200 protein-coding genes, 3 tRNA genes, 1 other RNA gene, 3 pseudogenes and 1 riboswitch (2 of these 208 only partly in view) are annotated in these 230,686 nt (G+C 60.4%); of the genes and pseudogenes, 88 read left to right on the top strand and 119 right to left on the bottom strand.

Annotated features, from left to right (window positions below; genetic code table 11):
• Positions 1-830, top strand: the 3' portion of a protein-coding gene (locus PSH86_RS04915; RefSeq protein ID WP_305488252.1) for a hypothetical protein. 220 nt of this gene lie to the left of the window's left edge; 830 of the gene's 1,050 nt are visible here — the last part of the coding sequence; its start codon lies beyond the left edge, outside the window; its stop codon occupies positions 828-830.
• Positions 831-982: 152 nt separating this feature from the next.
• Positions 983-1,399, top strand: a complete 417-nt coding sequence (locus tag PSH86_RS04910) for a VOC family protein (protein ID WP_163855273.1) — start codon at positions 983-985, stop codon at positions 1,397-1,399.
• A gap of 172 nt (positions 1,400-1,571) precedes the next feature.
• Here the strand turns inward: PSH86_RS04910 and PSH86_RS04905 are convergent, their stop codons facing one another.
• Complete coding sequence (locus tag PSH86_RS04905; RefSeq protein ID WP_305488249.1) at positions 1,572-2,285, bottom strand: FadR/GntR family transcriptional regulator; 714 nt, start codon at positions 2,283-2,285, stop codon at positions 1,572-1,574.
• 97 nt (positions 2,286-2,382) lie between these two features.
• Here PSH86_RS04905 and PSH86_RS04900 point away from each other — a divergent pair, with 97 nt between their 5' ends.
• Positions 2,383-3,126, top strand: a complete 744-nt coding sequence (locus PSH86_RS04900) for a FadR/GntR family transcriptional regulator (RefSeq protein WP_109753581.1) — start codon at positions 2,383-2,385, stop codon at positions 3,124-3,126.
• Positions 3,127-3,254: 128 nt separating this feature from the next.
• On the opposite strand, the gene PSH86_RS04895 is transcribed toward PSH86_RS04900, so the two are convergent.
• From PSH86_RS04895 to PSH86_RS04865, 7 genes are all read right to left on the bottom strand, one after another.
• Positions 3,255-3,977, bottom strand: a complete 723-nt coding sequence (locus PSH86_RS04895; protein ID WP_109753580.1) for an oligogalacturonate-specific porin KdgM family protein — start codon at positions 3,975-3,977, stop codon at positions 3,255-3,257.
• Between the two features lie 130 nt (positions 3,978-4,107).
• Positions 4,108-4,875, bottom strand: coding sequence for an ABC transporter ATP-binding protein (locus PSH86_RS04890; protein WP_116831494.1), 768 nt, complete (start codon positions 4,873-4,875; stop codon positions 4,108-4,110).
• Positions 4,876-4,885: 10 nt separating this feature from the next.
• Positions 4,886-5,725 (bottom strand): ABC transporter ATP-binding protein, encoded by an 840-nt coding sequence (locus PSH86_RS04885; RefSeq protein ID WP_109753578.1) that lies wholly within the window; start codon positions 5,723-5,725, stop codon positions 4,886-4,888.
• A gap of 10 nt (positions 5,726-5,735) precedes the next feature.
• The gene (locus tag PSH86_RS04880) at positions 5,736-6,644 is read right to left on the bottom strand and encodes an ABC transporter permease (protein ID WP_232200634.1); all 909 of its coding nucleotides are present in this window, start codon (positions 6,642-6,644) and stop codon (positions 5,736-5,738) included.
• On the bottom strand, positions 6,644-7,681 hold the full coding sequence (locus PSH86_RS04875) for an ABC transporter permease (RefSeq protein WP_212801893.1): 1,038 nt from the start codon (positions 7,679-7,681) through the stop codon (positions 6,644-6,646). The genes PSH86_RS04880 and PSH86_RS04875 overlap by 1 nt, the downstream gene beginning before the upstream one ends.
• A gap of 34 nt (positions 7,682-7,715) precedes the next feature.
• Positions 7,716-9,338: an ABC transporter substrate-binding protein gene (locus tag PSH86_RS04870; protein WP_305488243.1), complete on the bottom strand. Its 1,623-nt coding sequence runs from the start codon at positions 9,336-9,338 to the stop codon at positions 7,716-7,718.
• A 72-nt stretch (positions 9,339-9,410) separates the two neighbouring features.
• Positions 9,411-10,565 carry a mandelate racemase family protein gene (locus PSH86_RS04865; protein WP_109753574.1) on the bottom strand — a complete coding sequence of 385 codons (1,155 nt, stop codon included), beginning with the start codon at positions 10,563-10,565 and terminating at the stop codon, positions 9,411-9,413.
• Between the two features lie 458 nt (positions 10,566-11,023).
• On the opposite strand from PSH86_RS04865, the gene PSH86_RS04860 reads away from it, so the two are divergent.
• Positions 11,024-12,019 carry a TRAP transporter substrate-binding protein gene (locus PSH86_RS04860; RefSeq protein WP_305488239.1) on the top strand — a complete coding sequence of 332 codons (996 nt, stop codon included), beginning with the start codon at positions 11,024-11,026 and terminating at the stop codon, positions 12,017-12,019.
• Positions 12,020-12,256: 237 nt separating this feature from the next.
• Positions 12,257-14,161 carry an alkaline phosphatase D family protein gene (locus PSH86_RS04855; protein ID WP_305488236.1) on the top strand — a complete coding sequence of 635 codons (1,905 nt, stop codon included), beginning with the start codon at positions 12,257-12,259 and terminating at the stop codon, positions 14,159-14,161.
• 130 nt (positions 14,162-14,291) lie between these two features.
• Here PSH86_RS04855 and PSH86_RS04850 read toward each other — a convergent pair whose 3' ends face one another.
• The 5 genes from PSH86_RS04850 to PSH86_RS04830 form a co-directional block, all read right to left on the bottom strand.
• Entirely contained in the window at positions 14,292-14,792 is a 501-nt protein-coding gene (locus tag PSH86_RS04850) for a methylated-DNA--[protein]-cysteine S-methyltransferase (RefSeq protein ID WP_116831490.1), read from the bottom strand.
• A 161-nt stretch (positions 14,793-14,953) separates the two neighbouring features.
• Positions 14,954-17,689: a LuxR C-terminal-related transcriptional regulator gene (locus tag PSH86_RS04845; protein WP_305488231.1), complete on the bottom strand. Its 2,736-nt coding sequence runs from the start codon at positions 17,687-17,689 to the stop codon at positions 14,954-14,956.
• 325 nt (positions 17,690-18,014) lie between these two features.
• Positions 18,015-19,379, bottom strand: a complete 1,365-nt coding sequence (locus PSH86_RS04840) for a DUF1329 domain-containing protein (RefSeq protein ID WP_092171610.1) — start codon at positions 19,377-19,379, stop codon at positions 18,015-18,017.
• 25 nt (positions 19,380-19,404) lie between these two features.
• On the bottom strand, positions 19,405-21,261 hold the full coding sequence (locus tag PSH86_RS04835) for a DUF1302 domain-containing protein (protein ID WP_116831487.1): 1,857 nt from the start codon (positions 21,259-21,261) through the stop codon (positions 19,405-19,407).
• Between the two features lie 331 nt (positions 21,262-21,592).
• Complete coding sequence (locus PSH86_RS04830) at positions 21,593-23,275, bottom strand: fatty acid--CoA ligase (protein ID WP_116831486.1); 1,683 nt, start codon at positions 23,273-23,275, stop codon at positions 21,593-21,595.
• A gap of 270 nt (positions 23,276-23,545) precedes the next feature.
• On the opposite strand from PSH86_RS04830, the gene PSH86_RS04825 reads away from it, so the two are divergent.
• On the top strand, positions 23,546-24,460 hold the full coding sequence (locus tag PSH86_RS04825) for a glycosyltransferase family 2 protein (RefSeq protein ID WP_163855284.1): 915 nt from the start codon (positions 23,546-23,548) through the stop codon (positions 24,458-24,460).
• Positions 24,457-25,074 carry a CatB-related O-acetyltransferase gene (locus tag PSH86_RS04820; RefSeq protein ID WP_163855286.1) on the top strand — a complete coding sequence of 206 codons (618 nt, stop codon included), beginning with the start codon at positions 24,457-24,459 and terminating at the stop codon, positions 25,072-25,074. The genes PSH86_RS04825 and PSH86_RS04820 overlap by 4 nt, the downstream gene beginning before the upstream one ends.
• Positions 25,075-25,119: 45 nt before the next feature.
• On the opposite strand, the gene PSH86_RS04815 is transcribed toward PSH86_RS04820, so the two are convergent.
• Positions 25,120-25,749, bottom strand: coding sequence for a LysE family translocator (locus PSH86_RS04815; RefSeq protein WP_060739142.1), 630 nt, complete (start codon positions 25,747-25,749; stop codon positions 25,120-25,122).
• Positions 25,750-25,980: 231 nt separating this feature from the next.
• Here PSH86_RS04815 and PSH86_RS04810 point away from each other — a divergent pair, with 231 nt between their 5' ends.
• The 3 genes from PSH86_RS04810 (at position 25,981) to PSH86_RS04800 (ending at position 28,824) form a co-directional block, all read left to right on the top strand.
• A complete protein-coding gene (locus PSH86_RS04810; RefSeq protein WP_163855288.1) occupies positions 25,981-26,946 on the top strand; it encodes a 2-hydroxyacid dehydrogenase in 966 nt (321 codons plus the stop codon).
• Positions 26,947-26,979: 33 nt separating this feature from the next.
• Positions 26,980-27,978 (top strand): class I SAM-dependent methyltransferase, encoded by a 999-nt coding sequence (locus PSH86_RS04805; protein ID WP_163855291.1) that lies wholly within the window; start codon positions 26,980-26,982, stop codon positions 27,976-27,978.
• Between the two features lie 51 nt (positions 27,979-28,029).
• A riboswitch (yybP-ykoY riboswitch) is annotated at positions 28,030-28,150 on the top strand.
• Between the two features lie 89 nt (positions 28,151-28,239).
• Entirely contained in the window at positions 28,240-28,824 is a 585-nt protein-coding gene (locus PSH86_RS04800; protein WP_305488218.1) for a TMEM165/GDT1 family protein, read from the top strand.
• A 126-nt stretch (positions 28,825-28,950) separates the two neighbouring features.
• On the opposite strand, the gene PSH86_RS04795 is transcribed toward PSH86_RS04800, so the two are convergent.
• On the bottom strand, positions 28,951-29,766 hold the full coding sequence (locus tag PSH86_RS04795; RefSeq protein ID WP_109753560.1) for a M48 family metallopeptidase: 816 nt from the start codon (positions 29,764-29,766) through the stop codon (positions 28,951-28,953).
• 218 nt (positions 29,767-29,984) lie between these two features.
• Here PSH86_RS04795 and PSH86_RS30535 point away from each other — a divergent pair.
• Positions 29,985-31,217: pseudogene (locus PSH86_RS30535) on the top strand (methyl-accepting chemotaxis protein); the annotation flags it as partial.
• Positions 31,218-31,280: 63 nt separating this feature from the next.
• Positions 31,281-32,123 (top strand): methyl-accepting chemotaxis protein, encoded by an 843-nt coding sequence (locus PSH86_RS30530; RefSeq protein ID WP_370873798.1) that lies wholly within the window; start codon positions 31,281-31,283, stop codon positions 32,121-32,123.
• Between the two features lie 332 nt (positions 32,124-32,455).
• Here the strand turns inward: PSH86_RS30530 and hisC are convergent, their stop codons facing one another.
• The 10 genes from hisC to PSH86_RS04740 form a co-directional block, all read right to left on the bottom strand.
• Positions 32,456-33,508: a histidinol-phosphate transaminase gene (hisC, locus tag PSH86_RS04785; protein ID WP_109753558.1), complete on the bottom strand. Its 1,053-nt coding sequence runs from the start codon at positions 33,506-33,508 to the stop codon at positions 32,456-32,458.
• A 1-nt stretch (position 33,509) separates the two neighbouring features.
• The gene (gene hisD / locus PSH86_RS04780) at positions 33,510-34,847 is read right to left on the bottom strand and encodes a histidinol dehydrogenase (RefSeq protein ID WP_109753557.1); all 1,338 of its coding nucleotides are present in this window, start codon (positions 34,845-34,847) and stop codon (positions 33,510-33,512) included.
• Between the two features lie 123 nt (positions 34,848-34,970).
• The gene (gene hisG, locus PSH86_RS04775) at positions 34,971-35,606 is read right to left on the bottom strand and encodes an ATP phosphoribosyltransferase (protein ID WP_163855295.1); all 636 of its coding nucleotides are present in this window, start codon (positions 35,604-35,606) and stop codon (positions 34,971-34,973) included.
• 128 nt (positions 35,607-35,734) lie between these two features.
• The gene (gene murA / locus PSH86_RS04770; protein ID WP_041020860.1) at positions 35,735-37,000 is read right to left on the bottom strand and encodes a UDP-N-acetylglucosamine 1-carboxyvinyltransferase; all 1,266 of its coding nucleotides are present in this window, start codon (positions 36,998-37,000) and stop codon (positions 35,735-35,737) included.
• A 22-nt stretch (positions 37,001-37,022) separates the two neighbouring features.
• Positions 37,023-37,262 (bottom strand): BolA family protein, encoded by a 240-nt coding sequence (locus PSH86_RS04765; protein WP_007953556.1) that lies wholly within the window; start codon positions 37,260-37,262, stop codon positions 37,023-37,025.
• 115 nt (positions 37,263-37,377) lie between these two features.
• Positions 37,378-37,683: a lipid asymmetry maintenance protein MlaB gene (locus PSH86_RS04760; protein WP_163858901.1), complete on the bottom strand. Its 306-nt coding sequence runs from the start codon at positions 37,681-37,683 to the stop codon at positions 37,378-37,380.
• Positions 37,684-37,691: 8 nt separating this feature from the next.
• On the bottom strand, positions 37,692-38,345 hold the full coding sequence (locus PSH86_RS04755; RefSeq protein WP_109753556.1) for a phospholipid-binding protein MlaC: 654 nt from the start codon (positions 38,343-38,345) through the stop codon (positions 37,692-37,694).
• 11 nt (positions 38,346-38,356) lie between these two features.
• The gene (gene mlaD / locus PSH86_RS04750; RefSeq protein ID WP_003178020.1) at positions 38,357-38,824 is read right to left on the bottom strand and encodes an outer membrane lipid asymmetry maintenance protein MlaD; all 468 of its coding nucleotides are present in this window, start codon (positions 38,822-38,824) and stop codon (positions 38,357-38,359) included.
• A complete protein-coding gene (gene mlaE / locus PSH86_RS04745) occupies positions 38,824-39,621 on the bottom strand; it encodes a lipid asymmetry maintenance ABC transporter permease subunit MlaE (protein ID WP_079302654.1) in 798 nt (265 codons plus the stop codon). Before mlaE ends, mlaD begins: the two co-directional genes overlap by 1 nt.
• Positions 39,621-40,430 (bottom strand): ATP-binding cassette domain-containing protein, encoded by an 810-nt coding sequence (locus PSH86_RS04740; RefSeq protein WP_305488205.1) that lies wholly within the window; start codon positions 40,428-40,430, stop codon positions 39,621-39,623. Before PSH86_RS04740 ends, mlaE begins: the two co-directional genes overlap by 1 nt.
• Before the next feature lie 273 nt (positions 40,431-40,703).
• Between PSH86_RS04740 and PSH86_RS04735 the strand changes: the two genes are divergently transcribed.
• From PSH86_RS04735 to PSH86_RS04690, 10 genes are all read left to right on the top strand, one after another.
• A complete protein-coding gene (locus PSH86_RS04735; protein ID WP_109753555.1) occupies positions 40,704-41,678 on the top strand; it encodes a KpsF/GutQ family sugar-phosphate isomerase in 975 nt (324 codons plus the stop codon).
• Positions 41,679-42,203: an HAD family hydrolase gene (locus PSH86_RS04730; protein ID WP_109753554.1), complete on the top strand. Its 525-nt coding sequence runs from the start codon at positions 41,679-41,681 to the stop codon at positions 42,201-42,203.
• Positions 42,204-42,210: 7 nt separating this feature from the next.
• Complete coding sequence (gene lptC, locus PSH86_RS04725; RefSeq protein ID WP_109753553.1) at positions 42,211-42,780, top strand: LPS export ABC transporter periplasmic protein LptC; 570 nt, start codon at positions 42,211-42,213, stop codon at positions 42,778-42,780.
• Positions 42,767-43,312, top strand: a complete 546-nt coding sequence (gene lptA / locus PSH86_RS04720; RefSeq protein WP_109753552.1) for a lipopolysaccharide transport periplasmic protein LptA — start codon at positions 42,767-42,769, stop codon at positions 43,310-43,312. The genes lptC and lptA overlap by 14 nt, the downstream gene beginning before the upstream one ends.
• The gene (gene lptB, locus PSH86_RS04715) at positions 43,312-44,037 is read left to right on the top strand and encodes an LPS export ABC transporter ATP-binding protein (RefSeq protein ID WP_018614004.1); all 726 of its coding nucleotides are present in this window, start codon (positions 43,312-43,314) and stop codon (positions 44,035-44,037) included. The genes lptA and lptB overlap by 1 nt, the downstream gene beginning before the upstream one ends.
• Positions 44,038-44,201: 164 nt before the next feature.
• Positions 44,202-45,695 (top strand): RNA polymerase factor sigma-54, encoded by a 1,494-nt coding sequence (locus PSH86_RS04710; protein WP_109753551.1) that lies wholly within the window; start codon positions 44,202-44,204, stop codon positions 45,693-45,695.
• 76 nt (positions 45,696-45,771) lie between these two features.
• Positions 45,772-46,080, top strand: a complete 309-nt coding sequence (gene hpf, locus PSH86_RS04705) for a ribosome hibernation-promoting factor, HPF/YfiA family (protein WP_003178005.1) — start codon at positions 45,772-45,774, stop codon at positions 46,078-46,080.
• 12 nt (positions 46,081-46,092) lie between these two features.
• On the top strand, positions 46,093-46,557 hold the full coding sequence (ptsN, locus tag PSH86_RS04700; protein WP_109753550.1) for a PTS IIA-like nitrogen regulatory protein PtsN: 465 nt from the start codon (positions 46,093-46,095) through the stop codon (positions 46,555-46,557).
• 2 nt (positions 46,558-46,559) lie between these two features.
• The gene (rapZ, locus tag PSH86_RS04695) at positions 46,560-47,417 is read left to right on the top strand and encodes an RNase adapter RapZ (protein ID WP_018613998.1); all 858 of its coding nucleotides are present in this window, start codon (positions 46,560-46,562) and stop codon (positions 47,415-47,417) included.
• 15 nt (positions 47,418-47,432) lie between these two features.
• Positions 47,433-47,708 (top strand): HPr family phosphocarrier protein, encoded by a 276-nt coding sequence (locus PSH86_RS04690; RefSeq protein ID WP_109753549.1) that lies wholly within the window; start codon positions 47,433-47,435, stop codon positions 47,706-47,708.
• A gap of 231 nt (positions 47,709-47,939) precedes the next feature.
• On the opposite strand, the gene PSH86_RS04685 is transcribed toward PSH86_RS04690, so the two are convergent.
• The 6 genes from PSH86_RS04685 to pmbA all read right to left on the bottom strand — a co-directional run bounded on the left by PSH86_RS04685 (position 47,940) and on the right by pmbA (position 53,314).
• Entirely contained in the window at positions 47,940-48,830 is an 891-nt protein-coding gene (locus tag PSH86_RS04685; RefSeq protein ID WP_163855298.1) for a ZIP family metal transporter, read from the bottom strand.
• A 19-nt stretch (positions 48,831-48,849) separates the two neighbouring features.
• The gene (locus PSH86_RS04680) at positions 48,850-49,473 is read right to left on the bottom strand and encodes a superoxide dismutase (protein WP_163855300.1); all 624 of its coding nucleotides are present in this window, start codon (positions 49,471-49,473) and stop codon (positions 48,850-48,852) included.
• A gap of 2 nt (positions 49,474-49,475) precedes the next feature.
• Positions 49,476-49,916, bottom strand: a complete 441-nt coding sequence (locus PSH86_RS04675) for a hypothetical protein (RefSeq protein ID WP_163855302.1) — start codon at positions 49,914-49,916, stop codon at positions 49,476-49,478.
• A 27-nt stretch (positions 49,917-49,943) separates the two neighbouring features.
• The gene (locus tag PSH86_RS04670; protein WP_305488193.1) at positions 49,944-51,320 is read right to left on the bottom strand and encodes an aspartate ammonia-lyase; all 1,377 of its coding nucleotides are present in this window, start codon (positions 51,318-51,320) and stop codon (positions 49,944-49,946) included.
• Complete coding sequence (locus tag PSH86_RS04665; RefSeq protein ID WP_109753544.1) at positions 51,313-51,708, bottom strand: FagA protein; 396 nt, start codon at positions 51,706-51,708, stop codon at positions 51,313-51,315. Before PSH86_RS04665 ends, PSH86_RS04670 begins: the two co-directional genes overlap by 8 nt.
• Before the next feature lie 259 nt (positions 51,709-51,967).
• Positions 51,968-53,314: a metalloprotease PmbA gene (pmbA, locus tag PSH86_RS04660; protein WP_163855304.1), complete on the bottom strand. Its 1,347-nt coding sequence runs from the start codon at positions 53,312-53,314 to the stop codon at positions 51,968-51,970.
• Between the two features lie 108 nt (positions 53,315-53,422).
• On the opposite strand from pmbA, the gene yjgA reads away from it, so the two are divergent.
• Positions 53,423-53,947: a ribosome biogenesis factor YjgA gene (gene yjgA, locus PSH86_RS04655; RefSeq protein ID WP_003197830.1), complete on the top strand. Its 525-nt coding sequence runs from the start codon at positions 53,423-53,425 to the stop codon at positions 53,945-53,947.
• Positions 53,948-54,038: 91 nt separating this feature from the next.
• Here yjgA and tldD read toward each other — a convergent pair whose 3' ends face one another.
• The 8 genes from tldD to mreB form a co-directional block, all read right to left on the bottom strand.
• Positions 54,039-55,481, bottom strand: coding sequence for a metalloprotease TldD (gene tldD / locus PSH86_RS04650; RefSeq protein ID WP_072341241.1), 1,443 nt, complete (start codon positions 55,479-55,481; stop codon positions 54,039-54,041).
• Positions 55,482-55,486: 5 nt separating this feature from the next.
• The gene (locus PSH86_RS04645; protein WP_109753540.1) at positions 55,487-56,350 is read right to left on the bottom strand and encodes a carbon-nitrogen hydrolase family protein; all 864 of its coding nucleotides are present in this window, start codon (positions 56,348-56,350) and stop codon (positions 55,487-55,489) included.
• A gap of 161 nt (positions 56,351-56,511) precedes the next feature.
• Entirely contained in the window at positions 56,512-60,315 is a 3,804-nt protein-coding gene (locus PSH86_RS04640; RefSeq protein ID WP_305488186.1) for a YhdP family protein, read from the bottom strand.
• Between the two features lie 60 nt (positions 60,316-60,375).
• Entirely contained in the window at positions 60,376-61,833 is a 1,458-nt protein-coding gene (rng, locus tag PSH86_RS04635) for a ribonuclease G (RefSeq protein WP_018613976.1), read from the bottom strand.
• Between the two features lie 55 nt (positions 61,834-61,888).
• Positions 61,889-62,485: a nucleoside triphosphate pyrophosphatase gene (locus PSH86_RS04630; protein WP_249015975.1), complete on the bottom strand. Its 597-nt coding sequence runs from the start codon at positions 62,483-62,485 to the stop codon at positions 61,889-61,891.
• Between the two features lie 37 nt (positions 62,486-62,522).
• Entirely contained in the window at positions 62,523-63,011 is a 489-nt protein-coding gene (gene mreD, locus PSH86_RS04625) for a rod shape-determining protein MreD (protein WP_003197820.1), read from the bottom strand.
• The gene (mreC, locus tag PSH86_RS04620) at positions 63,008-64,090 is read right to left on the bottom strand and encodes a rod shape-determining protein MreC (protein ID WP_370873797.1); all 1,083 of its coding nucleotides are present in this window, start codon (positions 64,088-64,090) and stop codon (positions 63,008-63,010) included. Before mreC ends, mreD begins: the two co-directional genes overlap by 4 nt.
• Before the next feature lie 188 nt (positions 64,091-64,278).
• Positions 64,279-65,316, bottom strand: a complete 1,038-nt coding sequence (gene mreB / locus PSH86_RS04615) for a rod shape-determining protein MreB (RefSeq protein WP_002555108.1) — start codon at positions 65,314-65,316, stop codon at positions 64,279-64,281.
• Positions 65,317-65,530: 214 nt separating this feature from the next.
• Here mreB and gatC point away from each other — a divergent pair, with 214 nt between their 5' ends.
• The 6 genes from gatC (at position 65,531) to PSH86_RS04585 (ending at position 70,790) form a co-directional block, all read left to right on the top strand.
• Positions 65,531-65,818, top strand: coding sequence for an Asp-tRNA(Asn)/Glu-tRNA(Gln) amidotransferase subunit GatC (gene gatC, locus PSH86_RS04610; RefSeq protein WP_003197816.1), 288 nt, complete (start codon positions 65,531-65,533; stop codon positions 65,816-65,818).
• Between the two features lie 16 nt (positions 65,819-65,834).
• On the top strand, positions 65,835-67,286 hold the full coding sequence (gene gatA, locus PSH86_RS04605) for an Asp-tRNA(Asn)/Glu-tRNA(Gln) amidotransferase subunit GatA (RefSeq protein WP_109753536.1): 1,452 nt from the start codon (positions 65,835-65,837) through the stop codon (positions 67,284-67,286).
• A gap of 10 nt (positions 67,287-67,296) precedes the next feature.
• The gene (gene gatB, locus PSH86_RS04600; RefSeq protein ID WP_109753535.1) at positions 67,297-68,742 is read left to right on the top strand and encodes an Asp-tRNA(Asn)/Glu-tRNA(Gln) amidotransferase subunit GatB; all 1,446 of its coding nucleotides are present in this window, start codon (positions 67,297-67,299) and stop codon (positions 68,740-68,742) included.
• Between the two features lie 182 nt (positions 68,743-68,924).
• Positions 68,925-69,302, top strand: a complete 378-nt coding sequence (locus PSH86_RS04595; protein WP_109753719.1) for a septal ring lytic transglycosylase RlpA family protein — start codon at positions 68,925-68,927, stop codon at positions 69,300-69,302.
• Between the two features lie 49 nt (positions 69,303-69,351).
• Positions 69,352-70,413, top strand: a complete 1,062-nt coding sequence (locus tag PSH86_RS04590) for a calcium/sodium antiporter (protein WP_109753534.1) — start codon at positions 69,352-69,354, stop codon at positions 70,411-70,413.
• Entirely contained in the window at positions 70,410-70,790 is a 381-nt protein-coding gene (locus PSH86_RS04585; RefSeq protein ID WP_076383558.1) for a carboxymuconolactone decarboxylase family protein, read from the top strand. The genes PSH86_RS04590 and PSH86_RS04585 overlap by 4 nt, the downstream gene beginning before the upstream one ends.
• A 131-nt stretch (positions 70,791-70,921) precedes the next feature.
• Here the strand turns inward: PSH86_RS04585 and PSH86_RS04580 are convergent, their stop codons facing one another.
• The 5 genes from PSH86_RS04580 to kdgD all read right to left on the bottom strand — a co-directional run bounded on the left by PSH86_RS04580 (position 70,922) and on the right by kdgD (position 77,625).
• A complete protein-coding gene (locus PSH86_RS04580; RefSeq protein ID WP_109753533.1) occupies positions 70,922-71,863 on the bottom strand; it encodes an AEC family transporter in 942 nt (313 codons plus the stop codon).
• 257 nt (positions 71,864-72,120) lie between these two features.
• A complete protein-coding gene (gene garD / locus PSH86_RS04575) occupies positions 72,121-73,674 on the bottom strand; it encodes a galactarate dehydratase (protein WP_116834171.1) in 1,554 nt (517 codons plus the stop codon).
• 13 nt (positions 73,675-73,687) lie between these two features.
• Positions 73,688-75,052 carry an MFS transporter gene (locus PSH86_RS04570; RefSeq protein ID WP_109753530.1) on the bottom strand — a complete coding sequence of 455 codons (1,365 nt, stop codon included), beginning with the start codon at positions 75,050-75,052 and terminating at the stop codon, positions 73,688-73,690.
• Between the two features lie 86 nt (positions 75,053-75,138).
• Positions 75,139-76,584, bottom strand: a complete 1,446-nt coding sequence (locus PSH86_RS04565; RefSeq protein ID WP_060739176.1) for an aldehyde dehydrogenase family protein — start codon at positions 76,582-76,584, stop codon at positions 75,139-75,141.
• Between the two features lie 129 nt (positions 76,585-76,713).
• Positions 76,714-77,625 (bottom strand): 5-dehydro-4-deoxyglucarate dehydratase, encoded by a 912-nt coding sequence (gene kdgD / locus PSH86_RS04560; RefSeq protein WP_014336610.1) that lies wholly within the window; start codon positions 77,623-77,625, stop codon positions 76,714-76,716.
• A gap of 366 nt (positions 77,626-77,991) precedes the next feature.
• Here kdgD and PSH86_RS04555 point away from each other — a divergent pair, with 366 nt between their 5' ends.
• Positions 77,992-78,333 (top strand): hypothetical protein, encoded by a 342-nt coding sequence (locus PSH86_RS04555; protein ID WP_163855312.1) that lies wholly within the window; start codon positions 77,992-77,994, stop codon positions 78,331-78,333.
• Between the two features lie 240 nt (positions 78,334-78,573).
• On the opposite strand, the gene PSH86_RS04550 is transcribed toward PSH86_RS04555, so the two are convergent.
• The 4 genes from PSH86_RS04550 to PSH86_RS04535 form a co-directional block, all read right to left on the bottom strand.
• Complete coding sequence (locus tag PSH86_RS04550; RefSeq protein ID WP_072410832.1) at positions 78,574-79,320, bottom strand: FadR/GntR family transcriptional regulator; 747 nt, start codon at positions 79,318-79,320, stop codon at positions 78,574-78,576.
• Between the two features lie 144 nt (positions 79,321-79,464).
• Positions 79,465-81,192, bottom strand: coding sequence for an ABC transporter ATP-binding protein/permease (locus PSH86_RS04545; RefSeq protein ID WP_109753527.1), 1,728 nt, complete (start codon positions 81,190-81,192; stop codon positions 79,465-79,467).
• Positions 81,193-81,284: 92 nt separating this feature from the next.
• A complete protein-coding gene (locus tag PSH86_RS04540) occupies positions 81,285-81,845 on the bottom strand; it encodes a response regulator transcription factor (protein WP_305488171.1) in 561 nt (186 codons plus the stop codon).
• Positions 81,842-83,101 (bottom strand): ATP-binding protein, encoded by a 1,260-nt coding sequence (locus PSH86_RS04535; RefSeq protein WP_116834169.1) that lies wholly within the window; start codon positions 83,099-83,101, stop codon positions 81,842-81,844. Before PSH86_RS04535 ends, PSH86_RS04540 begins: the two co-directional genes overlap by 4 nt.
• 355 nt (positions 83,102-83,456) lie before the next feature.
• Between PSH86_RS04535 and PSH86_RS04530 the strand changes: the two genes are divergently transcribed.
• The gene (locus PSH86_RS04530; RefSeq protein ID WP_163855317.1) at positions 83,457-84,173 is read left to right on the top strand and encodes an SIMPL domain-containing protein; all 717 of its coding nucleotides are present in this window, start codon (positions 83,457-83,459) and stop codon (positions 84,171-84,173) included.
• 224 nt (positions 84,174-84,397) lie between these two features.
• Here PSH86_RS04530 and PSH86_RS04525 read toward each other — a convergent pair whose 3' ends face one another.
• Positions 84,398-84,784, bottom strand: a complete 387-nt coding sequence (locus PSH86_RS04525) for a DUF6124 family protein (RefSeq protein ID WP_305488166.1) — start codon at positions 84,782-84,784, stop codon at positions 84,398-84,400.
• A gap of 1,086 nt (positions 84,785-85,870) precedes the next feature.
• Between PSH86_RS04525 and PSH86_RS04520 the strand changes: the two genes are divergently transcribed.
• From PSH86_RS04520 to PSH86_RS04480, 9 genes are all read left to right on the top strand, one after another.
• Positions 85,871-87,472, top strand: coding sequence for an ABC transporter substrate-binding protein (locus PSH86_RS04520; RefSeq protein ID WP_305488163.1), 1,602 nt, complete (start codon positions 85,871-85,873; stop codon positions 87,470-87,472).
• Between the two features lie 255 nt (positions 87,473-87,727).
• Entirely contained in the window at positions 87,728-89,353 is a 1,626-nt protein-coding gene (locus PSH86_RS04515) for an ABC transporter substrate-binding protein (protein ID WP_305488160.1), read from the top strand.
• Positions 89,354-89,659: 306 nt separating this feature from the next.
• Positions 89,660-91,261 carry an ABC transporter substrate-binding protein gene (locus PSH86_RS04510; protein ID WP_109753520.1) on the top strand — a complete coding sequence of 534 codons (1,602 nt, stop codon included), beginning with the start codon at positions 89,660-89,662 and terminating at the stop codon, positions 91,259-91,261.
• A 174-nt stretch (positions 91,262-91,435) separates the two neighbouring features.
• A complete protein-coding gene (locus PSH86_RS04505) occupies positions 91,436-92,851 on the top strand; it encodes an OprD family porin (RefSeq protein ID WP_109753519.1) in 1,416 nt (471 codons plus the stop codon).
• A gap of 75 nt (positions 92,852-92,926) precedes the next feature.
• On the top strand, positions 92,927-94,522 hold the full coding sequence (locus tag PSH86_RS04500; protein WP_116834165.1) for an ABC transporter substrate-binding protein: 1,596 nt from the start codon (positions 92,927-92,929) through the stop codon (positions 94,520-94,522).
• 75 nt (positions 94,523-94,597) lie between these two features.
• Complete coding sequence (locus PSH86_RS04495) at positions 94,598-95,608, top strand: ABC transporter permease subunit (RefSeq protein WP_109753517.1); 1,011 nt, start codon at positions 94,598-94,600, stop codon at positions 95,606-95,608.
• 10 nt (positions 95,609-95,618) lie between these two features.
• Complete coding sequence (locus PSH86_RS04490) at positions 95,619-96,530, top strand: ABC transporter permease subunit (RefSeq protein WP_109753516.1); 912 nt, start codon at positions 95,619-95,621, stop codon at positions 96,528-96,530.
• 10 nt (positions 96,531-96,540) lie between these two features.
• Positions 96,541-97,509, top strand: a complete 969-nt coding sequence (locus PSH86_RS04485) for an ABC transporter ATP-binding protein (RefSeq protein ID WP_109753515.1) — start codon at positions 96,541-96,543, stop codon at positions 97,507-97,509.
• Positions 97,509-98,489: a peptide ABC transporter ATP-binding protein gene (locus tag PSH86_RS04480; RefSeq protein ID WP_109753514.1), complete on the top strand. Its 981-nt coding sequence runs from the start codon at positions 97,509-97,511 to the stop codon at positions 98,487-98,489. The genes PSH86_RS04485 and PSH86_RS04480 overlap by 1 nt, the downstream gene beginning before the upstream one ends.
• Before the next feature lie 218 nt (positions 98,490-98,707).
• Here the strand turns inward: PSH86_RS04480 and PSH86_RS04475 are convergent, their stop codons facing one another.
• Together PSH86_RS04475 and PSH86_RS04470 are read right to left on the bottom strand one after the other, a co-directional pair.
• Entirely contained in the window at positions 98,708-98,959 is a 252-nt protein-coding gene (locus PSH86_RS04475; protein WP_109753513.1) for a hypothetical protein, read from the bottom strand.
• Positions 98,960-99,370: 411 nt separating this feature from the next.
• A complete protein-coding gene (locus PSH86_RS04470; RefSeq protein ID WP_116834164.1) occupies positions 99,371-100,954 on the bottom strand; it encodes a peptide chain release factor 3 in 1,584 nt (527 codons plus the stop codon).
• Between the two features lie 330 nt (positions 100,955-101,284).
• Here PSH86_RS04470 and PSH86_RS04465 point away from each other — a divergent pair, with 330 nt between their 5' ends.
• The 6 genes from PSH86_RS04465 to PSH86_RS04440 all read left to right on the top strand — a co-directional run bounded on the left by PSH86_RS04465 (position 101,285) and on the right by PSH86_RS04440 (position 109,268).
• A complete protein-coding gene (locus PSH86_RS04465) occupies positions 101,285-102,001 on the top strand; it encodes an ABC transporter permease (protein ID WP_305488152.1) in 717 nt (238 codons plus the stop codon).
• Positions 102,002-102,026: 25 nt separating this feature from the next.
• Positions 102,027-102,929: a glycine betaine ABC transporter substrate-binding protein gene (locus tag PSH86_RS04460; protein ID WP_109753510.1), complete on the top strand. Its 903-nt coding sequence runs from the start codon at positions 102,027-102,029 to the stop codon at positions 102,927-102,929.
• A 15-nt stretch (positions 102,930-102,944) separates the two neighbouring features.
• Entirely contained in the window at positions 102,945-103,598 is a 654-nt protein-coding gene (locus tag PSH86_RS04455) for an ABC transporter permease (protein ID WP_003197757.1), read from the top strand.
• Positions 103,595-104,752, top strand: a complete 1,158-nt coding sequence (locus PSH86_RS04450; RefSeq protein WP_305488149.1) for a betaine/proline/choline family ABC transporter ATP-binding protein — start codon at positions 103,595-103,597, stop codon at positions 104,750-104,752. Before PSH86_RS04455 ends, PSH86_RS04450 begins: the two co-directional genes overlap by 4 nt.
• A gap of 496 nt (positions 104,753-105,248) precedes the next feature.
• Positions 105,249-106,412: a type III PLP-dependent enzyme gene (locus tag PSH86_RS04445; protein WP_072341133.1), complete on the top strand. Its 1,164-nt coding sequence runs from the start codon at positions 105,249-105,251 to the stop codon at positions 106,410-106,412.
• 330 nt (positions 106,413-106,742) lie between these two features.
• Positions 106,743-109,268 (top strand): sulfite reductase flavoprotein subunit alpha, encoded by a 2,526-nt coding sequence (locus PSH86_RS04440; protein WP_305488146.1) that lies wholly within the window; start codon positions 106,743-106,745, stop codon positions 109,266-109,268.
• A gap of 142 nt (positions 109,269-109,410) precedes the next feature.
• Here PSH86_RS04440 and PSH86_RS04435 read toward each other — a convergent pair whose 3' ends face one another.
• The 4 genes from PSH86_RS04435 to ptsP form a co-directional block, all read right to left on the bottom strand.
• Entirely contained in the window at positions 109,411-110,952 is a 1,542-nt protein-coding gene (locus PSH86_RS04435; protein ID WP_249015969.1) for an alkaline phosphatase, read from the bottom strand.
• A gap of 202 nt (positions 110,953-111,154) precedes the next feature.
• On the bottom strand, positions 111,155-112,897 hold the full coding sequence (locus tag PSH86_RS04430; RefSeq protein WP_163855330.1) for a PTS fructose-like transporter subunit IIB: 1,743 nt from the start codon (positions 112,895-112,897) through the stop codon (positions 111,155-111,157).
• Positions 112,898-112,911: 14 nt separating this feature from the next.
• Positions 112,912-113,853 (bottom strand): 1-phosphofructokinase, encoded by a 942-nt coding sequence (gene pfkB / locus PSH86_RS04425; RefSeq protein ID WP_109753504.1) that lies wholly within the window; start codon positions 113,851-113,853, stop codon positions 112,912-112,914.
• A complete protein-coding gene (gene ptsP, locus PSH86_RS04420; RefSeq protein WP_109753503.1) occupies positions 113,853-116,717 on the bottom strand; it encodes a phosphoenolpyruvate--protein phosphotransferase in 2,865 nt (954 codons plus the stop codon). Before ptsP ends, pfkB begins: the two co-directional genes overlap by 1 nt.
• A gap of 289 nt (positions 116,718-117,006) precedes the next feature.
• Here ptsP and cra point away from each other — a divergent pair, with 289 nt between their 5' ends.
• Together cra and PSH86_RS04410 are read left to right on the top strand one after the other, a co-directional pair.
• Complete coding sequence (cra, locus tag PSH86_RS04415; protein ID WP_305488137.1) at positions 117,007-118,002, top strand: catabolite repressor/activator; 996 nt, start codon at positions 117,007-117,009, stop codon at positions 118,000-118,002.
• A 20-nt stretch (positions 118,003-118,022) separates the two neighbouring features.
• A complete protein-coding gene (locus PSH86_RS04410; RefSeq protein ID WP_176688628.1) occupies positions 118,023-118,799 on the top strand; it encodes a TatD family hydrolase in 777 nt (258 codons plus the stop codon).
• A 127-nt stretch (positions 118,800-118,926) separates the two neighbouring features.
• On the opposite strand, the gene PSH86_RS30525 is transcribed toward PSH86_RS04410, so the two are convergent.
• From PSH86_RS30525 to PSH86_RS04390, 4 genes are all read right to left on the bottom strand, one after another.
• On the bottom strand, positions 118,927-119,631 hold the full coding sequence (locus PSH86_RS30525; RefSeq protein WP_370873796.1) for a methyl-accepting chemotaxis protein: 705 nt from the start codon (positions 119,629-119,631) through the stop codon (positions 118,927-118,929).
• Positions 119,632-121,186: 1,555 nt separating this feature from the next.
• The gene (gene ampE, locus PSH86_RS04400; protein WP_109753499.1) at positions 121,187-122,023 is read right to left on the bottom strand and encodes a regulatory signaling modulator protein AmpE; all 837 of its coding nucleotides are present in this window, start codon (positions 122,021-122,023) and stop codon (positions 121,187-121,189) included.
• Positions 122,020-122,580 carry a 1,6-anhydro-N-acetylmuramyl-L-alanine amidase AmpD gene (ampD, locus tag PSH86_RS04395; RefSeq protein WP_305488127.1) on the bottom strand — a complete coding sequence of 187 codons (561 nt, stop codon included), beginning with the start codon at positions 122,578-122,580 and terminating at the stop codon, positions 122,020-122,022. The genes ampE and ampD overlap by 4 nt, the downstream gene beginning before the upstream one ends.
• Before the next feature lie 64 nt (positions 122,581-122,644).
• Positions 122,645-124,858 carry a DUF1631 domain-containing protein gene (locus PSH86_RS04390; RefSeq protein ID WP_116834158.1) on the bottom strand — a complete coding sequence of 738 codons (2,214 nt, stop codon included), beginning with the start codon at positions 124,856-124,858 and terminating at the stop codon, positions 122,645-122,647.
• A 226-nt stretch (positions 124,859-125,084) separates the two neighbouring features.
• On the opposite strand from PSH86_RS04390, the gene nadC reads away from it, so the two are divergent.
• A complete protein-coding gene (nadC, locus tag PSH86_RS04385; protein WP_116834157.1) occupies positions 125,085-125,933 on the top strand; it encodes a carboxylating nicotinate-nucleotide diphosphorylase in 849 nt (282 codons plus the stop codon).
• Between the two features lie 38 nt (positions 125,934-125,971).
• Here nadC and PSH86_RS04380 read toward each other — a convergent pair whose 3' ends face one another.
• Positions 125,972-126,277: a DUF6388 family protein gene (locus tag PSH86_RS04380; RefSeq protein WP_109753495.1), complete on the bottom strand. Its 306-nt coding sequence runs from the start codon at positions 126,275-126,277 to the stop codon at positions 125,972-125,974.
• Between the two features lie 304 nt (positions 126,278-126,581).
• On the opposite strand from PSH86_RS04380, the gene PSH86_RS04375 reads away from it, so the two are divergent.
• Positions 126,582-127,127, top strand: coding sequence for a hypothetical protein (locus PSH86_RS04375; RefSeq protein ID WP_305488120.1), 546 nt, complete (start codon positions 126,582-126,584; stop codon positions 127,125-127,127).
• Positions 127,128-127,311: 184 nt separating this feature from the next.
• Here PSH86_RS04375 and PSH86_RS04370 read toward each other — a convergent pair whose 3' ends face one another.
• The 3 genes from PSH86_RS04370 to PSH86_RS04360 form a co-directional block, all read right to left on the bottom strand.
• A complete protein-coding gene (locus PSH86_RS04370; RefSeq protein ID WP_109753493.1) occupies positions 127,312-128,310 on the bottom strand; it encodes an NADPH:quinone oxidoreductase family protein in 999 nt (332 codons plus the stop codon).
• 113 nt (positions 128,311-128,423) lie between these two features.
• Complete coding sequence (locus PSH86_RS04365) at positions 128,424-129,395, bottom strand: alpha/beta fold hydrolase (protein ID WP_109753492.1); 972 nt, start codon at positions 129,393-129,395, stop codon at positions 128,424-128,426.
• Between the two features lie 72 nt (positions 129,396-129,467).
• Positions 129,468-130,112 carry a glutathione S-transferase gene (locus PSH86_RS04360; protein ID WP_109753491.1) on the bottom strand — a complete coding sequence of 215 codons (645 nt, stop codon included), beginning with the start codon at positions 130,110-130,112 and terminating at the stop codon, positions 129,468-129,470.
• 125 nt (positions 130,113-130,237) lie between these two features.
• On the opposite strand from PSH86_RS04360, the gene PSH86_RS04355 reads away from it, so the two are divergent.
• Complete coding sequence (locus tag PSH86_RS04355) at positions 130,238-130,774, top strand: TetR/AcrR family transcriptional regulator (protein ID WP_109753490.1); 537 nt, start codon at positions 130,238-130,240, stop codon at positions 130,772-130,774.
• 408 nt (positions 130,775-131,182) lie between these two features.
• Complete coding sequence (locus PSH86_RS04350) at positions 131,183-131,410, top strand: hypothetical protein (protein ID WP_233459545.1); 228 nt, start codon at positions 131,183-131,185, stop codon at positions 131,408-131,410.
• A gap of 155 nt (positions 131,411-131,565) precedes the next feature.
• On the opposite strand, the gene PSH86_RS04345 is transcribed toward PSH86_RS04350, so the two are convergent.
• The 16 genes from PSH86_RS04345 to rlmE form a co-directional block, all read right to left on the bottom strand.
• Positions 131,566-131,641: transfer RNA gene (locus PSH86_RS04345), tRNA-Thr, on the bottom strand.
• A gap of 125 nt (positions 131,642-131,766) precedes the next feature.
• A complete protein-coding gene (pnp, locus tag PSH86_RS04340) occupies positions 131,767-133,872 on the bottom strand; it encodes a polyribonucleotide nucleotidyltransferase (protein ID WP_003197725.1) in 2,106 nt (701 codons plus the stop codon).
• 175 nt (positions 133,873-134,047) lie between these two features.
• A complete protein-coding gene (rpsO, locus tag PSH86_RS04335) occupies positions 134,048-134,317 on the bottom strand; it encodes a 30S ribosomal protein S15 (RefSeq protein WP_039592311.1) in 270 nt (89 codons plus the stop codon).
• Between the two features lie 142 nt (positions 134,318-134,459).
• The gene (gene truB, locus PSH86_RS04330) at positions 134,460-135,377 is read right to left on the bottom strand and encodes a tRNA pseudouridine(55) synthase TruB (protein ID WP_109753489.1); all 918 of its coding nucleotides are present in this window, start codon (positions 135,375-135,377) and stop codon (positions 134,460-134,462) included.
• Between the two features lie 3 nt (positions 135,378-135,380).
• Positions 135,381-135,782, bottom strand: a complete 402-nt coding sequence (rbfA, locus tag PSH86_RS04325; RefSeq protein ID WP_003177871.1) for a 30S ribosome-binding factor RbfA — start codon at positions 135,780-135,782, stop codon at positions 135,381-135,383.
• A 159-nt stretch (positions 135,783-135,941) separates the two neighbouring features.
• Positions 135,942-138,461, bottom strand: a complete 2,520-nt coding sequence (gene infB, locus PSH86_RS04320; protein ID WP_116834154.1) for a translation initiation factor IF-2 — start codon at positions 138,459-138,461, stop codon at positions 135,942-135,944.
• A gap of 27 nt (positions 138,462-138,488) precedes the next feature.
• Positions 138,489-139,970 (bottom strand): transcription termination factor NusA, encoded by a 1,482-nt coding sequence (nusA, locus tag PSH86_RS04315; RefSeq protein WP_003177868.1) that lies wholly within the window; start codon positions 139,968-139,970, stop codon positions 138,489-138,491.
• Between the two features lie 59 nt (positions 139,971-140,029).
• On the bottom strand, positions 140,030-140,488 hold the full coding sequence (rimP, locus tag PSH86_RS04310) for a ribosome maturation factor RimP (RefSeq protein WP_053118762.1): 459 nt from the start codon (positions 140,486-140,488) through the stop codon (positions 140,030-140,032).
• 140 nt (positions 140,489-140,628) lie between these two features.
• A tRNA-Met gene (locus PSH86_RS04305) sits at positions 140,629-140,705 on the bottom strand.
• A gap of 97 nt (positions 140,706-140,802) precedes the next feature.
• A tRNA-Leu gene (locus tag PSH86_RS04300) sits at positions 140,803-140,888 on the bottom strand.
• Between the two features lie 21 nt (positions 140,889-140,909).
• Positions 140,910-141,293, bottom strand: coding sequence for a preprotein translocase subunit SecG (gene secG, locus PSH86_RS04295; protein WP_003197714.1), 384 nt, complete (start codon positions 141,291-141,293; stop codon positions 140,910-140,912).
• A gap of 4 nt (positions 141,294-141,297) precedes the next feature.
• Entirely contained in the window at positions 141,298-142,053 is a 756-nt protein-coding gene (tpiA, locus tag PSH86_RS04290) for a triose-phosphate isomerase (RefSeq protein ID WP_116834153.1), read from the bottom strand.
• Between the two features lie 66 nt (positions 142,054-142,119).
• Positions 142,120-143,457 (bottom strand): phosphoglucosamine mutase, encoded by a 1,338-nt coding sequence (gene glmM, locus PSH86_RS04285; RefSeq protein WP_109753486.1) that lies wholly within the window; start codon positions 143,455-143,457, stop codon positions 142,120-142,122.
• 16 nt (positions 143,458-143,473) lie between these two features.
• A complete protein-coding gene (folP, locus tag PSH86_RS04280) occupies positions 143,474-144,325 on the bottom strand; it encodes a dihydropteroate synthase (protein WP_109753485.1) in 852 nt (283 codons plus the stop codon).
• Between the two features lie 8 nt (positions 144,326-144,333).
• Entirely contained in the window at positions 144,334-146,244 is a 1,911-nt protein-coding gene (gene ftsH, locus PSH86_RS04275) for an ATP-dependent zinc metalloprotease FtsH (RefSeq protein WP_109753484.1), read from the bottom strand.
• A gap of 200 nt (positions 146,245-146,444) precedes the next feature.
• A complete protein-coding gene (gene rlmE, locus PSH86_RS04270) occupies positions 146,445-147,077 on the bottom strand; it encodes a 23S rRNA (uridine(2552)-2'-O)-methyltransferase RlmE (protein ID WP_109753483.1) in 633 nt (210 codons plus the stop codon).
• A gap of 106 nt (positions 147,078-147,183) precedes the next feature.
• Here rlmE and PSH86_RS04265 point away from each other — a divergent pair, with 106 nt between their 5' ends.
• Positions 147,184-147,492 (top strand): YhbY family RNA-binding protein, encoded by a 309-nt coding sequence (locus PSH86_RS04265; protein ID WP_003177852.1) that lies wholly within the window; start codon positions 147,184-147,186, stop codon positions 147,490-147,492.
• A gap of 10 nt (positions 147,493-147,502) precedes the next feature.
• Here PSH86_RS04265 and PSH86_RS04260 read toward each other — a convergent pair whose 3' ends face one another.
• The 8 genes from PSH86_RS04260 to grpE form a co-directional block, all read right to left on the bottom strand.
• Positions 147,503-147,907: an MFS transporter gene (locus PSH86_RS04260; RefSeq protein ID WP_109753482.1), complete on the bottom strand. Its 405-nt coding sequence runs from the start codon at positions 147,905-147,907 to the stop codon at positions 147,503-147,505.
• Positions 147,908-147,935: 28 nt separating this feature from the next.
• The gene (greA, locus tag PSH86_RS04255) at positions 147,936-148,412 is read right to left on the bottom strand and encodes a transcription elongation factor GreA (protein ID WP_030139783.1); all 477 of its coding nucleotides are present in this window, start codon (positions 148,410-148,412) and stop codon (positions 147,936-147,938) included.
• Between the two features lie 2 nt (positions 148,413-148,414).
• The gene (carB, locus tag PSH86_RS04250; protein ID WP_109753481.1) at positions 148,415-151,636 is read right to left on the bottom strand and encodes a carbamoyl-phosphate synthase large subunit; all 3,222 of its coding nucleotides are present in this window, start codon (positions 151,634-151,636) and stop codon (positions 148,415-148,417) included.
• Positions 151,637-151,741: 105 nt separating this feature from the next.
• Positions 151,742-152,878 (bottom strand): glutamine-hydrolyzing carbamoyl-phosphate synthase small subunit, encoded by a 1,137-nt coding sequence (gene carA, locus PSH86_RS04245; RefSeq protein WP_305488101.1) that lies wholly within the window; start codon positions 152,876-152,878, stop codon positions 151,742-151,744.
• Positions 152,879-153,133: 255 nt separating this feature from the next.
• Positions 153,134-153,940, bottom strand: a complete 807-nt coding sequence (dapB, locus tag PSH86_RS04240; protein WP_109753480.1) for a 4-hydroxy-tetrahydrodipicolinate reductase — start codon at positions 153,938-153,940, stop codon at positions 153,134-153,136.
• Between the two features lie 9 nt (positions 153,941-153,949).
• The gene (gene dnaJ, locus PSH86_RS04235; RefSeq protein ID WP_109753479.1) at positions 153,950-155,074 is read right to left on the bottom strand and encodes a molecular chaperone DnaJ; all 1,125 of its coding nucleotides are present in this window, start codon (positions 155,072-155,074) and stop codon (positions 153,950-153,952) included.
• 321 nt (positions 155,075-155,395) lie between these two features.
• Entirely contained in the window at positions 155,396-157,309 is a 1,914-nt protein-coding gene (gene dnaK / locus PSH86_RS04230) for a molecular chaperone DnaK (protein ID WP_109753478.1), read from the bottom strand.
• A 102-nt stretch (positions 157,310-157,411) separates the two neighbouring features.
• The gene (gene grpE / locus PSH86_RS04225; protein WP_109753477.1) at positions 157,412-157,978 is read right to left on the bottom strand and encodes a nucleotide exchange factor GrpE; all 567 of its coding nucleotides are present in this window, start codon (positions 157,976-157,978) and stop codon (positions 157,412-157,414) included.
• Between the two features lie 241 nt (positions 157,979-158,219).
• Here grpE and recN point away from each other — a divergent pair, with 241 nt between their 5' ends.
• Positions 158,220-159,893, top strand: coding sequence for a DNA repair protein RecN (gene recN / locus PSH86_RS04220; RefSeq protein WP_109753476.1), 1,674 nt, complete (start codon positions 158,220-158,222; stop codon positions 159,891-159,893).
• A 74-nt stretch (positions 159,894-159,967) separates the two neighbouring features.
• On the opposite strand, the gene fur is transcribed toward recN, so the two are convergent.
• Positions 159,968-160,372, bottom strand: a complete 405-nt coding sequence (gene fur / locus PSH86_RS04215; RefSeq protein ID WP_003197684.1) for a ferric iron uptake transcriptional regulator — start codon at positions 160,370-160,372, stop codon at positions 159,968-159,970.
• Positions 160,373-160,469: 97 nt separating this feature from the next.
• Here fur and PSH86_RS04210 point away from each other — a divergent pair, with 97 nt between their 5' ends.
• A complete protein-coding gene (locus PSH86_RS04210; protein WP_109753475.1) occupies positions 160,470-160,997 on the top strand; it encodes an outer membrane protein assembly factor BamE in 528 nt (175 codons plus the stop codon).
• 58 nt (positions 160,998-161,055) lie between these two features.
• Here the strand turns inward: PSH86_RS04210 and PSH86_RS04205 are convergent, their stop codons facing one another.
• From PSH86_RS04205 to PSH86_RS04195, 3 genes are read right to left on the bottom strand one after another with little or no spacing between them, the layout of a single operon-like run.
• Positions 161,056-161,358, bottom strand: a complete 303-nt coding sequence (locus PSH86_RS04205; RefSeq protein WP_176688636.1) for an RnfH family protein — start codon at positions 161,356-161,358, stop codon at positions 161,056-161,058.
• Positions 161,355-161,798 carry a type II toxin-antitoxin system RatA family toxin gene (locus tag PSH86_RS04200; RefSeq protein WP_116834150.1) on the bottom strand — a complete coding sequence of 148 codons (444 nt, stop codon included), beginning with the start codon at positions 161,796-161,798 and terminating at the stop codon, positions 161,355-161,357. Before PSH86_RS04200 ends, PSH86_RS04205 begins: the two co-directional genes overlap by 4 nt.
• Before the next feature lie 7 nt (positions 161,799-161,805).
• Positions 161,806-163,209 (bottom strand): sodium-dependent transporter, encoded by a 1,404-nt coding sequence (locus tag PSH86_RS04195; protein ID WP_109753718.1) that lies wholly within the window; start codon positions 163,207-163,209, stop codon positions 161,806-161,808.
• A 118-nt stretch (positions 163,210-163,327) separates the two neighbouring features.
• Between PSH86_RS04195 and smpB the strand changes: the two genes are divergently transcribed.
• Complete coding sequence (gene smpB / locus PSH86_RS04190; protein WP_030139770.1) at positions 163,328-163,810, top strand: SsrA-binding protein SmpB; 483 nt, start codon at positions 163,328-163,330, stop codon at positions 163,808-163,810.
• A 136-nt stretch (positions 163,811-163,946) separates the two neighbouring features.
• Here smpB and PSH86_RS04185 read toward each other — a convergent pair whose 3' ends face one another.
• Positions 163,947-164,714, bottom strand: a complete 768-nt coding sequence (locus PSH86_RS04185; RefSeq protein ID WP_109753472.1) for a GntR family transcriptional regulator — start codon at positions 164,712-164,714, stop codon at positions 163,947-163,949.
• A gap of 262 nt (positions 164,715-164,976) precedes the next feature.
• Between PSH86_RS04185 and PSH86_RS04180 the strand changes: the two genes are divergently transcribed.
• The 12 genes and pseudogenes from PSH86_RS04180 to PSH86_RS04120 all read left to right on the top strand — a co-directional run bounded on the left by PSH86_RS04180 (position 164,977) and on the right by PSH86_RS04120 (position 176,705).
• The gene (locus PSH86_RS04180; RefSeq protein ID WP_305488084.1) at positions 164,977-166,671 is read left to right on the top strand and encodes a lactate permease LctP family transporter; all 1,695 of its coding nucleotides are present in this window, start codon (positions 164,977-164,979) and stop codon (positions 166,669-166,671) included.
• Positions 166,672-166,821: 150 nt separating this feature from the next.
• A complete protein-coding gene (locus PSH86_RS04175; protein WP_305488082.1) occupies positions 166,822-167,646 on the top strand; it encodes a (Fe-S)-binding protein in 825 nt (274 codons plus the stop codon).
• Positions 167,643-169,097, top strand: a complete 1,455-nt coding sequence (locus PSH86_RS04170; RefSeq protein ID WP_109753469.1) for a LutB/LldF family L-lactate oxidation iron-sulfur protein — start codon at positions 167,643-167,645, stop codon at positions 169,095-169,097. Before PSH86_RS04175 ends, PSH86_RS04170 begins: the two co-directional genes overlap by 4 nt.
• Positions 169,097-169,768, top strand: coding sequence for a lactate utilization protein (locus PSH86_RS04165; protein WP_305488076.1), 672 nt, complete (start codon positions 169,097-169,099; stop codon positions 169,766-169,768). Before PSH86_RS04170 ends, PSH86_RS04165 begins: the two co-directional genes overlap by 1 nt.
• Positions 169,765-172,575: an FAD-binding and (Fe-S)-binding domain-containing protein gene (locus PSH86_RS04160; RefSeq protein ID WP_305488073.1), complete on the top strand. Its 2,811-nt coding sequence runs from the start codon at positions 169,765-169,767 to the stop codon at positions 172,573-172,575. The genes PSH86_RS04165 and PSH86_RS04160 overlap by 4 nt, the downstream gene beginning before the upstream one ends.
• Positions 172,576-172,700: 125 nt before the next feature.
• Complete coding sequence (locus tag PSH86_RS04155) at positions 172,701-172,991, top strand: hypothetical protein (RefSeq protein ID WP_176688641.1); 291 nt, start codon at positions 172,701-172,703, stop codon at positions 172,989-172,991.
• Between the two features lie 94 nt (positions 172,992-173,085).
• Positions 173,086-173,483: a transfer-messenger RNA gene (gene ssrA, locus PSH86_RS04150) on the top strand.
• 161 nt (positions 173,484-173,644) lie between these two features.
• Positions 173,645-173,959 carry a hypothetical protein gene (locus PSH86_RS04145; RefSeq protein WP_305488069.1) on the top strand — a complete coding sequence of 105 codons (315 nt, stop codon included), beginning with the start codon at positions 173,645-173,647 and terminating at the stop codon, positions 173,957-173,959.
• Positions 173,960-173,987: 28 nt separating this feature from the next.
• Entirely contained in the window at positions 173,988-174,545 is a 558-nt protein-coding gene (locus tag PSH86_RS30520; protein WP_370873735.1) for a pyocin activator PrtN family protein, read from the top strand.
• Between the two features lie 29 nt (positions 174,546-174,574).
• Positions 174,575-174,804, top strand: a pseudogene (locus PSH86_RS04130) (hypothetical protein).
• A gap of 150 nt (positions 174,805-174,954) precedes the next feature.
• Positions 174,955-175,203, top strand: a complete 249-nt coding sequence (locus PSH86_RS04125) for an AlpA family transcriptional regulator (protein ID WP_305488066.1) — start codon at positions 174,955-174,957, stop codon at positions 175,201-175,203.
• The gene (locus tag PSH86_RS04120; protein WP_305488063.1) at positions 175,200-176,705 is read left to right on the top strand and encodes a YfjI family protein; all 1,506 of its coding nucleotides are present in this window, start codon (positions 175,200-175,202) and stop codon (positions 176,703-176,705) included. Before PSH86_RS04125 ends, PSH86_RS04120 begins: the two co-directional genes overlap by 4 nt.
• Positions 176,706-176,882: 177 nt before the next feature.
• On the opposite strand, the gene PSH86_RS04115 is transcribed toward PSH86_RS04120, so the two are convergent.
• The 4 genes from PSH86_RS04115 to PSH86_RS04100 are packed head-to-tail and all read right to left on the bottom strand — an operon-like array spanning position 176,883 to position 184,369.
• Positions 176,883-177,794, bottom strand: a complete 912-nt coding sequence (locus tag PSH86_RS04115; RefSeq protein WP_305488060.1) for a restriction endonuclease — start codon at positions 177,792-177,794, stop codon at positions 176,883-176,885.
• Between the two features lie 9 nt (positions 177,795-177,803).
• Entirely contained in the window at positions 177,804-181,013 is a 3,210-nt protein-coding gene (locus PSH86_RS04110) for a type I restriction endonuclease subunit R (protein WP_305488057.1), read from the bottom strand.
• On the bottom strand, positions 181,014-182,396 hold the full coding sequence (locus PSH86_RS04105; RefSeq protein ID WP_305488054.1) for a restriction endonuclease subunit S: 1,383 nt from the start codon (positions 182,394-182,396) through the stop codon (positions 181,014-181,016). It lies immediately after the preceding gene.
• Positions 182,393-184,369, bottom strand: a complete 1,977-nt coding sequence (locus PSH86_RS04100) for a class I SAM-dependent DNA methyltransferase (RefSeq protein WP_305488051.1) — start codon at positions 184,367-184,369, stop codon at positions 182,393-182,395. The genes PSH86_RS04105 and PSH86_RS04100 overlap by 4 nt, the downstream gene beginning before the upstream one ends.
• Positions 184,370-185,685: 1,316 nt before the next feature.
• Here PSH86_RS04100 and PSH86_RS04095 point away from each other — a divergent pair.
• Complete coding sequence (locus PSH86_RS04095) at positions 185,686-186,030, top strand: hypothetical protein (RefSeq protein ID WP_076962720.1); 345 nt, start codon at positions 185,686-185,688, stop codon at positions 186,028-186,030.
• Positions 186,031-186,139: 109 nt separating this feature from the next.
• Here the strand turns inward: PSH86_RS04095 and PSH86_RS04090 are convergent.
• Positions 186,140-186,253, bottom strand: a pseudogene (locus PSH86_RS04090) (serine recombinase); the annotation flags it as partial.
• Positions 186,254-186,542: 289 nt separating this feature from the next.
• Between PSH86_RS04090 and PSH86_RS04085 the strand changes: the two are divergent.
• Positions 186,543-187,592, top strand: a complete 1,050-nt coding sequence (locus tag PSH86_RS04085) for a hypothetical protein (RefSeq protein ID WP_305488046.1) — start codon at positions 186,543-186,545, stop codon at positions 187,590-187,592.
• Here PSH86_RS04085 and PSH86_RS04080 read toward each other — a convergent pair.
• Entirely contained in the window at positions 187,585-188,202 is a 618-nt protein-coding gene (locus tag PSH86_RS04080; RefSeq protein WP_305488043.1) for a recombinase family protein, read from the bottom strand. The two genes, PSH86_RS04085 and PSH86_RS04080, sit on opposite strands and share 8 nt — an antisense overlap.
• Positions 188,203-188,369: 167 nt before the next feature.
• Positions 188,370-189,206, bottom strand: coding sequence for a hypothetical protein (locus tag PSH86_RS04075; RefSeq protein ID WP_056784985.1), 837 nt, complete (start codon positions 189,204-189,206; stop codon positions 188,370-188,372).
• A 142-nt stretch (positions 189,207-189,348) separates the two neighbouring features.
• On the opposite strand from PSH86_RS04075, the gene PSH86_RS04070 reads away from it, so the two are divergent.
• The 3 genes from PSH86_RS04070 to PSH86_RS04060 all read left to right on the top strand — a co-directional run bounded on the left by PSH86_RS04070 (position 189,349) and on the right by PSH86_RS04060 (position 192,572).
• Positions 189,349-189,714, top strand: a complete 366-nt coding sequence (locus PSH86_RS04070; protein ID WP_305377864.1) for a hypothetical protein — start codon at positions 189,349-189,351, stop codon at positions 189,712-189,714.
• Between the two features lie 541 nt (positions 189,715-190,255).
• Positions 190,256-191,374: a site-specific integrase gene (locus PSH86_RS04065; RefSeq protein ID WP_305488038.1), complete on the top strand. Its 1,119-nt coding sequence runs from the start codon at positions 190,256-190,258 to the stop codon at positions 191,372-191,374.
• A 139-nt stretch (positions 191,375-191,513) separates the two neighbouring features.
• The gene (locus PSH86_RS04060; RefSeq protein WP_162259486.1) at positions 191,514-192,572 is read left to right on the top strand and encodes an Abi family protein; all 1,059 of its coding nucleotides are present in this window, start codon (positions 191,514-191,516) and stop codon (positions 192,570-192,572) included.
• 219 nt (positions 192,573-192,791) lie between these two features.
• On the opposite strand, the gene PSH86_RS04055 is transcribed toward PSH86_RS04060, so the two are convergent.
• From PSH86_RS04055 to PSH86_RS04040, 4 genes are all read right to left on the bottom strand, one after another.
• On the bottom strand, positions 192,792-193,961 hold the full coding sequence (locus PSH86_RS04055) for an MFS transporter (protein WP_176688652.1): 1,170 nt from the start codon (positions 193,959-193,961) through the stop codon (positions 192,792-192,794).
• Positions 193,962-193,977: 16 nt separating this feature from the next.
• Positions 193,978-195,393, bottom strand: a complete 1,416-nt coding sequence (locus tag PSH86_RS04050; RefSeq protein WP_109753458.1) for a saccharopine dehydrogenase C-terminal domain-containing protein — start codon at positions 195,391-195,393, stop codon at positions 193,978-193,980.
• Between the two features lies 1 nt (position 195,394).
• On the bottom strand, positions 195,395-196,282 hold the full coding sequence (locus PSH86_RS04045) for a hypothetical protein (protein ID WP_305488030.1): 888 nt from the start codon (positions 196,280-196,282) through the stop codon (positions 195,395-195,397).
• A 324-nt stretch (positions 196,283-196,606) separates the two neighbouring features.
• Positions 196,607-197,524: a LysR substrate-binding domain-containing protein gene (locus PSH86_RS04040; protein WP_025569579.1), complete on the bottom strand. Its 918-nt coding sequence runs from the start codon at positions 197,522-197,524 to the stop codon at positions 196,607-196,609.
• Between the two features lie 183 nt (positions 197,525-197,707).
• Between PSH86_RS04040 and PSH86_RS04035 the strand changes: the two genes are divergently transcribed.
• The 7 genes from PSH86_RS04035 (at position 197,708) to PSH86_RS04005 (ending at position 205,751) form a co-directional block, all read left to right on the top strand.
• A complete protein-coding gene (locus PSH86_RS04035) occupies positions 197,708-199,228 on the top strand; it encodes an ABC transporter substrate-binding protein (RefSeq protein WP_305488027.1) in 1,521 nt (506 codons plus the stop codon).
• A 103-nt stretch (positions 199,229-199,331) separates the two neighbouring features.
• A complete protein-coding gene (locus tag PSH86_RS04030) occupies positions 199,332-200,249 on the top strand; it encodes an ABC transporter permease (protein ID WP_109753455.1) in 918 nt (305 codons plus the stop codon).
• A 9-nt stretch (positions 200,250-200,258) separates the two neighbouring features.
• Positions 200,259-201,161 carry an ABC transporter permease gene (locus PSH86_RS04025; protein WP_109753454.1) on the top strand — a complete coding sequence of 301 codons (903 nt, stop codon included), beginning with the start codon at positions 200,259-200,261 and terminating at the stop codon, positions 201,159-201,161.
• A 15-nt stretch (positions 201,162-201,176) separates the two neighbouring features.
• A complete protein-coding gene (locus PSH86_RS04020) occupies positions 201,177-202,193 on the top strand; it encodes an ABC transporter ATP-binding protein (RefSeq protein WP_109753453.1) in 1,017 nt (338 codons plus the stop codon).
• Positions 202,190-203,179 (top strand): ABC transporter ATP-binding protein, encoded by a 990-nt coding sequence (locus PSH86_RS04015; RefSeq protein ID WP_163855366.1) that lies wholly within the window; start codon positions 202,190-202,192, stop codon positions 203,177-203,179. Before PSH86_RS04020 ends, PSH86_RS04015 begins: the two co-directional genes overlap by 4 nt.
• On the top strand, positions 203,176-204,600 hold the full coding sequence (locus PSH86_RS04010; protein ID WP_305488021.1) for a M20 family metallopeptidase: 1,425 nt from the start codon (positions 203,176-203,178) through the stop codon (positions 204,598-204,600). Before PSH86_RS04015 ends, PSH86_RS04010 begins: the two co-directional genes overlap by 4 nt.
• Positions 204,597-205,751 (top strand): M20 family metallopeptidase, encoded by a 1,155-nt coding sequence (locus PSH86_RS04005; protein WP_305488018.1) that lies wholly within the window; start codon positions 204,597-204,599, stop codon positions 205,749-205,751. Before PSH86_RS04010 ends, PSH86_RS04005 begins: the two co-directional genes overlap by 4 nt.
• A gap of 96 nt (positions 205,752-205,847) precedes the next feature.
• Here PSH86_RS04005 and PSH86_RS04000 read toward each other — a convergent pair whose 3' ends face one another.
• The 5 genes from PSH86_RS04000 to PSH86_RS03980 form a co-directional block, all read right to left on the bottom strand.
• Complete coding sequence (locus PSH86_RS04000) at positions 205,848-207,113, bottom strand: dihydrolipoyllysine-residue acetyltransferase (protein ID WP_305488015.1); 1,266 nt, start codon at positions 207,111-207,113, stop codon at positions 205,848-205,850.
• A gap of 39 nt (positions 207,114-207,152) precedes the next feature.
• Positions 207,153-209,852: an alpha-ketoglutarate dehydrogenase gene (gene mdeB, locus PSH86_RS03995; RefSeq protein ID WP_305488012.1), complete on the bottom strand. Its 2,700-nt coding sequence runs from the start codon at positions 209,850-209,852 to the stop codon at positions 207,153-207,155.
• Positions 209,849-210,271 carry a hypothetical protein gene (locus PSH86_RS03990; protein WP_116834136.1) on the bottom strand — a complete coding sequence of 141 codons (423 nt, stop codon included), beginning with the start codon at positions 210,269-210,271 and terminating at the stop codon, positions 209,849-209,851. The genes mdeB and PSH86_RS03990 overlap by 4 nt, the downstream gene beginning before the upstream one ends.
• Positions 210,272-210,331: 60 nt before the next feature.
• The gene (locus PSH86_RS03985; RefSeq protein ID WP_109753448.1) at positions 210,332-210,796 is read right to left on the bottom strand and encodes a transketolase; all 465 of its coding nucleotides are present in this window, start codon (positions 210,794-210,796) and stop codon (positions 210,332-210,334) included.
• A gap of 129 nt (positions 210,797-210,925) precedes the next feature.
• Positions 210,926-211,942, bottom strand: coding sequence for a 1-aminocyclopropane-1-carboxylate deaminase (locus PSH86_RS03980; protein WP_109753447.1), 1,017 nt, complete (start codon positions 211,940-211,942; stop codon positions 210,926-210,928).
• 201 nt (positions 211,943-212,143) lie between these two features.
• On the opposite strand from PSH86_RS03980, the gene PSH86_RS03975 reads away from it, so the two are divergent.
• Positions 212,144-212,653: an Lrp/AsnC family transcriptional regulator gene (locus tag PSH86_RS03975; RefSeq protein ID WP_116834134.1), complete on the top strand. Its 510-nt coding sequence runs from the start codon at positions 212,144-212,146 to the stop codon at positions 212,651-212,653.
• 30 nt (positions 212,654-212,683) lie between these two features.
• Here PSH86_RS03975 and PSH86_RS03970 read toward each other — a convergent pair whose 3' ends face one another.
• From PSH86_RS03970 to PSH86_RS03945, 6 genes are all read right to left on the bottom strand, one after another.
• The gene (locus PSH86_RS03970; protein WP_212801853.1) at positions 212,684-213,052 is read right to left on the bottom strand and encodes a RidA family protein; all 369 of its coding nucleotides are present in this window, start codon (positions 213,050-213,052) and stop codon (positions 212,684-212,686) included.
• Positions 213,053-213,107: 55 nt separating this feature from the next.
• A complete protein-coding gene (locus PSH86_RS03965) occupies positions 213,108-214,535 on the bottom strand; it encodes an amidase (protein WP_163855377.1) in 1,428 nt (475 codons plus the stop codon).
• A gap of 4 nt (positions 214,536-214,539) precedes the next feature.
• Positions 214,540-215,223, bottom strand: a complete 684-nt coding sequence (locus PSH86_RS03960) for an amino acid ABC transporter permease (RefSeq protein WP_109753443.1) — start codon at positions 215,221-215,223, stop codon at positions 214,540-214,542.
• Positions 215,220-215,876, bottom strand: a complete 657-nt coding sequence (locus PSH86_RS03955) for an amino acid ABC transporter permease (RefSeq protein WP_109753442.1) — start codon at positions 215,874-215,876, stop codon at positions 215,220-215,222. Before PSH86_RS03955 ends, PSH86_RS03960 begins: the two co-directional genes overlap by 4 nt.
• Positions 215,876-216,664, bottom strand: a complete 789-nt coding sequence (locus tag PSH86_RS03950) for an amino acid ABC transporter ATP-binding protein (protein WP_109753441.1) — start codon at positions 216,662-216,664, stop codon at positions 215,876-215,878. Before PSH86_RS03950 ends, PSH86_RS03955 begins: the two co-directional genes overlap by 1 nt.
• A gap of 78 nt (positions 216,665-216,742) precedes the next feature.
• Positions 216,743-217,612: an ABC transporter substrate-binding protein gene (locus tag PSH86_RS03945; RefSeq protein WP_109753440.1), complete on the bottom strand. Its 870-nt coding sequence runs from the start codon at positions 217,610-217,612 to the stop codon at positions 216,743-216,745.
• Positions 217,613-217,770: 158 nt separating this feature from the next.
• Here PSH86_RS03945 and PSH86_RS03940 point away from each other — a divergent pair, with 158 nt between their 5' ends.
• Positions 217,771-218,799, top strand: a complete 1,029-nt coding sequence (locus PSH86_RS03940; protein WP_305487997.1) for a GlxA family transcriptional regulator — start codon at positions 217,771-217,773, stop codon at positions 218,797-218,799.
• Positions 218,800-218,832: 33 nt separating this feature from the next.
• Here the strand turns inward: PSH86_RS03940 and PSH86_RS03935 are convergent, their stop codons facing one another.
• The 5 genes from PSH86_RS03935 to PSH86_RS03915 all read right to left on the bottom strand — a co-directional run bounded on the left by PSH86_RS03935 (position 218,833) and on the right by PSH86_RS03915 (position 224,424).
• Positions 218,833-219,768, bottom strand: coding sequence for an AraC family transcriptional regulator (locus PSH86_RS03935; RefSeq protein WP_116834127.1), 936 nt, complete (start codon positions 219,766-219,768; stop codon positions 218,833-218,835).
• Positions 219,769-219,790: 22 nt separating this feature from the next.
• Entirely contained in the window at positions 219,791-220,624 is an 834-nt protein-coding gene (locus PSH86_RS03930) for an oxidoreductase (protein WP_163855383.1), read from the bottom strand.
• A gap of 100 nt (positions 220,625-220,724) precedes the next feature.
• Complete coding sequence (locus PSH86_RS03925; RefSeq protein ID WP_305487994.1) at positions 220,725-222,206, bottom strand: leucine-rich repeat domain-containing protein; 1,482 nt, start codon at positions 222,204-222,206, stop codon at positions 220,725-220,727.
• A gap of 466 nt (positions 222,207-222,672) precedes the next feature.
• Positions 222,673-223,572: a proline iminopeptidase-family hydrolase gene (locus PSH86_RS03920; protein ID WP_305487991.1), complete on the bottom strand. Its 900-nt coding sequence runs from the start codon at positions 223,570-223,572 to the stop codon at positions 222,673-222,675.
• Between the two features lie 90 nt (positions 223,573-223,662).
• Positions 223,663-224,424, bottom strand: coding sequence for a LuxR family transcriptional regulator (locus tag PSH86_RS03915; RefSeq protein WP_116834124.1), 762 nt, complete (start codon positions 224,422-224,424; stop codon positions 223,663-223,665).
• A 164-nt stretch (positions 224,425-224,588) separates the two neighbouring features.
• On the opposite strand from PSH86_RS03915, the gene PSH86_RS03910 reads away from it, so the two are divergent.
• The 6 genes in view from PSH86_RS03910 to PSH86_RS03885 are tightly spaced (at most 28 nt apart) and all read left to right on the top strand, a layout consistent with a single transcriptional unit that may run on beyond the window.
• Entirely contained in the window at positions 224,589-225,476 is an 888-nt protein-coding gene (locus PSH86_RS03910) for a proline iminopeptidase-family hydrolase (RefSeq protein WP_163855400.1), read from the top strand.
• A 3-nt stretch (positions 225,477-225,479) separates the two neighbouring features.
• Entirely contained in the window at positions 225,480-226,427 is a 948-nt protein-coding gene (locus PSH86_RS03905) for an ABC transporter permease (RefSeq protein WP_163855402.1), read from the top strand.
• Positions 226,424-227,281, top strand: coding sequence for an ABC transporter permease (locus PSH86_RS03900; RefSeq protein WP_109753431.1), 858 nt, complete (start codon positions 226,424-226,426; stop codon positions 227,279-227,281). Before PSH86_RS03905 ends, PSH86_RS03900 begins: the two co-directional genes overlap by 4 nt.
• Entirely contained in the window at positions 227,278-228,264 is a 987-nt protein-coding gene (locus PSH86_RS03895; RefSeq protein WP_109753430.1) for an ABC transporter ATP-binding protein, read from the top strand. Before PSH86_RS03900 ends, PSH86_RS03895 begins: the two co-directional genes overlap by 4 nt.
• Positions 228,261-229,232: an ABC transporter ATP-binding protein gene (locus tag PSH86_RS03890; RefSeq protein WP_163855409.1), complete on the top strand. Its 972-nt coding sequence runs from the start codon at positions 228,261-228,263 to the stop codon at positions 229,230-229,232. Before PSH86_RS03895 ends, PSH86_RS03890 begins: the two co-directional genes overlap by 4 nt.
• A gap of 28 nt (positions 229,233-229,260) precedes the next feature.
• Positions 229,261-230,686 carry the 5' portion of an ABC transporter substrate-binding protein gene (locus PSH86_RS03885; protein ID WP_176688668.1) on the top strand. 89 nt of this gene lie beyond the right edge of the window, so the window shows 1,426 of its 1,515 coding nt (coding positions 1-1,426); it begins with the start codon at positions 229,261-229,263; its stop codon lies beyond the right edge, outside the window.

The following is a 230,686-nucleotide window of genomic DNA, read 5'->3' as shown; positions in this document are numbered from 1 at the left end:
GCGATACCGCGCGGCGGGTGGGGATGAGCGTTCCGGCGCCCAAGGATGCCAAGGGCTACCTGGAGGTCAAGCTCAAGCCCGGTGAGCAGATTTACCTGCGCACCAACATGAACAGCGGTTATGCCGTGTGCGGCAAGGGCTTCAACTTTACCCCCGAGGCCAATGCCGAATACGAGGTAACGTTCAAGTCCGAGAAAAATTTCTGCCTGACTCAGTTGCAACGCTTGCAACGAGTCGACGGCAAGGACGTGCGCACACCGATCCCGATCCTGAAAAAAGACTTCCCCGCCTGCGCCGGCCGCAATGCGCTGTTTCCCCAGACTTACCCGGACACGCCTCATCGCCTGGAGCTGATGAACCGGGTCATCGATAAAAGCCTGGTCGTCACCGTGAAGACGGATCCGGCCAAGGAGAAAGTCGAGAGCTATTCGCCAGAGAAACTGGACACGCTGATCAGCGAACGCAAGGCCAAGCTCGGCTTCGACCTGCCGCCTGACTACTGGACGCTGTACCGGGAAAACCTGAAGACGTTTGGCGATGATATGGCACAGAACAAGGCACGCTCGCTGGAACGCTTCAAGGACGAATACCAGGTGCGCCTGCGGCAGGTGAAGGACGAGCAACTGGAACAGTGGGCATTGCCGAAAAGCACCAATGCCAAGCCGGAAAAGGCCGAGATCGATCTGGACGTCGCGATGATGGTGGAGTACTTCCGGATCGGGAATGGGGTGACGGGCGAAGCGGTAGGTCATCACCTGGAGCGGATGGCGCAGATGGATGAGCGTTACGGGGTATGCGCGCGGTTTGCCGAGTGCTGGAAGCGCAATTAGCAAGACCGCTGCCCCCGAATGCCGGATGTCCCGTCGTCACGATCGCCTGTTCGGCGGTTGCTCTGCACGGGACGAAGTTCTGCGGTGACATTCCGGCATGGGCAGCTATGGTGAAGTAACCCATTGGCGGCATCACTGAACATGAGGCCTGTATGAGGAACTTCACGATCCAGCGCATCGACCATATCGTCCTGCGCGTAAAAGACATCGAGCGCAGCCTGGCTTTCTATACCTCGGTGCTCGGTTGCGAGCTCAAGAAGCGCCGGGACGATCTTGGCATGGTCCACCTTGGCACCGGTGTTTCGATGATTGATCTGGTGGCTGTCGATGGGCCGCTTGGTCGCGAGGGTGGGCCAGCGGCTGGCAAGCAAGGGAGAAATGTCGACCACATCTGCCTGCGCATCGAGCCGTTCGATGAACAAGCCCTCCTCACTCATTTGGCCTCAGTTGGCCTGAATGTTGAGAAAGCGCAGATGCGCTATGGCGCGGAGGGTAAGGGCTGGTCGATCTACTGCTTCGATCCGGATGGTAATCAGATTGAGCTGAAGGGACCGGCGCTGGAGTCTTGAGCTTCAACTTGGCAGGAACCGCAGGGCACAAAATCTGTGAACCCGGCGATCAAAAACTGTGGGAGCGAGCTTGCTCGCGATGGCGGTGAATCAGTCAGCAGATTGGTTGGATGTGCCGCCGTCATCGCGAGCAGGCTCGCTCCCACAGGGGATCGGGAAAAGCCATGGGGGGTTATTGCGCCGTCAACTCAACCGCACCCCGAATCCGCTGCAGCATATTGATCAAATGCAACCGCATCGACGCCCTCGCCGCCTCGGCATCATGGCGCGCCAGTGCGGCATAAATCTGCTCTCGCTCGCGAACCACCAACGCCCGATGCTCAACCGTGACGGCAGGCCCGGCCTGTTGCACGACCGCGATCAATGCATTGCCCACATGGGCCATGGCGTCGATGAAGAAGCTGTTGCCGGTGCACTGGGCGATCTGCAAGTGAAATTCGAAATCCACCCGGGTGCTTTCGTCATCCGCCGCCTCAAGAGCATTCGCCGTATCCAGCGCTTCGCGCATCGCCTGCAGCTGTTCCGGCGTGGAACGTTGTGCGGCAATGCCCGCCGCTTCCACTTCCAGACTCAGGCGCAGTTCGATCACGGCCAGTGCGTCGTAGGCGCCGCCCTTGACGTGTTTGCTGCCCTGGAAGTCCCCGGGGCGGGCGGTGTCGACCACGAAGGTGCCGATGCCGTGACGGGTTTCGACCAAGCCTTCGGCCTGCAGCCGCGACATGGCTTCGCGCACCACTGTCCGACTGACGCCGCGCTCCTTGATGATCACCTGCTCGGTCGGCAGCTTGCTGCCCGCGGGCAGCTCGCCGGCCAGTATCTGCTGCGTCAGGTCGACCACCAATTGCTGAGTCATGCTCAGGCGTCGATCGGGTGTGACACGGTCCATTGCACCTATCCATTAAAGCCAGACGATCGCGGCATTATAGCCGCGACCTTGCGCTAAAACTCACTATAATGCCCGCTGATCACACTAGAGCACGCCGATGACGGATCAAGCGTTATCTCCACTGAACAAGCCGCGCCGCCTCGCCGAAACACTGGTCGACCGCTTTGCCCAGCGCATGCGTGAAGGTGTTCTCAAGCGCGGCGAAAAGCTCCCCACCGAAGTGCACATCATGGAGGCCGAAGGCGTCAGTCGTTCGGTGGTCCGCGAAGCACTGTCGCGCTTGCAGGCAGCGGGGCTGGTGGAGACGCGGCATGGCGTCGGCACCTTTGTCCTGGACATGCCGGCACCGGAGGGCTTCACCCTGGGGCCGGCGACCATTGCCACGTTGTCGGATGTGCTCAACCTGCTGGAGTTTCGCCTGAGCCTGGAAGTGCAGGCCGCTGGCATGGCCGCCGAGCGCGCGACGCCTGAAGCCCTGGCCGAACTGGCCCAGGCGCTGGAGGCGTTGCTGCAAGGGCCGGAGAAGTCCGGTACCACCATCAATGCCGATTTCCAGTTCCACCTGAAAATCGCCAAGGCCGCCGGCAATTACTACCTGATCGACATCATGAAGCACCTGGGCACCAAGCTGATCCCGCGTACGCGCATGAACTCCGCCTACTCCGGGCAAAGTGATCGCAGCGCTTACCTGCAAGGGATCAACGCCGAACACCAGCAGATCTTCGACGCCATCGCCAGTGGCAATGTCGATGCGGCGCGGGCGGCCATGTACCTGCACTTGAGCAATAGCCGCATGCGCCTGTGTGAAACCCAGCAACGCCAGGCTTTCTACAACGAATAAATGCTCACTGATCCTGTGGGAGCGAGCCTGCTCGCGATGGCAGTGGGTCAGTCAACATGGATGCCAGCTGATCCGACGCTATCGCGAGCAAGCTCGCTCCCACAAGTTGATCTCAGTGCTTCAACAACTTAGAAGAAGTTGTATTGAATGCCGACTCGCAGCCGCAACTGCCGATCACTGTCGACCGAGTTGACCTTGATATCGCCCACTTCGAAAAACGGCGCCCAGCGCTTATCCCACTTGTACTTGACCACGGCATTCTGTTCATAGTCGTCAGTGCCGCCGTTATAACGGATGTAGTTGGCATCGAAGTACGTCAGTTGATATTCATACGCCCACGGCCCCTGGTTGGCATAGTTGATGTACACGTCGTAGCGATGGATCTTCTGGTCGTCCTGGCCGTTGTCCGGTACGTCATGGTCAACCTTGTCGCGGTCGAGCTTGGATGAATCGTAACGGTAGCGTCCGGCAATGCTCAGCTCCTTGGTGATCTTGTAGCCCAGGCGCATGCCCATCTTGTAGGTGGTGGATTCCTCGTCGCTTTCCATGGCGAACGAGGGCGTCAGCGTCCAACGATCATTGAGCTTGTGCTGGTAATTGACGGTGAATTCATGGCCGCTGCCGACGGTGTTGTCGAAGGCGACGTCTTCACGATCACCGGCGGTCTTGTACTTGAGTTCACCTTCGAGCCCCACGCCGTTGTCCAGCCGCATGCCGAACTTGGCGCGGTCGGCGTGCATGCGGGTTTGTTCCGCATACTGGTGGCGTACGTTGATGTAACCGGTATCGGCCACGGCAACCACTGAAGTGAACAAGGAAACGAGGGACAGCACGACGAGTGTCTTTTTCATGTTTTTTATTCTTGTTAGTTGAATGATTAGTTGGGTTGAACGCCAAATCACAGGCGAGCGCGTGCGCAGCAGTGAAACCTGCGGTTCAACGTCTTCTGCGGGTTAAAACAAGTGCAACGAACGCCTTACTTCAGACAGCGATAGGTATTCGCTGTATGTCGCGACTGGCTTGCACCAGCAAACGGGTGTACGCATGGGCGGCGCCATCGCTCGCCAGGAGCTGACTGTCGAGCGTCTCCACCACCCTGCCCTGCTGCATCACCGCCAGCCGATCACACAAATGCGCCACCACTGCCAGGTCATGGGTGACCATGAGGTAGGTCAGCCCTTCCTGGCGGCGCAAGTCGGCCAGCAGGTTGAGGATTTCCGCCTGCACCGAGACGTCCAGCGCCGAAGTCGGTTCGTCCAGCAACAGCACCCGGGGACGCAGGATCAGCGCCCGGGCTATCGCCACCCGTTGGCGCTGGCCACCGGACAACTGGTGCGGGTAGCGGAAGCGGAAACTGTCGTTCAAACCGACCTTGCGCAGAATCTCGCTGACTTTCTGTGCACGCCCATCGATGCCATGGATGCGCAGCGGTTCTTGCAGCGCGGCATCGACGGTGTAGCGCGGGTGCAACGAGGCATACGGGTCCTGGAACACCATCTGCACGGTGCGGTAGTGGTTCAGTGGCAAATTGCGAGTCACCGCTTGGCCGGCGACCCGCAGTTGCCCGCTCCAGTGCTGGTACTGCCCGGCCAGGCAACGCAGCACGGTGGTCTTGCCCGAACCGGACTCCCCCACCAGACCAAATGCCTCGCCTTCGGCCACGCTCAAATCAACGTCGTGCAATACCGCGTTCAGTGCCGCGCCCGTGCCAAAACTGAGGTTCAGGCCGGTGATTTCAATCATGCTCATGACAGGCTCCTCAAACGTTCAACCAGAGTGGGTCGCGCTGCAGCACCGGCAGCGTGGCGCGCGGATGGTCCAGGCTCGGCAATGCGGCCAACAGGCCTTGGGTGTAGGGATGGACGGCTTGGTCCAGGTTGGCGGCGGCAATGGACTCGACCACGCGACCGGCGTACATCACCAGCACGCGGTCACAGAAATGCCGCACCAAATTCAAATCGTGACTGATGAAAATCAGCCCCAGGTCCCGCTCGCTGACCAACTCTTCCAGCACGTTGAGCACCTGCCGGCGCACCGACACGTCCAGGGCCGAGGTGGGTTCGTCGGCGATGATCACCTGGGGATCGGTGATCACCATCATGGCGATCATGATCCGCTGGCCCATGCCGCCCGAGACTTCATGGGGGTACAGGTCATAGACCCGCCGGGGGTCGCGAATGTGCACCTTGGCGAGCATGTCCAGGGCGCGTTCGCGGGCCTCGCGATGGGGCACTTTGTGATGGGCCAGATAGGCCTCGGCGATTTGTTCGCCGACCCGCACCACCGGGTTCAGCGAGTACTTGGGGTCTTGCATGATCATTGACATGCGCGCACCGCGAATCGCCTGGATCTGCTTTTCGCTGGCGGCCAACAGGTCGATATCGGCGAAGCGCAACGTCTTGGCGGTGACCCGCGCCGTCGGTGGATGCAGACGCAAAAGGCTGCGGCCGACGGTGGATTTGCCCGAGCCGGATTCGCCGACGATGGCGAGTTTCTCCCGGCCCAGGGTGAACGACACGTCACGCACGGCCAGGGAGGTTTTGCCGGCGTTGCGAAACTCCACGCACAAATCCTGTACCGCAAGTTTTATCTCAGTCATGGGCTGTTCCTCAGGATTGGCTGCGGGGGTCGAGGACGTCACGCAAGCCGTCGCCCAACAGGTTGAAGGCCAGGCTGACCAGCATGATCGCCGCACCGGGCGCCGCCACCAGCCACCAGCTTTCGAGCATGTAGCGCCGCCCGGTGGAAATCATCGCGCCCCACTCCGGCAACGGTGCCTGGGCGCCGAGGCCGAGAAAACCCAGGGCGGCGGCGGTGAGGATGATGCTCGCCATGTTCATGGTCAGGCGGATGATCACCGACGACAGGCACATCGGGATGATGTGGCGCAGGATGATGCGAGTGCTCGACGCGCCTTGAAGCTGCACCGCCACGACGAAGTCAGCGTTGCGCAGCGGCAGGGTTTCGGCGCGGGCGAGCCGGGCAATCGGCGGCCATGCGGTGAGTGCGATGGCGATCACCGCGTGCTCCAGACCCGGGCCGAGGGCGGCGATGAACGCCAACGCCAGGACCAGGCTGGGGAACGAGATGAAGATGTCGGTGATGCGCATGAACAGGCTGTCGACCCAACCGCCGAAGTAGCCGGACACTGTGCCGACCAACAGGCCGATGGGGCCGACGATCACCGTCACCAGCAAGACGATGTACAACGTGATGCGCGAGCCATACACCAGCCGGGCGAAGACATCGCGACCGTATTCGTCAGTGCCGAACCAGTGCGCGCTGCTCGGTGCCTGCAACGCGCCGGCAAGGTTCTGCAACAGCGGATCGTGGCCGGCGATCCAGGGCGCGAAAGCCGCGACCAGCATCAGGGTCGAGACCACGACCAGGCCAGCGAAGGTCATCGGGTTGCGCAGCAGGAAACGCAGCAGGCGCAGGGTGCTGGCGGCCATCGCTGCGGTACTGGAAGCGGGCAGCGCGGCGGCGCCGGGTGCGCTGGAAGCCAGGGGCAGGTTCATTAGCGAGTCCTCGGGTCGAAGATCTTGTACAGCGCGTCGCTGATCAGGTTCAGCGTCACGAAGATGAGGCCGATCAGCAGCACGCAAGCCATCACCGCGTTCATGTCACCGAGCAGCAAACTGCTGGTCAGGTACTGGCCGAAGCCCGGCCAGGCAAACACGGTTTCGATCAACACCGCGCCCTCCAGCAGACCGCCGTAGGCCAGCGCGACGATGGTCAACAGCTGCACGCGGATGTTGCCGAAGGCGTGACCCCAGACAATGCGCCGCTGGGACAAACCCTTGACCCGGGCGGTGATGATGTACTCCTGGGACAGTTGCTCGAGCATGAAGCTGCGGGTCATGCGGCTGATGTAGGCCACCGAGTTGAAACTGAGGATCACCGCTGGCAGCAGGATGTGCCGTAACGCACTGCGAAAGGCCTCCCAGTCGCCGGACCAGGCGGTGTCGATCAACAACAGCCCGGTGTGTTTCGGGATCAGCCCGTCATAGGCCAGGCCAATGCGCCCGACGCCACCGGCCCAACCCAACCAGGCGTAGAACACCAGGAAGGCCATCATGCCGATCCAGAAAATCGGCGTGGAATAACCGAACAGCGTGATCAGTCGCGCGATATGGTCCCCGGTGCGGCCTTGGTGGGTCGCGGCGTAGACACCCAGCGGCAGGCCCGCCAGCACACCGAACAGAATCGCCAGGGTGGCCAGTTCCAAGGTGGCCGGGAAGACTCGGGCAATGTCGGTGATGACCGGGTTGCCGGTCAGCAAGGCCATGCCGAAGTCACCGTGCAGCAGGTCGCCTAAATAGATCGCGAACTGGGTCCACAACGGTTTATCCAGGCCCAGCTCCTGGTACACCTGGGCATAGGCCGAGGCGTCGGCGTCCGGGCCGACGATGGCCAGCACCGGGTCCAGCGGCATCACTCGCCCGATGAAAAAGGTCAGCAGCAGCAACCCCAGCAGCGTCACCGCCACCGAGCCGCCGCGCCGGGTCGCCGAAGCGGCCCGGGTGCTCCAGATTGAAAAGGATGCAGTCGACATGTTCATTCCTGCCTTGGCCCTGTGGCCGTCGATTTCAGCGCTGCTTGTAAACGTCCCGAAGACGTGTGGTGGCGGCGGTGTGGCCAATGTAGTTGCGCACATCCGCATGGATCACCACTTCGTCCACCATCTGTGAGACCGGCATGATTGCCCCGGCCTGTTGGTCGTAGAGGGTCTGGATCTGCGCGTAGATTTCACGTTGGCGCTCGGGGTCACGCTCGCGCTCGGCCTGCTCGATCAGTTGATTGAGCTGCGGATTGAAGAACGAGGTGCGCCAGCCCTGAAAGTTGCTCAGCTTGGCTTCGGTGCGGTTGTCCGGGTTGTAGACCAGGGCACGCAGGCTCGAATGCGGATGACGCTCCGCCCCGCCACCGCCACGACCGACGAGGATGTCGAACTGGCGATCGCGCATCGCCCCATAGATCTGGTTGCCGGTGCCGGTGATGATCGTCGCCTGGATACCGGCCTGGGCCAGTGTCGCTTGCAGGCTGGTGGCGATGTTGATAAACGGCGGATCGGTCAGCGAGCGAATGCTCACCTTGAAGCCTTCGGCATGCCCCGCCGCTGCCAGCAGGCGCTTGGCCTCGGCCACGTCCAGGCGATAACCCGGATCGTCCAGACGCGCCGGCAACCCCAGTTGCAACGGTCGCTGATTGATCACGCCGTAGTGCGGCATCACCACGTCATTGATGCCTTGGTAATCGATCAGCAGGCGGATGGCCTGGCGCACGCGGATGTCCTGGAACACCGGCTGCTGCATGCTCATCGCCACGTAGTACAACGTGCCGCGGGCGATGCTCTGGATGCGCACTTCATCGACCTTGCCCAACGCCTTGATGTCGGTGGCGGCCATGCCCCGAGCGACGTCCAGGTCACCGCGCTCGACCATCAGGCGCAGGGCCTGGGACTCGGTCATGTTGCGCATGATCACCCGACGCAATTTCGCAGGACCACGCCAATAGTCCTCATTGCGACTCATCAGGATCACATCGTTGGCGCGCCAGATGTCGAGCTTGAACGCGCCGGAGCCAGCCGTGTGGGTCGCCAGCCACGCCGCGCCTTGGTCGTCGCCGACCTGATGTTGCAAGGCGACACTGCGATCGATGATGAAGGCACTGGGCGAGGTCGCCAGGGTGTTGAGCACCAGCATCGGGTCGGTGCTGCGCGGCAACTCCATGACAAAGGTGTGCGGCCCTTCGGCGCGCATCAGTTTGACGACGTTGTCGGCGGTGAAACCGTAGGCTTTCCAGGTGGAAGCCAGGGCGCGGTTGAGGGTGACTACGCGCTGCAATGACCAGGCGACGTCTTGGGCGGTGAGCGGTGCGCCGGAGTGGAACCGCACGTCATTGCGCAATTGGAAGGTCAGGCGCATGCGGTCGGGGCTGATCTCCCAGGTTTTCGCCAGGGCGGGAATCAGCGTGTCCGGCTGCGCCGCGTCCTGCTCCAGGAGCATGTCATAGACATTGGCGTTGACCTCGGCGACCTCCAGCCCCGTCGCCGCGGCAGGGTCCAGGGACAGCAGGTTGATCATGCTCATGCCCACCACCAATTGGTCGGGGGGCGTTTCGCCTTGGGCCAGGCTGACGGGCACCTGCACGGCGCACAGGGCCACGGTGACACACAGCAGCCTGGTCAGGCGCTTGGGCCAGAGTTTCATGGTTCAGTCCTTTCTTATATTTATAAAGACTTTGTCGCCCGGGCAGCCATCAGCCTCAGGCGTGGAACAGGATCAATGTCGCGACAGGGTGTTGGCTTCGATATACGCGAAGTTGATGTCCTCGCCCAACCCGGGCCGATCGGACAGGTGCACAAAACCGTCGGCGTCCATGGGGTCGACGATGCTGTTGAGGTGCGCCGGGACTTCTTCGTAGTCGAGGAACGGGTGCAGCAGGCCACGCTCGTACCAACGACAGTTGCTGATGGCGCCAACTACCGCCAGGTTCGCCGCGCCATTGCCGTGGACTTCGCAATCCATGCCGAACGACTCTGCCAGGTGCGCCACCTTCAGGCACGGCCCGATCCCCCCGACCCCGGCCACGCCGGCGCGCAGGATGTCACAGGACTTCTGGGTCACCCAACTGGCGCGGCTGTGGAACTTGCCGGCGATACTTTCCGGGCCCAGCACCGGGATGTCCAGGTTGGCCGCCAACCACGCATAGGACTCTGCCGAGTCCTCCATCATCGGTTCTTCAAACCAGGCGAAATTCAGTTCCTGTAGCGCCTTGCCGATGGTCAGCGCATCCATGCGGCTGTACCAGTGGTAGCCGTCGAGCATCAACGCGATGCTGGGACCGACCGCCTCACGCACGGCGGCGCAGGCCTGGATGTCCATTTGTGGATTCGGCGCGAAGGAAATCGGCGGCATCCAGGTGTGCAACTTGATGGCCTTGTAGCCGCGCTGGACCAGTTTCTCGGCGAACTGGCCGTACTCGTCCGGCGTCGACAACCCACCCGGCAAATCGTCGCCGCACATCGTCGAGCCGTATGCCGGGACCTTGTCGCGATAGCCGCCAATCAACTTGTGCACCGGCAACTTGAGCTTACGCCCGGCCAAGTCCCACAACGCCTGCTCCACCAGCGCCAGCGCCCGGTCGGTGAACTGCCCGGCACTGCCGCGCTGCCAGTGCGCCAGGTCTTGCCAGATGCTTTCGCGGTCCATCGGGTCGCGACCGACCAGCACTTTGCGCACGAAGGATTCGATGATGTGCGGACGAATCAACTCCGGCGGACCAAAGGCATAACCCTCGGAGCCATCGTCACAACCGATTCGCAGCAAGGCCATCTTGATCATGACCTCATCGCCCGGATGGGCGTGACCGGCGCTGTCCTGGGCGCGGCGCGAAGGGGTGGAAAAGACTTCGACGTGAACGCCTGTGATTCTCATAGAGGGAGCACCCTGTTGTTATTGTTTATTTGTATGTCGTCATACAACGTTGCGGATTATTCTGACGTTTCACGTAGGCTGTCAACACACAAACTCAATAAAAATTACGGGCAGCAGCGATTCCTCACGCAAATGAGGTTATTTTTCTTGAAGCGAATCTAGAATGTCGTCATACCACAAAGCAAAAATGATACGACTCTTCGCGGGAGGGCCGCGACGACTGGAAGACGGGAAACCTGTGGGAGCGAGCCGGCTCGCGATAGCGGTCTGTCTGGGTCGGTGATGTTGGATGTGCAGCCGTCATCGCGAGCAAGCTCGCTCCCACAGAGGGCGGCAGCGGGCACTGGATCTGTGAATCGTTCGTCGGGTGATTTTTCCCCTAGACTTGTTGCTGTTTGCTGTACGCCGGGCTTCGAAGAGGCCCGTACGATAAATACAAATGCAAAGGGAATTTCGCAATGCTCAAACCTGTGTGGAAAGCACTCGCCTGCACTCTGACTTTCGGGGCGTGGGGCACGCTCATGGCCGCTGAGCCGATCGTCATCAAATTCTCCCACGTGGTGGCCGAACAAACGCCCAAGGGCCAGGGTGCGTTGATGTTCAAGAAGCTGGTGGACGAACGACTGCCGGGCAAGGTGAAGGTCGAGGTGTATCCCAACTCCACGCTGTATGGCGATGACAAGGAGTTGGAAGCCTTGCTCCTTGGAGAGGTGCAGATCATTGCGCGGTCGCTGGCCAAGTTCGATCAGTACACCAAGACCGTGCAATTGTTCGACTTGCCGTTCCTGTTTGACGACATCAACGCTGTGGACCGTTTTCAACAGAGCTCCGAAGGCCAGAAGTTGCTCAAGTCCATGGAAAGCAAGAACATTACCGGCCTGGCCTATTGGCATAACGGCATGAAGCAGCTATCGGCCAACAAGCCCCTGCGCCAGCCCGAGGATGCCCGCGGCCTGACGTTCCGGATACAGACCTCCGCGGTGCTGGAGGAGCAGTTCAAAGCGGTGGAAGCCAACGCCAAACCGATGATTTTCTCGGTGGTGTACCAGGGTTTGCGCACCGGTTTGGTCAACGGCACGGAAAACACCTATTCGAACTTCTACAACCAGAAGCTCAATGAAGTGCAGAAATACGTCACCGAGTCCAACCACGGCGTCCTCGATTACATGCTGATCACCACGTCGGACTTCTGGAACGGCCTGCCGCCGGATATCCGCAGCGAACTGGACAAGATCGTGGTCGAATCCACCGCCCATGCCAACAAGGAAGCGGAACGATTCAACCAGCAGGACAAGCAGCATGTGCTAGACGCCAAGACCACCGAGATCATTACCCTCACGCCGCAAGAGCGCAACGCATGGCGCGCCAAGATGAAACCGGTGTGGGCCAAGTTCGAAAATCAGATCGGGCCGGATTTGATCAAGGCGGCCGAGGCTTCCAACAAGGCCCAGTGATGCAACAAGGCCCAGTACGGTCCCGTGGCGAGGGAGCTTGCTCCCGCTGGGCTGCGCAGCAGCCCCAACGCCTTACTTGACACACCGCGACCTCAGGTTTTGGGGGCGCTTCGCACCCCAGCGGGAGCAAGCTCCCTCGCCACAAAAGTAGGGTTGCCACGATGCCTCCCCATCCCAGCAACCCGGCACATTGCGCTATGATCCCCGCCTCGCCCTGAACAGAGCTTTTTCCCGCGAATGCTGCCGTCCACTCCCGACACCCTCCCTCTGCCCCCCGTCCTGGTCGGCCCGCTGTTACGGCGGCTGGAGCCTGCGCGCCTGGTGATGTGGCTGGTGGGGACGCAAGCGTTGGCGTTGACGCTACGCATTGACGGTGTCGGCGACCTGGCACTGGATGCGTCGCGCTGCACCGTAGTGCCGGTGGGGCAGCGGGCGTTTGTGCACTTGATCGATGTGATGCTCGACGCGCCTCTGCCCCAGGACGTGACGATTGACTACGACCTGCTGGTGGACGGCGCCCCCATCGCCGAGTGGGCACCACATCTGTTGTATGACGGCGCACAATGCCCGAACTTCATGTTGCACTCGCGCATCGAGCAATTGGTCCACGGTTCCTGCCGCAAACCCCACCACCCGGCCAACGACGGCCTGCTTTGCGTCGACCGGCTGTTGGCGCAAGCCCCGGCACAACGCCCGGCCCTGCTGATGATGAGCGGCGATCAAGTCTATGCCGACGACGTCGCCGGGCCCATGCTGCGGGCGATCCATGGGCTGATCGAGCGCTTGGGGCTGTTCGAGGAATGCCTTGAGGGTGCCGTGGTGCAAGACAGCGCCAAGCTCTATCGACACCCGGCCAGTTATTACCATCGCGCCGACCTGTTACCGGCACTGGAAAGCAACGAAACCCTGCGCGAGCGATTTTTCGGTGGGGCACGCAAGCCGATTTTCACCAGCAGCAGCGCCGACAATCATCTGGTGACCTTCGCCGAGGTCATGGCGATGTACCTGCTGGTGTGGTCGCCGGTGCCCTGGACGCTGATCGCTGTGCAGCCGCCCGAGCTGACCGTCGAGCGGCGCCAGCGCTACGACCTGGAACAGCAACGCATCGATGCGTTCAAGACCGGGCTGGGCGGCGTGGCGCGAGTGTTTGCACACTTGTCGTGCCTGATGATTTTCGATGACCATGACATTACCGATGACTGGAACCTGTCCGCACAGTGGGAGGAAACGGCCTACGGTCATCCGTTCTCCAAGCGCATCATCGGCAACGCCTTGATCGCCTACATGCTCTGCCAGGGCTGGGGTAACAACCCGGACGCCTTTGCGGACGTGCTCGCGCAAACCCTGGCCCTGAGCGACACCGCCCGGGACCGCTACCTCGACAGCGAACCCCAGGACAAACTGATCGACACCCTGCTGGGGTTCCAGCGCTGGCATTACGTGTTGCCAAGCACCCCGGCCCTGGTGGTGCTCGACACTCGTACCCGCCGCTGGCGCAGCGAGAACAACCTCAAGCAGCCTTCCGGCCTGTTGGATTGGGAGGCCTTGAGCGAGTTGCAGCAGGAGTTGTTGGACCATCCGTCAGCGATCATCGTCTCACCGGCACCGATCTTCGGCGTGAAGCTGATCGAAACCGTGCAGCGGGCGTTCAGTTGGTGCGGTTATCCGCTGTTGGTGGATGCGGAAAACTGGATGGCCCATCGGGGCGCGGCCCAGGTGATCCTGAACATCTTCCGCCATTCGCGTACCCCCGGTAATTACGTGGTGCTGTCAGGGGACGTGCATTATTCCTTTGTCTACGAAGTGTTGATCCCACACCGCAAGGGCGGTCCGCGTATCTGGCAGATCACCAGCAGCGGCATCAAGAATGAATTCCCGCCCGTGCTGCTGGAATGGTTCGATCGCCTGAACCGCTGGCTCTACTCGCCGCGTTCGCCCCTGAACTGGTTCACCAAGCGCCGGAGCATGCGCATCGTCCCCCACACCCCGGAACACGCCGAAGCGGGCGAACGCTTGTGGAACAGCGCCGGTATTGGCCAAGTGTTTTTCAATGACCAGGGCCAGCCCGCGCAAATCTACCAGCACAATGCCAACGGCCAGCCACCGACGCGAATGTTGCCACCGAAACCACCGCAACCCTGAAGAACACTCGGACAACTGTGGGAGCGAGCCTGCTCGCGATGACGGCGGCACAGTCGACATCATCAGTAACTGACCCACCGCCATCGCGAGCAGGCTCGCTCCCACAGGGGATTGGGGGAGTGTCCAAAACTCAGAACGCCAATTGCAGGGACTGCTGGCCTTCCAGGCTCAGGAGGAACTGTTTGGCCGCCAGGCCGCCAGCAAAGCCGGTGAGGCTGCCGGAGCTGCCGATGACCCGGTGGCAAGGGGCGATGATCGAGATGGGGTTGCGGCCATTGGCGGCGCCGACGGCCCGAACCGCCGTCGGTTGGCCGATCTGGATGGCGATGTCGCGGTAGCTGCGGGTTTCTCCGAAGGGGATGGACAACAGGGCCTGCCAGACCCGGATCTGGAAATCAGTGCCCACGAAGTCCAGCTCCAGCTCGAAACGACGGCGCTGGCCGGCGAAGTATTCGAGCAACTGACGCTCGGTTTCCTTGAGGACCGGATGCTGAATGTCCTCCTCCAACGGCCCGAGGCGCACCCGATTGAGCCGCTCGTTTTCCCACAGGATGGCCGCCAGTCTTGTCTCCCGGGCGACGAGGATCAGTTGGCCGACGGGGGATGGGATGGTTTTGTACAGAGGCAACATCGGGGGATCCTTATCAAAGCCTTTGTGGCGAGGGAGCTTGCTCCCGCTGGGTTGCGAAGCGACCCTAAACTTGGCACCGCGGTGTGTCAGATTATCAGTTGGGGCTGCTTCGCAGCCCAGCGGGAGCAAGCTCCCTCGCCACAGGGTTCTCACCGGCCCCGTCAGCTCAACAACCCCAACGCCTTCGCCCGCGCCACCGCTTGGGTGCGGCGCTCCACGCCGAGCTTGCTGTTGATGTGGCTGGCGTGGGTCTTGACCGTGTGCAGCGAGATGAACAATTGCTCGCTGATCTCCTGGTTCGAACAGCCTTGGGCAATCAGTTGCAACACCGCCCGCTCGCGACTGCTGAGGGTTTCCACGGGCGCCGTCGGGTCGGCAGGCTGGGCCGCCGTCGAGGGCAGGCGTTCAAGCAGATGATCGCGCAAGGAACTGGGTAGTGCGTGCAGCAGTTGTTCGCGCAACCATTCACGGTGCTCGCCGAACAACCATTCGAAAGGCTGCAACACGCCGCCGCTGGCGGCTTCGAAAGCCTGGGCCAGGGTCCGTCGGGCTTCGGGTTCGCGCCCGATACTCAGCAGCAAGGCGACTTTCTGGTTGAGGGCCATCACGCTGAGCATCTGCCGGCCGGTTTGTTGACCGTGTTCGAGCAAGGCATCGAGCCGTCCTTGGGCGAGCATCGGTTGACCCCGGATGGACTCCAGCACCGCCTGCTGCAGTTCCACATGCAAGGGCAGTTGCGGGTGGAATTCCGGTGGCGCGGCAGCCCGCTCGCCCGTGTAGGTCTGGCCCAGACGGGCCAGCCAGGCGTCCGCCAGGTCGGTGCGCCCCTGGGCCAGCCAGAGTTCGCACTTGACCAGGGTGATCATCGCCAGATAGTAGATCGGCGGAACGTCCCAGATGTGCATCAGGCGCTCGGCCTCAGCCAGTTCGGCGAAGGCACGCGCGAACTCGCCACGGTAGCCCTCGATGCGCGCAATCACGCAATGACCGATCAGCACGCTGATGTCGCGGCAGGCGCGGGCTTCGGTGAGGCCCGCCTGCAACCGCGCAAGGCCGGCCTGGGGTTGCATGCGCAAGGTCAGCAGGAAACCTTCGTACATGATCAACCGCGCCCGCACCGCATAGAGCCGCTGGGGCGACAGCGCGTGCAAACGTTGCAGGCCCTGGTGCACTTCATCCAGCGCCCGCAGGATCTCTCCCCGCGCTTGCAAGACCCGGGCACGATCGTAATGGGCCAGGGCCTCGAACAGTGGGTTGCCGACCCGCTGCGCCAGCTCCAGGGAGTCACGGTTCAGGTTCCGCGCACGCCACAGGTCGCCGTCGGCAATCGCCAGGTTCGACAGCGTGGACAGGCACATCAGGCGCTGGCCGTAGCGTTTATGGGGCAGGCTCTCCAGGGCTTCGCTGCAATAACGCACGGTGGCCTCGCGATCCCCGCGGCCACGGGCGACGATCCCACTCAGGGCCAGCCATTGGGCGAGCATGGATTTTTGCGCGGTGGCCGAGGGGGCCGGCAGGAAACGACTCAAGTGCGCCGCCAGCTCTTCGGCCGCGTCCAGTTGGCAGGCCAGGCCCAACGCCCAGCTATAGAGCACGATCAGCCGCGGGGTGCTGATGAGCAGGCTGTCGGGCAAGTCCATTTTCCAGCGCAGCAACATGCCGACGTTCTGTTCGGCCAGCAGTTGCTCCTCCGAGAGGTTCTGCACCAGGTTCGCCGCCACGTCCAGGTGCCCGGCCCGCAGGGCCTGTTCCACGGCTTCGTCGATCAGGCCCTGGGCGTTGAACCAGCGACAGGCCCGCAGATGCAGGGTCGCGGCCGGCACCATGGCCGGCGCACTGGGACGACTGCGCAGCAGGTCGGAAAACAGGTGGTGGTAACGGTACCAATGACCGTGCTCGTCCAGCGGCACCAGGAACACCTGGTGGGCCGCCAGGTAACGCAGGATTTCGGCGCTGTCATGGGCCTCGCGCACCGCGTCGCACAGTTCGCTGCAAAAGCGTTCCTGGGGGGCCGTGTCGTAGAGAAACGCCTGGACCTCGGTGGGCAGGCAGTCGATAACCTCTTCGAGCAGGTAATCGCGAATCAGCCCTTCACCACCGTGCAGGGCCTGGGGCAGCAAACCTTCTGTCCCGGCTTCGGAAGCGGCGAGCAGCCAGAAACGCAGCCCGGCCACCCAACCTTCGCTACGCTGGATGAGGTTTTCCAGCGCCTCACCGCGCAACGAACTGCTGTGATGCTGGAGCAGGGTCAGGGCTTCTTCATGGGTCAGGCGCAGGTCCTGCTCGTTGAGTTCGAGCAGTTGCCGGGACAGGCGCAAACGCGCCAAATGCCAGTCCGGGCGCTGACGGCTGGTGACGAGCACCAGCAGACCGTCGGGCAGGTGATTGAGGAAAAACTGTAGGCAGCGATCCAGCACCTGGCTTTGCGCCAGGTGGTAGTCGTCGAGGACCAACAGCAAGGGTTCGCGGGGCGATAAATGCGTGGACAATTCGTCCAGCAGGCCGTCGAGCCATTCTTCGAAGGCGAACGGTTGATGGCGCTGGCGCATTTTCAGCAGCCCCAATGCCCGACCGCCCAGTTGCGGGAAAAACGCCTGGAGCCCTTCGAGTAGCCGTTCCAGGAAACGCCCGGGGTCGTTGTCCCGGGCGCTGAGCCCCAGCCAGAGGCTCTGCCAATGGGCCGGCAGACCCTGGCAGAACTCCACCGCCAGGGAGCTTTTACCGAACCCCGCCGGGGCACTGACCAACAGTAACCGCCCGCCGAGCCCTGCGCTCAAACGCTCGCACAACCGCGGCCGCACAACGTGACCGTCGGGCAAGGGCGGGCGGTAGAAGCGCCCGTCCTGTACCGCGATGGCTGCGCGGGCAGAATCCGGAAGTGAAGACAAATCAGTCATGGCCGGCTCTTGTTGAAATGCGGGTGGCGGCGTTGCAGATGTCCGCAGACTAGCGGTAAACGAGGACGTATTGAAGGGAGTGCTACAAATGGCTACAAAAAGACTACAAGCCGATTGACTTGAAAAATTCAGGCAGCCACCGCTCTTGTGGCGAGGGAGCTTGCTCCCGCTGGGTGGCGAAGCCGCCACAAAAAAGCGATGAGCGCTTCGCACTCAAGCGGGAGCAAGCTCCCTCGCCACAGGTTTTGTGTTGACTGATCGAGCAAAAAAACGCCCCGAACCAGTCGGGGCGTTGTTTCGAGGATGCGGCCTCGGGTGCAGCGGTTTAGCGGATGCCGTCCTGGCGCAATGCGTTCGGAGTGAAGTCGGCAGTGGTAGCGGTGAAGCCGAAGTCGTAGGCCGATTTCTCTTCGTTCTTCATGCCCAGTGCCAGGTAGCGGCCGGACTGCAGGTCGTAGAGGGTTTCCAGGGCGTACCACGGCACTTGCTTGTCGTAGTAGTTCTCGGCATGGGCCTCGGCCACGCGCCACAGTTGGCCACGGCCGTCGTAGTGGTCGATCACCGCGGCTTGCCAGGTGTCTTCGTCGATGTAGAAGTCACGCTTGGCATAGATGTGGCGCTGGCCTTCCTTCAGGGTCGCGGTCACATGCCAGACACGACGCAGCTCGTAGCGGGTCAGGTCCTGGTTGATGTGGCCGGCCTTGATGATGTCGGCGTACTTGAGTTGTGGCGAATCGATCCTGTAGCTGTTGGCAGCGATGTATAGCTCTTTCTTGCCTTCCAGCTTCCAGTCGTAGCGGTCCGGCGCACCGTTGTACATGTCCAGGTTGTCGGAGGTACGCAGGCCGTCGGCCGCCGTGCCCGGGCCGTCATAGGACACTTGCGGGGCACGGCGCACACGGCGCTGGCCAGCGTTGTAGACCCACGCCGAACGCGGCTCCTTCACTTGGTCGAGGGTTTCGTGCACCAGCAACACACCACCGGCCAGGCGTGCCGGCGCGGTCACTTGTTGCTTGAAGTAGAACAGGATGTTGCCAGGGTTGGCCGGATCGAAATCCTTCATTTTGTCGCGGAACACGAATTGGTCGCGGAAGTACACCAGGCTGTACGAACCGTTGGGCTGCGGGGTGGCCTGGGTGACCAGGCGTGTCACGCTGCCGCCACGATAGCGGGTGATGTGGTTCCAGATGACTTCCACGCCACTCTGGGGAATCGGGAACGGCACGGCCGTCTCGAAGTTTTCCAGGCCGTTGCCGCCGGACACCAGCTTGGTGTTGACCGCGTTTTTCTTGATGGAGGCGAACACCTCGTCCGGCACGGTGGCGCCACGATGGGTCGGGTAGACCGGCATCTTGAAGGTTTCCGGGTAGCGCTTGAACATCGCGTACTGGCCCGGAGCGAGTTTGTCCTTGTACTGCTCGACGTTCTGCGCGGTGATGGTGAACAGCGGTTTTTCAGTCGGGAATGGGTCGGCAAGGAAACCCTTGCTGTCCACGGCACCGGCGTTCTTGGCCATGGGTTTCCAGGCCGAGATCGAGCCGTCGGCATTGCCGGCCATCTCGGCGCCCATCGGCGTCAGGCTCTTGCCCAGTTTGTCGGCCTCGGCGGCGGGTACTGCCGCCATGACGCTGGCGGCCAGCAGGGATAGCCCCAGAACACCGACCTGCAACAGATTCTTTGTTATTTTCATAGTGTGTCGTCCTGAAATACGGTGCTTAGAAGGTCACGCCGACGCTGAGCGCCAGGAAGTCACGATCGTCCACGGTGCTGAAATCGCCACCAAAGAAGTTGGTGTAGGCCAGGCTGGCGTTGTAGGTGTTCTGGTACTCGGCATCCAGCCCGAGGCTGACGGCTTTGCGGCCTTCTTCGAAGTTGCCGCCAGGGCCCGGCGAGTAGCCTTTGACGTCATGGGACCAGGCCACGTTGGGCTTGAGGTTCACACCGGCGAAGACGTCCGGGTATTCCCAGATGGCGCGCGCACGGTAGCCCCAGGACGTGGAGGTGGTGAAGCCGTCGTTGTTGCAGTTGCTGTTCACGCCGTTGATGGTCTGGCCGCCACCCGACGCAGTAGAGGTATTGAGCGAGGTACAGAAATCGTTGGGCAGTGCGCCCGGCCCGAACACTGGATCGCGACCGTAGCGGGCGTCGGATTTGCTTTCCAGGCCACCGACATGGGTCACCCCGATTTCACCCACGAGGGTCAGGCGGCTGGCACCCATGACCTGGTCCAGGAAGTGAGTGAATGTGGTCTGGAACTGAGTGATCTCTTTACGACGATAGCCATGCAGGTCTTGGCCCGGCGTGCCCTGGAGCACCGATGCGTCGCCAAATCCGGGAAGCGGCGTCACACCGGCGAAGAGAATGTCGGTGGTGCTCAGTTGCACCGGCGCATTCGGGCGATAGCTGATCTCACCGCTCCACGCCGTGCCGGTAGGCAGTGTCGTAGAGAAACTCAGGCCATAGAGACGGATATCTTCCGGGTACTCGACGAAGTAGTTGGAGTTACCTGCCACGATCAGAGGACGCAATGCCGCGATTGGCCCTGCGGTATAGAACTGCTGCGCGGCCCCCTGGGCACTGAAAATCGGCGCACGGCTGTGGTAGTTCATGAAGTAGGCACCGAACTCGGTGTCCAGCGGTTCGAACATGTACTTCAACGATGCGCCCCACTGGCCGCTGTCGCGGGCATCGCGGTCCGGGCCACGACGTACCAGCACGCCTTCCTCGTTGATATCGACACCTTGGCCTTCCAGTATCGGAAGAATAACGCCCGGCAGGGGAATGGTTGAACGCTTGTTCAGCACCCGCAGGTTATCGGTACACCCATCGGCAATCACATCCGGCTGGGAGAAGAACGTACCGCAGTTATCCACCACGGTCTGGTCCCATTCAATCTGGTAGAACGCCTCGGCCGACAGGTTGTCGGTCAGGCTCTGGGAGACGTAGAACATGTTGACCGGGATCAGGCCTTCCTTGATCTCGGCACCAGGGCGACGGAACGCGGACACGTCGACCGGGTTGATGGAGTTGATGCCGCCCTGGATGAAGGTACTTTCACCCCAGCTGACCACTTGCTTGCCCAGGCGGACCGAACCCGGCTGATCGGCAATGGCGTAGTTGTGGTAGACGAATGCGTCGAGGATCTGCCCGCCGGAGGACTTGGCGCCTTCCTTGCGGTTGCTGTCGCTGATGTCCTTGTACAGGCGGTGTTCGTCCTTGAGTTCGAAGTCGTACCAGTACTTGCCGCGCACGAACACGCCGGTATCGCCGTATTTCAGCTCCAGGTCATGGATGCCCTTGAAGATCTTCGAGAAGGTTTCCCCTCGCTTGAAGTTCAAGTGACCGTCGTCGGAGGTCTGCGACAGGCCCTTGCCACCATTGTTGACACCGATCAGGTCCTTGTTGGCGTTGGCCGTGGACCAGCTCGCGCCGACCGACAGGGACGAGTCGAACTGGCCCTCGATTTCACCGATGTTGAAACTGACGCCGAATGCTGGCCCGGCGAGCGAAGAGGCGAGACTGACCGCCAGAGGCAGTTTTGCCCGGCGCCAGAACGTGGTTGCTGAGGTCATCGACGCTACTCCATGTGCATTATTGTTATGGCAGTGGACATTTCAAGAACACCTCGATGGCTGGGAGCGGCAGCGTCCCGACATCCATCAAGGTCGCATCGCCCTTTCGTGCGTGCGCCCCGTTCTTGAGAATCCGTGAGCGGACTATAGCCAGCAGGTAGTACGGCTTGATCCCTCTAAAGTGTGATTTGCAGCCCTCGACCACTCTGGAACAGTCCTTTCGCCAGGCCGACAGATGCCGGCACGGCAAGGATGGCTGAAATTTTCGGTTTGACAAGGCAAGCGCTTGCTTGGTGGGGCTGCCGTGCCCTTTCGGGCACGGCAAAAAGGCCTAAAGCGTGGACAGGAAGGTGCTGTTGTTGCTCTGCCATTCGGTGATGTCGACGCGGATGCGCTTCTTGTCGAGCTTGCCGACGCTGGTCTTGGGAATTTCAGTAACAAGGGCGATCTGGCTCGGGATCGCCCACTTGCTCAGGTGCCCCAGCTCGACGAACGGCTTGAGGTGTTCCTTGAGCTCACGAGCCCCGATCTCATGCCCTTCGCGAATCACCAGCAAGGCAAACGGCCGCTCGCCCCACTGCGGATCGGGGATGCCGACCACTGCTACTTCGCGTACCGCCACGTGACGGCTGATGAGGTCCTCCAGGTCCAGGGAGGAGATCCATTCGCCACCGGTCTTGATCACGTCCTTGATGCGGTCACGGATGTCGATGAAGCCCATGTTGTCCAGGGTGGCGACGTCACCGGTGTGCAGCCAGCCGCCGGCCCAGAGCTCGGCGCCCTTCTGCGGCTCGTTGAAGTAACCCTCGGTGAGCCACGGCGCGCGCAGCACCAGTTCGCCCTGGGTCTCGCCGTCGGCCGGCAGGAAGCGGCCCTCGCTGTCGACGATCGCCGCTTCCACCAACGGCCCCGGCACGCCGGCCTTGATCCGGTAGGTGGTGCGTTCGTCCTCGCTGCCGGCCATCAACTCGTCGTTGAGGTGGGCGCAGGACACCAGCGGGCCGGTTTCCGACATGCCATAGGCGGCGGTGAGCTGGATGCCCCGGGCCTTGGCCGCTTCGTACAGGCTGCGGTTCAGCGCGCTGCCACCGATGACGATTTTCCAGCCGCCGAAATCGGTGTCCTGGGCGCCCTTGGCATTGAGGACCATCTGCAGGATGGTCGGCACGCAATGGGAAAAGGTGACCTTTTCCTTGCGCCACAGCTGGACCAGGAATTCGGGGTCGTAGCGACCCGGGTAGACCTGCTTGAGCCCGAGCATGGTCGCCACGTACGGCAGACCCCAGGCATGGACATGGAACATCGGCGTAATGGGCATGTACACGTCGTTGGTGCCCAGCAGCCGCACGCTGTCGATGGAGCCCATGATGGTCGCCACGCCCATGGTGTGCAGCACCAGTTGCCGATGGGTGAAATACACGCCCTTGGGGTTGCCCGTGGTGCCGGTGGTGTAGAACGTGGTGGCGACGGAGTTTTCGTCGAAATCCTGGAAGTCGTAGGTGGGGGCGGCGGCGGCCAGCAGTTGCTCGTATTCACCCACCAGGTTCGGCAGGTCAGCGGTTTTTTCCGGCAGGTCGGTCAGCAGCAGGGTCTTGTCCACCGTGGTCAGGTGCCCGGCAATCGCCTGGTACAAGCCGACGAACTCGCTGTTGACCAGCACGAAGCGGTCCTCGGCGTGGTTCATGGTGTAGACGATCTGCTCCGGTGACAGGCGCACATTGATGGTGTGGATCACCGCGCCGATCATCGGGATCGCGAACATGCACTCCAGGTAGCGATGGCTGTCCCAGTCCATCACCGCCACGGTATCACCGGCCTTGACCCCGGCTTCGGTCAGCACATTGGCCAACCGCGCGACCCGCTCTATCAACGTCGGATAGCTGTAGCGCAACTGGTCACGGTAGATGATCTCGCGGGTTTTCTCGTAACGCGTGCCGGACATCAGCAGCCGCTTGATCAGCAGCGGGTATTGATAGGCGCCTTCGGCTGGAGGAATAACGCGAGTCTGCAACATAAGAGTCCCTTTTCTGACTGCACGGTCTTGGCTGGAAGTAAGCACTCTAGAGCGCTTATACACGGATCAAATCAGCCAAAGGAATGATTTGATTCGCGCGCAAATACTAGCCTTGAGCCATCTTCCCCCCGGGTTTCGCAAGCATTGCGTAACCAAACCTTGTCAGAACGGGATCCAACAGCGAGCATAGGTGTCACGCTTGTTACAAAAGCCTGTGGGGGAAATGCCCTGGCAGGTGCCCAGCATGCCACCACTTTTTGACAGAAAATAATGAACACCGAACCGACCTCTTCCCAGGCCACCGTGCCTCAGGGCGCGCCGCTTGTGTCGATCGTGGCCCCCTGCTACAACGCCGGAAAATACCTGGAAGAAGCGATCCACAGCCTCTTTGCCCAGGATTACCCGAACATTGAGGTCATCGTGGTCGACGACGGCTCCACCGACGACAGCCTCGCCATGCTCCGGCAGTTGCAGCAAACCTACGATTTCCAGCTCTACGCCCAGGAGAACCAGGGCGTGAGCGCGGCGCTCAACTACGGGCTGAAGTATGCCAAGGGCACGTACGTAGCGACCCCGGACCTTGACGACGTGATGTTGCCCCATTCGATCCGGGTCCGCGCCCACTACCTGGACGAACATCCGCAGGTGGGCTGCGTCGGCGCGCTGATCGTCTACATGGACAGCGAAGGCCGGACCATCAAGGAGCAACAGCACGATCACCTCCAGGTACATACCTTCGATGACCTGCTGCGCAACGCCGCCGTCATCGGCGCGCCCACGGCCCTGTACCGTATGAGTGCCCTGCGGGACGCCGGTTTTTATGATCCGCAGCTAAGGGTCCAGGATTTCCAGATCACCCTGCGGATCGCCCACCAGGGTTATGAAATCCATGAACTACCGATCTGCGTCACGCGCTATCGGCGCCACCCCAATAACCTGTCGAGAAAATACCGCTTGATGCTCAAGACGGACCTGCAGGCCATCGAGCCCTATCGGGACCACCCAGGCTACGAGTCGGCCCGCACGGTACTGGTGCACAAAGCACTGAAGTACGCCGTGGTCGAAGACCGCAAAGAAGCCTGGCAACTGTTGCGCAGCATCCCCTGGCGCCACTGGAACAAAACCAGCTTCAAGCGCCTCAGGCGGCTGGTCTTGCGATTGCCGATGACAAGGACCAAATCATGAAGTTCTTGCAGAAATTCAAGGAGCGCAAAGTACGAAAGCACCTCAAGCGCCTGGAAAAACTCGAACGAGCGCCGGAAAAAATCCGCCTGCGCTATCCGAGATACCAGGTTGGGGTGGGTACGTATGGCATTCCCGAGGTGATGGAGTTCGGCGACGACACGGTCCTCAAGGTCGGCTCTTATACGTCGATCGCCGAAGGGGTGAAGATCCTGTTGGGCGGTGGGCATCGCACCGACTGGGTCAGCACGTTTCCATTCCCGCTGATGATCGACGAAGCCCGGGACATTCCCGGCAGCAACCCGACCAAGGGCGACGTGGTGATAGGCAGCGACTGCTGGATCTGCGCTGAAGCGATGATTCTGTCGGGCGTGACCATCGGCCATGGCGCCGTGGTCGCGGCCGGCGCGGTGGTGACACGCGATGTCGAGCCTTACGCCATGGTGGGTGGCAATCCGTGCCGATTCATTCGCTGGCGTTTCGAGGAGCCGGTGCGTCAGGCCCTGCTTGAGTCGGCCTGGTGGGAATGGCCGATGGAAGAGGTCAAGGCGGTGTCGCCACTGCTGTGCAATGACAACATCGACGCCTTCCTGGATTACGTCCGCCAACGGCATTGATCGCCCCACATTCGCGTGGTGCGATCAAAGGAAAGACCGAAACGGTCAGTGCGCCTCGGTGAACGCCAGCTTCACTCCAATGGCGACGAGCACCGCGCCCATGGTCCGGTCGAACCAGTGGCCCATGCGCGCGAAACCAGCGCGCACCCGTTGCTGGCTGAACAGCAGCGCCACCAGGCAGAACCAGACGGCCGTGGCGACCGCCAGGTACACGCCGTAACCGGCCTGGATCGCCAACGGCGTATGGGGGTTGATCACCACAGTGAACAGCGACAGGAAAAACAGCGTCGCCTTGGGATTCAGGCCATTGGTGACGAAGCCCGAAATGAACGCGCCACGGGCGGTCCGTTCACCGACTTCCTTGTGCAGGTTTTCCTCGGCCGGCTTGGCCGGTTGCGCCCGCAGTGCCTTGAAGCCGATGTACAGCAGGTACGCGGCGGCGGCCCACTTCAGCGCGTTGAACAGCACGATCGATTGCGACACGATCAGGCCGATGCCCAGCAACGAATAGCCCACATGCAGGAAAATCGCCGTGCCGACGCCCAGCGCCGTCCAGGTGCCGGCGCGCCGGCCATGGGTCACGCTTTCACGTACCACCACGGCAAAATCCGGCCCGGGGCTGGCAACGGCGAGCAGGTGGATCAGGGCGACGGTGAGGAATTCGGTGAGGTACATGGTGGCGCTCCTTGCGACAATCTTTTGTTGGATGAAATCCCGTGGCGAGGGAGCTTGCTCCCGCTCGATTGCGCGGCGGTTGCTTGTATCAGGGCCTGCTGCGCAGACCAGCGGGAGCAAGCTCCCTCGCCACAGAGTTCCCTTGCCACGGCTGTTCGCCGCCATGGCTGTAACGCATCTGATAGGCTCGCCACATTACGCCTTCGGTTCTTGACATAAAAGGTACAGCTGATGACGAACACCGCCCGCGCAGTTTTCCTCGACCACCCTTCCCTGGACCTCGGCGACCTGGACCTGGGCCCGCTGCGCAGTTGCTTCAGCGACCTGCAACTGTTCGCCCGGACCACCCCGGACCAGGTCATCGAGCGGCTCAAGGGCGCCACCGTGGCGATCACCAACAAGATCGTGATCGATGCCCAGACCATGGCGGCCAGCCCCGAACTGAAGCTGATCCTGATCAGTGCCACTGGCACCAATAACGTCGACTTGGAAGCCGCCCGCCGCCACGGCATCACGGTATGCAATTGCCAGGGCTACGGCACACCGTCGGTGGCCCAGCATACGATCATGCTGTTGCTGAATCTGGCGACGCGCCTGGCCGATTATCAAAAAGCGGTGGGCGAAGGTCGCTGGCAGCAGGCTTCGCAGTTCTGCCTGCTGGACTATCCGATTGTCGAACTGGAAGGCAAGACCCTGGGTCTGCTGGGCCATGGCGAACTGGGCAGCGCCGTCGGGCGGCTGGCCGAAGCCTTTGGCATGCGCGTGTTGCTGGGGCAGATCCCCGGGCGCCCGCCTCGCCCCGACCGCTTGCCGCTGGAGCAATTGTTGCCGCAAATCGATGCCCTGACCCTGCACTGCCCGCTCAACGAACACACCCGGAACTTCATCGGCGCCCGCGAGCTGGCGCTGCTCAAGCCGGGTGCGTTCGTGGTCAATACCGCCCGCGGTGGTCTGATCGACGAACAGGCCTTGGCCGAGGCGCTGCGCAGCGGTCACTTGGGCGGCGCCGCCACCGACGTGCTCAGCGTGGAGCCACCGGTCCAAGGCAACCCGCTGCTGGCCAGCGATATCCCACGGTTGATCGTCACACCGCACAACGCCTGGGGCAGTCGCGAGGCGCGGCAACGGATCGTCGGTCAAATGAGCGAAAACGCCCAAGGCTTTTTCAGCGGTACAGCACGGCGTGTCGTCAGTTGATAAACTGCCGCACTTTTTTTCAAGGAGCAGACCATGGATCCGCGCAGTGAAGTACTGCTTCGTCAGGCCGAGTTATTCCAGGGCTCGGTGTTGTTGGCCGGCCTGCCCGCCGACGACCTGCTCGGCCGCTTGCCCGAGGCCCATGGCTGGTGCTGGCATGCTGGCGATCAGGCGGCGCTGGACGCGCGCTTTCCCGAGCGCAGCCACTTTGGCGTGAACGTCCCCGAGCAGGGGTTCGACACCGCCGTGGTGTTCCTGCCCAAAGCCAAGGACCTCACCGACTACATCCTCAATGCCGTGGCCGCGCGCCTGGCCGGGCGCGAGGTGTACCTGGTGGGGGAAAAACGCAGCGGCATCGAAGGTGCGTCCAAGCAGCTCAACCCGTTCGGCAAACCACGCAAGCTCGACAGCGCCCGGCACTGCCAACTGTGGCAAGTCACGGTCGCCAACGCGCCCGAGGCCAAGCCTCTGGAAAGCCTGGCCCAGACCTACGAGCTGCCCCTGGCCGAAGGCCCGTTGAAGGTCATCAGCCTGCCGGGGGTGTTCAGCCACGGTCGCCTGGATCGCGGCAGTGCGCTGCTGCTGGAGCACCTGGATAAACTGCCCAGCGGGCATTTGCTCGACTTCGGCTGCGGTGCCGGGGTGCTGGGGGCGGCGGTCAAGCGTCGCTATCCACACAACACCGTCACCCTATTGGACGTGGACGCGTTCGCCGCCGCCAGCAGTCGCCTGACCCTGGCCGCCAATGGCCTGGAAGCCGAGGTGCTGACCGGTGACGGCATCGACGCCGCTCCCATGGGCTTGAGCGCGATCCTGAGCAATCCACCGTTCCATGTCGGCGTGCACACCGATTACCACGCCACGGAAAACCTGCTACGAAAAGCAGCCAAACATCTGAAAAATGGCGGCGAACTTCGGTTGGTGGCGAACAGTTTCCTCAAGTACCAGCCGTTGATCGAAGAGCATTTGGGCATGTGTGCGATCAAGGCCGAAGGCCAAGGCTTTCGCATCTACCGGGCCAAGCGCGGCTGAAGCATTTTTAAGAAACAGCACTTGCCCAATCGGATTTGCCTAGGCAGAATCCGCTCCGTCCTAGGGGAGTAGTCTCCCGCGAGCGCCATGCTCGCCCGGCATACGTCAACATACTTGGTCAGCAGACCATGGCGTATGCGGCCCAAGCGTCCACGCAGATGGTCGCTGGGTTTGACAAGACCTATGACACGCACACCTTACCCGGGGCGGGAAGGCTGTACGTGTCATAGCCGTGTCGACCCGCCCCTTTAGGAATTCCTGATGCTGGACTCACTCCTCGTACCTACCGCCATCGTTGCGCTGGCCGAAATCGGCGACAAGACGCAGTTGCTCGCGCTCATCCTGGCGGCTCGCTTTCGCAAACCCTGGCCAATCATCGCCGGCATCGTTGCCGCGACACTCGCCAACCATGCGGCAGCTGGCGCGGTCGGCGCCTGGGTCAGCGGTTTTTTCTCCGACGCGGTCTTGCACTGGATACTGGCGGCAAGCTTCACGGCCACGGCACTGTGGACCCTGGTCCCCGACAAGCTGGACGATGAAGAAACGAACACAGCCCGTAAGTTCGGACCGTTCCTGACCACGCTGATTGCGTTCTTCCTGGCGGAAATCGGCGACAAGACGCAGATCGCCACGGTGATGCTCGCTGCGCAATACCCGGAGTTGTGGCTGGTGATCATCGGTACCACGGTGGGCATGTTGATCGCCAACGTGCCGGTGGTCCTGGCCGGCAACTTCGCCGCCGAGAAACTACCCCTTACCTTGATCCGCCACCTGGCCGCCTCGGCATTCTTCGTCCTGGCGATCGTGGCGGTGTACAAGGCGATGCAGAGTAGTGGGTGGGTTTGACCCTGTGTCACACCTTGGGCTGAGGATAACTGTGGGAGCATAGCTTGCTCGCGATAAACGATGACGCGGTCTGATTGACGTCTGCGTCACCCCTGTCGCGAGCAAGCTTTGCTCCCACAACAATGCTTACTTCTTGGCCTGCTGATACAGCGGCATCACCTTCGGAATCGCCGCCTGCAACGAAGCGATACGGCTGCTCGACGAAGGGTGGGTACTCATGAACTCCGGCGGCGCGCCTTCCGAGGCCTTGGCCATCTTGTTCCACAAGGTGATCGCGGCGTTCGGGTCGTAGCCGGCGCGGGCAGCCAGTTCGAGGCCGATCAGGTCGGCTTCGTTCTCGTTGCCACGGCTGTTGGGCAAGGTCATGCCGTAGTTGGCGACGGTGTCGGCCAACGCCAGGCTGTCCTGGCCCAGGCCGAACAAGGCGCCAGCGCCCTGCTTGGCCATCTCGATGCCATAGGCCTTGGACATCGCTTCGCGCCCGTGCTCGCGCAGGGCGTGGGCGATTTCGTGGCCCATGATCGCGGCAATCTCAGCGTCGGTCAGCTTCAACTGGTCGATCAGGCCGGTGTAGAACATGATCTTGCCGCCAGGGCCGCAATTGGCGTTGAGTTCATCGCTCTTGATCAGGTTCACTTCCCAATTCCACTGCGCCGAATCCGGGCGGAACACCGGTGCCTGGGCAATCAAGCGGTCGGCAATGACCTGGATGCGCTTGGCATCGTTGCTGGTCTTGTCCAGCGCGCCCTGGGCGCTCGCCTCACCCATCGTCTTTTGGTAGGACTGGGCGTACATCTGGTTGACCTGCTCGGTCGACAGCATGCTGAACATATACTGCTTGCGCTCCACGCCCACGGCTCCGCCGCTGGTGGTATTGACCGACTGGCAACCGGCGAGCAGCAGAGCCGCGCTCAGAGCACTCACCATCAATGTCTTGTTCATGTAAAAGAAGCTCCCTGGAAACGTGGGCGTATCCTAGGCCTTGATTTGTATCGGCGCCAGATACACAACGAGCGATTACAGATTTTTCGGACAGGGCCTACCCAGTTCATTTGCGACACCCACGCAGCTAAAACAGTCAACCGACGAACAGCGCCTCATGCCGCGCCACAGAAACGCCGATAAAGACTCCAGACGTCATTTCCGCGTCCGGAGCCTTTATGAAATTCAGATCGATCCAGTTTTCCGTGGCCGCCCTGGCCGGTGCCATCGTGCTCAGCGTGGTGGGTGCCCTTGTGCTGTACGCGCTGTTTGCCGGCGCGCGTACCCAGGACATGGTGCAACAGCGGACCAAGGCGCAGTTCGAACAACTCATCGAACAACGCCTCAGCGCCCTGGCCCGCACCCAGGCCAGCCTGATCCAGCGGGAACTGGAAGCACCGCTGCTGCTCGCCCGTGGCCTGGCCACCAGCAACGCCTTGATGGGCATGAACGGCGCGGACGGCAACCCGCAACTGAAGGTGCCCCGCGAGCAAATGATCAGCCTGTTGCGCGAAACCGTGGTACGTAACCCGAAGATCCTCGGTGCCTACATCGCCTGGGAGCCGAATGCCATCGACCACGATGACGCCAATTATGTGAACAGTCAGGTGTTGGGCATGGAAACCAACGGGCGTTTCCTGCCTTGGTGGTTTCGTAACCAGGACGGCTCCCTGGGCCTGGAAAAACTCGCCGACGTGACCGACCAGAAACTGCTCTCCACCGGCATCCGCGCCAGTGAGTACTACCTGTGCTCCCAGGACAGCAAGAAAGCCTGCGTGATCGACCCGGCGCCCTATCGCGTTGGCAACACGATGACCATGCTCGCCTCGTTCATCGAACCGATCATGATCGATGGCAAGTTCCAGGGCATCGTCGGTGCCGACCTGTCGGTGAACTTCATCCAGGACATGCTTGTGGCCGCCGACGGCAAGCTGTACGACGGCGCCGGGGAAATGGCCTTGCTCTCGAGCAACAACCGGCTGGTGGCCTTCACCAAGGACCCGAGCAAACTCGGGGAAAAGGCCAGCGACCTGCTGGATGCCAGTGAACTGGATAACCTCGCCAAGCTTGGCATTGGCGAGGTGCGCTATGACATCGACGAAGAACACGGGCATATCGAGGTATACATGCCGTTCGGCATCGGCGAGACCAACGCCCGCTGGACGTTGATGCTGCAACTGCCGCTGAATGCCGTCATGGCCGACCTGCAAGCCCTGCAAAAAGACCTCGACCATCAGCGCCAGGCCGATATCTTCGGCATGGCGATGGTGGGCCTGGTGATTGCCGGCATCGGTCTGCTGGTGATCTGGCTGGTGGGCCACGGCATTGCCCGGCCACTCAAGCAAATGGTGGCGATGCTCGATGACATCGCCCAGGGCGAAGGCGACCTGACCCGGCGCCTGGTCAGCGACCGCGCCGATGAACTGGGAGCGATCGCCAGGGGCTTCAACACGTTCCTGAGCAAATTGCAGGGCATGATCACCCAGGTGGTGACTTCGGTGCAGAGCGTCAGCGACTCATCGGAGCACACGGCCGATATCGCGATCCGCACCAACCAGGGCGTGCACAAGCAGATGTCTGAGATCGATCAGGTCGCCACTGCCGTGCACGAAATGACCGCTACCGCCCAGGACGTGGCCCGCAACGCGACCCAAGCCGCCCAGGCCGCCAGTCATGCAGACCAGGCCGCCAGCCAGGGCATGCAGATCGTGCGGGACACCTCCACTTCCATCGGTGCCCTGGCCGTGGAAATCGGTAAGGCAGTGGGTGTGGTGCAGACCCTGGCCAAGGACAGCGAGAACATCAACGCGATCCTCACCGCCATCCGTGGGATCGCCGAGCAGACCAACCTGCTGGCCCTCAACGCCGCCATCGAAGCCGCACGGGCCGGTGAACAGGGCCGTGGCTTCGCGGTGGTCGCCGATGAAGTGCGCAACCTGGCACAGAAGACGCAGCAGGCGACCGAAGAAATCCAGGCGATGATCCAACAGTTGCAACAAGGCACCCGGGACGTGGTGCGAGTGATGGAAGACAGCCAGCACCGTACCGATGAAAGCGTGCAGCATGCGGCGAAAGCGGCCCAGGCCCTGGAAACGATCACCCAGGCCGTGTCGGTGATCAACGACATGAACACCCAGATCGCCAGCGCCGCCGAAGAACAAAGCGCCGTCGCCGATGATATCAACCGCAACGTGATCAACATCGGGCAAGTGGCGAACGAGGTGGCCAGCGGTGCCGACGAGTCCAGCGCGGCCAGCGCCGGGCTGACCAAACTGGCAGAGCAGCAGCGGCGGTTGATCAATCAGTTCAGGGTCTGATCCAAAGGCCTCATCGCGAGCAGGCTCGCTCCCACAGGGGGATTTGCGGTGGAATGCCGATCTTGTGAACACCCCCAAAACAACTGTGGGAGCGAGCCTGCTCGCGATGGCGTCGGGTCAGCCACATAGAGACTGACTGATAAACCGCCTTCGCGAGCAAGCCCACTCCCACAGAGGATTTGCGGTGGAATTCCGACCTTGCTAACACCCCAAAAAACTGTGGGAGCAAAGCTTGCTCGCGATAGCGTCAGGTCAGCCAACATTGAGGTGACTGACACACTATCGCGAGCAAGCTTTGCTCCCACAGACTCCCACAGGTTCAATGCAGGGCTTTAGAGTTCGCCGAGGGCTTCGATCAGGGCCTGGTTCTGCTCCGGTGTGCCGATGCTGATCCGCAGGAACTGGGCAATCCGCTCCTGCTTGAAGTGCCGCACGATCACGCCCTGCTCCCGCAGTTTCGCCGCCAACCCTGCCGCATCGTGCCCAGGGTGGCGGGCGAAGATGAAGTTAGCCGCCGAGGGCAGCACTTCAAAACCCTTGGCTTGCAGTTGCGCCACGACCCATTCACGGTGCTCGATGACCAACTGGCAGGTCCGCTCGAAATACTCACGATCATCGAACGCCGCCGCGCCGCCGACATTCGCCAGGCGATCCAGCGGGTAGGAGTTGAAGCTGTTCTTGATCCGCTCCAGCGCTTCGATCAGGTCCGGATGCCCCACCGCCAGGCCCACTCGCAGCCCCGCCAAGGAGCGGGACTTGGACAGGGTCTGGGTCACCAGCAGGTTCGGATAACGGTCCACCAGGCTGATGGCCGTCTCGCCGCCGAAGTCGATATAGGCCTCGTCGACCACCACCACCGAATCCGGGCTGGCCTTGAGGATTTGCTCGACCGCTTCCAGCGCCAGCAGGCAGCCGGTCGGCGCGTTCGGGTTGGGAAAAATGATCCCGCCGTTGGGCTTGGCGTAGTCTGCCGGGTCGATCTGGAATTGTTCATCCAGCGGCACCGCATCGAACTTAATGCCGTACAGCCCGCAATACACCGGATAGAAGCTGTAGCTGATGTCCGGGAACAACAGCGGCTGGTCGTGCTGTAACAGGCCGTGAAAGATGTGCGCCAGCACTTCATCCGAGCCGTTGCCCAGGAACACCTGGTTGCTCTGCACCCCGTAATACCGGGCCACGGCGTTTTTCAGCAGGTCGCTGTTGGGATCCGGATACAGGCGCAGGTTGTCGTTCAGCTCGGTCTGCATCGCCGCCAAGGCCTTGGGCGATGGGCCGTAGGGGTTCTCGTTGGTGTTGAGCTTGACCAGGCGAGTCAGCTTCGGCTGTTCACCCGGTACGTAAGGCACCAGGTTCTTGACGAACGGGCTCCAGAATTTACTCATTTCAGTTCCCCTGCCCGTCAATGGTGTTCTCATCAAGAATGCGGTACTCGGCGCTGCGGGCGTGGGCGCTCAGCGATTCGCCACGGGCCAGCACCGAAGCGGTCTTGCCCAGTTCGGACGCGCCCTGCTCGGAGCAGAAGATGATCGACGAACGCTTCTGGAAGTCATACACCCCCAGCGGCGACGAGAAACGCGCAGTGCCGGACGTCGGCAATACGTGGTTGGGACCTGCGCAGTAGTCGCCCAGGGCTTCGCTGGTGTGGCGGCCCATGAAGATCGCACCGGCGTGGCGGATCTGCGGCAACCAGGCCTGCGGGTCGGCGACCGACAGCTCCAGGTGTTCCGGCGCGATGCGGTTGGCGACCTCGATGGCCTGCGCCATGTCATCGACCTTGATCAGCGCACCACGGCCATTGATCGACGTGTTGATGATCTCGGCGCGGTCCATGGTCGGCAGCAGTTTATCGATGCTGGCGGCCACCTTGTCGAGGAACTCGGCGTCCGGGCTGACCAGGATCGCCTGGGCGTCTTCATCGTGCTCGGCCTGGGAAAACAGGTCCATGGCGATCCAGTCCGGGTCGGTCTGGCCGTCGCACACCACCAGGATCTCCGAAGGCCCGGCGATCATGTCGATGCCGACCTGGCCAAACACGTGACGCTTGGCGGTGGCGACATAGATATTGCCCGGCCCGACCACCTTGTCGACCCGTGGCACGCTTTCGGTGCCATAGGCCAGCGCAGCAACGGCCTGGGCGCCGCCGATGGTGAACACCCGGTCCACGCCAGCGATGCAGGCAGCGGCCAGCACCAGTTCGTTGATTTCACCGCGCGGAGTCGGGACCACCATGACCACTTCGGTCACCCCGGCGACCTTGGCCGGAATAGCGTTCATCAACACCGAGGACGGGTAGGACGCCTTGCCACCCGGCACGTACAGGCCGGCGCGGTCCAGCGGCGTGACCTTCTGGCCCAGCACCGTGCCGTCGGCTTCGGTGTAGCTCCAGGAGTCCTGTTTCTGCCTCTCGTGGTAGTCGCGCACCCGCGATGCGGCTTTTTCCAGGGCTTCGCGCTGGGGCACGGTGATCCGGGTCAGGGCCAGTTCCAGGCGCTCGCGCGGCAGGATCAGGTCGGCCATGGACGCCACTTGCAGGCCATCGAATTTCTGGGTGAATTCCACCAAAGCGGCATCGCCACGCTCGCGCACGGCCTTGATGATGTCCAGCACCCGCTGATTGACCGAGTCGTCAGACACACTTTCCCAGCTCAGCAGATGATCCAGATGATGTGCGAAATCCGGGTCGGCAGCGTTGAGTCGGCGAATCGAAGTGGGAGCGGTCATAGCGAGGGCCTCATTAATGGCAAATGCTCAGGCGCCCTAAGCTACCAGTCCATTCGCGTGGGCACCTGAGAAAATTGGCTATGACACGGATAGACGGGCGCGACTCAAGGTCGCGCAGGTGAATCAGCCGCGGTGTCGCGATTCCACTGCCTTGCGCAGGGTATCGATCAGAGCCTGGATACGGGCATGCTGCATTTTCATCGAAGCCTTGTTGACGATCAGCCGGGAGGTGATGTCAGCGATGAAATCCTGGGGTTCCAGACCGTTGGCCCGCAGGGTGTTACCGGTGTCGACCACGTCGATGATCTTGTCCGCCAGGCCGATCAGCGGCGCCAACTCCATCGAACCGTACAATTTGATGATGTCGACCTGGCGGCCCTGCTCGGCGTAGTAACGCTTGGCAATGTTGACGAACTTGGTCGCCACGCGCAAACGCCCCTTGGGCTCCGGCGTGCCGACTTTACCGGCGGTCATCAGCTTGCAACGGGCGATCCGCAGATCCAGGGGCTCGTACAGGCCCTGGCCGCCGTATTCCATCAGCACGTCCTTGCCGGCAACGCCCAGGTCGGCGGCGCCATGTTCCACGTAGGTCGGCACATCGGTGGCACGCACGATCAGCAAGCGCACGTCGGCCTGGGTCGTGGGGATGATCAGCTTGCGGCTCTTGTCCGGATTCTCGGTCGGCACGATGCCCGCTTCAGCCAGAAGCGGCAGGGTGTCGTCAAGGATGCGGCCCTTGGACAGTGCGATGGTCAACATGGGAAACGTCAGTCCTTATCAAGGTACTCATGCCCGGTCGCAAGTGGCGCCGGACACACATCGAGGGTGCAAACACCCTCGATTTGAAACTATTCAACAGGCACATCCTTGTGCCCATGCAGCCGGGACTAGCCCGGTACGCGGCGGATCTTGGCGCCGAGCATCTGCAGTTTTTCTTCGATGCACTCGTAGCCACGGTCGATGTGGTAGATGCGGTCGATCAGGGTATCGCCCTCGGCAATCAGGGCCGAGATGACCAGGCTGGCCGAGGCCCGAAGGTCGGTGGCCATGACGGGCGCGCCCTTGAGCTTCTCGGTACCGGTAACGATGGCAGTGTTGCCTTCGACCTGGATCTTGGCACCCATGCGATGCAGTTCGTAGACGTGCATGAAGCGGTTTTCGAAGATCGTCTCGATCACTGCGCCCGTGCCTTCGGCAATGGCGTTGAGGGAGATGAACTGCGCCTGCATGTCGGTCGGGAACGCCGGGTACGGAGCGGTCCGCACGTTGACGGCTTTTGGCCGCTTGCCGTGCATGTTCACTTCGATCCAGTCTTCACCGCAGGTGACTTCGGCACCGGCTTCCTTGAGTTTTTCCAGGACGGCTTCGAGGATGGTCGGATCGGTGTCCTTGACCTTGACGCGGCCACCGGTGACGGCGGCGGCTACCAGGTAGGTACCGGTTTCGATCCGGTCGGGCATCACTTTGTAGGTGGCCGAATGCAGGCGCTCGACGCCATCGATGGTGATGGTGTCGGTGCCGGCACCGCTGATCTTGGCGCCCATGGCGATCAGGAAGTTCGCCAGGTCGACCACTTCAGGCTCGCGGGCGGCGTTTTGCAGTACGCTGCGGCCCTTGGCCAGTGCGGCGGCCATCATGATGTTCTCGGTACCGGTCACGCTGACGGTATCGAAGAAGAAGTGCGCGCCGCGCAAGCCGCCTTCCGGCGCCTTGGCCTTGATGTAGCCGCCTTCGACGTCGATCACCGCGCCCATAGCTTCCAGGCCGCGAATGTGCAGGTCCACCGGACGCGAGCCAATGGCGCAACCGCCAGGCAAGGCGACTTCGGCTTCACCGAAACGGGCGACCATCGGGCCCAATACCAGGATCGACGCACGCATGGTTTTCACCAGTTCGTACGGGGCGACCAGGGTCTTGATGGTGCGCGGGTCGATCTCGACGCTGAGCTTCTCGTCGATCACCGGCTCGATGCCCATGCGGCCGAACAGCTCGATCATCGTGGTGATGTCGTGCAGGTGCGGCAGGTTGGCCACGGTCACCGGGCCATCGCACAGCAAGGTTGCGGCCAGGATCGGCAGGGCGGAGTTCTTTGCCCCGGAAATACGGATTTCGCCATCAAGACGAACGCCGCCGGTAATAATCAGTTTATCCATAAGAATCTCGAGGCCCTTGGGCTCAGGTGCGCTCGGCCCAGGCCGCGCTGCTGAAAAATTTCATCGTGACCGCGTGGATGCTGCCATCGGCGATCCATGGGTTCAAATGGGCATAGATGCTCTGCTGACGCTTCACTGGGCTCAATGCCGCCAGTTCATCGCTGATCACGTTCAACTGGAAGTTGCAGCCTTCGCCTTCAACTTCCACCTGCGTACCAGGCAGCTTTCCTTCAAGGAAGCTCTTCACTTCTACAGCCTGCATGCTCAACCTCAATCGGCGCCCTGTGCGCGCGGGTCGCACATCATACAAAAAAGCCCCGCGCCTGCGAACCCCGCGAAGCAGGACTCTGACGGGGGGACTTTTCCAACGATGTGGGTCAGGGGTGCGCCAACAACTCGGTCAATTCGCTGACCTGGGCTATTTCGCGCATGTCTTCGGGCATCCCACGGATGCTCCACGTTTTTCCGGCAGCCTTGGCGTCGCGCATGAAGCACAGCAGCAGCGACAAGCCGACGCTGCTGGACTTCTGCACCGCCGAGCAGTCAATGACCACCTCGGCGGCACTGACGGACTTGATCAGCGCCTGGCCCTGCTTGCGCAGGGCCGGGCCGGTGCGGTAATCCAGCACGCCACTGAGCAGCAGCTCACCAGCCCCGCCCAGACGAACGGCCGACTCACTCACCGACTCGATCATTGTGCCTGCTTCTCTTGGGCATCTTCAGCCACTTCCTTGGCCTTGGCGACCTCACCGGCCCAACCGTTGATGGTCTTGTCCAGGTCATTGCCATTGCGCTGCATCGCGTCGGCGAACTGATCACGGAACAGCTTGCCGATATTGATGCCATTGATGATCACGTTGCGCACTTTCCACTCGTCGTTGATTTTCTCGAGCGTGTAGGACACAGGATAGATCGCGCCGTTGTTGCCCTTGACCTGCATGTCGACACTGGTGCGGGTACCGCTTTCGTCCTTGGCCGGCGAAACGGTGATGCCCTGGTTGTTGTATTCAAGCAAGGCATTGCCATAGAACTGCATCAGGCTGCGCTTGAAGTTCTCCTGGAAGCGGGTCATCTGCGCCGGGGTTGCCTTGCGCGAGTACTTGACGGTCATGATGCTCTTGGAGATGCCATCGGCGTCGACCACAGGGCCGACGATGCCGTTGAGGGCGTCATAGAACGCACTTGGGTCCTGCTTGTATTTCTCTTTGTTGGCGGCAAGGTCCGCCAGCAGCCGGGTGGTCGTGTCCTGGATGATGTCATGGGCCGAAGGCGCCGCCACGGCGTTAGCCATCAACGGCAGCGCCGCGAGCAACACCAACAGGCCACGTCGCAAGATAGAGATCATTCAAAAGCTCCTCATTTGGCGTCTTTGCTAACGGTATTGAGCAGGAATTTACCGATCAGGTCCTCGAGCACCAGGGACGACTGCGTGTCGTGGATGACGCCACCGTCCTTGAGCACGGTGTCTTCCCCACCCACGCTGATGCCAATGTATTTTTCACCCAGCAGCCCAGCCGTGAGGATAGATGCAGTGGAGTCAGTCGGCAGGTTATCCACGCGCTTTTCCAGCTGCAGCGTTACCCGCCCGGTGAAATCCTCGCGATTCAGATCGATTGCCGTGACCTTGCCGATAGTGACACCGGCCATGGTCACCTTGGCTCTGACCGTCAAACCGGCGATATTGTCAAAGTTTGCGTAAAGTTTATAAGTATCGGTGCTTGCCGTCGGCGCCAGTCCACTGACCCGCAGGGCCAGCAACAGCAAAGCCAGGATGCCAGCCAGCAAGAAAAGGCCGACACCGATTTCCAGGGTGCGGTTTTGCATCAGAAATCTCCAAACATCAAGGCTGTCAGAATAAAGTCAAGGCCCAGGACCGCCAGCGAGGCGTACACCACGGTCTTGGTTGTGGCACGGCTGATCCCCTCTGACGTGGGCTCACAGTCATAGCCTTGAAACACGGCGATCCAGGTCACGACGAAAGCGAATACGGCACTTTTGATCACGCCATTGAGGACATCGTCGAGAAAGTCGACGCTGTTTTGCATGTTGGCCCAGTAGGATCCTTCATAGACCCCCAGCCAGTCGACGGCCACCCACGAGCCGCCCCAGATCCCCACGACGCTGAAAATCATCGCCAGCACCGGCAGGGAAATGAAGCCGGCCCACAGGCGGGGGGCGATGATGTACTTGAGCGGGTCGACACCGATCATTTCCAGGCTGGACAACTGCTCGGTGGACTTCATGTTACCGATTTCAGCCGTCAGCGCCGAACCGGCACGCCCGGCGAACAACAGCGCGGTCACCACGGGGCCGAGCTCACGCAGCAGCGTCAGCGCAACCATCTGCCCGACCGCTTGCTCCGAACCGTAGCTGGACAAGATGCTGAAGCCCTGCAGCGCCAGCACCATGCCGATGAAGATCCCGGAGACCACGATGATCACCAGGGACATCACCCCCACCGAGTGCAACTGCTTGACCAGCAGGCCAAAGCCGCCGCCCGTCGAGTTGCGACCGAGCAAGGCGTGCATCAGGAACAACGAAGAACGGCCCAGTACCGCCACCACGTCGATGCCGGAGCGGCCGAACAGGCGAATTCTTTCCAATAGCGATTTCTTGCGCATCAGCGCTTCCCCAACAGATCGGTACGGTAATCCGTGGCCGGAAAATGGAACGCCACGGGCCCGTCCGGATCACCCTTCATGAATTGGCGAATACGCGGGTTGTCCGAATCCGCCAGTTCCTGCGGCGTGCCCTGCCCCAGCACCTGGCCATCGCCGACCACATAGATGTAGTCCGCGATGCTCGCGGTTTCGGCCAGGTCGTGGGAGACCACGAGACTGGTGATGCCCAGCGCATCGTTGAGCAGGCGGATCAGGCGCACGAGCACACCCATGGCGATCGGGTCCTGGCCGACAAAGGGTTCGTCGTACATGAGGATCTTCGGATCGAGGGCAATCGCCCGCGCCAGCGCGACCCGACGCTTCATGCCACCGGACAGCTCGTCGGGCATCAGGTCGAGGGCACCCCGCAGCCCGACTGCCTGCAACTTGAGCAGCACGATGTCGCGGATCATCTCTTCCGGCAGGTCGGTATGGACCCGCAGCGGGAACGCCACGTTCTCGAATACGTCGAGATCGGTAAACAGCGCGCCGCTCTGGAACAGCACGCCCATGTGCTTGCGCGCATCGAACAGGTCGCTGCGAGACAACTCGGGAAGATTCTGACCATTGACCCAGACTTCGCCGGCGCTGGGCCGCAGTTGTGCGCCCATCAACCTCAGCAGCGTGGTCTTGCCACACCCGGAAGGCCCCATGATGCCGGTGACCTTGCCGCGCGGAATGCGAATATCGATGTCATTGAAAATGCTGCGCGTCCCTCGCTTGAAGGACAGTCCCTTCAGCTCGACCGCGTAGGCGTTGTCGGCACTCATCTAAACTCCTTGCGATGCAGCCTCACATTCGAATGCCCTGGCAGCCGACAAGCGCCGGTACCGCCGGGCGTGCGAACCGGCGGCGAACTATATCACTGCAACAGCCAAGCGCCCAAGGCCACCTCCCCGTCCGTTAAGCCTGGCTTAAGGTAAAAAGCTACATTTTATGTCGAACATTGCGACTCCTCGAACAAAGCATGACGAACTTACGTGAGGGAATTGTTCATTGCCGCTATAATCGCCGCCTTTTCATCGGGCTATACGATTTCTGACATGAGCCAATCCAGCGACCTGATTCAATCGGCACAACGTACCATCCGCCTCGAGCTCGAAGCCGTGCAAGGCTTGCTGCCCCATATCGACGCTGATTTCGTACGCGCCTGCGAGATGATTCTGGCCAGCAAGGGCCGCGTGGTCGTGGTCGGCATGGGCAAGTCCGGGCACATCGGCAACAAGATCGCCGCCACGCTCGCCAGTACCGGCACCACGGCTTTTTTTGTCCATCCGGCCGAAGCCAGCCACGGGGACATGGGCATGATCACCCGGGACGACATCATCCTGGCCCTGTCCAACTCCGGCTCCACCAATGAGATCATCACCCTGCTGCCGCTGATCAAGCGCCTGGGCATCCAGTTGATCAGCATCACCGGCAACCCGGACTCGCCGCTGGCCAAGGCCGCCGAAGTGAACCTCAATGTCCATGTCGAGCACGAAGCCTGCCCGTTGAACCTGGCACCGACCTCCTCCACTACCGCCGCCCTGGTCATGGGCGATGCCCTGGCCGTGGCGCTGCTGGAAGCCCGGGGCTTCACCGCCGAAGACTTCGCTTTCTCCCATCCCGGTGGCGCCCTTGGCCGTCGCCTGCTGCTGAAAGTCGAAAACGTGATGCACGCCGGCGAGGAGTTGCCGCAGGTGCTGCGCGGCACGCTGCTCAAGGACGCGCTCATGGAGATGACCCGCAAGGGACTGGGCATGACCGTTATCCTGGAGGCCGACGGCAAGCTCGCCGGGATCTTTACCGACGGCGACCTGCGCCGCACCCTGGACCGCACCATCGACATCCACAGCGCGACCATCGAGCAAGTCATGACGCCCCACGGCAAGACCGCCCGCGCCGAGATGCTCGCCGCCGAGGCCCTGAAAATCATGGAAGACCACAAGATCAGCGCCCTGGTGGTCGTCGACGACGAAGACCGTCCGGTGGGCGCCCTGAACATGCACGATCTGCTGCGTGCCGGAGTCATGTAAATGAACACAGACCTGTTGCAACGCGGCAAAGCCATCAAGCTGGCGGTTTTCGATGTGGACGGCGTACTGACCGACGGACGCCTGTACTTCCTCGAAGACGGCAGCGAGTTCAAGACGTTCAACACCCTCGACGGCCAAGGCATCAAGATGTTGATGGCCGCTGGCGTGCAGACCGCTATCATCAGCGGCCGCAAGACCCCGGTGGTCGAGCGACGCGCGAAGAACCTCGGTATCCCGCATCTTTACCAGGGGCGCGAAGACAAACTGGTGGTGCTGGACGAGCTTCTGGGGCAACTCAACCTAAGCTATGAACAGGTGGCCTACCTCGGTGACGACCTGCCAGACCTGCCGGTGATTCGCCGGGTCGGCCTGGGCATGGCGGTCGCCAACGCGGCCAGCTTCGTACGCGAGCATGCCCACGGCGTCACCACGGCGCGCGGCGGCGAAGGTGCGGCCCGCGAATTCTGTGAACTGATCCTGCGCGCCCAGGGCCGCCTCGAAGCGGCCAACGCCGCGTACCTGTGAGCCATTTATGCTGAGCAAGAAGATTCGCACCATTGTGGTGTTCGGCTGTATCGCAGCGATTTTTGCGGCGGTGGGCTATTGGAACATCAGCCCCGAACAGTTTCTCGACCAGCCTGCGGCCCAGGTCGAGGAAAAGATCGACTGGTACGCGACCAACACGCACACCCTGCAGTACCTGCCCGACGGCAAGGTGCAGTACGAGATGACCTCGGACAAGGTCGACCACGTGAAGGCCACTGATATTACCCTGGTGACCAAGCCGGACCTGAACATGTTCCGCGGCACCGAGTTTCCGTGGCATGTGCAGAGCGAGCACGCCGAAGTCAACTCCGGCGGCACCGAAGTGGAACTGATCGACTCGGTACGCGTCGCCCGAACCGACGAGAAAAACCGTACGACCATCATCACCAGCACACGCATGACCGTGTTCCCACAGCAAGAATATGCGCAGACCGAGCAACCCGTTAGAATCGACGGCGCCGGGGGTGTATCGACCGGCACGGGAATGAAAGCGTATTTGAAGGAAAGCAGGATACACCTGCTATCGAACGTAAGAGGACAGTATGAAGCTCGCTAAAACCCTCCCTATTTTGCTCAGTCTGGGCGCAGCACTGGGAAGCGCGAGCGCCTGGGCTCTTCCCGACGACCGCAACCAACCTATCCGTATCCAGGCCGACGATGCCCAGCTCGACGACAAGAATGGCGTCGCCACCTATAAAGGCGACGTGATCATCACCCAGGGCTCGATGAAGGTTACCGGCAATACCGTGACCATCACCCGCACCCAGTCCGGCGATATCGACGTAGTGACCTCGGTGGGCAACCTGGCCTATTTCGAACAGCTGCAAACCGCGGGCGACACCAAGCCTGTGCAGGGCTACGGGGTAACCATCCAGTACCACGCCTCCCAGGATCGCGTCGTGCTGATCGACCGTGCCAAGGTGGTCGACAAGGACAACAACGTGACCCAAGGCGAGAAGATCGTCTACGACACCAACAAGAAACTCGCCAGCGCCGGTCGCGCCACCGGCAGCAAGGTGACCGAGTCGCGTCCGCGGATCGATATGGTGATCCAGCCGAAAAAGAAAACCGAACAGAAGGCCCAGTAATGGCAACTCTGAAAGCTCAGCACCTGGCCAAGAGCTACAAGAGCCGCCAAGTCGTGCGTGATGTCAGCCTGTCCATCGACAGCGGCCAGATCGTCGGCCTGCTCGGCCCCAACGGCGCAGGCAAGACCACCTGCTTCTACATGATCGTCGGCCTGGTCCAGGCCGATCAGGGCCGCGTGCTGATCGACGACCTGGATGTCAGCCACCAGCCGATGCACGGCCGGGCGAAGGCCGGTATCGGCTATTTGCCGCAAGAAGCGTCGATCTTCCGCAAACTGTCGGTTGCCGACAACATCATGGCGATCCTCGAGACCCGCAAGGAACTCGACAAGGCCGGCCGTCGCCAGGAACTGGAAAGCCTGTTGCAGGAGTTCCACATCAGCCACATTCGCGACAACCTGGGCATGAGCCTGTCCGGTGGCGAACGGCGTCGCGTGGAAATCGCCCGCGCCCTGGCCACCGCGCCGAAGTTCATACTGCTCGACGAACCGTTCGCCGGCGTGGACCCGATCTCGGTGGGCGACATCAAGCAGATCATCCATCACCTCAAGGCCAAGGGAATCGGCGTGCTGATCACCGACCACAACGTGCGCGAGACGTTGGATATCTGCGAAACCGCCTACATTGTCAATGACGGCCAGCTGATCGCCGAAGGCGATTCCGCAGCCATCCTGGCCAATGACCTGGTCAAGGAAGTGTATCTGGGCCACGAGTTCCGCCTGTAAGCACAAGTGTCTGGCGAATCGCTCGAGCGTCGTTTAATTTTATTATGGCGACGCTCTAGGCAAACACTTCAGTTTCAGGCATATAATTTGCTTAAGTTTGGCGCCTCGGCGCCCTGTAGTGGATGGCGCATGTGCGCCGGCGAATAAGGTGTTAAGCCCCTGCCATGAAACCATCGCTAGTCTTGAGAATGGGCCAGCAGCTGACGATGACACCGCAGCTGCAACAGGCCATCCGCCTGCTCCAATTGTCGACCCTGGACCTGCAACAGGAAATCCAGGAGGCCCTGGAGTCCAATCCGATGCTCGAACGCCAGGAAGAAGGCGACGACTTCGACAACACCGATCCGCTGGCCGACAACGTCGAGCAGAAGACCAACACCGAAATCCCGGAACCGTCCTACCAGGAAGCCGCCCCGACGGTGGATAACCTCGAGGATGGCGAATGGAACGAACGCATCCCCAACGAACTACCCGTGGACACGGCCTGGGAAGACGTCTACCAGACCAGCGCCAGCAACCTGCCGAGCAGCGATGACGACGAGTGGGACTTCACCACCCGCACCTCGGCCGGCGAGAGCCTGCAAAGCCACCTGCTGTGGCAACTGAACCTGGCGCCGATGTCCGACACCGATCGCCTGATCGCCGTGACCCTGATCGATTGCATCAACAACCAGGGCTACCTGGACGAGACCCTCGAGGAAATCCTCGAAGCCTTCGACCCCGAGCTCGACATCGAGCTGGACGAGATCGAAGCTGTCCTGCATCGCATCCAGCAGTTCGAGCCAGCCGGCATCGGCGCCCGCAACCTGGGCGAGTGCCTGTTGCTGCAACTGCGCCAGTTGTCCGCCAAGACACCCTGGCTGACCGAAGCCAAGCGACTGGTCACCGATTACATCGACCTGCTGGGTGGCCGCGACTACAGCCAACTGATGCGTCGCATGAAGCTCAAGGAAGATGAGCTGCGCCAGGTCATCGAACTGGTGCAGAGCCTCAACCCACGCCCCGGCTCGCAGATCGAATCCACCGAACCCGAATACGTGGTCCCCGACGTGATCGTGCGCAAGCACAACGATCGCTGGCTGGTGGAGCTCAACCAGGAGTCGGTGCCCAAGCTGCGGGTCAACGCCCAGTACGCCGGATTCGTGAAACGCGCCGACACCAGCGCCGACAACACCTTCATGCGCAACCAGTTGCAGGAAGCGCGCTGGTTCATCAAGAGCCTGCAAAGCCGCAACGAAACCCTGATGAAAGTGGCCACCCAGATCGTCGAGCATCAGCGCGGCTTCCTGGAGTATGGCGACGAAGCGATGAAACCGCTGGTCCTGCATGACATTGCCGAGGCAGTGGGCATGCACGAGTCGACGATTTCCCGGGTAACCACCCAGAAATTCATGCATACCCCTCGGGGCATCTATGAATTGAAATACTTTTTCTCCAGCCACGTCAGCACCTCCGAAGGCGGCGAATGCTCGTCCACGGCCATCCGCGCGATCATCAAAAAACTGGTGGCCGCGGAAAATCAGAAAAAGCCGTTGAGTGACAGCAAGATCGCTGGTTTACTGGAGGCACAAGGCATTCAGGTGGCCCGCCGCACCGTCGCCAAATACCGCGAATCCCTCGGGATCGCGCCTTCGAGCGAACGCAAGCGGTTGATGTAACGGGCCACGCCACAGCGTTCCAGTGGCAGGCATTTCTGCCTGCCGCTTTATGCACTGGCAACGAAGGAGAAGCTGTATGCAAGTCAACATCAGTGGACACCAACTGGAAGTGACCGAACCCCTGCGCACCTACATCGGCGAAAAACTCGACCGATTGGAGAGGCATTTCGACAAGATCACCAACGTGCAGGTCACGATGAACGTCGAGAAGCTGCTGCAGAAAATCGAAGCCACGCTGCATATCCCCGGCGGAGAAGTGGTTGCCAACGCAGAGCACACAGACATGTATGCCGCGATTGACCTGCTGACCGACAAGCTGGATCGCCAACTCAAAAAGCATAAGGAAAAGACCCAGAGCCTCCTCCAGGGCGCAACCGGTCGTTAACCCCCCCAATCCATGATCCGACTAGAATCCATCCTGACCCCCGGCCGTTCCCTGGTGAACGCGCCGGGTGGCAGTAAAAAGAAAGCCCTCGAACAAATTGCCAACCTGATCCACCGCGAAGTGCCGGATCTGGAAATGCAGGACGTCTTCGAGGCCCTGGTTGCCCGTGAAAAACTCGGTTCCACCGGTTTTGGCAACGGTATCGCCATTCCCCACTGCCGCCTCAAGGGTTGTGCCGCACCGATCAGCGCACTGCTGCACCTTGAAGCCGCCATAGATTTCGACGCCATCGACGGCGCCCCGGTCGACCTGCTGTTTGTATTGCTGGTACCGGAAGCGGCGACCGATGCGCACCTCGAGCTGCTGCGCCAGATTGCCAGCATGCTGGACCGCAAGGAAGTGCGCGAAAAACTGCGCAGCGCACCGAGTAACGAAGCTTTGTACCAGGTGGTCCTGGACGAGCAGAACGGTCATTAAAAATGCGCATGATCATCGTCAGTGGCCGCTCCGGCTCCGGTAAAAGCACTGCCCTCAATGTGCTTGAGGACAGCGGCTACTATTGCATCGACAACCTGCCCGCCGGCCTGCTGCCGGAACTGGCCGAGCGCGCCCTGATCCACACCGAGCTGGCGCAGCCGCTGGTGGCGGTGTCCATCGATGCGCGCAACCTGCCAAGCCACCTGTCGCGTTTTCCTGAACTGCTCGAGGAAGTGCGCAGCCGGCATATCCAGTGCGACGTGCTGTACCTGGATGCCGATGAAGAGACACTGCTCAAGCGCTTTTCCGAAACCCGTCGGCGCCATCCGCTGAGCAATGCCAACCGCTCCCTGGCCGAAGCCATCGAGGATGAAAGCCAGCTGTTGGGGCCAATCGCCGACCTGGCGGACCTGAAGGTCAACACCACGCACCTGAACCTGTATCAGTTGCGCGACACGATCAAGCTGCGCCTGCTCAACCAGCCGGAGCCGGGCACGGCGTTCCTGGTGGAGTCGTTCGGCTTCAAGCGTGGCATGCCAGTAGACGCCGACCTGGTATTCGATGTGCGCTGCCTGCCCAACCCTTATTGGAAACCGGAATTGCGCGAGCAGTCCGGGCTCGACCAGCCGGTGATCGACTACCTGGCCGCACAGCCGGATGTCGAGGAAATGTACCAGGACATCTCCAGCTACCTGCTCAAATGGCTGCCCCGCTTTGCCGCGAGCAACCGGGCCTATGTCACGATCGCCATCGGTTGCACCGGCGGCCATCACCGCTCCGTCTACCTGACCGAACGCCTGGGTCAACTCCTGCAACAATCCCTGAAGAATGTCCAGGTTCGCCACCGCGACCTCAGCTAAAGGATTCACATCGCGATGCCTGCTCGGGAAATTGAAATCATCAACAAGCTGGGTTTGCATGCCCGAGCGTCGGCCAAGTTCGTCGGGGTTGCCGGCCAGTTCCAGGACACCACCATCAGGGTTGGCCGCACACCCGAGACGGCGGTCGACGGTAAAAGCATCATGGCGATGATGATGCTCGCCGCCGGCAAGGGCACCAAGATCCACCTGAGCACTGAAGGGGAACAAGCGCAAGAAGCGATGGATGCCCTGGTGGACTTGATCAACAGGTACTTCGACGAAGGCGAGTAACCGACCCAAGCTCAGGGCGAGCTTGTTGTGTGGACAGAGCTAGCCTTTGTGGCGAGGGAGCTTGCTCCCGCTCGGCTGCGAAGCAGTCGTAAACCTCTGTTTCGCCGTGTCGCTGTGATAAAAACATGGGGCCGCTTCGCAGCCCAGCGGGAGCAAGCTCCCTCGCCACAAAAGCCCCCTTGTCATGAAAGCGCCCTTGCCACAAAAAGCTCACTCCCCCGCAGACCTGCATCACGCCAACGCCGTATCCAGCACCATCATCAAACAAAACCCCACCAACAGCCCCAGGCACGCCAGTTTCTCGTGGCCATTGCGACGGGATTCGGGAATGACCTCGTGAGTCACCACCAAGAGCATCGCCCCGGCTGCCAACGCCAGCCCCAAGGGCAAGAGCATCTCGGCCAGGCTCACCAACCAGGCGCACAGCAGCGCGAACGCTGGCTCGACCAGCCCTGACGCCGCGCCAATCAGAAATGCCTTGACCCGCGACATTCCCGCCGCAGCCAGCACCAGGGCGATCACCAGCCCCTCGGGTACATCCTGCAAGGCGATACCCATCGCCAGGCTGTCGGCATCCGGCATACCGCCACCCGCCGACACACCCACCGCCATGCCCTCGGGAATGTTGTGGGCGATGATGGCAAACACGAATAACCATATCCTCGGCGCAATGATCGGCCGTCCTGATACCGCGACAAACCTTTCGGGGCTGGCCGAGACCTTGCGGTCCACCAGGTACAGCCCGAACGCGCCCAATAGAATGCCGAAACTGATGAGACCGCTGGCGGCCCAAGGGGTTAGCCCCAACTGCTCGGCCGCCGCAATGCCCGGCACAATCAGCGAAAATGCCGTGGCGGCGAGCATCACCCCGGCACCGAAGCCCAGCAACAAATCGCTGACGGCCTGGGGCATGCGCCGGATGACCAACACCGGCACGGCCCCCAGCGCGGTGCCCAAGGCGCACAGCCCGCCGCCCTCGAGCGCACGCAACAGCCTTGGCTCCAGGTCCAGCCATGCCAGGCCCTGCGCCGCCAACAACGTCATCCCGGCCAACAGCAACAACGATCCCAAGGCATAGCGGAACATCCGTCCGCTTCCAATCGCCAGTGTTTGAGTATCCATAGTCAGCCTTGGGTTATTTTCAGGAAGGGCTCGTAGCCAGCGCAGCCTGGTAGCGCCGGGCGACCTCAGGCCAGTTGATCACGTTGTAGAAGGCGCTGATGTATTCCGGACGACGGTTCTGGTAGCGCAGGTAATAGGCGTGCTCCCAGACGTCCAGGCCAAGAATCGGTGTGTTGCCGTTCATCAGCGGGCTGTCCTGGTTGCCGCTGCTTTCTACCACCAGGGTCTTTTGCGCAGTCACGCTCAACCAGGCCCAGCCGCTGCCGAAACGGGTCAGCGCCGCTTTGGTGAAGGCTTCCTTGAAACGCTCGATACCGCCCAGTTGCGCCTCGATCGCCGCCGCCAGGGCGCCCTCGGGCTGACCGCCGCCCTGAGGCGTCATCACTTCCCAGAACAACGAATGGTTGGCATGACCACCGCCCTGGTTGATCACCGCAGCCCGCAGGCTTGGCGGCAACTGTTCCACGCTGGACACCAGCTTTTCGATGGGCCACCCGGCGTATTCAGTGCCGTCCACCGCCGCGTTGAGGTTATTGATATAGGTCTGGTGATGCTTGGTGTAGTGGATCTCCATGGTTTGCGCATCGATGTGCGGTTCCAGGGCGTCGTAGGCGTAGGGCAATGCAGGCAAGGTAAAAGCCATTTTCAATGAACTCCATGGTGAAGAGGGGCATTGCGCTGCCGGGGCTTGGCGGCGTTGCAGTGCAGCAGGCGCTGGGTGCGAGGGTATTCACCGTGCTCGCTGATGAAACTCAGCAGTTCGACATAGGTCTTGTGGCTCTGGCGCAGCGCGGCGGCGCGCAGGGCCGGCGCCAGGCGTTCGTCCTGGATCGTCTGCAACAACCGTTGGTGGATCGCACACAAGTACTCGGCGCTCTCCTCCGGCTGGTTCAGGCGCAAGTGCAGGTCCGCCAGGTTGTGGTGGGAGACGACGCAGGCGGCCACGGCTTCGTCGGCATCCGCCCAGCGCTCGAACAGCACCTGTGCCAGGGCCAGGGCTTGCAGGTAGGCTTCGCGGGCATCTACCAGCTCACCCTGCATGAAACAGCGATTGGCCCGTTCGATCGTACGTTTCCAGTGTTCCATGATGAGTCCTCCACACAGGTGTCGGGATTACACGCCGCCGGCGGTGAGCTTCTCCGGGTCCAGCAGGACTTCGAGTTCGCTGCGTGTCAGGTCGGTGTGTTCCAGGGCGACATCGATGACCGGCCGGCCTTGCTGGTAAGCCTTCTTGGCGATTTCAGCGGCCTTCTGGTAACCGATGATCGGATTCAGGGCGGTCACCAGGATCGGGTTGCGTGACAACGCTTCCTTGAGCCTGGCCTCGTTGACCTTGAATGTGGCGATGGCCTTGTCCGCCAGCAAGCGGCTGGCGGTGGACATCAGGGCGATGCTGCTCAGCAGGTTCTGGGCAATGATCGGCAGCATCACGTTCAATTCGAAGTTGCCCGATTGACCGGCGATAGTGATCACCGTGTCGTTGCCGATCACCTGGGCCGCAACCATCGCGGTTGCCTCCGGAATCACCGGATTGACCTTGCCGGGCATGATCGAGGAACCCGGCTGCAGGCCTTCGAGTTCGATCTCCCCCAGGCCCGCCAACGGTCCGGAATTCATCCAGCGCAGGTCGTTGGCGATTTTCATCAGCGACACGGCGGTGGTCTTGAGCTGCCCGGAAACCGCAACAGCGGTGTCCTGGGAACCGATCAGCGCGAACAGGTTCTTGCCCGGGGTGAATTGCACCTGGGTCAATTGCGTCAGTTGTTGGCTGAACAGTTCGGCGAAGCGTGGAGGGGCGTTGACCCCGGTACCGACCGCCGTGCCGCCCTGGGCCAGGGATTGCAGGCTCGGCAGCAAATCCTGCAAGTGACCGATATTGGCCTTGAGCTGCTGCGCCCAACCGTCTAGCACCTGGCTCAGGCGCACCGGCATGGCATCCATCAGGTGGGTGCGACCGGTCTTGATGAACGGGTGGACCTGTTCGGCCTTGCGCTCGATCACCTGCACCAGGTGCAACAGCGCCGGCAGCAACTGCTCATGCAAGGCCAGCGCAGCGCTGACATGAATGCTGGTGGGGATGATGTCGTTGCTGCTCTGGCCGCAATTGACGTGGTCGTTCGGATTGATCACTTCTCCCAGCAGGCGACTGGCGAGGGTGGCGATCACTTCGTTGGCGTTCATGTTGGAGCTGGTGCCGGAGCCGGTCTGGAAGATGTCCACCGGAAAATGGTCCATGAACCGGCCTTCGAGCAGCCCCAGGGACGCATCGACGATGGCCTTGCCCTGGGCTGGACTGATTTGCTCCAGCTCTACGTTGGCCCGGGCGGCCGCCGCCTTGGCCAGGATCAGGGCGCGGATGAACTGCGCCGGCATACGCTGACCGCTGACCGGGAAGTTATCCACGGCACGCTGGGTCTGTGCACCGTAGAGGGCGTCCACCGGGACTTGCAGTTCGCCCATGCTGTCGCGTTCGATACGGGTATTACTCATCGGGAGATCCTTGCACCAGTTCAATAAGAGAAATCGACGGCTCCAGGGCGCAGGTCGCCAGCGCCCAGGCATGGCGCTGCCAGCGCTCGAGGCGGCAGCGGCACAGTGATTGTCGTTCGAGGTCGCGCAAGGGGCGCCAGGCCTGGTCGAGGCAGAGATTGCGCCAATGCCAGGGCAGCGCGACGTCGGAGGCGGTGTCGAGCAACAAGCGCAAGGCGGTTTCGGAGATCATCCACGGCGATGTCGTGGTGCAGCAGGCCAGATAGCGGCCCTCAGCCAGGTAGTGCTCGATCAGCCGCGGCTCGTCGGGGTTCAGCGCGCAACGGATCTGGCGACTCATCCAGCGCCAGCTTTCAAGGTAGGGTTGTTCGTGCAGGGCAGAACTCATGACCGGGGGCTCGCTCGGCGAATGAGATTCATTATTATATGATAATAAGAAGCAACACAACCATGAGACCGCACAAATTCATCGTGGCGAGGGAGCTTGCTCCCGCTCGGTTGCGCAGCGACCGCAATAGCTTGGGGTCGCTTCGCGGCCCAGCGGGAGCAAGCTCCCTCGCCACAAAAGCACGCCCGCCACAGGATCTGCGGATACAAAAAAGGCGCGTCACCCAGCGGATGACGCGCCTTTTTCTATGGGATGAGTATCAGCTACCCGCCACCATCATCCGCTCGATCAGCACCGAGCCCGTGCGGATGTTGCTGCGCAGTTCCAGGTCGTTGCCCACGGCCAGGATCTGCTTGAACATATCGCGCATGTTCCCGGCGATGGTCACTTCCTGGACCGGGAACTGGATCTCGCCATTCTCGACCCAGAAACCCGCCGCGCCACGGGAATAGTCCCCGGTGACCATGTTCAGGCCGTGGCCCATCAGTTCGGTCACCAGCAGGCCACGCCCCATGCGTCGCAGCAAGGCCGCCTGGTCTTCTTCGCCATGGGTCACGAACAGGTTATGCACGCCACCGGCATTGGCCGTGCTCGGCATGCCAAGCTTGCGGCCCGAATAGGTGCCGAGGATGTAGGACACCAGCTCGCCGTTTTCCACGAACGGCTTGGCGTAGGTGGCCAGGCCATCGCCGTCGAACGCCGAACTGCCCATGGCCTGCATCAGGTGCGGACGTTCGTCGATGGTCATCCATTCCGGAAACAGTTTCTGACCCAGGGCGCCCTCGAGGAACGACGATTTGCGGTACAGGTTGCCGCCGGACACCGCCGACAGAAAGCTGCCAAACAAGCCACCGGCCAGCTCGGCGGCAAACAGCACCGGCACTTCGCAGGTCGGCACCGGCCGCGCGCCCAGGCGGCTGGCTGCCCGTTGCGCGGCTTTCTGGCCGATGCTTACCGGGTCCGCCAGCAGGGTGCCCTGGCGGTTCACGTCATACCAGTAATCGCGCTGCATCTGGCCGTCGGCTTCGGCGATCATGACGCAACTGAGGCTGTGGCGGGTCGACGCATAACCGCCGATGAAGCCGTGGCTGTTACCGTAGACCCGGCAGCCCTGGTGAGTATTGAGCGTCGTGCCGTCGGCGTTCTTGATCCGCGAGTCGGCATCGAATGCCGCCGCTTCGCAGCGCAGTGCCTGCTCGATGGCCTGTTCAGGGGTGATGTCCCAGGCGTGGAACAGGTCGAAGTCTCGCTGTTCCTTGCACATCAGTGCGGCGTCGGCCAGGCCCGAGGCTTCGTCTTCGGAGGTGTGCTTGGCAATCGCCAGTGCCGCGGCGACGGTTTCACGAATGGCCTCCGGACCGCTGGCCGAGGTGCTGGCCGAGCCCTTGCGCTGGCCCACGTACAAGGTGATGCCAAAGCCCTGGTCGCGATTGAATTCGACGGTTTCCACCTCGCGCTGGCGCACCGAGGTCGACAGCCCCTGCTCCAGGGACACCGCCACCTCACAGGCACTGGCGCCCTGTCGCTTGGCTTCGGCAAGGATCTGCTCGACTTGTTCCTGCAGTGCCGGCAATGCTTGCGGGCCGACGCTCTGAACTGCACTCATGGTGTTCTCCACTCAAATTCTGCTCTCGGTAATGGTCTTCGAGCGACCGGGCCGGACAAGCGGCCCCCGACTGGTTATCATGGCGGCGTTTCTTTGCGGACTGCCACCATGGTTGATTCTTACGACGACTCCCTCTACGAGGGTGAAAAAAGCAAATCCCAGGTCAAACGCGAGCTGCATGCTCTGGTTGACCTCGGCGAGCGCCTGACAACACTCAAGCCTGACTTGCTGGCCAAACTGCCTTTGACCGACGCCTTGCGCCGGGCCCTGGCCGATGCGCCCAAGCACACCGCGAATATCGCGCGTAAACGGCACCTGCAATTCATCGGCAAACTGATGCGCGATCAGGACACTGACGCCATCCTGGTTCTGCTCGATCAACTCGATGCCTCCACCCGGCAGTACAACGAACGCTTCCATAACCTGGAACGCTGGCGCGATCGCTTGATCGCCGGCGATGACGGTGTGCTGGAAAAATTCGTCATCGACTACCCGGAGGCCGATCGCCAGCAATTGCGCTCCCTGATCCGTCAGGCCCAGCACGAACTGGCGCAAAACAAGCCACCAGCCTCGAGCCGTAAAATCTTCAAATACATCCGTGAGCTGGACGAGACTCAACGCGGCTTGCGCTGATCACTAACAGCTTTACCCTCCTGCAAGAGGTTTCCGTGGCGAGGGAGCTTGCTCCCTCGCCACGATGACTCGCGCAAGCCCCTGAGCATTTTCATGCGCCCGTGCCACCCACGGTAATCGCATCGATCTTCAGGGTCGGTTGGCCGACGCCTACCGGCACCGATTGCCCATCCTTGCCACACGTCCCCACGCCACTGTCCAGCGCCAGGTCGTTACCGACCATCGACACCTTGCTCATCGCCTCCGGCCCATTGCCGATCAGGGTCGCGCCCTTGACCGGCGCGGTGATCTTGCCGTCCTCGATCAGGTAGGCCTCGCTGGTGGAGAACACGAACTTGCCGCTGGTGATGTCCACTTGGCCACCGCCGAGGTTGGCGCAATAGATGCCTTTTTTCACCGAGGCAATGATTTCCGCCGGATCGCTTTGGCCACCCAGCATGTAGGTGTTGGTCATGCGCGGCATCGGCAGGTGCGCGTAGGATTCGCGGCGACCGTTGCCGGTACGGGCCACGCCCATCAGGCGGGCGTTGAGCTTGTCTTGCATGTAGCCCTTGAGCACGCCGTTCTCGATCAGCGTGGTGCACTCGGTCGGCGTGCCTTCGTCATCGACGCTCAGGGAACCGCGACGTCCGGCCAGGGTGCCGTCATCGACAATGGTGCAGAGTTTCGAGGCGACCATTTCACCCATGCGCCCGCTGTAGGCCGAGCTGCCCTTGCGGTTGAAATCGCCTTCCAGGCCGTGCCCCACCGCTTCGTGCAGGAGCACGCCGGACCAGCCGGAACCCAATACCACCGGCAATGTACCGGCCGGGGCCGGGATCGCCTCCAGGTTGACCAGCGCCTGGCGCAGCGCTTCGCGGGCGTAACCCATGGCGCGGTCTTCGCTGAGGAAATAACGGTAGTCGGTGCGTCCACCGCCGCCATGGCCGCCACGCTCACGACGACCGTTCTGCTCGACGATCACGCTGACGTTGAACCGCACCAGGGGCCGCACGTCCGCCGCCAGGCCGCCGTCGGTGGAGGCCACGAGGATCCGTTCCCAGACCCCGGCCATGCTCACCGTCACTTGCTGGATGCGCGGGTCGAGGGCCCGGGTCGCGACGTCGATGCGCTTGAGCAACTCGACTTTTTCGGCGCGGCTCATGACTTCCAGCGGGTTGTCCGGCGCATACAACTGCGCCACGTCCTGGCTGCTGAACGCCTGGACCGTGCCATTCTGCCCGGCCCGGGAGATCGAGCGGGCCGCACGGGCAGCCGCACCGAGGGCTTCGAGGGTGATGGCGTTGCTATAGGCAAAACCGGTCTTTTCCCCGGACTGGGCGCGCACGCCCACGCCCTGGTCAAGGTTGAAACTGCCTTCCTTGACGATGCCGTCTTCCAGCGACCAGGACTCGGAGATCTGCCCCTGGAAATACAGGTCGGCGGCATCGATGCCCGGGCCGGCCAGGTCGCCCAGCACGCCTTGCAGGCTTTCGAGGGTTACGCCGCCGGGGGCTAAAAGGTGTTCACTGACTGAGGACAACAACCCGCTCATATGATTTACGCCTTGAATTCGTCGTCTTGGACAGGTCGCTGTCGAGCGCCCTGCGAGAAAAAGCGCCGATGGCTAGCCACCGGCATGCGCGCCCGGATGGACGCCTGTTCATTGTTGTCGCGCTCGGCCAGCAGCACGGCCTCGCCTTGATCCTGTTGTGCCAGCACGCGGCCCCACGGGTCGACAATCGCGGCATGGCCAAAGGTTTCCCGTGGCCCCGGATGCAGGCCGCCCTGGGCAGCCGCCAGCACATAGCACTGGGTCTCGATCGCCCGGGCGCGGATCAGCACGTCCCAATGGGCGGCGCCAGTCACCGCGGTGAACGCCGAGGGCGCCGTGATCAGCTCGGCCCCGGCAGCTCGCAGCTCGCTGTAGAGCTCCGGGAACCGCAAGTCATAACAGACCGTCAGGCCCACCCGCCCCACTGGAGTATCGGCAACCACCACGTTGGCACCATAAGCATAGTCATCCGACTCGCGATAGCGCCCGCGATTGTCCGCCACATCCACATCGAACAGGTGCAACTTGTCGTAGCGCGCGACGATCTGGCCTTGGTCGTCCACCAGCAACGAACAGGCATGGGACCTGGCCTCGGGCTGATCCACCGGCGGTAACGGCAACGTGCCGGCCACAATCCATAACTTGAGGTCACGGGCGACCTGTTTCAACCAGGGCAGGATCGGTCCCTGACCAAAGGCTTCGGCACGACCGATCTCGGCGATGTCCCGGCGCCCCATCGCGGCAAAATTCTCGGGCAGCACTGCCAGCCTCGCGCCGCCGGCGGCGGCCTGCTCCAGCAACACTCGGGCACGCGCCAGGTTGGCGAGCACATCGCTCTGGCTGACCATTTGAATCACTGCGACTGGCATGGTGCATCCCCAATTTTATCCTCGCCCAAGGCGGGTGTGGGAGCAAAGCTTGCTCGCGATGAGGCAGGTACATCCAACATATAGGCTGGTTGATACACCGCAATCGCGAGCAAGCTTTTCTCCCACAGGCCCGCTCCCACAAGGGGGTTGGCGTCGAACTGTCAGAACGGCTTGTCGAAGGTGATCTTCGGCTCTTTCCACGGCCCCTTGACGTCGTATCTTACGCTGGCAAATCGCGCGACGCGGTCACCGATCAGTTTGTCGATCAGAAACAGCGCCCCACCCACCGCCGGTGCGCCAACGATCAGCGCGGCGATCGGCAGGTTGTTGGTCACCGGCAGCGTCACCAGCAGCTTGGCGTCGACCCGGTCGGCCACCATGTCCAGCGTGCCGTTGAGTTCCAGGTTGCTCGACGGCCCGGTCAGGGTAATGGGTTCGCGGGTTACGTATACACCGTCGCTCGCCACCAGCAGCCCCTTGACCCGATCGTAGCTCAAGCCCTTGCCGAACAGGTCGGAGAAGTCCAGGCGCAAGCGTCGGCCGATGGAGTTGAAGTTCAGCAGGCCAAATACCCGCAACGCCTGGGCGCTGCCTTCGACTTCGACGAACTGGCCCTTGCTCAGCGACGCGTCGAGGCTGCCGGAAAAGCGCTTGGTGGCAACCCACGCCGGCGAACCGGGCCAGCGACCATCGACATCCAGGCGGAATTCCTGGCTGGTCACGCTCGGGGCAAAGCCCCAGCCCTTGAGCACATCGCCCAGGTTCTTGCCGCTGATACGGCCCTTGTACCAACTGCTGGTGGAACCGGGCACGCCTTCCCAGCCGCCACTGCCGTTCAACACCATGCCCTTGAGGCCCATGTCCAGATTGTTCAGCGCGATGCCCTTGGCGGTCGGGCGCACTTTCAACGACCACGCACCGATAAGATCGGGGCCCTGGAACAATTGGTCGATGGCAATATCCATGGCCGGGATTTTCCCGGGATCGACCGACGCCAACGGGTCCGGTGCGTTTTCATCCGCCTGGACCGTCGGGTCCGTGGCTGGCAGGCGAACATAATCAAGCTTGATACCAATCGGGGCGGCCTTCGCATCCGGCAGGCTGACGTTGCCCTTGGCCTGCTGGCTGTCGAGGCGCAAGGCCCAGGCGTCCGGCTTGCGGTCCAGTTGCACCGACGCCTGGTCCAGGGTGGTGCCCATGGCCGTGAGCTTGCCGACGCTCAGATCGACGCTGCTGAGCAGTTGCTTGGCGCTGCCGCCCGGATCCTGACCGGCGTACTTGTTCACCAGGTCCTGCCACGGGCTTACGTCCAGTTCCGACAGTTTGCCGCGCAGTCGCAACCCCTTGGCCCCAGGCAGGACCGCATCACCGGCACCCAGCAACAACTCGCCGCGACCGTCGGCGATTTTCCCGCTCGGTGCAGCGTAAGTGAAGCTGGCCAGGTCGCCATAATCGACCCAATAACGCCGCTCCGGCCCTTGCAGGGTCATGCGAAACACCGTGTCACGCCCGACATCGGCGGCCATGCCAAAAGGTGCCGGCAGGTCGACGGCCACGCCCTTGAGGTTGGAACTGACCGACAACTGGCTGTCGGCACCGTCGAGGATTACTTGCAACTGGTAGGGCACGACACCGGATACCGGCAACGGCTGGGTGACATTCAGCCAACTGCTGAGTTTCTTGATCTCCACCTGCCCGGACGCAGCGACCCGTGTATTGAGCGCGCCGGCACGGCCCTCAGCGAAAATCTGCGCGGTCACAGGCCGGTCGAATGCCCGGGCGCTGATGCCCTTGCCGCTCAAGCCCTTGTTGCTGTCGAAGCGGAAATCGCCCTTGAGCTGAGTCAGCTCCAACGCCGGTTCGCTGAGCTTGAGGCGGGCCTTGTCGGTGGCGAAGTCCACCAGGATCTTCGGTTGCTCGCCTTTGACCAGCGGGATATCGAGCTTCACGCTGCCTTGCAGGTCGCCCTCGCCTTCCCAGCCGGCGAACGTCTCGGCGGTCCCGATCGGTGCCGTCTGGAGGATTTTCAGGCCGTCGCCCAGCCCTCCGGCGAACCCGCCGTCCAGCAGCAGATGAGAACTCTGCCCGGTCGGCACATGGGGAATGTTCACCGACACATCCTTGACCTGGGTATCGAGCAGTTGCCCTTGGCTGGCGAAGATGCGCACGCCGCTGTCTTCGACGAAGACATCGCCGCTGACCTTGCTGACCGAAGGCCAGCCCGGCTGGAACGCCAGCTCGGCGTCATGCACCTTGAAAAACAGGCTGATGCTGCGGTCCGCGTCCCCGGCACCTTTATTCAGCGAGCCTTGGTACTGGAAAAAGCCCTCGTCCACCGCGCCCTTGACGATGGCCGTGCGCAGCCACTCATCCAGCGCCGGGCTGAGGACCGCCGGCAGGTACTTGGCGGTGTAGCGTCCGTCACCGTCCACCAGGCCGACCCGCAGGTCCATGTAGTCTTCCTGGCTGTGGTCGAAATGCAGGCGGATCAGGAAGTCGCCGGCAATCCGGCCCTCCTCGCCCAGCACCTTCAGATACGGCGCGATCAGGGTGAATCCTTGCTTGTCGAGCTTCCAGGTCAGCCGGGCGTTGGCCTGCAGGTACTGCCAGGGCTTGGCGAAGATCGGGTCCAGGTGCAGGGAAAAATCCTTGCTGTCCATGCGCAGCTCGCCGCCGCCCAGGTCACCGCTCAAGCTCCCGGAGACGTTGCGCGCCGCCGGAGCACCGCGATAGGCATCAAAGCCCACGGTGTCCAGGTTGGTGGCGAAGCTGATTTTCTGGTCACCGGTGTTCTGCGGCCGGTAGTCCAGCAACACGTTGCGCAGGCCACCGGTGACCTTGAGACGGTCAATGGTCGTCGCCAGGCCCTCGGGCAGCGGTGCCAGGGCATTGAGCAAAGGCGTGAGCGGGGTCAAGTCGAGGCGGTCGGCCTGCAGATGCCAGCGCTCCTCGGTCTTTTCGGTGGCGGCACTCTGTTGCAGCTGCAGGCGCGATTCCCAGCGGGTCTCGCCCAGGTTCATCGCCAGGGAATCGAAGGTTGCGGTGAACCCTTGGCTGCCGCGCTGGAAATAGCCGTTGAGGGCCAGGTTGTGGATCTGCACAGGCTTGCGTTCGCCGTAGGCGCCCTGGAGCTGCGGTGCGTTCAAGCGCATGGCCGCGCTTTGCACCGTGCCCTCGCCCCAACTGAGCCAGAACTCACCGCCGGCCTTGATCTGGGAGAAATTCCATTGCTGGGTCAGGCGTTTCGGCAGCCATTTGGACCAGTCGCTTTGCGGCAGGCTCAAGTAGGCATCGGCCTGACCATTCTTCCAGTCGCTGGCACGCAGGCGGGTACGCAGGTTGATCGCCACCGGCTGGCCGTCCGGCAGGGTCAGGCGGGCATCCAGGCGCTGGCGGGTGGCGCCGATGCGCAGGCTCAAGCCGACGTAGGTCAGGGTCAGCGGTGGTTGCTCGACGGGTTGCAAGGTCACCTGGCTATCGAGCACCGAGAGCTTGGAAACCATTTGCATGCGTTCGAGCATTTGCTGCGGATCGAGGGGCTGGTCGCCCTGCACCGGCAAGCCTTCCAGGGCCCACTTGCCGTCGGCGCTCTCCTTGAGGCTGATCTTCAGACCGCTGACTTCCAGGTGGGCGATGCGCACCTGACGTGCCAACAGGCTGTCCCACAGGTCAGGTACGGCCCGCACCTGGTCCAGGTGCAGGGCGTTGGGGCCTTCGCCAACCACCACGTCGCGCGCCGCCAGGATCGGCGCCAGGCCGCTCCAGCTACCGTCGAGGCTGCCGATGTGCACGGGCATGCCCAGGGCTGCGCCGGCCCGGGTCTCGACCTCGGCACGGTATTCGGCTACCAGCGGGACCAGCTCGCGACCGAGGCTGACGTACAACGCCAGCAGCACCAACAGCAGCGCGCACAGACCCAGCCCCCAACGGGTCAGCGTCGCCATCATGCGTGTCAGACGCTCCATGTCAGTGGGCTCCCCTGGCAAAGACAATCAAATCCGCGGGCCCGCCGCTTCCCAAGCTCTTCAGAGCAACACCACGTCGTATTGTTCCTGGGAATACATGGTTTCCACCTGGAAGCGAATCGTGCGCCCGATAAATGCTTCCAACTCCGCGACATTACCTGACTCCTCGTCGAGCAGGCGATCGACCACTTTCTGGTTGGCCAACACTCTATAGCCGGTCGCCTGGTAGGCGCGCGCCTCCCGGAGGATTTCGCGGAAGATTTCGTAACACACGGTTTCCGGAGTCTTGAGCTTGCCGCGGCCCTGGCAACTGCTGCACGGTTCGCACAGCACCTGCTCAAGGCTTTCGCGGGTGCGCTTGCGGGTCATCTGCACCAGGCCCAACTCGGTGATCCCGATGATGTTGGTCTTGGCGTGATCGCGTTCGAGTTGTTTTTCCAGGGTCCGCAGCACCTGGCGCTGGTGCTCTTCATCTTCCATGTCGATGAAGTCGATGATGATGATCCCGCCCAGGTTACGCAGGCGCAGTTGCCGGGCGATAGCGGTGGCGGCTTCCAGGTTGGTCTTGAAGATGGTTTCTTCCAGGTTGCGATGGCCGACGAACGCCCCGGTGTTGACGTCGATGGTGCTCATGGCTTCGGCCGGATCGACCACCAGGTAACCGCCGGACTTGAGCGGCACCTTGCGTTCCAGGGCTTTCTGGATTTCATCTTCGACGCCATACAGATCGAAAATCGGTCGCTCGCCAGGGTAATGCTCGAGGCGGTCGGCGATTTCCGGCATCAGCTCGGCGACGAACTGGGTGGTTTTCTGGAAGGTTTCCCGGGAGTCGATGCGAATTTTCTCGATCTTGGGGCTGACCAGATCCCGCAGCGTACGTAGCGCCAGGCCCAGGTCTTCGTAGATCACGCTGGGGGTGGCGATGGTCTTGATCTGCGCGGCGATCTGGTCCCAGAGCCTGCGCAGATAGCGGATGTCCATGAGGATTTCATCGGCCCCGGCCCCTTCGGCGGCGGTACGCAGGATGAAACCACCGGCTTCCTTGATGCCTTCTTTTTCCACGCAGTCGCTGACCACCTGCTTGAGGCGCTCGCGCTCGGCTTCGTCTTCGATTTTCAGGGAAATGCCGACGTGGGCGGTGCGCGGCATGTACACCAGGTAGCGCGACGGAATCGACAGTTGCGTGGTCAGGCGCGCGCCCTTGGAGCCGATGGGATCCTTGGTGACCTGCACCACCAGGCTCTGGCCTTCATGGACCAGCGCGCTGATGCTCTCCACGGCCGGCCCTTCGCGCATGGAAATTTCCGACGCATGGATGAACGCCGCGCGGTCCAGGCCTATATCGACGAAGGCTGCCTGCATGCCCGGCAGCACCCGCACCACCTTGCCTTTATAGATATTGCCGACGATGCCACGCTTTTGCGTGCGCTCGACGTGGACCTCTTGCAGCACACCGTTTTCAACCACCGCCACGCGCGATTCCATCGGCGTGATGTTGATCAGGATCTCTTCACTCATGGCAGGGTCTCGTTCAGGCATGTTCACGATTATGGCCGCATCAGTCAGACGGCGCTCAGCGCGCGCTCAAGGTTTGCCAACAGGGTATGCCGAAATGGCCCAGTAGTTCTGCGGTTTCGCACAGCGGCAGGCCGACCACGGCCGAATAACTGCCCTCAAGCCCGGCGACAAAAACCGCCCCCAAACCCTGGATGCCATAGCCGCCGGCCTTGTCCCGGGGTTCGCCACTGGCCCAGTAGGCCGCCGCTTCCTGCTCCGTGATCGAACGAAAGCGCACCAGGCTGCGCACCACGCGAGATTCGCAATGCTGCCCATCCAGTATGGCGATGGCGGTCAGTACTTCATGTTCGCGACCGGACAGGCTCAAGAGCATCGTCATGGCGTCGGCCTGGTCCAGTGGCTTGCCGAGAATCTGCCCATCCAGCACCACGGCGGTGTCGGCGCCCAGCACGCAGCCATCCACATCGGCGCGCAGGGCCCGTCGCCCAGCCTCGGCCTTGCCGCGCGCCAGGCGCTCGACATAGGCCGATGGGGTTTCGTGAGCCAGGGGAGTTTCGTCGATGTCCGCGCTGACGGCGGTAAACGGTACGCCGATCTGCGTGAGCAGCTCACGCCGACGCGGCGAGCCAGAGGCGAGGTAAAGCGGCTTCATCAAGACATCTCCCTATCAAGGCCAATGCCTGACCGAATCAGTTGATTTTGAAACGCAGGCGCAGGCCACGCAAACCGAAGCTCACCCATGGCCAGAGCAAGGCACTGACCAGGGCTGGCAGCACCAGCGCCAGGGTCGGCTGGCGATTGCCGGTCAACGCGCTGAGCCACAATTGCACCAGTTGCGCCAGGCCAAAGATCACCAGGATCACCAGGCACTGTTGCCACATGGGGAACATCCGCAGGCGTTGTTGCAGCGACAGCACCAGGAAGGTGATCAGCGTCAGGATCAGCGCATTCTGCCCCAGCAGCGTGCCATAGAGCACATCCTCGGCCAGGCCCAGACACCAGGCGGTGACCATGCCGACCTTGTGCGGCAAGGCCAGTGCCCAGAAGGCCAGCAACAGGGCCAGCCACAGTGGGCGCAGGATTTCCATGAACTGCGGCAGCGGCGAAACGCTGAGCAACAGGCCGATGGCGAAGGTCAGCCAGACCATCCAGCCGTTACCGGATTGGGTACTGCTCATTCTTCTCGTGCTCCCCTGGTGGCTGGCGCGGTGTCCGGCGTGGAGGCTGGCGGCTTGGCGGCGGGCCGGGCAGGCTGGGACGCCGGCGCGTGAGTGCTCGAACGGGTCGGTTTCGCAGCGGGCGTAGCCGGTGCAGCGGCCGGCGCGGGTGCGGGTGCCGGTGCAGCCGATGCAGGCGCTTGTGGTTTTGGCACGGTGGCAGGGACTGGCGCCGGAACTGCTGGCGCCTGGGCAGCCGACTCACCGCCCTGCCGGTCCTGGGCTTCCTGGGCCGCGGCGGCATCGTTGGCCCGCTCTTCCGGGGTGCGGTTGTCGCTGAAGACCAGCAGCAGATAGCGGCTGCGATTCAGGGCCGCCGTCGGCACCGCGCGCACGATGGCGAACGGCTGGCCGGAGTCATGAATGACTTCCTTGACCGTCGCCACCGGATACCCAGCCGGGAAGCGCTGGCCAAGGCCGGAGCTGACCAGCAGGTCGCCTTCCTTGATGTCGGCGGTATCGGCCACGTGCCGCAGCTCCAGGCGTTCCGGGTTGCCGGTGCCGCTGGCGATCGCCCGCAGGCCGTTGCGGTTGACCTGCACCGGAATGCTGTGGGTGGTATCGGTCAGCAACAGGACGCGGGAGGTATAAGGCATCAACTCCACCACCTGGCCCATCAGGCCACGGGCATCGAGCACCGGCTGGCCGAGGACCACACCGTCACGCTCGCCCTTGTTGATCAGGATGCGGTGGGTGAAGGGGTTGGGGTCCATGCCGATCAACTCGGCCACTTCGACCTTCTCGTTGACCAGCGCGGAAGAGTTGAGCAACTCGCGCAGCCGAACGTTCTGCTCGGTGAGGGCCGCCAGCTTCTGCATGCGTCCCTGCAACAGCAGGTTTTCGGTCTTGAGTTTTTCGTTTTCGGCGACCAGCTCGGTCCGGCTGCCAAACTGACTGGCCACACCTTGCCACAACCGCTGCGGCAGATCGGTGATCCAGTAGGATTCCATCAACACCAGCGACATCTGGCTGCGCACTGGCTTGAGCACCGTGAAACGGGCATCGACCACCATCAGCGCGACCGATAGCACGGTCAGCACCAACAGGCGCACACCCAATGAGGGGCCTTTGGCGAAAAGCGGTTTAATAGGCCGCTCCTCCCAGGCAAATGTTTTCTTTATTCATACGGCATCAAACCGGCCTGGATACGAATGACAGAAGATAAACGCCAACGGGCAGCACTGCAAAGTGCTGCCCGGGAGCGAACAACATAGACGATCCAGCCAACTTATTCGCTGGAGAGCAGGTCCATGGTGTGCTTGTCCATCATTTCCAATGCACGGCCACCGCCGCGGGCAACGCAGGTCAACGGGTCTTCGGCCACGATCACCGGCAGGCCGGTTTCCTGGGCCAGCAGTTTGTCGAGGTCACGCAGCAGTGCGCCACCACCGGTCAGCACCAGGCCGCGCTCGGCGATATCCGATGCCAGCTCCGGCGGCGACTGTTCCAGGGCGCTCTTGACGGCCTGGACGATGGTCGCCAACGACTCTTGCAGCGCTTCGAGCACTTCGTTGGAGTTGAGGGTAAAGGCCCGTGGAACGCCTTCGGCCAGGTTACGGCCGCGTACGTCGACTTCACGCACTTCACCGCCCGGGTAGGCCGTGCCGATTTCCTGCTTGATACGCTCGGCGGTGGATTCGCCGATCAGGCTGCCGTAGTTGCGACGCACATAAGTGATGATCGCTTCGTCGAAACGGTCGCCGCCCACACGCACGGATTCGGCATAGACCACACCGTTGAGGGAGATCAGCGCGATTTCAGTGGTACCGCCACCGATGTCAACGACCATCGAGCCACGGGCTTCTTCCACCGGCAGACCGGCACCGATGGCAGCGGCCATGGGTTCTTCGATCAGGAACACTTCACGGGCACCGGCACCGAGGGCCGACTCACGGATAGCCCGACGCTCTACCTGGGTGGACTTGCATGGAACGCAGATCAGCACGCGAGGGCTGGGCTGCAGGAAGCTGTTTTCGTGAACCTTGTTGATGAAGTACTGCAGCATCTTTTCGCAGACGCTGAAGTCGGCGATCACGCCGTCTTTCATCGGACGAATGGCCGCGATGTTGCCCGGTGTACGGCCCAGCATGCGCTTGGCTTCGGTGCCGACAGCCACGACGCTCTTCTGGTTACCGTGGGTGCGGATGGCCACGACCGAGGGTTCATTCAGGACGATACCGCGCTCGCGCACGTAAATAAGGGTGTTGGCAGTGCCCAGGTCAATGGAGAGATCGCTGGAAAACATGCCACGCAGTTTCTTGAACATGGGAAAGGGACCCTAGGCAACGCGTGGGTAAAAAAGTGCGGCAAACTCTAACAACGACAGGGATTTTGGGCAAGGCGCCAATATGTTAAATTGGCCGCTTTTCTGTGCACCAAACCCCACAATCGCGGCCGTAAGGCCGTAGAAATGCGGTAGTGTTCCGACAATCTAACACACGGACAGACTGCGTCCGTTTTGTTTTCCACTGGAGAATCCCATGGCGCTTGAACGCTCCGACGTGGAAAAAATCGCTCATCTGGCCTGTCTGGGCCTCAATGAAGCCGATCTTCCACACATCACTTCTGCCCTGAACAGCATTCTGGGGCTGGTCGACGAGATGCAGGCGGTCAATACCGACGGCATCGAACCACTGGCTCACCCACTGGAAGCCAGCCAGCGCCTGCGCGCCGACGTCGTGACCGAGTCCAATCACCGCGAGGCCTACCAGTCCATCGCACCAGCGGTCGAAAACGGCCTGTACCTGGTTCCGAAAGTCATCGACTAAAGGGAAAGAGCCTCTCATGCATCACATGACCCTGGCCGAGATCGCCCGCGGACTCGCCGACAAGAAGTTTTCCTCCGAAGAACTGACCAAGGTCCTGCTGGCGCGCATCGCCCAGCTCGACCCGCAGCTCAACAGCTTCATCAGCCTCACCGAAGAGCTGGCCCTGGGCCAGGCCAAGGCCGCCGACGCCCGGCGCGCCAACGGTGAGAGCGGCGCCCTGCTCGGTGCGCCGATCGCCCATAAAGACCTGTTCTGCACCCAGGGCATCCGTACCAGTTGCGGCTCGAAGATGCTCGACAACTTCAAGGCACCGTACGACGCCACCGTGGTCGCCAAGCTGGCCGCCGCCGGCACCGTGACCCTGGGCAAGACCAACATGGACGAATTCGCCATGGGCTCGGCCAACGAGTCGAGCTACTACGGCGCGGTCAAGAACCCGTGGAACCGGGAACACGTACCGGGCGGTTCGTCCGGCGGTTCGGCCGCCGCCGTGGCCGCGCGCCTGCTGCCAGCCGCTACCGCCACCGACACCGGCGGCTCGATTCGCCAACCAGCGGCGTTCACCAACCTCACAGGCCTCAAGCCCACCTACGGCCGCGTCTCGCGCTGGGGCATGATCGCCTACGCCTCCAGCCTCGACCAGGGTGGCCCGCTGGCGCGCACTGCCGAAGACTGCGCGATCCTGCTGCAAGGCATGGCTGGCTTCGACCCGAACGACTCCACCAGCATCGATGAACCGGTGCCGGACTACAGCGCCAGCCTAAACGGCTCGCTGCAAGGCCTGCGCATCGGCGTACCGAAGGAATACTTCAGCGCCGGTCTCGACCCGCGCATCGCCGAGCTGGTGCACAACAGCGTCAAGGCGCTGGAGAAGCTCGGCGCGGTCATCAAGGAAATCAGCCTGCCGAACATGCAGCACGCAATTCCCGCGTACTACGTGATCGCCCCGGCGGAAGCGTCCTCGAACCTGTCGCGCTTCGACGGCGTGCGCTTCGGCTATCGCTGCGAGAACCCGGAAAACCTGATCGACCTGTACAAGCGTTCCCGCGGCGAAGGCTTCGGCGCCGAAGTGCAGCGCCGGATCATGGTCGGCGCCTACGCGCTGTCCGCTGGCTACTACGATGCCTACTACCTCAAGGCGCAGAAAATCCGCCGCCTGGTGAAGAACGACTTCATGGCCGCCTTCAACGAAGTCGACATCATCCTCGGCCCGACCACGCCGAACCCGGCCTGGAAACTCGGCGCCAAGAACAGCGACCCGGTCGCCGAGTACCTGGAAGACGTCTACACCATCACCGCCAACCTCGCCGGCTTGCCGGGCCTGTCCATGCCGGCCGGCTTCGTCGATGGCCTGCCGGTGGGCGTACAGCTGCTCGCGCCGTATTTCCAGGAAGGCCGCCTGTTGAACGTTGCCCATCAGTATCAGCTGAACACTGACTGGCACACCCGCACCCCAACCGGCTTCTGAGGAGAAACACATGCAATGGGAAGTCGTGATCGGGCTGGAGATTCATACCCAGCTCACCACCCGGTCGAAAATCTTTTCCGGTAGCTCCACCACGTTCGGCTCCGAGCCCAACACCCAGGCCAGCCTGGTCGACCTGGGCATGCCCGGCGTGCTGCCGGTGCTCAACGCCGAAGCGGTGCGCATGGCGGTGATGTTCGGCCTGGCGATTGACGCCGAGATCGGCCAGCACAACGTGTTCGCCCGCAAGAACTACTTCTACCCGGACCTGCCCAAGGGCTACCAGATCAGCCAGATGGAACTGCCGATCGTTGGCAAGGGCCACCTGGACATCGCCCTGGAAGACGGCACGGTCAAGCGCGTCGGCATCACCCGGGCGCACCTGGAAGAAGACGCCGGCAAGAGCCTGCACGAAGAATTCAACGGCGCCACCGGCATCGACCTGAACCGTGCCGGCACGCCGCTGCTGGAAATCGTCTCCGAGCCGGACATGCGCAGCGCCAAGGAGGCCGTGGCCTACGTCAAGGCGATCCACGCGCTGGTGCGTTACCTGGGTATCTGCGACGGCAACATGGCCGAAGGCTCGCTGCGCTGCGACTGCAACGTGTCGATCCGCCCCAAGGGCCAGGCCGAGTTCGGCACCCGCTGCGAGATCAAGAACGTCAACTCGTTCCGCTTCATCGAGAAGGCGATCAACAGCGAGATCCAGCGCCAGATCGAACTGATCGAGGACGGCGGCAAGGTCATCCAGCAGACCCGTCTGTACGACCCGAACAAGGACGAGACCCGTCCGATGCGCAGCAAGGAAGAAGCCAACGACTACCGATACTTCCCCGATCCGGACCTGCTGCCGGTGGTCATCGAGGACTCGTTCCTCAATGATGTACGCGCCACCCTGCCGGAGCTGCCACCGCAGAAACGCGAGCGCTTCCAGGCGCAGTTCGGGCTGTCGAGCTATGACGCCAACGTCCTGGCCACCAGCCGCGAACAGGCCGATTACTTCGAGAAAGTCGTGAGCATCGGCGGCGACGCCAAGCTGGCGGCCAACTGGGTGATGGTGGAGCTGGGCAGCCTGTTGAACAAGCAGGGCCTGGAAATCGACCAGTCGCCGGTCTCGGCCGAGCAATTGGGCGGCATGCTGCTGCGGATCAAGGACAACACCATCTCCGGCAAGATCGCCAAGATGGTCTTCGAAGCCATGGCCAATGGTGAAGGCAGCGCCGACGAGATCATCGAGAAGCGCGGCCTGAAGCAAGTCACCGACACCGGTGCGATCAGCGCCGTGCTCGATGAAATGCTCGCGGCCAACGCCGAGCAGGTCGAACAGTACCGTGCGGCAGACGAAGCCAAGCGCGGCAAGATGTTCGGCTTCTTCGTCGGCCAGGCCATGAAAGCCTCCAAGGGCAAGGCCAACCCGCAGCAGGTCAACGAACTGCTCAAAAGCAAGCTCGAGGGCTGATAGCCATGGAGCCAGTACCGGTATCTGGCTCGGACACCTGTGGCGAGGGAGCTTGCTCCCGCTGGGCTGCGCAGCAGCCCCTCAATCCGGCAGCGGAAATGGGGGCCGCTGCGCGCCCCAGCGGGAGCAAGCTCCCTCGCCACAATGCATTCCACAACCCCATTGATGTGGGAACCCCGAACATGAAGCGTCTCCTCGGCGCCTGCGCCCTGCTGTCCCTGCTGGCCGGTTGCGCCAGCCAGAGCGGGACGGTCGATCCACACGGCTACGACCAGACCGGCGTCGCCTCTTATTACGGTGCAAAACACCACGGCAAGCGCACCGCCAGCGGCGAGCGTTTCAACCAGAATGGCCTGACCGCCGCCCATCGCCAGTTGCCGTTCGGCACACGAGTGAAAATCACCAACCTGGGCAACAATAACAGCGTGGTGGTGCGCATCAACGACCGTGGCCCATACTCCCGAGGCCGCCTGATCGACGTATCCCGCGAAGCAGCCGAGCAACTGGGCATGTTGCGCAGCGGCACCGCACGGGTGCGCGTGCAAGCCCTCGACGATTGATAGACGGAGCCCGGCCATTTCCCTACTCACCGCCCTACCGCTGCTCAGCCTGATCGAACTGTTCGGCGCCCTGCTGTTGCTGGTCGGCGGTGCCGAGCTACTGGTACGCGCCGCCGTGGGCCTGGCGGCACGCTTGCAAATCCGGCCGCTGATCATCGGCCTGAGCGTCGTAGCCTTCGGCAGCAGTGCGCCGCAAATGGCCGTCAGCCTGCAGGCGACCCTGGCGCAGAACGCCGACATCGCCGTGGGCAGCGTGATCGGTAGCAGCATCTTCAACATCCTCGTCACCCTCGGGCTGTCGGCGCTGATCATTCCGCTGCGCGTTTCGCGCCAACTGGTGCGCCTGGACATCCCGTTGATGATCGGTGCCAGCCTGCTGGTGTTCGTGCTGGCCTGGAACGAAGAACTGACCCGACTGGACGGCGTATGGCTGCTGGTGGCCCTGGCGGTGTACCTGGGCCTGTTGCTGCGCCAGTCCCGGCATTCGGCACGACCGCACACCGTGGGTATCGACATGGCGCAGATGTCCTGGCCCAAAAGCCTGGCGATGATCGTGACGGGCCTGACGATGCTGGTTTTCGCCGGGCACCTGCTGTTGGGTGCGGCGGTGGAAGTGGCGACGGACCTGGGGCTGTCGGAGCGAATCATCGGCCTGACCATCGTCGCCGTCAGTACCTCACTGCCGGAACTCGCCACCTCGCTGATCGCCGCCCTGCGGGGGCAGCGGGACATCGCGGTGGGCAACGTGATCGGCAGCAACCTGTTCAACCTGCTGGGTGTACTGGGGGTGACCGCCCTGGCGGCACCCTCGCCATTGTCGGTCTCGCCCAACGCCCTGGATTTCGACCTGCCGGTAATGCTCGGCGTCGCCGTGCTGTGCCTGCCGGTGTTCTATTCCGGTTACCGTGTCACCCGTGCCGAAGGCCTGCTGTTCCTGGGCTTGTACCTGGCCTATGGGCTGCATGTGGTGGCGTTCACCACCGGCATGCCCCTGGCCGGCCAACTGGAACGGCTGATGCTGTTCTATGTGCTGCCGACCCTGCTCGCGTTTTTGCTGTTCACCTCCCTGCGCGCCTGGCGCCGCCAACACCACAAGAGGGATTTGCCATGACCGACACTCCAAAGACCGGCCTGGACATGCGTCGCCAGGTCATGGGCGACGCGTTCGTCGACCGCGCCCTGGGCAACGCCACCGAATTCACCCAACCGTTGCAGGACTTCGTCAACGAACATGCCTGGGGCAGCGTCTGGAGCCGCGAAGGCCTGCCGCTGAAGACCCGCAGCCTGATCACCCTGGCCGCCCTCACCGCCCTCAAATGCCCGCAGGAATTGAAAGGCCACGTACGTGGCGCGCTGAACAATGGCTGCACGGTGGAAGAGATTCGCGAGGCGTTGCTGCATTGCGCGGTGTATGCGGGCGTGCCGGCGGCAATCGATGCGTTTCGGGCGGCGCAGGAAGTGATCGATAGTTATCAGAAATCTGAGTGACCGTTAGATCGCTATCGCGAGCAGGCTCGCTCCCACAGTGGATTTTCGGTGTACATAAAATTCCGATACACCTGCTCTGTGGGAGCGAGCCTGCTCGCGATTGGGCCTAAAGAACACCACAACCTTCGAACCTAGATCCACCCACCCCACTGCAACACAAAAATCCCCAGGTTGGTGGTAATCGCTGCCATCAAGGTGGTGATGACGATGATCGCCGCCGCCAGTTCATGGTTGCCATCGGCTGCCCGGGCCATGACGAAGCTGGCGGCGGCGGTGGGGCTGCCGAAGTACAGGAACAGGATCCCCAGCTCCGCCCCGCGAAAGCCCCAGAGCCAGGCGCCGAGGGTGGTCAACAGTGGCAAGCCGACCATTTTCACCAGGCTCGAACTCAAGGCCATCTTGCCGCTCTTGCGCAAGGCCGCCAGCGACAGTGTGCCGCCGATGCAGATCAGCGCCAGGGGCAAGGTCATTTGCGACAAGTACTTGGCCGAGGTCTCGAACCAGTTCGGCAGGCCGATCTGCCAGTAGGCGAACGGCGTGGCGACAATCACACTGATGATCAGCGGGTTGCTGATCACGCTTTTGCAGATGCTCCACGGGTCGGACTTGATCACTGGGCTGTAGACCGCCAGCACGATGGTCGACAAGGTGTTGTAGAACAGGATCACCAGCGCCGCGAGAATCGCCCCCAGGGAAATCCCGTAGTCGCCGTACATGCTCGCCGCCAGCGCCAGGCCGATGACGCCGTTGTTGCCGCGAAACGCACCTTGGGTGTAGATGCCGCGATCTTCCCGCGGGCATCGCCAGATCGCCCAGCCCCAGGCCATGGCGAAACTCGCCAGGGTAGCGACGGAGAAATAGATCAGCAGGTCAGGCTGCAACGCCGCATGCAGGTCGGCATGGAGGATGCCGAGGAACAACAGCGCCGGCATGGTGACGTTGAACACCAGGGACGAGGCGATGTGGATGAAGTTGTCGTTGATCCAGTCGATGCGCTTGAGCAACACCCCCAGAAACAGCATGGCAAACACCGGCGCGGTGACGTTCAGGGTTTCGAGGAAAATTGCCAGCATGCCGAGGACCTTCAGAGGGGTGTCGTTAGGTGGCTAATGATAAGCCACTCACGGCATTGGCGTCTGGTAGAGCGTTATCGCGAGCAGGCTCGCTCCCACATTTTTTTGGGGGCTCACAGAAACTGAATTCACTCCAGTCCCTGTGGGAGCGAGCCTGCTCGCGATAACGGCGGCACATGCAACATCAATCCAAGCTGAACCACCGCTATCGCGAGCAAGCTCGCTCCCACACAGGATCTCCAGCGATCACGAAATCATCAGGTAATCGGCGCCGGGTTGAACAAGGTGATGTCGTTGTACAGCTTGTGCCGCTCGGCCCAGGTCTGTTTCTTGCCGCTGGCCACGTCCAGGTAGTAGTGGAACAGCTCCCAGCCCAGCTCCTCGATGGTGGCGCGTCCGGTGGCAATCCGGCCGGCGTCGATGTCGATCAGGTCCGGCCAGCGCTGGGCCAGTTCGGTGCGGGTCGAGACCTTCACCACTGGGGCCATGGCCAAGCCGTACGGCGTGCCGCGACCGGTAGTGAAGACATGCAGGTTCATCCCCGCCGCCAGTTGCAGCGTGCCGCAGACGAAATCACTGGCCGGTGTGGCGCAAAAGATCAGGCCCTTTTGCTTGAACCGCTCGCCCGGGCCGAGCACGCCATTGATCGCGCTGCTGCCCGACTTGACGATCGAGCCGAGGGATTTCTCGACGATGTTCGACAGCCCGCCCTTCTTGTTGCCCGGCGTGGTGTTGGCGCTGCGATCGGCCTCGCCCTTGGCCAGGTAGCGGTCGTACCAGTCCATTTCCCGCACCAGTTCCTGGGCCACCTCCTGGGTTTGTGCCCGGGAGGTCAGCAGGTAGATCGCATCGCGCACTTCGGTGACTTCGGAGAACATCACCGTCGCCCCCGCGCGCAACAGCAGGTCCGAGGCATAGCCCAGCGCCGGGTTGGCGGTGATGCCGGAAAACGCATCGCTGCCACCGCACTGCATGCCCAGGATCAGCTCCGAGGCTGGCACGGTTTCGCGACGGCGCTGGTCGAGCTTCTTCAAGCGAGTCTCGGCCAGCTCCATGATCTGTTCGATCATTTCGGTGAAGCCGTGACTGGAATCCTGCAAGCGATACAACCACGGCTCGCTGAGGTCCACCGAACTGTCGTTCTCATGCATCACCTGCCCGGCCTGCAATTTCTCGCAGCCCAGGCTGATCACCAGTGCTTCGCCACCCAGGTTCGGGTTGCGCGCCAGGTTACGCACGGTGCGGATCGGGATGTAGGCGTCGGTGGCGGTGATCGCCACGCCGCAGCCGTAGCTGTGGGTCAGCGCCACCACGTCATCGACGTTCGGGTATTTGGGCAGCAATTCGTCCTTGATGCGCTTGACCGCGTGGTCCAACACACCGGTGACGCACTGCACGGTGGTGGTGATGCCCAGGATGTTGCGCGTGCCGACGGTACCGTCGGCGTTACGATAGCCCTCGAAGGTGTAGCCCTCCAGCGGCGCATCGGCCGTCGGCACGTCGGTGGACAGCGGCAAGCTGTCCAACGGCGGCGCGGTGGGCATGCGCAACTGGTCTTCCTTGACCCAACTGCCACGGGGGATCGGTTGCAGCGCGTAGCCAATGACCTGGCCGTAGCGGATCACCTCGCCACCCTCGGGAATGTCTTGCAAGGTGACTTTATGACTCTGCGGCACAAAGTCGACGGTGACCAGGCCATCCGGGAACTCGGTCCCGGCTGGTACGCCCTGGTCATTGACGACGATCACCACGTTATCTCGCTCGTGCAGGCGGATGTAACGGGGCGAATCGGCATGTTCAATCAGTTGCATTGACGCCGCTCCTTCAGGATTTAGCTTCAGACAGGCTGGAGATGTCGGCATCCTTGGCCGTGGGTTCCTTGAGCACGACACGCTTGATCGGCCCAACGATGACCAGGTAGCTGAACACCGCCACCAGCGCGTTGCAACCAACGAACACCAGTGCCCACTTGAACGAACCGGTGGCGCTGATGATGTAGCCGATGACGATTGGTGTCGTGATCGATGCCAGGTTGCCGAAGGTGTTGAACAGGCCACCGCTCAGGCCAGCGATCTGTTTTGGCGACGTATCGGAGACCACGGCCCAGCCCAGTGCGCCGACGCCTTTACCGAAGAAGGCCAGGGCCATGAAGCCCACTACCATCCATTCGATGTCGACGTAGTTGCACGCCACGATGCTGCTGGACACCAGCAGGCCGGCGATGATCGGCGTCTTGCGGGCGAAGGTCAGCGAGTGGCCCTTGCGCAGCAGGTAATCGGAAATCACCCCGCCCAGCACGCCGCCGATGAAACCGCAGATCGCCGGCAAGGACGCAATGAAACCGGCCTTGAGGATGGTCATGCCACGTTCCTGCACCAGGTACACCGGGAACCAGGTCAGGAAGAAGTAGGTGATACCGTTGATGCAGTATTGGCCCAGGTACACGCCGAGCATCATGCGGTTGGTCAGCAGTTGGCGGATGTAATCCCACTTCGGACCGTCGGCTTTCTTTTCCTTGCCCTTGTCCTGGTCCATATCGACCATCGCACCATTGGCAGCGATGTGATTGAACTCGGCCTCGTTGATCATCGGATGCTGACGCGGGCTGTAGATCACCTTCAGCCAGATCAGCGAGAACACGATGCCGATCACACCCATCACGATGAACACGTGCTGCCAGCCGAAGCGGTAGACGATCCAGCCCATCAGCGGTGCGAACAACACGGTGGCGAAATACTGCGCCGAGTTGAAGATCGCCGAGGCCGTGCCGCGTTCTGCGGTAGGGAACCAGGCGGCGACGATTCGGGCGTTGCCCGGGAAGGACGGCGCTTCGGCCAGCCCTACCAGGAAGCGCAGCATGAACAGCGCAACCACAGCCGTGGACATGCCGAATTCACCGACATAGCCTTGCAGCACGGTGAACAGCGACCAGGTGAAAATGCTCAAGGCATAGATTTTTTTCGACCCGAAACGGTCGAGCAGCCAGCCGCCGGGAATCTGCCCGGCCACGTAGGCCCAGCCGAAAGCGGAGAAGATATAACCGAGGGTGACGGCGTCGATGCCGAGGTCTTTTTGCAGGCTGGAGCCTGCGATGGCGATGGTGGCACGGTCGGCATAGTTGATCGTCGTCACCAGGAACAGCATGAGCAGGATCAAATAGCGGACGTGAGTCGGCTTGGTCGCTTGCATGTAAAAGTACTCCCACTATTTATTTTTATGCGGGTCAGCAGATTGTACGGCCGGGGCTGGAAATCCAGCTCCGGCCGGTGTTGCGTTTACGATCCGATGTAAGAGGTCTTCACCACGGTGTAGAACTCTTGCGCGTAGCGACCTTGCTCACGCGAACCATAGGACGAACCTTTGCGCCCGCCGAATGGCACGTGGTAATCCACGCCGGCGGTCGGCAGGTTGACCATCACCATGCCCGCCTGGGAATGGCGCTTGAAGTGATTGGCATACTTCAACGAGGTGGTGGCGATACCGGCGGACAGACCGAACTCGGTGTCGTTGGCCATCGCCAGCGCCGCCTCGTAGTCGGCCACACGCACGACGTTTGCCACCGGGCCGAAGATCTCTTCGCGGCTGATGCGCATAGAGGCTTCGCTGTCGGCGAACAGGGTCGGCGCCAGGAAATAACCTTCGGTGTCGCACGTCACCAGGCCACCGCCGCTGACCAGCCGCGCGCCTTCACTCTGGCCGATGTCGATGTACTTCAAGTCCTGGCTGAGCTGGGCTTCGGAAACCACGGGGCCAATGTCAGTACCAGCCTTCAACGCATGACCGACCTTGATCGACTGCATGCGCTCGGCCATGGCCGCGACGAACTTGTCGTGGATGCCGGCGGTGACGATCAGGCGGCTCGAAGCCGTGCAACGCTGGCCGGTGGAGTAGAACGCGCTCTGCACCGCCAGTTCGACGGCCTGCTTGAGGTCGGCGTCGTCGAGGATGATCTGCGGGTTCTTGCCGCCCATCTCCAACTGCACCTTGGCTTGGCGCGAAACGCAGTTGACCGCGATCTGCCGGCCCACACCCACCGAACCGGTAAAGCTGATGCCGTCGACTTTCGGGCTGTTGACCAGCACTTCGCCGACCACGCGGCCGCTGCCCATCACCAGGTTGAACGCACCGGCCGGGAAACCGGCGCGGGAAATGATCTCGGCCAGGGCCCAGGCGCAGCCCGGCACCAACTCGGCGGGTTTGATCACCACGCAGTTACCGTAGGCCAGGGCCGGAGCGATTTTCCACGCGGGGATGGCGATCGGGAAGTTCCACGGGGTGATCAGACCGACCACACCGAGGGCTTCGCGGGTCACTTCGACGTTGACGCCCGGGCGCACCGACGGCACGTAATCGCCCGAAAGGCGCAGGCATTCACCGGCGAAGAACTTGAAGATGTTACCGGCGCGGGTCACTTCGCCAATGGCTTCGGGCAGGGTCTTGCCCTCTTCCCGGGCCAGCAGTTGGCCGAGTTCTTCACGGCGGGCGAGGATCTCGCTGCCGACTTTGTCCAGCGCATCATGACGGGCCTGGATGCCCGAGGTCGACCAGGCCGGGAACGCGGCGCGGGCGGCTTCGATGGCGGCATTGACTTGCGCTGCATCAGCCTTGGCGTATTCACCAATGACATCGGACAAGTCAGACGGGTTGATGTTGGTGCAATAGTCGGCACCGGCCACCCACTGACCGTTGATGTAGTTATCGAAACGCTTTGAATCTGCCACGGAGCTACTCCTTCTACAAAAGCTGTCTAGGGACGCATAGCGTCCCTGGTGGCATTCCCACCTGGAGCGTGGGGACGAACAAACCTTACGTAAAAAGCCGCTGATTACTCAGCGGCCTCATCGGGTTTGTTACTGCTTGCCTTGCTTGTCGATCAGCGCGGCCAGGGCTTCGTACTCTTCTGGCAACAGATCGGTCAGCGGCGTGCGCACCGGGCCTGCGTCATAGCCAACGATCTTCGCGCCAGCCTTGACGATGCTCACCGCGTAACCGGCCTTGCGGTTGCGGATGTCCAGGTAAGGCAGGAAGAAGTCGTCGATGATCTTGCCCACGGTTTCGTGATCGTCGCGGGCAATGGCGTGGTAGAAGTCCATCGCGGTTTTCGGGATGAAGTTGAACACCGCCGAGGAGTACACCGGCACGCCCAGGGCCTTGTAGGCCGCGGCGTAGACTTCCGCAGTCGGCAGGCCGCCCAGGTAGCTGAAGCGATCGCCAAGACGACGACGGATCGACACCATCAGTTCGATATCGCCCAGGCCATCCTTGTAGCCGATCAGGTTCGGGCAGCGCTCGGCCAGTTGTTCCAACTGAGTGGCGTTCAGGCGGCAGACGTTGCGGTTGTACACCACCACGCCGATCTTCACCGATTTGCACACGGCTTCAACGTGGGCGGCAACGCCGTCCTGGCTGGCTTCGGTCAGGTAGTGCGGCAGCAGCAACAGGCCTTTGGCACCCAGGCGCTCGGCTTCTTGAGCGTATTCGATGGCCTGGCGGGTGGCACCGCCGACACCGGCAAGGATTGGCACGCTGGTGGCGCAGGTATCGACAGCGGTCTTGATGACCTGCGAATACTCGCTGGCGGCCAGGGAGAAGAATTCACCGGTGCCGCCCGCTGCGAACAGTGCAGAGGCGCCATACGGGGCCAGCCACTCGAGGCGCTTGATGTAGCTGTCGCGATTGAAATCGCCTTGGGCAGTGAAATCGGTGACCGGGAACGACAGCAGGCCAGACGAGAGGATGGACTTCAGTTCTTGTGGATTCATTATTCGAACACCCTGGGACGCAAATGATGTGTATGAAATGGTTAAGCTTCGGCCAGAAGTTGTAGGTCATCGTACAACTTAAAATGTGAACGTCAACTGCATTTCGTCTTTTGTCGGGTGCCGGGGCTGGGGGATTTGTCGCGAAGCCTTGTAAATCGGGACTTTGAGGGGATTGGAAGAGGATGAAACTTGTCGGCCGAGGCCGGGACCATTCATCGCCACTGTCAACTCTGCCAGTAGGCATCGCCACGGCAAGGGGGGCATAACCCCCGTATGGCCGCGCCACGCCCGGCCGTGTGCTTTTTCAATCTTTTAGTGAGCCCGCCCGCACGCGACGACCAGGGCCGCCTCACAGGGAGTGAAATCATGACGACGTATGCGAAGCCGACGCTTCAGGATTTTCCAGCCAATGAAGAGGTCACGATCCGCTTGTCGAAGATCGAGACGTTGACCATAGAGATTCCGAATGCAGATTTCGAACCGAACTCGTCAGCCCAATTGACCCTCGACTCCAAACGTGTGGGCGCTTTTGCCGCCCTGACTGAGGGCGAGGAGTCTACGCCACGCAAGGATGTGACATTGACTTTAACCAACGCCGACTTGATGGCATTCGAAGGCAAATTGGTTGAGCTTCGTTACGAGGTCAGTTACGAGGCCGGCTGGGACAACGATCAATCCGAGCCGCAAATGTTGCGGGTTGAGGCATAAGGCTGGTCGCCTACTATCAGACAGACACCCAGATACAAAGCCAGACACCATTCTCTTGTGGCGAGGGGATTTATCCCCGCTGGGGCGCGAAGCGCCCCCAAACTGATACCTCTGGATATCAGGATTGGGTCGACTGCTTTGGGGCTGCTTCGCAGCCCAGCGGGGATAAATCCCCTCGCCACAGAAATCATGCCCCGCTCCAGCCAGAACAGTGACTCACCTCTTCTCAACTGGCAGAACCTAACCCTGCGCCTGCGCCTCTTCATGGGCCTGGCGCAGCCGCTCACGGCTGTTGGTCAGGTGCAAGCGCATGGCCGCCCGGGCGGCGTCGGAGTCCTGGCGGGCGATGGCTTCGTAGATTTCCTCGTGCTCGCGGCTCAGGCGATCCATGTAGTGCTGGTGGTCATCGTGGGCCAGGCGCGCCGAGTTCAGCCGGGTGCGCGGGATGATGCTGGTGCCCAGGTGGGTCATGATGTCGGTGAAATAACGGTTGCCGGTGGACAGGGCGATTTCCAGGTGGAAGGCGAAGTCCGAAGCCACCGCATCGCTGGCATGGGCGGCGCTTTCCTTCAAGGCATCGAGGGCGGCGCGCATCGTCGCCAGTTGCTCATCGCTACGGCGCTGCGCCGCCAGCCCAGCGGACTCCACTTCCAGGCTGATGCGCAACTCCAGGATCGCCAGCACGTCCCGCAAGGTGACCACCGTGGCCGGGTCGATGCGGAAACCGCTCGGGCTCGGGGTGTCCAGCACGAAGGTGCCGATGCCGTGGCGGGTTTCCACCTGGCCGGCCGCCTGCAACCGGGAAATCGCCTCGCGCACCACGGTGCGGCTGACGCCATGGGCTTCCATGATCGCCGACTCGGTTGGCAATTTATCGCCACGCTTGAGCAGACCGTCGCGAATCTGCTCGGTCAGCACCGTCACCAGCTCCTGCGCCAGGCTGCGGCGTTTGCGGGGAAGGCGTGGTACGTCGATCGGGTTTTCCATGGGTCTGTGTCTCGGCAAGCGGCTGAATGGCATCATCATAGCGCAACGTGGTTGTACGATCACCGTGGGTGCGGTGGCAAGTCTGGTACTGACACCGAGTCGCCTTCATCGCGAGCAGGCTCGCTCCCACAGGTTTTGTAGTGTTCAGGCGGTCACGGTGCGCTCCACCAGTTGGCCATTTTCGATCCGCACATGTCGCGGGTGGAAACGTTTCAAACTGCTTCGATGGCCAACGCTGACAATGCTCAGGCCCGGCAACTGGTCGATCAGCGCCTGGTACAGCGTCGCCTCGTCTTCTTCATCCATCGCCGACGTGGCTTCGTCCATGTACAACCATTGCGGGGCATAAAGCAATGCGCGAGCAAACGCCAGGCGCTGTTGCTCACCGGGCGAGAGCATGCGCTGCCAGTGGTTGCTTTCATCCAACCGCGGGACCAGGTGCGGCAGGCGGCAGGTTTCCAGCACCTGTGCATAACGTTCGTTGGGGTAGACGTCGCCAGCCTGTGGATAACTCAGTACTTCGCGCAGGCTGCCAATCGGCAGATAGGGTTTCTGCGGCAGGAACAGATAACGCGCCGCCGGAAGCCGGATCGTCCCGTGCCCCGCTGGCCACAAATGCCCCATCGCGCGAAACAGGGTGGATTTGCCGCTGCCGGAACGACCGCTGAGCATGACCCGCTCGCCCGGCGCCACGCTCATATCGGCGTTATCAAGTAAATGACGGCCGTCGGCCAGGTCCAGCCCCAGGTTGCGCACCTTCAATGCGTCGCCCTGGTTTTGCACGTCGATGGCCGGCACACGGTCTTCGTTGTCGCTCATGGCCTGGCGGAAGCTCAGCAGACGATCACAGGTGGCGCGCCACGCGGCGAGGTCGGCATAAGCGCTGATGAACCAGCTGAAATTCTCCTGCACATTGCCGAAGGCCGAGTTGATCTGCATGAGCTCGCCCAGTTGGATCTTGCCGGCGAAGTAACGCGGCGCGGCGACGATGAACGGGAAGATGATCGCGATCTGGCCATAGCCGGAAGTGAAGAACGTCAGGCGCTTGGACACTCGCATGATGTCCCAGAAGTTATGCCAGACCAGGCCGAAACGCCCGCTCAGGCGGCGGTTCTCGTTCGGCTCGCCGTTGTACAGCGCAATGCTCTCGGCGTTTTCACGCACCCGCACCATGGAGAAACGCAGGTCGGCTTCGAAGCGTTGCTGGTTGTTGTTCAGCCCGATCAGGCGTCGGCCGATCAGGTGCGTCAGCCAACTGCCCACCGCCGCGTACACCAGCGCGCACCAGAACATGTAGCCCGGGATGGTGTAGCCGAACACTTCGATGCTGCCCGAAACGCCCCACAAAATGATCGAGAACGACACCAGGCTGACCACGGTGCGCAGCAATCCCAAGCCCAGGCTCAGGGTATTGGTGGTGAAGCTGTTGAGGTCTTCGGAAATCCGCTGGTCCGGGTTATCGGTATAACCGCCCTGCTCCAGCCGGTAATAGTTCTTGTCATTGAGCCAACGGGCAAAGTGCTGCTCCGTCAGCCAGGCCCGCCAGCGAATGGTGAGCATCTGCGTCAGGTACAAGCGGTACACCGCGCCCAGGATCGCCACCGCCGCAATGCCGCAGAAATACAGGATCAACTGCCAGAACGCCGCGCTGTTCTTCTCTTGCAGGGCGTTGTAGAAATCCTTGTACCAACTGTTGATCCACACCGAGATCGCCACGCTGAACAGCGACAGTGCGATGACAGCGATCAACAACGTCCAGGCCTTGCCCTTCTCCTCACTGCGCCAGTATGGCGTGGTCATTTGCCAGACACGACGGAAAAACTGCCCGCGCACCGCGTCATTGACCGCGGAATATTCAGCGTTCTGATTCATGGTTAAGGCTCAATAGAGAAAAGAACTCGGGCCGATCATAGAGCAACGGCCCGATTTATCGCGAGGGTGGACAACATTTGTTCAGCGCAGGTTCAGCGACGCACGGGGCGCTTCTGCAATTTGCGCTGCAAGGTCCGCCGGTGCATGCCCAGGGCGCGGGCCGTCGCGGAGATATTGCCTTCGTGTTCAGTCAGCACCCGCTGGATGTGTTCCCATTGCAGGCGATCCACCGACATGGGGTTTTCCGGCACCAGGGTGTCGAGGTCGGCATGCTCGGACAACAGCGCCGCCAACACGTCATCGGCGTCCGCCGGTTTGCACAGGTAATTGCACGCACCGCGCTTGATCGCCTCGACCGCGGTGGCGATGCTCGAATAGCCGGTGAGGATCACCACGCGCATCTCCGGATCCAGCTCCAGCAACTTGGGCAGCAACACCAGGCCGGAATCGCCGTCCATTTTCAGGTCCAGGGCGGCGTAGTCCGGCAGGTCGGCCTGGGCGAGGGCCAGGCCCTCCTCGGCGGAGCCGGCGGTGCTCACGCGAAAGCCGCGACGGGACATGGCCCGGGCCATCACGCGGGTGAACGTGGCGTCGTCATCCACCAGCAACAGGTGCGGCAGATCTTCGCCGTCGACTTGGATCTCGTCACTCATGTTTCGTCTCCTCGGTCGGCATGGGGCAAGCGCAGCTCGGTGAGCGTGCCGCCTTCCTCATGGGGGTAGAGTTTCACCGAGCCGCCGGCGCGTGTCACGCTGGCTTTGCTCAAAAACAGGCCGAGGCCGAAGCCTTTGCCCTTGGTGGTGTAGAACGGCTTGCCGATCTGCTCGGCGATCGCCAACGGGACACCGGCGCCGTGGTCGCGGATGCTGATGGTCAGCTCATAGGCGTTCCAGTCCAGCGCCACTTCCAGCCCTTCGGGGCAGGCATCGGCAGCGTTGTTCAACAGGTTCAGCAACGCCTGGGTCAGGTCCGGCGGCGGTGCCATGCGCGGCACCGGGCCCTGGCCCAGGCGCTGGAAGCGGTAACTGGCTTCCGGGCGCATCAGGTGCCAGCGGTTCAGCGCCTCATCGAGCCAGTCAGTGACGTCCTGCATATCGATGGCCAGCCGGCGATTGGCCTCGGCGGCGCGCACCAGGTACTGCAGGGTTTCCTTGCAGAGCTTGACCTGATCCTGCAACACGCCCAGGTCCTCTTGCAGTGCCGGGTCGTGATGATCCTGGCGCATCTCCTTGAGCAACACGCTCATGGTCGCCAGCGGCGTGCCCAATTCATGGGCGGCGCCAGCGGCCTGGGTCGCCACGGCCAGCAATTGCTCATCGCGCAGGCCCTCTTCGCGGCGGATGGCCCGCAGTTCTTCCTGGCGGCGCAGTTCCTCGGCCATGCGCGCGGCAAAAAACGTGATCACCGCCGCGGCCAGGGCGAAACTCAGCCACATGCCGTAGATCTGCAGGTTTTCCCGGGCGATGGGGAAGGTTTCCAGCGGGTAGAAACGCGCCAGCAGCAAGGTGTACAGCGCCAGGGCGATGCCCGAAAGGATCAGCGAAAACCGCCATGGCAACGTCACCGCGGCGATGGTCAGCGGCACCAGGTAATAGGAAACGAAGGGGTTGGTGGAACCGCCGGAGAAATACAGCAACGCGCTGTGGATAAACAGGTCACAGGCCAGTTGCACGGCGTATTCGAGCTCGGTCACCGGCCACGAAGTGCGCAGGCGAATCGCCGTCAGCGCGCAAAGCACACTGGAACAGACCAGGGTGATCGCCAATTGCAGCCAGGGTAGCGGCAACAGGTCGAACCAATAGGCGAGCCCCACGGACCCGGCCTGGGCCGCCAGGACCAGAATGCGGATAAACGTCAGGCGCCAGAGGTTCTGGCGAGAGGCGGAAGTCATTTGCAAAGGGGCGAGCATGAGCTCTCCTGATGAGCGCTCCAGGCGGATCGCACGGAGTATAACCAAGGCACGGGTTGCAGCGGCAGATATGCGGCAAAGCGCCACAGCTTCCAGCCTCGCTGCATGACCTTGTGGCGAGGGGATTTATCCTCGCTGGGGCGCGAAGCGCCCCCAAAAGATCGGCCATCACAGTGTCATGACACTATTGGGGCTGCTGCGCAGCCCAGCGGGGATAAATCCCCTCGCCACAAAAAGCCTCCCACCCGCAATCTGTATAGAAGTTGTAACTGTGCGAACCCACCCATAAAAGCTAGAGTCTTACCGTTCACGCAGGCCCGGACCTTACCCCTGCGCCTCATCCCAAGGAGCTTTCATGCACACGTTCAGTCGCCCCGCCGCCCTGCTCGCCCTCAGCCTCGGCACCCTCGCCAGCCTGCCGGCCCTGGCCGCCGATGAGCTGCATTACAACCAGATTTCCCTACGCGCCGAAGTCAACAAGGACGTGGCGCGCGACCTGATGATCGTCACCCTCTACACCGAGGAACAGAACACCGACCCGGCCAAACTCGCCGCAGCCGTCAGCACCACACTGAACAAAGCCATCGGCCAGGCCAAACAGGTCAAGGACATCACCCTGCGCCAGGGCAGCCGCAGCAGCTACCCGATCTACGACAACAAAGGCGGGAAAATCACCGGCTGGCGTGAACGCGCCGAACTGCGCCTGGAAAGCGCCGACTTCGCCGCCCTGTCCAAACTCACCGGCGAATTGCTCACCGATATGAAAATGGGCGGCATGGACTTCGCCATCTCGACCGCCGTGCGCCAAAGCAGCGAAGACGCCCTGCTCAAAGACGCCGTCAACGCCTTCAAGGCCCGCGCCCAACTGGCCACCGACGCCCTGGGCGGCAAGGGCTACAAAATCGTCAACCTGAACTTCAACACCAACGGTTATCCACAGCCGTTCATGCGCCCGCAGATGATGATGAAAGCGGCGTCCATGGATGCTGAGTCGGTTACGCCGGAAGTGGAAGCGGGCACCAGCCAGGTCAGCATGACGGCGGATGGGGCGATTGAGGTACTGATGCAGTAAACCCGTTTCGTACTGGTTGAACGCTAACACCCAGCAACAAAATTCCCCGTGGCGAGGGAGCTTGCTCCCGCTGGGCTGCGCAGCAGACCCAAACCTGACACCTAGGTGTGTCAGTTGAATGGCGTCGCTGCTGTTGGGGCCGCTTCGCGGCCCAGCGGGAGCAAGCTCCCTCGCCACAAGTTTGTGCCCGACCTTAAATGGGTGGTCGGTAACACCTTCCCTCGCTACATTTCGGCCGGGCTGCCGGACGCTTCCAACTGATCCAACGCCTTGTCCACCAGCAACTGGCACAACTCCACCAACTGATGAATCCCCAACGCCACACTGCGCCGCGTGCCCTCTACCTCAAAGGCCAGGTCCTCGGCCATGGCTTTTACCGAGGCCAGGGTTTCGGAGGTGCTGGTCAGTAGCGTGTCGGTGTCGGCTTTTGCCGTGACTGAAAACAGACTGTCGATGCGCTGATCGGTGCTTGGCTCTGGAGGCTTTGGGTTGAGGTAATGATTGAGGGCGCGCTCGGCGGCGGCGCGGTCTTTGAGTAGGTCTTCGATGGCGTCGAAATCCGCCAATGGATTAATTCTGTTGAAGTTCGGTTCAGTCTTTCCTTCATTCATGTGCATGCTCCTGATGAAATTGGAGCCATCACTTGCCGTTATGGTCGTGAGGCTTACGACCTGTTAATTTCGGGTTCCCACTCCCGGTCGCTGTTTTCGCAGCGACAGGCAAAAGGTTAGAGAGTGCATTTCCGAGGGACAACCCTAAAAAGCTGTGGGATGTTTCGTTTCGGGGCCGATGACCCTTCCGATACAAATGAATGACTGATGCCGCGTCTCAGGCCGCCGTCGCGAACAAACCCGCACATAACTTATCGGGTACATCCGTGGGGGATAGGCCGGCTGTTAGGCCGCCTTCGCGAGCAAGCTCGCTCCCACAATGGGAACGGAGTACGACCGGGAGAACCAGGCCGGCTGTCAGGCCGCCTCGCGGTGGACGTAGATTTTGGCGCCCCGTTAACCACGATGGCCGAACGCAGGCATTGTGGAGTGGGCATCCCGGCATGGATGCCGGGATAGCCGCGCTGGGCCATGGATGGCCCTTCGCGGCGGGCCCACGGAGCAATGCCGGAGTGAGGGCATGCCGAGCCTAGGCGAGGCACCGAGTGGTGGGGCAGGAGCGCTTTGGTTACTTTCGCGCTTTTCGAAAGTGACCCGCCGTAAGGGCGGAACCCTAAGTAGCCGTTACCGCAGCAATGGATATGTACCCGGTCAACAAAATCCTGGCCGGCTATCAGGCCGCCATCGCGAGCAGGCTCGCTCCCACAGTTTGATCGGAGTACTACCGGGAGAAACAGGTCGGCTACTAGGCCGCCTCGCGAGCAAGCTTTGCTCCCACAGATCTGATCGGCGTACAACCGGGAGAACCAGGCCGGCTATAAGGCCGCCTCGCGAGCAAGCTTTGCTCCCACAGATCTGATCGGCGTACAACCGGGAGAAACAGGTCGGCTGTAAGGCCGCCTCGCGAGCAAGCTTTGCTCCCACAGATCCGATCGGAGTACGCCCGGGAGAAACAGGCCGGCTATAAGGCCGCCTCGTCCAAAGCGCTATACCCAAACCCAACAGTCCCCCTCACTTTTCGATATTTCCAACACCCCCACCCACAACGCTACCCTCCTGAAAACCGTCACCACCCCAAGGGATTTCATGGACAGAACCACCTTCAAGCCCCTCCTGCTCACCCTAGCCCTGATCAGCAGCGCCCCAATAGCCCAAGCCGCCACCACCCTGGTCTACTGCTCCGAAGCCAGCCCCGCCGGGTTCGACCCCAGCCAATACACCAGCGGCACCGACTTCGACGCCTCGGCCGAAACCGTCTTCAACCGCCTTACCCAATTCAAGCGCGGCGGCACCGAGGTCGAACCCGGGTTGGCCACGAGCTGGGACGTGTCACCCGACGGCCTGGCCTACACCTTCCACCTGCGCAACGGCGTGAAATTCCACACCACCGACACTTTCACCCCCACCCGCGACTTCAACGCCGACGACGTGCTGTTCACCTTCCAGCGCCTGCTCGACCCGCAACACCCATTCCGCCAGGCCTACCCCACCGAGTCGCCGTACTTCACCGACATGGGCCTGAACACCACGATCAAAAGCGTCGAGAAAGTCGACGAGCACACCGTGCGCTTCAACCTGAACAACGTCGACGCGGCTTTCGTGCAAAACCTGGCGATGAGTTTTGCATCCGTACAATCCGCCGAGTACGCAGCGCAGTTGCTGAAGGAAGGCAAGGCCAGCGACCTCAACCAGAAACCCGTCGGCACCGGTCCGTTCGTGTTCAAGCGCTACCAGAAGGACTCGCAGATCCGCTACGCCGCCAATCCGGCGTACTGGAAACCCGAGGACGTGAAGCTCGACAACCTGATTTTCTCCATCACCCCGGACGCCGCCGTACGCCTGCAAAAACTCAAGCGTGGCGAATGCCAGGTCAGTGGTTACCCACGCCCGGCCGACATCGAAGTGATCGAGCAAGACCCGAACCTGCAAGTGCTCAAGCAGCCCGGTTTCAACCTGGGTTTCCTGGCCTACAACGTCACGCACCCGCCCCTGGACCAGCTCAAGGTCCGCCAGGCTTTGGACATGGCCATCGACAAGCCGGCGATCATCAAGGCCGTGTACCAGAGTGCCGGACAGTTGGCACAGAACGCCTTGCCGCCAGCACAGTGGTCGTTCGACCCGACCATCCAGGACGCGCCCCACGACATAACCAAGGCCAAGGCGCTACTCAAGGAAGCCGGGGTTGCACCGGGTACCACCATCGATTTATGGGCGATGACGGTGCAGCGTGCCTCCAACCCCAATGCGCGAATGTCTGCGCAGATGATCCAGCAGGATTGGGCCAAGATCGGGATCAAGGCCAACATCGTCAGCTACGAATGGGGCGAGTACATCAAGCGTGCAAAAAATGGCGAACACGATGCAATGATCTACGGTTGGACCGGCGACAACGGCGACCCCGACAACTGGCTGGGCGTGCTGTACAGCTGCGCGGCGGTCAAGGGCAGCAACTACGCCAAGTGGTGCGACCCGGCGTATGACCGCTTGATCCAGCAAGCCAAGGTCTCGACCGACCGCCAGCAACGTATCGATTTGTACCGACAAGCGCAGAAAATCCTCAAGCAACAGGTGCCGATCACCCCGATCGCCAACTCCACGGTATTCCAGCCAATAAACAGGCAAGTGGTGGATTTCAAACTCAGCCCATTCGGCCTCACACCCTTCTACGGCGTGGGTTTGAAGAAGTAACACCCGCCCATTTCCGGTGCATTGCGGCTGCGCAGCGCACCGGGAAAGGGCGCGTTTTTCCTCAAAAAAACACGCGCAAACGATCAAATGCGTCGGAAGTTACACAGATGCGACATTAAGGTACGTTCGTGCCACTGTTTCGGACTTGTGACCGCTCTGGATCTTGCATTGGGTATGGGGCCTGCATAAGTATCCGCAGGACGACTCACGAGGTCGCCCTCAAATCCAAAAATGACAACAAATCATGAGGCCAACATGCTTAAACAAGCGGTCATTCCGTTTTTAGTCGGCGCCAGCTTACTAGCCAGCGCACCTTTCGCCCAAGCCGCGACTAACCTGGTGTTCTGCTCCGAAGGGAGCCCGGCCGGTTTTGACCCTGGTCAGTACACCACCGGAACCGACTTCGACGCCTCTGCAGAGACCATGTTCAACCGCCTGACCCAGTTCGAACGCGGCGGCACCGCTGTGATTCCTGGCCTGGCGACCAAGTGGGATATTTCCGAAGACGGCCTGACCTACACCTTCCACCTGCGTGAAGGCGTCAAGTTCCACACCACCCCGTACTTCAAGCCGACCCGCGAATTCAACGCCGACGACGTGCTGTTCACCTTCAACCGCATGATCAACAAGGACGACCCGTTCCGTAAGGCGTACCCGACCGAATTCCCGTACTTCACCGACATGGGGATGGACACCAACATCACCAAGATCGACAAAGTCGACGACCACACCGTCAAGTTCACCCTCAAGGATGTCGACGCCGCGTTCATCCAGAACATGGCCATGAGCTTCGCCTCGATCCAGTCCGCCGAGTACGCTGCCCAGCTGCTCAAGGAAGGCAAGGCACCCGACATCAACCAGAAGCCGGTCGGCACCGGCCCGTTCGTGTTCAAGAGCTACCAGAAAGACTCCAACATCCGCTACACCGGGAACAAGGATTACTGGAAGCCTGAGGACGTGAAGATCGACAACCTGATCTTCGCCATCACCACCGACCCGTCGGTGCGCATGCAGAAACTCAAGAAAAACGAATGCCAGATCACCCTCTTCCCACGCCCGGCCGACCTCAAGGCCCTGAAGGAAGACAAGACGCTGAAGATGCCTGACCAGGCCGGTTTCAACCTGGGCTACATCGCCTATAACGTGATGGACAAGATCAAGGGCAGCAACGAGCCGAACGTGCTGGCTGACCTGAAAGTCCGCCAGGCGCTGGACATGGCGGTCAACAAGCCGCAGATCATCGATTCGGTCTACCAGGGTGCCGGCCAGTTGGCCGTCAACGCCATGCCACCGACCCAATGGTCCTACGACACCACCATCAAGGACGCCAAGTACGACCCTGAGAAAGCCAAGGCGCTGCTCAAGGAAGCCGGCGTCAAGGAAGGCACCAACATCACCCTGTGGGCGATGCCGGTCCAGCGTCCGTATAACCCGAACGCCAAGTTGATGGCCGAGATGCTGCAGTCCGACTGGAAGAAGATCGGCCTGAACGTCAACATCGTCAGCTATGAATGGGGTGAGTACATCAAGCGCTCCAAAGGCGGCGAGAACCAGGCGATGATCATCGGCTGGAGCGGTGACAACGGTGACCCGGACAACTGGCTCAACGTGCTGTTCGGCTGCGACTCGCTGGCCGGTAACAACTTCTCCAAATGGTGCGACAAGAAGTTCGATGGCCTGGTCAAGGAAGCCAAGCGCACCACCGACCAGTCCAAGCGCACCGAACTGTACAAACAGGCACAACACGTCCTCAAGGATGCCGTGCCGATGACACCTATCGCTCACTCGACGGTGTATCAACCCATGCGCGCCAACGTGCAGGATTTCAAGATCAGCCCATTCGGCTTGAACTCCTTCTACGGCGTCAGCGTCAGCAAATAAAGATAGGCAACGGCGGCGTCTTCAACGTCGCCGTTGCTTTATCGGCCGAGACCAAGACTCAGGAAATCGCCTACATCCAAAAACACTGCGTACCACAGCAGTTGGTTTAGGACGTATCGCCTTTTCCCACAAGTCTTTCAGGCATTACGCATTTACCGACCGGTCCACGACTCATACCGTCGAGGCCTGGACGGCTTGCCTGCCCTGCGGCATCGCTACGCAATGGAATGAGCTCAGTGCTCCGGACCTGTCCCCGGACAAATACCGGTTCACTGTTAAAACACCCCGAACGAGAGAGGGAGCCACATGCGCCATACCTTGGTTTTATCCGCATTGCTGGGCACCGGCCTGCTGGCCGCGACATCCGCAGCCCAGGCCGCTGACGGCAGCCTGGTGTTCTGTTCCGAAGGCAGCCCCGCCGGTTTCGACACCGCGCAATACACCACGGCCACCGACAATGATGCCGCCGAACCGCTGTACAACCGCCTGGCCGAGTTCGAAAAAGGCGCGACCAATGTCGTTCCGGGCCTGGCGACCAGCTGGGACATTTCCGAGGACGGCCTGAAATACACCTTTCACCTGCGTGAAGGCGTGAAGTTTCATACCACCGACTACTTCACCCCGACCCGGGACTTCAACGCCGACGACGTGCTGTTCACCTTCAACCGCATGCTCGATCCGCAGCATCCGTTCCGCAAGGCCTACCCCACCGAGTTCCCGTACTTCAACGGCATGAGCCTGAACAAGAACATCGCCAAGGTGGAAGCGACCGGGCCGTTGACGGTGGTCATGACCCTCAACAGCGTGGACGCCGCGTTCATCCAGAACATCGCCATGAGTTTCGCCGCGATCCTGTCGGCCGAATACGCCGACCAGTTGCTCAAGAACGGCAAGCCGAGCGACATCAACCAGAAACCGATCGGCACCGGGCCATTCGAGTTCAAGAGCTACCAGAAAGACTCCAACATCCGCTACGTCGCCAACAAGCAGTACTGGGCGCCGGAACGGGTCAAGCTGAACAACCTGATCTTCTCCATCAACACCGATGCCTCGGTACGGGTGCAGAAGCTCAAGGCCAACGAATGCCAGGTCACCCTGCATCCGCGCCCGGCCGACGTGCCGGCCTTGAAAAACGACCCCAAGCTGCAGTTGATCGAGAAGCCCGGCTTCAACCTTGGCTACATCGCCTATAACACCCGCCACAAGCCGTTCGACCAGGTCGAGGTGCGGCGGGCGCTGGACATGGCGGTGAACAAGCAGGGCATTCTCAATGCCGTGTACCAGGGCGCGGGGCAACTGGCGGTCAACGCCATGCCGCCGACCCAATGGTCCTACGACGATACGATCAAGGACACCGCCTACAACCCGGAAAAGGCCAAGGAATTGCTCAAGGCCGCCGGGGTCAAGGAAGGTACCGAAATCACCCTCTGGGCCATGCCCGTGCAACGCCCGTACAACCCCAACGCCAAGCTGATGGCCGAGATGCTCCAGGCCGACTGGGCGAAGATCGGCCTGAAGGTGAAGATCGTCAGCTACGAATGGGGCGAGTACATCAAGCGCACCAAGAACGGCGAGCACGACATCAGCCTGATCGGCTGGACCGGCGACAATGGCGACCCGGACAACTGGCTGGGCACGCTGTACAGCTGCGACGCCATTGGTGGCAACAACTACTCCATGTGGTGTGACCAGGATTACGACAAGCTGATCAAGCAGGCCAAGGTCGTCACCGACCGCGACCAGCGCACCGTGCTCTACAAACAGGCCCAGCAGTTGCTCAAGCAGCAAGTGCCGATCACCCCTGTTGCCCACTCGACGGTCAACCAGCCGCTGAGTGCCAAAGTCGAAGGGTTCAAAGTCAGCCCCTTCGGTCGCAACGTGTTCTCGGGCGTCAGCCTGAACCCATAACCGTATAGCCACGCAGCGAGGGTTTCCTCTGGAAGCCCTCTCGCAGACGTCTTGCCTGAATTCGCCGATCAGGCGCCATGCAAACGTTTGCCAGCTGTGAATGAGTTGTAAAAACCAATAGCCGTATCACCAAAAAAGACCGGCATTAAAAAAGAAAGAAAAGGAGCTTTACCCATGAAACTGAGCAGCACCGCGATACTGGCCCTGGCCATCAGCAGCATCACCGCGACAGCCTATGCAGAATCCCAGAGCCAGGCGGTCACTCCAGTGACCCTCAAGACCACCAGCGAGCAAAGCGAAGCCAAGGGCTTCATCGAAGGCCAGTCCATCAGTGGCACCACTCGCAACTGGTACGCCAACGAGCAATTCAAGCGCGGCGCGAAACTCACCTATCGCAAGAACGGCGAAGCACGCGAGACCGACCGGCGTATCAACTGGGTGCAAGGCACTATCATCAAGTACAACTCGGGCTTCACCGAAGGCACCGTAGGCTTCAGCACCGAATTGGCCGCCTACAACGCCATCGCCCTGGACCAGGACCGCAAGGACCTGGCGTCCAACAATGGCGGCGCACCGACCACCCGTCCTGGCGCCGGCAACAACCGTACCCTGACCCGCGAAGGCGGCGACGCCGTAGGCCAGTGGAGCAAACTGGGCCTGGCCAACGTCAAGGCCCGCGTTTCCAACACCACCCTGACCGCTGGCCGCCAGAACTTCAGCAGCCCGATGGTCGACGTCATCGGCAACCGTGCCCTGCCTTCCAGCTTCCAGGGTGTGAGCCTGCACAGCGAAGAGTTCGAAAACCTGGGCTTTGACATCGCCACCTTCGACCGCAACTCGCCGCGTACCGAAGAGAGCCTGCGCAAGTTCCGTTCCGAATACGGCGACAGCAGCGTTGAAACCGATCACGTCAACACCGCCGGTATCACCTACCAGCCCCTGGCCAGCCTGAAGACCAGCCTCTGGGCGACCCAGGCCGAGGACATGTGGAACCAGTACTACTTCGGCGCCACCCATGAACTGGGCGACAGCTCGGTGCTGAGCCTGACCACCGGCCTGAACTACTACAAGACCGTGGACTCGGGCAAAAGCAAACTCGGCGAGATCGACAACGACACCTACTCCCTGTCGTTCGGCCTGACGCACCAAGCCCACAGCCTGACCTTCTCGTACCAGGAAGTGAACGGCAACGAGTACTTCGACTACCTGCACGAAACCAACGGCATCTACCTGGCCAACTCCCTGCTGTCGGACTTCAACGGCCCGAACGAGAAATCCTTCCAGATCGCCTACGGCCTGAACATGGCCGAATACGGCGTGCCTGGCCTGAAGTTCAACATTTACCAGGCGCGCGGCTGGGGCATCGACGGTACCCACTACAACAGCACTGGCTATAGCGACGTGCGGGCCATGGACGGTGAGCACCACTATGAATACGGCGTCGGCGCGTCCTATGCCGTACAGAGCGGTCCTTTGAAAGCCACCGCGATCCGTGCGACCTACACCGCACACCGCGCCAGCGAAAACCAGGCCGACGGCAGCCTCAACGAGTTCCGCCTGGTCACCACCATTCCGTTCAACATTCTCTAAACTCCCACCGGGCGGTCGACTCACAAGGTCAACCGCCCGGTCTTTTGCCATTTACCCGATTGCAGAGGATTGACGATGAACATGATCCCCCTACGCGCAGCCATCGCCGCTGCGTTGCTGAGTGTCGCCGTTGGCGCCGCGGCCAAACCCCTGGTGGTTTGTACAGAAGCCAGCCCGGAAGGCTTCGACATGGTCCAGTACACGACTGCAGTCACTGCCGACGCCGTGGCAGAAACCATTTTCAACCGCCTGGCCGACTTCAAGCCCGGCACCACCGAAGTGATTCCGGCCCTGGCCGAATCCTGGGACATCAGTGACGATGGCCTGACGTACACCTTCCACCTGCGCAAGGGCGTCAAGTTCCATACCACCGAATACTTCAAGCCGACCCGCGACATGAACGCCGACGACGTGGTCTGGAGCTTCCAGCGCCAGCTGGACCCGAATCACCCATGGCACAAGCTGTCGAGCGTGGGCTTCCCGTACTTTGAAAGCATGGGCTTCAAGGAACTGCTCAAAAGCGTCGAGAAAGTCGACGAGCACACGGTCAAGTTCAGCCTGACCCGCCGCGAAGCGCCGTTCCTGGCCGACATCGCCATGGCCTTCTCCTCGATCTACCCGGCCGAATACGCCGACCAGTTGCTCAAGGCAGGCAAGGCCGGCGATCTCAACAGCAAGCCGGTCGGCACCGGGCCGTTCATCTTCCAGCGCTACAACAAGGACGCCCAGGTGCGCTTCAAGGCCAACCCGGACTACTTCCGTGGCAAGCCGCCGGCCGATGCCCTGGTGCTGGCCATCGCCACCGACAACAACGTGCGCATGCAAAAACTCAAGACCAACGAGTGCCAGATCGCGCTGTATCCAAAACCGGATGACATCCCCAGCATCAAGAAAGACCCGAACCTGAAGGTCGCTGAACTGGACGCGATGACCGTCTCCTACACCGCCCTGAACACCAGCCACAAATACATGAGCGACGTGCGGGTGCGCAAAGCCATCGACCTGGCCTTCGACAAGGAAGCCTACGTCAACGCGCTGTTCGGCAAGGGCAACGCCACCGTGGCGGTCAACCCGTATCCGCCAACCCTGCTGGGCTTCAACCACGACCTGAAGAACCCGCCTCGCAACCTGGACAAGGCCCGTGAGTTGCTCAAGGAAGCCGGTGTGCCGGAAGGCACCGTATTCACCCTGTTCACCCGTAACGGTGGCGGCCCGACCAACCCCAACCCGATGCTCGGCGCGCAGATGATGCAGGCCGACCTGGCCAAGGTAGGAATCAAGGTCGACATCCGCGTGATGGAATGGGGCGAAATGCTCAAGCGCGCGAAAAACGGCGAGCACGACATGGTTTCCGCCGGATGGGCGGGCGACAACGGCGACCCGGATAACTTCCTGACGCCTATGCTCAGTTGCGAGGCGGCCAAGAACGGCGAAAACTACGCGCGCTGGTGCAATGAGAAATTCCAGGCGCTGATCGACCAGGCTCGCGCCACAGTGAACCCTGAGGAACGCATCAAGCTCTATGAACAGGCCCAGGTGCTTTTCAACCAGGACCTGCCATGGATCAGCATGGCCCACACCCGCATGTTCACCGCAATGCGCAACAACGTAGAGGGTTATGTGATTAGCCCGCTCACCACCAACAACTTCGCCACCACCCAGGTGAAGTAGATAAGAAAACGCCCGGCCGCTCTTGACCCAAGAGTTGCCGGGCACGCCTAACCGGCTGATGAGGTACACCTGAAGATGTTTAGTTTTATTGCCCGCCGACTGGGATTACTGATCCCCACGTTCTTCGGCATCACCTTGCTGACCTTCGCGTTGATTCGCATGATCCCCGGCGATCCCGTGGAAGTGATGATGGGCGAACGTCGGGTCGATCCCGAAATGCATGCACAGGCAATGGAACGCCTTGGCCTCAATAAACCGCTGTATGCCCAGTACCTGGACTACATCGGCAAACTGGCCCACGGCGACCTCGGCGAATCGCTGCGTACCCGTGAAAGCGTATGGACCGAGTTCAGCTCTCTGTTTCCCGCGACCCTGGAACTGTCCATGGCCGCCCTGTTGTTCGCCGGCATCCTGGGCCTTTTGGCCGGGGTGATCGCGGCACTCAAGCGAGGATCCCTGTTCGACCATGGGGTGATGGGCGTCTCCCTGGCGGGGTATTCGATGCCGATCTTCTGGTGGGGCCTGATCCTGATCATGTTCTTCTCGGTGTCCCTGGGCTGGACGCCGGTGTCGGGGCGGATCGACCTGCTCTACGACATCGAGCCGCGGACCGGCTTCATGCTGATCGACACGCTGCTGGCCGATGAGCCCGGCGCGTTCCTCGATGCGCTGCACCACCTGATCCTGCCGGCCATCGTGCTGGGCACCATTCCGCTGGCGGTAATCGCCCGCATGACCCGCTCCTCGATGCTCGAAGTGCTGCGCGAAGACTACATCCGTACCGCCCGAGCCAAGGGCCTGTCGCCTTCGCGCGTGGTATTCGTGCATGGCCTGCGCAACGCGCTGATCCCGGTGCTGACCGTGGTCGGCCTGCAAGTCGGCACGCTGCTGGCCGGTGCGGTCCTGACTGAAACGATCTTCTCCTGGCCGGGCATCGGCAAGTGGCTGATCGAAGCCATCGGCGCCCGGGACTACCCCGTGGTGCAGAACGGCATCCTGTTAATCGCCTGCCTGGTGATTCTGGTCAACTTCGTCGTGGACATCCTCTACGGCTTTGCCAACCCACGCATCCGTCACCAGCGCTGAGATCAAAACCATGAGTACTCCAACTACCGCGGTAGCAGTCGATCAAAGCCTGCTGTATCCGTCCCCGTACAAAGAATTCTGGCAGGCGTTTTCCCGCAACAAGGGCGCCGTGGCCGGGCTGCTGTTCATGATCCTGGTGGTGTTCTGCGCGATCTTCGCGCCGTGGGTCGCGCCTCACGACCCGAGCGAGCAGTACCGTGATTTCCTGCTGACGCCGCCGGCGTGGCTCGAGGGCGGGCAGATCCAGTTCCTGCTGGGCACCGACGAGCTGGGCCGCGATTTGCTCTCGCGCCTGATCCAGGGCTCGCGCCTGTCGCTGCTGATCGGCTTGTCGTCGGTGGTGATGTCGCTGATCCCGGGCATCCTGCTGGGGCTGTTCGCCGGGTTCTTCCCGCGCCTGCTCGGCCCGACCATCATGCGCCTGATGGACATCATGCTGGCCCTGCCCTCGCTGCTGCTGGCCGTGGCGATCGTCGCCATCCTCGGCCCAGGCCTGATCAACACCGTGATCGCCATCGCCATCGTCTCGCTGCCGTCCTACGTGCGCCTGACCCGCGCCGCCGTGATGGGCGAGCTGAACCGCGACTACGTGACCGCCGCCCGCCTCGCCGGTGCCGGCCTGCCACGCCTGATGTTCATCACCGTGCTGCCCAACTGCATGGCGCCGCTGATCGTGCAGGCGACCCTGAGCTTTTCCTCGGCGATCCTCGACGCCGCCGCCCTGGGCTTCCTCGGCCTCGGCGTACAACCGCCAACCCCGGAGTGGGGCACCATGCTGGCCTCGGCCCGCGACTACATCGAACGCGCCTGGTGGGTCGTGAGCCTGCCTGGCTTGACCATTTTGCTCAGCGTGCTGGCAATCAACCTGATGGGCGACGGTTTGCGCGATGCGCTGGACCCGAAACTCAAGAATGCCGCCTGAGGAGATTCCCATGTCACTGCTAGAAATCAAGAATCTCAACGTTCGCTTCGGCGACGCCACCGCCGTGCCGGTGGTCGACGGCCTGGACCTGACCGTGGAAAAGGGCGAAGTACTGGCCATCGTCGGCGAATCGGGCTCGGGTAAATCGGTGACCATGATGGCGCTGATGGGCCTGATCGAGCATCCCGGCATTGTCACCGCCGATGCACTGAACTTCGACGGCAAGAACATGCTCAAGCTGAGCAGCCGCCAGCGCCGGCAGATCGTCGGCAAGGACCTGGCGATGGTCTTCCAGGACCCGATGACCGCGCTCAACCCCAGCTACACCGTGGGTTTCCAGATTGAAGAAGTGCTGCGCCTGCACCTGAAGATGTCCGGCAAGGCCGCCCGCAAGCGCGCCATCGAGCTGCTGGAAAAGGTCGAGATCCCCGGCGCGGCCAGCCGCATGGACGCCTACCCGCATCAACTGTCCGGCGGCATGAGCCAGCGCGTGGCGATTGCCATGGCGATTGCCGGCGAGCCGAAACTGTTGATCGCCGACGAACCGACCACCGCCCTGGACGTGACCATCCAGGCGCAGATCATGGACCTGCTGCTGGCCCTGCAAAAAGAGCAGGACATGGGCCTGGTGCTGATCACCCACGACCTGGCCGTGGTGGCTGAAACCGCCCAGCGCGTGTGCGTGATGTACGCCGGCCAAGCGGTGGAAGTGGGCAAGGTGCCGGAGCTGTTCGACATCCCCGCCCACCCGTACAGCGAAGCGTTGCTGGCGGCGATTCCGGAGCACAGCATGGGCGCCGAGCGCCTGGCGACCTTGCCCGGCATCGTCCCCGGTCGCTACGACCGTCCGCAAGGCTGCCTGCTGTCACCGCGCTGCCCCTATGTGCAGGACAACTGCCGCCAGCAACGCCCGGCCCTTGATCCGAAATCCAACAGCCTCGCCCGCTGCTTCTACCCGTTGAACCAGGAGGTGGCGTGATGGCCGTCGTACTTACCGCCCGTGACCTGACCCGTCATTACGAAGTGTCCCGTGGCATGTTCAAGGGCCATGCGACCGTGCGCGCCCTCAACGGTGTGTCGTTCGAACTGGAAGCTGGCAAGACCCTGGCCGTGGTGGGTGAATCCGGCTGCGGCAAATCCACCCTCGCCCGGGCCCTGACGCTGATCGAAGAACCGTCCTCCGGCTCCTTGAAAATCGCCGGCCAGGAAGTGACCGGTGCCAACAAGGCCGAGCGCAAGCAATTGCGTAAAGACGTGCAGATGGTCTTCCAGAGCCCGTATGCGTCCCTCAACCCGCGGCAGAAAATCGGTGATCAGCTGGCCGAGCCGTTGCTGATCAACACCAGCCTGTCGGCCACCGAGCGGCGGGAAAAAGTCCAGGCGATGATGAAGCAGGTGGGCCTGCGCCCCGAGCATTACCAGCGCTACCCGCACATGTTCTCCGGCGGCCAGCGCCAGCGCATCGCCCTGGCCCGCGCCATGATGTTGCAACCCAAGGTGCTGGTGGCGGACGAACCGACGTCGGCGCTGGACGTGTCGATCCAGGCCCAGGTGCTGAACCTGTTCATGGACTTGCAGGAGGAATTCAACACCGCCTACGTGTTCATTTCCCACAACCTGGCGGTGGTGCAACACGTGGCCGACGACGTGATGGTGATGTACCTCGGTCGCCCGGTGGAAATGGGCCCCAACGAGTCGATCTACAGTCGCCCGCTGCACCCGTACACCCAGGCGCTGCTGTCGGCCACCCCGACCATCCACCCGGACCCGAACAAGCCGAAGATCAAGATCGTCGGCGAACTGCCCAACCCGCTCAACCCACCGTCCGGCTGCGCCTTCCACAAGCGCTGCCCGTACGCAACCGAGCGCTGCAAGACGGAAGAACCGGCCCTGCGCTTGCTCGATAACCGGCAGGTAGCGTGTCACTACGCCGAGCAGTTCCTCGAAGGCGCGGCGTAACAGCCAGCACTTGCGATAAACCGTGGCGAGGGAGCTTGCTCCCGCTGGGCCGCGCAGCGGACCCTCTTTTTTGGGCCTGCTGCGCAGTCCAGCGGGAGCAAGCTCCCTCGCCACAAGGGTAAGTCTTCGCCTGGGGTCATGCGCCCGGCCTAAAAAACCCCTCCAGTCCCGACTGAGTATCAGTTGGAGCTGGAGGGGTTTTCTTTTAGGTCAGATATCTACGTCTGGCTATCGCCCTCTGCATCCTCATCGTCATCTGGCGTGTCGATTGGCGCACCATCATCGTCCTCGCCATCGTCCGAATCACCTGCGTCCGCATCGGTCGCGGCAAGCATCCACTCACCGTGCACCACCGAGCCACTCGACGCGTGCTGCTCGTGCTCATCGCATTCCGCCCACGCAGCCGTGGACCCCAGAGACAGCATCACCAGCACCTTCAGCAAAAACATCATGCGTAGAAGCTTGTTCATAGCCAATTCCTTCTTTTCCGGATAAAGCCGGGGCCTGACGGCGCTCAAGAAAATCTAGTTCTGAACAGGCCGGTTCACCAGATAGGACGCTTAAGAACAACCAGAAATGCCGCTGCCCGACAGATTGGTTTCGAATAAGGGTTATCTCCAAACCTACTAACGCCCGTATGGGGGCAGGTTTGCTCTCACAAGGAGATCTGTGCCGAACACAAGTATTTGCCCATGAAGATCCAGTGTGGGAGCGAGCCTGCTCGCGATGACGGCGGCACATCCGACATAGATGCTGACTGACCCACCGCTATCGCGAGCAGGCTCGCTCCCACAGTGAGTTATTTATGTTCAGGACATGGGACAAGCCATAAAAAACCCCCGCTGTTTTCACAACGGGGGTTTTGATTTGCAGCTCAGCGTTTAGTGATGCTCGCGGGTCGCGCGGAATTTCACGTCCGGCCAGCGCTCTTCCATCAGCGCCAGGTTGACCCGGGTCGGGGCCAGGTAGGTCAGGTGACCACCGCCGTCCAAAGCAAGGTTTTCCACGGCCTTGTTGGAAAACTCCTCGAGTTTCTTCTTGTCGCCACATTCAACCCAACGGGCGGAATACACGGTGATCGGCTCGTAGGAGCACTCGACCTTGTATTCCTCTTTCAAGCGGCTGGCGACGACGTCGAACTGCAGCACACCGACGGCGCCGAGGATGATGTCGTTGCTGCGCTCCGGGAAGAACACCTGGGTGGCGCCCTCCTCGGCCAGTTGCTGCAGGCCCTGGCGCAGTTGCTTGGACTTGAGCGGGTCTTTCAGGCGCACGCGGCGGAACAGTTCCGGGGCGAAGTGCGGAATGCCGGTGAAACCCAAGGCTTCGCCTTCGGTGAAGGTGTCGCCGATCTGGATGGTGCCGTGGTTATGCAAACCGATGATGTCGCCGGCGAAGGCCTCTTCCAGTTGCTCGCGCTCCGAGGAGAAAAAGGTCAGGGCGTCGCCGATGCGCACGTCCTTGCCGGTACGCACGTGGCGCATCTTCATGCCTTTTTCGTACTTGCCGGAGCAAATGCGCATGAAGGCGATGCGGTCGCGGTGCTTGGGGTCCATGTTCGCCTGGATCTTGAACACGAAGCCCGAGAACTTCTCCTCCACCGGTTCCACGGTGCGCTCGTTGGCGACGCGGGCCAGCGGGCGCGGGGCCCAATCGACCACGGCGTCGAGCACATGGTCGACACCGAAGTTGCCCAGGGCGGTACCGAAGAACACCGGGGTCAGTTGGCCGTCGAGGAATTCCTGCTGGTCGAATTCATGACAGGCGCCCTGCACCAGTTCCAGTTGCTCGACAAAACGCTCGTACTCGTCGCCCAAGTGCGCGCGAGCCTCGTCGGAGTCGAGCTTCTCGATGATCTTGACTTCGGTGCGCTCATGGCCGTGACCGGCGGTGTAGACGATGATGTAGTCGTCGGCCAGGTGGTACACGCCCTTGAAGTCGCGGTAGCAACCGATCGGCCAGGTGATCGGCGCCGCCTTGATCTTCAGGACCGCTTCGATCTCGTCGAGCAGTTCGATCGGGTCGCGGATATCACGGTCGAGTTTGTTGATGAAGCTGACAATCGGCGTGTCCCGCAGGCGGCAGACGTCCATCAGCGCGATGGTCCGTGGCTCGACGCCTTTACCGCCGTCGAGGACCATCAGCGCCGAGTCCACTGCCGTCAGGGTGCGATAGGTGTCTTCGGAGAAGTCTTCGTGGCCCGGGGTGTCGAGCAGGTTGATCATGTGCTCGCGATACGGGAACTGCATGACCGACGTGGTAATGGAAATACCCCGTTGTTTTTCCATTTCCATCCAGTCGGAGGTGGCATGGCGGTCGGACTTGCGAGATTTCACCGTGCCGGCGACCGCAATCGCCTTGCCCATCAGCAAGAGCTTCTCGGTGATGGTGGTCTTACCGGCATCGGGGTGGGAAATAATGGCGAAAGTGCGGCGTTTCGCGACTTCGGCGGCCTGTTTGGTCATGGGAAATCGCCTGGCAGGTGATTCAAAAAAGGGCGGCGATTATAGCTCAACTTGCGCCAGGAACCGAACCGTTGAGCACATCCAGGGTGGCCAGATCTTCCCTGGCATGGGAACCTTTTGCCGCGTGGAGGCGTCCACCCCCCTGTTACGGCTATTCGTCAGGGTCTGAAAAATCAGCAAGTTAGCCTGACGAGGCTGCGCTCATGGCTCGATTTGGCGGCCGTTTACCGGCATCCAAAGAGCTGCTTCTCGCGAACGTTTTCCCGGCAACCAGTGATGGTTCGCCGCCCGGGAAAGCGTGCGCCGACTGAAAGACAAAGGAGTCCGCCTGTGGCTATCCGCTATGGCAAAGGGCTTATCGGGGGGGCGGTCGTCGTCGCGCTCCTGGCCCTGTTGGTCCACTGGATCGGCATCGATACGATCCAACGCTACCAAGACGATCTGCTGTTTTACCTGCAAGCGCACCTGATGCTTGTATTGGCCTCCATGCTGGCGGCCCTGATTGTCGGCATCCCCGCCGGCATCGCCTTAAGCCGCCCCAGCCTGGTCGGGCGCGCCGAACGCTTCATGCGAGTGTTCAACATCGGTAACACCGTACCGCCCCTGGCCGTACTGGCCATCGCCCTGGGCATCCTGGGCATCGGCAGCGGGCCCGCCATCTTCGCCCTGTTCCTCGCCTCGTTGCTGCCCATCGTGCGCAACACCTATGAAGGCCTGAAGAATGTCCAGGGCTCCCTCAAGGAAGCCGCCGTCGGCATCGGCATGACCCCGCGCCAAGTGCTGTGGAAAGTCGAGTTGCCCAATGCCGTGCCGATCATCATCGGCGGCGTGCGCGTGGCCCTGGCGATCAACGTCGGCACCGCGCCCCTGGCGTTCCTGATCGGCGCCAACAGCCTCGGCAGCCTGATCTTCCCCGGCATTGCCTTGAACAACCAGCCGCAGTTGCTGCTCGGCGCGGCCTGCACCGCCCTGCTGGCGTTGCTGCTCGACGGCCTGGTGACACTGGCCAGCCGCCTCTGGCTGGAACGCGGCCTGCGCCCGTCATAAGCCTGGCCGGATAAAGGAAATCGTTATGAAGAAGTTGAGCTTGATACTGGGCTGTGTCCTGCTGTTCGCGGGATTGGCCCAAGCCGCTGAAAAACCGCTGATCCGCCTCGGCGCGCGGGTGTTCACCGAACAGACGCTGCTGGCGGAAATCACCGCGCAATACCTGCGCAGCAAGGGCTACGACGCACAGATCACCGGTGGCCTGGGCAGTAACCTGGCCCGCAGCGCCCATGAAACCGGGCAATTGGACCTGCTGTGGGAATACACCGGCGTGTCGCTGGTGGCCTACAACCACGTCACCGAGAAACTCGACAGCGCCCAGTCCTACGCCCGAGTGAAAGAACTCGACGCGAAAAAAGGCCTGGCCTGGCTGGCGCCGTCGAAGTTCAGCAACACCTACGCCCTGGCCCTGCCGGAAAAAATCGCCCGCCAATACCCGCAGATCAACAGCATCAGCCAGTTGAACACGGTGTTGCAGGCCGAAGCCGATGACAATCACCTGGTAGCCCTGGACACCGAGTTCGCCAACCGCTCCGACGGCCTGGCGGGCATGGTCGAGCAGTACGGCATGAACCTGACCCGCAAGAATATCCGGCAGATGGACGCGGGTCTGGTCTACACCGCCTTGCGCAACGGCCAGGTATTCGCCGGGCTGGTGTACACCACCGACGGTCGGCTGAACGCGTTCAAGCTGAAATTGCTGGAAGACGACAAGCATTACTTCCCCGACTACACCGCCGCGCCAGTGGTGCGCCAGGCGTTCCTCGACGCCCATCCGCAACTGGCCGCACAGCTCAAGCCTCTGGCCGAACTGTTCGACGATGCAACCATGCGCCAGCTCAACGCCCGCGTGGACGTCAACCACGAAAGCCCTTCCACCGTTGCCGCCGATTTCCTGCGCCAACATTCGCTGCTCTCAACCCAATGACCTGGAGGAAAAGCCATGGATTTTCTTGACGCCTTTTCCCATCTGGACTGGCCGCTGGTGCTGCACCTGACTTGGCAGCACATCACCCTGGTGGGCATCGCCGTGACCCTGGCGATTGTCGTCGGCGTGCCGCTGGGCATCTTCATGACCCGCTTTCCGGCGCTCGCCGGCCCATTGCAGGCCAGCGCCACGGTGCTGCTGACGATTCCGTCGATTGCCCTGTTCGGCCTGTTGCTGCCGTTCTATTCCAAATTCGGCCAGGGCCTGGGGCCGATGCCGGCGATCACCGCCGTGTTCCTCTATTCCCTGCTGCCAATCATGCGCAACACCTACCTGGCCCTCACCGGCGTCGAACCGGGCATCCGTGAAGCCGCCCGCGGCATTGGCATGACTTTCGGCCAGCGCCTGCGCATGGTCGAACTGCCCATCGCCGTGCCGGTGATCCTGGCCGGCGTGCGCACCGCCGTGGTCATGAACATCGGTGTCATGACCATCGCCGCCACCATCGGTGCCGGTGGCCTGGGCGTACTCATCCTCGCTTCCATCAGCCGCAGCGACATGTCGATGCTGATCGTCGGCGCCGTGCTGGTCAGTCTCCTGGCCATCTTCGCCGACCTGCTTCTGCAATGGCTGCAACGCTCGCTGACCCCAAAAGGACTATTGAAATGATCGAACTTCAAAACCTCAGCAAAACCTTCAAGAGCAACGGCAAAGACGTCAAGGCCGTGGACTCGGTGAACCTGATCGTCAACGAAGGCGAGATCTGCGTGTTCCTCGGGCCGTCGGGCTGTGGCAAAAGCACCACGCTGAAGATGATCAATCGTCTGATCCCGCCCACCTCGGGCAAAGTCCTGATCAATGGCGAGGACACCACCGGCCTGGACGAAGTGACCCTGCGTCGCAACATCGGCTACGTGATCCAGCAGATCGGCCTGTTCCCGAACATGACCATCGAGGAGAACATCACCGTGGTCCCGCGCCTGCTCGGCTGGGACAAGCAGAAATGCCACGACCGTGCCCGCGAGTTGATGAGCATGATCAAGCTCGAGCCCAAGCAATACCTGCATCGCTACCCCCGCGAACTGTCGGGCGGCCAGCAGCAACGGATCGGCGTGATCCGCGCTCTGGCGGCCGATGCGCCACTGCTGCTGATGGACGAACCCTTCGGCGCGGTGGACCCGATCAACCGCGAGATGATCCAGAACGAGTTCTTCGAGATGCAACGGGCGCTGAACAAGACCGTGATCATGGTCAGCCACGACATCGACGAAGCCATCAAGCTGGGGGACAAGATCGCGATCTTCCGCGCCGGCAAGCTGGTCCAGTGCGATCACCCGGACACCCTGCTGGCGCATCCTGCCGATGAGTTCGTCAGCAACTTCGTCGGCCAGGACAGCACCCTCAAGCGCCTGTTGCTGGTCAAGGCCGAGGACGCGGCGGACAACGCTCCGTCGGTCAGCCCCGAGACGCCGGTGAATGAGGCCCTGGAGCTGATGGACGAACATGACCGCCGCTACGTGGTGGTCACCTGTGCCGAGAACAAGGCCCTGGGCTATGTCCGCCGTCGCGACCTGTACCGCCAGGCCGGCACGTGCGGCCAATACCTGCGCGAATTCAACGCCACCGCCGCCTACGACGAACACCTGCGGATCCTGTTGTCGCGCATGTACGAGTTCAACCGGTCGTGGCTGCCGGTGATGGACGCCGAGCGGGTGTTCCTCGGTGAAGTGACCCAGGAATCGATTGCCGAGTACCTGAGCTCCGGTAAATCCCGTGGGGGCAAGACCAGCATTGTTTCGCCGGCCGAGACCGCGTTGGCCTGATCAGGCACCGCAGGCTTTGTGGCGAGGTTTTTGTGGCGAGGGAGCTTGCTCCCGCTGGGTCGCGAAGCGGCCCCCAAAAAAGCGATGAGCGCTTCGCACTCAAGCGGGAGCAAGCTCCCTCGCCACAAAGCCCCCCATTGAATAGCCTCAATAAACCTATTGAGGGGAACATCAATCTGTCACGCCGGTCGGTTACATCATGAGCTGTCGCGGGCCGCACGACGGATGTGTGCAAAAACGCGACATTTTTAGTTGATCTCAGGCCCCTCACGCCCTAAAGTTCGCGCCGAACGTCCATGCTGGAAACGATCCATCCGGCTCAAGTACTGACGACGAGACAGCAAGGCCAAGGGAATCATGCATCCCATGGCCTTTTTGCTTTCGGCGACATGCCTTGGGAAGTAGGCGAACCAAAGTGGGGATACGGAGGACGTTCACGAGGGCTGCTTGCCCTCACACCCATTGATCCTGATGTTTGCCAGTAGGAGTCCCAAGTATGTCGATCCAGGTCGAAGATTATTTCGCGCGCGAAACCTTCCAGAAAATGAAGGCGTTCGCCGACAAGCAGGAAACCCCGTTCGTGGTGATCGACACCGCGATGATCGCCCAGGCCTATGACGACCTGCGCGCCGGTTTCGAATTCGCCAAGGTCTACTACGCCGTCAAGGCCAACCCGGCGGTGGAAATCATCGACCTGCTCAAGGATAAAGGCTCGAACTTCGACATCGCCTCGATCTACGAGCTGGACAAGGTCATGAGCCGCGGCGTGGGCCCGGATCAGATCAGCTATGGCAACACCATCAAGAAATCCCGCGACATTCGCTACTTCTACGAGAAGGGCGTGCGCCTGTACGCCACCGACTCCGAAGCCGACCTGCGCAACATCGCCAAGGCTGCGCCGGGCTCGAAAGTCTATGTGCGCATTCTCACCGAAGGCTCGACCACCGCTGACTGGCCGTTGTCGCGCAAGTTCGGCTGCCAGACCGACATGGCCATGGACCTGCTGATCCTGGCTCGCGACCTGGGCCTGGTGCCGTATGGCATTTCGTTCCACGTTGGCTCGCAACAGCGCGACATCAGCGTCTGGGACGCAGCCATCGCCAAGGTCAAGGTGATCTTCGAGCGTTTGAAAGAAGAAGACGGCATAGTCCTGAAGCTGATCAACATGGGTGGCGGCTTCCCGGCCAACTACATCACCCGCACCAACAGCCTGGAAACCTACGCCGAGGAGATCATCCGCTTCCTCAAGGAAGACTTCGGCGACGACCTGCCGGAAATCATCCTGGAGCCGGGCCGTTCGTTGATCGCCAACGCCGGTATCCTGGTCAGCGAAGTGGTGCTGGTGGCGCGCAAGTCCCGTACCGCCGTCGAGCGTTGGGTATACACCGATGTGGGCAAGTTCTCCGGCCTGATCGAAACCATGGACGAAGCCATCAAGTTCCCGATCTGGACCGAGAAAAAAGGCGAGATGGAAGAAGTGGTCATCGCCGGCCCGACCTGCGACAGCGCCGACATCATGTACGAAAACTACAAGTACGGTTTGCCGCTGAACCTGGCCATCGGTGACCGCCTGTACTGGCTGTCGACCGGTGCCTACACCACCAGTTACAGCGCGGTGGAATTCAATGGCTTCCCGCCGCTGAAGTCGTTCTACGTATAACGCGCTGATCGCCGGCCCCGAAAGCCCGTGACTGTGTCACGGGCTTTTTTGTGGGAGCAAGACTTGCCCGCGATGGAAGCAATACGGTCTTCCAGAAGTCGAGGCGCCTGTTTCGCGAGCAAGCTTTGCTCCCACAGTCCAGCGGGGCGATGCGACGTTTCGATAGATCTCCTCGCCACAAGGAGGTGTTCGATACATCATCCACTTAGACAATCGGCCACAAAAATAGCCCCGTTCATCCCCATAGAGCATGGCTTTTATGTGTGTTTATTAATGATTCTCGATAACATGCGCGCCGTGATGAACAGTAATGACTCAAAGGCGGGCGACGTGTTGAAGAAAACCCTGTTCCAGTTGCACTGGTTTTTCGGCATCAGTGCCGGGCTGGTCCTGGCGTTGATGGGCGTTACCGGGGCGGCTGTGTCGTTTCAGGATGAAATCCTGCGAGCCTTGAATCCGCAGGTACTGACGGTCGAGAAGCAACCGGCCGGCGTCCTGCCGCCCGCCGAACTGGTGGAGCAGATCGAAGCCGTCTCCGGCAAGACCGTCGCCATGCTCTGGGTCGAGACTGACAGCGGCAACGCCGCGCGGGTGATCTTCGCGGCACCGCCTGGGGAAAAGCGCGGGCCAATGCGCTATTTCAATCCGTACAACGCTCAGTTCATGGGTGATGTGGTGGGCCAGGATTTCTTCGGCCTGCTGCTCAGGCTGCACCGCGTCCTGACCCTGAATGACGTGGGCCGGCAAATCACCGGTGCCTGCACGTTGATCCTGGTGTTTTTCTGCCTGTCCGGGCTGTACTTGCGTTGGCCGCGCCAATGGAAAAACTGGCGTGCCTGGCTGACCCTCGACTGGGGGAAAAAAGGTCGTAGCTTCAATTGGGACCTGCACTCGGTGGCAGGCACCTGGTGCCTGCTGTTCTACCTGCTGGCGGCACTGACCGGGCTGACCTGGTCCTACGAGTGGTACAACAAAGGCGTGACCCGCCTGCTCTCCGATTCCCCCAAAGAGGAACGGGTGCGCAATCGCGGTCCAGCGCCGAGCGGCCCACTGCCAGTGGCCGATTACCGGGCGATGTGGAGCAGCATCTACAGCGCCGCCGGCCCCGGTTTGTCCGCCTATAACGTGCGCATGCCGCCCGTGGCCGGGCAGCCGGCCACCGTGTTCTACTTGCTGAAAAACTCGCCCCATGACCGAGCACTGAACCAGCTCATCCTCGACCCGGCCACCGGCGTTGTCAGCCGGCACAGCCGCTACAGCGACAAGAGCCTCAAGGCGCAATTGCTGACCAGTGTCTATGCCCTGCATGTCGGCAGTTACTTCGGCCTGGTCGGGCGGATCCTGGTGACCGTCGCCGCGCTGACCATGCCGCTGTTCTTCATCACCGGCTGGTTGTTGTACCTGGACCGTCGCCGCAAGAAACGCCAAGTCCGGCAAGCCCGCCAGGCACTCATCGCGCCCCCGGACCATGCACCGGCCTGGCTGATCGGCTTCGCCAGCCAAAGCGGTTTCGCCGAGCGCCTGGCCTGGCAGACCGCCGGCCAACTCCAGGCGGCCGGCCTGCCGGTGAAGGTCCAGCCGCTGGCTGATGTTCGTGAGCAGGACTTGAACGACACCACCCACGCGCTGTTTGTCGTCAGCACTTTTGGCGACGGCGAAGGGCCGGACAGTGCCCGCGGTTTCGAACGCAAGGTGCTGGGCCAGGCCTTGAGCCTGGAGCGCCTGCAATATTCGGTGCTGGGCCTGGGCGACCGGCAATATGAACACTTCTGTGGTTTCGCCCGACGCCTGCACGCCTGGCTGGCGGAACACGGCGGCAAGACCCTGTTCGCGCCAGTGGAAGTCGACAGCGGCGACCCTTACGCCCTGCGCCACTGGCAACAACAACTGGCCGAACTGACCGGCCAGGCGCCAGTGGACACCTGGCAGGCACCCAGCTTCGAAAACTGGACCCTCAGCCAACGCACCCTGCTCAACCCCGCCAGCAGCGGCTCGGGCGTGTACCTGCTGGGCCTCACCGCCCCCGGCCCGAGCAGTTGGCTGGCCGGTGACCTGGTGGAGATCCTGCCGCGCAATGACCTGTGGGCCATCGAGCATTTCCTCGACGGGCTCGGCCTCTCCGGCCACGCGCGCGTGCAAGTCGATGGCCTGGCCCAGAGCCTCGTTCAGGCGCTGGCGACCCGCCAACTGCCGGAGAACCGCTCCCATCTGGTTGGCCTGCATGCCCAGGCACTGGTGGATGCGTTGGCGCCGCTGGCAATGCGCGAGTATTCCATCGCCTCGATCCCGGCCGACGGAGTGCTGGAGCTGATCGTACGCCAGGAGCGCCATGCCGACGGCAGCCTGGGCGTCGGTTCCGGCTGGCTGACCGAACACGCACCGCTGGGCAGCGCCATCAGCCTGCGGCTGCGTCGCAACAGTAGCTTCCATCTGCCGGCCCAGGGCGTGCCGATGGTCCTGCTGGGCAACGGCACCGGCCTGGCCGGCCTGCGCAGCCTGCTCAAGGCCCGCGTCGCCGAAGGCATGCAGCGCAACTGGTTGCTGTTCGGCGAACGCAACCGCGAACACGACTTCCACTGCCGCGACGAACTGCAGGAATGGGTGACTTCCGGCGACCTGGAACGCCTGGACCTGGCGTTCTCCCGGGATCAGCAACAGAAAATCTACGTCCAGGATCGCCTGCTGGAATCGGCCGCACTGCTCAAGCAATGGCTGGCCGACGGTGCGGTGATCTATGTCTGCGGCAGCTTGCAGGGCATGGCGTCAGGGGTGGATCACGTGCTCAACATGGTGCTGGGGCGCGAGGAAGTGGAGCGGCTGATCGAGCAGGGGCGGTATCGGCGGGATGTCTACTGACAGACCCTCATCCACAGCCACACACCATCACCTGTGGGAGCGAGCCTGCTCGCGATAGCGGAGTATCAGACAGCCTATGTGTCGGCTGACAAACCGCATCGCGAGCAGGCTCGCTCCCACAGAAGATAACTACAGCCAATCATCAAACCGGCTGCAACTTCTTCTCGAACACCGCCACGCCTTCCAGATCCCGCAACACCACGCTCATCTCCCCGCTCTGCCCGTCGATGTTCACTTCGCCAAAGAACTGATACCCGGCGAACGGCGAGGTGTTCTGGGCCGGTGGGGCTTTCTGGAACACCACCTCGGGGCCGAAGGTCTTGTCCAGGGCATTGGGCCCGAAGCTGCCAGCGTTCAATGGCCCGGCGACGAATTCCCAGAACGGTTCGAAATCCTGGAACGCGGCTTGTTCGGGGTGGTAGTGGTGAGCGGCGCAATAGTGGACATCGGCGGTGAGCCAGACGTAGTTGCGCACTTGATGCTTACGCAGGTAACCGAGCAATTCGGCGATTTCCAGCTCACGCCCCTGGGCCGCGCCCGGGTCACCGTTGGCGACCGCTTCCCAGCGCGGCACGCCGGGGCTGACCTCGCCATCCGGCACGCCCAGGCCGATGGGCATGTCGGCGGCGATGACTTTCCACTGGGCACGGGAGTGCTTCAATTCGCGCTTGAGCCAATTCAATTGCTCACGCCCCAGGAACGGTTTGGCCGCGCCGAGGTTGGCGTCATTGGCTCCGCGGTAACTGCGCATGTCCAGCACGAACACATCCAGCAGCGGCCCGTAACCGAGCTTGCGGTAGATGCGCCCACCGCCGTCGGCCTTCTGCCGGCGCATCGGTGCGTATTCCAGCCAGGCCTGTCGCGCCCGGCCGACGAGGCTGTGGATATCCTTGGTCTGGTAGCGCTCGTCCAGTTGCTTGCCCGGCGACCAGTTGTTGACCACTTCATGGTCGTCCCACTGCCAGATCTGTGGCACTTCGGCGTTGAAGCGGCGCACGTTTTCGTCCATCAGGTTGTAGCGATAGTTGCCGCGATATTCATCCAGGGTCTCGGCGACCTTGCTCTTGGCTGCGGTGGTGAGGTTGCGCCAGACGCGTCCACCCTCGGTGGTGATCTGCGCCGGCACCGGGCCGTCGGCATAAATGGTGTCGCCGCTGTGGATAAAAAAGTCCGGCAGGCGCAGGCGCATGGCTTCGTAGATGCGCATGCCGCCGATGTCCGGGTTGATCCCGAAACCCTGGCCGACGGTATCGCCGCTCCAGACAAAGCGGATGTTGCGCTTGAACTGCGGCACGCTGCGCAGGTGGCCAAGCCAGCGCTCACTGGCGACGCCGCTCTGGGCGTCTTCGAAATGCACGCGGTAGAAAATCGCCTGGTCGGGCGGCAGGCCGGTGAGTTCGAGCCGGGCGGTGAAATCGCTGCGCGAGTCAGCCAGTGGCGAGACGAAGCGGCGGGGATTGCTGAATTTGCTGCGGGTGTCCCACTCCACCACCATCCGCGCCGGGCGGTCGCTGCGGCTCCAGATCATCGCCCGGTCGCCCTGCAAGTCGCCCGACTGCACCCCCTCGGTGAGCACCGGCCGATCCTTGACCGAAGCCATCACCGCCGGCGCCAGCCCCGGCAACAACAACCCCGCCCCCACGGCTTGCATCACACGGCGACGGCCCAGGTCGAATTCGCTCATGGTGTTCTCCCTTGAAATGGGAAAACTTAAGCATGGCTCTGTGAAATGGCTGTGACAGGAATTTTATAACCACCCCAAAACCACTGTGGGAGCGAGCCTGCTCGCGATTGCAGAGTGTCAGGCAACCCATTTGTCGACTGACACACCGCTATCGCGAGCAGGCTCGCTCCCACAGGGAATTTCATTGTTCAAATAAAAGTGATCAAGCCTTCGCCGGCTCCAACGCCATCTCCACCACCTCAGGCCGCTTGAGCAGCGCATACGCCACTCCCGTCAGCAGGCTCCCCGCCACGATCGCCAGCAAATACAACAGCGCATGGTTGATGGCGTTGGGGATCAGCATCACGAACAGCCCGCCGTGGGGGGCCATGAGTTTGCAGCCGAAGTACATCGACAGCGCACCGGTCAGCGCGCCGCCGGCGATGCTGGCCGGGATCACCCGCAGCGGGTCCTTGGCGGCGAACGGGATCGCCCCTTCGGAGATGAAGCACAGCCCCAGCACCAGCGCCGCTTTACCGGCCTCGCGCTCGGTCTGGGCGAATTTACGCCGGGCAATGAAGGTGGCGATGCCCAGGCCAATCGGCGGCACCATGCCGGCGGCCATGGTCGCGGCCATCGGCGCATAACTCTGCGACGCCAGCAGCCCAACCGAAAACGCATAGGCGGCCTTGTTGATCGGCCCGCCGAGGTCGACGCACATCATCGCTCCCAACAGCACGCCCAGCAGAATCGCATTGGTGGTACCCATGCTGTCGAGGAAATGGGTCAGCCCTTCGAGCATGCCCGCCACCGGTTTGCCGACGATGTAGATCATCACCAGGCCAGTGATCAGGCTCGCCAATAGTGGGATGATCAGGATCGGCTTGAGCGCTTCCAGGCTCTGGGGCAGGCGCGCGTAGCGGTTGATCGCCTTGGCCACGTAACCGGCCAGGAAACCGGCGATGATCCCGCCAATGAAACCGGCGCCCAAGGTGCTCGCGAGCAGCCCGCCGATCATGCCCGGCGCCAGGCCCGGGCGGTCGGCGATAGAATAGGCGATGTAGCCGGCCAACAATGGCACCATCAATTTGAACGCGGTGTCGCCGCCGATCTGCATCAGCGCGGCCGCCAGCGTGCCGGGCTCCTTGAAGGCGGTGATGCCGAACACGAACGACAAGGCGATCAACAGACCACCGGCCACCACCATCGGCAGCATGAACGACACACCCGTCAGCAGGTGCTTGTAGACGCCGGTCTTCTCCGACTTGGCCGGGGCGCTGGCGCCGCTCGACGCACTTTCCTGGCGACCTTCGACCAACGCCTTGTTCAGCGTCGCTTCGGCCTGTTTCAAGGCAATGCCCGTGCTGCAGCGGTAGATTTTCTTGCCGGCAAAACGCTCGGTGGCGACTTCGATGTCGGTCGCCAGCAGCACCACGTCCGCCTCGGCGATGGCCTCGGGGCTCAGCGGGTTGCGTGCGCCCACCGAACCCTGGGTTTCCACTTGCAGGTCGTAGCCCAGCTTCTTCGCTGCCTGCTGCAATGCCTCGGCGGCCATGAAGGTATGGGCAACGCCTGTCGGGCAGGCGGTGATAGCGACCAGGCGTGGCGCGCGTTCGCTCGACACCGTTGGCACCTGCTCCACGACATCCGAGGCGAGAAAGACCTTGGCCTCTTCGGCGCCGCGCCGCAGCACCGAATCGACGTCTTGCAGGGCCTGGGCCGGCGTGCTGCGGAACAGACGCTTGCCGACGAAACGCGACATATCCACCGGGCCGCTGGCAACCAGCAAGACCCATTCGGCCGCTTCGAGAGTCGCGGCCGATAACTGGCGTTCCGGATGGGCGGCGTCATGGACTTCGACACTGGTGCTCCAACCCTGGCGCTGAGCCGCGGCGTCCAGCAGGCGGGCGCACAACACACTGGTGACCATGCCGTTGGGGCAGGCCGTCACAATGGCTAGTTTCATTCTTGCGAACCCTCTTATTGTTCTGTCAGGGGGCGCACGCGCACGCCCTGTTCAAGCGACGCCAGCAACGCGGTGTCGTGGATGCCAAAACCGATCTGCGTGACCGCCATGGCGGCGATGGCCGTGGCGGTGCGCAGTGTCTGTTCCGGGGTGTCGGCGCTGAGCAGGCCATGCAGCATGCCCGCCAACAGCGAATCCCCGGCGCCCACGGTACTGGCAACACTGACCTTGGGCGGCGAGGCATGCAGCGCCGCGCCGACACTGAACCAGTTCACCCCATCGGCACCGTGGGAAATCACCACATGCTCGACGCCCTGGGCATGCAGGCGCTGTGCCGCTTGCGCCTGGGCCATTTCGCTCACCACCTCGCAACCCAACGCGTCGGCCAGTTCCTCGGTGTTCGGCTTGATCAGCCACGGCCCCGCCGCCAGGGCGACGCGCAAGGCTTCGCCACTGGTGTCGAGGGCCACGTTCAGGCCGAGTGTTTTCAAGCGAGTGATCAAGGCCTGCAACCATTGCGGACTGACGCCCCGAGGCAAGCTGCCCGCTACCACGACCACGTCATGGCCGGGGGCGATCTGCTCCAGCCGCGTCAGCAAGGCCTGTTGTGCGGCTTCATCGACCACCGGGCCGGGCCCGTTGAGGTCAGTGATGCGCCCGTCCTGCTCGGCCAACTTGATATTGCTGCGGGTTTCGCCGGGGACCCGGATAAAGGCGTCGACAAAACCGCGCTGGGTGAACAGCGTCTCGAACACCTGGGCATTGTCTTCGCCCAGAAAACCACTGACCGTCAGCGTATGACCGAGATCGGCCAGCACCTGGGCCACGTTCACGCCCTTGCCGGCGGCGTGGGCGTGCATGGCGTCGCTGCGGTTGACCTGGCCCGGCTCCAGGCGCGCCAACTCCACCGTGAGGTCGAGCGCCGGGTTGAGGGTCAGGGTAAGAATCTTCGCCATTACAGCGCCTCCACTAATGCGCGCACATCATCGGCGCTGCCCACGGCCAAGGCCTCTTGGGCCAAGGTTTGTACTTGCGCCAGGCTCAATTCGCGCACGCGCGCCTTGACCTCGGCAATGCTGCGGGCCGAAACACTCAACTCATCCACGCCCAGGCCCACCAGCACCGGCACCGCCAGCGGATCGGCCGCCAGTTCGCCACACACACCCACCCATTTGCCATGGGCATGGGCGGCGCGCACGGTGATGTCGATCAATTGCAACACGGCCGGGTGCAAGCCGTCGGCCTGGGCCGAAAGCGTCGGATGACCGCGGTCGATCGCCAGGGTGTATTGCGTCAGGTCGTTGGTGCCGACGCTGAAGAAGTCGACTTCCTTGGCCAGCACCGGTGCTAGCAGCGCGGCGGACGGTACTTCGATCATGATTCCCAGTTGCAGGTCTGCCACGGGGATTTCCAGGCGCAGGCGCTCGGTCATGGCCCGGGCCTGGCGCCACTCGTCGACGCTGCCCACCATCGGGAACATGATCCGCAGCGGACGGTTGTCCGCCGAGCGCAACAAGGCACGCAATTGCGCTTCCATGACCTGCGGACGCTGCAGCGTCAGGCGAATGCCACGCACACCGAGGAACGGGTTTTCTTCTTTCGCGATCGGCCAGTACGGCAGCGGCTTGTCGCCGCCCACGTCGAGGGTGCGCACCACCAGCGGCCGCCCGGCCAGGCCATCGAGCACCTTGCGGTACTCGGCTTCCTGGGTCGCTTCGTCGGGCGCCTGGGTGTGGGCCATGAAGATCAGTTCGGTGCGCAACAGGCCAATACCTTCGGCGCCCTGCTCCACCGCGCTGGCGACACCGGCGCTTTCGCCAATGTTGGCGAACACTTCCACGGCATGACCGTCACGGGTCAGCGCCGGTTGGTGGCGCTGCTCGGCGGCGATCTTGAGGCGCTGTTCGCGGGTGTCGCGCTCTTCCCTGGCTCGCTGCAAAGTGGCGGCGTCAGGGTCCACGTGCAAGCGACCGCGCTGGCCATCCAGCAGCAAGGACGTGCCCGGCGCCAGCAACAACACCGCCGCACCGGCGCCCACCAGCGCCGGAATGCCCAGGGCCCGGGCGACGATGGCGCTGTGGGCGGTGGCGCCGCCACGGGCGGTGAGAATCCCCGCCACACGCGTCGGGTCCAGGCGGGCCACGTCGGATGGGCCGACTTCGTCCATCACCAGGATGTAGGGTTGATCCGGCTCGTTCGGGGTTTCGACGCCGCACAGTTGCGCCAGCACACGACGGCCGACATCGCGCAGATCGGCGGCCCGTTCGGCCAGCAAGGCATCCTGCAAGGCCTCCTGCTCTTTCGCGGCGGCTTCGATCACGCCCATCCATGCCGCTTGCGCACTCTCACCCAGCTTCAAGCGGGTGTCGACTTCGTCGGTCAGTTCCGGGTCGTCGAGCATTTCCTGGTGAGTGATGAAGATCTCGCGGATGGCCTTGGCCTTGGCGCGTTCGATCAGGCCTTGGATGTCCCGGCGTACCTGGTTCAAGGCGTTTTGCAGGCGCTCGCGCTCGATGGCTGCCGATTCACCGCGCAACGGATAGTCGATAGCCTGCAAGACCTGGATGTGCGCCGGGCCGATGGCGATGCCCGGGGCGGCGGCGACGGCCTGGATCAGGCTGCCGGGTTCGGGGGCCAACATGACGGTCGCGACTTCGGCCATCACGGTTTCCCGTGGCGCACTGGGCGGCGGCAGCGGTTCGACGTCTTCGCCAAGGCCTTCTTCGATGGCCGCCAGCAGTGCCGGCAACGCATCGGCGGCAATGCTCGGCTCGGCGATGAACTCCAGGACCTGGCCGCGACGGGCGCCCAGGCTCAACAGTTTGCTCAGGCTCTTGGCCGACACGGCGCTGTCCTGACCGTCGACAATGCGCACGCGGATCTCGCCTTCGAAGCTTTTCGCCAACTGGGCAAGAATTTTCGCCGGACGGGCATGCAAGCCGTGAGCATTGGCCAGGCCGATACGCGCGCTGGGCCAATCGGCGGGCAATTCGCCGCCGAGCACTTCCAGTACCTTGCGGCTGCTGGTGGCGCGGCCCAGTTCGTGGCCGCGACCTTCAATCAGCAAGGCGCAGAGCCGTTCCAGCAAGGCCTGGTGGGCCTCGCCGAGGCTGGCGAGGCAGAACAGACCGCTCAAAGGTTGCCCCAGGTAACGGATCGGTTTGTCCGGGGTGACGAAGGCCAGGCCCGGGCGCTTGACCGTCTGCTCGCTGTGCAGCCACCACAAGCCATCGCCCAGGGGCAGCGCATCGACTTGCTGCAACACCCCGGCAAAGCCGTTGCTCACGCAGTCGGCCTGGCGCAGCAGGCGGGCGCCGCGCCATACCAGCTCTTCAAAATCGTCAGCCGACACACCGAGGCCGATCATCTGGGCATCCAGGGCCAGTTCCTGTGGCGCGCCTTGCAACAGTTTCAACAAGGCTTCGGCGGAACCGGCACGGCGCAGGGCCTGGCCCAGGTCAGTCTCGCCAAGGGCGCGGGTCAGCAGTTGCAGCAGGCGCAGGTGCTCGTCGGACTTGGCCGCGATGCCGATGGCCAGGTAGACGATCTGACCATCGCCCCAATCCACGCCCTCGGGGAATTGCAACAGACGCACGCCGGTGGAATAGACCAGGTCGCGGGTTTGCGGAGTGCCGTGGGGGATGGCAATACCTTGGCCAAGAAAGGTCGAGCCCTGGGCTTCGCGGGCCTGCAAGCCGGCGAGGTAACCTTCGGCTACCAGGCCATCGGCCACCAGTTTGTCAGCGAGCAATTGCAGTGCAGCGTCTTTATCCACAGCCGTCTGAGCCATGGATATCTGCTCTAGAGTGAGCTCGAGCATGCTTTCTCCTTTTTGGCGTCCGGGTTGGCGCCAGGTATTGTTTTGAATGAATCAGCTTAGCGTTACAGGACGGCTTTTGGCGGTATCGCGGCAGCACCGCCAAAAATCCTGCTAGCCTTGAAAATACGCTTGCTGAAACGTTTAATCTAGAAAGATTGGCACGTTACTCGATAATCTCTCATCGTTGAAGTGCAACTTGTCGTAAGCGCTTGGACGGTGATCACCCTCTTGAATCGGGTAGGATGGCCCTTATCGTCAGGGCTAACTCGAAAAAACAAGGAAAACCGGGTTGAAACTCAGTGATATTGCCCAACTGGCCGGTGTGTCCGTAACCACCGCCAGCTACGTCATCAACGGCAAGGCCGAACAGCAACGCATCAGCAGCGCCACCGTCGAACGGGTGCGGGCGGTGGTCCAGGAACACGGCTTCACGCCCAATCCCCAGGCCGCCGGGCTGCGCAGCCGGCATACGCGCACCCTGGGCTTCATCCTGCCCGACCTGGAAAACCCCAGTTACGCACGCATCGCCAAGTTGTTGGAACAAGGCGCACGGGCACGGGGCTACCAGTTGCTGATCGCCAGCTCCGACGACGCGCCCGACAGTGAACGGCAACTGTTGCAGTTGTTCCGCGCCCGGCGCTGCGACGCGCTGATCGTCGCCAGTTGCCTGCCGGCCGGAGACGACAGTTACCTGCAATTGCAGGCCAAGGGCATTCCGATCATCGCCATCGACCGGGTGATGGACCCGGCGCGGTTCTGCTCGGTGATCAGCGACGACCGCCAGGCCAGCCTGCACCTGACGCGCAGCCTGCTGGAGACCCACCCTCGGCAAATCGCCTTGATCAGCGCCCGTCCCGAATTGAGCATCAGCCAGGAACGGGCCGCCGGTTTTCGCGAAGCCCTGGCCGGGTTCGAGGGCCAGGTGTTGATCGAGCATGGCGAGTCGTTCAGCCGTGAATGCGGCCGCCAGTTGATGGATGAAATGCTCGCGCGCCTGGGGCATCTGCCCGACGCGCTGATCACGACGTCCTACGTGCTGCTGCAAGGGGTGTTCGACGCCCTGCACGATTTCCCGCTCAAGTCGCGGCCGTTGCGCCTGGGTACGTTTGGCGACACGCAGTTGCTGGATTTCCTGCCGCTGCCGGTCAATGCCATGTCCCAGCAGCATCAGCTGATCGCTGACAAAGCCCTGGAGCTGGCGCTGGCGGCCATCGAAAGCGATGACTACCAGCCAGGCGTGCAGGCCATCGCACGGACGTTCAAGCAGCGTATTCACCAGGGCTGAAGACTCTTCAGGATTGATGCATGGAGTTGATCGACACCCACACCCACCTGGACTTCCCGGACTTCGATGCGGACCGCCCGGCGCTGCTGGCCGAAAGCCGTGCCCTGGGTGTGCGGCAAATGGTGGTACTGGGCGTGTATCGGGACAACTGGCAGCGGGTCTGGGACCTGGTGCAAAGCGACCCCGACCTGCACGCCGCCCTGGGCCTGCACCCGGTGTACCTTGATCAGCATCGCCCCGAAGACCTGACGCAATTGCGCGAGTGGCTGAGCCGCCTGGCCGGGCATCGGCAGCTGTGTGCAGTGGGGGAAATCGGCCTCGATTACTACATCGAGACCCTCGACCGTGAGCGCCAGCAAGCGTTGTTCGAGGCGCAACTGCAACTGGCGGCGGAGTTCGAACTGCCGGCGCTGATCCATGTGCGCCGTAGCCATGCCGCCGTGACTGCCACCCTCAAGCGCATTGGTCTCAAGCGCGGGGGAATCATCCATGCCTTCGCCGGCAGTTTTGAGGAGGCCCGCGAGTACATCAAGCTCGGCTACAAGCTCGGCCTCGGTGGCGCCGCCACCTGGCCCCAGGCCCTGCGCATGCATCGGGTGCTGGCGAAATTGCCGCTGGAAGCGGTAGTGCTGGAAACCGATTCACCGGACATGGCTCCGGCGATGTTCCCCGGTCAGCGCAACAGCCCGGCGCATTTGCCGGCGATTTGCGAGGCGCTGGCGGGGCTCATGGCGGTGAGCCCGGAACGACTGGCCGAGGCCAGCACGGCCAACGCCCGCGAATTGTTCAACTGGTGACAGCCTCCTGTGGGAGCGAGCCTGCTCGCGATTGCAGTGTGCCAGACAATATATTTGTCGACTCATACACCGCTATCGCGAGCAGGCTCGCTCCCACACTGGTTCGGCAGTGAACATCATTGTGTAGCTAAACCCTGAATGCATTGATCAGTTGTTTGAGCTGCACCACCTGAGCGGACAATTCGCGGCTGGCGTTTTCGGTCTGGTGGGCGCCTTCGGCGGTACGTTCGCCAGCGCGGTTGATTTCGACAATGTTCTGGTCGATGTCATGGGCCACGGCCGTTTGCTGCTCCACAGCGGCGGCGATCTGCTGGTTCTGGTCGACGATCATGCCGACCGCACCCAGGATGTTTTCCAGGGCCTGCTGGACCTTTTCCGACTGACTGACAGTGCCGCTGGCCATCTCATGGCTGGAGCCCATGGCCTTGACGGCGGCGCCGACACCGCCGTGCAGGCGGGTTATCATCGCTTCGATTTCTTCGGTCGATTGCTGGGTGCGCTTGGCCAGGGTCCGCACTTCATCGGCCACCACCGCAAAGCCGCGCCCCTGCTCACCGGCCCGGGCCGCCTCGATGGCGGCATTGAGCGCCAGCAGGTTGGTCTGCTCGGCGATGCTCTTGATCACATCCAACACGCGGCTGATGGCCTGGCTGTCGGTCGCCAGTTGATTGATCACCTGTACCGACTGATCGATCTCGCTGGCCAGGCGGGCGATGCTGCCCTGCTGGGATTCCACCAGCCCACGCCCGCTAAGGGTCTCGTCGTTCACACTGTGGGCGCTGCTGACCGCTGCGGCGGCACTGCGGGCTACCTCCTGGGCCGTGGCCGACATCTGGTTCATCGCCGTGGCCACCAGTTCGATCTGGCTGCGCTGACCGGCGACGGCCTGGTTGCTTCGGGCCGATACCGTTTCCACTTGCCCGGCCTGACGTTCGACTTCCGCGACGGTGCGGCCGACCTGTTCGATCAGGTCATGGATCTTCGCCACCGTACCATTGAACACCTCACCCAACTCGCCCAGCTCATCCTTGCTGCGAGCCACGAAATTGACCGTCATGTCCCCTGCCGCCACCTTGTCCATCATCTGGCCCAAGTGCTGGAGGGTGGTGCGGGTCGATGCGTAGAAGCCGGCGTACAGGTAAAAAATCAACAGGAACACCAGCACCAGTGCCACGGCTTGCAGCACCATGTGACTGCGGTTCTGCTCCAGGCGCTGCTGCAACTGCACGCCGAGAAATTCCTGGGTCGCTTCGTTCAGCCGATACGTCTGCGCCATCAGGCCGCTGACCTGCTCAAAGAATGCCGGCCAAGGTGCATCGAGGGTGTCGGCCATCACCACCTGCTCCTCGATCAGTTCCGAGGCTTTCTTGAGGCTGCTCTTGCTGCCGTCGGCCTGGACGGCCAGGGCCTGCCCGGCGGCCTTGCTGGAAGCGAGGGCGTCCTGCAGTTTCAAATCATATTCGCCCTGAAGCTTTTCGATCTGCGCCAGCAACTCGTCGAAACGGGTGCTCGATGCCGAATTGAGAAACCCCAGCCCCAATGAGGATGCCCCCAGTGCCCGCCCCTCTCCGAGGATCTGGGTGACCTTGGGGGTCGTGCCGATGATCAACTCGCTGAGCTGACGGATGTCGCTCTGGTTGTCGCGGCTGAGCCCCGCCTGGCTGGCGATGATCTGGCTGAACATCTGGGCGCTGTTGAGCAACTTGCCGATCAGCGCACTTTTGCTCTGCAGGGAGCTTTCGGCCTGCTGGGCCTTGAAAGCGCCGATCATCTCGTCGCGCTTGGCCTCGAAGGCACTGACCTGCTCCGGCTCGATGGCCATGGCGGTCATGCCTTGCAGGCGTGCGAGAACCTGTTGCTCCAGGCTGCCGATCTTCGCTTCCACATCACCGGCCTTGCCGGACTGGCCCAGGCTGGCGTTGATCTGTACCAGGTTGTTGAGGGTTTCCAGGTCCCGACGCAAAGTCAGGCTGCTGCCTAGCAAATCGAGGCTTTGCAGCTCCACTTGTGTGCCCTGGAATTCTCGATAGGAATCGCGCACCAGAAAGAAGTTGGTCACCAGCATGGGAAGCAGGAACAGCACGCTGATCAGGCTGAACTTCATGCCGAAGCTCAGGCGGTTCATCAGCGCGACGGCGGGCCAGAGCAAACTCTTCACAAGGAAGTCTCCCGGTAGTGTTCTTATTGTTATGAGCTCGCGCACGGAGACAGCAGAAAGCCACTATTCGAGCGCTGTCTCTGTATAGCCTAAATCGGCGGGGAGATTTGTAACTTAAGGTTAACGAGAAGGACTGACACGGTTCAGCTGTGGCTAGGGGATTTATCTGTGGGAGCAAGGCCTTGCTCCCACACAATCCCCTCGCCACAAGGAGATGCGGTGGTTGTTCTCAGGCCAACACCGTCCACAACGCAAACCCGGCATACCAGAGCACCGCCGCACGCAGCAGCAACTCCCAGAGGCGGTCCAGGCTGTTGATGCCGTCCGGTCCGGCGACGGGCTTGGGGATCTCGCCAGCCACCAGGCCGACTTTATCGATGAGTTCGGCGGCGCTGATGTTCCAGTTCAACAGCTCATGCAGCATGACCCGGCTGACCGCGACGAAATTGCCCACCAGGGCGAAGCTTGCCGCCAGCAACCGCACCGGCACCCAATCGAAGGCATGGCGCATTTGCGTGGCCCGCTCGGCCACGCCGGGGTTCTGGCTGTGCTCGGCAGCCAAGGCCAGCAATCGATAACTCAGGGCCGCCACCGGGCCGAGCAGGAAGTACCAGAAAATCACCGCGAAAAAGCTCTGGTAGGCCTGCCACAACAAATGCCCTTGGACCCGCTCCAGCAACTGCTCGCCATCATCGGCTTCGATGTCCAGGTCGCGCTTGGCCACATGAGCCGCCGCTTGCAGGTCTTCCCGGCGCCACGCGTCGCGAAACGGTCCCAGGTCCGCCAGTAGATCACCGCGCCCCAGGCTGTAAATCACCACCAGCAAATGCACCGGCAGCGCCAGCAGGCCATAGGCTACCGGTTCCAGCACCCACAGCAGCAACGCCAGCAGCGCCACGGGCAGCAGGACCATCACCGTCAGCACCAACCAGGGTCGGTCGACCCAACGTGGGCTCGCCTCGAGCTTGTTCAGCTCGTGCAGCCAACCGCCGTCGCGCTGGACCCGCTGGCGCAAGGCCGAGAACTTCTCGATCCAGACGGCCAGCAGCAACACCAGAAAACTCATTGTCCTTCCCCTTCTGTCAGGGCCGCGCGATAGCGCGCCCAGTCGAATGCCGGTCCCGGATCGGTCTTGCGCCCCGGGGCGATGTCGCTGTGCCCGCAGATACGCTGCACAGTGATCGCCCTGAACGCCGCTTGCAACTGCCGGGTCAGGTCCACCAATGCGGCATATTGCGCGTCGGTGAACGGCAGATCATCGGTGCCCTCAAGCTCGATGCCCAGGGAAAAATCGTTACAGGTCTCACGTCCCTCGAAACACGAGACGCCCGCATGCCATGCGCGATCCAGACAAGAGACAAACTGGGTCACGGTGCCGTCACGCTCGATCAGAAAATGCGCAGAGACGCGCAGGTCGGCGATACCGGCAAAGTAGGGATGTTCCGTGACATCCAGACGATTCTGGAAGAATTCCTGCACCTTGCCCGTGGCGAACTGTGCCGGTGGCAGGCTGATGTTGTGGATCACCAGCAGGGAGATTTCGCCTTCGGGGCGCGCATTGAAGTTGGGCGATGGGCAATGACGCACCTCCTCGCACCAACCGCTCGCGGAGTCCAACTGCATACAGGTTCCTTCGATGACGACGGTGAATGCCGCCAGTATGCCGTGATCGGACCGGGCTGCGCGATCACTTGCCGCGATTGAGCTGGCGCAGATTGCCCAGCACCGACTCCAGCGCGCGGTCGAACAACAGGGTGTCGTCCAACAGCCGCGCCGCGCCCCGGCGAAACTCCAGGGCCAGGCTGGTGCGGCTGTGCTCCAGCACCTTGAGGCCAGTGCGATTGACGAAGACGTATTTGCCGGTGGCCTCGATGATCGCCGCCAACTTGCAACGCAAGGTGTTGTCATCGTCCTCCTGGAACTCGACCCAGCTCCCCAGGTGCAACTGGTCGACCTGCAGCAGGCCGACATCATCCGCCGGCAAATGCACCGCCACGCTCTCTCCCGCCGATTTTTGCGGGGGGCGCAGGACGATTCTGTCCCGCACCTCGACCATGGCCGGCGAATCGAACGGCTGGGCCTGTTCCGTTGCCTGGCCCGTACGTTCGAGGGCCTGCACATGCAGGACTTCCAGCTCACTGAAAAACTCGCTGGTGGCGAACGGGTCGAACGCCGAACGGCTCAGGCCTTCACGCAGGGCCTTGAGCAGCTCCGGCACCATCGCCAGCAAACGCAGGCCGGCATCAGGTTCGTCGTGAGGCTGGACGCTCCAGATCAATTGCTCCAGGGTCAGGACGTCGGCCTGCCACTCGGCGGAATACTTGCCGTGCTTGAAACAGGTCAGCAACAACACCTGGCTCCAGGCGTGTTGCACGAACTCCACCACCGCTTGCGGCAAGACTTTGCCCAGCATCACCTGGTTCAGCGCCCCTTCGACTCGCTGGCGTGCCAGTTCGGCCTTGGCCCGGCCCTCTTCGGCATCGCGGATACGCTGTTCGAGCAGCTCACTGCGGCGCCGCTCGTCACTGGTGAAGGCCAGGAAGTCGGCCAGCAACTCGGAGAAAATGGCCGGGTCATCGACGAAATCATTCAGCAAGCGCTGCACCACCTGCTCGATGCGCAGGTACAGACTGTCGCGCTGATGATCGTCGCAATCGCCCCAGCCCATGGCTGCAGCCGCGATTTCGTTAAGCAGCCGCCGGGCCGGATGATTGCCGCGGCTGAAGAAGCTCTTGTCCTGCACCGCGACCTTGAGCATCGGAATTTGCAGGCGGCCGATCAGAGCCTTGAAGGAGTCCGGCAAGTTGTGATCGTCGAGGATGAACTCGAACATCATCGAGATCAGATTGATCACGTCTTCATCGGCGCCTTCGACCACCCGGGACTTGCCACTCCTGACGCTGACCCGGGTCAACAGCTGTTCGAGCTGGCTACGCAAGTCGAATTCGTCGTGAACGGTAGGCGCCGGTACGTATTGCTGCAAATGAGAGAGCAGCCGCAGCAGGTCACGCGTGGAGATCGGCTGGGGCGGTACGCTGGGCTCCAGGGTCGGCGCCACGCTGCCACGCACTTGCATCAACAGTTTCTGCAAGGCGGCGAACACTTCCTGGACGCTGTCATCGACCTCGCCATCGCTGGGCTTGGCAGCGATCTCGGCGTTGGGCCTTGGCTGATCCTCGGAGCGATCCGACGCGCGCCGCGCCGGCGTAACCTTGAGCTCCGGCAAGATGCCAGTGGCGGCCAGCAGCTGGTTGGCCTCGGTATAGAGTTGGTCGCACTCGCTGAGCACATAACGTTCGAACAGCTTGAGCAGGATCAGCTTGACCTTGATGCCCACCCCCAGGTTGCGTCCGGCCTGCAGGAACTTCTCGCACAGCAGTGCCGGGCTCAGGGGATTGTGCTGGTTGGACAGCGGTCGGGCCAGCAGCACACCGAGTCGGGCCGTCAGTTGTTCCAGCGCCACGCCATCGCGCCTGAGCACCCGAGTGACCATCGCCTCGACCGCCAGCTGCCGCTCCAGCTCGTCCTGGGAGCGCTGGGTCTGGCTGTCCGGCGCCAGGCTGGGCGTCAAGGTGACGTGGGTCAGGTCGTACTGGGCAAGGCTGACGAAGGTCTCGAAAAACTGCTCGATAAATTCCCGCTCGATACTTTTGCGCTTCAGGCGCAGGTCGCGCATGGCCTCGAAGTACAGGTTCTGCTCGACGTCGTCGCGCGCGCGGTCGGCCATTTCAAACAAGGTGTCGTCGGCATTATCGAACAGCCCCTGCAAACCCAGGCGCAGCTGCTGGGCAGCCTTGTCGCGAACCTGCAGCAGAATCACAGGCAGGCGGGCGAGCGGCGAACGATTCGCCTCATCGGTAGACACCTTGTGCAAAGGCACTACATTCCCGTCGTTGTGCATCCTGGCCTCCTGAAACGGCTTTCTTCGGCTCGCAACGTCAAAGTCATGACGTCAATCGAAAGGCGGATTATCGGGTAAAAGAACCCCGTCGTACCAGTAGACTCTGTGATCCAGCTCGAAATACGGCGCAATTAGTGACCGGCGAAAAGAGGAAATGTTGCGAGGACGCGACCAAATGCAGGTTTCGACACCCTATAATCAGGCCACTTTGTTTGTGGAGCCTGTTATGCCGAATCTACGCCTCGCCGATCTGACCGCCGAAATCGAAGCCAACGTGCGCCGTGCGTTGCTCGAAGACATCGGCAGCGGCGACATCACCGCGCAACTGATCCCCGCCGAACGCCTGGCCAAGGCCACCATCATCACCCGCGACGCGGCGATCATCAGCGGCACGGCCTGGGTCGATGCCGTATTCCGGCAACTGGATCCGCGTGTCGCAGTGCATTGGCAAGTGCACGACGGCGACCGGGTCAGCCCCGATCAGGCACTGTTCCACCTCGAAGGCCCGGCCCGCTCGCTGCTGACTGGCGAACGCAGCGCACTGAATTTTTTGCAAATGCTCTCGGGGGTCGCCACTCGGGCCCGCTACCTGGCCGATTTCGTCTCCGACACTCAGGTCAAGTTGCTGGACACCCGCAAGACCCTGCCCGGGCTGCGCCTGGCCCAGAAGTACGCCGTCACCTGCGGCGGCTGCCATAACCACCGCATCGGCCTGTACGATGCGTTCCTGATCAAGGAAAACCACATTGCTGCCTGCGGCGGGATCGCCCAGGCCATCGCTGCCGCCCACAAGATCGCACCGGGCAAGCCGGTGGAAGTCGAAGTGGAAAGCCTGGCGGAATTGAAAGAAGCGCTGGCGGCCAATGCCGACATCATCATGCTCGACGAACTGAGCCTGGACGACATGCGGGAAGCCGTACGCCTGAACGGCGGCAAGGCGAAGTTGGAAGCCAGCGGCGGGATCAACGAAAGCACGTTGCGTCCGATTGCCGAGACCGGGGTGGACTACATCTCGATCGGGGCGATGACCAAGGATGTGAAGGCGGTGGATCTGTCGATGCGCTTGAGCCTCTGACAACGAAAAACGCCAGCCTCGAAAGGCTGGCGTTTTTTTCAGACCACCAGATTATTCATCTCGCAGTACTCATCCCATTCCACACCCAGCACCTCGGCCGCTTCCTTGTGCAATGCAAGGCGCTGCGCCTCGAACTCTTCAGGTGTACAGGTGTACTTGAGCGTCAACTCCCAAGGCTGCAGGCCCTGGGCTTCGGCCTCATCCTCGAACGCCCACTGGATCTGGTCTTTTTGATCATCGGCAGGCAAGTCCTTGATCTCTTCCAGCAGTTGGGGCGCATCCAGCACGTACTTCTTCAGCGCTTCTTCGTGCCTGGCTTCCTGGGTCAATGCTTTAACGGTCATGGCGTTCTCGTTGATCTGGGGAATGGAAGATGGATCTGGATCATCAAGGATCTCTCTGACGCAAAAAACCGTGTGAAGCCCGGTTTATCTGGCCTTCAGAACCATTCGGGGATCATCTGAAAACTGCTGGGCGATGCACATGCAGGCAACGAATATAGGACGTTTTGCCGACGATTTACACGGTTCTTTACATCTATCCCACAAAAAACCATGCGTATGAGAAACCAGGCGGGCTTGGGAACATCTGTCAAAATAACCAGTCATAGCGATGTGCCATATCAGCACTTCACAAGGAACCCTAGTGATGCACAGCTTTTCGAAACGTTCGTCGACCCGGCTTGCTACCGCGACCTTGCTGCTCGGCAGCCTGAGCTTGGCCGGCCTTGCTCAAGCGGATGTCGAAGTTAGCTCCGGTACACCTTTGCCTTCCGACACAATCCCCGTGCTCCGCAACTCATTTGATAAAGATGTTCTCATCAAGACCAATATCAGCGTGGGTGACTTGGAAAACTTGCCAGAAGCAGTCAGGGATAACGCCGCCGAACTGGAAAACCAGAAGCGCACCCTCAGCGAGCAGGCCCGCCTGATCGAAGAATTCAAGCGCAACAGCGGCTCCAGCTCCACCTCCAGCAGCAAGGAGATTGATGAGCTCAAGCGCACGATCAAGGAACAGCAAGACGATCTGAAGGACCTTGGCAAACAAGTGGAAGAACTCAAGCGCAATAGCGGCTCCAGTTCGAGTTCGAGCAACAGCGAGATTTCGTCCCTGAAACGGGAGCTCAGCGATCAGGACGGTCAGATGGACCAGCTCAAACGCACGGTCGAGGAGCTGAGCAGGAAAGTGAAATAACGAGAGGCGAAACCGGAATCGATCCTCCTCTTTGCCTCTGAACATAAAGAAGGAAATTTTTAAGTTAGAAAATTTCTCTACCTCTAGGTGTACCCTCATTGGGCTTTCCAATGGTACGACTGGGACGCAGACACTCCTGCGTCCCTAGTTCGCAAGAAAATTCCGGGGGATCGGTGATCCACTCTTAGAGGTTTGGATCCAGCACAATGACGCCTTGCACTTCCCTTCGTTCCAATAAGGCATGAGCCAGGGCCGTTTCGCTTAAGGGGAGCGTCGCGCCGATGACGGGTTTGATCACGCCGCTTGAAACGCCGTCAGCGAGGAACTCCAAAGCCTCGCGAATCAACGCTGGGCGCTGAAAGAACGTCGGTAGGTAAACGCCGGCCAAGGTTTGCGCTTTGGCCATCAACCGACGAGGCGCCAATGCCTCGCCTGGACCCCGCGTGGAGCCCACCACCACACAACGCCCAAGCGTAGCGAGGCACTCAAAGTTCTGATCGAACACCTCGCCGCCGATCGTCTCGAGGATCACATTCACCCCGCGCCCCGCTGTCAGCTCCAGAACGCGTTGCGGCCACTGAGGAGTGTCGTAGGCAATGGCATGGTCAGCCCCAAGGCCGCGCACGAATGCGCGTCGACTTTCAGTGCTGGCCGTACCGAAAACCAACTGTGCGCCCATGGCTTTGGCGATCTGTACAGCCAGGCTCCCGACACCGCCGGCGGCCCCCTGAATCAAAACGTTTTCACCTGCTTGCAGATGTGCGCATACGCGTAAAGCGAGGTACGCAGTAACCCCCTGACAAGGCAGGCCAGCCATTGCGACATCGTTTGCCATCTCATCCAGCGTAACCAGCATGTTCACGCGAGCGATAGCCTGCTGTGCGTATGCGCCTTTGGACATGAGCGCCATGACCTTGCGACCGACGACACCAGGGTCAACACCCTCCCCTGTTTCCGAAACGCGTCCGACCACCTGAAGTCCGGCGACATGTGGTAGCGTAACACCACCAACGCGTGTTTCGGGTCGGTTATACATGCCCAACCGTTCACGAATATCTGGAAAATTCACCCCGATCGCAGAGGTGTCTATCAATACCTCGCCGGGCCCCGGCACGGGCGTTGGCAAGTCGACGTACTCGAGCACTTCGGGGCCGCCGAAGCTACGGAACTGAATTGCTTTCATAATCTGAGACCCTGGATTCTTCGCTCGTCAGATCTGTAGACGCAGGCCCGACTTGGAGCCTAATCAGTGGTGCGGCGTGTGCTGCCGAGCAAATCGTCAGCGCAATGTTTCAATTACTTCACCCCATTGAGAAACAACGTAGCGTGTTTCAAAAACAGATCCGGGTATTGATAGATCGCGCCATGGTTTGAATCCGGGTAGATCACCAATTGGGCATTGGGCAACGTCTGCTGCAAGGTCACGTCATTGACGCTGTAGAAGACAATATCGTGGCTGCCGGCGACTACTAGCGTCGGTTGCTTGATGGCCTTCAGGTAGTCGTTGGCGTTGTCTATCCGCGCTCCCCAGCCTGCTATGGCCGCGGCTTGCGCTGGTGCGGTCTTGCTATCGACGTCGACATCCCGATTGACCTTACGTGCACGCAGACGGGTAAGAAATTCACGTCCAGCGGCCTGGCTTTCTGCAGTTTGGGTGAAAAATACGTCCAACAGCAGCTCATCCGGTACGTCGCGCTTTTTCGCCAGGTAGCCTTGGAACTCGGGCGTCAGCGAAGACATGCCTACGCCACCGCGAGGTGAGGAGCCGACCAGAATCAGTCGACGTACCAGTTCCGGATGATCAAGCGTCATTTGCTGGGCGATCAGACTACCCATGGAAAAACCAAGCACATCAGCCTTGGTTACACCCAACCGCTGGAGCAGCCCGGCGGCGTATTTGGCCATGCCCTGGATATTATTCGGCACTTCACCGCTTGAGCTGGCGACGCCGGCATTGTCGAAAAGTATGACTTCGCGATCATGGGCAAAACCGTCTATGACTTTCGGGTCCCAACTGTCGAGGTTGCCGACGAAATGCTGGAGAAACACCAACGGTACGCCACCGGCTTTGCCAAAACGACGGTAAGCCAAGCGCGCACCATCAACTTCGACGAATTGGGTCGGCGCGGTTTGATGGGTGTAGCTGGAAGCCACTTTGTGCTTTGCCGGGGAGGCGCTGACCTGAACAGTCAGCGTCGAGCAGGCAGCCGCCAGCGTGACGAGGGCGAACGTACGGCGCAACGCCCCACGGGTGTTGAGAGCGGTCATAGAGATGTACCTGATACAAACGGTGGGTATAAGGTCCGCCCCGGACGGGTTGCAGATGGGGGCGGAGCAGAATCAAGCGGGATTTTTCACGCTAGGGCGTTGCTGCACCTTGATTTGCCAGGCCAGGAGCGCGGTGCACTCTTCGGGAATGGCGATAGAAGCGAACCCGGCGAACACAAGCCCCGCGAATACGGTGATGTCGGCCATGGAAAATTGCTCCCCGGCGATATAGGGCTGGTTGCGGAGGACATAATCGAAATACTTCATTCCGTCGACCGCTCTGTCGCGCTGGCGGTTACCCCAATCGACACGCCCTTCCCATTCCGGACTTTTATACGGCTGCAGTGCAGCACCGAGTCCCGGCGTGGCATGGTGGAAATAGATCCCGACCGGATCGACCAGCTCTGACTCCGCGCGTTTCTGCATCATATGAATGATGGCCTTCTCCTTTGGCGTTGTGCCTGTGAGAATCGGCTCTCCGTCCAGATTGTCCAGATACTCGGTGATCGCGGTGCACTCGGAAATGTTGGTGCCGTCATCCAGTTGAAGAACGGGAACAGTGCCCAGCGGGTTGATGGCCAGGAATGCAGGTTGCTTGTGCTCTGCCGCGGGCAGATCGATCTTGATGAACTCCACTTGCGAGTCCAAGCCTTTTTCAGCCAGGACAATGCGAACACGCAGAGGATTCGGAAACCCGGGAATATCGAAAACCTTCATACAAATGCCTTACCTATCTATCTACCTATCGATAGGTATAAACTACGGCAAGAATATTTTCACTGTCAACATCTATCTATCGATAGGAAGGTAAATTTGTGACGACGGATACGCGAGAAACGATCATGCAAGTCGCCCGAACCATGGTGCAGACCCGGGGCTACAACGGCTTGAGCTTTCGTGAGCTAGCCAAAGAGGTAGGCATCAAGAGCGCTAGCATTCATTACCATTTCCCTACCAAAGGCGACCTGGGTGCCGCGCTGGCCAAGCGTTACACCGAAGACGGTCAGGAGTACCTCGAGGGTTTGCGGACCCGTTCCGATGACCTTCGCGTGTGGATGAAGGGATACACCGACATTTTTCGCCTGGCGCTGGTGAACGATAACCGCATGTGCCTTTGCGGAATCATGTCCGCCGAATTCGACGACCTGCCGCCGGAGGTTAGGACAGAGGTCGAAGCCTTTAACTCACTCAATGTCCGATGGTTATCGGAAGTGTTGTCCGTTTGCCGGCCGCAGTTGAACCAAGAAGAACGGCAGCAGCAGGCGCTAGCGATTTATGCGGCAGTGGAGGGCGCTCAGTTGATCGCGCGTGGGCGTGACGACATCAGTGTTTTTGACCAAACGATCGAAACCTATCGCTCGATGGGCCTGCTACCTTAGCTTGCAACCACTCTGATAACGGGCGACAGCCACAGAAACCACAGCAGTCGCTCGCCTGTAAACACGTCTCAGATTTCCGCACGTCGCGTGGCCAAGAGTCACGCGGCCCTTGATCATTACACTGCGGAGCGAGTGCTTGACTGGTCGGGTGTGGATGTGACGCACTTGCAACCGACTTCCTTTGCACAGTGGCTGATCTATCCGCACTGGCGTAGGCATATCGTTGAACACGGAGAGATTCGCCTACCGTTTGGCTCAGGTCGCCATGCCCCGATCGCAGCCGAGGATCAGGCTCGACTAATCGCAGCCATCCTGGAAACCCCTTAACCCCACAAGGGCAAGACTTACCCGCTACACGGTCCGATTGAACTGAACCAACAGTCCATAGCTGATGCAGTCGGCAAAGTCTTGGATCGTGAGATCAAGTACGTGGCGACAACACTGGATCAATACCGCCAGGAATTGGAGAGCGATGGCCTACAGCCTTTTCTCATTCAGCATCTGCTGGAAGTTGCGAAGGACTACCAGCACGGAGGTGAGGATTTCATCATTGGCGAAGTCACGGGACGGCCACCGATGACTGTTACACAAGGAGCTATTCAGCAGATAAAGCCCTTTTCAGGTTGCGGTAATTGACCGCTTTGAGTCGATTTCGGCCTCTTCAGCGGCAACCTCGACTGGCCCCCTGCACCGATCGCATTCCAACGGAATAGCTGAAACGAAAAAAACCGTCAGAAGGCAGGTTTTTCAAGACTTCCAAAGAACTCAAAAGCGCTCTGTGGAATGCAAGATGGTGCCCGAGACAGGAATCGAACCTGCGACCTTCGCGTTACGAGTGCGCTGCTCTACCGGCTGAGCTACACGGGCGGTGGCTAAAACTAGCACCGTCCCCCGTGGCCAGGCAACCTGCGACACAGGGATTTTCACCACACAGCAAAACGCCCCGAACCAGTCGGGGCGTTTGCTTGTTCAGCGGCTAAGCGAGGGAGTGATTAAACGCCCGATGCCTTGGCTGCTGCCACGTCTTTGATGGACAGCTTGATACGGCCGCGGTTGTCCACGTCCAGCACCAGCACTTCCACTTCCTGGCCTTCTTTCAAGATGTCGGTCACTTTCTCGACGCGAGCATCGCTCAGCATGGAGATGTGGACCAGACCGTCCTTGCCCGGCAGGATGTTGACGAAGGCGCCGAAGTCGACGATGCGTTCAACCTTGCCGACGTAGATCTTGCCAATCTCGGCTTCGGCAGTGATGCCCAGGACGCGCTGGCGTGCTGCTTCTGCCGCTTCCTTGGTTTCGCCGAAGATCTTGATCGAGCCGTCGTCTTCGATGTCGATCGAAGCCTTGGTTTCTTCACAGATCGCACGGATGGTCGCGCCGCCTTTACCGATGACATCACGGATTTTGTCGGTGTCGATTTTCATCGCGATCATGGTCGGAGCGTTTTCCGACAGCTCGGTGCGAGACTGACCGATGATCTGGTTCATCTGGCCGAGGATGTTCAGGCGCGCTTCCAGGGCTTGGCCCAGGGCGATTTCCATGATCTCTTCGGTGATGCCCTTGATCTTGATGTCCATCTGCAGTGCGGTGACGCCCTTGGCGGTACCGGCCACTTTGAAGTCCATGTCGCCCAGGTGGTCTTCGTCACCCAGGATGTCGGTCAGGACGGCGAATTTCTCGCCTTCCTTCACCAGGCCCATGGCGATACCGGCAACCGGCGCCTTCATCGGCACACCGGCGTCCATCAGGGCCAGGGAAGCGCCGCAGACCGAAGCCATCGAGCTCGAGCCGTTGGACTCGGTGATTTCCGAGACCACGCGAATGGTGTACGGGAACACATCAGCGGCAGGCAGCATGGCCTGGACCGAACGACGGGCCAGACGACCGTGGCCGATTTCGCGGCGACCGGCGCCACCCATGCGACCACACTCGCCCACCGAGAACGGAGGGAAGTTGTAGTGCAGCATGAACGGGTCTTTCTTTTCGCCTTCCAGGGTGTCGAGCAGTTGCGCGTCACGGGCGGTGCCCAGTGTGGCAACGACCAGGGCCTGGGTCTCGCCACGGGTGAACAGTGCCGAACCGTGGGTCTTCGGCAGGACGCCGACTTCGATGTTCAGCGGACGCACGGTGCGAGTGTCGCGACCGTCGATACGCGGCTTGCCGTTGACGATGTTTTCGCGAACGGTGCGGTATTCGATTTCACCGAAAGCGGCTTTGACGTCGCTGGCCGATGGCTGGCCTTCTTCGCCGGACAGCTTGGCAACGACCTGGTCTTTCAGCTCGCCCAGGCGTGCATAACGGTCGGCCTTGACGGTGATGGTGTAGGCCTGGGAGATCGCTTCGCCGAACTCGGCACGGATCGCGCCCAGCAGTTCGGTGGCTTCGGCTTGTGGAGCCCAGGTCCAGGTTGGCTTGGCGGCTTCGGCGGCCAGTTCCTTGACGGCGTTGATCACCACCTGGAACTCGTCGTGGGCGAACAGCACGGCGCCCAGCATCTGGTCTTCGGTCAGTTCCTTGGCTTCGGATTCAACCATCAGCACGGCTTCGGAAGTACCGGCCACGACCATGTCCAGGCTCGATGCCTTCAGTTGCTCGTAGGTCGGGTTCAGCAGGTAGCCGGTGCTTTCGTGGAACGCGACGCGGGCAGCGCCGATCGGGCCATCGAAAGGAATGCCGGAGATGGCCAGGGCAGCCGAGGTACCGATCATCGCAGCGATGTCCGGATCGGTTTTCTTGCTGGTGGACACGACGGTGCAGACAACCTGCACTTCGTTCATGAAACCTTCAGGGAACAGCGGACGGATCGGACGGTCGATCAGTCGGGAAGTCAGGGTTTCTTTCTCGGAAGGACGGCCTTCACGCTTGAAGAAACCGCCAGGGATCTTACCGGCAGCGTAAGTCTTTTCCTGGTAGTGAACAGACAGAGGGAAGAAGCCCTTGCCTGGATCGGCTTGCTTGGCACCGACAACGGTCACCAATACGCTGACGTCGTCGTCAACGGTGACCAGCACTGCGCCGGAGGCCTGACGGGCGATACGGCCAGTCTCGAGGGTAACGGTCGACTGACCGAATTGGAATTTTTTGATTACCGGGTTCACGGTGTCCTACCTTCTTTGTGGCTCTTGGGGAACTTGTCTTCTTGCGAAATTCTTGGGCAGTGCGGGGAATCGGCCCAACGACTGTCCAGATAAAACTTGAGGCTGGGAGCCTGCCGGCTGCCAGCGCAAAACGCGGGCAACTGGCAGACAACCAACCTCATAGCGCAATCGCTGATTAGCGACGCAGGCCCAGGCGGCCGATCAAGGTGCTGTAACGATTAACGTCTTTGCCCTTGAGGTAATCCAGCAGCTTGCGACGCTGGTTTACCATGCGGATCAGACCACGACGGGAGTGGTGGTCTTTACCGTTGGCCTTGAAGTGACCTTGCAGTTTGTTGATGTTGGCGGTCAGCAGTGCAACTTGCACTTCTGGCGAACCAGTATCACCAACAGCTTGCTGGTAGTCGGTCACGATCTGAGCTTTTTCTTCAACGCTGAGTGCCATGTGGCTTTCCTCTTGTGAGGTACCGTCTCCAGGGAAACCGTACCAACAGGCCAGGGACAAATCCCTGTATCTATAAATGAGTAGTGACCGTGCCTGTTAACAGCCACACTCGCCAACCTGCTGTTACGCAGGCTGGTTCCGGTCATTCCGACCGAATCAGTCGACGCGGCGCAATACGCCCGTCTTCACTCACTTCACCAATACCGATGAAGCGACCGTTGTGATCCTGTACCCGGACCATGCCGAATTTCGGCGCATCCGGGGCACGTACCGGCTGGCCGTTGAGCCAGTAGAACGCGCTATGTTCCGAGAATTGCAGTAGCGGCCAATCCAGCAACCCGCTGTCCGATGGCATCAGGAAACGATCGACCGCTTCGTTACCACCCTCGGCATGCACCGCTTCGAGCTCTTCGAGCGTGACCGTCTGGGCCAGCGTAAAAGGCCCAGCCTGGGTCCGTCGCAACTCTGCCACGTACGCGCCACAGCCGAGCCGTTCACCAATATCCTCCACCAGGGTGCGGATATAGGTGCCCTTGCTGCAATCCACAGCCAGCCGCGCAGTATTACCGTCAAAGGCCAGCAATTCCAAGCGCGCAATAGTAACAGAACGCGGTTCGCGCTCCACTACTTCGCCGGCACGGGCCAGTTTATACAACGGCTGCCCATCACGCTTGAGGGCTGAGTACATTGGCGGTATCTGGCTGATTTGCCCACGAAAAGCCGGTAATACAGCCTCGATATCGGCCTGACCAACGGTCACCGGGCGTTCGAGCAGAACCTCACCTTCGGCATCCGCCGTGGTGGTGGTCTTGCCCAGTTGCGCCAGGGTCTCATAACCCTTGTCGGAATCGAGCAGGTACTGGGAGAACTTGGTCGCCTCGCCAAAGCACAGCGGCAGCACGCCGGTGGCCAGCGGATCGAGGCTACCAGTGTGCCCGGCCTTTTCGGCATTGAGCAGCCAGCGAACCTTCTGCAGCGCCGCGTTGGAGGTGAACCCCAGCGGCTTGTCGAGCAGGATGATGCCGCTGACGTTACGACGGATGCGTTTGACCTGAGCCACCGATTACTCCTTGGTGTCTTCGGGTTCAGCCGCAACCGGGTGCTGACTGTCTTCAGCCACGGCGCGCTCGATCAGGGCCGACAGATGCGCACCGCGCACGACGCTTTCGTCGTAGTGGAAGTGCAACTGTGGGACGCTGCGCAGCTTCATCTCCCGGGCCAACTGCATACGCAGGAAGCCGGCGGCCGAGTTGAGCACCTTGATGCTCTGGGCGATTTCTTCGGCGCTATCCTGGCCCATCACGGTGATGAAAATCTTCGCGTGACCGACGTCACGGCTGACTTCCACAGCGGTAATGGTGACCAGGCCGACGCGCGGGTCTTTGACTTCGCGACGGATCAGTTGGGCCAGCTCGCGCTGCATCTGATCGCCGATTCGTTGGGTACGGCTGTATTCTTTTGCCATGTCTTGTTACCTGTTACTGCCCCACGGTCAAACCCGTGAGGTCTGAAAGCGGCAAACGCCCGGCCTGGCAAAAGCCAGACCGGGCGTTGCGTTTAGAGTCCGGCAGCGAGGCGGCGCATGTTCGTGCGGCTGCCCGGTGCGGCTCTTGAAGTGCGCGAGTTAGAGGCTGCGAGCAACCTGAACCTTCTCGAAGACTTCGATCTTGTCGCCGACCTTGACGTCGTTGTAGCTCTTGACGCCAATACCGCACTCCATGCCGGCACGTACTTCGGAAGCGTCATCCTTGAAGCGGCGCAGGGATTCCAGCTCGCCTTCGAAGATCACGATGTCTTCACGCAATACACGGATCGGACGGTTACGGTGAACGACACCCTCGATCACCATGCAACCGGCGATGGCACCAAACTTCGGCGAACGGAACACGTCGCGAACTTCGGCCACACCCAGGATGTTCTCCCGGACGTCGCTGCCCAGCATACCGGTCAACGCTTTCTTGACGTCTTCAATGATGTCGTAGATCACGTTGTAGTAACGCATATCCAGGCCTTCCTGCTCGACGATCTTGCGAGCGCCGGCATCGGCACGCACGTTGAAGCCGAACAGTACAGCATTGGAGGCCAGTGCCAGGTTGGCGTCGGACTCGGTGATACCACCGACACCGCCACCGACCACACGCACTTGCACTTCGTCGTTACCCAGGCCATTCAAGGCGCCGTTCAACGCTTCGAGCGAACCACGGACGTCGGATTTGAGGACGATGTTGAGCGTCTTCTTCTCTTCCTGGCCCATGTTCTCGAAGATGTTTTCCAGCTTGCCGGCGTGAGCACGAGCCAGTTTGACTTCGCGGAACTTGCCTTGACGGAACAGAGCCACTTCACGGGCTTTCTTCTCGTCAGCCACAACGCTCATCTCGTCGCCAGCGTCCGGGGTACCGTCCAGGCCGAGGATCTCGACCGGGATAGCCGGACCGGCTTCCTTGATTGGCTTGCCGTTCTCGTCGAGCATGGCACGCACGCGGCCGTAGTTCGAACCGACCAGCACCATGTCGCCTTGGCGCAGGGTACCGTCTTGAACCAGGACGGTCGCGACAGGGCCACGGCCCTTGTCGAGGCGCGATTCAACGACCACACCACGGCCAGGAGCCGAAGGCGTAGCAGTCAATTCCAGGACCTCGGCTTGCAACAGAACGGCTTCGAGCAGTTCGTCAACGCCGGTACCCATCTTCGCCGAGACCGGAACGAATGGAGTGTCGCCACCCCACTCTTCGGAGGTCACGCCGTGGACCGACAGTTCGCTGCGGATGCGATCGAGATCGGCGCCCGGCTTGTCGATCTTGTTCACTGCAACCACCAGCGGTACGCCAGCTGCCTGGGCATGCTGAACGGCTTCGATGGTTTGCGGCATCACGCCGTCGTCCGCTGCAACCACCAGGATCACGATGTCGGTCGCCTTGGCACCACGGGCACGCATCGCGGTAAACGCAGCGTGACCCGGGGTGTCGAGGAACGTCACCATGCCGCGGTCGGTTTCAACGTGGTAGGCGCCGATGTGCTGGGTAATACCACCAGCCTCACCTGCCGCAACCTTCGCACGACGAATATAGTCGAGCAGGGAGGTTTTACCGTGGTCGACGTGGCCCATGACGGTCACGACCGGTGCACGGGAAACCGCCTCACCTTCAAACTTCAGGGACTCGGCCAGGGAATCTTCCAGGGCGGTGTCGCTGACCAGGGTCACTTTGTGGCCCAGCTCCTCAGCAACCAGTTGGGCAGTTTCCTGGTCCAGTACCTGGTTGATGGTGGCTGGCGTACCCAGCTTGAACATGAACTTGATGATTTCAGCAGCCTTGACCGACATCTGCTGGGCCAGATCGCCCACAGTGATGGTCTCGCCGATCTTCACTTCACGCACGACAGGGCCGGTAGGGCTCTGGAAACCGTGGGCGTTGCGTTTCTTCAGCTTGGCCTTGCCGCGACCGCCGCGACGGAAGCCATCGCTTTCTTCATCGGTAGTACGTGGCGCAACACGGGGTGCTGGAGCCTTTTCCTTGACCGAAGCACGATGAGGCGCGTTCTTGCGCTCGCCATCGCCGCTGCCACGACGATTGTCGTCGGCACGTGGCTTGTCCGGACGACGCTGTTCGTCGCGCTTGCGAGTATCGGCAGGAGCCGGAGCTGGCGCCACGACTGGAGCCGCTTCGCGCACAGGTTCGGCAACCGGGGCAACAGCCTCGACAGCTTCCACCGGAGCGACTTGCGCAGCAGCAGGCTGGCGGCGCGCTTCTTCTTCGGCGCGACGCTTGGCTTCTTCTTCAGCCTTCTGACGAGCAGCATTTTCTACTGCGCGACGTTCTTCCTGTTCGCGTTTGCGCTCGGCTTCGATTTCTTCCGGGCTGCGCTGTACGAAGACTTTCTTCTTGCGTACTTCAACGCTGATGCTTTTGCTACCGGCAACACGCAGGGTGCTGGTGGTTTTACGCTGCAGAGTGATCTTGCGCGGTTCTTCCACTTTCGCCTTGTGACTGCTCTTCAAGTGAGTCAGCAGGGACTGCTTCTCACTGTCGGTCACATGTTCCTCGGCGGCGGTGTGCGGCAGACCTGCCTCACGCATCTGCTGCAACAGGCGCTCTACCGGTGTTTTGACCTCATCGGCCAGTTGTTTCACCGTGACTTGCGTCATGCACTTCTCTCCTCAGGCCGCGCCTAATTACTCGAACCAGTGGGCTCGGGCGGCCATGATCAACTTGCCGGCACGATCATCGTCAATGCCGTCGATGTCGAGCAGATCGTCAATAGACTGCTCGGCCAGGTCTTCGCGGGTAATTACGCCGCGCACCGCCAGTTCCATCGCCAAATCCTTGTCCATGCCCTCAAGCGAGAGCAGGTCTTCGGCCGGATGGGCGTCTGCCAGCTTTTCCTCAGTAGCGATGGCTTTGGTCAACAAACGATCCTTGGCCCGAGCGCGAAGCTCGTTGACGATTTCCTCGTCAAAGCCGTCGATGTTGAGCATTTCCTCCACCGGTACGTAGGCAATCTCTTCCAGGCTGGTAAAACCTTCGTCCACCAGCACCTGCGCCAGTTCTTCATCGACTTCGAGCTCTTCGATGAAGTTGCGCAGGATGTCGCCGGTTTCCGCTTGTTGCTTAGCCTGGATGTCCGATTCGGTCATCACGTTCAGGGTCCAGCCAGTCAACTGGCTGGCCAGACGCACGTTCTGACCACCACGACCGATAGCCTGAGCGAGATTGTCTGCGCCAACGGCGATGTCCATGGCATGGGCATCTTCGTCGACGATAATTGCCGCCACTTCAGCAGGCGACATGGCGTTGATCACGAACTGAGCCGGGTTGTCGTCCCACAGGACGATGTCCACGCGCTCGCCGCCCAACTCGCCGGATACGGCCTGGACACGCGAACCACGCATGCCGATGCAAGCACCTTGCGGGTCGATGCGCTTGTCCTTGGAGCGGACCGCGATCTTGGCACGCGATCCCGGATCACGGGAGGCGGCCATGACTTCGATCAGGCCTTCAGCAATTTCCGGCACTTCGATGCGGAACAACTCGATCAGCATTTCCGGCGCGGTACGCGACAGGATCAGCTGTGGGCCGCGGTTCTCGGTGCGGATTTCCTTGAGCAGCGCACGCAAACGCACGCCAACCCGGAAAGTTTCGCGAGAAATGATGTCTTCGCGAGCCAGCAACGCTTCAGCGTTGTTGCCCAGGTCGACGATCACGTTGTCGCGGGTCACTTTTTTCACGGTGCCGGAGATGATTTCCCCCAGGCGCTCGCGATAAGCGTCGACGACTTGCGCGCGCTCGGCTTCGCGAACTTTCTGCACAATAACCTGCTTGGCAGTCTGTGCAGCGATGCGACCGAACTCGATGGATTCGATTTTTTCTTCGACGACATCACCGACCTTGGCGCCCGGGTGCGTTTCTGCAACCTTGCTCGGCCAGGTTTCGATAGCCGGATCGTCCAGGTCGGCTTCCTCGACTACCGTCCAGCGACGGAAAGTCTCGTAGGCACCCGTGTGGCGATTGATTTCCACACGCAAATCAACTTCGTCTTCAAACCGCTTCTTGGTAGCAGTGGCCAGGGCCAGCTCCAGCGCTTCAAAAATAACGTTAGCCGGTACGCCCTTTTCATTGGATACCGACTCAACAACCAGCAGTACTTCTTTGCTCATCGTACGCCTCGCCTTTCGCAAGCCATTGGATCCGCGGGATCCGCAGTATCTGGCACGTATCAGTCAAAACTGGGAATAATGTTGGCCTTGTCGATCATATCGATCGGCAACAGGAACTCATGGTCATCTACCTGCACCACGACGTCCTGTTCTTCTACACCGCGCAGAAGGCCTTGGAAGTTGCGTCGACCTTCGAAAGGCGAGCGCAGCTTGATCTTCACTTGTTCACCGGCAAACAAAGCGAACTGTTCAAGAGTGAACAGGGGGCGCTCCATGCCAGGCGAGGAAACTTCAAGGGTGTATTCGGAGGTGATTGGATCTTCAACATCCAGTACACCGCTGATCTGACGGCTGACGATGGCGCAATCATCCACCAACACGCCGCCTTCCTTATCGATATAAACGCGCAACAGTGAGTGGCGACCTTGAGCCGAAAACTCAATACCCCAGCATTCATAGCCAAGGGCCACGACCACCGGGGCCAACAAGGCCTGCAACTGTTCTAGCTTGCTCGACACCTGAACCCCCTCGTGCATGTTTGTGCATGCTGTGCAAATAAAAAAAAATGGGCGAATCGCCCATCCCTGAAACGCCGTCGAATAGCGGCGTTATAAAGTGTCCAGCTAACAAAAAGCCCCTTGGAAGGGGCCCCTGAAACTGGTTGCGGGAGCCGGATTTGAACCGACGACCTTCGGGTTATGAGCCCGACGAGCTACCAGACTGCTCCATCCCGCGACAAAGCTGGGGCGGAAGTATACGACCGATCCCTTACAGGGTCAATGTAACCCTTCCACCTACAAGAAAGCCCGCAATCGCGGGCTCTCCTGATAATTGGTACCGAGAAGGGGACTCGAACCCCTACACCCTATGGGCACAACCACCTCAAGGTTGCGTGTCTACCAATTCCACCACCTCGGCAATACAGCGTTTGAAACCTTCTTACTTCTGCTCTTGAGCTGGAGGCACGTCAGTCGCCGGGTTGGCCGACTTTTGCTCTTGAAGCACCGGGACATCATCAGAAGCCGGTTGTTGCTTTGGCGCCTCCAGGACTGCTGGGTTTGGCAAACCTACTTGAGTCAGCTCGTGAGCTTTCTCTTTAGCAAAGTAACCTAACCCCAAGCTGGTCATGAAGAAACCGGCGGCAAGTATAGCAGTAAACTTACTAAGAAAGGTAGAGGAACCTTGGCTTCCGAACACAGTATTTGAAGCACCTGCACCGAAAGACGCACCAGCATCCGCACCTTTACCCTGCTGCAGCAATACGAGAGCAACTACACCCAGTGCACCCAGCAGATGAAAAACGACTACGACTGTTTCCAGCATTTTTTCAGTTTCCCGCGGCGCGACAGATCGCACCGAACTCATCTGCATTCAGGGACGCTCCACCAATGAGCCCCCCATCGATATCCGGCATGCCGAACAGTTCGACCGCATTGGCCGCCTTCACGCTGCCGCCGTATAGAAGCCGCACACCTCGTGCCACTTCAGAATTCTCTGCCGCCAACTGCGCGCGGATGGCTGCGTGCACATCCTGCGCCTGTTGCGGCGAAGCAGTCAGCCCGGTACCAATGGCCCAGACTGGCTCGTAAGCAATAATTGCCTTTGCAAAAGCACCAACACCCAGCTCTTCGATGATGCTGCCCAGCTGACGCTCGACAACTTCAAGGGTCTTGCCGGCTTCACGCTGCGCAAGGGTTTCCCCTATGCACAACACCGGAGTCAGACCACAGGCCTGGGCCGCAGCAAATTTGCGGATCAAGGTCTTGTCCTGCTCGCCCATGATCTGGCGACGCTCGGAATGTCCGACCAGGACCAGGGAACAACCTGCATCCACCAATTGACTCGGTGCAATCTCACCGGTCAACGCACCTTGCATGGACTCCACCGCAGAGTTCTGCGCGCCGACCGAAATCGACTTACCTTTCAAGCCATCAATCACTTGATTGATATACAAGCAAGGCGGGAATACCGCGACATCAACACCGCTTGGCAAGGCCAGATGACGAAGGCCATTGATCAGCTCAGCGACGCTGGCGCGGGTACCGTGCATCTTCCAGTTACCAGCTACCATAGGGCGACGCATGCTGTACCTCGTCGGTCAAAGTGGGCGCAGATGTTACCCAACCGATCCATGACTGGCAAGCCGAATTCAGGCAGAAACTTCAGTAACCAGTTTTGCCAGCTCTTCGGCATAACCGCGAACTTGCGCTTCATCCTCGCCTTCGACCATGACACGCACCAAAGGCTCTGTGCCGGACTTGCGCAACAATACACGTCCACGCCCCGCCATCGCCTGTGTCACACGCTCACTGGCCTGCTTGACCTTGGCATCCTCGAGAGGATTCACACCGCCCCCGAAACGCACGTTGATCAACACTTGCGGGCATTTGCGCAATGCCTGGCGCGACTGTGCGAGCCCTTCGTTACGCGCCTTGAGCGCCATCAGCACTTGCAAGGCCGCAATGATCGCATCACCCGTGGTGGTATGGTCGAAGCATACGATGTGGCCGGAGTTCTCACCGCCGATCACCCAGTTGCGCTCCAGCAGCTCCGAGATCACGTAGCGGTCACCCACATTGGCCCGCACGAACGGGATATCCAGGTCTGCCAGGGCCAGCTCCAGCCCGAGGTTGCTCATCAACGTGCCGACTACGCCGCCCTGCAGCTTGCCGCGCCCATGCAGGTCACGAGCAATAATGAACAGCAGCTCGTCACCATCGACGACCGTACCGGTGTGATCAACCATCAAGACCCGATCACCGTCGCCGTCGAAGGCGATCCCGAGATCAGCCTGCTCAGCCAGCACCGCAGCCTGCAACGCCTCGGTATGGGTGGAGCCACAGTTGTGGTTGATGTTCAGGCCATTAGGCTGGGCGGAAAGCACCACCACCTCGGCCCCCAGCTCGCGAAAGACGCTCGGCGCGACTTTATAGGTTGCTCCGTGGGCGCAATCGACGACGACTTTCAGGCCGGAAAAACTGGTACCTGTGGGCACACTGCCCTTGCAGAATTCGATGTAGCGACCCGACGCATCGTTGATCCGCGACACTTTGCCGATCTTGCTCGACTCAACCACAGTCATCGGCGTGTCCAGCAGCTCTTCGATCATCAGCTCGATATCGTCCGGCAGCTTGGTACCCTGGCCGGAGAAGAACTTGATGCCGTTGTCGTCATGAGGGTTGTGCGAGGCACTGATCACGATGCCTGCCTGGGCCTGGAACGTACGCGTCAGGTAGGCAATGGCCGGCGTCGGCATCGGGCCCAGCAGCATCACATCGGCGCCCGCCGATGTCAGGCCAGCCTCGAGTGCCGATTCGAACATGTAGCCGGAAATTCGCGTGTCCTTGCCGACCAGCACCTTGCAGGCGCCCATCTTGCGGAACGCCATGCCGGCCGCCCAGCCGAGCTTGAGCATGAAATCAGGGGTAATAGGGTATTCGCCGACCCGACCACGAATACCGTCGGTGCCAAAGTATTTCTTGCTCATAAGTGCTCCGTCATTCTTATTCGGCTGAATCCACAGCTGCGATCATCCGCACGACATCCATCGTTTCGGCTACATCGTGCACACGCAATATGCGCGCGCCTTTGGTAAGGGCCAAGGCCGCAAGGGCGAGACCACCATACAGGCGCTCTCCCACCGGTCGGCCCAAGGCATTGCCTATCATGCTCTTTCGCGAAACCCCAACCAACAGGGGCCGCCCCAGGGCATGCAAGGCTTCCATATGTTTGAACAGGCTCAGGTTGTGAGCCAGCGTCTTGGCAAAGCCAAAGCCGGGATCAAGAACGATCCGCTCGGCGGGAATGCCCACGGCAGCACACTGGTCCAGACGCTCCACCAGGAATTCACCCACCTCCCTGGTTACATCATCATAGTGCGGGTCATTCTGCATGGTCCCCGGTTCGCCGAGCATATGCATCAGGCACACCGGCAACCCGGTGGCCGCCGCAGCGTCCAGGGCGCCGTCGCGCCGCAGGGACCGAACATCATTGATCAGGCCTGCCCCCAGTCGCGCAGTCTCGCGCATGACCGCAGGCGTGGACGTATCGACCGAGATAATGACATCAAGTTCGCGATGGATGCGCTCGACAATCGGCGCTACCCGCTCCAGCTCTTCGGTAGGCGAGACTGCCCGCGCGCCCGGCCGGGTCGATTCGCCGCCTACATCGATCAGCGTTGCACCGGCAGCCACCATGGCTTCGGCATGCCGCAGCGCAGCATCGAGCTGGCTGAATCGACCGCCATCGGAAAAGGAATCAGGCGTGACATTGAGAATGCCCATGACATGCGCATGGGCCAAATCAAGAACCCGGTTGCCGCAAGGCAACCGGGTCGAGGACTGAACAGAAGTCATTTCAAGCCTTAGACATCAGCGGCCGGACCGCCAATCGGTGTTTCCGGACGCTCACCCTGTACCGCCGGAGGCGTACCGGAGGTGCCGGTACCACCCGACCAGTCACGAGGCTCGCGAGGTTCGCGACCCGCCATGATGTCGTCGATTTGCTCGGCGTCGATGGTTTCGTACTTCATCAAGGCATCGGCCATGGCATCGAGCTTGTCACGGTTGTCCGTAAGAATCTGCCGGGCAGTGCCGTAGCACTGGTCGATGATACTGCGCACTTCGGAATCGATCAGCTTGGCTGTCTCGCCGGAGAAGCTTGCATGCTGGCCACCGCCACCACGACCAAGGAACACCTCTCCCTCTTCTTCGGCATACATCAGCGGCCCCAACTTCTCGGACAGGCCCCACTTGGTGACCATATTCCGAGCGATCTGACTGGCGCGCATGATGTCGTTGGACGCGCCGGTGGTCACACCGTCGAAGCCCAGGGTCATTTCCTCAGCGATACGGCCGCCATACAACGAACAGATCTGGCTGATCAATGCACGCTTGGACAGGCTGTAGCGATCCTCTTCCGGCAGGAACATGGTCACGCCCAAGGCACGACCTCGCGGGATGATCGAGACCTTGTAGACCGGATCATGCTCGGGCACGACACGACCGACGATCGCGTGACCCGCCTCGTGATACGCGGTGTTCTGCTTTTCTTTCTCCGACATGACCATGGACTTGCGCTCCGCGCCCATCATGATCTTGTCCTTGGCCAGCTCGAACTCCTTCATCTCCACGACACGCTTGCCGGTACGAGCGGCGAACAACGACGCTTCGTTGACCAGGTTCGCCAGGTCTGCACCGGAAAAGCCCGGCGTACCACGCGCGATGACTGCCGGAGCGACGTCATCACCCATTGGCACCTTGCGCATATGGACCTTGAGGATCTGCTCGCGACCGCGAATGTCCGGCAGCCCCACCACGACCTGGCGGTCGAAACGTCCCGGACGCAACAGCGCAGGGTCGAGTACGTCAGGACGGTTGGTGGCGGCAATCACAATGATGCCGTCGTTCATTTCGAAGCCGTCCATCTCGACCAGCAACTGGTTGAGGGTCTGCTCGCGCTCGTCGTGCCCGCCACCCATGCCGGCGCCACGGTGGCGACCGACGGCGTCGATCTCATCGATGAAGATGATGCATGGCGCGTGTTTCTTGGCCTGTTCGAACATGTCGCGGACACGACTGGCGCCCACGCCGACGAACATTTCGACGAAGTCGGAACCGGAAATCGTGAAGAACGGCACCTTGGCCTCACCGGCAATCGCCTTGGCCAGCAAGGTTTTACCGGTACCTGGCGGGCCAACCATCAGCACACCGCGTGGAATACGACCGCCCAGGCGCTGGAATTTGCCCGGATCACGCAGGAACTCGACCAGTTCGCCCACTTCTTCCTTGGCTTCGTCGCAGCCCGCGACGTCGGCCAGGGTGGTTTTCACCTGATCTTCGGAAAGCAGTCGAGCCTTGCTCTTGCCAAAGCTCATCGGCCCGCCCTTGCCTCCCCCGCCACCCTGCATCTGGCGCATGAAGAACATGAACACGGCGATGATCACCAGGATCGGGAAGCTGGCGACCAGGAGCTGGGTCCAGATGCTTTGCTGCTCAGGCTGCTTGCCTTCGACCACGACGTGGTTGTCCACCAGGTCGCCGATCAGGCCATTGTCCTGGATTGCCGGACGAATGGTCTTGAAGCTGTCGCCATCGGTGCGCTTGCCGGTAATCACATAGCCATCAACGGCTACACGCTCGACCTTGCCATCCTTGACCTGCTGGATGAAGTCGGAATAGTTGAGGGTCTGCGGCTCGTTAGGGCTGGAGAAGTTGTTCATCACGGTCACAAGGACAGCGGCGATGATCAACCACAGGATCAGATTCTTTGCCATATCGTTCAATTAACTACCCTCTGAAGCAAGCTCCGCTACTGGCGCGCGCTTCGCATGATATTCACCGGCCTAACTTACTACATTACCTACGACTCTGGCAGGCGCCGTCTGTAACCCTTTGTGAAACACTTTCTACACAATATTCGCTAATGCTCACGGGACGAAATACGAAAAACCTATCGCCCCGGTCGAAAAACCTCTTATTCCTCACTGCGACCACGGAAACCACGGCCCAGCAGGTACTGCTCACGGGAGCGATCACGCGATGATTTCGGCTTGCGCGTCGTGACCTTCTCGAACTGCTTGCGCACGCTCTTGTGGTATTCGTCGAAGCCTTCACCCTGGAAGACCTTGATCAAAAAATCACCACCTGGCTTCAATACCCGAGTCGCAAGATCCAGTGCCAACTCGCACAGGAACATTGATCGCGGCATATCAACAGATGCCAATCCACTCATATTGGGGGCCATATCGGAAATCACAAGGTCCACCTCGTTTTTTCCAACCGCTTCAAGGATCTGCGCCAGTACGGCGTCCTCGGTGAAGTCACCCTGAATGAAGGTCACATCCGGGATGCTGTCCATTTCCAGGATATCGGAAGCGATCAGTGTGCCTTGTCCACCAATCAGACGACTGGTCACTTGGGACCAGCCACCCGGGGCGGCGCCCAAGTCGATCACGCTCATGCCTGGACGGATCAAACGGTCTCTTTCTTGAATCTCCAGCAGCTTGTAGCTGGCACGGGAACGATACCCGTCTTTTTGCGCCATTTTCACGAATGGATCGTTGAAATGCTCTCTGAGCCAGTTCTGGCTAGTCTTGGAACGGGCCACGGGCCACCTCTAAAAATAAAACGGGTCGTGATTAAGTGGGCGGTCCCGGACTTGCTCGGGTAAACTGGCCGCCGCTTTTTACAAGATCAGACGCAGGGGTCAGATTATGCCGCTCACTCAAGAGCAGAAGAAACAATACAAATCCATTGGCCACCATCTGAAACCAGTTTTGACTGTGGCTGACAACGGTTTGACTGAAGGTGTACTCGCCGAACTGGAACGCGCCTTGGGCGATCACGAGCTGATCAAGATCAAGCTCAACATCCTCGACCGCGAAGCCCGCCTGGCTGCCGTTGCTGAACTGTGCAAGACCGGCAAGGCCGACCTGGTGCAGGTCATCGGCAAGATGGCGCTGATTTATCGCAAGAATTTCAGCGTCAACAAGCAACTGTCGAACGTTCACCGCTTCAAGTGATGTCAAAGGGTCAAGGGTGTGCCTCGCGCACCCTGCCGCCCCATCCGGGAACCGGCTGCAACACCAGCACCAACCCGGAAAAACCCAGCACCAGGTAACTGAATACCTGCCATTGGCTCGCATCCGGCCAGCCGAGACGCACTGCAAAGAACATCCCGCACGCGTACAACGACATGAGCAACAATTGCCCACGAATGTCGCGCCATAGACTGGCAAGGCCCTCGGCCTGAACCAGCACCAAGACCTGAAATATCACGCACGCTGCGGAAAAACCTACCAGCAGCGCCGTCAGCATGCCTGCGATTTCATCGATGAGCAGCGGTGCCAAGCCGACTCGACCCAGCACCGGCAGCAAACCGATGTGCAACAACCAGACGCCGCCCACCCACAACATCTGGGTGAGCTGCCAGATCATGGCGCCTGCTCGCAGCGGGCGCCTTCGTTCAGATGTGACGGACTTCGACAATCTCATACTCGATGACACCGCCAGGTGTCTTCACCGCCACCACATCACCCTCTTCCTTGGCAATCAAGGCGCGAGCGATGGGCGAACCAACGGAAATCTTGCCGAGCTTGATGTCTGCCTCGTCCTCACCAACGATCTGGTAAGTGACGCTTTCATCGGTCTCGACGTTGGCGATTTCCACGGTAGTGCCAAAGATCACCTTGCCGGTGTGCGGGATCGTCGTGACGTCGATGATCACCGCATTCTGCATACGGCCTTCGATATCACGGACACGCGCCTCGACCATCCCCTGCTCCTCTCGGGCAGCGTGGTATTCGGCGTTTTCCTTGAGATCGCCCAGCTCGCGCGCTTCACCAATAGCCTGGCTCAAGCGCGGGCGCTCGACCTTGGTCAGGAAAGCGTGTTCTTCTTCCAGGGCCTTCGCGCCCTGAACCGTCATCGGGTACTTGGTTATGCTCATGCCTTCAATCCTGCATGTAGATCCTGCAAGCGACGCACGGTCTTCTCGGGACCGAACTTGAGCGCTTCGCAGATCGCTTCGCCCGCAGCAATGGTCGTGGTGCAGTAGATCTTGTGCTGCAGCGCATTGCGACGAATGGAGTAGGAATCGGCAATCGACTGGCGACCTTCGGTGGTGTTGATGATCAGTGTGACTTCGTCATTCTTGATCATGTCGACCACGTGCGGACGCCCCTCGGTCACCTTGTTCACGCGGCGCACTTTCAGGCCTGCCGCCTCGATCAGTCTGGCAGTGCCGGCAGTGGCGACCACTTCGAAGCCCAAGTTGATCAGATCACGGGCTACGCCTGCAACCAGTGGCTTGTCGTCATCACGCACGCTGATGAACGCCGTACCGCCTGTCGGCAATACTTCGCTGGCGCCCATCTGGGCCTTGGCGAAGGCCTCGCCGAAGGTATCGCCCACGCCCATCACTTCACCGGTGGATTTCATTTCCGGGCCGAGGATCGGGTCCACGCCTGGGAACTTGGCGAACGGGAACACCGCCTCTTTCACACTGTAGAAGTTCGGAATGATTTCCTTGGTGAAATTCAGCTCTTTCAGGGTTTTGCCAGCCATGACCCGTGCCGCGATCATCGCCAGGGAAACACCGATGCACTTGGAGACGAACGGCACGGTCCGGGAAGCGCGCGGGTTGACTTCGATGACGTAGATGTCCTCGCCCTGCAAGGCCAGCTGCACGTTCATCAGGCCGACAACGCCCAGTTCCAGGGCCATTTTCTTGACCTGCTCGCGCATCTCGTCCTGGATATGCGCCGGCAGCGAATAAGGCGGCAGCGAACAGGCGGAGTCACCGGAGTGAACACCTGCTTGCTCGATGTGCTGCATGATCGCACCGATCACCACATCCTTGCCGTCGCTGACCGCGTCCACGTCCATTTCGATGGCGCAGTTGAGGAAGTGGTCCAGCAGCACCGGGCTGTCGTTGGACACCTGGACCGCTTCGCGCAGGTAACGCTTGAGTTCGTCCTCCTGGTAGACGATTTCCATCGCACGGCCGCCCAGTACATAGGACGGACGCACCACCAGCGGGTAGCCGATCTTGGCCGCGGCACGAATCGCTTCGTCCTCGCTGCGCACGGTGGCGTTTGGCGGCTGACGCAGGTTCAGGCGCTCGACCATCTGCTGGAAACGCTCGCGGTCTTCGGCGCGGTCGATCGCATCCGGGCTGGTACCGATGATCGGCACGCCGGCGGCTTCAAGGGCGCGCGCCAGCTTCAGCGGGGTCTGACCGCCGTACTGGACGATCACGCCTTTGGGCTTCTCGACGCGAACGATTTCCAGCACGTCTTCCAGGGTCACGGGTTCGAAGTACAGGCGATCGGAGGTGTCGTAATCGGTGGAGACGGTTTCCGGGTTGCAGTTGACCATGATGGTCTCGTAACCGTCGTCGCGCAGGGCCAGCGCCGCGTGTACGCAGCAGTAGTCGAACTCGATGCCCTGGCCGATCCGGTTAGGACCGCCACCCAGGATCATGATCTTGTCGCGGGTCGATGGCGCCGCTTCGCACTCTTCTTCGTACGTGGAGTACAGATAGGCGGTGTCGGTGGCGAACTCGGCCGCGCAGGTGTCGACGCGCTTGTAGACCGGGAACACTTCCAGCTTGTGGCGATGAGCGCGCAGGCTCTTCTCGGTCACACCCAGCAGCTTGGCCAGGCGCATGTCGGAGAAGCCTTTGCGCTTGAGGCGGAACATCGTGTCGCGATCGATGCTGGACATGCCCAGGGTCTTGACCTTCTCTTCTTCCTTGATCAGATCTTCGATCTGCACCAGGAACCAAGGGTCGATCATGTTCATGCCGAAGATCTGCTCGACGGTCATGCCGGCACGGAAGGCATCGGCCACGTACCAGATACGCTCGGCGCCCGGCACGGTCAGCTCGCGCTTGAGCACGCTCATGCTTTCCGGATCATTCAGGTCCAGCTTCGGATCGAGGCCGCAAACGCCCACTTCCAGGCCGCGAAGGGCTTTCTGCAGGGATTCCTGGAAAGTCCGGCCGATGGCCATGACTTCACCAACCGACTTCATCTGAGTAGTCAGGCGGGCATCGGCCTTGGCGAATTTCTCGAAGGCGAAGCGTGGCAGCTTGGTAACGACGTAGTCGATGGACGGCTCGAAGGACGCCGGGGTCTTGCCGCCGGTGATGTCGTTCGACAACTCGTCCAGGGTGTAGCCCACGGCCAGCTTGGCAGCGACCTTGGCAATCGGGAAACCGGTGGCCTTGGAAGCCAGGGCCGACGAACGGGATACCCGCGGGTTCATCTCGATGACCACCATGCGACCGGTGTTCGGGCAGATGCCGAACTGGACGTTGGAGCCGCCGGTTTCCACGCCGATCTCGCGCAATACCGCCAGGGAGGCGTTACGCAGGATCTGGTATTCCTTGTCGGTCAGGGTCTGGGCCGGCGCGACAGTGATCGAATCACCGGTGTGCACGCCCATCGGGTCGAAGTTCTCGATGGAGCAGACGATGATGCAGTTGTCCTTTTTGTCGCGGACAACTTCCATTTCGTATTCTTTCCAGCCGATCAGGGATTCGTCGATCAGCAGTTCCTTGGTCGGCGACAAGTCGAGACCACGGGCACAGATTTCTTCGAACTCTTCACGGTTGTAGGCGATACCACCACCGGTGCCGCCCATGGTGAAGGACGGACGGATGATGCACGGGAAGCCAAGGCGTTCCAGGACAGCGTTGGCCTCTTCCATGCTGTGGGCGATGCCCGAGCGCGGGCAGTCCAGGCCGATGGATTTCATCGCCTTGTCGAAGCGCGAACGGTCTTCGGCCTTGTCGATGGTATCGGCGTTGGCGCCGATCATTTCCACACCGAACTTCTCCAGGACGCCTTCGCGCTCCAGGTCCAGGGCGCAGTTCAGCGCGGTCTGGCCACCCATGGTCGGCAGCAGTGCGTCCGGGCGCTCTTTCTCGATGATCTTGGCAACGGTCTGCCACTTGATCGGCTCGATGTAGGTGGCGTCGGCCATGGCCGGGTCGGTCATGATGGTGGCCGGGTTGGAGTTCACCAGGATGACGCGGTAGCCCTCTTCGCGCAGGGCTTTACAGGCCTGGGCGCCGGAGTAGTCGAATTCGCAGGCCTGGCCGATCACGATCGGGCCAGCGCCGAGAATCAGGATGCTTTTTATGTCTGTACGTTTTGGCATGGGTTTGTCACTCAAATCCGCAGGTCAGTCGGCTAGGCCGTCGAACAATCTTTGAAGCGCCCGAGGGGGCCGCCGCACTCGGGGCCGCCCTCGGGCTTCACGCGGTCAGCGTCGCTTGGCCATCTCATTGATGAAGCGATCGAACAGCGGCGCCACATCGTTCGGGCCCGGGCTGGCTTCAGGGTGGCCCTGGAAGCTGAACGCGCTCTTGTCGGTACGCTCGATGCCTTGCAGCGTGCCGTCGAACAGCGACTTATGGATCGCACGCACGTTGGCTGGCAGAGTCGCTTCATCTACCGCAAAACCGTGGTTCTGGCTGGTGATCATCACCACGCCCGTGTCCAGGTCCTGCACCGGGTGGTTGGCACCATGGTGGCCATGGCCCATCTTCAAGGTCTTGGCGCCCGAGGCGAGGGCCAGCAATTGATGACCGAGGCAGATGCCGAATACCGGGATCTCGGTTTCCAGCACGTCCTTGATCGCCTGGATCGCGTAGTCGCAAGGCTCGGGGTCACCAGGGCCGTTGGACAGGAACACGCCGTCGGGCTTGAGGGCCAGGACGTCGGCGGCCGGGGTTTGGGCTGGCACCACGGTGACGCGGCAACCGCGCTCGACCAACATGCGCAGGATGTTCAGCTTGACGCCATAGTCGTAAGCAACCACGTGGTATGGCAGCTCGGAAGCCTCGATCGTCGCGTGACTGTCGGTCTTCAGGTCCCAGACCGTGGAGCGCCATTCGTATTGTTTCTTGGTGCTGACGACTTTCGCCAGGTCCATGCCCTTGAGACCCGGGAAACCCTGGGCAGCGGCAATGGCGGCTTCTTCGGAAATGTTGTCGCCGGTCATGATGCAGCCGTTCTGCGCGCCTTTTTCCCGAAGGATGCGGGTCAGGCGACGAGTGTCGATACCAGCGATCGCCACAACGTTGTTGGCTTTCAGGTAATCGGACAGGGACATCGTGTTACGCCAGTTGCTCGCTACCAGCGGCAAGTCACGGATGACCAGGCCGGCGGACCAGACACGATCAGACTCGGCATCTTCCGGCGTGGTGCCGGTGTTGCCGATGTGCGGGTAAGTCAGGGTAACGATTTGCTGGGCGTAGGAAGGATCGGTAAGAATTTCCTGATAGCCGGTCATTGCGGTGTTAAACACCACCTCACCAACGGTCTGGCCGTCGGCTCCAATGGCTTCGCCGCGAAAAATGCTGCCATCAGCAAGGGCGAGTATGGCTGGCTTAGTCAAGAAGACCTCCCGTAAATAAAGCCTGAAAGGGCGATCGCAGGTTGTAAAAAAGCGGAGTGACGTATGGACACGTCACCCCGCTTCTTCACTGAATTATTCTGCGCGCTTTTAGTGGACACACTAAAGCTGTAGCTTACAGAAAAAGGCTTTTTTGGTCCACCGCTAATGAGCCTTAAAGGCAGGGGAATGCGACAGGCCGTCGCGAAGCGGTGTAAAACGGGGCTCAGTATAACCTGAACCCCGCGTTCAATGGCATCAACGCAGGTCGAGAACGTCCTGCATGTCGTACAAACCCGGCTCGCGGCCATCCAGCCACAGCGCAGCACGTACGGCACCCTTGGCGAAGGTCATCCGGCTCGATGCCTTGTGGGTGATTTCCAGGCGCTCGCCCTCAGTGGCGAACAGCACGGTATGGTCGCCCACCACATCGCCACCGCGCACAGTGGCGAAACCGATGGTATCGCGCTCACGAGCACCGGTATGCCCCTGGCGCCCATACACGGCCACTTCCTGCAGATCGCGACCCAGCGTATCGGCAATCACTTCCCCCATGCGCAAGGCCGTTCCCGAAGGCGCGTCGATCTTGTGGCGGTGGTGCGCCTCGATGATTTCGATATCCGCATCGTCACCCAAGACCCGGGCCGTCATCTCCAGCAGCTTCAGTGACAGGTTCACACCCACGCTGAAGTTCGCCGCGAACACGATCGCAATGTCTTTGCCCGCATCGGCCAGCAACTGCTTTTGCGCGGCATCCAGCCCCGTCGTGCCGATCACCATGGCCTTGCCATGTTTGCGGCAGATCGCGAGGTTTTTCAGCATCACGTCCGGCAGGGTGAAGTCGATCAGCACATCGAACTCGTCGAGCACCTTCTCCAGGCCACCGGACATCGGCACACCGATACGCCCCAGCGAGGCCAGCTCGCCAGCATCGGCACCCACCAGCGTACTGTCGGGCCGCACAATGGCTGCCGTCAGGCCGGAGAGCGGAGAGCGCTGCTGCACCGCCTCGACCAGCGCCTTGCCCATGCGCCCCGCAGCGCCCATCACAGCTATACGTCGCATGCCAACTCCTTACAGGTCGCCGAAGAAGCGCTTCACGCCTTCGAACCAGCCGGTGGTTTTCGGGGAGTGACTGTTGTCATCGGCCAGCGAGCTGCGAAACTCCTCCAGCAACTCACGCTGGCGCCGACTCAGGTTGACCGGAGTCTCCACCGCCACGCGGCACATCAGGTCACCCGCGCCGCCACCACGCACTGGTGCAACGCCCTTGCCACGAATCCGGAACTGCTTGCCGGTCTGCGTACCCTCGGGGATTTTCAACTTGACGCGACCGTCGAGGGTCGGGATCTCAAGCTCACCGCCCAAGGCAGCATCGACGAAGCTGATCGGCACTTCGCAGAACAGGTGCTTGCCGTCACGTTGGAAAATCGAATGCTCGCGCACGTTGATGACCACGTACAGGTCGCCAGTCGGGCCACCCTGGGCACCCGCCTCGCCTTCGCCGGACAGACGAATGCGGTCACCGGTATCGACCCCGGCCGGCACTTTCACCGACAGCGTCTTGTACTCTTCGACACGCCCTTCACCGTGGCAGGAGTCGCACGGGTCGGAAATGATCTTGCCCTGGCCATGGCAACGCGGGCAGGTCTGCTGCACCGAGAAGAAGCCCTGTTGCATGCGGACCTGGCCGATGCCGCCGCAGGTTGGGCACGTAACAGGCGAGGAGCCCTTCTTGGCCCCCGAGCCATCGCACGGCTTGCAATTGACCAGTGTCGGAACACGGATATTCACGGTAGTACCGCGCACCGCCTCTTCCAGGTCCAACTCCAACGTGTAGCGCAGGTCACTGCCACGCTGGGCGCCACCACGGGCACCGCCGCGACCGCCACCGAAGAAATCGCTGAACACATCGCCGAAAATATCGGAGAAATTCTGACCGCCAAAACCGGCACCGCCGCCACCCATGCTTGGGTCGACACCGGCATGACCGTACTGGTCGTAAGCCGCGCGTTTACTGGAATCGGACAGTACTTCGTAGGCCTCGTTGGCCTCCTTGAACATCTCTTCCGACGCTTTGTCGCCGGGATTACGGTCCGGGTGGTGCTTCATCGCCAGGCGACGATAGGCCTTTTTCAGGTCTGCCTCGCTGGCCCCCCGCTCGACACCCAATACTTCGTAAAAGTCACGCTTTGCCATTAGTCTTTGCACTCTTATAGGACGTCCGGCAAACCTCTCCTGAACCTTGCCAAACTCGTTGAGCCCCATACAGGCCCGGACCCAACTCACGTCGATTCAACGATCCTGGTCTTTAATCTTTCAGCCAGGGACCCGGCCAAAACGCGGTGTATGTCGTTCGGAAAGCAGGAGCATTCCCGATCACACCGCCAGCATCCGAGCGTTGTCGCATGCTGTAAAAATTCACTGACTCCAGACACGCCAACGCGGGAGCAAGCTCCCGCGCGGCGACATCCTACCAGCCACCGCACAAATGCAGTCAACCGGCCGACCAACAAGCGATTACTTGTGGTCTTTCACTTCTTCGAACTCAGCGTCAACGACATCGTCGGCTTTTTCGGCCGACTCGCCCTGGGCTGCGCCTTCAGCGGGCTGAGCCTGCTCGGCGTACATCTTCTGGGCCACTGGAGCGGAGACCTTGGACAACTCTTCGATCTTCGCCTCGATGGCAGCCTTGTCGTCGCCTTTGACGGCAGCTTCCAGGGCAACCACAGCCGCTTCGATAGCGGTTTTCTCTTCCGCGGTCACTTTCTCGCCAGCATCGGCGATCATCTTGCGGGTCGAGTGCACCAGGGCGTCGCCCTGGTTGCGGGCGCTAGCCAGTTCTTCGAACTTGCGGTCTTCCTCGGCGTTGACTTCAGCATCGCGAACCATCTGCTGAATTTCTTCCTCGGACAGACCGGAGTTGGCCTTGATCACGATCGACTGGGTCTTGCCGGTGGCCTTGTCTTTCGCGCCGACATGCAGGATGCCGTTGGCGTCGATGTCGAAGGTCACTTCGATTTGTGGCACGCCACGTGGAGCCGGTGGAATCTCGGCCAGGTCGAACTTGCCCAGGGATTTGTTCTGGGCAGCCTGCTTGCGCTCACCTTGCAGCACATGGATGGTCACGGCGCCCTGGTTATCGTCAGCAGTCGAGAACACTTGGGATTTCTTGGTAGGAATCGTGGTGTTTTTCTCGATCAGCGCGGTCATCACGCCACCCATGGTTTCGATACCCAGGGTCAGCGGGCTGACGTCGAGCAGCAGAACGTCCTTCACATCACCGGCCAGAACGGCGCCCTGGATGGCAGCACCCATGGCAACGGCTTCGTCCGGGTTCACGTCCTTACGCGCTTCTTTGCCGAAGAAGTCGGTCACCAGCTTCTGAACCAGCGGCATACGGGTCTGGCCGCCAACCAGGATCACGTCGTTGATCGAGCCAACGTCGATACCGGCATCTTTCATCGCAATGCGGCAAGGCTCGATGGTGCGCTGAACCAGGTCTTCCACCAGCGCTTCAAGCTTGGCGCGGGAGATTTTTACGTTCAGGTGCTTAGGACCGGTGGCGTCTGCAGTGATGTACGGCAGGTTCACGTCGGTCGACTGGCTCGAGGACAGTTCGATCTTGGCTTTTTCAGCGGCTTCTTTCAGGCGCTGCATGGCCAGCGGGTCACCCTTGAGGTTCATGCCGCTTTCTTTCTTGAACTCGTCGACGAGGTAGTCGATCAGGCGGATGTCGAAGTCTTCACCACCGAGGAAGGTGTCACCGTTGGTCGCCAGTACTTCGAACTGGTGTTCGCCATCGACTTCAGCGATCTCGATCACAGAGACGTCGAAGGTACCGCCGCCCAGGTCATAAACGATCACGGTGTGATCGCCCTTGGCCTTGTCCATGCCGTAGGCCAGAGCAGCCGCGGTTGGTTCGTTGATGATACGTTTTACGTCAAGGCCCGCGATGCGGCCGGCGTCTTTGGTCGCCTGGCGCTGGCTGTCGTTGAAGTATGCAGGAACGGTGATGACCGCTTCGGTCACGGCTTCGCCGAGATAATCCTCAGCGGTCTTCTTCATTTTCTTGAGAATTTCAGCCGAGATCTGTGGCGGTGCCATTTTCTGGCCGTTCACTTCAACCCAGGCGTCGCCATTGTCAGCCTTGGCGATTTTGTAAGGCACCATCTTGATGTCTTTCTGAACGACTTCTTCGTCGAACTTGCGACCGATCAGACGCTTCACCGCGTACAGGGTGTTATGCGGGTTGGTCACTGCCTGACGCTTGGCCGACTGGCCAACCAGAATCTCGCCATCGTTGGCGTAAGCGATGATCGACGGCGTGGTACGCGCGCCTTCAGCGTTCTCGATAACTTTGGCCTTGCCGTTTTCCAGCACGGAGACGCACGAGTTGGTGGTCCCCAGGTCGATGCCGATAATCTTGCCCATGTTAACTCTCCCGGAACTTGGATTTTGTTGCCGCAGCAGTGGTGGCTAACTGCGGTAGCACTTAAACGCTTGACTTAATAGATGGGGCCGCTACGACCGATTTCAAGCCTGCTCATCAATAGAAGGCGAAACCGGTGCTGGCGTCTTGCTGACCACGACCATGGCCGGGCGCAACAGACGACCGTTGAGCAGGTAACCCTTCTGGAAAACCTTCAGGACGCTGTTTGGCTCGACGTCGGCACTTTCCTGCATCGCCATGGCCTGATGGTGCTCGGCATTGAAGGGTTCGCCATGCGGATCGAGGGCTTCGAGCTGATAACGCTTGAGGGTGTCCTGGAACATTTTCAGGGTCAGCTCGATGCCCTCACGCATCGGACGGATGTTTTCGTCATCCGGGTTGGACAGTTCCAGGCCGCGCTCCAGGCTGTCGATGATCGGCAGCAGGTCGCCAGCGAAACGCTCCAAGGCAAATTTATGAGCCTTCTCTACATCTTGCTCGGCGCGACGGCGGACATTCTGCAGGTCGGCTGCTACACGCAACGCCTGATCCTGCGCACCGGCCAGTTGCTCTTCGAGCACTTGTACACGTGCCGCCAGGTCTTCACCGGAATCCTGGGAAGCCTGGTTGGCGTCTAGATTTTGCGTATCCTGCGTCTGTTCGTCAGCCATAGATTTCTCCTCTCAACTTCGTCCGCGAGCTCGACTCGCGCTTCTGCCCCGGTATATGGGGTCGGGTTTTCCAGCTTCAAGGGCCATCTGACGAATTAACCTTACAAAAAACAGCTGCATAGTCATTCCTCGAAGCGCTAAGAAAATCTTCCGCCCAAGCAAATCGAGCTAAGCGAGGGCATTGTCAGGCCGAAACAAAACACTGTATAAATAACCAGACCTAAAGCCTGGGAGCGGCCTTATGCTGGTGCACCTGTCCGTACACAACTACGCCATCGTCGAACATCTCGACCTCGAACTTGACCGAGGCATGAGCGTGATCACCGGTGAAACCGGCGCGGGCAAGTCGATCATGCTCGATGCCCTGGGCCTGACGCTGGGCGACCGCGCCGACAGTGGCGTAGTGCGCCCCGGAGCAGACAAGGCCGACATCCTGGCGACGTTCGACCTGGTCGACATCCCCGAGGCCAGCGCCTGGCTGGCCGAGCGCGACCTGGACACCGATGGCCTGTGCATCCTTCGCCGGGTTATCACCGCCGAAGGCCGTTCCCGAGGCTATATCAACGGCACGCCCTGCCCCTTGGGCGATCTCAAGGCCCTTGGCGAACTGCTGATCGACATCCACAGCCAGCATGAACACCAATCCCTGCTCAAGACCGACACCCACCGCCGCTTGCTGGATGAGTATGCCGGCGCCACGGACCTGGCCCGGCAGGTCCAACTGGCGGCCCAACGCTGGCGCCAGACCCGGCAGGAACTGGATCGACTCTCCAACTCCGGCGACGAACAACGCGCCCGTCACCAGTTGCTGAGCTACCAGCTCGAAGAGCTGGAGAACCTGGCCCTGGGTGAAAATGAACTGGAAGAGCTGGAGCAGGAACACAAGAACCTGACCAACGCCGAAACCCTGCTGGGTATCTGCCGCCAAGTGGTCGAGCAATGCAGTGAGAGCGATTCGGGCAATGTGCTCAATGCACTGACAGCGAGCCTGAACCGACTCTCCAGCGTGAACAATTCGGTGGGCGCCTTGAACGAAGCGACCAACCTGCTGACGAGTGCGCAGATCCAGGTCGAAGAGGCCGTCGGGGAGCTGAATCGCTTCCTCGATCATTTCGATGCCGACCCGGCACGCCTGCAATACCTGGAAGAACGCCTGGACACCATCTATACGCTGGCGCGCAAGCACCGCATCCAACCGACCGATGTTGCCGAGCTCCAGCAGCGGCTACTGGACGAACTGGAAACCCTGAACGCCAACGATGAATCCATCGAACGCCTGGGGGACGAACTGGCTTCTTATGCCCGTCATTATCAGGAAAAGGCCAAGGAACTCAGTGAACTGCGCCGGCAGGCCGCAACAGGGCTCGCCTGCGCCGTTGAGCAGGAAATCCAGCGCCTGGGCATGCCCGGCGGGCGCTTCACCATCGAATTGCGCCCCAATGCCGGCGACGAGCTCCAGCCCAATGGACTTGAGCAAGTGGAATTGCTGGTCAGCGCCAACCCCGGACAACCACTCAAGGCCCTGGCCAAAGTCGCCTCCGGCGGCGAATTGTCACGAATCAGCCTGGCTATCCAGGTCATCACCGCACAGACCTCTCGCGTACCGACGCTGGTATTCGACGAAGTGGACGTAGGCATCGGCGGCCCAACCGCGGAAATTGTCGGCCAACTGCTGCGCCGACTGGGTGAGCGTGGCCAAGTGCTGACGGTTACCCACCTGCCCCAAGTCGCCGCCCAGGGACACCAGCATTTGTTCGTGCACAAAGTGCGTGGCGAGGACGCCACCCGCACCGCTGTGTCCAAACTCAACAAAAATGAGCGCGTGGAAGAGGTGGCGCGAATGCTCGGAGGTATCGACCTCACCAAGGAATCCCTGGCCCACGCGAAAAAAATGGTCGTTACCGCGAAAATCTGAGAACGGTGAAAGCACGAAGGCGACCCTGGGGTCGCCTTCGTTCGTTTCGCGAACCTTAAGTCCGCGCGACATGCTTACTTTTTCTTGCGTACATACAGCACGAGATTGTGATCAACCATCTCGAAGCCATACTTGTCGACGATTGCTTTCTGCAGCCGCTCGATTTCTTCGTCGAAGAATTCGATCACTTCACTGGTCTCGACGTTGACCATATGGTCGTGATGCTTGCCGTCGTCCAGCTCGAAGACCGCGTGGCCTCCGTCGAAGTTGTGCCGCACCACAAGGCCAGCTGCCTCGAACTGGGTCAGAACACGGTAAACCGTGGCCAGACCGACGTCCTCACCAGCCTCCATAAGCGCCTTGTAGACATCCTCGGCACTCATGTGGCGTTGCTCGGCGGAATCGAGCATTTGTAGAATCTTGACCCTTGGCAGGGTCACTTTGAGGCCGGCTTTGCGTAGTTCGCTATTTTCAACCATGGTCAGCTTTCTCGCGATGCTGCTTCGCAGCTTCTCTTAATGCGGGTATGATCGGCGTTTACGTTGTCCCAGCCAAGATAGTGGAAGTCGCCCACCGATGCAAAACACCAAGCTCTTGCTAACCAGTTTCACCTTTGTGGGACTGCTCGCACTCGCCGGTTGTTCATTCCCCGGGGTTTACAAAATCGACATCCAGCAGGGCAATGTCGTCACGCAGGACATGATAGACCAGTTACGCCCGGGAATGACCCGCCGGCAAGTACGGTTTATCATGGGTAACCCTCTGTTGACCGACACGTTCCACGCCGATCGCTGGGATTATCTGTACAGCTTGCAGCCAGGCGGCGGCGAGCGCCAACAGGAACGCATCAGCGTTATCTTCAACTCTAACGACCAACTCGTCAGCCTGTCGGGCGATTTCATGCCCGGCGTGAGCCGCGACGAGGCCATCATGGGCAAGGATAGCGGCACTACCGTTACCGATCCGACCCAGAACGCCGAACAGCCGAAACCGGAAAAACCGGCCAAGCCAGGTTCGTTGCTGGACCAGATCCAGAAGGACGTGGACAAAGTCGAGACCGTACCAGTCCCGACGCCAGAGCCCCTGGATACTTCGCCGCAATAAGTCGCAACATGAAAAAACCCGGCATGCCGGGTTTTTTATTGCCTGCGATTCAAGCGAGTTACTGATCGGATTGGCGCGCTTGAGCAGCCTTGGCCGCCCGCAATCGACGAATTTCTTTAGGATCGGCCAGCAAAGGTCGATAAATCTCCAGCCGATCACCCGCCTGGACCACCTGCCGATCAGGATCGGTGACCACTTTGCCAAAAATCCCCACCGGGCAGGTCGCCAGATCCAGTTCCGGGAACGCATCGGTAATGCCCGATGCCTTCAGCGCCGCGCGAACACTCGTGCCTTGCTGCACGGAAAATGTGCGCAGGACCTGGCGGTCGACGCTGGCATACACCACTTCTATCTCAATCAACGCTTGAGCTCGGCATTCTGCTTGGCCCGCTGGCAGAACGCGTCGACCAGGGTATTGGCGGCCTGATTGAACAGCGGCCCCAACGTCGCTCGCACCAATGGGCCGGCGTAGTCGAACGACAGGTCCAGGCTGATCTTGCAGGCCTTATCGCCCAGCGGCTTGAACACCCAGACGCCGTGGAGCTGATTGAAGGGCCCCTCTTCCAGGTTCATCTCGATGGATTGCCCTGGCACCAGCGTATTGCGCGTGACGAAACGCTGGCTCAAGCCGCTCTTGGCAATGTTGAGGCTGGCGCGCATATGAATTTCAGAGCTCTCCAGCACCTCGGCGGATGCGCACCACGGCAGGAACTCCGGGTAGCTCGCCACATCGTTGACCAGGTCGTACAGCGCCTGCGCCGGGTAGGGCAGCAAGGCCGAGCGTTGAATATGTGTCGTCATGTAAGCGTCACTTCCACAGCTGGGCGGCAAACACTACGAGAATGCCGATGGGCGCCACATAGCGCATCAAGAACAGGCTCAAGGCAAACAAAACCGGGCTGCGCAGCGACAATTCATCACGCACCGCTTCACGCCCCATGACCCATCCTGCAAACACCACGAAACACAAACCACCCAATGGCAGCATGATCCGTGATGTGAAGAAATCAATCACGCCGAAGAAATCCAGTCCTCCGGTTGCGCCCCACTGGTAGAGATGAAACAACCCGCCTTCGTTCACGAAAAACTTCGCTTGCTTCCATATATTGAAGGAAAACACCGTGCCCAGGCCGACAAACCAGCAGGTGAAAGCCAGCCAGAAGGTCACCCAGGCGCGGCTGATGCGGGTCCGTTCAACCAAGTAGGCCACCATGGGTTCCAGCAGGGAAATGGCCGAGCTCCAGGCCGCGATGGCCACCAGGACAAAAAACACCACGCCCATCAATTGGCCGAAGGCCATGCTGCCGAAGGCAAAGGGCAGGCTGACAAACATCAACCCCGGCCCCTCGCTCGGGTTCAGGCCAGCGGCGAACACAATCGGAAACAATGCCACGCCCGCCAACAGCGACACGAAGGTATCCAGCAGTGCCACGCCAAAGACGGTCCGGGTCAAGGATGCGTTCTTGGGCATGTAGGCGCCGTAGATCATGATCGAGCCGACCCCGACGCTCAGGGAGAAAAACGCGTGTCCCATCGCCGGTAACAGGCCATCCAGGACTTTCTCTGGCTGGAAGTCGAACATGAAGTGCACGCCTTCCATGAAATGCCCGGTGGTCATGCTGTAGCCCAGCAGCACCAGGATCATCACGAACAGCAACGGCATCATGATCCGCAGGCTGCGCTCAAGCCCGGCGACCACGCCCCGGGCAATCACCACCGCCGAGAGCACCATGAAGATCGTGTGCCAGAGGGTCAGCCTCCAGGGATCGGAGATCACGTTGCCGAAGTAGGCGCCTACCTGATCCGGCGTGGCCCCCTGGAAGTCCCCGCGCCCCATGTCGATGATGTAGTCCAGCGACCAGCCACCGACCACGCTATAGAAAGACAGGATCAACAGCGCCGTGATCATCCCGGCGAAGGCGCCCCACGACCATTTGGTCGAATGCCCCGCTTCCACCGCCAGCACCTTCAGGGCATTGGCCGGGCTTTGCCGGGCCCGACGACCAATCAGGGTTTCAGCCAGCATCACCGGAGCGCCGATGAGCGCAATGCACGCCAGGAACATCAGTACGAAGGCGCCGCCACCGTAGACGCCGACCATGTACGGAAACTTCCAGATACTACCCAGCCCCACGGCAGAACCGGTCGCCGCGAGTATGAAGACCCAACGGCTAGCCCAACTGCCGTGGACAGAAACCTTGTCTGTCGACATCGTGATCACGCCCAAGCGTTCAAAAAAGAGGCCGCATTGTCCGGGATTCACTCAACGTGCTCAAGCACGCAGCTTCACCGTAGCCGACACGCACGCAACTGCCTATAATGCCGCCCCTATGGCTAAACAGAAGAAACACCCCACAGGGACCATCGCGCAAAATAAAAAGGCGCGACACGATTACTTCATCGAACAACGTTTCGAGGCTGGCATGGTCCTGGCCGGTTGGGAAGTAAAGAGCTTGCGTGCCGGCAAGGCGCAGTTGGTTGACAGTTATGTGCTGCTCAAGGACGGCGAAGCCTGGCTGCTGGGCAGTCATATCACGCCGCTGACAACCGCCAGCACCCACGTGATCGCCGATCCGGTGCGCTCGCGCAAGCTGCTGCTCAACAAGCGCGAGCTGGAAAAACTCTTCGCGTCCGTGCAGCAGAAAGGCTACGCCTGCGTCTGTACGTCACTGTACTGGAGCAAGCACTTGATCAAGTGCGAAATTGCCCTGGGCAAGGGCAAGAAGGAATACGACAAGCGCGATACCGAACGCGAACGCGACGCCGGTCGCGAGTTGCAGCGCGCGGTGCGCAACAAGGGTAAGGAAGACTAGCCCGCTCTACCGCATCCAGTGTGGGAGCGAGCCTGCTCGCGATGACGGTGTCACATCCGACATTGATGTGCCAGACACACCGCTTCGCGAGCAGGCTCGCTCCCACAGGTTCCGCATTCACTCCAAGAACCCACAGCTACATGCCTTTACGCCGCTCCGCCCGCGCCACCCGCTGCACTTCCTGGCGCACCTCTTCCAAGACTTCCTGCACATACAAGATATGCCGGCTCGACACTTCCCGAGCCAGCTCGGCGTGCCCATCCATAATGGCTTGATACAACTCTCGGTGCTGGCTGATCAGCATGTCGCGGGTTTCACTGCGCTGCTTGTACATGCCGCCGATGTTGGTCACCACGTTGCGCTTGAGCAGGTCGAACAACCCACGAATGGTGTGCAACAACACCGCATTGTGACTGGCTTCAGCAATCGCCAAGTGAAAACGGGCATCCGCCGCGCCCTCCTCCGCCCGACTCACCTCTTCGTGGCGCGAATAACAATCCTGTAGCGCTTCGAACGCCGCCGTCAGCCGCTCGCGGTCCACATCCGTGGCCCGCAGTGCTGCGTAGTACGCGCAGGAGGCTTCCAGCGTATGGCGAAACTCCAGCAAGTCACGCTGCGCCTCGGGGTTGCTCTCCAGCAATTGCAACAGCGGATCACTGAACGTCGAGCCCAGCGACTCCACCACATAATTGCCGCCGCCCTGGCGACTGACCAGCAGGCCCTTGGCCGCCAGTTTCTGGATCGCCTCGCGCAACGAAGGGCGTGACACGCCGAACTGTTCAGCCAGAGCCCGCTCAGCCGGCAACCGCTCACCGGACTTCAACGTGCCCTCGAGGATCATTCCTTCAAGCCGCTCGACAATATCGTCAGACAAACGGCGCTGACGAATCTGATCAAACCCCATAACTCGATTCTCCACGATCCCGACGGCTCGCCGGGCTCTCTATTCTGGCCCATCCGGGGCTTATCCACACCCATCAAAAACCGTTTGCATCAACGGATCAGATGCCGTCTGCACCGCTTATTCGACGAAAGTTTCAGGGCGGCAAATTGACACACGACAACCAAGGCTTTTACCCTAGCCAACAGCGATTGTAAATTGGTATTACCAATTAACCAAAAACGCTGGCAGTGCCTGACCAACAACAATTAGGGGCCCACCCACTATGCAAACCTGGCAACAGCTCTACAGCCCGCTCGGCAGTCTTGGCTTATCCGCACTCGCGGCCGTCATTCCCATCGTATTTTTCTTCCTGGCCCTGGCGGTGTTTCGCCTCAAGGGGCACGTGGCCGGCAGCATCACCCTGGCCCTGGCCATTGCCGTGGCGATTTTCGCGTTCAACATGCCTGCGGACATGGCGTTTGCCGCCGCCGGCTATGGTTTTGCCTATGGCCTGTGGCCCATCGCCTGGATCATTGTCGCCGCCGTGTTCCTCTACAAACTGACGGTCAAGAGTGGTCAGTTCGAGGTGATTCGCAGCTCGGTGCTGTCGATTACCGATGACCAACGCCTGCAAGTGCTGTTGATCGGCTTTTGCTTCGGCGCGTTCCTGGAAGGCGCCGCCGGTTTTGGTGCTCCGGTGGCAATCACTGCCGCCCTGCTGGTCGGCCTGGGCTTCAACCCCCTGTACGCCGCGGGTCTGTGCCTGATCGCCAACACTGCCCCGGTAGCGTTTGGCGCGCTGGGTATTCCAATTATCGTGGCCGGCCAGGTCACCGGGATCGACGCCTTCAAGATCGGCGCCATGACCGGTCGCCAACTGCCCTTGCTATCGCTGTTCGTGCCGTTCTGGCTGGTGTTCATGATGGACGGCCTGCGCGGCGTGCGGGAAACCTGGCCAGCCGCGCTGGTGGCAGGCTTGAGCTTCGCCATTACCCAATACTTCACGTCCAACTTCATCGGCCCGGAACTGCCAGACATCACCTCGGCCCTGGCCAGCCTGATTTCCCTGACCCTGTTCCTGAAAGTCTGGCAGCCCAAGCGCACCGCGGGCGCCCAGATTGCCGGCGCCACTGCCAGCGCAGCGGTTACCGCCAGCGCCGGCGGTTTCGGCCAACCGCGCAGCACCGTGGCTTCGCCCTACAGCCTGGGGGAAATTATCAAGGCCTGGTCGCCGTTCCTGATCCTGACCGTGCTGGTGACGATCTGGACCCTGAAACCGTTCAAGGCGATGTTCGCCGCTGGCGGGTCCATGTACGGCTGGGTGTGCAACTTCGCCATCCCGCACCTGGACCAGATGGTGATCAAGGTCGCACCCATCGTGATCAACCCCACCGCCATTCCGGCCGTGTTCAAGCTTGACCCGATTTCCGCGACCGGCACGGCGATTTTCTTCTCCGCGCTGATCTCGATGCTGGTGCTGAAGATCAACATCAAAACTGGTCTTACCACTTTTAAAGAGACCTTTTTCGAACTGCGCTGGCCGATCCTGTCCATCGGTATGGTGCTGGCGTTCGCCTTCGTTACCAACTTCTCGGGCATGTCGTCGACCATGGCCCTGGTGCTGGCTGGAACAGGCGCGGCGTTCCCGTTCTTCTCGCCGTTCCTGGGTTGGCTGGGTGTGTTCCTGACCGGTTCCGATACTTCGTCCAACGCCCTGTTCAGCTCGCTGCAAGCCACCACCGCGCACCAACTCGGCGTCAACGACACCTTGCTCGTCGCGGCGAACACCAGTGGCGGCGTGACCGGCAAGATGATTTCGCCACAATCGATCGCCGTGGCCTGCGCGGCTACCGGGCTGGTGGGCAAGGAATCGGATCTGTTCCGTTTCACCCTCAAACACAGCCTATTCTTTGCAACGATTGTCGGCCTGATCACGTTGGCCCAGGCCTACTGGTTCACCGGCATGCTGGTTCATTAAGTCCTACACGCAATACTGGAAAAACCGACGCCGAACCGTGATTCGGCGTCTGCTATTCACAACCGGGTCTGCAAGGCTGCTGAAAGATTTCCTGGCTATATTCAGCAGCCTCAGCGGACGGATAACCGGGACCACCCGGAGACACGCCTGATGAGCGAGCTTTTTTACAACGCCGTACCCAACGCGACCCGCGTCGCCCCGCCATTGCCCGAACCTCGGCAGTACCCCAGCGAGAAACCTCGTCGGGTCTACCTGTTCGGAACGTGTGTGGTGGACCTGTTCTATCCCGAAGCGGGGATGGATGCGATTCATCTGCTGGAGCGCGAAGGGATCCGGGTGGACTACCCGCAAGGGCAAAGTTGCTGCGGTCAGCCGGCCTACACCTCGGGCTACACCGAGCAGGCGCGGACGGTGGCGCGGGCGCAACTGGCCTTGTTTGCCGAAGATTATCCGGTGGTGGTGCCCTCGGGTTCCTGCGCCGGCATGCTACGCGAGCATTACGCCGACTTGTTCAAGGACGAGCCGGAGACGCTCAAGCAGGTCCAGGCCCTGGCGGCGCGGACCTATGAACTGGCCGAATTCCTGCTGTTTGTCTGCAAGGTGCAGCTGCAGGACAGCGGCAAGCCGGTAAAAATCGCGCTGCACACGTCCTGCTCGGCACGGCGTGAAATGAACACCCACCTGCACGGTCGCGCATTGCTCGCGCAGTTGTGCAATGTGGAACGCGTCGAGCACGGCCAAGAAAGTGAATGCTGTGGTTTTGGTGGGACGTTCAGCGTGCGCATGCCGGATATTTCCGGTGCGATGGTGGCCGACAAGACCCGAGCGCTGAAGAAATCCGGCGCACATCAGGTCGTCAGCGCCGACTGCGGTTGCTTGATGAACATCAACGGCGCGCTGGAAAAACAGCAGGAGGCGTTACGCGGCCAGCATCTGGCGAGTTTCCTCTGGCAGCGTACCGGAGGTGCCGCATGAGCACGCCGACGCTGATCCCGACCATTGAGGTGCAGGAAGATTTTCGCGCCCGGGCTCACAAGGCTTTGGACGACACGCAACTGCGAAACAACTTTCGCAGCGCGATGGACTCACTGATGACCAAGCGGGCAACGTCCTTCAGCGATGCCCACGAAAGAGAACACCTGCGGGTGCTGGGCAATGCGGTCCGCGCCCGCGCGTTATCCAAGCTGCCCGACCTGCTCGAGCAACTTGAAACCAACCTGACCCGCAACGGTGTGAACGTGCACTGGGCGGAGACGGTGGACGAGGCCAATGGCATCGTCCTCTCGATCATCCGGGCTCACGAGGCGCGGCAAGTGATCAAGGGCAAATCGATGGTCAGCGAAGAGATGGAGATGAACCATTTCCTCGAGGCTCGGGACATTGAATGTCTCGAGTCCGACATGGGGGAGTACATCGTCCAGCTCGATCACGAGAAGCCTTCACACATCATTATGCCGGCGATCCACAAGAACGCCGGTCAGGTCGCGTCCTTGTTCCACGACAAACTCGGCGTGGAGTACACCAAGGACGTTGACCAACTCATTCAGATCGGTCGCAAGGTATTACGGCAGAAATTCTTTGAAGCCGACATCGGCGTCTCCGGCGTCAACTTCGCCGTCGCCGAAACCGGCACGCTGCTGCTGGTGGAAAACGAAGGCAACGGGCGGATGTCCACCACCGTACCGCCGGTGCACATCGCCGTGACCGGCATCGAAAAAGTCGTGGAAAACCTGCGCGATGTCGTGCCACTGCTTTCACTGCTGACCCGCTCGGCTCTCGGCCAGCCGATCACCACCTACGTCAACATGATCTCCGGCCCACGCAAGCCTGACGAACTGGATGGCCCCCAAGAGGTTCACCTGGTGCTACTGGACAACGGTCGTAGCCAGGCGTTTGCCGACAGCGAATTGCGCCAGACCCTGAACTGCATCCGCTGCGGCGCCTGTATGAATCATTGCCCGGTCTATACCCGAATCGGCGGTCATGCCTACGGCGAGGTGTACCCGGGGCCTATCGGAAAAATCATCACGCCGCACATGGTCGGCCTGGCCAAGGTGCCGGACCACCCGAGCGCGTCTTCACTGTGCGGCGCTTGCGGTGAAGTGTGTCCGGTAAAAATTCCAATCCCGGCTTTGCTGCGGCGGCTGCGGGAAGAAAACGTCAAGGCGCCGGACAGCCCGAACCCAGTGATGCGCGGCCAGGGCAGCAAATACTCGCCCAAGGAACGCTTCATCTGGAATGCCTGGGCTCGGCTCAACAGTTCGCCGCGACTGTATCGGCTGTTCGGTTTCCTCGCCACGCGCCTGCGCGCCCTGACGCCTAAAAACGTCGGCCCGTGGACCCAGAACCACAGCGCCCCCAAACCCGCCGCCCGCTCATTGCATGACCTGGCCCGCGAACACCTGAACCAGCAGGGAGACCGTTGATGAGCGCCAAGGACAATATCCTCGCCAAGCTGCGTAAAAGCCTGACAGGCGCCACACCGGTTGCCGACAACTTCGATGTCGACCTGGTGACGCAAACGTACCGCTATGCGCCCGAAGAACGTATCCCGCAATTGCGCAAGCTGATGGAGGCGGTGCACACCGAAATCCATCTGACGTCCGGTGACGACTGGCCCGCGCTGCTGGCGCAGTTGCTGCGTGACCGCCAGTTGCCGAGCCTGCTCATCGCCCCGACCACGCCGCACGGGCAAAAAATCACACAGTTCTGGGCGAACAATCCAGACCTGCCAGCACTCAAGGCCTACGACCGGCCAATAGAGGAATGGAAGACCGAGTTATTCAATGACACCCCGGCCAGTCTGACCGGAACCCTCGGCGCCATCGCCGCCACCGGCAGCCTGATCCTCTGGCCTACGCGGGAAGAGCCGCGCCTGATGAGCCTGGTGCCACCGGTGCATTTCGCTCTGCTCAAGGCCAGCGAAATCCGCGACAACTTCTATGAGGTGCAGCAGGAATTCGAATGGGCCCAAGGCATGCCCACCAACGCCCTGCTGGTGTCCGGCCCGTCCAAGACCGCCGACATCGAACAAGTCCTGGCCTATGGCGCCCATGGTCCGAAGGATCTGGTGGTTTTGATTCTGGAGGACCAATGACCCTTCCGGCCTCTTTCCTGCATGACGTACAGCAACTGATTCCGCAAAAACGACGTTTCGACGATCCGCTGTCGACCTTGGCCTTCGGCACCGACGCCAGTTTCTATCGGCTGATTCCGAAACTGGTGGTACGGGTCGAATCCGAAGATGAAGTGATCGCCCTGCTGAAACTGGCCCAACGGGACCAGGTCCCGGTCACCTTCCGCGCCGCCGGCACCAGCCTGTCCGGACAAGCCATCAGCGACTCGGTGCTGATTGTGCTTGGGGATAACTGGAACGGCCGCGAGATTCGCAAACAAGGTACACAGATTCGCTTGCAACCCGGCGTGATCGGCGCCCAGGCCAACGCCTGGCTGGCACCGTTCGGGCGCAAGATCGGCCCTGATCCAGCCTCGATCAACGCCTGCAAGATCGGCGGTATTGTCGCCAACAACGCCAGTGGCATGTGCTGCGGCACCGCGCAGAACACCTATCACACCTTGGCCGGCATCCGCCTGGTACTGGCCGATGGCACGCGTCTGGACACCGAAGACGACGCCAGCGTGGCGGCTTTTCGTACAAGCCATGGCGAACTGCTGGAACGCCTGGCCAATCTGGGTCGCGAAACCCGCGCCAACACCGAACTGGCTGCGCGAATTCGCCACAAATACCGTCTGAAAAATACCACCGGCCTGTCACTCAATGCCCTGGTGGATTTCGACGAGCCTGTGGATATCTTGAGCCACCTGCTGGTGGGCTCCGAAGGCACCCTGGGTTTCATCAGCGCGGTGACCTACAACACCGTCATCGACCATCCGAACAAAGCCTCGGCGCTGATTGTGTTCCCGGATGTGGAAACCTGCTGCAACGCCGTCACCGTGCTGAAGAGCCAGCCCGTCTCGGCCGTGGAACTGCTGGACCGCCGCAGCCTGCGCTCGGTGCAGGACAAGCCGGGCATGCCGGATTTCGTACAGCATCTGTCGATCAATGCCTGCGCCCTGCTGATCGAATCCCGAGCCGCCTCCTCGTCGTTGCTACAAGAGCAACTGACCCGAATCATGGCCTCGCTGGCCGGCTTCCCAGTGGAAAAACAGGTCGACTTTACCGAAGACCCACGGGAAAACGCCCGGCTCTGGGCGATCCGTAAAGACACCTTTCCAGCCGTGGGCGCCGTACGCAAAACCGGGACCACGGTCATCATCGAAGACGTGACCTTTCCGGTGGAGCAACTGGCCATCGGCGTAAACCGCCTGATCGAGCTGTTCGACAAACATCACTACGACGAAGCGATCCTTTTCGGCCACGCGCTGGAAGGTAATCTGCACTTCGTCTTCACCCAAGGCTTCAACAACCCTGAAGAAGTCGCACGCTACCAGGCGTTCATGGATGACGTGGCGCAATTGGTGGCGGTGGAATTCGGCGGTTCGCTGAAGGCCGAACACGGCACCGGGCGCAACATGGCGCCGTTCGTCGAGCTGGAATGGGGCAGCGATGCCTATCAATTGATGTGGCAGCTCAAACGCCTGCTCGACCCTAAAGGCATCCTCAACCCGGACGTGGTGCTCAGCGAAGATCCGCAGATCCATCTCAAGCACCTCAAACCGCTGCCGGCCGCCGATGAGATTGTGGACAAGTGCATCGAGTGCGGCTTCTGTGAACCTGTGTGCCCTTCCAAGGACCTGACCTTGAGCCCGCGCCAGCGCATCGTGATCTGGCGCGATATTCAGGCGAAGAAACGCGCCGGCACCGACACCACCGAACTGGAACGAGCCTACCAATACCAGGGCATCGATACCTGCGCCGCTACAGGCTTGTGTGCACAACGTTGCCCGGTAGGCATCAATACCGGCGAGCTGGTGAAAAAGCTGCGCAGCCGTGACGCGACAAGGACGAAAACTGCCGATTGGATTGAAGGAAATTTCGCCACCACACTGCAAGGCGCACGCTTTGCCCTGCACGTCGCCAACGGTGCGCGCATGCTGCTGGGAGCGCCCCGCCTGGCGAAACTGTCGGCCTCATTGACGCGTCTATCCAAGGGCCAGGTTCCGCAGTGGACCAACGCCATGCCCCAGCCGGAAAAGGCCATCCGCGTAAGCATTGCCGTGTCGGACGAACGCCCGAGGGTGGTGTACCTGGCGGCGTGCGTGTCGCGGGTGATGGGCCCGGCGGCAGGGGATAAAGAGCAGATGTCGCTGTACGAAAAAACCCAACGACTGCTGGAAAAGGCCGGCTACCAGGTCATCTTTCCCGACAACGTGGACAGCCTCTGCTGCGGCCAACCGTTTGCATCCAAAGGCTACGTCGAACAGGCCGAGCACAAACGCCAGGAACTGATCGGCGCATTGCTGCATGCCAGCCGCGGCGGGCTCGATCCGATCTACTGCGACACCAGCCCCTGCACGTTGCGGCTGGTCCAGGACCTTGGCGATGTGCGCCTGGATCTGTACGACCCGGTGCGCTTCATTCGCACCCATCTGATGGATCGTCTCGACTTCACCCCCCAAGAAGCGCCCATCGCGGTGCACGTCACGTGCAGCACGCAACACCTTGGCGAAAGCCAGGCGCTGATCGACCTGGCGCGCAAGTGCAGCAAGAACGTGGTCATCCCGGAAGGCATTCACTGCTGCGGTTTCGCTGGCGACAAAGGCTTCACCACACCGGAGTTGAACGCCCATTCGCTGCGCACGCTCAAGGACGCGGTGCAGCATTGCAGCGAAGGAATTTCCACCAGCCGCACCTGTGAGATCGGTCTTACGCAGCACGGCGCCATTGACTACCACGGGCTGGTCTACTTAGTGGATCGGGTGACCCAGGCCAGGACGACCTAAAGAAAAATAGAACCCTGGCGCAGGGTCGCAGTCCACTGATCAAGTCCCGCAAATGCGGGACCGTCCCTAAATTGGTAGCCGTACTGATGGCCGGCGATGCCTGCCCTCGGTTCAAGGAGAGACACATGAAACGCTCTGTACTGCTAGGTCTGTTCGTCACTGCCTCCATGCTGGCGTCGTCCTCGTTTGCCGCTGGCGGCACCGAAGATCTCTGTGAGGCCAACCTGCAAACCATTGCCAACGCCAAAAACCAAATCAAGGCGCCGGACGTCAGTGCACGCGTTGAGGCCAGCGTCCAGCAAGCCAAGGCGTATCAAGCCCAGAACACCAAGGAAGGCACCGAAAAATGCATCTCCGAAACCACCCAGACCATCCAGGATATCCAGAAGGTCAGTAAAGACGGTAAAAACTCCTGACCGCCTCGGGCCAACCTTCGGGTTGGCCTCGGACGCGGATTGGCGTACACTGCAGATGCTTGCCGCTTCAATAGCTTCAAGAAGCGCCAGGCTCGGGGCCGTTTAGGATTCGACGCCGGTTGCGAAACTTTAGGTGCATGCCGAGTTGGTAACAGAACTCGTAAATCCACTGTTGCAACTTCCTATAGTTGCCAATGACGAAACCTACGGCCAGGAATACGCTATCGCTGCGTAAGCAGCCTTAGATCCTGAGCTTCTGGTACCTTCGGGTCCAGCAATCACCAGGGGATGTCTGTAAACCCAAAGTGATTGTCATATAGAACAGAATCGCCGTGCAGTACGTTGTGGACGAAGCGGCTAAAACTTACACAACTCGCCCAAAGCACCCTGCCCGTCGGGTCGCTGAGGGTTAACTTAATAGACACGGCTACGCATGTAGTACCGACAGCGGAGTACTGGCGGACGGGGGTTCAAATCCCCCCGGCTCCACCAAATTAGCTATACAAATCAGGCACTTAGCGTTTATCGCAAGTGCCTTTTTTGTGCCTAGATGGGTGGTTTTGGCTCGGTTATGCCAGCTTAATGACAGCATCTGCGATGATCATCTCCTGCATTCGCGCTAAGCTCAGGCGATAACCAGGAGCGGTGCAAAGATGAATGAAAACGCAGAAGGACCTGACAGCTATCATTCACGCGCGAAGGAAGCCGAGGCTTTCGTGACGTCGACCAAAGGCCCAAGACACGTAGCGAACGAAGTCAAAGACTGCATACTGGCTTCTACGGCCGCTGGGCTAGCCGCGATGACCGCGCTGGCGATGGCAGGCATATACGGTGAACGCTTCGAAAATATAACTATCATCGTCGCAATGAGTGCCGGCGCTTTGAGATTCTTCGTGAGTCGACTTGAGCAGAGAGAGTGGCAAAATGCTTGGATCCGAAGCATGGAACAAACCGCACCGGTAGATTAATGCCGCCGTTATGCGAGGGAGTCGAGCGATGAACACTCTTTTTCTCTTAATGGCTCAATATCATGGCCAGACGGTTGTATCCTTGAGTCGGGTATGCGCCGACTATTTCACTCACCTGACACCAGCAAATCTACTAACAAAGGTCTCCTCAGGTGAGATTGACCTACTGATTGTCTCCATGGAGCTGAACGAAAAAACTGCACGAGGCGTTCATCTGTCGGATCTTGCTGATTACATTGATCGACAGCGAGATAGAGCCAAGCTTGAGCTTGATCGGACGAGGAAGCAGGCTACGAAATCCTTGAGCCAAGAGCCGCGCGAATTCGAAAAACCTGAGGCTGATACATTTTCTCAACCTAGAGAGTCAAATGATCTTAGTCGACAACCGATCCTTTTCATTAGGCTAGCTGAAGTAAAGCGAATTACAGGTATGTCGACTAGTACGATCTACAAAATGGTGAGTCAGAGCACATTTCCACGACAAGTTAAATTAGGTGGTCGAGCTGTGGCCTGGATTAGGGCAGAGGTAATCGAGTGGTGCGATCTTCGAATCAAAAAGTCCAGAATGCTAGAGAGTGAGAACTAGGGATGTAGCAGAACAGCCAAAAAAATCACATCTCTCATCACAAAAATCGGACCTCCCATGCCCAACTCAGCCCTGCTCTGCTTTACAAGATCAACGAAAATCAGCTCGCGCTCGAGGCAGCCATTATGGATTGTCCAACTGGGTGGAGCAGCAAGGATCGCCAGAAGTCTCCGACAATGTGCTCGGCGCCCTGGACGCCATCGACAAGAATGAAGAGTTCATCAAGCTGACGCTCGCGGTGCTGATGGCGCCCGAGTGATAATCGGTCTCAGCCAGCGTTATCCGCGGCTGTCGCCTTTACTTCAACAATCGACAGAACGTTTTCCGGCGCTTTTTTGGTTTGAAATCGCCCCCCAGCTGACCGGACAGGATATTTAATAGGAGTCGACTTACACACAGAGCCCCATACATGTCGACACATGCCCCCAAGAAATACCTGATCAGTCACACCTCTCTTCAGCACTGCTTCGACAAGAGCCGCTCCGGACTAGAAAAGCTGCGCGAAACCGATGCCAGCTTCCCTCGCCCCATCAAATTTGGCCCGAGCAAACAGGCTGGGGTTTACTTCGTTGTCGCAGAGGTGGAAGCCTGGCTGGAGAGCAAGATCAGCGAGCGTGATGGTATCGCTCTGGATCTCGCCGGGCGAGAAGAGCAATGACTACACACGAGCAGATACCGTCGTTCTTAGCAGAGATGCCCGCGCCAGCATTTGCCGCATACATGAACTCTAACATTGCGCCAAAACCACTACCGAGCGGGTTGGCCAGGGTCATGCCCTGGTTTGATGAACTATTGCCTACTGCTCTTCAGGAGTACGTGCGAGATGTTGCTGAACGTACCCAGTGCCCACCTGATTTTGTTGGGGTCGCGCTTATTGTGGCAGTCAGCACAGTAGTCGGGCGCAAATTCAGCGTCTATCCGAAACAGAACGATGACTGGATGGTCGTTCCAAACCAGTGGGGCGTCATCATCGGGCGACCGTCTGCGATGAAAACGCCGGCACTCAAACAGGCCCTGCTTCCATTGCGAGCCTTAGATGCCAAAGCGCGAGAACGCTATAGCCAAGCTGAAGCCGAGCACAAGGCCGCTGGCGAGCTTTACGACATGAAGCGCAATGCAGCCAGGGTAAAAGCCAGAAAGCTTTACAGTGGTGGTGACGAGAATGCAGCTCAGGAAGAACTGAAACGTCACTCAAGCGAGAACCCGCCCCCAATTCAGCGGCGCTACATCGTCAACGACGCAACAGTCGAAAAACTCGGCGAGCTGCTCAACGAGAATCCAAACGGCCTCGTAGTTGAGCGTGACGAGCTGGGGGGCTGGCTGGCAACGATGCAGAGCGAAGATGGTTCGGTTGCGCGAGCATTTTATTTGGAATGTTTCGACGGCAACGGCTCATTCACCTATGACCGTATCGGCCGAGGAACCATTTATATCAAGTCATGTTGTTTATCGTTGATCGGTGGGATTCAACCCTCACGAATTGCGTCCCTTGTAAACGCTGCCGTCAGCGGCGAACTGGATGATGGCCTGATTCAGCGCCTGCAGCTGGCGGTATATCCCGACGATGTTCGAGAGTGGCGCTATATCGACCGCTGGCCGAACAAAATCGCCGCTGAGCGCGTCTCGGAGGTTATCGAACAGCTCGACCAGATACCTGATGAGCCTCACTCTGCCCTCAGATTTACTCCAGAAGCCCAGGAGAAGTTTATCGCCTGGTATACCTCCCACATGCAAGTAAGCAGGAGCGATCATCTTCACCCCGCATTGCAATCCCATTACCTGAAAATGCCGAAAACCATTGCAGGCTTAGCCCTCCTATTTGAGCTGATTGAAGGCGAACGGGAAGCCGTGGGCGCTGAGTCCACTGACCGCGCCATCAACTGGGCGAACTACCTGATGAGCCACGCCCAGCGGCTGTACGGGGCGGCAATCAACGCATCACTAATCGCTGCGCGACTGATTCTGGAGCGCCAGCAGAAATTGCCCGAGCCATTTACTGCCCGAGAGGTGCGCCAGAAGGATTGGACAGGATTAGGCACGCAGGACGCGGTAAATAATGCGCTCACCGTTCTAGCTGAACATGACTTCATCGTTGGCTACGAGGTGGCCGGAGAAAAAGGTGGCCGCCCATCGATTCGCTATGTCTGGCGAAAAACGTAGATTAACCCAACCTGTTCACTAAATAGACCGGTAGGGCGACCTACAAAACCTACGAAACCTAGTTCTGTAGGTTTCGTAGGTAGCCCATATCCCTGGCAGGGATAAAAACTGCCACAACAACAACAGTGATCTCCGAGTTCATACTTACTTGGATGAGCCGGCTACCTAGGTCGTGACTCACGCCTCTGCGAAGTAGTCGCTGTCGAGCTGCTTCACCTCGTACACCTGCTTAACGCTCACCCCCAGGTTGTTCTCCACCATCAGACGCGCCAGCTCAACACCGTCGATCAGCACCACCTTGATATCCAGCCCCAGCGCTGCAGTACGGGCACCATCGGAAAAGTCCGAAGTGGTGATAAACACGCCCTTTCGCGCTCGCTGGCGGGTTAAGGCTCCGATGAACTTGTCGATCTCCGGGCGATGCACCGTGTTTGTCCAGCGCTTGGCTTGCAGGTAGATCACGTCAAGACCGAGCTTGTCTTCTTTGATGATGCCGTCGATACCTCCATCATTGGTCGCTTGAGTCGCCTTGCCGGCTTCCTTGCGCGAACCGCCGTAGCCCATGGCTATCATCAGATCGACCACCAGCTGTTCAAAGAAGCCAGGTGTCGCTGCCCGCACTTGCGCCAGGAGCTCGTCTGCCAGCGACTGCACTAATGCCTGATGCGCTTCGGCCAACTGCTCATCCGGCGTGGTCTCGGAAATCTCAATGTCCAGCGCAGCAGGTAAATAAGCTACTTGAGGCTTGGCGGTATGGAAGTTAGCGAACTCGGGGAACTGCTTTAACCACCTCACCGTGATGCGCTCCGGCCCATTGGCCAGGGCATTGAGTCCGCGCGGCGTGATCTGCACCATGCCCTTGGCGGGAATGCACAGCAGCCCGGCCTTATTCAGGTAGGTGCGAGCCCAGCCCACACGGTTGTTGATCACCGTCTGATGGCCTGATGGCAGGCGTTCCTTGCGCTCATCCTCGCTTAGCTGGAACTGATCGGCCACCCGCTCGCGCAACTCATTGAGCGGTAACGGCACACCGTTCTGCACAGTGGCCAGCACCGGCCGCATCACGCTTTGAAAATCCGGAATTGCCATCAGTACTCCTTAACCTTGTTGGCCGCCGCGCAAGCCACTCTCATCGAGCCCGGCTGCCGACTTCAGCATCTTCAAAATCACCAGCGCAAAGGCCCGGCTCTTGGTTTCGTTATCCAGCACTTCCAGTGACAGCTTTTCGTGGTCGGTCATCGCATCTAGCACAGTGTCCAGTACGCGCTTGGGGAACAGGCCGTGCATCACTTGCTCCACCGAGTGGTTGTTCACCTGGGCCATCACATCTTCCTGACGGCTGATGCGCTGGGCGATGCCGGTGAGGAACTGCAGCTGATCGTCGTCGCTTACCTCGGCACCGAAGATATCGTTCAGCGCCTCGATGATTTCCGACAGGCGCTTTTTCTCCGGGTCATGCGGCTTGCCGCTGCCCACGTCGCTACCCGGTTTTAGCTGGTATTCGCCGTCTTCCTCGCTGAGGCGCAATTGATACTCGGCGCGCTTGCTCAGGCGGTAGTGGCTCAGTTGCAGCTCGGCCACGTCCACGTCGTCTTGTTGCAGGCGGTCCACGCGCAGCAGCGGGTGCAGGTGCTTGGCGTACACGCACAGCTGCTCTAGTTCACGGTCCTCATACGGCACGATTTGCGATAGGAACTCATACAGGCGCACAAAGCTCTGCAGGTTCTTGCGGAACAGATCGAGCTGGTCCACCTGCTCGCCAGCTTCTTTCAGCGCGTGCTCGGCTTTTTTCAGGCCGGCGCTGTCGCCGTTGGCTTCAGCGGTGCGCTTGTAATCCAAGGCCTGCTGACGCGACTCCACGGAGAAGGCATAACGCTTGGCAAAGCGCTCCTTGGCCGGCGTGCAGTAATAGCTGAGCTTGCTGGCCGCTGCCTTGGGGTCGAAAAAGGCCACGGCGAACGCCTCGACCTCCTGCCAGTGATAGATGCCCTCGGCATCCAGCGTCTTCTGCAGGTCATAGATGATCTGCGGATCGGTCACGTCGGTCAGTTCGGCCTTGGTGTAGTACGGCAAGAAGGCGTCGAGAATGTCCTGCGGCTCGTTGAAGAAGTCGAGGATGAAGGTTTCCTTGCTGTCACCGAAGGTACGGTTCAGCCGCGACAGGGTTTGCACGCAGTCCACGCCTTGCAGCTTCTTGTCCACGTACATGGCGCACAGCTTGGGCTGATCGAAGCCGGTCTGGTACTTGTTGGCGGCGATCATCACGTTGAAGTCCTGGCTGTCGAAGGCCTGTGCTAAGTCGCGGCCATTCAGGCCGGCGTTAAGCAGGCTGCTGCTTTCCGTCACCTCTTCGGGGATCACCTCATCCGGCAACACGCTGCCGGAGAACGCCACCAACGGGTGCACATCGTTGTAATCCATTTGCTGCACATAAGCCTTCACTGCCAACTGGTAACGCACTGCCTCCTGACGGCTGCTGGTCACTACCATGGCCTTGGCCTGACCACCCAGCAGGCCACGGATATTGGCGCGGAAGTGCTCGACGATCACCTCGACCTTCTGGCTGATGTTGTAAGGGTGCAAACGCACCCAGCGGGCCAGCTTGATACGCGCCTTTTTGCTGTCTACCTCGTCGTCTTCGCCATCCGGGTGGGCAATCTTCCAGGCGGTGCTGTAGGTGGTGTAGTTGCGCAGCACGTCGAGGATAAAACCCTCCTCGATGGCCTGGCGCATGGAGTACAGGTGAAACGCCTCTGGTTTATTGCTAGCACTGGCCGGCAGTGTCGGATCGGCCGGGCGACCGAATAGCTCCAAGGTCTTGGCCTTGGGCGTGGCGGTAAAGGCGTAGTAGCTGATGCGCTCGTTCGGTTGGCGGGCCTGCACGGCCGCGTCCAGCAGCTCTTCGGCGCTGACCTCTTCGGCATCCAACGCATCACTGCCGAGAATCTGTTTCAGCTTGCTGGCCGATGAGCCGGTTTGCGAGGAATGCGCCTCGTCGGCAATTACCGCGTAGCGCCCGCTGGCCAGCTTGGGATACTTGTCCAGGGCGTCAAACAGCGCCGGGAAGGTCTGGATGGTGACGATGATAATGCGCGTCTGCTCAGCCAGCGCCTCGGCCAGTTGTTCGGATTTGCTCTGGTTGCCGACATCCCGGCTGATCGGCTTGACCACGCCCTGCGCGTGCTCGAACTGGTAGATGGTGTTCTGCAACTGGCTGTCCAGCACAGTGCGGTCGGTGACCACGATCACCGAATTGAACAGACGCTGGCCGGCCTCGTCGTACAGCGAGGCCAGTTGATGGGCGGTCCAGGCGATGGAGTTGGACTTGCCCGAGCCGGCGCTGTGCTGGATCAAATAACGCTGGCCCGGCCCTTCGGCGCGGGTGGTGTTGATCAGCCTGTTGACCACTTCCCACTGGTGGTAACGCGGGAAGATCATCGACTCCTTGGTCACCGGCGTGCCGTCGAAGCCTTCGCTGGTTTTCTTGTCCAGGTGCAAAAAGCGCCCCAACACCTTGAGCCAAGCATCAGGCTGCATCAAGCGTTGCCACACGTAACTGGTGGCGTATTGGCTGTCGTCATCCGGCATAGGGTTGCCCGCGCCGCCTTCCGCGCTGCCGAGGTTGAACGGCAGGAAGAAGGTGTCTTTACCCTCCAGCTTGGTGGTCATCGCCACTTCGTTCTGGCCGACTGCAAAGTGCACCAGCGCGCCGCGTTTGAAGGTCAGCAACGGCTCGGGTTTGCGCGTCAGCGGGTCCTTTACTGGACGGTCGTAGCGATACTGGCGTTTGGCGTTTTCCACCGACTGTTTGAACTCGCTTTTCAGCTCCAGCGTGGCGGTTGGGATGCCATTGACGAACAGCACCAGATCCAACCGTGGGTTGTAGCTCTGCCCATCGCTGCCGGCTTCACGTGCATGTGGCGAATAAGACACCTCCGGCACCACGCGCAGGCGGTTGCACAGGTAGCGTTTCAAGGTATCCGGGTTCATGCCGTGGTCGGGCTGGAAGCTGCACAGTTCCACCTTTACCGCCGGCAGCTTGAAGCCATGGCGCAGCACATCCAGGGTGCCGCTCTGCTCCAGCTCGCGCACCAGCTTTTGCACCAGCACATCATCCGGGTTGTTCGGGTTGGCCTTGGCAAACTTGTCCCAACGCTCCGGCCAGGCGTCCTTGAAGTAACCCAGCACGTCTTCGGTATACAGCGCCGTGCGCCGGTCGTAGCCGCTGGCGGTGCCGACCAGCCAGCCTTGGGCGGCCAGGGCGACGATAATGTCCTGCTGAAATTGTGCTTCCTTGCTGTCCGCCATTTATACGGCCTCTGCTTCTAATACGGGGGCTTGCGCGCGGGCCGGTGGCTGCCAGCACCGCACGTCGATTTTGCCGGTGACAGCGGCGGAGATTAGGGCGGAGCGGCGTTCTTTTAGCAGATCAATAGCCTTGATTCCTTGCTCCAGCAAAGAAGCGAATTCCGCAGTGACTTTATCTAAAAAGTCAGAGATTATTATTTGCTCAACTATCGGCGGAAGGGTTACAGGCAGCTGCTTCAATAAGTCTTGACTTAAAGACGCTCTGGTAACCAAATTCATTTCCTTGTTGAAGAAAATACGTAGTCCTTGGTTACGGAAATAATATTTCGAGAATCTAGGCATTAGAGACTTCCTAGTCGGCCTAAATCGAATGAGGAATCCAGCGAAAACAGCATTTGGAAGCTCTCGAAGGCAGGTAGCACTGAAGCCTATCTCGTCAACTGTTTCCGATGTCCGGGTGAAAAATACATCCCCGTACTCAATCGAGTAACGTTGCTGGTCTTCAGGTGATGATTGAACAAGTCCCGTAACTTCAGCAGGTAATACGTCGCTCTTATACACATCGCCATAACTTACAAAAGGGGAGCCCGACCCAAAAGCCTCTCCTCCAATGTTGATCCCGTTTTGGCACTCACCCAGATAACGCAAAGCCTTCACACTCCAATGCGCCGGCACCTCGCCTAGCCACTCTATGCCGGAGTCTTTCATCGGCACTGTGGGGTCGAGGCCTTTGGTGACGGCGTGGGAGATCACGGCCTGGCGCTTCTCCTTGAGCAGTTCGATCAGGCGCTGCTGCTCTTCGATCAGCGCGTCGATGTGGGCGGTTTCGTGGTCGAGGAAGCGGGCGATTTGGTTTTGTTCTGGTATTGGAGGCAATGGAATACGCAGATTTTCTATCACTGACATTCCAATATTTTGTTGTGTTCCAAAGCTCCAATTGAGAATGACGCTCTCTTGAAAGTTACGAGATCGCATCGTTTGAAGTACATAGCGAGGAAAAGCCAGCCGAGAACATCTCACCACGGCCAATGGCGACCAAATATTGAAGTCTCGATCAGTGGAAACAAGGGCCACTACGCCAGTAGTAGCTCCAGACTTCACCATAAAAATATCGTCTCTACGCGGTTTGTATTTTTTCGAGTACTTATGATGATCAGCATGGGAAATAAATCGGGATTTTGAGAAATTTATCTCTCCTGACGAAACAGCCTCCGCAGAAACAAACGGAATACCGTCATCAATGAATTCAGGTGTTTCATGAGGCCCATCAGTGATTGGTGTTTCCACAACATGCTTCAAGGGCACGACATTCCAATGTGCTGGAACCTCCCCTAGTTCAGCTACGTTAGTGTCCTTGTAGTTCCCGTAGGAAGAAAAACTCATGCCGACAGCCCCTCAATCATCTGCTTGATGCGGTCGGTACAGGCTTTTAGGTCTCGGTCGATCTCGACCAGCGGGCGTGGCGGCTGGAACACGTAGAAGTAGCGGTTAAAGGGAATCTCGAAGCCGACAATGCCGACCTCGCCGTCCAGCGCATCGGTTTTGCTTTCGTCGATCCAGGCATCCGGCACATGAGGGATGACTTCGCGCTGGAAGTAGTCGTACACCGATTCGCCCAACGGTACGTTCTCGTTGTCGCGCAAGCCAACGTCGGCTTCCGGCTGGCCCTTGGTCATGCAGATATCGGCCTCGGGGTCGCGTTCGCTCAGGGCGCTCATCAGGGCTTTAAGCTCCGGTGTGCTGAGGCTGACGCTGTGGGCGATCAGGACTTTTTTCAGCAGCTTGCTGAATTGTTCGCGGTTGCGGTGCAACACGCTGGCATCCATCGCGTGCAGGGTGGTCATCAGTTGCTGCTGGGCGGCGCTGTCGAGTTTCTGCAGGGCTTTTTCTCCCAGCACCTTGGCGATGCGCTCGGCGCTGGTTTGGAAGTTCAGGCGTAGCGGGCGCTCAACGGTGATGCGGCGGTAGCCGAAGGCATCGATGGGGAAGATTTTGCTCTGGGCGGTTTGCTCGAAGTTGCCATACAGGCGCACCAGCTCGCTGATTTGATCCTCGGTGATGAACTGGCGTTTGCTGCCCAGCGATTTGCGCATTTTGGCGGAGTGCTGGCTGCCGTCGATTAACTGCACCCTGCCCTGGCGCGCGGCAGCTTTGTGGTTGGAAAGAATCCACACATAGGTGGCGATGCCGGTGTTGTAGAACATATCAGTGGGCAACGCGACGATGGCTTCGACCAGATCGTTCTGCAGCAGGTAGCGGCGAATCTCCGACTCACCCGAACCCGCGCCGCCGGTAAACAGCGGCGAGCCGTTGAGGATGATGCCGATGCGCGAGCCACCGTCGCGCGGGTCACGCATCTTGCTGACCAGGTGCAGGAGGAACAGCAGCGAACCGTCGGACACGCGCGGCAGGCCGGGGCCGAAGCGGCCGTCGAAGCCCTTGCGGCTGTGCTCATCGGTGATCTGCTTCTGCACCTTCTTCCATTCCACGCCGAACGGCGGGTTGCTGAGCATAAAGTCGAAGCGCTTGTCGGCCAGCTGGTCGTTGGACAGGGTGTTGCCGAGCTTGATGCTGGCCACGTCCTGGCCCTTGATCAGCATGTCCGCCTTGCAGATGGCATAGGACTCGGGGTTGAGCTCCTGGCCGTGCAGCGACACGCTGACCTTCTCGCTGATGGACTGGATGTACTCATCACCCTCAGACAGAAAGCCGCCGGTGCCAGCGGTTGGGTCATAGATGGTGACGATGCTGTTGGGCGCGAGCTTGTGGTCCTCATCGGTGATCACCAGCGAGGTGGTGAGGTGCACGATATCGCGCGGGGTGAAGTGCTCCCCGGCGGTTTCGTTGGAGCTTTCCGCAAACTTGCGGATCAGCTCTTCGAAGATAATGCCCATGCCGAAGTTGCTGATGAACTCGGGGCTCAGATCGGTGGCGGCGAAGCGCTGCACCACCTGATACAGCAGGTTGGCGGTTTCCAGCTGCTGAACGAAATCTTCAAAGTGAAAGTGCTCGAAGATCTCGCGGGCATCCTTGCTGAACGCCTGCACGTAGCTCATCAGGTCGGCGGCGGTTTGGGTGTCTGACAGCGTGCCAAGGGTCAGTGGCGAGCCGTTGAAGAACTGCTGGCCGGCAGCGCGCAGCAGAATCATCTCACGCACTTGGTCCGGACGGCCTTCCTGAGCGAAGGTTTGTTTGATCACCTCACCCTTGGTCGGTGCGAGCACGCACTCCATGCGCCGTAACAGGGTGAATGGCAGGATGATGCGACCGTATTGCGATTGTTTGAAGTCACCACGCAGCAGATCGGCAATGGACCATAGAAACGCGGCCGTCTGGGAATGATTTTCCGTGTTCACGCAATAACTCCTTGGAGTACGGGCAAAAACGCAAGTTTACCCCTTAGAGCTGGCGCCCTGTCACAGAACCGAAGGCCTATTTTCACTCCGCTCCGAATACTCAAAGGTGCTAAGGCCGCACTCGAACGTTAGCCTGCAACGATATGTCTGCTGCAATGTGTTCTAGAAAGGGGTTTTAGCAGTCTATGCAGTGGTTCCCTGGCAAAAACCGATCAGCCAGCCTAACCATTTAAGTAGCGGGATTTCTAAAGCAACTCATCGTCGTCATCTGTTGCACCTTCATTGCTCGCGCCCTTTCGCTGGCCCGGAGAGTCGTCATTTGCCCACCATGTGTTGTCACTATGCGCGCCTGGCGGATACCTTCTGATGCTCAGTTGTCATCTACTGTCGTTCTCCCGCTGCCGCCATAGACATTGCTAACTGTGGATACCCTGTATCCATAGAGCGGCAGCGACGACACCCTACTCACGACCCCCCTTCACAACGCCAACTATCTTGTACAAAGCTCGTGAGAGACCTGAAACCCAGTATTCATGCGGGTTACAGAGACAACACCCCTTCACGACACCCCTTCACAACGCCAATTATCTTGTACAAAGCTCGTGAAAGACCTGAAACCCAGTATTCATGCGGGTTACAGAGACAACACCCCTTCACGACACCCCTTCACAACGCCAATTATCTTGTACAAAGCTCGTGAAAGACCTGAAACCCAGTATTCATGCGGGTTACAGAGACAACACCCCTTCACGACACCCCTTCACAACGCCAATTATCTTGTACAAAGCTCGTGAAAGACCTGAAACCCAATATTCATGCGGGTTACAGAGACAACACCCCTTCACGACACCCCTTCGCTCAGATCGGCAGATCACTTTATGGGAGGTGAACCGTCAGACTCCCATAAGTAATAGATGGGAAGTGAGCATGTTTTTTTGAAACGTGTCGCGGAGCGGATATGAGCGGTGCTCTGGTCGCTTTGGAATTTAGTCACCCAAGAGCCGACGGAACGCATTTCAGGAGGATAAAGTCCTTGGGATTGGCACAGCAGATGAGAGGCTATATTCAGTGCAGATTTTCAGCCTAGAAGGGGCAAGACATGGACTCGATTGAGCTACTGGTTTATGCGGTCATCGGCGTGGTCGGCACGCTGGGAGTGGCTGCGGTGATTGGCTACAAGGTCGCAGATCATCTCGATAAGAAGCATCACACAGACTGATTTTGCAGCACATCGGTAGATGCGCATGGTGGTGGCTTGGGATTCGCCAGTGCTCGGGTAACGTTCAGGCATGTACCAAGTCCAGCAGGTTCACGTCATGAGCAAAGTTAAGTGCCAGTGCTGCAAGAAGATGATGGTTCCAAAGGTGGTCACTAGCGCGCCGTTCTACATCAATGGAATACCCGTGGGCGGCCGTGACCCGGAGTCGTCCGTATGCCCCTTCTGTCTCTCGCAGAAGTGGATGCTCACCGAACATCAGGCTCTGGCTGCCGGTAGGGCCAATGCCGAGTTCTACGGCATTATGGTTCTCGCCATGGTGAACATCGTTGCGTTCGCCCGTTTCGGCGAACTGGCGGGCGGTATGACGCTTGCGGTGTCAGTCGCAAGCTTTCTCCTGCGCGCCAGAATTATCAGGGTATTGCTACGGCATCTGGGCCGTTAGACGAGCCAGCACATTCCAGGCGACCGGAATGCTATCAGGCGGCGAATACAGCCTGGTTAGAATTCGTAAAGGATGTCACTGCTGCTCGACACTGCGCAAAACTGCGTCGCTACTTGGTCACTTCATCGGGTTTAAGCGCTGTGGTGGTACTGAACCCTGCATGGCGAGCGGTTGCCCGAATGCCCTGGCCAGGGCCAAGCAGTTTACCAACGCGCTGATGTAACCCCGTTTCAGGCGGACCTTTTTAAACACCGGAAATTTTGCCCCTCCTAAGGGGAAGGTTGGCCGTTCGAACCGGCCCTGGGACACCATATTTCTAAGGCTTCCTAGCTTTTTTGCTTTATGTGCAGTTTGGCTATGGGTGCAGGGCGGGTGCAGTTGACTTGACAGTATGTCCAGTTCTTTGTGTTCTCCAGTCCTCCCCATGCACCGGAATGCTTGATTCCCCCTCTATTTTTCGGCTTCGTTGTTAGACTGGGTTTTGAGTTTTCCAATTGGTCTTGGAGCCGTGTATGCAAAGTCCTGTACCCCCGTACGACGGAAAGCCACTGGCGTACATCGACCAGAATGTCCTAGATCTTGTGGTCAAAAATGTAGACTGGGATTTTTTTCAGCGATTGATGGACCATTTCCAAGTGGTCTATTCTGATGACACGCTCAGAGAAATTAAGCGCAGTGGCAGTCCCGAGAAATTTTTGGACGCACTGGTATCCTTAGATGCCGCGCACTTCAAGATTCATGTTACCGATAAGTTTGAGGTAACCGATGAGTTTAGAGTCACTCGTCTCTCCCCTCACGGAGCTTACGCTAACTTCTGTCTAATTGACCCAGTTTACGACATGATGCTCGCAGCCACTCGGCAAACTACTTTAAAGATGTTTGGCGGGCGGAAGGAGAGCGACTTTGAAGATATTGATGCTGAGCAGCTAGGAGCTTTTAATAAGCTGATGGGCTATATTACTGAGCAATTAAACTCTATAGATGAGATTTCTCAGGAGCAGCGTAATATAGTAGAGCAATACCAAGCTGCTCTGACCAGCCAGTATAAAGAAGTACTTTCGATTTCAAGTGATCAGATGCGACAGCACGTTGCTAATGCTAGGGAATGGTCTGGAGTTAGGGATTATAGAGAGGCCACGGGGGCTGGGCCCGTGGAGCTCAACAATATCAAGCCACCTAACGTTATCGAGAAGATATGGGCGATGTATCAAAACCTAGATGGATATAAAGGACAAGGATTTACAATTGAGCAATTTCTAGGTATCTCAACTAGCCCGATCTATGCTCGAGATATGTTTCTTCATGAAAAAGTCACAGCAATTTATAATTTGCTTAACTTTATTGGCTATCATCAGGATAGCAAGCTAACTAAAGAAGCTAGGCACATCGCTGCGACTAGCGATGCTGCTCACGCCGCTATTTCTGTTAGTGTTTCTTTGATACTTAGTTGTGATAGGGTTTTTATCAAGAAGGTGGAGGCAATCTATGAGCACCTTCAGGTGAATACCACTGTAGGACTTGTCGTAGTCTATGATGGACTTATCGTTGTCACCGCTAGTTAAACGTCTTGTCCTTAATCCTAAGAACGGTGGTGGTCGAGCAGTTGGCATGCCGGGCCGTCGCGCGAATGCCCATACCGGCGCCGAGTAGTTCGATCACGCGCTTATGCAGGTCAGCGTCGACGGGGCGGCCCTGGTACTTGCCGGCGGCCTTTGCCTTCTCGATGCCCTGGGCCTGGCGCTCGCGGCGCTGCTCGTAATCCTTGCGTGCGATGGCCGCCATCATTTCCACCAGCATCGAGTTGATTGCTCCCAACATCCGCCCGGTGAACTCGTCGCCCTTGGTGTCCTGCATTCCCTGGTGGCTGGTCGGCAGGTCGAGCGCAACGATGCGCAGGCCCTTGGAGTCGATGGCGGCCTTGAGCTTTTGCCAGTCCTCCACTGGAAGGCGGGAGAGGCGGTCTATCGACTCCACCAGCAACACGTCCCCCTTACGGGCATCCTTGAGCAGGCGCAGTAGCTCAGGCCGGTCGGCGGTGGCGCCGCTGGCATTCTCCAGGTAAACGCTTGCAATGACCTTGTTGTGGTCGCTGGCGAACTGCTCGAGCGAAGCCCGGGCACGGCCGGCGTCTTGTTCGTCGGTGGAGGCTCGGAGGTATGCGCGGATGAACATGATGTGTGCCTGTATCAGTTAGGGCGTTCTACTAATACTGTTGCACTTTGGGTGTTACTTATCAAGCGGAAAGCCCGAAAAAGGCAAAATAAGCCTGTATCTGGATAGGCATGCCCAAAAAATCGCCGCAGATTCTCGAAACCCCACGGCGATACAGCCCAGCAGAATTATTTCCCTACGAAGTAGAGCGCCCTGCCCTGATTGAAGATTGCCGCAGGGGTCGAGTTTTTCCTCAGCCGCTGGCCAGGGTGGTAGATGTAGATCCACTCAGGCAGATGTTGCGAAACAAGCTGCATGGCTTCCGAAGTCGTCATGTCGTTCTTGTAGGCATCAAGCGTGAACTGGTTGTCACGGATGAAGATCGGCCCGTAGCTGAGTGGCGACCTCAGAAAGCTTGGAGATTTAGAAACCTTATCACTGTATGGAATCGGCCGTTCTGCGTAGCTATCTGCCAAGGATGCATAGCTGCGGGCATGACCATCAGGATATTTACCTGTCTGCATTGGCAGCTTCGATAGGCCATTGGCAAAAACCTTCTTACGAGCGTCTTCGACCTTACGCAATGCAAGAGCAGATGCCACGTCCGGCGAGCCTGCCTGGTCAGCGGGTACCCACGCGACAATCTGAGTTGCGCGCGCCGGATCGCTTGATCCGCCCAATAGCATTAGACCCAAACCAACTCCCGCTGCTGCTCCACCACTCAGCCCCGTAGGTGGCGACGCGAAGCTAACCGCGCTTAATCCAGCATCCCCAAGTACTGCTCCAGAGCCGCCGGCTGGGGTCGCCCCATCAACTGCCCCCACAAGTTCGATAGGAACGTCACGCTGCCCGGAAATCCCCATGGCGGTCAGAACACGCATAGCATCCGACCATTTTTCCCTCGGTACATCCTTCGGCTCAGGAAGCTGCACAGTCCTAGCCCCCTGGGTGCCAGAACACCCAACCAGAAGAGCTACTGTCGCGGCCAGCAAGCCGATTCGGATCGTTGTTGATTTGTTACCCATGGCGTCACTCCTTGTTTTGACTGCCGCATCTTACGAGGGCGTCCAGGAAACCCAATGGCATAAGCCTATGAGCTCCGTAGGCTTGGGATTTCCAGACCTTGGCATAGCGTGTCATGCAACCTCATGCATTCGGAGCATCACCATGGAATTTCGCCACTTAGGCAATGGACAGACTTTCCCTCCAGTAGCACCGAACGGCCGGATTTACGCCGTACCTGTGACACAGGAAAACCAAGTAGAAATTTTCTGTCTGACAGCTGCAGGGATTGTCGGAAGCGGCGTTACGGCGAACTGGGCTGAGATCTCGGGCTTCTGTTACGACGACGAGTCCTGGGAAATCATCCTGCGGAATTACATCGGGAGGGGAATGCGTTTCCGTCGGGGTGTGCCCTGCGCAATCGTGGAGGACGGTTGCGAAACCCTCAAAACAAATATCCAAGGGTTCGCAATTCCAGTTTGCGTAATGAACCGCATTGCATACGAACAAAAAAGGCTGCAGCAGACCTGAGGGTTTAAAGGACAACCTGCAACCTGACTCGCGTCACGTCACTCCGCGCAGGCTCCCCCACTTTCCCTGGCTGGGAAATCCTGATTTCAAATTCCGTCGTTTTTGTTGCGTGAAAGCGAAACACACGCGTGACGGCTGCCCGTAGGGTGTATCCACACAGTCAAAGGGGCTCGGAAATGATCCACAACAAATTTAGTCAGGGCATGCACAAGCGGTACACCTCCAAGAAGTCGGACTACAGCGCTTTCCCGCCACGTCGGCCCCGACGCCTAGATTCAGCGATCTGCGTACAGTCACAAACCTTGGTCAGCCAGGAATAACGACACATGCGCTACGTGACCGTCAGGAAATTCGCCAGTGAATCTGGCTACTCCGAAGACGCTATCCGCTCGAAGCTTCGCGACGGGATTTGGCGGCTGGGAGAAATATGGATCAAGGCCCCAGATGGCCGAGTTTTGATTGATGTTGAGGGATATGAGTCATGGGTAGAGATGGGAGGGGAGTCCGGGCAGTCTCCGACTCGAGCATTGAAATCACGTTCATGTACCGCGGGGTTAGGTGCCGCGAGCGGTTCCCGCTCAAGCCTAGCGCGACTAATTTAAGGCGCGCAGAGCGCTACAAGCACGCTATTGAGCATGATATCGCTACAGGTGTCTTTGATTATTCAGCAACTTTTCCGAATTCTCCACGTGCAACCAAGTTCACGCCTGAGTCTAGCCAAGAGACGCTGGCTGGGTTCCTGACCAAATGGCTGTCCAGCAAGAAGCAGCATGTGTCTAGCAGTACATTCGAGGGATATCGGAAGATCGTAGAGCTGCGGATTGTACCTGCACTAGGCCCTACTCTATTAGTCGATCTGAAGCGCAAGGCGGTCAGAGACTGGCTCAACACGCTGGAGGTATCTAACAAGACACTGAGCAACATTCAGAGCTGTCTGCGCTCGGCATTGAATGATGCCGTGGACGATGACGAGCTCATCGATACCAACCCACTGGCCGGGTGGACTTTCTCGCGCAAGGATCAGGTGAAGGAAGACGATGTCGACCCCTTCAGCCCAGAGGAACAACGCGCCATCCTGGCCGCGCTCGATGGCCAGGCGAAGAACCTGGTGCAATTCGCTTTTTGGACAGGTATGCGCACCAGCGAAATGGTCGGGTTGAACTGGGAGGACATTGATTGGGTACGTGGCGAGGCTTACGTCACTAGGGCGATGACTCAGGCCGCAAAAGGTAAAGCCGAAGTGACTAAGTCAAGATCTGGCAAGCGCCCCATCAAGCTATTGGCGCCAGCCATGGAAGCATTGGTTGCGCAGAAGGCCTATACCTTCCTGGCCGACAACGAGGTGTTCCAGAATCCTCGCACGCAGGAGCGATGGAAAGGTGATCAGCCGATCCGGAAAACCATGTGGGCTCATGCAGTGAAGAAGGCAGGCGTTCGGTACCGTCGCCCCTACCAGACACGACACACCTATGCGTCGATGATGCTATCCGCCGGTGAGCATCCGATGTGGGTGGCTCAGCAGATGGGACATAGCGACTGGACGATGATTGCTCGTGTATACGGGCGATGGATGCCAGTTGAAGACAACTCTGCCGGAAACAAAGCGCTGGCGTTTTGGACAGGTGACACGGCTAATGCGTATCCGAGGGCCGCAGGGTAGAATGAATCTATTCCCCCTAAAAAGCGAAACCCCGGGAGAGGTTTTCACCAGTCCCGGGGCTCTAGATCTAGTGCTGGAGCGCGTGACATGCGTCAGAGGGGCCTTACCAGCTGCTAGTTGCAAGGAAATATACACCCTCATGGCTGAGAGTCAAGCGCCCTATTCTTACACACCCGGGCTTCTGCAGGAGCTTGAGGCTAACCTTTCCTCAGCCAGATTCGGCGCATACCTAATACGAGCCGGTCACCATCGCGATTATGCTATCCAGCTGTATCTCTACAACGCTCGCTTGGCAAAATCACTGCTATTTCCCCTGCACATTATGGAGGTATCCCTGCGAAATGGGATTGACCCCATATTAACCAGTTTATACGGCCATGGTTGGCCCAACGAATTCGCCTTCAGATCAACACTCACTGCGAAGAGCAATAACTCTCTGCAAAAAGCCATTGACCGCTTCAAGAAAAAGACGCCAAGCAAGGACGATATAATATCAGAATTAAGTCTTGATTTTTGGTCAAACCTTTTCCGCCCTGAGTATGACCGCGCAATTTGGCAAACTAATATGAGGATACTATTTCCTCACGTAGTTATTACCCGAGCAGCATTTCAGCCGCAGATACATGAAATTAATAAACTACGAAACCGAATAGCACATCATGAGCCGATTCTCGATGCAAATATAAGCAGCATACATCAAAAAATAATTGAAGTAACTTCCAACCGCTCTACGGACACTGGGAACTGGGTAAAGTCTCATAGCACCGTAGCAAACATGCTACGCACCAAACCCAAAGCAAATTCAGCTCCGGGCCCTTGCATTTCAGATATCGCTGATAGAGCTATTACTCGAATCAAGTGCAATGCAACCTTACAAGATATCTTCGCGCAACCTGCTGCTTTCTACATCGCCACTGACCGTGAGGAAAAGGATCTAGCCATCTTCGACCAAACAGACGTGATCAAATTTATCTCCTTGAAAAGAGAGGGAGAATTGATCGATTTTAGCGAGCATTCTATCGACGAACTTGTGGCTACCATGGACTGTATAAATAGCTTTGTTTTTTTCGATGAAAATGAAAGTGCGGCAACGTTGCCACGAGCCCTTAGAAAAAAAGTACGTTTCATCGCAGCATTCGATTCCGCGCATCCTGGAACGATTCAGGGTGTAATTGTAAAAGCCCACAGAAGGTATTAATGGCAGCCTTATGCCAGCTTTAAGGCTGTAGCCTGCATTAACATTGGCCTGGCCGCGGGTTCAAATCCCCCCGGCCCACCATTTCATCATCTAAAGACGTCCTCGGACGTCTTTTTTTGTGCCTGAAATCCAGTAAATACGGGGCTTTCAGCGCTACTGGAGGCTTTCCAGCGAGGGGCACAAGAGAGATACGGTGCCAAACAAAAGCACTGGCGCAATTCACTCTTGCATGGGGGCTCTACGCAAAATCAACATTGCAATGAAAACCGCACCGACGATCCCTACCGAGATCATCAATCCATGCTCGCTGATGTAGGACACTGTGGCCCCCGTGGCAATGGGGCCCAATACGCTACCCAAGGTGTAGAACATCGCAATGGCCGTCATGGCGGTGGACACTTGATGTTCTCCAACCCGGTCTCCTGCCTCGATCACTGCCAGGGTGTTCATGCCGCCAATGGCGCCGCCCCACAGGAACACGATAATCGTCGCCAACCAAGGAAGCGGCTGGCTGAACGGAATGGCCAGGGTGCCCAACAACAGTATCAAGCCGCAGACTAATTGGCCGACTTTGTACGAACTGCGATCGGCCATCCAGCCGATCGGCAGTTGCAGGACGGTGCCGCCAATGCCGAACACCGATATCAGCAGGGTGGCGGCGGTCAACAGATAACCGGCCGAGAGGCTGTAGCCTGCAAGGAACGATACGGAGGAGGTTTCCGAAAAGCCTGCGATAAACGCGCCACACAGCGCCGTGGGGATGACGCTGAACAACTTGCCATGGCGTTTTTCCGCCGGGGTTTGCGGTCGCGTATCGTAGTCCTTGAGGGTCAAGGCCAGCGCGCCGGATAACAACACGATCACGGCACAGGCGTAGTAAGGCGCGGCACTCCCGACGCCGAACACAACCAACAGCAGCGGGCCAACAGCAATACCCAGGCCCATCAAGGTCTCATGAACTCCGATCGCACGCCCGCGCTCGTCTTTCGAGGCGACCGCGACGATCCACGTATCGCAGGCAATCCAGCGCAGGATCAAGCCAATACCGAGCACGAAGTTCAGCAAAAAAATCAGTACCAAATGGGAAGTCAAAGTCATACCGATCAACGCAGCAATCGTCAGCGCTGCGCTGAGGATATTCGTCTTGACGAGCCCCAGACGGGCCAGCAAACGCGGAACCCATTTGTAGAGCAACAGGATCGCCAACCATGAGGCACTGACAATCACCCCGATCTTTGCCGGCTCGACGCCTTGTTGCTCCAGCGAAAGCGAGAGCAGCGGAGTGACGGTACCAATCTGCACGATCTGCGACAGGGCCGAGAGAGTGTTTATCTTGGTGAGCGCAAACCAGCGTCGTTTGTCGGTGTACTCAATACTGGCATTTTCCATTCGTGACCGACCTTGGCTAGACAGCGGTAAAGTGTTCGAACTGCCACGGGCAGAGCTCACCTTCGGGCTTGTGGAATAGAGCATTAATGGTGTCCAGAGGCGTCCAGTCGGTCTGGATGCCTTCGAGACTTCCGAGGAAGGGTAGAGCAATTTCCAGCACCCGACGATGATCCATCTGTTCCGGCTCGACGATCCCGCGGTCGGGGTTTTCGATGGCCCAGATAATGCCTGAGTACACACCGGCAGCCACTTGCAGGCTGGTGGCCGTGTTGAAGGGGGCAATCTGCCGCGCCTCGTCGATGCTCAGGATCGAACCGTACCAATAGGCGTTGAGGGCGTGCCCCATAAGCAGCACGCCGAGCGCGTCGACACCACCTGGGGCAATCTCATCGTTCATGATCCGCTTACTGTCCTGGAGCTTCCAGCCCCTTCCTACATACTCGTGCACCGACAGTAGGGCATCGTCGCAAGGGTGGTAGGCGTAATGCACAGTTGGCCGGTACAGCAGCACGCTGCCATCCTTGACCGTCAAAAAGTCGGGAAGCGAAATGGCTTCGTTGTGGGTGATCAGCAGGCCAGTGCAGGGGCCGCCGTTGGGGGTCCAGGTTTTCACTGGCACCGAGGCACCGGGGCGCTCGAGGTAGATTGCGTTATTTGAACCGAACGGGTGATGACGAGCGAAAGGCGGCCAGGTTTTCTCGTGGGAACCCCAGCCCAGTTCCGCGGGCTGTCCGGCTTCGCTGACGAACCCGTCGACGGACCAGGTGTTGACGAACTCGTCATCAGACTTGATGCGTGACGAGCGCTGAGTGTCGCGTTCAGCGATGTGTATCACCTTTACGTTCAGCGCCATCGCCAGTTCGCCCCAGGCCAAGCGACCCTGGGCCTCAGGCACGGCCACGCCGAGTTTCGCAGCGAGTTGCAGTAAGGCCGATTTGACGAAATGCGAGACCAGGCCCGGGTTCGCGCCGTGAGTCACGACTGCCGTAGGGCCTGGCCCGAGTTCGTCTCCAAGGGCCAGCAACTGGTCGCGCAACGCGTAATTGGAACGCTGCGAGGTGGTCAGCGTGGGTTCGTTGTAGGTGCCCTCCCAGGGTTCGATGCAGGTATCGAGATACAACGCGCCTTGCGCATGGGCAAACCTGATCAGATCAGCGCTGCTCACATTGACCGACAGGTTAACGATGAAATCACCTGGCTGGACCACATCGCGCAACACGTGGCCAAGATTCTCGGGCGTCAACGCCACGTCGATAAAACTTACCCCCAGGTCGACGAACGGCTGGTGTTGCTCTATCTGCGGAGCGATGACCACAACCGATGAGAGATTGAATGCGCGCGCGCGGACAAGCAGCCCGATGGTCGCTTTGGTGATCGAGCCGAAGCCGATAAACACCAGTTTTTTGCCCGAAAAACTCGCTTCCTTGCTCATTTCAAATGGCCTCTAGAGTGGACTCAGTTGCGTCCAGGTGTTGGCTGCCAGGGGTGGCGGTCTCGCTGAAATCCGGTAGACGCCCGGTGGCGAAATACTGCTCCCATTCGCAAAATATCTTGGGCACGTAAATCAACGGCATATCGTGTCGATACAATGCCTTTACCGACTCTGCAAACGCCGGGTCCTGATGATTGGCGAACCAGTATTGATTGTTGTCATGCAAGTAGACCGGACACTTTTCAACGTCAGTCATATTGATGTAATTGCCCAGAGTCTTCTCAGCAATACGCTGCCAACCATGTAACACCACCTCGTAGAGCTGACCGCGCTCTGTCGAGGTCAACTCATACACCTCGCGTTTGAACTTCTGCAGGCTCATGTCACGGCAGAATATTGAAAAGGCATACACATCGGAGTTGAAGTTGACCGCTGGAATCGGTGCTGACATCAAAGGGTCATAAAGTTCGTCATCCAGATCATCTGACTGTGGACAAAATGCAACCGCATCAAAGTCTTCGAACAACACTTTAACGTTGGTGACCGGACACGTCAGATAGAGCTTTTTGTTTAGAGCGCGGCCCGTCGCCAACTCTTCGGCAGAGAACTCACTGAGCGGACTGAACAGGGCAGACAGACGTCGAACTTCTTGAGCCACGCTGTACGTGCTTTGCTCTGCGCTGGTGGTCGGGCAGATGATTAGACAAGCTACTGCCTCCCTGGCCTCGAGCGCTCGTACATAAGCCTCAAAGCTATCCCTGGCCTCTTGCGCGGTTCGAGCAATAGCCAGCATATAGCGATTCTTACTAAACTCTCGCCTACCCGCCGCGCATCCCAAACAACTGATGAACCAATCTTTCACTTCATCCAAAATTTTCTGATCGTCCATGGATCACCGTCCTGAGCGCTTTCCAAGTTTTGTGACAGACTGGCAAGGGAATGGCCTGAGTTTTTGGATCCAACCTGGCTTCGAAGCGATTAGTACATCGTGAAGAATCTAAGCACCAATACTCTTAAGACATAAGGTTATAAAAAAATTATTCACCGAATCGTCGGTAGTTACATGGGAGCTCGGCGTTAGGGATCGGCAACTACATCATCTAAAGACATCCAGGACGTCTTTTTTTGTGCCTGAAATTCAGTGAGCTCGAGGCTTCAACGGTACTTGCGTGGATATGCCCAGCAGGCCGAAGCATCAAGTAATCAGGCCTTTTCAACGACGCTTCGCTTTCCCCAGATCAGCAATCAGAAAATCCCTGAACGCAGAAACCGCGGCCGGTAAATTTCGGCCAGCCATGCTTTGCAGTTCGATGCGTCGTGCCTGCATGCCTTCGTCGAGGATCGGTACGCATTGCAGGGCCTTGTCCGCCACCTGCTTTTGCAAGGTCATCTCGCTGGCCAGGCTGATAACGCCTTCTTCGCGGACGAAGCTATAGAGCGCGGCAACGTAGTTGGTGGTCAACACCGGGTCGAACAACAACCCCTGTACGCCGCAACAGATATCGAACAGTTGCCGTATCGTCGTGTCGGCCTTGGGTAACGCAATGGGCCAGGGTTGTAACTCAGCGAGGCTGACCGCTTCACGCCCGGCCAAGGGATGGGAATTGGCGACCACGGCAAAAATCGCCCCGCTCAGGACATGTTCGACCTTGATTTCCTTTTGCGGCGTCAGGCTGAAGGTCATCGCCAGATCGGCTTCGCCGGAGCGCACCTTCTCGGTCGCTTCGGCAGGTGCACAGACCTCCAAGGTGAAATGAATGCCCTGATACTCGCGCCTGAACGCGCTGATGCTCCTGGGCATGTATTCCAGAGCAAATCCTTCCGAACAGGCCACATGCACATGACCCCGCTGCAAGCCATGCAGTTCGGTAATTTCCAGCACCACCTGCTCGGCCTCAAGCTGCGACTTGCGCGCATAGGCCGCCAATCGCGCCCCTGCCTCGCTGAGCACCATGCCTCGGGCCCGACGCTCAAACAAACTGGCATCCAGGGCCAACTCAAGCTTGGCGATTTGTCGGCTCACCGCTGACGCGGCGACATTCAAGCGCACGGAGGCTTCGCTGATCGATCCGCATCGCGCTACCTCCAGGAAATAACGCAGTGCCGTGGACTGCACACCATACAACTGCATCGGCGCCCCCAAGGATTGCCTTTTCGGCAATGCAAGTATCGAAATATTATTCTTGTGGCATTGATAGCCTTTCCCTACATTCGTGTCTAGACCAAAAACATGACCTGAGCTTCTCCCCCTCCTTTACGCATTTGCGATTCGCTGCCCTTTGATTCAACCACTCTCGCCAACGGAGACGACGGCATGGGCATCAAAGGTTTCGCCTGCAGCATTGCGCTGTTGGGCCTCATCAGCAGTTTTCCGGCGCATGCCGGTAAAGCCAACGACACCCTGGTTTACGCTTCCGACAGCGAACCTGAAAACATCAGCCCCTATCACAACGATTTACGCGAAGGTGTGATTCTCGGCCGGCTGATCTGGGACAACCTGATCTACCGCGACCCCAGCAATGGCGAATACAAACCCATGCTGGCCAGCAGTTGGAAACAGGTCGACGACACCACCATCGATTTTGAGCTGCGCAAAGGCGTCAAATTTCACAACGGCGACGCCTTCACCGCCGACGACGTGGTGTTCACCCTCAACTACGTGGTGTCGCCCGAAGCGAAAGTCGTTACCGTGCAAAACGTAGACTGGATCAAGAGCGCCGAAAAAACCGGTGACTACAGTGTCCGCCTGTATTTGAAGAAGCCTTTCCCTCCGGCACTGGAATACCTGTCCAATGCCGTCCCGATGTTCCCCAAGCAGTACTTCGAGAAAGTTGGCCTGGCCGAATTCAGCCGCAAGCCAGTGGGTACCGGGCCGTATAAAGCAATGTCGGTGGTGGCTGGCGAAGGCGTGACCATGGAGATCAACAAGGACTACTTTCCGGACAGCCCTCAAGGCAAGCCCCATATCGGCCACCTCAAGTTCCGGGTGATTCCGGATGCAGAAACCCGCCTGGCCGAGTTGATGACCGACGGTGTCGACTGGACTTGGCGTGTGACCTCGGATCAGGCCGTCGACCTTAGAGGTATGCCGAACCTGACCGTGACCAGCGGCGAAACCATGCGCATCGGCTTCCTGATTCTCGATGCCCGGGGCACCTCCACTGAAAACTCGCCGATGAAGAACCTCAAGGTGCGTCAGGCCATCAACCATGCGATCAACCGCAATGCACTGGCCACGCAAATGGTGGGTGGCGAAGCCAAACCCTTGCAGGTTGCCTGTTATCCAGGCCAGTTCGGCTGCGATACCACCGCGGCCACGGTATACGACTACGACCCGGCCAAAGCCAAGGCGCTGCTCGCCGAAGCCGGTTACCCGAATGGCTTCGAGACAGAAATCTTCGCTTATCGCGACCGTGATTACGTCGAAGCCATCATCGGCAACCTACGTGCCGTGGGCATCAACGCCAAGTTGCGCTACTTGAAGTACGCCGCACTGCGCGATCAGCAACGTGGCGGCAAGGTGCCCATGTCGTTTCAGGCCTGGGGCTCGTTCTCGATCCTCGACACGTCGGCATCGGCCGGCACCTGGTTCAAGGGCAATCCGGACGACAACATCAAGGACCCGCAAGTCCAGAGCTGGTTGCAGACCGCTGACAACGCCCTCGACCCGCAATTGCGCAAGGATAACTACCGCAAGGCGCTGCAACGCATCAGCGAACAGGCGTACTGGGCGCCGCTGTTCAACTACTCGATGAACTACGCCTACACCTCCGAACTCGCGTTCACGTCGTACCCGGATGAGCTGCCGCGTTTCGTTCAGTCCAGCTGGAAGTAATCCGCAACAGAGCGGATCGATCGAGAGGTGCCGTGGTGTGGATTAAGCCGCACCACGGACACGTCCTCACACCTGTTATCCATTGGATATGAGGAAACTTGCCATGCTTGGATTCCTTCTACGCCGTCTGGGCATCGCTGTTTGCGTTGCCATTACCGTGTCGGTGATCAGCTTTTCGCTTTTGCACCTGTCCGGCGACCTGGCCACGGCTATTGGTGGGCCGGAAGCCACCAGCGAACAGATCGAACAGATCCGCGTGCAGTACGGTTTGAACAAACCGCTACCGACCCAGTACTTCAATTGGCTGGGAGATTTGTTGCAGCTGGACCTGGGCAACTCTTTTTTCTTTCAGGAATCGGTCTACAACCTCGTCGCCAGCCGCTTGCCGATTACCCTCGGGCTAGGTGCCATGGCGCTGGGTATCGCCTTGCTGGTGGCGATTCCACTGGGCGTGCTGGCCGCGGTCAAACGCGACACCTGGGTTGATCGACTGGCCTTGAGCATTGCGGTGCTGGGTCAGGCAATGCCCAGTTTCTGGTTTGCGCTGATGTTGATCGTGGTGTTTGCGGTGACGCTCAAGTGGCTGCCAGTGTCCGGTAACTCGACCATGCTGCACTTCGTCATGCCGGCCATTGCCTTGGGCTACTACGCGACTCCGGCAATCATGCGCCTGACGCGCGCAGGCATGCTTGATGTGCTCAGCTCCGATTACATCCGCACCGCCCGCGCCAAGGGCCTGCGCCCTGCCCGCGTGCTGTTCAAGCATGCCCTGCGCAATGCCTTGATTCCGGTCGTCGCACTGGCGGCGGTGGAGTTTGGCTTCATGCTCGGCGGTTCGGTCGTGATCGAAACCGTGTTCTCCCTGCAAGGCATCGGACAGCTTGCCTGGGACGCCATCGCCCGTGATGACTTTCCGGTGGTACAGGCCGTGGTCCTGCTGATTGCGGTGATCTACATCATCCTCACCTTGCTGGCCGACGTGCTCAACGCACTGCTCGACCCGCGCATTCGCGTGCGCTAGGAGGTTTACATGAGCACTCCCACGACCCTCGCGATCAATGACTACCTGCCACCACCGAGCAGCCTGAGCCGAGTACTTGGCAAGAGCTTTCGTCATCGGGGTTTCGCCATCGGCGCGGTGCTGTTGCTGATCATCTTCGCGGGTGCATTGTTCGCGCCGTGGCTGGCACCTTACGACCCTTATGCGCAAGACGTGATGCTACGCATGAAACCGCCGGCATGGATGGCCAACGGCACCTGGGAATACCCCCTGGGAACCGACAAGCTGGGCCGTGACTACCTGTCGCGACTGCTCTACGGCGCACGTATCTCGCTGTTCATCGGCATTGCGGCGGCGCTGATTTCCGGCTTTATCGGCACCGTCATGGGGCTGTTGGCCGGTTACTACGGCGGCAAGGTCGATGCGTTCATCAGCTACCTGATCACCACTCGGCTGGCGATGCCGGTCGTGATGGTCGCGCTGGCCTCGGCCTCGCTGATGGGCGGCTCGTTGAAAGTGGTGATCGTGCTGCTCGGCTGCCTGTTATGGGATCGCTTCGCGGTGGTGGTCAGGGCTTCGGTGCAACAGATTCGCGATGCTGAATATGTGGCCTCGGCCCAGGCGCTTGGCTGCTCGACCCTGCGCATTCTGGTCAGCGAAATCCTGCCCAACCTGGTCGGCGCGCTGATCGTCGTCGCGACGCTGGAAATGGCCCACGCGATCCTCCTGGAGTCGGCGTTGTCATTCCTCGGCGTGGGTGTGCAGCCGCCGACACCGTCCTGGGGTTTGATGATCGCCGAAGGCAAACCCTACATGTTCTTTTCCCCGTGGGTCATCGCCATTCCCGGTGTCGCCCTGATGATTCTGGTGCTGGGCATCAACCTGGTCGGCGATGGCCTGCGCGATCTGATTTTGCCCGACGGCCGTAACTGAAAGAGGGTACCGAACATGGCACTACTCCATGTAGAAAACCTGCGCGTGGATATCCCCATGGGCAACAGCCCGACACCGGATGACATGCTGCATGCAGTGCGCGGTCTGAACTTTGAAGTCGAGCGCGGTGAAATGTTGTGCATCGTCGGTGAGTCCGGCTGCGGCAAATCCTTGACCTCGCTGGCGCTGATGGACCTGTTGCCACGCAAGGCCAAACGCACTGCGTCCCGGCTGACCCTGGACGGAATCGACATGCTGGGCCAGAGCGAGCGGCGCATGTGCGACCTGCGCGGCAACCGCCTGGCGATGATCTTCCAGGAACCGATGACCTCGTTGAACCCGGCCTACAGCATTGGCGATCAGCTCAGCGAAGTGCTGATTCAGCATCGTAAGGTGTCACGCAAGGATGCCCTGGCTCGCGCCGCGCAGATGCTGGAGAAAGTCGGTATCAGCAATGCCACCGAGCGCTTGCGTCAGTATCCGCATCAGCTTTCGGGCGGTTTGCGCCAGCGGGTGATCATTGCCATGGCGTTGATGTGCGAACCGGACCTGATCATCGCCGATGAGCCCACCACTGCATTGGACGTGACCATCCAGGCGCAGATCCTGCGCTTGATCCGCGACATCCAGAAAGAACTCGGCCTGGCGGTGATCTTCATCACCCACGACCTCGGGCTGGTGGCACGGATCGCCGATCGGGTCGCCGTGATGTATGCCGGGGAAATCGTCGAGACGGCCCCTGCCCTGCAACTGTTCGAGAACCCGCAGCATCCGTACACCCGCGGTCTGCTGGCCAGTATTCCTATCCCTGGCCGGACCAAACCGGGGGAGGCGCTGGGTTCGATTCCAGGCCTGGTGCCAAGCCTGGTTGGTGAACAGCAAGGTTGTGCGTTCCGCAATCGTTGCGCTCAGGCGATACCCGCCTGTGCGCAAGACATCCCCGAAGTCGAGCAGAACGGACACATGGCGCGCTGCCTGTTCGCCGCTCCGGACCCAGCACCGATTCGCCATCAGAAGAGTGCATGGTCATGAAAAAAGACATCGCTTTGGAGCTGTGTGACATCCGTCGCGAGTTTCGGATCAACAAGGGCTTTTTCAAACCCGCCGCCACCCTGAAAGCCGTGGATGGCGTTTCCCTGCGCCTGATGCGTGGCGAGACCCTCGGCCTGGTAGGTGAGTCCGGTTGCGGAAAAAGTACCCTGGCAAAACTCCTGCTCGGCCTGTTGCCGCCTACCAGCGGCGATGTGCTGGTCAATGGCAAACATCTGGCGGCGACTGATCGCAAGGAAATGTCCCGGCACATTCAGCCGATATTCCAGGACCCGTACTCCTCGCTGAACCCGCGCAAGACCCTGCGCGAAATCATTACCCTACCGCTGATCGTGCATGACATCGGCAGCCCTGCCGAGCGACGCAAGAAGACCGAAGAAATGCTCGATGTGGTCGGCCTGCCCAAGCGGGTGATCGACAGCTACCCGAGTCAGCTGTCCGGTGGACAGCGCCAGCGGGTCGCGATCGCACGGGCGCTGATCATGCGCCCCGATGTATTGATTTGCGACGAGCCCACATCAGCACTGGATGTATCGGTGCAGGCGCAGATTCTCAATCTGCTGCAAGACCTCAAGCGCGAATTCGGCCTGACCTACCTGCTGATCAGCCACAACCTCGCGGTCATCGAACACCTCGCCGACCGAGTCGCGGTGATGTACCTGGGGCGCATCGTCGAAGAGCGCACTCGCGAATCGTTGTTCGCCAAACCCGGCCACCCTTATACCCGCGCCTTGCTGGATTCGGTGCTCACGCCCGATCCGCGCCTGGGCATTCCCGAAATCGGCCTGCACGGCACTTTCCCCAATCCGATGTCACCGCCGTCCGGTTGCGCCTTCCATCCACGCTGCCCGAGCTGCTTCGCACCGTGCAAAACGGCCTACCCGGCCAATGATTCGATTATCGGGGGCAACGTGCGTTGCCACCTTCACGACAATCCTGCCCAAACACTGGAGCTTGTCCACTCATGAGTCGTTCACTGGCCATCAGCAACACCACAGAGCAATTTAACAACGGCGCATTTTTCAATCTGCTCGAACGCAGCGTCGCCTTGCCCACCGAAAGCCAGGCAGCGGACAGCCAGCCCGAGTTGTATCGCTACCTCAATGACTTCATCACCCCCCACGTCGAGGCGATGGGCTTCAGCGTCAAAATCTATGACAACCCGGTGGCAGAGCGCGGCCCTTTCATGATCGCCACACGCATTGAGCACCCAGCGCTGCCGACCGTGCTCAGCTACGGCCACGGTGATGTGGTGCGCGGCTATGAGGCGCAATGGCGTGAAGGCCTGTCGCCGTGGCAAGTCACGGTCGAAGGCGATCGCTGGTACGGCCGCGGCACGGCGGATAACAAAGGCCAGCACCTGATCAACCTGACCGCGCTCGAACAAACGCTCAAGGCTCGCGACGGCAAGCTGGGGTTCAACGTCAAGCTGCTGCTGGAAATGGGCGAAGAAGAAGGCTCGCCGGGCTTGAATGCGTTCTGTGCTGCGCACAGCAAAGAGCTCGCGGCGGATATTTTCATCGCCTCGGACGGCCCGCGCCTGGCGGCATCACGACCGACGATTTTTCTGGGCTCACGTGGGGTGTTCAACTTCGAGTTGGTGGTCAATTTGCGCGAGGGCGCCCATCACTCTGGCAACTGGGGCGGGTTGCTGGCTAACCCTGGCATCATCCTGGCCAATGCCATCGCGAGCATGGTCGATGAACACGGTCGGGTGAAAGTGGCAGGCCTGCAGCCCGAGACACTGCCGGAGCCGGTTCGCCAGGCACTGGCTGATATCGACGTGGGTGGCGGGCCGGGCGATCCGGAAATCGACGCCAACTGGGGTAACCCGCAGCTCTCGCTGAGCGAAAAGGTGTTCGGCTGGAACACCCTCGACGTCATCGCCTTCAAGACCGGCAACCCGGACGCCCCCGTGCATGCGATCCCGGGTAAAGCCAATGCCCACTGCCATATCCGCTTCGTGGTGAACAGCGACTACACGACCTTTATCCCGGCTGTTCGTGCCCACCTGGATGCTCACGGCTTCAGCAATGTCGAGGCCAGGCAAAGCCGCATCGATGTGATGCATGCCACTCGGCTGGATCCGCAAAGCCCGTGGGTCAGTTGGGCACTCAGCTCCTTGGCCCAGACCACCGGCAAAAAACCTGCGCTGCTGCCAAACCTCGGTGGCTCGCTGCCCAACGATGTGTTCGCGGACGTGCTCGGCCTGCCAACCCTGTGGGTGCCGCACTCGTACCCGGCCTGCTCACAACATGCGCCGAACGAGCACTTGCTGGCACCGGTGGTCAAGGAAAGCCTGCAAATCATGGCAGGGCTATTCTGGGACCTGGGCAACGACGCGGCACGCCTGACCCAGGAACATCAGTTACGGGAGCAAGCGCAATGAATACCGGTCCACAACAGGCGCTGGACTGGCTTGCCGACCAGCGCCCAGCCATGGAAGCGCTGCTACAGCACATCGTCGACACCGACTCCAACAGCTATGACAAGGCCGGCGTCGACGCTGTGGGCGCGCTGCTCGCGGCTGAACTGGAAGCCGACGGCATCCTGCTCCAGCGCATGCCGGTCGATGGTTTTGGCGACGTGATGCTCGCCGAAGTGCCGGGCGCCTCAGGAAAGCCGGTGCTGTTGCTCGGCCATCGCGACACGGTGTTTCCCAAAGGCACCACCACGACTCGCGGCTACAGCCGCGACGCCGACCTCGCCTATGGCCCCGGCGTCGCCGACATGAAAGGCGGCCTGGTGCTCAATTGCTTCGCCCTCAAGGCTCTCAAACGCGCCGGTCAGTTGCCCTATCCGGTACAGGTTCTGTACACCGGTGACGAAGAAATCGGTTCCGGCAGTGCCAGAACTCATATCGAAAAAGCCGCCCGTGGCGCGCGTGCCGTGCTCAATACCGAACCCGGTCGGGCCAGCGGCAACGTGGTCAGCGCACGCAAAGGCGGCGCCACGCTGATCATCGAAGTCAGCGGCCGCGCGGCGCATGCCGGGGTCAATCATGCCGACGGCGCCAGCGCCATCGAGGCCCTGGCACGCAAGATCGTCAAGCTCCATGCCTTGACCGACTACCCGGCAGGCATCACCACTAACGTTGGCCTGATATCCGGTGGCACGTCCAGCAACACCGTCGCGCCCAGCGCCTGCGCGCGGCTGGACGTGCGCTTCATCGAGCTCAAGCACTGGGACCAGATCCTTAGCGCAATCCTGGCCATCGTTGCAGAAGAAGAACTGATCGGCACCAGCGCCATCCTCAAGGAAGCGACGACCTTTCTACCGATGGAAGCCCATCACAGCGAACGGCTGCTGCGCATCTACCAACAACAAGCGCTGGCGCTGGGCTTCAGCGTCGAAGGCGAGTTCACCGGCGGTTGCGCCGACTCCGGATTCACCGCCAGCCTGGGCATTCCCACCCTGTGCGGCCTCGGGCCGGTGGGTGGCAAGGTCCACACCGATCGTGAATATCTGGAACTGGACACGCTGGTGCCCCGTGCTCAGGCCTTGGTGGCAACCATTCTGGCTGTCGGCGAGGGCAGTTGAGGTAATGAGTATCTACGAATCGCCGGGGATAGGGTGTTCACGCACTCACGCCCCGGCGTTGAAGGTAAACGGGTCAACCAAACCGTCACTTTCATACTACAAGACAAGCCTGCGGTAATCCGCCAGCACACTGCCCAGATAGGCATTGAAACGCCCGGCGGCGGCGCCATCGATCACGCGATGATCCCAACTCAGGCTCAATGGCAGAATCTTCCGCGTGACCACTTGCCCATCTTCCATCGCCAGTCTTTCCCTGCTTTTACCCACCCCCAATATGGCGACCTCGGGCGCATTGATGATCGGCGTGAAATAGGTCCCGCCAATCCCGCCCAACGATGAGATGGAAAAGCAGCCGCCACTCATGTCGCTAACGCTCAACTTACCTGTACGAGCCTTCTCGGCAAGCGCTGACATTTCCTGCGCAATCGCCAGCACGCCTTTCTGGTCGACATCCTTGATCACGGGGACGACCAACCCTTGCGGCGTATCGGCGGCAAACCCGATATGGAAGTAACGCTTAAACACCAGTTGGTCGCCATTGAGGCTGGCATTGAACTCCGGAAACTTTTTCAGCGCCGCCGCACAGGCTTTCATCAACAAGGCCAGCAACGTGATCTTTATTCCTCCTTGCGCTTTTTCCTGGTTCATCTGCACACGAAACTGTTCCAGCAATGTGATATCCGCATCGTCATGATTGGTAACGTGAGGAATCATCACCCAGTTCCGGTGCAAGTTAGCGCCGCTGATTTTCTTGATCCGGGACAGCGTCTTGCTTTCCACCGGCCCATATTTGGCGAAATCAACCGCCGGCCAAGGTAATAAACCACCCAACGGCGGAGAGTTGGCCGCCGGCGCCTGGGCGGTCAGAGCCCCTTTTACATGGGCCAGGACATCATCCTTAGTGATGCGATGACGTGCTCCCGTGCCCTGAATGGCCTTGAGTGAAACACCCAGTTCCCGAGAGAACTTGCGCACCGAGGGCGATGCCAGCGGCAAGTCCGTTAGTGAACCATTGGTTTCAGCTGGCGACGGTCTCGCAACGACCCGCTCGGGTTCGGCGCAGGTTGCAACGGCTTCGGCTACAGGTGCGACATCCGGTTGTGGAAGCACTGACAATGGCCGATCAATCTCGATAAAGGCGATCGACGATCCTTCGCTGACCTTGTCATCCAGCTTGACCGCCAATGATTGCAACACACCCGTTTGCGGCGAAGGAATCTCCATGGACGCCTTGTCGGTCTCGACGATGATCAGGGCCTGTCCTTCGAGCACCGTATCGCCCGCGCTGACCAGGATTTCAATGACCCCGACATCCTTGGCATCGCCGATGTCGGGCACTCGAACTTCATGCACATTCTTCATGACCACTTCCTGAAAATTCGATTCTGTCTGAAGCCGGTTTCAAGCGTCCCAAGGGACTACTGCGTCAACGTCAATGGCGTAACGCGCAATCGCCTCGGCACAGACACTGGCGTCCAGGCGCCCCTCATGCACCAGTGAGGTCAGCGCACTCAAGACAATCTGGTGGCGGTCCACTTCGAAGAACCTGCGCAGCTGGTTGCGGGTATCGCTGCGGCCAAACCCGTCGGTGCCGAGCACGGTGTAACGGGCGTCGAGGTAACTGGCGATCAACTGGGGCAAGGCACGCACGTAATCGGTACAGGCAATGATCGGCGCCGAGTCGTCGAGGCATTCTTGCACATGACTGCATTTCGCAGGTTCTCCGGGGTGCAGGCGATTCCAGCGCTCCACTTCCCGTGCATCACGAGCCAGTTCGGTGAAGCTGGTGACGCTCCAGACTTCGCTGCCGATGTTCCAATCGCGGGCCAACAACTCGGCCGCCGCGATCACCTCGAGCAGGATCGCGCCGGAGCCCAACAGCCGGATGCTGCCGAGTGCCTCCTTGCCTTCATGCCGGGCGAACCGGTACATGCCCTTGATGATCGCCTGCTCGACACCTTCGGCAAGACTCGGCTGCGGGTAGTTCTCGTTCATCAACGTGACGTAGTAAAACTCGTCGACCTGGCGCTCCAGCATCTGGCGCATGCCGTGATCCAGAATCACCGCAAACTCACTGGCGAACGCCGGGTCGTAAGCACGGCAATTAGGCACCATCGACGCCATCAAATGGCTGTTGCCGTCCTGGTGTTGCAAACCTTCGCCGCCCAGCGTGGTACGCCCCGCCGTGGCGCCGAGCAGGAACCCGCGAGCACGCTGATCGGCCGCGGCCCAGATCAGGTCGCCGATGCGCTGGAAGCCGAACATCGAGTAGTAGATGTAGAACGGCAACATCGGCAGGCCATGCACCGAGTAGCTGGTCGCGGCAGCCACCCAGGAACTGATGGCGCCGGCCTCGCTGATGCCCTCTTCGAGAATCTGCCCGTCCAGGGCTTCTCGATAACTCAGGATCGAACCAATGTCCTCCGGCTCATAACGCTGCCCCACGCTGGAGTAGATGCCGATCTGCTTGAACAGGCTGGCCATGCCGAAGGTGCGCGCTTCATCCGCCACGATCGGTACGATTCGCGGCCCCAGCTGCTTGTCCCGCAGCAAACCGCTGAGCATGCGCACGAAGGCCATGGTGGTGGACATTTCCTTGCCTTCGGCGGTGAGGGCAAACCCGGCGTAGCTGTTGAGGTCAGGCACAGCCAACGACGCCGAAGTGGTGGGCCGCGACGGCATGTACCCGCCCAATGCCCGGCGACGTGCATGCAGGTAACGCATTTCGGCACTGTCGTCGCTGGGTTTGAAGAAGCTCAGCGAGGCGGCCTGCTCATCGGTCAACGGCAAATTGAAGCGGTTACGGAAAGCAATCAAGGCGTCCTTGTCGAGTTTCTTCTGCTGGTGCACGGTCATCTTGCCCTGCCCGGCGTCGCCCATGCCGAAGCCCTTCTTGGTCTGGGCCAGGATCACCGTAGGTTTCTTGCCCTCGAGCACTGCGCTTTGATACGCGGCAAAGATTTTCACCAGGTCATGACCACCCCGTTTGAGGCGATCGATCTGTTCATCGGTCAAGCCTTGGGCCAAATGCGCCAGGGCTTCGTCCTGGCCGAAGAAATGCTCGCGGTTGAAGCGCCCATCCTTGGCCGCGAACGTCTGGAACTGGCCGTCGACCGTGGCCGACAATGCACGGACCAGCGCGCCGTCTTTATCCCGGGCGAACAATCCGTCCCAGTCGGAGCCCCAGACCAGCTTGATGACGTTCCAGCCGGCCCCGCCGAACAGCGCCTCCAGCTCATCGATGATGCGACCGTTGCCACGCACCGGACCGTCCAGGCGCTGGAGGTTGCAGTTGACCACCCAGACCAGATTATCCAACCCTTCACGCGCCGCCAGGGTCAGTGCCGACATGCTTTCCGGCTCATCCATTTCACCGTCGCCGAATACCCCCCAAACCGTGCGCCCGGTGGTGTCCTGCAAACCACGGTGGTGCAGGTAACGCATGAACCGCGCCTGGTAGATCGAGCTGATCGGACCGATGCCCATCGAGCCGGTCGGGAACTGCCAGAAGTCCGGCATCAACCACGGGTGCGGGTAGCTCGACAGACCCCGGGCGCCATTGGCACGTGCGCTGATCTCTTGCCGATAATGTTGCAGGTCCTGTTCCTCGAGGCGCCCTTCCAGAAAGGCCCGTGCATAGACGCCCGGCGCCGAGTGCGGTTGATAGAACACCAGGTCGGCGCCACGGGTGTCGGTGCGCGCCTTGAAGAAGTGGTTGAAGCCCACCTCGAACAAATCCGCAGCGCTGGCATAACTGGCGATGTGGCCACCCAGTTCCCCATAGGCCTGGTTGGCCCTGGCGACCATGACCAGCGCGTTCCAGCGCATGATCGAAGCCAGTCGCTCTTCCAGCGCCAGGTCGCCCGGAAACAGCGGCTGCTGCTCGACGCTGATCGTATTGATATAAGGCGTGCCATGGCTGGGCCGCCAACCGATCCTGGAGGTGCTGGCCACGGTCACCAGCATGTCGAGGATCTGTTTTGCCCGGGCCGTGCCGTCGTGGGCGATGACGGACAGCAACGCCTCCTGCCACTCGGCCATTTCCTGTGCATCTTCAGCTATCTGGCCCGGCAATTGGGTCTGGATATCGGACCGACTCATGAGCAACTCCTGCAGGTGTCGGGTAACACTTCAAGGTGGTGCGAACGGTTCACTCGGGCGAGGCTTTTCACCTGTTCTACCGCGGCAATGACCGAACGTTCGGCCGCCCCGTCCGAAGCAATCGGGTAGATGCAGGGCGGACTGATGGAAAGGTCGTGCAATAAACGCTCATCCAGTTCACCGAGCACGACAAAACAATAGTCCCCCTTGGCCACTCGCACTTCAGCGAGCGGGCCAAGTACCGGGGCCGCAGCATCGACATGAATCAGTGCCACATTGTCAAAACAGCTGAAACCCTGATGGATCAAATCAATATGGTCGCTATCAAGCCCGCACGCGATGACCACGATACGTGTGCAGTTTGAAGGCTCGCGCATCCACTTCGGGGCGTTGGTACGACAGTCGGCAGCTTGGCGCATAGGCGTCGCCTTTGTTGTCTGGAGCGGTTGATTCAACAGGCGAATCGGCGCGGACACCGGCTAAATGACGCCGTGCGCCTGCAGCACACTTTTCGCCAGACTGCGGGTCGCCGAAAGCACTTGCTCTACCTGTTGATCCATCGCAGCAGTGGAAGTGGCTATCGCTCCCAGTTCGACGACGCGCAACGGGTGACCGTGCACGGACCCCAGCCAGGTCAAGCCGGGAACCGTGCCGACTTCGACATCCAGTAAGAAACTGCCGTGGGAGACAGCACGCAACAGTTGGCTGGCATAACACGCGTCCGCCCCAGCCGATTGCTCAGGGCCAGACCCGCCGCGCAACCAGTCGACCATCAACGCCTCGGATTGCTGGACGGCCAGATAAGCCACCTGGTCCCAGTCATCTATCGCTACGTGCAGCTTGTCGATCATGTATTTGGGCAACGCAGCGCTGGTAACGATGACCACTCCGGCTTCGGCCGAAGGTTCCTTGATCCAGACTGCGGATTGCGATATCGCATGCATGGCGGTACTCCGGCGGCTTGGTAGGAGCCGCTTGCTCCGGGCGGCGATGGGGCCGTGACATTCAACATCGATGGCCGACTACCCCACCGCTTCATGAGCAAGCTCGCTGCTACAGGTTATTGGCGCTGATCAGCCATTGCGGAACAGGAAACTGTAGGCGTTCAGCGCAGGTGCCCCGCCCAGGTGTGCGTAAAGTACTTTCGAGCCTTCGGGGAACTCGCCACGGCGGACCATTTCGATCATCCCGTGCATGGATTTGCCTTCATACACGGGGTCGGTCAACACACCTTCAAGGCTGCCGCACAGACGAATGGCTTCCAGCGTACCTTCGTTGGGCAAACCATATTCCGGGTAAGCGAAGCGTGTATCGAGCACCACGTCGTCTTCGGTGATCTCACGACCCAGTTCCACCAGCTCGGCGGTGTGCCGGGCGATGCGCAGGATCTGCGCCTTGGTTTGCTCTGGCTTGGCCGAGGCATCAATGCCGATAACGTTCTTCGAACGGCCGTCCGCGGCGAAACCGACGACCATGCCGGCCTGGGTACTGCCGGTCACGGAGCAGACCACGATGTAGTCGAACTTGAACCCCAGTTGTTTTTCCTGCTCCCGTACTTCCTCGGCAAAGCCGACGAACCCGAGGCCGCCGTAGGGATGTTCGGAACAACCCGCCGGTATTGGGAACGGCTTGCCACCGCGCTCCAGCACATCGTTCATGGCCTTCTCCCAACTGGGTCGGATGCCGATGTCGAACCCGGCGGCGTCCAGTCGTACGTCCGCGCCCATGATGCGAGACATCTCGATATTGCCTACGCGGTCATACACCGCATCGGAGTAGTTCACCCAGTTTTCCTGGACCAGCACACACTTCATGCCCAGGTGTGCGGCGACGGCGGCGACCTGGCGGGTCTGGTTCGACTGGATCCCACCGATGGACACCAGGGTGTCGCAGCCCTGTTCAAGAGCCTCGGGAACCAGGTATTCGAGCTTGCGCGTCTTGTTGCCGCCGAAGGCCAGGCCACTGTTGCAGTCTTCACGTTTGGCATACAACTCGACCTTGCCACCCAGGTGCTCGCTGAGACGTTTCAAGGGCGTGATAGGAGAAGGACCGAAGGTCAGCGGATAACGTTTGAAACGATTCAGGTTCATGACTCTGCTCCTTGTTTATGGATATCCAAGCGCCAGACCGAAAGGCAAAAAAAAGCTGCGTTCCAGGTTCTTTCAGAGGGGCTTCGATGAGTTCAATATTAAGAACAAAGTCAAAAATATGTGTTGCAAGTTTCAGTCAATTAAAGAAACATAAATCATCGATTAATAATTTGAACATATTTTTATTGTGCAGAAATCAACATGAACGCAATAAACAGCCACAGGAAATCCGGCACTCCAGGCGCAGAGCCGCACCCGCTGGACCGGACCGACCGCGCCATTCTCAAGACCCTGCAGCGAGACGCCTCTATCTCCAATGTGGCGCTCGCCGAGAAGGTGAAACTGAGCGCGCCGGCCTGCCTGCGACGCGTCGAACGCCTCAAGCAGGCAGGCCTGATCAAGGACATTGTCGCGTTGCTGGACAATCAGGCGCTCGATGCAGGAATGGTGGTGTTGATCGGCGTGGTGCTGGACCGCTCGACGCCGGAATCCTTCGCAGCCTTCGAAGCCGCGGCGCAAAAGGTGTCCGGCTGCATGGAATGCCATGTGGTGACAGGGGAATTCGACTACTTCATGTTGATACGAACCAAGGACAGCAACAGCTTCAACCGGCTCCACGCGGAGCAATTGCTTTACCTGCCCGGGGTTCGCCAGATTCGCTCGTTCATGGGGTTGCGCCAGGTCTTGTCGACCACCCAAATCCCCCTTTGAGGCCTGACAGAAAGAGTCGGCCCTGTCCTCTCAAACACCAGAAGCAGGTTTCACTGCTATAACCATGATCTCGACCAGCACCTCAGGCCGCGCCAGACGTGCCTGAACAGTGGCCCGTGCCGGAGCGCTGTCGGTTGGCAGCCAGGCGTCCCACACCGAATTCATCGGAGCGAAATCACGGTCAATGTCTTTGAGCCAGATCTGTGCGCTCAAAAGCTGCCCCTTGTCACTGCCCGCCAACGCCAACAAGGCTTCGATCTTGGCCAGCACCTGCTGCGTCTGCTCTTCAATGCCAGACTGTAGGTCAGTGGGCACCTGGCCGGAGAGGTAAAGCAGATCGCCGTGACTGACCACGCCGGACATCCGCGCGCTGCTCTGAAAACGTTGAATCGTTGCCATCGGGTTTAATCCATGAAATGAGAAAGTTAAGGGACTGTGCTGCCGCTCAACCGGATTACGCCACCACCCTGTCCGGCAGGTCCCAACCCACAGGCCGCTGTTGGTGCCAATCACTGACTTGCTGATAGGCGTGGGCGATCCGCAGGACCAATGGTTCGGCGAAAGCGCGACCGACGATCTGCATCGAGACCGGCATGTGTTGCTCGTCGAAGCCCACCGGCAGCGCCACTGAACAGAGATTGAGCAGGTTGGCGAAACGGCCGAGCAGGGCCAACGGTGTCCCGTACTCATCGACCTGACTCAACGGCACACTGCCAATGGCGTTGGTCGGAAACGCACAGGCATCGACATTGGACATGGCCTCGTCCATGGCTCGGCGAGCAACACGTCGCTGGTTGTGCAAATTGATATAGGCCGCCGCGTCGACGGCGCGTCCGCTCAGCACCCGACGCTGCACGTGAGGATCGAAGCGCAGATCATCGCGCTCGAACAAACTGCCAAGGCTGGCGTAGCCTTCGGCGCTCATAAGGCCACCGGCGACGCGCATGCATTGCTCCAGCGAAGTCGGTAGCGGCTGTTCGACCAGGTGCATGCCCAGTGCGGCCAATTGCTCCAGCCCCCGGTCATAGGCGGCCAATACGCCAGGCGCGATGTGTACGCGTTCGGCCTGTGGCAGCACCCAGATGCGCAGACCGGCCACCGGAAGACTCAAGCCTGCCGCGGCGCTGAAGACTGGCGATCTGGCCGAGACCGGGTCCAGCGGGTCCGGCCCCAGCAGCGCATCAAGCATCCACGCAGCGTCTTCGACGGTGTGCGTAATCGGCCCCACCGAATCCAGCGATGGGCACAATTCGATCAAACCGTGGCGGCTGACCAACCCACGCGTGGTTTTCAACCCAACCAGACCACACATGCCCGCAGGAATCCGCACCGAGCCACCGGTGTCGGTGCCCAATGCCGCGCTTGCCAACCCTCCAGCCACGGCCACCGCTGAACCACTGCTGGAACCACCTGGAGCACGATGCACTTCGCGGTCCCATGGGTTCCACGGCGTGCCCATCACTGCATTCGTGCCCCACCCGCCGAAAGCGAATTCGACGGTGTGGGTCTTGCCCATAATGATCGCACCGGCGCGCTCCAGGCGCTGGACCGCCGTGGCGGTAAGCCGCGAGATACGCGGCGTCTGCGCCAGCGAACCACCGGTTATGGCCTTGCCGTCGATTTCGAACAGATCCTTGATCGCGATCGGAATGCCATGCAACGGACCCAGGTTGACACCTGCGGCTCGCTGCCGATCGGCAGCGATGGCGGCACCGAGCGCGCGTTGAGGGTAGGCCTCGACATAAGCATTGAGTTGCCCGTTGAAGCACTCGATCCGCTCCAGTTGCGCGCAGACCAGGGACTCGCTCGTGAGTGTTCCGGACTCCAGTGCTTGCCCCAATTGGCCAATGCTGTGGGAAGCGGTTCGATCCATGATGCTCATGTGTTCAACCTCGAATGGTTTTGCGTCCGCGAGAAAATCGTACTTCCAGCGCTCGCGACAACAGAGAAAGAGGGAAAGCGATGACGAAATAGAACAGCCCCACCAGCAGGAAAATATGCATCGGCAAAAAGGACTCGGAGGCGATGGCCCTGGCCGCCAGCATCAACTCATCGGTGGCGATCAGGGCGCACAGGGAGCTGTCCTTCAGAATCGACACGTAGGCATTGAGCAACGGCGGCAACATGCCGCGAATGGCTTGCGGAAAGATCACTGCGGTGAAGGCTTGCAATGGCGTCAGGCCGGTGGCGATGGCCGCCTCACGTTGGCCTCGGTGCAAGGAGTCCAGTCCACCCCGCAGGATTTCCGCGACGTAGGCGCTGCCCTGTAGCCCCAAACCGATGGCTCCGGCCCAGTAACCGGACAACGTCAGCCCGAAGCTGGGCAAGGTGAAGTACAGCGCCAGCAGCAACGCCAGAAGCGGCACCGCACGCATCCCCTGGATGAAAAACACGGCCAGGCGCTTGAGCAATGCGCTGGGACTCTTCATCGCCCAGGCCAGTAACGCGCCCAACAGCGCCGCCAGGGCGAAGCCTGTCAGGGACAACTCGGCGCTGACCCGTGCGCCGAGCAGCAGGCGAGCGACCCAGTCGCTCCAGTACTCCGGGTATTGCTGGAAAAAACCGATCATCGCGCCGCCCCCAGATGACGTTCAAGTCGGATGAATCCCGCGCCGATTGGCAGGATCATCGCTGCATAGATGCACATCACCGCCAGATAAATCAGCGAGGTCTGGAACGTGGAGGTCACCAGATTGCGGGCAAGGAACATGATTTCCGGCACGGCAATGGCCGAGGCGATGGACGTATCCTTGATCAGTTGCGTGACATAGTTGGCATAAGCCGGCAACGCAACACGCAGGGCCTGGGGCAAGAGGATGTAGCGCAGAATCTGCATACGGTTCAGGCCGATGGCCTGCCCGGCTTCATGCTGGCCGACATGCAGCGATTGCAAGCCGGCGCGGAAAGTGTCGGCCAGCACTGCGCTGCCTACCAGGCTCAAACCGACGATGGCCGCCAGCCACGCGGGCAAATTGATGCCCAGGTAGGACAGCCCAAAGTAGATCAGAAACAGGTGTGCCAGCGCGGGCACATTGCGCATCCACTCGATGAAACAGGCAATGGCGCCATGTACCAGTCGCGATCGGCTGAACGTCAGTAAAACCGCCAGCACCAGGCCTCCGACGCTGGCCAGCGCCAAGGTGCAGAGGGCAATTTCCAGCGCACTCACTGCGCCTTTCAACAGCAAGGGCAACAGCCCGAGAAAAGCCTCCAGATTCGCCATCAAGCGCTCTCCACAGCCATGCGCCCAAGAAAGCTGCGGGTACGTTCGTGACGAGGGCTGTCGATGACTTGCGCCGACGGCCCCTGTTCGACAATGCGCCCGCCGTCCATGAAGATCACCCGATCCGCCACATCGCGGGCAAACCGCACCTCGTGGGTGACCATGATCATGCTGCGGCCCTCTTCCGCCAGCTCGCGAATCACTGCCAACACTTCACCCACCAACTCGGGATCCAGCGCCGAGGTTGGTTCGTCGAACAGAATCACTTTCGGTTGCTGAGCCAAAGCCCGGGCGATGGCGACCCGCTGTTGCTGACCACCCGACAATTGCTCGGGATAAGACTCGGCCTTGTGCCGCAGATGGACTTTTTCCAACATCGCGTCGGCCAACTCATACGCCTGCTTGCGCGGCATGCCTTGGGCCTTGATAGGACCGAGCGCGACGTTATCGCGCACGCTCAAGTGCGGCCAGAGGTAGAACAACTGGAACACCATGGCGATCTCACGGCGCTGCGGGGCCATCTCCCGGTCACTCATCAGACGCAAACGCCTGCCGTCCTTGACCTGCCCGATCAACTCGTCCCCCAGCCAGATCTCGCCACTGGTAGGTTTTTCCAGGTAATTGATGCAGCGCAGGCAGGTGGACTTTCCAGATCCGCTCGGGCCGATCAGCGACAAGGTTTCACCGGGCTTCAACTCCAGGCTGATGCCCTTGAGCACTTCCAGATCGCCGTAGTTCTTGTGTAATTCGTGCACGCGTAGCAACGCGGTGTCAGACGGGTTCGACATTTCGGCTAACCTCTTTTTGTTGTAGGCGTGGCGATGAATCGGTGCATCCGCCGGAGTCCTCCCCATCGCCTCACACACTTATTTGCAGCCAGGTAACGTCCAGCCTGCAGGGCGATCGACGCCGAGCCGCAGGTCCTTGCCTTCGGGCATGAACCAGACATCCTGGGTCAGGCCGTAGCGAGCGCCGATCTTGCGCATCTCACAGTTTTTCCAGAGCGTCTGGATCTGTGCGTTGACCGCCGTCACCAGTTCCGGGCTGGCCTTGTTGAAGCCGAACACCACCTGACCCAAGCCCGTCAGCAGCGGGAAATTCGGATCGTTGTCGATGAAGGCGTTGAAATGCAGGTGCCATTGCTCATTGCGGGAAATGGCGTATTGCATGACCGGTGGATCGCCGATCACCGCATCGATACGTCCGGCGAGCAGATCGCGAACGGCCGCATCGGACGTGTCGTACAGGGCGACTTGCAGGCCCTCGATCTTGCGCATCTCAGGGATGAACGAAAAGCCGGTGATGGTGCCGACTTTCTTGCCTTGCAAATCCTTGAGGCTGTTCCAATTGGTCTTGTCTGTCTGGGTGATGCCGTTCTTGAAGTAGTGGATAGGATCGCTCAAGGCCATGATTTTCGAGCGTTGCTCGGTCCAGCCCATGGTGCCTGCCATGACATCCACCCGCTTGGACTGCACCGACGCAATCGTCCCTGACCACTCCATCAATGCCGGCTTGACCTTGAGCCCCAGCTTTTCGGAAATTTGTTGAAGGATTTCACCGTCATAGCCGACCATCCGACTATCTTGATACCCTGTTCCTGGCATATCACCACTGAAGGCGATGGTCAGGCTTCCCGGCTCTACTGTCTCCAATGCGAACACCGGTGCCGCAGCCAGAACGCACACCAGAAAACCGGCACAAATACCGGAAAAACGCTGAACCTTGGACGTCTTCATCGGATGCTCCTCGATAGTTTTTATTGTGGCAGCAGAACGTTTCGCATGGCCCCATCGTAGTGGGACCGGCGCTATAACTTGTTGGATGCTTTGCACGAATGATTGAATATTTGCGACATTCTGGCGATGTAGAGAACGGGACGCCCCAGGAAAGCCTCGTGGACGGGCTCGATCATGGGCAGGCGCGTCACCCACCCATCCGCCGCGGCACCGCCGAGCTGTCTATTGGCATCATGTTATGGCCCCGCTTCCCCTTGCTCTCACTCTCAGGCCTGACCGATGCGTTGCGGCACGCCGCCGATACGGGCGATCAAAGCCGCCCCATTCGCTGCCAATGGAAAGTACTCGGCACGCCCGGGCAAAGGGTCATTTCCAGTAGCGGACTGGACGTGCCGATCGACAGCGAACTCGCTGATCCGACGCGTTTCAACTACATCGTGGTGATTGGTGGATTGCTCGATTCCATCGAGGCGGTGCCGAAAACCTATCCCGCGTTCCTCCACCAGGCCGCGGCGGCACAGGTGCCGTTGATCGGCCTGTGCACCGGCAGCTTCGTGCTCGCGCGACATGGCCTGATGGCGGGGCGAACGGCGTGTGTCCACGCCTACCATGGCGACGACTGGAAGCGGCTGTTTCCGTCGTTGCGCTTTGTCATCAACAGAGACTTTCTGATCGACCAGGACCGGATCACCTGCGCGGGCGGCGTGTCAGTGATCGAATTGGCCCTTCACCTGATCGGCATGCATTGCGGACCGGATCGTGCGGGCAAAGTCGTGCATCAGATGACGGTAGCGAAGAACACGTCCAACAGTTTCGTCGACCGACGCAAGGCGCTCGGCTACGCCAGCTCCTCCAACCGTCGGCTGCACGAAGCCGTGATGTTGATGGAAAAACACATGGCCCAACCCCTGGATATCGAGGCCATTGCGCATCTGGTCGGCACCAGCAAGCGGCAATTGGAACGCCTGTTCGTCGCTGAAACCAACAACAGCCCGGCCCAGTTCTACCGCCAGGTCCGACTCAGGTTCGGCAGGTGGCTGCTCGTGAGTTCCGATCGCCAGATCGGCGAGATCGCCTTTGAATGTGGCTTCGCGGATGCACCGCATTTTATTCGACACTTTCAGAGCATGTTTGGCCTGTCGCCAGGGAAGCTACGCAAAGCCTTGATGCAACAAGAGGGGAAGTAGCGCTGCACAGGGTTCCAACACTTCGCCACATCGCTAATGCGACGAAACATAGACCGACGGCGTGGCGGGCGCCGGCAACGCATAGGTCGCCTTCATCCATTCAATCTCGGCCTGAGGCGTGCGGCCAAAGAAGCGTTTGAATTCGCGACTGAATTGCGAGGCGCTTTCGTAACCCACGCTGAACGCCGCCGCCGAAGCGCTCATGACGTTGCGCAGCATCAGCAGGCGTGCCTGGTGCAGGCGCGTCGATTTCAAGTACTGCATGGGCGAAGAGTCGGTCACGCCGCGAAAGTGCCGGTGAAAGTTGGGGATGCTCATGTTGGCTTCGTGGGCCAGCGTTTCGACGTCCAGATGCTCGTGGTAACAGCTGTGGATTTTGCGTATCGCCCGGGTGATCTTGCCGAAGTGCCCCTGGCGATTGAGTGCGGCACGCAGTGAGCCGCCCTGCTCGCCGGTGAGGATGCGGTAGTAGATTTCTCGTATCAGCGACGGTCCCAGTATTTGCGCTTCGCCCGGGCGACTCATGGTCTCAAGAAAACGCAGGGTCGAGGCGCGCAGCAAATCGTCCATGGGTGAGGCATACATGCCCTTGGGCAGGGCATCACTTGGGCCCAGCACCTTATCGACTTGCAGTATCAACTCGCTGGCTAATTGAAAGTCGAGTCGCATGTAGATCGCCAGCATGGGCTCAACCTCGGTGGCGTCAGTCTCCATGGTGAAGGGCACGGGGACGGACACCACCAGGTAGTGCTGGGCGTCATACACGTAGACGTCATCCCCCAGATAACCGCGCTTGCGTCCCTGGCAGAGGATGACGATGCCCGGGTCGTACAAGACCGGCGTGCGCGTCAGTGGCCGGTTCGAACGCAGAAAGCGAATGTCGTCCAGCGCGCTGAGGTTGTAGCCCTCCACCGGCGCGAGCTGCTCCATCAACTGCACCATGGGCGAGGTGTTTGAGGCCTGAGTCATTGATGCCCCTTTTGCTGGCCGTTCAACCGTCAGTCGAACGGCTCAGCGCTTCCCATTGATCGATTTCACTGGCGGAACGACTGAGTTTGTCGCGTACCAGGTTCAGTGCATCACTGCCCAGCAGCAAGTGCGCGGGAGGCCTCGGGCTGGCGATGACCTGCAACATCGCTTGTGCAGCCTTGCGTGGGTCGCCCAGTTGCTTGCCGCTTTTCTCTTCCCGCGCTTTACGCACCGGGTCGAAACTGGCGTCGTAGTCGGCAATGCTGCGCGGCGTGCGCTGCATTGAACGACCCGCCCAGTCAGTGCGAAACGAGCCAGGCGCTACTGCGGTCACGAAGATATTGAACGGTAGCAACTCCTTGCTCAGGGTATCGGAGAGGCCTTCGAGGGCAAACTTGCTCGCGCAGTAGTAGGAGATACCTGGCATGGTGATGGTGCCGCCCATGGAGGTGATATTGAGGATATGACCGGCACGGCGTTTGCGAAAGTACGGCACGAAGGCCTTGGTCACCGCCACGGCGCCAAATACGTTGACGTCGAACTGACGACGCATCTCCTCCAGCGGCGACTCTTCGAAGATCCCCTCATGACCGTAGCCGGCATTGTTGACCAGCACATCGACCGGACCGTGAGTGGCTTCTGTCGCCGCCACGACGCTGTCGATCCGGTCGAACTCGGTGACATCCAGGATCACCCCACGGGCACGCTCCGTGGCGAGCCCTTCGAAGGCTTGCAACGCCGCCTCACTGCGCACGGTACCGATGACACGGTGGCCCGCTGCGAGTGCTTCTTGCGCCAGGGCGTTGCCCAAGCCACTGCTCACGCCCGTGATGAATAAGGTTTTTCTGCTGTGCATGGCGAGGTTCCCATCAGTAGGTACAAGGCCATGGTAGCTATCGAAAACGGGCTCACCTATGCCGGTTCGCCTTGGAACATTGCCTATTCCTATCAGCGCGTCAGATACCGGGCCCCGTTACTTGAGCTGGCAACCTGGCCAAACGATCCCAACCGCCTGCATCGATTCCGGCGCAGTTAGGCAACCACAACGTGCGCAACGGCAATTGCTCCAGCACCGGCACCACGGCCGAGGTGATTTGCGACGCCCCTGGATCAGCGCCGAGCGTCAGGTCTCGCAACGGCATACGCACGAGGTGGGCCACGCCGGCGTCTGTGAGCCATGGGCTGTCATACAGGCCCAGGCGCTGCAACGGCAGATCCCGCAAGCAAGCGAGGTCGGCATCGCGCAGGTCCAGACCATTTATTTCAAGTTGCTCCAACGGCAATCCCAACTCGGCGAGCTTGCGCAAAACCTTGCCGTCGACGCCTCGGCAAAAACTCAGATTGAGCCGCTTCAGCGGTAGCCCGGCCAGTTGTTTCAGTTCCTTCCAGGTGAGGTCGTTCAAGGACAGGTCCAAGGACTCCAACTCCAGACCGCGCAGGTCACTCAACGTATCTGCACAGACACCTTGCACATCGGAAAGTCCCAGCCGCTTCAGTGGAAACCCGTGCAGCACGTCGAGCCGCTCGATCACCTGTCGTAGGCACTTGAGGTCCAGGTCCGCAAGCGGCATGCCTTCCAGTATTTCCAGATCGTCTTCGCAGATGAACGCAGATTGGAGCGAAAGCCTTTCAAGAGGCAGCTCCCGGATCGCCTGCAACACGCTCTCGCTTGCGTAACAGTCATCCAGACTTAACGAGCGCAACCCCGTCAGGTCGCGAAGCCAGGACGGATCGTCGAGGATCGCGCCGCTGCCACTGAGGGACAACTGTTCGAGGGGATGACTTGCCAGGTGCGCCATGCCACGGGACGTCAATTCACTCACCCGTTGCAACGTCAGTGATCGCAGCTTGAGGCGTGACAGTGCGCGAAGGCCGTCGTCGGTCATCTCATCGCAACGGTTCAACGACAATTCCTGCAACGGGCTGTCGCTCAGTTGACGGAGAAAACTGTCGTCGAAGTCTTCACCGTAGGTTTGCAACTTCAACCGGCGCAAGCGTGTGGGCGACGGGAGGCAGTGGGCGTTGTCGTCGCGGGAAAAGTTGCTGACTTCCAAGGTTTCGAGGGCATTGGCGGGCAAACATTGCCACATCTGCGGTCCGCAGATAAACCTCGGGCTGTTGAGCACCAATGTGCGCAAGGGCAGCCCGGCCAGGGCGTCACACCACTGCGGCTCGGCGTTGTTCAACTCCAGATGGTCTACCGGCAGGCCACGCAGTTGCGAGAGCATTGGCCCGGGGCGATTTGTATGGGCCGTGGTGTTCAGTTGAGCCATCACCACGTTTGCGGCCGGATCGCACAGGCCCGCCGCGACGCGTAAACCATCCAGTGACGCCTCCCCGGTATCGAGCAGGTCGCGATAGAGCGAAGCGCGTGCGGCGATGTCATCGGGGTTGGTGGTGAGTTGGGTGATTAGAGCGTTGCGGTTGGGGGTCTGCACGGTCTAGGAATCTGCAAAAAGAGAATATGACTGTTAGGGAAACATAAAAAAGGGTCCTGCTGAAGAGCCTGCCAAGGTTGAGTCGCGCCAAGCCGTCTTCATCTTCCGTAGCGAGGGCGCTTCTCTGGTCATGACGATGTGCCGAATGGGCGGCTGGTTCGAACCCGTTGATATCGGCTCATCAAATGTAGGGAACGCAGCCGCAGAAAAGCCAACGGTCCTACATGAGTGTCACCGGGGGTTGACGCAGCGACGCAACAACTAGCCTCGTCCCTAAGGCAAATACGGACATGTTCGATCCCTCGATACAGAAATGACAGCAGGCATGCACAGCAATGCGCGCACACCAAACCCTGCATATCGCTTTCGGCTCAAGAGAGCGGAATTTTCCACTGAAAAAAGAGACGCGTCTCACAGGACGCGTCAAAAAACACAACAAAAACGACGGCTCGGATTGCGTAGACGCCTACAAACACTCATCCAGGAAACTCACCACAGTTCCCATGCAAGCCATCCGCTCCTCGATATGGGGCATATGGCTGGAGTGTTCGAACAACGCCCAGCGAATGTCGGGCACATGATCCACATAGGGTTTGACCACCAACGGCGTCGCTTCATCGTATCGGCCTGAAATCAACAGGGTCGGCACCCTGACGCGAGGCAAGCGATCGGTGATGGACCAGTCCTTCATGCTGCCGATCACATGGAACTCGGTGGGGCCATTCATGGCGTGATAAACGGTAGGATCGGCATCGATCTGGGCAAAGGTACGGGCGACTTCGTCGGGCCAGGGCGTGACACGGCAGACATGACGGTCGTAGAAAACCCGAGCGGCCTCAAAGTACTCGGTAGACGTCAAGGTTCCAGCCCGCTCGTGCTTGAGCAGTGTCTGCTGCACCTCAATGGGTAGAAGCTGGCGCAAGCGATTGACTTCAAGGAGCCAGGTGGACATGTCCGCCGGGGAGTTGGCGATGATCAACGCGCGCAAGCCCGCAGGCTGGAGCACCGCATGTTCGCTGGCCAACATACCGCCCCAGGATTGCCCCAAAAGTGCGTAATTGTCGCGAATGCCCAGATGATCCAGCAGGTTCCCCAACTCATCGAGAAAGAGCGCCACGTTCCAGAACGAGGGGTCTTTTTCCGGAAGATGGGTGGAACGCCCATTACCCAGTTGGTCGTAATGAATCACCGGATAGCCACTGTTGGCAATATCCTTGAAAGCATCGACATAATCGTGTGTACAGCCTGGGCCGCCATGCAGGATCAGCAGCGGCGTACGGCCACTGCTGAAATCGCCAGTGATGCGATACCAGGTCTGATACGGACCGAAAGGCGCAAAGCCTTCGTGTGTTACGGGAAGATCCATTTCGTGCCGCCCCCTAGAAATCCTGCGGCACACGATACCGGGGACTGGCCAGCGGAATAACTAGAGAAACAGATAGGTTTTTGCCCGACTTCAGCTATCGAGCAACCGATAATGCACTGCCCTGACCACGGCCTGGACCCGATTCCTGGCGCCGAGCTTGTGCATTGCAGAAGTCAGGTGGAGGGTGATGGTGGCCAAGGAGCGATTCAGTTGCCTGGCGATGTCCGCCGCCGTCAACCCTTCAGCGGCTAATCTCAAGCACTCACGCTCGCGTTTGGTCAGGCGAACCGGGCATGTGCGGGCTTCCTTGACGAGCAGCGGAAAAGCCGCCTCTTGCAGGGCATGGGAAATCAGGCTGAAGTCGCCCAGCGTTTGCCGGACATCCTGCAGGGTGCTCCCCTTCGTATCGGCGCGCAGCCCGGTCAATGTCGCAAAGCCGCCTTTGGGCAAATGCATCGGCACCGTCACGCCACAGGTCATGCGCGAATCCTGCAGATAGCTCACGACCGGTGCATGACTCTGGCCGATGAACGGCTGTAGCACCGTGTCGGCCTCCGGTCGATAGGACCAGACAAAAGGAGAAATGGCATTGATTGCCAGATGCTGGACGGGGTCGATCTGGTAATAACCTTCTTCACACCAGAGCGAGTGCCAATCACGGGGAGTATTGCGCAACTTCAGCACAGTCGGGGTAATCAGTGCCCCATCATGATCCAGCGGCACCGGACTGTAGTCGTACACCAATGCGTCAAAGCCTAACGCCTGGACCATTCCCAGGGCGTTATCCATCTGCTCGTCCAGGCTCCTGCCAGACAAAAGACGGGTATTGAAGTCAGACAGCTTGGCCTGCATCCATTCAGCTCCCTTATTAATTTCAATCCTGAAATCGTGCAAGTAGAATGCCACGCCTGAGCGAGGGAATGCCAGATCAAACCTATAAGAATTGCTAGCTTATGGGCGCATAGCTTCCTCGGTAAGGTTTAGCCAAAGAGCGGCACCTGAGCAGGAGAGCAATGATGTGGCGTGAGATCGAGCCGGACCAGCGATACGACCTGGAAGTCGACGGTCATCATCTGGTGGCCTATGGCTTTGGCGACGGCGACGAGGTGCTGTTGTGCCTCAATGGCGGCCCGGGATTGCCTTGCGATTATCTGCGTGACAGCCACGGCTGGCTCAAGGAAAAGGGCTTGCGGGTCATCGCTTTCGATCAGTTGGGTACCGGTGCCTCGGCCAGGCCGACTGACGAATCCCTGTGGGACATCACTCGTTATGTGGCGGAGGTAGAGACCGTCCGCCAGGCCCTCGACCTGGGCAAAGTGCACCTGCTAGGGCACTCCTGGGGTGGCTGGCTGGCGATCGAGTACGCCATTCATCACCCCCAATCACTGAAAACCCTGATCCTGGAAAATACCGCCGGCGATATCCCTCACCTGTCCCTGGAGCTCGAGCGTCTGCGGGCGGCCCTGGGCAGTGAGACCGTCGCGATGATGCAGCGCCATGAAGCCTTGGGCACCCTGGATCATCCGCAATACCAGGCGGCCATCACCCTGCTCAACTATCGTCATGTCTGCCGTCTGGACGAGTGGCCAGCACCGGTGACACGCTCCCTGGGCGACTGGAACATGGGGCCCTACATGACCATGCAGGGCCCCAACGAATTTCTCTATACCGGCAATCTCAAGGACTGGAATCGCATCGAACAGATGACCGGCTTCGAAATGCCTGTGCTGATCACCACCGGTCAACATGATGAACTGACGCCAGCCTGCGCAATGCGAATGAAAATGGCGCTCAAGGATGTACAACTGAATGTGTTCCCCAACAGCAGCCACATGCCGTTCTACGAAGAGCCCCAAGCCTATTTCCCAGTCCTGCTGGATTTTCTGCACCGTCATCGGAACTAGCCCATGAACCTGGCGCGCTACCGTTTCATACTGTCGCGCCCGCTACAGCTATTGCCGGTGCTGTTTGGCATCAGCATGATCACCTTTGTGCTCGTACGCTCAATCCCCGGGGATCCCGCCCGGGCACTGCTGGGCTCGCGCAGCACGCCGGAGGCGCTGATCAGGATTCGAGCCCAGTACGGTCTCGACCAGCCGCTGTGGATGCAGTACTTCTACTTTCTCAAGAACCTGCTCAAAGGCGATCTCGGCCAATCGCTGCTCTACAAAGTCGATGCCTTGACGTTGATCAGTACCCGCATTGAGCCAACCCTGTTCCTGGTGCTCGGCAGCGTACTGCTGGCGCTGCTGATTGCCGTGCCGCTGGCAACGGTGGCGGCGCGCAACAAGGGCGGCTGGCCGGATCACCTGATTCGCCTGTTCACCACGGCAGGGCTCGGCATGCCGGCTTTTTGGCTAGGCATCATGTTGATCCTGCTGCTCAGCGTGCAGTTGGGGCTGTTCCCGGTCTCAGGCTATGGACGTACAGGGTGGGACAAACTGCATCACATGGTTTTGCCGTGCCTGACCATTGCCTTGGCACTCTCCGCCGTTCTGGTGCGCAATCTGCGCGCCAGCATGCTCATGGAGCTACAAGCCGATCATGCCACCGCCGCACGGGCCCGGGGCTTGTCCGAGCGGGCGATATTTCATCGGCATGTACTGCCCAACTCCCTGGTGCCGGCGGTCAACCTGCTGGCGGTGAACATCGGCTGGTTGATCAGCGGCACGGTGGTCATCGAAAGTCTGTTTGCCATTCCCGGCATCGGCCAATTGCTGGTGCGCGGCATCTTTACCCGTGACTACATGGTGGTCCAAGGCGTGGCCATGGTGCTGGCCCTTGCCACCGTCACGGTCAATTTCCTCGCCGATGTGCTGACCGTGATGATTGATCCGCGAGTGAACATGCGATGAGTGGCCAGATCATCAGTCCCACCTGGCGTCTTGCGCTGCGTTTCGGCTTGCGCAACGGTCGCCCGGCCACCGCGCTGGGCCTGGCGATTCTGTTTGCCTGGCTGTTGCTCGCACTCTTCGCACCCTGGGTCGCGCCCTTCGATCCGATTGCCCAGAACACCGATATCCGCCTGCTGGGGCCGAGCCTGGCCCATCCGTTCGGCACGGATAATTTCGGCCGCGACGTTCTTTCCCGAGTGATCTGGGGCGCGCGCATCGACTTGCAGATTTCCGTGATCGGGGTGATTTTCCCGTTCTTGATCGGTACTTGCATCGGCGCCTTGGCCGGCTATATCGGTGGCCGATTCGACACGATCTGCATGCGCCTGATCGATATTATCCTGGCCTTCCCCTTCTTGGTGCTGATGTTGGCAATCATGGCCATCCTCGGCCCCGGCCTGAGCAGCTTTTATATTGCGATGGCTTTGGTGGGATGGGTGTCCTATGCACGGCTGATCCGTTCGCAGATTCTGGTGCTCAAGGAAAGCGATTTCGCCTTGGCGGCGAAAAGCCTGGGCTTCGGTCATGGACGCATTCTGTTTCGGCACCTGTTGCCCAATGCCATGTTCGGTTCGATCGTGTTCTCCATGTCCGACGCGGTGCTGGTACTGCTCAATGGGGCGGCGGTCAGCTACCTCGGCCTGGGGGTTCAGCCACCCACCGCCGAGTGGGGCACGATGGTCGCCGAGGGCCAGAGTTTCATCACCAATGCCTGGTGGATCAGCACCTTCCCGGGACTGGCGATCGTCACCCTGGCCATGGGCTTCAGTCTGCTGGCCGACGGTGTCGCCGAGCACCTCGGAGAGCGCCCATGAGCACACCGGTGTTGCACGTCGAGGACCTCAGCGTGATCGCCGGCCACGGTGAGGGCGAAGTCACGCTGGTGGATCGTGTGTCATTTGACCTGGCCGAAGGCGAAATCCTCGGTCTGGTGGGTGAAAGCGGTTCAGGCAAGACGATGGCCTGCCGGGCCTTGATGCGCTTGCTACCCTCTTCAAACCTCCGGGTCCAGGGCAAGGCCGTGCGCCTTGCCGGTGAGGACCTGCTGTCGCTGGATGAAGCCGGCATGCGAGGCATACGAGGTCGACGGCTGGGGATGATCTTTCAGAATCCCGGCAGTCATCTTGACCCGTTGATGCGCATCGGCGAACAAATCGGCGAGGGCATACGCCTGCATCAGGGGGCGTCCAAACGCGAAGCACGGGCGAAGGCCATTGATGTGTTACGCCAGGTGGGCATTCCCGATCCGCTACGGCGGGTCGACAGTTATCCCCATGAGTTTTCCGGTGGCATGCGTCAACGCGCCATGATCGCCGTGGCATTAGGTTGCAACCCCCAGGTGCTGATCGCCGACGAACCGACCACCGCCCTGGATGTCACGGTACAGGCACAGATCCTGCGCCTGCTCCTGGATTTGCGCGACCAACGTGGCCTGTCAATCATCATGATCACCCACGACCTGGGGGTCGTCGCCCAGACCTGTGACTCCATCGCGGTAATGTACGCCGGGCGGCTCTGCGAGCACGGCAACAAGCTTGATCTGCTGGCTCACCCACGACATCCCTATACGGCGGCCCTGATCGACTGCCAACCGGCTACCAGCAGCGGCCATGCCATGCTCAAAACCATCGCCGGCCAGCCTCCTCTGCTGGATGCGCTGCCCACCGGTTGCCGCTTCAATCCACGCTGCCTTCAGCAGGGCAGCCAGTGCACGCGGCTGTTGCCACAGATGCAAGTCACAGCCGAGGCACACCGAGTCGCCTGCCATTACCCGCTACCCGTGGGAGCCTCGTCATGACCCTGTTGCAAGTCAAGGATCTACGGGTGCGCTTCGCCGCCCCTGGCAGTGGTCCGTTCGGGATCAACAGGCAATGGGTGAACGCCGTCAACGGCGTATCGCTGAGTCTGGCCACCGGGGAAGTGCTTGGGCTGGTGGGTGAGTCGGGCAGCGGCAAGAGCACCCTGGGTCGAGCCATCTTGCGCCTCACTGAGGCCAGCGCCGGACAAATCCTGTTCGATGGCGTGGATATGGTTCAAGGCAAGCGAATCGACATCGAGCGACTGCGTCACGAAACCGCGATGATTTTCCAGGATCCTTATACCGCCCTCAATCCGCGATTGAGCATTGGCGACACCCTGGCTGAAGTGTTGCGAGTGCGATGTGCGATCCCTGCCTCGCTGATTCGCCATCGGGTCGATGAATTGCTGACCCTGGTCGGCCTGCGGCCGGAGCTGGCCAACCGCAAACCGGGTTCGTTGAGTGGCGGTCAATGTCAACGTGTGGGGATCGCTCGGGCACTGGCCATCGAGCCACGGTTGATCATCGCCGATGAATGCGTGGCCGCGCTGGACGTTTCCATCCAGGGACAGATCATCAACCTGCTGCTGGAGCTGCGGCAGCGCATGAACCTGGCGATTGTGTTCATTGCCCATGACCTGGCGATCGTTCGGCGGCTATGTGATCGGGTCGCCGTGATGTACCTCGGCGAGATCGTCGAGCAAGGCCCCACGGAGGCCGTCTTCAGTAGCCCGCGGCATCCCTATACCGTCGCGCTGATCCAGTCCATTCCACACATCGACCCGACTCGATCGTTGCTGAGCGAACCCCTGCCTGGCGAACCACCCAGCCCCCTGAACCTTCCATCCGGCTGCGCTTTTCACCCGCGATGCCGGTATGCACAACCCATCTGCGCAAAAGCGCCGCCCCCCATCCATGACATCAGTGGGCATCGCTATAGCTGTGTGCTCGGAGAGCCATTGCTCTAAAAAAACATTCATCAATAGGGAGTTGACCATGCGATCGAAACATTTGAAGTTGCTGACCGCCGCGACGTTGACCGTTTGTACATTGGCCGCCGGTGTCGCCCAGGCAGCAGGCGTGCTGACCATCGGTTGCCGTGAAGAAAGTACGACGTTCGACCCGATCAAAAGCGCGCAGAACCGTGACAACTGGGTGTTCTCCAATGTTTACGACGTATTGGTGCGCGTCGACAACACCGGCACCAAACTGGTACCGGGGCTGGCCGAAAGCTGGCACGTTTCCGACGACGGCCTGACCTATACCTTCAAACTTCGCTCGGCCAAGTTCTCCGACGGCTCACCGATTACCGCCAGCGATGCAGCGTTCAGTCTGTTGCGCATTCGCGACAACAAAGGGTCGCTGTGGAGCGACTCCTACAAGATTATCGACAAGGCCCAAGCACCCGACCCGCAGACACTGGTGGTGACACTCACGAGCCCTTCAGTGCCCTTCCTCGCGCAGTTGGCGTTGCCCAACGTCTCCATCCTGTCGCAAAAGGCCATGGAAAAAATGGGTGAGGAAGCCTACGCCCAGGACCCCGTTGCCTCTGGTGCCTTTATCGTCAAGGAGTGGCTACGCGGTGATCGCGTAGTGCTGGAGAAGAACCCCAACTTCTGGCAGGCCGACAAGGTGAGCCTGGATGGCGTGGAATGGATCTCCATCCCGGATGACAATACGCGGATGTTGAAGGTACAGGCCGGTGAACTGGATTCGGCGATCTTCGTGCCCTTCTCGCGCGTCGAAACCCTGAAGAAAGATCCCAACCTGGTCGTACACATGGATCCCTCCACCCGTGAGGATCATCTGCTGATCAACCATGAGCACGGACTGCTGGGCAAGCCTGAAGTACGTCAGGCCCTGGACCTTGCGATCAACAAGAAATCCCTGGTCGATACCGTGACGTTCGGCCATGGCCAGGTGGCTTATTCCTACATTCCTAAAGGAGCGCTTTATCACAATGCCGATAATCTGCAGCGCCCGTACGACCCGGAAAAAGCCAGGAAAATGCTGGCGGATGCAGGCGCCTCAGGCCTGAAGCTCAACTATGTGGTCAATGCGGGCAATGAAGCCGACGAGCAGATCGCCGTGCTGGTCCAGCAACAGCTCGCAGCGGTCGGCGTGACAGCCACGTTGCAGAAGGTCGACCCAACCCAGAGTTGGCAAATGCTGATCGACGGCGATTACGATCTGTCCGTGATGTACTGGACCAACGACATCCTCGACCCGGACCAGAAGACCACCTTCGTGCTGGGACATGACACCAACATGAATTACATGACCCGCTACAAGAACGACAAGGTCAAGGATCTGGTCGCGGCCGCGCGGGTAGAAGTAGACCCGACCAAGCGCAAGCAGATGTATACCGACCTTCAGGCGATCGCCAAGCAGGACGTCAACTGGATCGATCTCTACTACAGCC

The sequence above is a fragment of the Pseudomonas sp. FP2300 genome (assembly GCF_030687595.1).
Classification (GTDB): domain Bacteria; phylum Pseudomonadota; class Gammaproteobacteria; order Pseudomonadales; family Pseudomonadaceae; genus Aquipseudomonas; species Aquipseudomonas bijieensis.
The sequence above is the reverse complement of the archived record's forward strand: the minus strand, read 5'-3'. Positions and strand labels throughout refer to the sequence as shown.

Excerpts from the sequence above, each read along its gene's own strand:
- PSH86_RS04680 (WP_163855300.1), bottom strand. The coding sequence starts at position 49,473 with ATGGCTTTTACCTTGCCTGCATTGCCCTACGCCTACGACGCCCTGGAA.
- hisC (WP_109753558.1), bottom strand. The coding sequence starts at position 33,508 with ATGAGTAAATTCTGGAGCCCGTTCGTCAAGAACCTGGTGCCTTACGTA.
- PSH86_RS04160 (WP_305488073.1), top strand. The coding sequence starts at position 169,765 with ATGACCCTTCCGGCCTCTTTCCTGCATGACGTACAGCAACTGATTCCG.
- PSH86_RS03905 (WP_163855402.1), top strand. The coding sequence starts at position 225,480 with ATGAACCTGGCGCGCTACCGTTTCATACTGTCGCGCCCGCTACAGCTA.
- gatB (WP_109753535.1), top strand. The coding sequence starts at position 67,297 with ATGCAATGGGAAGTCGTGATCGGGCTGGAGATTCATACCCAGCTCACC.
- PSH86_RS30530 (WP_370873798.1), top strand. The coding sequence starts at position 31,281 with ATGATCACCCAGGTGGTGACTTCGGTGCAGAGCGTCAGCGACTCATCG.
- PSH86_RS03920 (WP_305487991.1), bottom strand. The coding sequence starts at position 223,572 with ATGGATCTTCCCGTAACACACGAAGGCTTTGCGCCTTTCGGTCCGTAT.
- tldD (WP_072341241.1), bottom strand. The coding sequence starts at position 55,481 with ATGAGCGGGTTGTTGTCCTCAGTCAGTGAACACCTTTTAGCCCCCGGC.
- PSH86_RS04030 (WP_109753455.1), top strand. The coding sequence starts at position 199,332 with ATGCTTGGATTCCTTCTACGCCGTCTGGGCATCGCTGTTTGCGTTGCC.
- PSH86_RS04095 (WP_076962720.1), top strand. The coding sequence starts at position 185,686 with ATGAGCAAAGTTAAGTGCCAGTGCTGCAAGAAGATGATGGTTCCAAAG.
- lptA (WP_109753552.1), top strand. The coding sequence starts at position 42,767 with ATGAAGCTCGCTAAAACCCTCCCTATTTTGCTCAGTCTGGGCGCAGCA.
- PSH86_RS04120 (WP_305488063.1), top strand. The coding sequence starts at position 175,200 with ATGACTACACACGAGCAGATACCGTCGTTCTTAGCAGAGATGCCCGCG.
- PSH86_RS03960 (WP_109753443.1), bottom strand. The coding sequence starts at position 215,223 with ATGATCGGTTTTTTCCAGCAATACCCGGAGTACTGGAGCGACTGGGTC.
- PSH86_RS04550 (WP_072410832.1), bottom strand. The coding sequence starts at position 79,320 with ATGGAAAACCCGATCGACGTACCACGCCTTCCCCGCAAACGCCGCAGC.
- PSH86_RS04880 (WP_232200634.1), bottom strand. The coding sequence starts at position 6,644 with ATGAACCTGCCCCTGGCTTCCAGCGCACCCGGCGCCGCCGCGCTGCCC.
- PSH86_RS04495 (WP_109753517.1), top strand. The coding sequence starts at position 94,598 with ATGTTTAGTTTTATTGCCCGCCGACTGGGATTACTGATCCCCACGTTC.
- PSH86_RS04040 (WP_025569579.1), bottom strand. The coding sequence starts at position 197,524 with ATGCAGTTGTATGGTGTGCAGTCCACGGCACTGCGTTATTTCCTGGAG.
- PSH86_RS04630 (WP_249015975.1), bottom strand. The coding sequence starts at position 62,485 with ATGAAGCCGCTTTACCTCGCCTCTGGCTCGCCGCGTCGGCGTGAGCTG.
- PSH86_RS04815 (WP_060739142.1), bottom strand. The coding sequence starts at position 25,749 with ATGTACCTCACCGAATTCCTCACCGTCGCCCTGATCCACCTGCTCGCC.
- PSH86_RS03890 (WP_163855409.1), top strand. The coding sequence starts at position 228,261 with ATGACCCTGTTGCAAGTCAAGGATCTACGGGTGCGCTTCGCCGCCCCT.
- dapB (WP_109753480.1), bottom strand. The coding sequence starts at position 153,940 with ATGCGACGTATAGCTGTGATGGGCGCTGCGGGGCGCATGGGCAAGGCG.
- PSH86_RS04490 (WP_109753516.1), top strand. The coding sequence starts at position 95,619 with ATGAGTACTCCAACTACCGCGGTAGCAGTCGATCAAAGCCTGCTGTAT.
- PSH86_RS04805 (WP_163855291.1), top strand. The coding sequence starts at position 26,980 with ATGGATCCGCGCAGTGAAGTACTGCTTCGTCAGGCCGAGTTATTCCAG.
- PSH86_RS04360 (WP_109753491.1), bottom strand. The coding sequence starts at position 130,112 with ATGAAGGTTTTCGATATTCCCGGGTTTCCGAATCCTCTGCGTGTTCGC.
- PSH86_RS04070 (WP_305377864.1), top strand. The coding sequence starts at position 189,349 with ATGGAATTTCGCCACTTAGGCAATGGACAGACTTTCCCTCCAGTAGCA.
- PSH86_RS04730 (WP_109753554.1), top strand. The coding sequence starts at position 41,679 with ATGAACACAGACCTGTTGCAACGCGGCAAAGCCATCAAGCTGGCGGTT.
- tpiA (WP_116834153.1), bottom strand. The coding sequence starts at position 142,053 with ATGCGTCGCCCTATGGTAGCTGGTAACTGGAAGATGCACGGTACCCGC.
- PSH86_RS04905 (WP_305488249.1), bottom strand. The coding sequence starts at position 2,285 with ATGGACCGTGTCACACCCGATCGACGCCTGAGCATGACTCAGCAATTG.
- kdgD (WP_014336610.1), bottom strand. The coding sequence starts at position 77,625 with ATGAATCCACAAGAACTGAAGTCCATCCTCTCGTCTGGCCTGCTGTCG.
- PSH86_RS03895 (WP_109753430.1), top strand. The coding sequence starts at position 227,278 with ATGAGCACACCGGTGTTGCACGTCGAGGACCTCAGCGTGATCGCCGGC.
- hpf (WP_003178005.1), top strand. The coding sequence starts at position 45,772 with ATGCAAGTCAACATCAGTGGACACCAACTGGAAGTGACCGAACCCCTG.
- PSH86_RS04470 (WP_116834164.1), bottom strand. The coding sequence starts at position 100,954 with ATGACCAAACAGGCCGCCGAAGTCGCGAAACGCCGCACTTTCGCCATT.
- PSH86_RS04900 (WP_109753581.1), top strand. The coding sequence starts at position 2,383 with ATGACGGATCAAGCGTTATCTCCACTGAACAAGCCGCGCCGCCTCGCC.
- PSH86_RS04155 (WP_176688641.1), top strand. The coding sequence starts at position 172,701 with ATGAAACGCTCTGTACTGCTAGGTCTGTTCGTCACTGCCTCCATGCTG.
- PSH86_RS03900 (WP_109753431.1), top strand. The coding sequence starts at position 226,424 with ATGAGTGGCCAGATCATCAGTCCCACCTGGCGTCTTGCGCTGCGTTTC.
- PSH86_RS04450 (WP_305488149.1), top strand. The coding sequence starts at position 103,595 with ATGATCGAACTTCAAAACCTCAGCAAAACCTTCAAGAGCAACGGCAAA.
- PSH86_RS04460 (WP_109753510.1), top strand. The coding sequence starts at position 102,027 with ATGAAGAAGTTGAGCTTGATACTGGGCTGTGTCCTGCTGTTCGCGGGA.
- PSH86_RS04570 (WP_109753530.1), bottom strand. The coding sequence starts at position 75,052 with ATGCAAGCGACCAAGCCGACTCACGTCCGCTATTTGATCCTGCTCATG.
- PSH86_RS04910 (WP_163855273.1), top strand. The coding sequence starts at position 983 with ATGAGGAACTTCACGATCCAGCGCATCGACCATATCGTCCTGCGCGTA.
- smpB (WP_030139770.1), top strand. The coding sequence starts at position 163,328 with ATGGCTAAACAGAAGAAACACCCCACAGGGACCATCGCGCAAAATAAA.
- folP (WP_109753485.1), bottom strand. The coding sequence starts at position 144,325 with ATGACTTCTGTTCAGTCCTCGACCCGGTTGCCTTGCGGCAACCGGGTT.
- pfkB (WP_109753504.1), bottom strand. The coding sequence starts at position 113,853 with ATGGCGAAGATTCTTACCCTGACCCTCAACCCGGCGCTCGACCTCACG.
- PSH86_RS04050 (WP_109753458.1), bottom strand. The coding sequence starts at position 195,393 with ATGAGCAAGGAAGCGAGTTTTTCGGGCAAAAAACTGGTGTTTATCGGC.
- PSH86_RS04075 (WP_056784985.1), bottom strand. The coding sequence starts at position 189,206 with ATGGGTAACAAATCAACAACGATCCGAATCGGCTTGCTGGCCGCGACA.
- ptsN (WP_109753550.1), top strand. The coding sequence starts at position 46,093 with ATGATCCGACTAGAATCCATCCTGACCCCCGGCCGTTCCCTGGTGAAC.
- PSH86_RS04410 (WP_176688628.1), top strand. The coding sequence starts at position 118,023 with ATGGAGTTGATCGACACCCACACCCACCTGGACTTCCCGGACTTCGAT.
- PSH86_RS04145 (WP_305488069.1), top strand. The coding sequence starts at position 173,645 with ATGAATGAAAACGCAGAAGGACCTGACAGCTATCATTCACGCGCGAAG.
- carB (WP_109753481.1), bottom strand. The coding sequence starts at position 151,636 with ATGCCAAAACGTACAGACATAAAAAGCATCCTGATTCTCGGCGCTGGC.
- glmM (WP_109753486.1), bottom strand. The coding sequence starts at position 143,457 with ATGAGCAAGAAATACTTTGGCACCGACGGTATTCGTGGTCGGGTCGGC.
- PSH86_RS04380 (WP_109753495.1), bottom strand. The coding sequence starts at position 126,277 with ATGACCGTTAAAGCATTGACCCAGGAAGCCAGGCACGAAGAAGCGCTG.
- PSH86_RS04185 (WP_109753472.1), bottom strand. The coding sequence starts at position 164,714 with ATGGGGTTTGATCAGATTCGTCAGCGCCGTTTGTCTGACGATATTGTC.
- mreD (WP_003197820.1), bottom strand. The coding sequence starts at position 63,011 with ATGAGCAGTACCCAATCCGGTAACGGCTGGATGGTCTGGCTGACCTTC.
- PSH86_RS04530 (WP_163855317.1), top strand. The coding sequence starts at position 83,457 with ATGCACACGTTCAGTCGCCCCGCCGCCCTGCTCGCCCTCAGCCTCGGC.
- ampE (WP_109753499.1), bottom strand. The coding sequence starts at position 122,023 with ATGAGTTTTCTGGTGTTGCTGCTGGCCGTCTGGATCGAGAAGTTCTCG.
- grpE (WP_109753477.1), bottom strand. The coding sequence starts at position 157,978 with ATGGCTGACGAACAGACGCAGGATACGCAAAATCTAGACGCCAACCAG.
- PSH86_RS04430 (WP_163855330.1), bottom strand. The coding sequence starts at position 112,897 with ATGAAACTAGCCATTGTGACGGCCTGCCCCAACGGCATGGTCACCAGT.
- nusA (WP_003177868.1), bottom strand. The coding sequence starts at position 139,970 with ATGAGCAAAGAAGTACTGCTGGTTGTTGAGTCGGTATCCAATGAAAAG.
- lptC (WP_109753553.1), top strand. The coding sequence starts at position 42,211 with ATGCTGAGCAAGAAGATTCGCACCATTGTGGTGTTCGGCTGTATCGCA.
- infB (WP_116834154.1), bottom strand. The coding sequence starts at position 138,461 with ATGACGCAAGTCACGGTGAAACAACTGGCCGATGAGGTCAAAACACCG.
- PSH86_RS04080 (WP_305488043.1), bottom strand. The coding sequence starts at position 188,202 with ATGTTCATCCGCGCATACCTCCGAGCCTCCACCGACGAACAAGACGCC.
- ftsH (WP_109753484.1), bottom strand. The coding sequence starts at position 146,244 with ATGGCAAAGAATCTGATCCTGTGGTTGATCATCGCCGCTGTCCTTGTG.
- PSH86_RS04510 (WP_109753520.1), top strand. The coding sequence starts at position 89,660 with ATGCGCCATACCTTGGTTTTATCCGCATTGCTGGGCACCGGCCTGCTG.
- murA (WP_041020860.1), bottom strand. The coding sequence starts at position 37,000 with ATGGATAAACTGATTATTACCGGCGGCGTTCGTCTTGATGGCGAAATC.
- PSH86_RS04685 (WP_163855298.1), bottom strand. The coding sequence starts at position 48,830 with ATGGATACTCAAACACTGGCGATTGGAAGCGGACGGATGTTCCGCTAT.
- recN (WP_109753476.1), top strand. The coding sequence starts at position 158,220 with ATGCTGGTGCACCTGTCCGTACACAACTACGCCATCGTCGAACATCTC.
- PSH86_RS03930 (WP_163855383.1), bottom strand. The coding sequence starts at position 220,624 with ATGCACAGCAGAAAAACCTTATTCATCACGGGCGTGAGCAGTGGCTTG.
- PSH86_RS04180 (WP_305488084.1), top strand. The coding sequence starts at position 164,977 with ATGCAAACCTGGCAACAGCTCTACAGCCCGCTCGGCAGTCTTGGCTTA.
- fur (WP_003197684.1), bottom strand. The coding sequence starts at position 160,372 with ATGGTTGAAAATAGCGAACTACGCAAAGCCGGCCTCAAAGTGACCCTG.
- PSH86_RS04060 (WP_162259486.1), top strand. The coding sequence starts at position 191,514 with ATGGCTGAGAGTCAAGCGCCCTATTCTTACACACCCGGGCTTCTGCAG.
- PSH86_RS04735 (WP_109753555.1), top strand. The coding sequence starts at position 40,704 with ATGAGCCAATCCAGCGACCTGATTCAATCGGCACAACGTACCATCCGC.
- PSH86_RS04835 (WP_116831487.1), bottom strand. The coding sequence starts at position 21,261 with ATGACCTCAGCAACCACGTTCTGGCGCCGGGCAAAACTGCCTCTGGCG.
- PSH86_RS04890 (WP_116831494.1), bottom strand. The coding sequence starts at position 4,875 with ATGAGCATGATTGAAATCACCGGCCTGAACCTCAGTTTTGGCACGGGC.
- PSH86_RS04115 (WP_305488060.1), bottom strand. The coding sequence starts at position 177,794 with ATGGCAATTCCGGATTTTCAAAGCGTGATGCGGCCGGTGCTGGCCACT.
- PSH86_RS03965 (WP_163855377.1), bottom strand. The coding sequence starts at position 214,535 with ATGAGCATCATGGATCGAACCGCTTCCCACAGCATTGGCCAATTGGGG.
- PSH86_RS04390 (WP_116834158.1), bottom strand. The coding sequence starts at position 124,858 with ATGCACAACGACGGGAATGTAGTGCCTTTGCACAAGGTGTCTACCGAT.
- PSH86_RS04830 (WP_116831486.1), bottom strand. The coding sequence starts at position 23,275 with ATGTTGCAGACTCGCGTTATTCCTCCAGCCGAAGGCGCCTATCAATAC.
- mlaD (WP_003178020.1), bottom strand. The coding sequence starts at position 38,824 with ATGCAAAACCGCACCCTGGAAATCGGTGTCGGCCTTTTCTTGCTGGCT.
- PSH86_RS03975 (WP_116834134.1), top strand. The coding sequence starts at position 212,144 with ATGAACGCAATAAACAGCCACAGGAAATCCGGCACTCCAGGCGCAGAG.
- PSH86_RS04875 (WP_212801893.1), bottom strand. The coding sequence starts at position 7,681 with ATGTCGACTGCATCCTTTTCAATCTGGAGCACCCGGGCCGCTTCGGCG.
- PSH86_RS04045 (WP_305488030.1), bottom strand. The coding sequence starts at position 196,282 with ATGGACGATCAGAAAATTTTGGATGAAGTGAAAGATTGGTTCATCAGT.
- rpsO (WP_039592311.1), bottom strand. The coding sequence starts at position 134,317 with ATGGCACTCAGCGTTGAAGAAAAAGCTCAGATCGTGACCGACTACCAG.
- PSH86_RS04165 (WP_305488076.1), top strand. The coding sequence starts at position 169,097 with ATGAGCGCCAAGGACAATATCCTCGCCAAGCTGCGTAAAAGCCTGACA.
- PSH86_RS04675 (WP_163855302.1), bottom strand. The coding sequence starts at position 49,916 with ATGGAACACTGGAAACGTACGATCGAACGGGCCAATCGCTGTTTCATG.
- PSH86_RS04585 (WP_076383558.1), top strand. The coding sequence starts at position 70,410 with ATGACCGACACTCCAAAGACCGGCCTGGACATGCGTCGCCAGGTCATG.
- PSH86_RS04665 (WP_109753544.1), bottom strand. The coding sequence starts at position 51,708 with ATGAGTTCTGCCCTGCACGAACAACCCTACCTTGAAAGCTGGCGCTGG.
- PSH86_RS04055 (WP_176688652.1), bottom strand. The coding sequence starts at position 193,961 with ATGGAAAATGCCAGTATTGAGTACACCGACAAACGACGCTGGTTTGCG.
- PSH86_RS04355 (WP_109753490.1), top strand. The coding sequence starts at position 130,238 with ATGCAAGTCGCCCGAACCATGGTGCAGACCCGGGGCTACAACGGCTTG.
- PSH86_RS04825 (WP_163855284.1), top strand. The coding sequence starts at position 23,546 with ATGAACACCGAACCGACCTCTTCCCAGGCCACCGTGCCTCAGGGCGCG.
- PSH86_RS04555 (WP_163855312.1), top strand. The coding sequence starts at position 77,992 with ATGACGACGTATGCGAAGCCGACGCTTCAGGATTTTCCAGCCAATGAA.
- PSH86_RS04475 (WP_109753513.1), bottom strand. The coding sequence starts at position 98,959 with ATGAACAAGCTTCTACGCATGATGTTTTTGCTGAAGGTGCTGGTGATG.
- PSH86_RS04580 (WP_109753533.1), bottom strand. The coding sequence starts at position 71,863 with ATGCTGGCAATTTTCCTCGAAACCCTGAACGTCACCGCGCCGGTGTTT.
- PSH86_RS04375 (WP_305488120.1), top strand. The coding sequence starts at position 126,582 with ATGCACAGCTTTTCGAAACGTTCGTCGACCCGGCTTGCTACCGCGACC.
- ptsP (WP_109753503.1), bottom strand. The coding sequence starts at position 116,717 with ATGCTCGAGCTCACTCTAGAGCAGATATCCATGGCTCAGACGGCTGTG.
- mlaE (WP_079302654.1), bottom strand. The coding sequence starts at position 39,621 with ATGCGCAAGAAATCGCTATTGGAAAGAATTCGCCTGTTCGGCCGCTCC.
- PSH86_RS04485 (WP_109753515.1), top strand. The coding sequence starts at position 96,541 with ATGTCACTGCTAGAAATCAAGAATCTCAACGTTCGCTTCGGCGACGCC.
- PSH86_RS03945 (WP_109753440.1), bottom strand. The coding sequence starts at position 217,612 with ATGAAGACGTCCAAGGTTCAGCGTTTTTCCGGTATTTGTGCCGGTTTT.
- PSH86_RS04515 (WP_305488160.1), top strand. The coding sequence starts at position 87,728 with ATGCTTAAACAAGCGGTCATTCCGTTTTTAGTCGGCGCCAGCTTACTA.
- PSH86_RS04755 (WP_109753556.1), bottom strand. The coding sequence starts at position 38,345 with ATGATCTCTATCTTGCGACGTGGCCTGTTGGTGTTGCTCGCGGCGCTG.
- PSH86_RS04195 (WP_109753718.1), bottom strand. The coding sequence starts at position 163,209 with ATGTCGACAGACAAGGTTTCTGTCCACGGCAGTTGGGCTAGCCGTTGG.
- PSH86_RS03935 (WP_116834127.1), bottom strand. The coding sequence starts at position 219,768 with ATGACTCAGGCCTCAAACACCTCGCCCATGGTGCAGTTGATGGAGCAG.
- PSH86_RS04110 (WP_305488057.1), bottom strand. The coding sequence starts at position 181,013 with ATGGCGGACAGCAAGGAAGCACAATTTCAGCAGGACATTATCGTCGCC.
- PSH86_RS04545 (WP_109753527.1), bottom strand. The coding sequence starts at position 81,192 with ATGAATCAGAACGCTGAATATTCCGCGGTCAATGACGCGGTGCGCGGG.
- pmbA (WP_163855304.1), bottom strand. The coding sequence starts at position 53,314 with ATGAGTGCAGTTCAGAGCGTCGGCCCGCAAGCATTGCCGGCACTGCAG.
- PSH86_RS04010 (WP_305488021.1), top strand. The coding sequence starts at position 203,176 with ATGAGTCGTTCACTGGCCATCAGCAACACCACAGAGCAATTTAACAAC.
- rng (WP_018613976.1), bottom strand. The coding sequence starts at position 61,833 with ATGAGTGAAGAGATCCTGATCAACATCACGCCGATGGAATCGCGCGTG.
- PSH86_RS04670 (WP_305488193.1), bottom strand. The coding sequence starts at position 51,320 with ATGAGTAATACCCGTATCGAACGCGACAGCATGGGCGAACTGCAAGTC.
- PSH86_RS04435 (WP_249015969.1), bottom strand. The coding sequence starts at position 110,952 with ATGAGCGAATTCGACCTGGGCCGTCGCCGTGTGATGCAAGCCGTGGGG.
- PSH86_RS04370 (WP_109753493.1), bottom strand. The coding sequence starts at position 128,310 with ATGAAAGCAATTCAGTTCCGTAGCTTCGGCGGCCCCGAAGTGCTCGAG.
- PSH86_RS04065 (WP_305488038.1), top strand. The coding sequence starts at position 190,256 with ATGTACCGCGGGGTTAGGTGCCGCGAGCGGTTCCCGCTCAAGCCTAGC.
- PSH86_RS04840 (WP_092171610.1), bottom strand. The coding sequence starts at position 19,379 with ATGAAAATAACAAAGAATCTGTTGCAGGTCGGTGTTCTGGGGCTATCC.
- PSH86_RS03915 (WP_116834124.1), bottom strand. The coding sequence starts at position 224,424 with ATGCAGGCCAAGCTGTCTGACTTCAATACCCGTCTTTTGTCTGGCAGG.
- PSH86_RS04020 (WP_109753453.1), top strand. The coding sequence starts at position 201,177 with ATGGCACTACTCCATGTAGAAAACCTGCGCGTGGATATCCCCATGGGC.
- mdeB (WP_305488012.1), bottom strand. The coding sequence starts at position 209,852 with ATGAGTCGGTCCGATATCCAGACCCAATTGCCGGGCCAGATAGCTGAA.
- gatC (WP_003197816.1), top strand. The coding sequence starts at position 65,531 with ATGGCGCTTGAACGCTCCGACGTGGAAAAAATCGCTCATCTGGCCTGT.
- PSH86_RS04855 (WP_305488236.1), top strand. The coding sequence starts at position 12,257 with ATGCTGCCGTCCACTCCCGACACCCTCCCTCTGCCCCCCGTCCTGGTC.
- PSH86_RS04845 (WP_305488231.1), bottom strand. The coding sequence starts at position 17,689 with ATGACTGATTTGTCTTCACTTCCGGATTCTGCCCGCGCAGCCATCGCG.
- PSH86_RS04085 (WP_305488046.1), top strand. The coding sequence starts at position 186,543 with ATGCAAAGTCCTGTACCCCCGTACGACGGAAAGCCACTGGCGTACATC.
- PSH86_RS04640 (WP_305488186.1), bottom strand. The coding sequence starts at position 60,315 with ATGGAGCGTCTGACACGCATGATGGCGACGCTGACCCGTTGGGGGCTG.
- dnaK (WP_109753478.1), bottom strand. The coding sequence starts at position 157,309 with ATGGGCAAGATTATCGGCATCGACCTGGGGACCACCAACTCGTGCGTC.
- PSH86_RS04645 (WP_109753540.1), bottom strand. The coding sequence starts at position 56,350 with ATGCCAGTCGCAGTGATTCAAATGGTCAGCCAGAGCGATGTGCTCGCC.
- PSH86_RS04170 (WP_109753469.1), top strand. The coding sequence starts at position 167,643 with ATGAGCACGCCGACGCTGATCCCGACCATTGAGGTGCAGGAAGATTTT.
- PSH86_RS04480 (WP_109753514.1), top strand. The coding sequence starts at position 97,509 with ATGGCCGTCGTACTTACCGCCCGTGACCTGACCCGTCATTACGAAGTG.
- PSH86_RS04870 (WP_305488243.1), bottom strand. The coding sequence starts at position 9,338 with ATGAAACTCTGGCCCAAGCGCCTGACCAGGCTGCTGTGTGTCACCGTG.
- PSH86_RS04850 (WP_116831490.1), bottom strand. The coding sequence starts at position 14,792 with ATGTTGCCTCTGTACAAAACCATCCCATCCCCCGTCGGCCAACTGATC.
- lptB (WP_018614004.1), top strand. The coding sequence starts at position 43,312 with ATGGCAACTCTGAAAGCTCAGCACCTGGCCAAGAGCTACAAGAGCCGC.
- PSH86_RS03910 (WP_163855400.1), top strand. The coding sequence starts at position 224,589 with ATGTGGCGTGAGATCGAGCCGGACCAGCGATACGACCTGGAAGTCGAC.
- PSH86_RS04125 (WP_305488066.1), top strand. The coding sequence starts at position 174,955 with ATGTCGACACATGCCCCCAAGAAATACCTGATCAGTCACACCTCTCTT.
- garD (WP_116834171.1), bottom strand. The coding sequence starts at position 73,674 with ATGCAACTGATTGAACATGCCGATTCGCCCCGTTACATCCGCCTGCAC.
- PSH86_RS03990 (WP_116834136.1), bottom strand. The coding sequence starts at position 210,271 with ATGCGCCAAGCTGCCGACTGTCGTACCAACGCCCCGAAGTGGATGCGC.
- ampD (WP_305488127.1), bottom strand. The coding sequence starts at position 122,580 with ATGCAGTTGGACTCCGCGAGCGGTTGGTGCGAGGAGGTGCGTCATTGC.
- PSH86_RS04690 (WP_109753549.1), top strand. The coding sequence starts at position 47,433 with ATGCCTGCTCGGGAAATTGAAATCATCAACAAGCTGGGTTTGCATGCC.
- PSH86_RS03985 (WP_109753448.1), bottom strand. The coding sequence starts at position 210,796 with ATGCATGCGATATCGCAATCCGCAGTCTGGATCAAGGAACCTTCGGCC.
- PSH86_RS04260 (WP_109753482.1), bottom strand. The coding sequence starts at position 147,907 with ATGATCTGGCAGCTCACCCAGATGTTGTGGGTGGGCGGCGTCTGGTTG.
- PSH86_RS04365 (WP_109753492.1), bottom strand. The coding sequence starts at position 129,395 with ATGACCGCTCTCAACACCCGTGGGGCGTTGCGCCGTACGTTCGCCCTC.
- PSH86_RS04895 (WP_109753580.1), bottom strand. The coding sequence starts at position 3,977 with ATGAAAAAGACACTCGTCGTGCTGTCCCTCGTTTCCTTGTTCACTTCA.
- PSH86_RS04505 (WP_109753519.1), top strand. The coding sequence starts at position 91,436 with ATGAAACTGAGCAGCACCGCGATACTGGCCCTGGCCATCAGCAGCATC.
- yjgA (WP_003197830.1), top strand. The coding sequence starts at position 53,423 with ATGGTTGATTCTTACGACGACTCCCTCTACGAGGGTGAAAAAAGCAAA.
- PSH86_RS04005 (WP_305488018.1), top strand. The coding sequence starts at position 204,597 with ATGAATACCGGTCCACAACAGGCGCTGGACTGGCTTGCCGACCAGCGC.
- PSH86_RS04595 (WP_109753719.1), top strand. The coding sequence starts at position 68,925 with ATGAAGCGTCTCCTCGGCGCCTGCGCCCTGCTGTCCCTGCTGGCCGGT.
- PSH86_RS04015 (WP_163855366.1), top strand. The coding sequence starts at position 202,190 with ATGAAAAAAGACATCGCTTTGGAGCTGTGTGACATCCGTCGCGAGTTT.
- PSH86_RS30525 (WP_370873796.1), bottom strand. The coding sequence starts at position 119,631 with ATGTCGGCCACGGCCCAGGAGGTAGCCCGCAGTGCCGCCGCAGCGGTC.
- PSH86_RS04200 (WP_116834150.1), bottom strand. The coding sequence starts at position 161,798 with ATGACGACACATATTCAACGCTCGGCCTTGCTGCCCTACCCGGCGCAG.
- PSH86_RS30520 (WP_370873735.1), top strand. The coding sequence starts at position 173,988 with ATGAACACTCTTTTTCTCTTAATGGCTCAATATCATGGCCAGACGGTT.
- hisG (WP_163855295.1), bottom strand. The coding sequence starts at position 35,606 with ATGTTGACCATCGCACTGTCCAAGGGCCGCATCCTTGACGACACCCTG.
- PSH86_RS04175 (WP_305488082.1), top strand. The coding sequence starts at position 166,822 with ATGAGCGAGCTTTTTTACAACGCCGTACCCAACGCGACCCGCGTCGCC.
- nadC (WP_116834157.1), top strand. The coding sequence starts at position 125,085 with ATGCCGAATCTACGCCTCGCCGATCTGACCGCCGAAATCGAAGCCAAC.
- PSH86_RS04800 (WP_305488218.1), top strand. The coding sequence starts at position 28,240 with ATGCTGGACTCACTCCTCGTACCTACCGCCATCGTTGCGCTGGCCGAA.
- PSH86_RS04820 (WP_163855286.1), top strand. The coding sequence starts at position 24,457 with ATGAAGTTCTTGCAGAAATTCAAGGAGCGCAAAGTACGAAAGCACCTC.
- PSH86_RS04035 (WP_305488027.1), top strand. The coding sequence starts at position 197,708 with ATGGGCATCAAAGGTTTCGCCTGCAGCATTGCGCTGTTGGGCCTCATC.
- PSH86_RS04535 (WP_116834169.1), bottom strand. The coding sequence starts at position 83,101 with ATGCTCGCCCCTTTGCAAATGACTTCCGCCTCTCGCCAGAACCTCTGG.
- PSH86_RS04765 (WP_007953556.1), bottom strand. The coding sequence starts at position 37,262 with ATGCAGGCTGTAGAAGTGAAGAGCTTCCTTGAAGGAAAGCTGCCTGGT.
- PSH86_RS04795 (WP_109753560.1), bottom strand. The coding sequence starts at position 29,766 with ATGAACAAGACATTGATGGTGAGTGCTCTGAGCGCGGCTCTGCTGCTC.
- dnaJ (WP_109753479.1), bottom strand. The coding sequence starts at position 155,074 with ATGGCAAAGCGTGACTTTTACGAAGTATTGGGTGTCGAGCGGGGGGCC.
- PSH86_RS04500 (WP_116834165.1), top strand. The coding sequence starts at position 92,927 with ATGAACATGATCCCCCTACGCGCAGCCATCGCCGCTGCGTTGCTGAGT.
- PSH86_RS04710 (WP_109753551.1), top strand. The coding sequence starts at position 44,202 with ATGAAACCATCGCTAGTCTTGAGAATGGGCCAGCAGCTGACGATGACA.
- PSH86_RS03970 (WP_212801853.1), bottom strand. The coding sequence starts at position 213,052 with ATGGCAACGATTCAACGTTTTCAGAGCAGCGCGCGGATGTCCGGCGTG.
- PSH86_RS04540 (WP_305488171.1), bottom strand. The coding sequence starts at position 81,845 with ATGAGTGACGAGATCCAAGTCGACGGCGAAGATCTGCCGCACCTGTTG.
- gatA (WP_109753536.1), top strand. The coding sequence starts at position 65,835 with ATGCATCACATGACCCTGGCCGAGATCGCCCGCGGACTCGCCGACAAG.
- PSH86_RS03980 (WP_109753447.1), bottom strand. The coding sequence starts at position 211,942 with ATGAACCTGAATCGTTTCAAACGTTATCCGCTGACCTTCGGTCCTTCT.
- PSH86_RS03955 (WP_109753442.1), bottom strand. The coding sequence starts at position 215,876 with ATGGCGAATCTGGAGGCTTTTCTCGGGCTGTTGCCCTTGCTGTTGAAA.
- PSH86_RS04210 (WP_109753475.1), top strand. The coding sequence starts at position 160,470 with ATGCAAAACACCAAGCTCTTGCTAACCAGTTTCACCTTTGTGGGACTG.
- PSH86_RS04810 (WP_163855288.1), top strand. The coding sequence starts at position 25,981 with ATGACGAACACCGCCCGCGCAGTTTTCCTCGACCACCCTTCCCTGGAC.
- PSH86_RS04525 (WP_305488166.1), bottom strand. The coding sequence starts at position 84,784 with ATGAATGAAGGAAAGACTGAACCGAACTTCAACAGAATTAATCCATTG.
- PSH86_RS04885 (WP_109753578.1), bottom strand. The coding sequence starts at position 5,725 with ATGACTGAGATAAAACTTGCGGTACAGGATTTGTGCGTGGAGTTTCGC.
- PSH86_RS04455 (WP_003197757.1), top strand. The coding sequence starts at position 102,945 with ATGGATTTTCTTGACGCCTTTTCCCATCTGGACTGGCCGCTGGTGCTG.
- PSH86_RS04445 (WP_072341133.1), top strand. The coding sequence starts at position 105,249 with ATGTCGATCCAGGTCGAAGATTATTTCGCGCGCGAAACCTTCCAGAAA.
- rbfA (WP_003177871.1), bottom strand. The coding sequence starts at position 135,782 with ATGGCAAAAGAATACAGCCGTACCCAACGAATCGGCGATCAGATGCAG.
- PSH86_RS04000 (WP_305488015.1), bottom strand. The coding sequence starts at position 207,113 with ATGAAGAATGTGCATGAAGTTCGAGTGCCCGACATCGGCGATGCCAAG.
- PSH86_RS03950 (WP_109753441.1), bottom strand. The coding sequence starts at position 216,664 with ATGTCGAACCCGTCTGACACCGCGTTGCTACGCGTGCACGAATTACAC.
- rapZ (WP_018613998.1), top strand. The coding sequence starts at position 46,560 with ATGCGCATGATCATCGTCAGTGGCCGCTCCGGCTCCGGTAAAAGCACT.
- PSH86_RS04740 (WP_305488205.1), bottom strand. The coding sequence starts at position 40,430 with ATGAGTGCCGACAACGCCTACGCGGTCGAGCTGAAGGGACTGTCCTTC.
- PSH86_RS04520 (WP_305488163.1), top strand. The coding sequence starts at position 85,871 with ATGGACAGAACCACCTTCAAGCCCCTCCTGCTCACCCTAGCCCTGATC.
- PSH86_RS04865 (WP_109753574.1), bottom strand. The coding sequence starts at position 10,565 with ATGAGAATCACAGGCGTTCACGTCGAAGTCTTTTCCACCCCTTCGCGC.
- PSH86_RS04860 (WP_305488239.1), top strand. The coding sequence starts at position 11,024 with ATGCTCAAACCTGTGTGGAAAGCACTCGCCTGCACTCTGACTTTCGGG.
- hisD (WP_109753557.1), bottom strand. The coding sequence starts at position 34,847 with ATGACCGCTCCCACTTCGATTCGCCGACTCAACGCTGCCGACCCGGAT.
- mreB (WP_002555108.1), bottom strand. The coding sequence starts at position 65,316 with ATGTTCAAGAAACTGCGTGGCATGTTTTCCAGCGATCTCTCCATTGAC.
- secG (WP_003197714.1), bottom strand. The coding sequence starts at position 141,293 with ATGCTGGAAACAGTCGTAGTCGTTTTTCATCTGCTGGGTGCACTGGGT.
- PSH86_RS04105 (WP_305488054.1), bottom strand. The coding sequence starts at position 182,396 with ATGAGTTTTTCTTCCTACGGGAACTACAAGGACACTAACGTAGCTGAA.
- PSH86_RS04265 (WP_003177852.1), top strand. The coding sequence starts at position 147,184 with ATGCCGCTCACTCAAGAGCAGAAGAAACAATACAAATCCATTGGCCAC.
- PSH86_RS04025 (WP_109753454.1), top strand. The coding sequence starts at position 200,259 with ATGAGCACTCCCACGACCCTCGCGATCAATGACTACCTGCCACCACCG.